Here is a 230,686-nt window from a genome sequence, read left to right as displayed (position 1 = left end):
AACTCGTGAGCCTTTGTTAAGCGATGAAATGCGTAAAACCAAACAAGATGAAATTGTGAATAAGGAGAAAGCAGTGCGTAGCTTGCAAAAAGCACGCTTTGGACCAGAAGGGGAGTTGTTTAAAAAACGTCAAAGCTTGGTAAAACCAATTCAAGAAAAAGTCTATAATGCGATCCAAAAGATTGCAAAAGATAGAAAATACGATTTTGTTTTTACTGCTCCAGATGGTGCTACTTTGATCTTTGCTGCGGATGACAAAGATTTAACAGCAGATGTCATTAAAAGCTTAGGTAAATAAGATGAATAAATATTCTAATTTATTAGCCCATATCTTGTGGATGAATGTGTTGTTTTTTGGGGTAACTTTTGTTGTGCAAGCACAAGGACCAATTGCTTATATTGATACTGATGAAGTCATTAAAGCAATGCCAGAATATAAAAGTACTCAAGTTGCTTTGGAAACATTCCAAAAGCAATTGGTCAAACAATTGGATGCAGAGAAAAAAGCCATTGCCAAATATTATACAGATATCATCGAACAAGTAAAAGTTGGGGCGTTAACTCCTAAACAGCAGCAAGATGCAGAGGTGAAGCTGCAAAAAATGCAGGAAGACTTGGATAAAAATACTTTGGAAGCAGACCGTCAATTACTAGCAAAAGAAAAAAACTTATCGAAACCAATGTATGAAAAATTCGAACAAGGAATTGCTAGTGTTGCCAAAAAAAATGGATATGCTTATGTCTTAGATAAAAAGACTCTAATGGCGTATGGTGGCGGAATTGATGCTACCCAAAAATTGAAAAAAGAATTAGGGTTGTAAATCCTAATAAAAAATTGCTATTTATTGTATTGGTAATTAAACGGATTAATCCTATTTATAAGATAACCACATCTTGCTCTTAGCAGAATGTGGTTATTTCTTTTTCTAAGGAGCTACACAAGATTAGTAGCCATTCATTCTAATAGGATTGTTCTAATAGTGTTGTTGTGTTTGGAGATGGATTAGTTGGTAATGTTTGTAAGTCAAATAATTCATTGAGTAGATTATTTTGAAGCAAATGTTTAGGGTCATACTTTTCTTTTAATACAAGTAGTTGTTCTATTGCCTCTGCATACATTTTTTTGAGAATATTTTTGGGGCAAATTACATTCTTAGTAAGGTGTATTTTACCTTGATATTCATGATAGCAAATACTACTAATCTTTTCTAGCGTTTTTCTTACCGTGTCGTAATCACGCAAAGCAAGCCCTTCAAAGGTCATGGTAAATAAGTAGCTTTTTTGATTGGAGTTGGAAGATGAAAATAAACCCGTTTTGCTAGGAGGAACATGGGCTCCATCTACCATAACAGTATGGAGTTGATGTGTTTTTAGGAGATGCATACAATTTTGAACAAATGCTTCGTACTTCAATCGATCCGTTTCAGAATTCGTTGAACAAGGAATAGCATAGGTCACCTGCAACATATTGAGTTTTATATTTAATTTTCTAGCAATTGCTTTGCTAAATGTATTGGTTTCCATAACAAAAGATGCTTCATAAGGAGAATCAATAAAAATAGCTTCTTCATTGGCTGATTTGCCAATTATCTTGTAGTAATAATCCCAAGATAATTCCGCAATTTTTGGAAAGAAATGCATCAAAAAGTCCCCTATAACACGAGAAGGGTTTTTAATTTGGTGTACCAAAGTTGGATTACGGGCTGTTGTATCTATCCAGTTGTGTTTGGCTAATAAGGTACACAAATTTCCTTTTTTATGATAAAATACAGCACAAGAGCCTTTCCAGTCTTCTTCTTCTCGCTGGTCAAAATTCATTTTAGGGTTTAAGAAGCGAACTCCTTTCGTTCGGTCAAACCTTCTTACAATTGAGCAAAAAGCAGGATTTTTTCCAACATACACCACACGTTCTTCTATTTCAATAACAATTCCTATTGTTCCCATTCCTGTAATAGCACCATAGAATAAGTCTTCATTTTCTGAGCGGCTTGCGTATAGAATGTCTCCATTAGGAATGATAATTTTGAAGGAGATTATTTGGTTAATTTCTTTGCCGTATGTCGCCGTCATTCTAGAGTAGGTATCGCACGAAAAGCTGCCTCCAACAGTTATATTGCTAGCAGTAGGAACAACAGGGGGAACATAGCCTTTTGGGACGATGGTCTTCATGACTTGCCCCCATGTAACACCAGGCTGTGCTAGAATTCGATTGTTTTCTAGGTCTAAGTGTAGTTGATTGAGCTTTTTGCAACAAATAATATGTTGATGCTGAAATGCATTGTTAAAGGATAAACCTGTACCCATAATCGAGTAGCTGATGTTGTTCTTATAAAAATACTTGACCAATTTTTGTAGTTCCTCTACATGCTTAGGCTTAAATATTTTGGCATAAATTTCATGATAACCGCTGTAACTTTTTATTTTTTTTTCTTCACAAAAAGGTATTTGATGAGACATAGTATTGGGACAATTGTATGTTTTGGGAAATGATGTTAAACAATGACAAAAGTCAGCCTTATTGAAGAGAAAGTAAATACGGGATTACCATGATTTAGATGTCCGTAATTTTACGGAGTAATTGCCTATAGTAATTGATTATTAGTTGTTTTTATTGCCTTTGAAGCTGCCTTAGGGTTAAATTTTGTTAAAAAGTATAGAACTAATATTAGGGTATTGTTAAGGGCCATAATATTGTCAAAATAGCCTTTATTTTTACGCTTATTAAATCAAAATAAAGGATCAATATAAATGCTATATGATTCTATCAAAAAAGACATCACAATGAAAAATAGTAAAATTTTAATTGCTTTTTTTACCCTTATTTTATGCTTCCATTGGGCACCCAAAAGTGTTGCTCAAACAATTGCTTTTGTCGAAACAGAGAAAATTGTTCCCGAAATGGAGGCTTATAAAAAAGCAAAGTCAGAAGTTGAAGCTTATGGGCAACAGTTGCAAAAGCTATTCAACAAAAAACAGCAAGATATGGAAGCGTATTATGCTGAAGTAATGGATTCTATAAAAAAAGGGTTGATGACTCCTAGGCAACAACAAGAAGCAGAAGCTAAATTGCAAAAAATGAGACTCGAATTGCAAGAAGATGCTCAAAATTCAGATCGAAAATTGATGGAAAAAGAAGCAACATTAATAGAACCAATTTATAAGGAATTTAATGAAGCAGTTGCCAAGGTAGCGGAAAAAAATAACTATACGTATATACTAGATAAGCAGATGTTGTTGTACTCGAAAGGAGGAATTGATGCAACTGAAAAAGTAAAGACAGTCTTGGGAATTAGTTGGTAATTAGAGATTGCTATACGGCATTTGCCCCCTAAATATAATTGTTGTTTAGGGGGAGGCTTAAACCTCTTTCCATTTTCGAATGATCTGTTCTATTTCTTGAGCAATAACAGGCTTGCTGATGTAATCATTCATTCCAATGCTCAAACATTTGTCGCGATCTTCTTGCATAGCATTGGCTGTCATAGCAATAATAATAAGTTGAGAATGGTTAAGACTGGAGTTATTTCTAATTGATTGGGTCGTTTCGTAGCCATCCATTTCAGGCATTTGAATATCCATAAAAATTAAGTCATAGGTGGTATTTTTAAGTTTTTCAAGTGCCTCTAAGCCATTGCTGCTGATATCTGCTTTATATCCTAACTTTATTAGAACTTTACCGATAACCTTTTGGTTGATAAAATCATCTTCGACAATCAATATTTTTAATGGAATTTGCTTACCAAGTAAAGTGTTGAAAATTGTTGCCTTTTTCCGAGTGGCTTGATCCTCAGATTTTGAAAATATATCGGTGAGCGTTTGTAATAAATGATGTTGCTTTAAAGGTTTTCGGATAAACGAGACAAATAATTTATTGAAGTTTTTAAAATTTGGTTTATTACCAGAACTAAACAAAATTAGAGGAAAAGGAGCTTTGTTTTTTTTGAGTTCTTGTGCCAATTGAATGCCATCTTTTTCAGGCATATAAGCGTCTAATATAGCTAAATCCAAATCCTTTTTTGTTTTAAAAACTTCCATTGCAGCAGCGGCAGAATCTACCACATAGGCTGTTATTCCCCACTTTGTTAGCAGGCGTTTGATCACCCAACGGTTGGTTTCGTGATCATCAACAACTAGTATTTTTTTGTCTCTTAGAGTTCGAATACTAACTTGATCAAGAGGCGGGACTTCTTCTAATCGAGGAACATTGATGGTAAAAGAAAACGTCGAACCTTGTCCTTCTTCACTTTCCACCCAAATTTGACCGCCCATCATTTCTGCCAAAAACTTGCTGATAGCTAGTCCTAAACCTGTCCCACCATATTTTCGTTGGTTGGAATTATCTACTTGTGTGAACGCATCAAACAGTTCGAGTTGACTTTCTTTCGAAATCCCAATTCCTGTGTCTTTAACACTAAACATTAAGTCGATATGATGGTTGGTTGAGGCAATTTTTTTTATAGTAACCAAAATTTCACCTTTATTAGTGAACTTAATGGCATTGCCAATCAAATTAATTAAAATTTGACTAAGTTTTCCGTGATCGCCCAAGATATAAAAAGGAACATTAGGCTCTACCCAATAGTTTAGTTCTAATTTTTTGTCAATCGCTTTTGGCGCATTAATTTCCAACGCTTCTTCGATACATTCGATTAGTGAAAAAGGCTCTTGCAATAACTGATTTTGTCCCGATTCAATTTTTGAAAAATCTAAAATTTCATTAATAATAATAAGCAGCCGTTCACCGCTGATTTTGATAGCATTAAGCAACTCTTCTTGCTCCATTGTTAGCTCCGTATCATTGAGTAAATCTGTCATACCAATAACGCCATTCATGGGGGTTCGAATTTCATGACTCATATTGGCAAGAAATTGTGACTTTGCTTGCGTGGCTTGTTTGAGTTCTTTGTTTTTTTGCTGCAAAATTTTCCGATCTAATTCAAAGCGACTTTTGAGGATATGAATGATTTGCCCTATCAATAAGGTAGTAAGGACTGTGGTAACTGTCATTGCATCTGTCAAACTTTGAGGGCTTGGTTTTGTAGGAAAGATGTTAGGATGTACTTTCTGTATGAAGATAAAGGTTCCTAATGTAATTAACGACAATGTAATACCAATCCAACGATGACGAGGTGGCATTACAATCATAAAGATGATAAAAGCAGCTATAAAAACAATGGGAATATCGCTATAAAAACCTCCTAAATAATACCATAAAAAGGAAATAACGATTAATGTGAAAAGTACGAATGGAAACACCAAAGCTTCAAACCATCCTTTTGCCGTTGACAAGGCATAAATGAGCGCATAAAAAACAAAACAAATAGAAAGTGCTACTTTGGTGACTAATGAAAAACCAAAAATATGTGCTGCAATAAAGAAAAAAATACAAACAAAAGAAGAGTAAAAGTTTACAATATTAAATATACCCTCTTCCAAAGAAAGATTTTGGTGGGTTTTGGGAAAAAAATGTTTTAGTGGAAACTTTGACATGAAAAACTCTTATTGTTTGTTTAGGACAACTTGGGCGAAAAAAATACAGTGGGGGAGATAATCATATCGTTCAAAGGTAAAATAAACAAAAAAATGCGTTTTTGCTTTTCTTTGAACAGATAAATTGAAATATATTTTTGTGTCTAGAAAAAAAACACTCAGAAATTATTAGGTATTCACTTTATGGAGACATCTTGTGCGACCTATATTCCAAAGCCAATTTTTTAGGCAAAAAATAACACCAGTGCTCGTTGATTGGTGAGAGAGGATTATAAGACTTGTTTGGATGTATGGGACAGAAAACTAGAAAAGTGCCATAAAAAAGCGCAAAAATTGACGGACAATTTTTGCGCTACAAATATTTTATTTGTTTGGAATTGATGGCAGTGTTAGAATGTTCTTACAAGAAACAAAACTCTATTGTTTGATCACTTTTTGGGTTAGGTTACCTTGTTTTGTTTTGGCAGTTAGAAAATACGTTCCAGGAGGAATTGTTTCCAAATTGATCGTTTTTTTCTCTAGCATAACTTGCTCGCTTTTAAAGGTCATCAATACACGACCAATTGCGTTGGTCAAAATATATTCTACATCCTGAGCAACATCTAGCTTCAAATCAATTGTCAGTTCTTTGATGGTAGGATTTGGTGTAATGACTAGAGATATATTGGGAGAATTTTCTACCATAGCAATATTGGTTGTCGTAGAATCTGGGGTTAGGTGAATTCCTATGGAAGGCACAAAGTCGGTTCCAAATCCAGACCAATAGCTAGTTGGGCTAGTCGCAGGTACATCTGAGACAATAAGAGGAGCAGGGTTGATAATAGTATCGGGAGCTGTTCTAAAAGTATTCAAAGCATAATTGCTGGCATGAGCTCCTAGCCAAAGACCTGTCTTTAGGGTAACCGAAGCAGGTCCTCCCATTGCAGCAGGTTCTTCTCTAATGGCAATATAATACCAACCATCATCATCTAAACTTGTTAGAGGGTTCCCTATGGCATCGACAAAATTAGAAGCAACACCAACGCCATAACTAGGTGCTGGTAAGGTATCTAGTCCAGAAAGTGTTACTTGATTACTACCAACTAGTGTTAACTCATCCATATCTAGAACCCCATTAGCGGCAATAGCTCCTGACCCATCTCTTAATCTATAAATGTTAACGGCAAGCGTATGCGAGGCAGGGCCAACATAGCCATTATCAATATAGTAACGGAACTCGATAGAGTCAATATTAATGGCATTACTTTGTCCCTTTGGAAAATAATAAACAGATCCCCATTCAAATAATGTAATATTACTGGTTTGTCCTGGAGGTGTTGTTCTTGGGAAAAATGCTCTACTTACTGTCACTCGACCATCTGACCGTAGGGCTCCTTTGGATATAAAAGGTGTGGTCGTTGGTGTAATATCAAAGGTATGGTATACGGTATCGTTATAAGTAAAGGCATCGGCATTGTCATGACTTACCCAATACTTGACACGATAGCTACCTGCACCGTTGTTGCTGATAAAGTTAATATCTTTTAAACCTTTTATAAAAGTAGAACCTGTATACTCGCCTGCCAATAATGTATCTAAATTCATTGTGTCTAAATAGACATTAGGAGTCATGTTATTAGCAAGGTCATAAAAATCAATGGATAAATACATCTTGGGATTATCAGAAGGATAAATGGTTTTGCCTCCATAGTTGATGAGTTTGGCACCCCAAAACCACTCCTTTAGATTGGTAGGATCTATATTGGATAAAGCTCGATATCTGCTGCCTCCAAGTCTAACGATATCCGATTTTCCTAACCTAGATGTATTAAGGGTACTTGGTCGTCCTATTGCAATATCATAATCTGGAGCGATTTCGATGGTAATATCATCTATCATGGCATAGTAATAATAAGTATCGAAAACAAATCGAAGACGGCATTGTGACAAATTACTAACCCCTGCCGTTACATTGGGCATAGGAATGGCAACAAAATCAGCAAATTCTTCTAATTGAATTTCTCTATAATCAAATGGGGCGCTCCATGTTGCTCCATCGTCTGTTGATATAGAAACACTCAATTCATTGGTAGCAGAGTTGTTGGCAGAGTACTTCGAAAAGAACTTAATAACAAGTGCTGAGTCGGTATATCCTGATAAATCAATTCTTGGTGAAATTAGTTCGCCACGATGTTGTCCGGGAGAAGATCCTACTCCAATAGAAGCTGTACTATCATTGTCCATGTAACCTGAATCAAAAATAGCAACACCATTGGTTTGGGAAGGAGATGGCAAGGGTGTTGCTGGGGCGGCAAAAGGAGGGTTGGAATAGTAATCTCTTGAATAGCCGAGTAAGCTTCTTTCCCAAAAAGCATTGCCAGGGCTTGTGCCTCCCCAGTTTTCATAAATAGAAATAGCTGTCCACGCTGTAGAAGAGTAAGGACCAATCGTATCTTGTATAAATGGATTTTGAAATTCTGCATCTGCTACCCCTACAGTAGTTCCGACGCCCCAAATCTTAGTTTGGGCATTCAAATCTAAAAAAGATAGACTTGTTAGTACGAGTGTCAATATACAAGTGAAAAATAGATTAAGTTTAAACATGTAATTACGAATATTGAAGTGATGAATAGAAAATAGACACCTATACTTTTGTGACTATTTTTGTTTGATAATTGAATTTCTCTAGTCTTATCTTGGCTTCGCTATTAGTCGGTTGAAAATGCTGCAAATAGACGGGGATTTTATAGTAGTTATCCTTGGATAAATGGTATTGTTTTGATAATTAATAAAATGATAACCACTAGATAGGGGGCGACATAATGACCAAACTAGTGCGCTTACGTAACATAAGAACTAGTTGAGGATGTAATTAAATAGTGTAGTTAAGTATTTGTCTTTATTAATAGGTGTTTATTGTTGCCTGCAAATTTAATGGATCGTACTAATCGTAGCAAAACAGTTTTGAGTGTATTTTATAAGATTCAGCCTTGTTTTTGTTTTGTTTTTGTATTGATAGTTAGTTGGTTATGTGTGTTTGTTTTTTTGTTTTTTTAAATTTGTATTATTTTATAAGAAACTAGAAGGGAGAAAAAAATAACGGGATGAGTGTATGATGATGAGGAAGTTAGAGAAGATAAGTTTTGCTAAAAGATAAGATTTGAGCTATTTATAAAGCATTAAAAACAAGAGAGATTATCTAGTTATTTTATTGGTTTTTAGGGTTTTATATTTTAAAAGGTATTTTTTTTTAACTTAATTAGGGCAAATGCGCTTGAATCCGTACTTTTGCACACGAAAAAAACTATACTACAAACTGTTTGCTTACGTTAAATATAGTTAAAGTATCCTTTATAGATTTTGTTAGAACTCTCAAAAGGGGCTTTCAAGGGTTGAAATACTCATTGACTGTTACTGTCGTTCCAAAAATGGTACGCAATATGTATATATCAAATTGAAAGATACTTTATCCTTAAAATAAAATCAAAGAGGTAAGGAATTGAAATAAGCTGTTCGAGTTGGGACAGTTTGTGGATGACAACAGATTATAAATTACAAATTAAAATTAAAAAGAACCAAGATGAAGAATGTCTTAAATCTATTATCAGTTTTAACCGTGATTGCATTTATGGCATTGGGTACAACTGCCAATGCTCAAAAAATAGCTTATGTTGATTCTGACGCCATTGTTCCTGAAATGCCAGCATACAAACGTGCTAAATCAGAAGTAGAAGCTTATGGGAAGCAATTGCAAAAAGTGTTAGAAGGAAAACAAAAAGATGCTCAAAATTACTATCAAGAGATCATGGAGAAAGCACAACGTGGTGAATTGACTCCAAAGCAAGAGCAAGAAGCTCAAGCTAAATTGCAAAAAATGCAAGAAGATCTTCAAAAAGAAGCTGCTGATGCAGATCGTAAATTGGCAGAAAAAGAAGGTGAATTAACAGAGCCTCTTTATAAAGAATACAAAGCTGCTTTGGAAAAAGTTGCTAAAGAAAATCAATACAATTACATCTTAGATAAGAAAATGCTTTTGTATTCTGATGGTGGTATTGATGCTACAGAAAAAATCAAAACTGCTTTGGGAATTTCTTGGTAAGTTTTCAAAATGTTATAAGATATTTAAAACTATAGTCCCTTTTGTGAAAGGGACTATTTTTGTTTATATTAGATTCTATTCTCCAATACTTCATGGAAAAGTTGCTAAGCTTATTAAACTTGGTTGGTAAGCATATAGAATGATTAAAAAATTGTCGCTATATTTTGAATTTACTTTAGACTAAAACTAAAACGAAACAAGTAAAGCAATTCACTTCATGAAGTACTCATTCTGCAACTATATAAAAGCGTGTAATTAAACAATATTTCGTAGAAAAATCGTATCCATTTATTTGATGAACTTCGTTTCATGAGTGCTGTGCCGTTGTTTTCTTGTTGTTACGATAGCAAAGCGAGCTCATGACCGCAGCGAGTAACAAAGCGCTCACGAAGTACCACGCAGTAGCAGCGAAGCTAATCTACGAAGTACTAATTAAACTATATATATGAAAAAGTATCTCCAAACTAAATGGCTGTTACTCTTACTCATCGGTGGTGGTGTGGCATTGGCCACTAGTGGTCGATTTCTAAAAATTTCTCAAAGTATGGAGAATTTTGCGGCGGCCTATCGCATTATTAATAATCAATATGTCGATGAAACAGATCCCAACCAACTTATGCGAATCGGAATTGATAGCATGTTGGGGCACATGGATCCTTACACCAACTATTTTTCTGAAGCCCAAATGGTACAGGTGAAAATGGGGGTAAAAGGAGGATGGGATGGTATTGGTATTGAATTGACCAAGAATGATGAACAAATTGTGATCAAAGAATTGGTAGAGGATACTCCAGCGGAAGAGAATGACTTGAGGGTTGGAGATGTTTTGCTTAAAATAGATGGCACAGCATTGTTAAATCGAAAAATAGAGGATGTTTCTCAAACTCTACAGGGAAAAGCTGGTACCAAAGTGACGATAGAGGTAATGCGCCCTTCGACAGGTAAAGTAAGAGAGTTGACCATTGAACGTACTAAAGTAACGAAAAAAAATGTGCCTTACTATGGTATGTTGGATGATGAAACTGGTTATATCGTCTTGACAACATTCTCTCAAAGGGCTGGGGGAAATGTACAAGATGCTTTTAAAGCATTGCAGTCAGAGCACAACCCTAAACAGGTGATTCTTGATTTAAGAGACAATGGTGGTGGTTTTTTGATAGAGGCCGTAAATATTTGTAATATATTTTTAGACAAAGGGAATGAGATTGTTTACACCAAGGCCAAGATTCCTGAGTGGGATCGCTCTTTTAAGACTTTGAATGCACCGATTGATACTGAAATTCCGCTAATTGTGCTAATGAATGGTAGCTCTGCTTCTGCCTCAGAAATTGTAGCAGGGGCGTTGCAAGATTTGGATAGAGCGGTGTTGGTTGGTCGTAATTCATTTGGCAAAGGTCTGGTGCAAAATACAAAAGATATAGGGTATAGCTCTAAGGTCAAATTAACAACGGCAAAATACTATATTCCTAGTGGGCGTTGTGTGCAGGCATTAAATTATAAAGATGGAGTGTCTGTAAAAGTAGCTGATTCTCTGCGTCAAGAATTTGTTACTAAGAGTGGTCGAAAAGTGTACGATGGAAAAGGACTAGAGCCAGATTTTTTGGTCAAAGAGCCTGAAAAAAGTGTTTTGTTAAGTGCGCTTATCAAAGAAAATCTCATTTTTGATTATGCGAATAAATACCGAGACGAGCACGACTCTATTATTGCTGCTAAGGAGTTTAGTTTGTCAGAGGAGGCTTTTAATGATTTTGTCTTATATGCGACAGACAAATGGCTCAAGTATCAAACCAATACGGAAAAAGCATTGGACAAGCTAAAAGCGCAGGCTCAAAAAGAAGGAACTTATCAAGAGTTAGTAGCACAATTTGAGAAGACAGCAGCAAAAATTAAAGCAGAAAAGGCGAATAGTTTCCAAAAAAATAAACTGGAAGTAAAACAGTATTTAGAACAGGAAATTGTCGGTCGTTATTATTATATGACAGGGCAAGTAGAAAACCGTCTGGCTAGGGACAAAGATGTTGCTGAAGCTATCAAACTATTCAAAGATAAAGCACGTTTTGAAAAATTATTAAAACCTTAGCAGACTAGGCACTTAGTCACAAACCTTTCTGATTTTACGTTTTTAATTTGTAAACCTACCTTCCAATCGAAAATAATCTTGTTATATGAACTTGATACATCAATTTAAGAATAAAATAGTACTTAGTTTGATCATGGTATTTGGTCTGCTGGGAATTTCCACAGAACTCAATGATTTTGAAATTGCTAAAAATCTAGAAATTTTTTCTAACATTTATCGTGAGTTAAATACGTTTTATGTAGATGAGGTTGATCCAGAACATTTGATGGAAACGGGAGTAAATGCTATGTTGAATAGCTTGGACCCTTATACGACTTATATCCCCGCTGATGAGGTGGCACAGTTTCGTTCTACAATAACAGGCAAGTATGGAGGGGTAGGCGCTTCTATTCTAAAAGGAAAAGAGCATATTATTATCTCATTGCCTTATGAGAATGGTCCCGCCCAGAAAGCAGGATTAAAAGTAGGAGACAAAATGTTAGAGATCAATGGAAGAAGTGTTGTTGGTGCTAGTATGCGCGATATTAGCACTCAAATGAGAGGTGTACCTAATTCTGAAGTGACAATAAAAGTGGCTCGTGAAGGAGTTGCAAAGCCGTTGTCGTTTACACTAACGAGAGAGGAGATAAACGTAACCAATACTCCTTATTATGGAATGTTAGAAGATAATACCGCCTACATCGTTCTGAATTCTTTTTCAGAAAATGCGGGCAAGAATGTGGCAAATGCATTGACTACACTTAAGGAAAACCACGAGGTAAAAGGAGTCATTTTAGATTTGCGTGGTAATACAGGGGGGCTGTTGACAGAGGCGGTCAATGTCGCCAATGTATTTTTAGACAAAGGATCTATGGTGGTACAAATTAAAGGTCGAGACAAGGCTACACAGCAAGTATTTCGCACGTTAAACAACCCTATTGATAATGAAATACCTGTTTGTGTTTTGATCGATCGTTCTTCTGCTTCTGCATCAGAGATTGTAGCAGGGGCGATTCAAGATTTGGACAGGGGAGTTATTGTTGGGCAACGATCGTATGGAAAAGGTTTGGTTCAGAATACGAGAAATCTGAGTTTTGGTGCTAAGATTAAGTTAACAACAGCTCGTTACTATATTCCTAGTGGTCGTTGTATTCAAGCGTTGCGATATAAAAATGGAAAACCAGAACAGATACCCGATTCGCTCCAAGCTTCTTACGAAACAATGGGAGGACGCACCGTTTACGCTGGTGGAGGAATTAAGCCCGATGTGTTTGTCGATAATACTGCGTTTCTAAAAATTATGTCTACCTTAAACAAAGACTTATACTTGTTTGATTTTGCCGCAGCCTATGAATTGAAAAATAAAACCATTGCGAAGCCAAGTGAATTTGAATTGACAGACGAAGATTTTGAAGCATTTTTGATGTTTTTAAAAGAAAGAGGATATGTCTACAAAACAGAAACGGAAATGTTGTTGGAACAACTTGAAACAAAGGCAGAAAAAGAAGCTTATGCTCAAGTCTTAGCATCTGAATTGGAGGACATCAAAGAGGTATTGTCTACTTCTGGAGAAGAAGAATTGAGGAAACAAAAAGGACGCTTGATGCACTTGTTACAACGTTATATTGTTACCCGTTATTATTACGAAAAAGGCTCTTTGGAAACAGGAGTGCGTTTGGATGAGGAAATTAAGGCGGCACAAACTATGTTGGCGGATAAAACAATTTATGAGCAAATTCTAACTCCTGCAAAATAGCAATTGTTTATGGGGGGATGAGTGAAAATCAGACAGTATAGGACGGCACAATATTAGAAAACAAGATGGAGGAAGTACTTAATCAAAGACATTTCTTAGATGCACCAGTTTTTTTTGATGGATTAGAGCCCGTTGTTCTAGGATTTGGTGGTCCCATTGTTTTTTTGATAATATTTGTAGCTATCCATAGAACTAAACTTGCCAAAAGAGCTTTAATTTTGTTCGCCTTATTGCTGTATGTTTTTTCTGTTTTAACTGGAGCGGCATTGTTCGATGTGATTGGCAATAGACCTTCTGCTTTTGTTGCTGCATTTTGGGCTCCACTTGCGTATTGTGGTTTGGCAACGGTTTTGTTGCGTATCTTTTACAAACCTCCAGAAGTAGAGAATTCAGATTATGATCATCTAATTCATTGATGAAATGATAAGTATGAGGTCATTCACAGCATTGTGAATGGCTTTTATTATAATACCTATTGAATAGGAACAAACCGATGCTAGAAATAAAAAAAACAAATCTATCTCAGTTAAATGAGATAATCAACTTGTATAGAGCTTGTGGACAGAAAATGCTTGAACATGGATTTGACAACTGGGGAGATTTTTATCCACCTGTAGAGCTCATTCAACAAGACATTAAAAGAGAGGCGTCGTTTTCATTGTTGGATGACGAACGATTGTTAGGCGTAATTGTTTTAGATGCAGTACAGCCGCAACAATATGATGCCGTTGATTGGCAGTATCCTAATGAAAGCTGTTTGGTTGTGCATCGTTTGGCAATAGCTGTCGATCAACAACGAAAAGGCTATGCTCAAAAATTGATGCTATTTGCCGAAGAATATGCTCAAAAAAATGCTTACACGGCTATTCGCTTGGACGCTTATAGTATAAATACAGGTCTCTTGAAATTTTATCGACAACTAGGCTATCAAAGCACTAAAGAAACTATATCTTTGGGGACAAAATGGAAACATCCTTTTATGTGTTTTGAAAAGAAGGTACTTGGGTAGCCAATAACATGGTTGCTTCAAGTTGCAAATGATTAAATTAATAGAATGACTAGAAGTACAAGATTAGGGGTGATGGCTGGATTCTTATCCATGATGTTTATCACCTTATTATATGTCATCGATCCAACGTTATTGGTTGATGGCTATGAGCGATTTACATTGTTATTGTTTGTGTTGACAGTAATTTATGCTATACAGCAAGAACGACAGACAACTTTAACCGTGCGAAGTATTGAAGATTTGAAGGAGGAACATCCCGAAAAAATAGACGATAGTGGTGATTTTGCTTCGTTTGGGGAGTTGTTACAAATTGGTTTTAGAACATATGCCATTGCTTATTTTATAAAATTTGCTTTTGTCTATTTCCTATTTAACTATTATGACCCGACTCTAATTGAACTGGTTCGAGATGCTAGTGTAGAGGTATATAAAAACTTCCAAGATTTTTCTAATGATACACAAGAAATCATTGAGCAAAAAATTGCAAAATATAGAGAAGGAGAATTTGGACCTAGCTTGCGTGATCCAATTGGGATTTTGATAGAATTGCTAATTGGGCTATTGGTTGCTTTTGTAACAGCTTTGTTTTTTAAACGAGATCGACCTGATTATTAAAATACTTGTTAGGAATTTTGGCAGCCCGAAAAAGCCTGCTACTATCAAAAGGTTATAAAGTTTAGTAATTAGCTGTGCGGCTAGCTAAGCTTGCGATTTTACGAAGTATAGAAAGTTTAAAGAGAATTAAAATTATGGATATAGTAAAACATGGATTAAAATTTGCCGCAGTTGGAGGGCTTTTGTACCTATTGGGAGTTTATTTAATTCATTTGGGAGGTTTGGATTTTACCTCCATTTCAGAGTGGTGGTTTCGAGGAATTTTGGTGTTTTTTGTTATCTTAAGTATTGTTCTTCGCAAAGGAAGCAACAATGGTTATTTAAGTTTTTTGGAAGGGTTCAAAATAGGAATGATAACTACTGCTTTTTTGGCAATTTTTATAGCTATTAGTACTTGGTTGTATTGTGATTATCTAAATCCAATGTATACGGATAATTATGAACAACAATATAGAACCATGCATTACGAAAAAATGATGCGTCGTTATATTGCTGAAACTTGGAATAGAGATACCATTACACCTGGGGCAATTGATACCATTCAGAGGGGGCTAGATTTGAATATAAACAACCATGTTGGATATTTATTTACGACAGGAGGGCAAGTACAGAGCAATTTTTTGTACAGCTTTTTTTGGGGGATTATGATTAGCTTTACAGTAGCTTTATTGGCTAGAAATGTAAAAGAGGAAGTTTGATGCAGTACCAGATTTATTAAAAACGAACCAAAATACAGATGAATCCAAATATATCAATCGTCATTCCATTATTAAATGAAAGCGAATCTTTGCCAGAACTAGAAGCTTGGATTCGGAGGGTGATGGAAGCGAATCATTTTTCTTATGAAGTCATTTTTATAGATGATGGAAGTACCGATAACTCATGGGAGGTAATAGAAGGGCTAAGGCGTTTAAATCCTAATGTTAAAGGTCTGAAGTTTCGTCGAAACTACGGTAAGTCGGCAGGGCTAAGTGAGGGATTTAAAGCAGCCACAGGAGATGTGGTGTTTACCATGGATGCAGATTTACAAGATTCTCCCGATGAATTGCCCGAAATGTATCGAATGGTGACGGAAGAAGGCTATGATTTGGTTTCGGGATGGAAACAAAAGCGTTTCGACTCGTTTATCAAAAACAATACCAGCAAAATTTATAATTGGACGACCCGAAAAATGTCTGGCATTCAATTGCATGGCTTTAATTGTGGATTAAAAGCTTATCGAAAAACTGTTGTTAAAAATATAGAAGTATACGGTGAAATGCATCGTTATATTCCTGTTATTGCTCATAATGCAGGTTTTACTAAAATCGGCGAAAAAGCAGTCAAACATCAAGCTAGAGTACATGGTGAGACTAAGTTTGGACCAGCTCGTTTCATCAGAGGACCATTAGATTTGCTTTCAATTATGTTTGTTGGTCGTTTTGGGAAGCGTCCCATGCATTTATTTGGTCTTTGGGGAGGTATTTTATTTGCACTAGGATTTGTTTCGGCAGCAATTATAGGTTTTACCAAATTGTATTATTTGGGACAAGGTGCTCCAATGCCTCTAGTGACCAATTCGCCTTATTTTTATATTGCCTTGACTTGTATGATTATGGGAACCCAGTTGTTTTTGACTGGCTTCTTAGCTGAATTGGTTGCTCGAAATGCACCGACAAGAAACCAATATGGCGTTGATCAATTTCTTGGATTGGATAAACACAAAACGATGGGAAAGGTTAATTTAGACGTGCTAGAAGCTCTTTTGGAAAAGCAAAGAACTTTAATACAGGAAGATTTGAAAAAATAAATAAATGGAAGGAGATGAATTGTTAGATGATAATCAAACTTCTTTGTTTGAAAACCAAATGGTTCATGCTTCTTTTAAACAACGATTGTTGGCAATGGGAATTGATGTATTCCTATTAATGAGTGTGTATGTTTTGTTTAGTGATTTGATCTTGATAATGACCGAATCCTCTTTTTTGTACCAATACTTACAGTTGCTATCTTATCTTGGTATTGCTTGTTACTTTGCGATAGGAGAGAGTAGTCTACGGCAAGGGACGATTGGCAAGCAATGGATTGGAATAAAAGTAGTCGGTCATCAAAAACATCGAATAGGATTTGGGCATGCTTTGGCAAGATTTGTTGTCAAACTGTCGTTAAGTCCGATTTTATTAGTGCTTCTACTAACCAATAAGACTCAAAATTATGGGGGCATTCTAGGAACGTATGTAATAGAGCATAAAAATCAAAAATGAATACGGAATTACTAGACGACTTAGATTATTTAGAAGAAGCATCCAAAACGCAAATTTATATTGGCTTTTGGACACGCTTAGGAGCTGCTCTTTTAGATTTAATCATACTTTCAATTATACACTCATTTTGGAGTGCTATCCTTGGAATGGTAGGTCTTGTAATACCAACGATTATTAATGAAGTAGACTATTTTGGAACTGCAGCAATTTCTTTTTTGTATTTTCCACTGATGGAGTCTAGCAAGTGGCAAGCATCTATTGGCAAGCAAATTTTTGGAATAAAAGTAGTTGATTCAAAAGGAGAAGGCTTGAATTTTGGACAGGCATTGCTTCGACTTTTGGCAAAAGGGTTGTCTTGTAGCATTGCTTATCTTGGTTTTGTTATGATTGCTTTTACAAGCAAAAAAAGAGGCTTGCACGATTTAATTGTAGATACTTATGTTGTGGAGCAATAAAGAAGGTAATTTTTATGAGTGATGAGTTATTGGATGAATGGTCGGTAAATCATACTTTGCCCAAAGAAGAAGCACAATTGATTTCTGTGGGAGCAACATTGCGTATGATTGCTTTCTTTTTTGATTTTTGCAAACGTACACTTTTGAAAAAAACGAGAAAGTTGATTGAAAAGTCAGGAATAAAAAATAGGTTAGTGTATTTATTATAAAAAAGTGTTTTAGCGGACACAATAAATAGCACTAACCATGAAGATCAAAGATATAAAAAAAGCATTAGAAAATGCACAAGGAGGAGAGTTAAAAGGTAATGCATCAAGGAGATTAGCAACCCTTTCAATAATGATTTATAGCCTTTTAAAAACAAATCATAGTCGATTAACCAACCTCTCTAAGGTTGTTTGCCCCGATCTTGATTTCCAAAGTCGAGTAAAGAAATTTAAACGTTGGGTAAGTAATGAATATATAGATACTGAGCATTTTTTTTGCCATTTTTAGCTAAGATACTAGAGAATCTAGCTACTCGTAAACAAGCAGTATTTGCTATAGATGGAAGTCCTGTTGGAAATGGCTGTGTTTGCTTGATGATTAGTTTGGTTTGGCGTAAAAGAGCAATTCCCCTGTGTTGGTTAGTTCGTAGAGGCAAAAAAGGTCATTTCCCAGTTGAAATGCATCTTGAGTTATTAGAGAATTTTTCTAAACTACTACCTCAAACTTGTAAAGTGACACTTTTGGGAGATGGCGAGTTTTCAAAAATAGAATTATTAAACTTTTGTAAAACCCAAGGTTGGGATGTTGTTTGCCGTACTGCTAAAAATAGGTTAATTAGATTTAAGGGTAGAGATGAGAAAATAACACTAGGTGCTTATTTATATCCTAGTGAAGGAACACAGACAAATTGGATTCCGAATGTGCTTTATACCCATAAAAAGTATGGTCCTATTCACGTTTTTTGTCATCATGATCCTAAACATAAAGACCCTTGGTATTTAGTTTCGAATATAGATTATCCACCCGAAGTAATCCGTTTATACAAAAAACGATTCAGTATAGAAACCTTATTTGGAGACTTAAAATCTAGAGGTTTTAATATTCACAAAAGTAAATTAAGAGCACCAGATAGAGTATCTAGACTTTTAATAGCAGTTTGTTTAGCCTATTTATTCACTGTTTTAGCAGGTTTAAATTCAAAAAAAGTTGACCTTAAAACCTTAAAGAAAATATGTAGACAAGATCAACCTTCCCATTTTTCTATCTTTTGCATAGGCAAAATGTTGTGGGATGCCTATTTTGAATTTCACGATTTTTATTCCGATATTTTCAAAGAGCTTCTTCTCGATTTAAAAAGTGTACGTTTCTGAATTTTGATTTAACAATAGTTCGTTGAAAAACTTTATTAGTTTGATAATTAATAAATTATGATTTTAATGCATTCTGTGGTAAGATTTTGATAATCAAACTAATATGGATGTGCTTTTTTGTCTTTTTGGTAAAAAAGTAAAAAATCAACGAACTACTAATTTAATAGTAATCATCATTATTAGTGTATTTATTGCTGGTTTGGATAGTATTATTAGCCTAATTTTGCCTAGCAGCAGTGCGCTTTTAATTCATGAAATTTTGTATTATGGAAGCCTATTGCTTTATTATCCTTTATTTGAATCAAGTAAATTACAGGCATCCGTTGGAAAATTTATCGTTTCTATAAAAGTGGTTAATAAAAAAGGAGAACGGATGACTTTGTTAAGAGCATTGGGACGCCTAGGAGCTAGTATAGTTGCAACCATAACGTTTTTGGGTTTATGGATGATTGTATTTACCGATAAACGAGGTATGAATGATATTATTAGCGAGACCTATGTTGTTAAAAATGAAAAAAAATGAAAATAGTTATTATAGGTCCAGCACATCCTTTGCGTGGAGGACTGGCAGAGTTCAATGAGCGGATTGCAAGAGAGTTTATAGAGATGGGTGACGACGTACACATCGTGACGTTTAGTTTGCAGTATCCTAATTTCCTTTTTCCTGGCAAAACACAATACTCAGAAGAACCTCAACCTGTTGATTTGGATATTGACGTTGCTATGAATTCCGTGAATCCTTTTAACTGGCTGGCTATTGGCAATAAAATCAGAAAGATGCAACCAGATTTGGTAGTCTGTCGATTTTGGTTGCCTTTTATGGGACCTTGCTTGGGAACGATACTAAGACAGATAAAAAAGAACCGACACACTAAAATTGTCTCTATTATTGATAATATAATTCCACACGAAAAACGAATTGGAGACAAGACCTTTGCGAAGTATTTTGTCAAACCCGTAGATGGTTTTGTGGTGATGTCTCGTTCTGTAGAAGCCGAGTTGCAAGCATTTATTACCCAACAACAAAAGGTAGTATATATTCCACACCCTATCTACGATAGTTACGGAGCGCATTGGGATAAAAAAACGGCTTGTGCGGCGTTGAACATTCCTTTTGAACAGCCTTATTTGTTGTTTTTCGGATTTATTAGAAAATACAAAGGACTGGATATCTTATTAGAGGCAATGGGGGATCCTAGGATTCGAAATTTAGGCGTCCGATTAATTGTGGCGGGAGAGTTTTATGATAGTGAAGCGGTTTATCGAGAATTAATAGAAAAGCACAATCTACACGATTTGCTGATTTTGCGAACAGATTATATTCCTAAAGATGAAGTAGGCGCATATTTTGGAGCCGCAGATATGGTGGTTCAGCCGTATAGAACGGCTACTCAGAGCGGTATTTCTCAACTAGCTTATCATTTTGAAGTCCCTATGTTGGTGACCAAAGTAGGAGGTTTGCCAGAAGTCGTCGAACACAATAAGGTAGGTTATGTCGTCGCTCCTAATAATGCAACGGAAGTCGCAGATGGCATTGTTAATTTTTATCAAAATAACCGAGCTGCTGAATTCAGAAAAGGGGTGCAAGCACGCAAAGCCGATTTCTCTTGGGCAAGTTTGATCAATGGAATAAAAGCGTTGATGTCGCCTAGCAACGACAAATAGTTTTATAATAAGATAGGATTATACCAATACCCAATCATTAAATAAAATAGAAATGGAACACAATCACGAAAAATTATACGAAGCATTTGGAGAACTACTTTATGTCGTAGCAATGGCAGATGGTTTGATTCAAGAAGAAGAAATTAGTGCCTTAGAAAACGTTTTAGCAGAACATCCTTGGGCAGCAGACATTAAATGGTCTTTTAATTATGAGCGTAAAAAACAGCGCCCAATAGACGAAATATATGCCAAAGTACTCGACTATTGTACCTATGCTGGTCCTAATCCAGAGTATCAGAATATGATTGACGTAATGGAGGCGATGGCAAAAGCTAGTAATGGGATAGATGAAGAAGAAGAGGAAGTAATGGAAGGGTTTACCACTACATTGATTCAAAAATTTAAAGCGGATATAGAAGGCATTCGATAACAAGCGAACAACTTGAACTTCTAATGCTACTATCTGGAGCATAGAGGTTCAAGTTGTTCTACGATTGATTATTCATCAGCTCCTTTGTCTAGGTCTAAGTCCATTTGCTTTTTTAAATCATCCAAAGGATTGGGTTTTTCAATAACAGAGGTAGGAGGTGAGGAAGTATTGGTGTTGTTTGTATTGGCATTGTTAGTAGAACCTGTATCCTGATGATGGGCATCCGAGGTTACCACGGTAGTAGCAGGCTGTGTTGTTACTACTGTTGTCGCAGGTTGTTGTGCTGCCATCATATATACAGGTTGTACGTTATTCTTAATATCATCGCTGTTGGTGGAATTGAATAAGCTAGAGATAATTCCTTGAATGCTAGACATAATGTCAAAAGTGAAGGTATCGCTATAACCAACAAAAAAAGCAACCAATAATGGCAATAAATCGTTTTGACTTTTGCCTGTTAAGACCAAACTAAACAACGCTAAATAAATCGCTGCTCCCATAACTATTCCCAAGACAGGGCGAATGATAACCCATTTTAGAGGATCGCCAAAGTTGTAAATAGGCTCTTTGTAAAATTGTGTTAGCATGGCTGCGAAACTCCCAATAAAACTCCAAATACACACACCTAAAGGAATGCCTAATAATGGATAATCTTTAATACTTTTCCAGCTGACTTCCATTTTATATAAGGTAAACAGTAGAATGATAAAAGCCAATAAGATAAGTGCCATTCCAACCAAGAAACTTCTTTGAGTCCTTTTAGCCCGCTCTTCATCTTCCTTTTTTAAGGCAAGGATGCGTTTCTCACTTTCTTTCATCTCGTTAAAGATGCTAATCATATAAACCGCAGAACTAATAGAGGCTTTGGCATTGTCATCGTTATCATCCGCATTATTTTTTTTATCTTCTAAGATCATCTTTTGTTCAGAAGCTTTGATTTGGTTGAGTTCTACTTCTGCTTGATCATAAAATTCTTTAAATCCAATTTTATTGACAATAACCGTAATTTGCTCATCCATTTGCATGGCTTTGTCTGTGATTTCGGGAAAAATAGCATCGATTCTTACTCGATCAAAAGCAAGTTTATCTGTAATAATTTGTAGTTCGGTGACCGTACTTTGAGTAATATTGCCACGTTCCAACTCGTTGAGTTCTTCCAAGAGTTGATTGTATTCATCTGCTTTGTTTAGATACTCTTTTTGGTAGGGTAATTCAGCACTTTTAGCATTCATCAAAGCTTTGTGCAAATGACGCAAGTTGGATAAGTTTTCTCGAATGTCTTTTATCAATGCATTGGCACGGGTTTCCACATTGGCATCACGCCCAGGTACTGAAGTTTTGCTCCAATTTAGACTCTTTTTGAGAACAGGCTTAGGTGTTTTGGTTTGCTGCACATTCACAGCAGGAGCCACTTGTTGGAGTATAATGGGTTGTTGCACTTGCTGCATTTGTTGTAGTCTGTTGGGATTGTTCGTAGGCATTGTTTGTGGTTATTAATGGTTTGGTAAATGGACAAAAAAGGAGATTGGCTTTTATCAACGACTATTCAAGTTAATAAAAAAGAGAATGTATAGCAATAGTAACCCACTAATTTTTTGTTTTATTTTGATACTTTGAGAACGGATGACGTTCTATGATAGTCCAAAAAGGCAGTTGTTATAGCCGAATAGAAGAGAACCAGAGAGGAGTGAGGACTAGGTTTTATAAATCCACGAAGCATTGTAATCTATAAAACCTAGGTTATAAGTAATCGTTCAGAAAAACTATACGAAAAACAACCTGCTTTTTGCGCTACTCTTCATCGAAACATCTTGCTTTAGCCCGCTACTACGAAGTAGCACCGCAGGTAAAGCTGCACTGTTCCTCATCAATTAGCACTAAAAATAAGCCTATTTTTTAGCTATATTTTTTCTGCCCACTTACTTAGCAGAAATGGGTAGAATTATAACAATTCTAAGCAAGCTTTTAAACTCTCTCTCCAATAGGGAATCTCTAATCCAAAAGTTGCTTTTATTTTGCCTTTGTTCAATAAGCTAAAATGAGGTCGTTGTGCAGGAGTTGGATAATCTTTGGTTTCGATAGGATTTACTTGACAATCAATTTTTTCTAATTCAAAAATCGCTGTTGCAAAATCAAACCAAGAGCAAACGCCTTCATTACTATAGTGATAAATCCCTGTAAATTCCTTAGGATTTTGGTTGATAATGTCCAACATGGCTTTGGCCAAATCTCTAGCATAAGTAGGGCTGCCAATTTGGTCAAAGATAATTCCTAATTGATCTCTATCACTTCCCAAGCGAATCATCGTTTTGACAAAGTTGTTCCCAAAGGAGGAATAAACCCAAGATGTGCGCAAGATCAATGTTTCAGTATGATTGCCTAAGGCTAATTTTTCGCCTTCCAATTTGGTACGACCGTACACACTTTTGGGGCTTGTTGCATCTTGCTCCTTGAAAGGAGTATTTTGATGATTATGATAGACATAATCGGTAGAAATTTGAAACAATCTTGTAGCGTGTTTTTTGCAGGCGGTAGCTAAATTTTTAGCCCCCATTGCATTAACAAGATAAGCCGTTTCAGTATCGGATTCTGCTTGGTCAACAGCTGTATAAGCAGCACAATTGATACAGTAATCAAAATTATGAGTATCAAAGAAAGCATGAACAGCTTCTTCATGGCCAATATCCAAGTCTTTTTTATCTACAAATATAAAGGAGAATTGAGGATAAGCATCTGCTAATGCCTGCAATTCACTCCCAACCTGCCCATTGGAGCCTGTTACTAGAATATTCATGTTTGTTATTTTATATCAACGTATTAAAAAGTGAAACTTCCTCGATGTTGTCCAAGTACAGGCAGTACCAAATCTTTTTCAGACAATTGTGCTTTGCTTAAATCAATTTTCCAATCAATATTTAGTTGAGGGTCATTATAAATCAAACCACCTTCACTTTCTTTGTTGTAAAAATTATCACATTTGTAAAAAAACTCTGCTGTTTCAGATAGAACAACATAACCATGTGCAAAACCTCTTGGAACAAAAAGTTGCTTTTTATTTTCAGCACTCAATTCTATAGCATAAGATTTGCCATAGGTAGGAGAGCCTTCTCGCAAATCGACAACAACATCTAAGACCGCACCTTCAATCACTCGAACTAATTTGGCTTGAGCGTGTTCGCCTAGTTGATAATGCAACCCTCTCAAAACGCCATAGGTTGATCTAGCTTGGTTATCCTGAACAAAGATGGCGTCAATTCCTCCTTCTTTAAAATGGTTGGCGTTGTAGCTTTCGTAAAAATATCCCCTATGGTCTCCAAAAACTTTTGGTTCAAAAACAATAAGTCCAGGAAAATCGGTTGTGATAAATGGCATAGTTTATTTGCTGATTTTTTATCAGTGCTATGAGACAAAAAAGGTTCTGGATAGCATCTGTTAACAATAAATTTTCTCTTTGAGCGTAAAAATAAAAAAATATGAGAAAGCACAAGGAGTTATTGAATGAATACTCTATTGATTTTTTACGTTGTTACTTTGTGCGTCTTTGTTACTTGCTGTGCTGCGTGATCGGGTTGGGTTCATAGAAAAACATAAAAAAGCATCTTGTATTCGTTTAACTACGCTGCTACTAGGTGGTACTGCGTGAGTGCTTAAACCACGCAGCAGCAGCGCAACTAACTATTGTTAGAAACAAAATGCTATTTATTGTTCAAAGCAAGGAAATTGATCCATCAAGAAATCTAAATAAAACACATCGTAGCTTTGAAAACCTTTTTGGAAAGAAATCTTGACTTGATCAATTTCAGCTTTTTGAAGCTGCTTTAAATCGCTCTTATTGATAGCAAAGCTACATTGATAAAAGGTAACATTATCAACTACTTGTGGCGCTGCGCCTGGATAGGTCATTAAAAAATATTCTTTTCCTTCCATCGTTCGCAAGACCATAGCAGAATTAGCTTTGATAGCGCCAAATTTTAGTTTTGCTTCTCTACTAGCCACATACAAATTAATGTTCAAAGCCATTCCTCCTTCAGAGCTTTGACTCAAAAAACCTTCACAACGGATAAAATCCCCTTCTTGAATGAATTTTCTATATTCGTCGGGAGTGTATGTAAAAAACGGACGGGCATCTAGACCTCTTTTTTGTACTCCTGTAAACTCATCAATAACATCAAAAGCAAATCGACAGTTTTCGGCACTTTCTGGATGTATTTTATTTTCTGTTGTAATCGTTGGCGTTTTGGCTAATAACTTAATTTCTTCTTCCGAGCTTAGTTTTTGCTGTGGACGTTTCTTTTTAGAATTATTGCTAGAAGGCGTTTTACTAGTATCAACTTGGCTAACAACTGTCGGAGACTTTTTCTTTTTGTTGCTTTTCTTAGCTTTGGCAGCGGTTACACGTTTTGATGGGGTTGTTTTTTTTGAAGCAGATTTGTTATTTTTTATAACAACTTGTTGGCTACTATTTTTTTGAGCTTTTGCTGCTTTTTTTCTTTTTTTTGGATTTTCTAATTCCTTTATTTTAACCACTCCTTTGTTGCCAATGGGGGGAGTAGAATCTTGCTGTATAGGAATCAAAAAAGTAGGGTTGGACGGTTCTTGTTCTGAAACGGTAGCAGTAGGTAGAGGGCGAAAGATAAAAGATAGTATCCCAAATATTAAAATGAAAAAACTCATATAGTCGATTAATTGTATTAAAGAGTATGTCTAAATGTTGAATTTTGGCTACGAACGTTTTTAGATAGGTATAAATAGTTGCACCGAGACCAATAAAATGAATGTTCTATGCGCACAAAATTACATACTTATTTTTGTCTTATTAACGAATAACTATTAAATTGTTGCAAGACCTTTGCCAAAATATACTTTAAGAATTGATAAAAAGGCTTTTGTACACCTAAATTAGAAAATAATATGAAATATAAGGTATTAATATTCAGCTTAGCTTTGTCTGTTGTTGCCTGTAATCAAAAAAACAAAAATAATTCAGAAACAGTAGATAGTCATTCAAAAGTACCCAATACTGTTCCTGCGCAACATTCTACAGCTTACTTGGAAGATCCTGATAATATAAAGATGAAATACCCATTGACAAGAAAAGATGCTATAGAAGATGACTTTTTTGGTGTAAAAGTCAAAGATCCCTACCGATGGCTAGAGGATGCGGTTACAGAGGAAGAGGACAAGGAGGTTAATAAATGGGTTGCTGCTCAAAGCAAATTAGCCGAGGTATACCTAAGCGGAATTTCTTATCGTGATGACATCAAAAAACGCTTGACTAAGTTGTATGACTATGAGCGTGAATCTGCCCCTTTTAAGGAAGGAGGGAAGTTATATTTTTATAAAAATGATGGGAAGCAAGATCAATCTGTTGTGTATAGAAAGGATACTTGGGATGGCGAGGCGAAGGTGTTTATTGATCCCAATACGTTTTCGGACGATGGAACGATTTCTTTGAGTGGCTTGAATTTTTCGAAAGATGGAAAATTTGCTGCTTATAGAACTTCTGAATCAGGCTCTGATTGGGGAACGGTATACATCAAAGATGCAACTACAGGAAAACAGTTGACAGATAAAGTAGAGTGGTTGCGTTACTCTGGTTTGGCTTGGTACAAAGACGGTTTTTTCTATAGTCGTTATGGCGATAATAGTGGAACAGATAAGTTCACACAGAAAAATCAATTTCATCAAGTATATTATCATAAAGTTGGCACCAATCAAGCCGATGATGAGCTAATTTTTGCAGATCGTACACAGCCCAATCGAAATTATGGAGTATCGGTAACAGAAGATGAAAGCATTTGGATTTTGACGGTAACCGAATCGACAAGTGGCAATGCTTTGTATTACAAAAAAGCAAGTGAAGAATCGTCTAGCTTTATCAAATTGGTTGATGATTTTAAGCATGATTTTTATGTAATTGATAATATTGGGAACAAATTGTTGGTCTATACGAATTATCAAGCACCCAAATATCAAGTTATTGAAATTGATTTGGAAAAGCCAGCCGCTAAAAATTGGAGACCGTTGATTCCTCAGAAAAAAGGAGCAACTTTGAATGGCGTACAAGTTCGAGGTGGTCGTTTAGTGGCTCGTTATACCAAAGAAATTACCAATGTTTTGTCGGTTTATGAAATGAATGGGACTTATGTAGGAGATGTTGAAATTCCTGAAATTATTAGCAAAACAGCTCCTGTTACCTTGAGTGGAGTATCTGGTAAAAAAGCAGATGCCGAGGGCTATTTTACAATGTCCTCCTTTACATTGCCATCTACCATTTGTAAAGTAAACGTCAAGACATTAAAATCAGAAGTCTGGAAACGCCCACAAGTAGATTTTAACCCCGCTGATTATGAAATTGAGTACACGCATTATACTTCAAAAGATGGTACTTCTATACCGATTAGTATCGTATACAAAAAAGGACTAAAGAAAGATGGCAACAATCCTACGTTATTGTATGGTTATGGCGGCTTTAATATTTCTATTTTGCCAAGCTTTGCACTCAAACGTTTGCCTTTTTTAGAAAAAGGTGGAATTTATGCTGTTGCTAATATTCGTGGTGGTGGCGAAATGGGGCAAGAATGGCACGAAGCAGGTACCAAGCTAAAGAAGCAAAACGTCTTTGATGATTTTATTGCTGCTGGAGAATTTTTAATTGCACAAAAATATACTTCCTCTCAAAAACTAGCTATTGAAGGTCGTTCTAATGGTGGCTTATTGGTTGGTGCTTGTATGACACAACGTCCAGATTTGTACCGAGTGGCTTTGCCAATCGTAGGCGTACTGGATATGATGCGTTATCACCAATTTACAATTGGACATTTTTGGGCATCGGATTATGGACGTAGCGATGATTCTACTCAATATAAAAATCTGTTGAGTTACTCGCCTGTTCATAATGTTAAGCCTGCCGAATATCCTGCCACAATGGTTATGACAGCAGATCATGATGATCGTGTTGTTCCAGCGCATTCCTTTAAATTTGGTGCAGCACTGCAAGATCAAAATATCGGAAAACTGCCTATTATTATCCGAATAGATCGCAAAGCAGGACATGGTTCTGGAAAGCCAATTACCAAAGTCATCGAAGAGGAAGCAGATAAAATTGCTTTCTTGATGTTTAATTTAAAAATGAAATGGTAAGTGGGTTTTCATATAACCGATAGATAGATTGTCTATTTTTAAAGATGGAGCGATAGGAATTTCTTATCGCTCCATTTTAGTTGAGGGAGACTTATTTGTTTTTTTGCTCTGCTTTCTTTTTTGTTGGTTTTTCCCTATGTTTTTTTTGAGCAACAGCTCCTTTAATAAAAAAGTATAGAAGAACAATGAATGGAGCTAATATTAGGGTTATTCCCGCAATCCAAAGACCAGGAAGCATGAAGACAAAACCAAGGATGGTTAAGGTGATGGCAATAATAAAATAGATGGATACAATAGAAATTAATAAAGCCCAAATACCTTCGTAGTCATTTTTTTGATCTGGACGGCGGTGCTTCTTTTGTTTACTTTTAGAACGGTAAGATTGAAGTGGCTTGTGTTGTTTAGAAGAAAGTTTCCTTAGACATTTTCGTCGTTTTTTATAGGTTCTTTTCTTTGTTGTTTGATTTGTTTTTTGAATAGGAACCAAAGCAGCTTGTAAGGGGAGAGTAGGAAGAAGTAGGCATAAAACAAGAAACAAGGGGTATAGATATAAATATAAAATTTTCATAATCAAGTCAATTGGTTGTTAATGTATTAGAATCGGTTAAGCTAGGAGGTTCAAAAATAAAGCCAAAAATTGAATGTTTGTTCAATTTTTGAATATTTGTTTAATCTAAAGTGAGAAATAGGTTACTAGGAGAGAGGATGAGTTGTTTATCGCAAGACTTAAAGAATAAGAATATCAAATTGGAGCTATTGTAAACAGAACGATGATAATGAATAGAATGATAATGAATTTTATTTATTTTGTAGCGTACTTCAATAGTTCGTTGAAAAACTTTATTAGTTTACTTCGTGAGTGCTGCGCAGTTGATAATTAGCAAGTTGCGCCTTTGTTGTGTTTTGTGTTAAAAATTTGATTATCAAACTAATATAAATGTGCTTTTTTATCTTTTGGGTAAAAAAGTAAAAAACTAAGCTTGCCGAGTAGGCTTGTGCTAGTAGCACAAAAGCCCAAGGTCATGAGCGAACCGAGCATAGCGAGCTCACGACCAAAGGGAGTAACAAAGCGAACTACCACGAAGTAGCACCGTAGGTAACTAAGCGAAGCGATCTCATAAAATAATCAACGAACTACTAGCACTTAAAACGATTACTAAAAACAGCCATTATGTTAAAGCCTCACTTTTCTATTGCACATTGTTGCCTATTTATTTTACTCCTAATTACTTTAGATTCTTGTACTTTAGGTCGATTTGTGTTTTATAATTTCGCAGACATTCAAGATCATAAGAAATTTCCTAAAAGAGTATTAGAGAAACCAACAACATCCTTCTCATTCGAGAAACGTCCTAACAAAGAAGGCGCAAAAATAGATAGCTTAGAAGCTATGTTAGCAAAGAATAAGACAGTGGCTTTTATGGTTATTAAGAATGATACCATTATCTATGAAAACTACTTCAATAAATACGAAGAAGCTTCTATTGTACCTTCTTTTTCTATGGCAAAATCAGTTTTGTCTATTCTAATTGGTTGTGCTGTAGATGATGGATTAATTCAGTCAATAGAGGAACCAATGACGAATTATGTCCCAGAGTTGAAGCAAAATGGTTTTGAAAAAGTAACCATCAAGCACTTGCTTCAAATGACTTCTGGATTGAATTTTAATGAAGGTTATTTTAATCCTTTTGGACATGTGGCAACATTTTATTACGGACTGAATTTGAGAAAAAATATGAGCAAATTAACCTTAAAACAAAGCCCAGGTAAAAGCATGGAGTATGTTAGTGGCAATACTCAGTTGTTAGGGTGGGTATTGGAACGGGCATTGAAGGGGCAAAGCATAACGAATTATTTGCAAGAGAAAATATGGAATCCTTTAGGAATGGAGTACGATGCTAGTTGGAGTATTGATAAAAAGAAAAATGGGATGGAGAAAACATTTTGTTGCCTCAATGCAAGAGCGAGAGATTTTGCTAAAATTGGTCGCTTGTATCTAAATGAAGGAAATTGGCAAGGACAGCAAATTGTATCAAAAAATTGGGTACATCAGTCCACTCGATACGATTTTTCGGATGGTGCAGCTAGAGACTATCAATACCAATGGTGGATTCCCAGTCGATATGGGGATTTTATGGCGCAAGGAATACTTGGACAATACATTTATGTTAACCCTCAAAAAAATCTAATTATTGTTCGATTGGGAAAAAACTATGGAAAGGTAAATTGGACAGACTTTTTTCTGAGTATTGCTGCCCAAAATTAAAAAGCTTGGTGACCTCCGTCACCAAGCTCGCGATATATACACTAAATCCTCCTCCAAGAACTAAGTGAACTATTTTTTTTGGCAAAAATTAATTTCTACACAAATTTAAGCATTATACATTATAAAATAAAAAATATTTTCATTTTTATTTTAAAATAATGAATTGTGTTTCTTGTTGACCACTTATAAACGTACTTAAAACATAAGTTCCAGCTGATAAATGTTCCAAATTTGCCTCATAATTGACGTTTTGCCCTGTTTTTTGGGCAAATTCATAAACTACTTGTCCTTGTAAATTATATAGGGTAGGGCGCAGTGATTGCTCTGAAGCTAACTCAAATACGATGCTAAATTGACCATTAGATGGATTTGGGAAGATGCTCAACGAATTTTTATTGTCCATTTCAATTGTTTGAGTGCTAGAGACAACACTAATGTTAACGGTTGCTGTTTGTGTACAGCCATTAGCATCTGTTACTAAAACAGTGTACGTTCCCGTTGTTAAACCTGTCGCTACATCACTGGTTTGCTGATTGGCATCATCCCATTGATAGGTATAAGGAGCCGTGCCTCCTGTCGCGGTAACGCTTGCGCTACCATTAGAAAAAGCTGCTGTTGTTAAGACAATTGGATCTGGTTCCGTTAGGTTTACATTGACTGTTTTGCTTAGTCCATTGGCATCAACAACGTTAAATTGATAATTGCCTGCAACATCATTTACGATAACAGCGCCTATTGGCATGGTAGAAGGAACGCCATTGATTGTATACGGCGCAGTACCTCCCATCAAGATAATATTAACAAGACCAGAATCGCCATTACATTGAGGAAGTTGATAGAAACTTTGAGGGGATGTAATAAGACCATTTAGGTATTCTGTGGCGCCCATATCAACGGTGTTGTTGTTGATACGAGGAGAGCCGTAGTTGTCGGTGTTAAAAATAGATGGAATACTATCATTGTTTCCAGCGTCAATAGCAGGAGAGGTGTTTTGTAGGGTTAAGTCTCCAAACATAGTACTTGTAAAAAGTGGATCACTGTCTAAGTTATTGGCTCCTGATACATCAGGCGATAAGATGACATTATTATCGATATTGCCATCAAAATAAATTGAATAATTTAGATCCACCAATGTATTAGCAGTTGTGATTTCGTGGATTAAAGGACCTGTTGTTGGTTGAGATTGCCAAAAAATAGAATTGCTAATATTGGTAATGGAAGGGGCTGAACCTCCAACATTTTGGTTGTATGCAACAAACGATTTTCCGATAGTGGCTTCTTGATCTAGGAAGCTAGAGTTGGTAATTTGAGTGTTTAAAACGCCACCATTAAGTATATCGTTGCAAAGAGCTCCTCCGAAATTATCAGAACTATTGCGAGCAAATATATCGTTGATATAGGCTGTGTAGGACCAACTAGAATCGGAACGATTAAAAACAGCTCCTCCTCTAAAATTCACCATATTGCTAATATAGCTATTCGAATTAGATAGGAAATAAGAAGTTGCTCCTAAGATAGCTTCTTGAAAAATAACTCCTCCATCGGCAGTACTAGAAATAGTTCCATTAGAAAAGATAACAAAGTTTTTTTCAAATAAATGATTGATACTAGCATTGGTCGTTGTATTGTAAATAACTCCTCCGCTTACACTACCACACCCTTCTACGGTATTACTAGAAAAACTCAAATCTAGTATACTAAAAGAGTCAACTGAATTGTACAAGACACCACCAGATTTATACGAAGAAATGGATGTGAATTTATTATTTTCAATATTTAAACCAACGATACTATTGCTAGCTTGATTGTAAAAAATACCTCCAGAACTATCTGCTTCGATGGTGTTAAATAAGTTGTTGTTGATATTTAAGTTACTACTACCATTGTTATGAATGGCATAAAAAATACCACCATCTACAGCTCTATTGGTCTCAAATTCATTATCCTCTGCTGTTAAGTTGTATGTCCCTTGTGTGTTATTGGTGTAGATAATTCCGCCATTTTTGATAACTTGGTTACTGGAAGTTTTGTTAGAAGAGAAATTAACAGAAGCGGTACCACTACTGAGAATATTGTTGTAACAAACACCGCCATTATTAGCCATATTAATTTTGAAGTAAGAGTTGTTTAAGGTCGCCTCTATGTAGCCATTATCTGCATTGTTATACAAAACAGCTCCATCTTCTGTACAAGTGTTGTTTTCATAGCTATTATGAGTTAAATTAATGTTGATTACTCCTGAGGCTGCATTGTTGTAACAAACCGCTCCGTATTGAGCACCATTAAACTCAAATAAACTTGCATTTACTAACAAATCGGCAGCACCACCTTGGCTACCATCATTGTATATAGCTCCTCCATGATCGTCAGCATTATTATGTTTGATAATGAGTTGGTTTAAATGAGGATTAGAACCATTGCCCATACCTTGACCGTTATTAAAAATACCAGCTCCCGAATTGTGTGGGAAACTAGCGCCAGATGCCTGCCCTTGCTCAATGATAAAACCGTCTAAGGCAGCGCTATTGGTAATCGGACCATTGGCAGTTGTTCCATCAAAATAAACCACATGAAAGGCATTGTCGGTAGGATCTAAAGAAAGTCCAATGTCTCCACTTAGAATGGTTTGATGTGCCTTGTTGCGTTGCGAGAAGAGAGTTTCAGTGCCTTGGAATTGACCGTGTATCGTAATATTTTTGCTGATATAAAATGTTTTTTCTCGGTCAATTGTACTTCCTGAGTTATCTGTATCGACAGCAAGCGTGGGGTAATAGGTTCCTGCTGCTACCCAAATGCTATCTCCTGCATTGGCAGCATTAATAGCAGGTTGAAGTTCTTGAAAAGCATCTGCCCAAGAAGTACCATCATTAGCACCTGAAGCGTTGATGTTTACATATATTTTGTTTTGAGAAAAAGCATTAAAATTCATCGAAATGAATAGGAGAAAGAAGAGTGTAGTAGGGGTAATAAACTTAGTGTTTGTCATGATTTTGAATAATGATTTTTATTTTGAAATATTTACTAGCTAAACCGAGTAAAAGAAAGAGTACCCTACCTTTTTTTGTTTTTTTTAGGCGGTTGTTCTTAGAATTTACAAGTGTTTTTTATGTGGTTTTTGTTTGAAAATCAGATGGTTGTGATTATTTGTTCTTTGGGCTGATTTTTTCCTTTTTAGTTGGGAAAGAATATTGTATTATGTGGTCGTTAACAGGCAATAAGTAATTTTTATCTATTTAAATCTGGGACTTTATTAGTTTAAAACAATGAATTGATGCTCTCGTTTTTGGTTAATAAAAGTGCTTAATAGATAGGTTCCCGCAGGTAACTGTTTTAAGTCAACTTCGTAGTTGATATCTTGACCTGTTTTTGCTGGAAATTTATAAACACATTGCCCTTGTAGATTGTACAAAACGGGATGAATTTGTTGTGCAGAAGCTAAGTTAAATACAACTTGAAATTCACCGTTGCTAGGGTTGGGGAAGATACTCAAAGTATTTGCTTCGTCCATTTCAATTGTTTGAGTGTTGGAAATAATACTGATATTAACGGATGCTGTTTGCATACAACCATTAGCATCTGTCACGCTGACAGTATATGTTCCTGTTGTTAGACCTGTTGCAACATCACTTGTTTGTTGATTGTTGTCGTTCCATTGATAGGTATATGGGGCTGTACCGCCACTAGCTGTAACACTTGCACGACCATTAGAAAAGCCTTCAATACTCAATACAATAGGATCGGGCTCTGTAATATTGATATAAATCGTATCTGTTTTGCCAAGACTATCTTCGAAGTTGTATTGATATGTACCAGCTGCTAGACCAGAAAACGTATTAAAAACGGGATCAAGATAGGTGACGCCATTGATTTTTAAAGGAGGGGTAGCTCCCAAAGTTTTAAATGAAACTTCTCCGTCCATGAGACCATTGCAAGATGTTTGTTCGTGACCTAAAAATCGTATTTCACTGTATAAATTATTGATAGTTTCTAGTGCTCCTAAGTCAATAATTGTATTGTAAATACGAGGCTGACCATTGTTGTCAACTGTAAAAATAGAAGGAATGCTATCGTTGTTTCCTATATCAATAGCAGGAGAAAGGGCGGCTAAAGTCAAATCGCCACTTGGTTCGTTATTGAATAAGGGATCTCCCTCAATATTGTTGCTGCCAGTAACTCCGAAAGGTAACGTAACTATTCCATCTGGGTTGTTATCATTATAAAGCGAATAGGTAAGGTTAATTTGCCCACCATTGGTATTTATTTGAGAAAGAGCACCACCTAGGTGATAAAAAATACTATTGCTAATAGAGATTGTATTGACACTAGAAAAGGCAAAACTACTAATTGAACGAGCTCCTGTAGAAGCATAATTTTCATTAAAAGTGCAGTTGATTATTTGGGTGTGAAGGGCACTATTCGCTTCTCCTTTATGGTAAAAAACACCGTCGTGTTCACTTCTGTTAACATGTAAAATATCGTTGACTAGAGTGGTGTTTCCTGTGGCTGCATTGTATTGATTAAAAAACACCCCTCCTTTGTTAATCGCTTGGTTAAAGACATAGTCATTGCCAACTGAAAGCAAATTGCAAATAGAGCCAGAGCGAGTATTTAGAAAAGATACAGCACCATTAAAAGCTGTATTGCCAGTAATGGAATTATTTTTTAACTGAATGTCTAAGCTAGAATTGTTAGTCAACATGTCGTAAAAAACTCCTCCTAAACTTGCATTATTAGATTCGAATTGGTTTTTGATGATTTCAAGTTGGAAAATACTACTAGAATCTCCGTTGTTAAAAAACACCCCTCCATTTCCATTGGCGGTTGTATACTCAACTTTATTTTGAGTGAAGAACATATCTTGCCGAGAGGCTTGGTTGGCTGTTGTATAACAAATTCCTCCAGAAGAATTAGAACGATTGTTTTTAAATTCGTTGGTCGATAGATTGATGGTCGAGTAGGCGCCATTATTGTTAGTATTGTAAAAAATGCCTCCTAGATTGCTGCTATTATTATTGCTAAAAGTACTATTATTGATAGTAATTGTTGTGTTACTGGCACTTGATTGATTGCAAAATACTCCTCCGTGATTTACAGAAAGATTGTGCTCAAAAAAAGAGCTATCTACCATAACATTGAGATGACTATTGGTAGCAATATGATTATAGTAGACAGCACCATCATAAGCTGAATTGTTGTCAAATTTAGTTTTCATTGTAACAATATCAAGCCGACCACTGTTAGTTGAGGAACTGTAAAGCCCTGCCCCAGAATGTGTAGCGGTGTTGTTGGTAAAAGAACTGTTGTGAATAGATATATTTACAACCCCAGCATTACTGTTATTAAAAATGGCACCCCCATTTTGAGCAGTATTAGAATGAAATAGAAGCTGTGTTAAATAGGGATTGCAAATGCCGCCTTGAGAACCATCGTTATACAAGGCTCCTCCTTGTGCACTAGCAGAGTTGTGATGCAGGAATAAGTTTGTTAATACAGGGTTGCATTCATTGCCAATGCCTTGACCATTATTAAAGATACCTGCTCCTACATTGTGTGGAAAGTTGGTGCCAGAAGCTTGTCCTTGTTCTATGATAAAACCATCTAAAACAGTATTGTTGGTAATTGTACCATTAGCAGTAGTTCCATCAAAACAAACGACATGAAAGGCATTGTCAGTAGAATCTAATGGACTTCCAATGTCTCCACTTAGAATGGTTTGATGTGCTTTGTTGCGTTGAGAGAAAAGAGTTTCGTTCCCTTGAAATTGACCATGTATGGTAATATTTTTGTTGATGTAGAATGTTTTTTCTTGGAAAATTGTATGCCCTGAGTTGTCTATATCCACGGCAAGAGTGGGATAGTAGGTTCCTGCGGCTACCCAAATGCTATCTCCTGTATTGGCAGCGTTAATGGCAGGTTGAATTTCTTGAAAAGCATCTGCCCAAGAGGTGCCATCATTTGCACCCGAAGCATTCCTATTTACATATATTTTATTTTGAGCAAATGCCTCGAAAGTGATGAAAGTTAATAGGAAAACCAGACCAAAAGGGGAGGGAAATTTAATGGTTGTCATAGTTATACGGTAATCATTTTTGTTTTGAAATATTTAAAAGTTAAACCGCATGAATGAACAGAGTACCCTACCTTTTTTATTTTGAGAAAAAGAAAACCTTGGAATTTAAACGTGTTTTTTTGTGTAGCTTGTGCTTGATAATCAGGTGATTGTTTTTGGGGGTGTTTTTTTGATTTTTGCTGTTTAGATAAAAAGATTCGATAGCTCACTATTGCTAAAAAGAGTATGTGCATCTAACATTAGGTACTTGATTTGTTTACAATAATGAACGGATTTTCTCGTTTAGGAGTAGCGAAAAGGAGAAAAGGTTTGTATTGTATTAAGAGAATAAATTTGATCGTTGTTATAGTTGTTGGATAGTAATTTTTGTTTAGAAATAGTTTTAAACAGCTTCCTAAAACCCAACTAGAGAATGAAGAACTGATTGTTTTTATTTTTTATTAATTTTGTCATGAATCTAGTTCTTAAATAATCATTGGTGTAAGTAGTTTGATGGGAGGGATAATCTCAAAAAAGAACCTATTTTTTTATACAAAAAGTAGGGGGGGAGATATATCAAGCGGTTAGGAGTTATATAACTATTGTTCTGGAGTTGAAAATAATTGGAGATTGGTAAGAGAATGAGGAGTTGATGGAGAATAGTTATTAGATGACAAAAGTAGTGCATACAATCACCACAAAAAAATAGATAGGTTTTGACCAAAGAAGAATTTCAAGCTTGTTTTGATAAATACTTTGATGCCATTCGGAATTATCTCTATTATCGTTCTGGAGATACCGAGTTAGCCACAGATTTGGCACAAGATGTCTTTATGAGAATATGGGAAAAGCAAATGGTTTTGGAAGAAGGGCGCATCAAAGGCTTGCTATACAAAATGGCGAGTGATACGTTTATTTCTCATTTGAGAAAGGTAAAAGTAAAGAACGAATATTTACAGTCGATGCCGTTGGCATTTAAGACAGAACCTACCGAAGGGACAATGGATTATGAAATCCTAAAAAGGCAATATGAAAAAGTACTATCCTCATTGCCAGAAAAGCAACGAGTTGTTTTTCTAATGAGTAGAATGAATGGTTTAACTTACCAAGAAATTGCTGATCGATTGATGATAAGCGTTAAAGCCGTTGAGAAGCGTATGCGTAATGCTTTGGGTAAATTAAGAATGGGGCTTCAGGTAACTATGTTGCTCCTATGTTTTTATTTCTTTGGACTATAAGTATGATAAATTATAAGTCACATAGTTCATTAATTTTAGAAGTAACGTAAAAATGGAAGAAAATAAAGATAGAGATGCCAAGTTTGAGGAACAATTAAAACTGTTTGAAAATATGGAAGTTCCTTATAAAAGGACCAAAGAGGAGGTCTGGGAAGCGATGACCCAAAAAATGACCTCGCCTCCTTCAAAAAAAATTATTCCGCTCTACCTAACTCGATGGGCTGCTGCTGCCGTTATATTAATTATATCAGGGCTTGGTTTTATGCGCTTTTATACAACCAATGTTTATTCTGCTAATGGAGAACATTTGGCGCATACATTGCCAGACGATTCTGTCGTGCGATTAAATGCTGGTTCTAGTCTATCTTATGCACCTTATTGGTGGGTGTTTGAACGTGCTGTATCGTTGGATGGAGAAGCATTTTTTGAGGTAGAAAAAGGCAATCGTTTTGTAGTCAATTCTGATTTGGGGTATACAGAAGTGTTGGGGACCAGTTTTAATATTTATGCTAGAGATACGATCTATCAGGTTTTTTGTAAAACAGGAAAAGTTGGCGTCCATGCGACCAATTCAGATCAATCTATTGTGCTGACTCCTAACGAAAAAGGAGTGTTGAAAAATAATGTATTGACGAAAGAAGTTAAGAAAGATGGCATGTCTAGTATGGGGTGGATGAATGATAAGTTTTATTTAAATAATATTGCTTTTAAAAGAGCAATAGAAGAGGTAGAACGCCAGTTTGATGTGACCATAGAACTAGACAAAAACTTGGAACAGGAACCTTATTCTGGCTTTTTTGACAAAGAGAAACGTATTCAAACTGTCTTGGAGATTATGACGGAATCGCTTGATTTAGAGTTGACCAAAAAAGATGACAAGACTTATAGCATAACATCAAATTATTAAAAAAAGGATTGAAGCCACCACTCTCTAAAATTGTTTTACTCTTTATCGTATTATTATATGCATCTTCCAAAAGTTATGCTCAGCAAATCAATCTGTCTGTCAAAGCAAAACCTTTGGGCGAGGTATTGGGAAGTTTACACCAAGAGTACGATGTTCAAGTTTCTTTTAATGCTCAATTGTTGAATGAATGCCTAATAACGGTAGATCAGCAATTTGAATCTCCTAACGAAGTTTTAGAGTATTTAACCAAACTTTGTAACTTCAAGTACAGAGTGATTGATGGCGTTTTTGTGATTAGCAAAAAGCGTTCTATATCAAAGGAAATGCGTTCGCTCAAACAAAAATATACTTATCAAGGAAAAATTATTGACAAAGAAAATAAAGGCCATTTGCCCTATGCAACAGTTTTGATTGACAATACACGGATAGTGACCGATGTAGAAGGAAATTTTACCTACCAATCCGAAGAAAACAAAGCAAAACTGTTGGTGTCTTATTTGGGGTATTTTGTAAAAGATACGCTTGTCAAAGCAAAGCGAGGCTTCTTGATTGAATTAGCACCTTCTATTACGGAACTGCAAGAAGTAACGGTATTTTCAAATCAAAAAATTAAAACAATCAATTCAGAAGACAGATCTGGCTTGGCAAAATTGAATAACCGTCAAACACTATTTTTGCCAGGAAACAATAAAAATAGCTTGTTTTCTTTTTTGCGTTTGCAACCTGGTGTCATGGCATCTGGTGAGCAAAATAATGGTTATATTTTGTGGGGAGGACAGAAGGGAGAGACGCATATTTTATTTGATGGGATTACGATATTCAATACAAGCAATTATAATAATAAAATAGGCGCAATTAATCCTCTGTTGATTCAAGATATTGAGATCTTAAAAGGTGGATATAATGTAGAAATTGGCGATCGCTTGGGAGGCGTAGTTAATATTACAAGTAAGCCGGGTAACGTGGATACTTCTACCACAGAATTATTGGGAACACACAATTCATTTAATGCTTATATGAATTTAGACCTCAAGAAGCAGTCAAGTTTGCAACTTGGCATTCGTATCGTTGTACCAGATATTTTTGCATCTATTAATATACGACCAACGGCTTTTTTTTCGGATTTGACAGTGAGGTACGCCAAGCAGTTTAAGGATGGCAGTTCTTTACGTTTTACATCGTTGGTTAATGTCGATGCCTCGAATGTTCCCAAAAAACATTATTTAGCAGATTATTGGTATATCAATCAATTTAGACTGAGCAATTTGTACGGAGGAAATTTGAACTATATCAAACCTTGGAAAAATATTGGTCAAACACAATTTAGTCTTGCTTATTCTGAATTTATGACGGATTATTATGTTCGCCATTATGACTTGTATGTTAATGGAACAGGTCGGTTAGAACGCATTGGCGAACAGCATTTTTACAACAGTGTTCGAGAAGTTTCTGCCAAAGTGGTGCATAGACTACCTGCTTCTCGGTACCACCAACTGTCCTTTGGTCTCAATTTTACTTACAATAGCTCTCTAATCAACCATGGTATTCTCAAACGATTTGAAGGCGTTCAGCAAAAGAACAATCGGCTTGGAGCCTATGTTAAAGATGATATTAGCTTTTCTAAATGGTTTACGCTTAGATTAGGAATTCGAGCGGATCTACCTCTAGAGAGCTATACAAAACTGTTGATACAACCAAGAATTGAAGCGATATTTACTCCTGTGTCACAATGGAAAATTAATTTGGCGCATGGTGTTTATAATCAATTTTTGAGTGAGACAACTATTGTTGATGTTTATCGAAATTATACATACCATTGGTCTTTGACCAATAATAAATACCATCCTGTCCCTCAAGCAACCCATACCGTTATCGGGGTATCTGGTCGTTATAAATATTGGAATTGTCGCCTAGAAGCTTATTATAGACGTACCAAAAATACCTTGCAGTACTGGGGGGATAGTAACAATCAAATTATAGAAACCTCTTTTGGGAAGCATTATAATTATGGGGTAGATGTTAAGTTTGGGGCACACTACAAAAATCAGCAAATATGGTTGGCATATACCTTGAGCAAGGCAGAAGTGCAATTGAATAAAAACCAGCCCCCAACTAGAGCGCCACAAGATCAACGGCACGAATTTAAAGTAGCAGGAATGTTTAATGTAGGTCGATTTTTTTGGTCTATTAATTACGTTTATGGAAGTGGCTTCCCAAACAAGCATAACTTAACATCCAATAACAACATACGCTCGTATAGTCGATTAGATATTGGTAGTTTTTATCGTTTTAGAGTTAAGGAGTTAAGTGTTGATTTTGGTTGTTCTGTGCTCAATGTCTTAAATACTTATAATATTCAATACAACAATTGGGCAAATTTTTTGCAAGATGGGGAACAATATATTCAAGCCATGCCACGAAACTTTACATTCTTTGTTCATTTTAAATTTTAGCGTGTTAAGAAAGAATTACTCTTTTAAACGTTAATTAGGTTGATAATTATTATAGTTGGTTTGATTATTGGACGAGGTGATGATGATGAATTTTTGCTCTTTTTTGTAAGTAGTCAAAAAAATAAAGGAAAAAATGGATATGCTTTTTTATCTTTTGGCTAACTAAACTTGCTGCTTAATAGGGTAAAACGACAGCAGGTCATGAGGGGAACTAACCTTGCGATCTCATGAGCGCAGCGAATAATAATCAACAACCACAAAATAGCGGCGCAGCTAACTACTATATACTCAATAACCGATTAAAAACAATTGAAGACACCACGCTCCATAATTGTTTTACTCATTCTGTCTCTATTGGCATACAACAGCTATGCTCAGCAAATTAATGTCCATGCAGAAGCAGAGCCTTTGGGGGAGTTATTGACTAGTTTTCACCAGAACTACAACATTCAGATATCTTTTAATGCTCAATTACTGAATGAATGTCTAATTACAGCCAATCAACATTTTGAATCGCCTTACGAAGCTTTTGATTATTTAGCAGAAGTGTGTGGTTGTAACTATAAGATGTTGGACGGTGTATTTATTGTAACCAAGCCTCGCCCTAGAAAGAGTGTGTACCACAAAGGAGAAACCTACATTTATCAAGGAAAAATAGTGGATAAGATGAACCAAGAAAAACTACCTTATGCAACTATTTTGATCGATAAAACGAGTATTACAACGGATGCCGATGGAAACTTTACATACCAGTCCGACAAACGGAAGGCAAACTTATTGGCTTCGCATGTAGGCTATTTTGTCTTGGACACACTCATCAATGCAGATCGTGGTTTGTGGATTGAATTGTCTCCATCTATAACCGAACTACAAGAGATAACGGTGTTATCAACGAAAAAAATAAATTTGCTAAACCCAGAGCAAAAGTCAGGATTGTCAAAGCTAAACAATCGCCAAACACCTTTCTTGCCAGGTAGCAACAACAATAGCTTGTTCTCATTTTTGCGTTTGCAACCAGGAGTGATGGCATCGGGGGAACAAAACAATGGTTATATTTTGTGGGGAGGACAAAAAGGAGAGACGCATATTATTTTTGACGGTATGACAATTTTTAACACCAGTAATTATAATGATAGGATAGGAGCGATCAATCCACTCATGATAAAAGATATAGAGGTGCTTAAGGGGGGCTATAATGTAGATATTGGCGATCGTTTGGGGGGAGTAGTCAATATTACAAGTAAGTCGGGAAATACAGATACATCAACGGTAGAGATAATGGGGACACCAACCTCTTTTAATGGATATTTGAATTTAAATGTAGCTCCTAAGTCAAGTGTTCAGGTTGGAATTCGCTTTGTTGGACCCGATGCTATTGCTTCTCTTACTCAATTTCCTACAGCAATGTTTATAGATGCTACCACGAAATATACACACCGATTTGACGATGGAGCTTCTTTTGCATTTACAACATTGGCAAACGTGGATATTTCGAGGCGTCCTAGAAATATACCTTCTACCACAAGTATAAAAACAGAGTCTCGAATCAGCGAATTGTTAGCAGGTAGTTTTTCATATATCAAGCCTTGGAAGAAACTGGGGCGCTCCAATCTTAGAGTAGCTTATTCCAATTTTGCGACAGATTTTAGTATTTTTTCAGTTCAGAATAATGGTGGAAATGCTCCATCAATACATTTGCAACGTATATACGAACAACGGTTTTATAATAATGTACGAGAAGTATCTATAAAAGGAGATCATAGTTTTCCTGCGCTCCAATACCACCAATTATCGCTAGGGGTGAACTTGACGCATAACAGTTCTAAGATTAATCATGGTATTATTGAACGTTTTGCGGATATAGAGCAATATTCTAATCGATTTGGGTTTTACCTAAAAGACGAATTAAGTTTGTTTAAAGGATTGCTTATTCGTTTGGGGATTCGGGCGGATTTGCCATTGCAAAATAAAACTCAATTGTATATACAGCCACGTATAGAGGCGATCTTTTCTCCTTCGAATGCATGGAAAATTAATTTAGCACACGGTGTTTATAATCAGTTTATAACAGAAACAACTTTGGTGGATTTCTATCGAAATTATACTTATCATTGGTCTTTAACAAATGGACAGTATCATACAGTACCTCAAGCTACGCATACTGTTTTAGGGCTCTCTGGGCGTTACCAATATTGGAACTGTAGAGTAGAAGGCTATTATAAGAGAATTAAAAATACATTACAATATTGGAGCAATAGTAACAATAAAATTATAGAAACCTCTTTTGGTAAAACCTACAATTATGGTTTGGATGTGAAGCTTGGAGCACATTATAAAAATCAACAAATATGGTTGGCTTATACCTTAAGTAAATCAGAAGTACAGTTTGATAAAAATAAACCAATTACAAGAGCACCACAAGATCAACGACATGAATTTAAAGTAGCAGGGATGTTTAATTGGAAGCAATTTTTCTTATCTGCCAACTATGTTTATGGAAGTGGTTTCCCAAATATTCACAATCTAACTTCTAACAAAAATATACGTCCATATAGTCGATTAGATGTTGGAGGTTTGTATCGTTTTAAGGTCAAAGAATTGAGTATTGATTTTGGTTGCTCGGTGCTAAACGTGCTGAATACATACAATATCCAGTATAATAACTTAGCCAACTTTCCAAAAGAAGGGGAGCAATATATTCAAGCAATGCCAATCAATTTTACGATTTTTGTTCATTTTAAATTTTAATCTAAAAGTTTTGTTATAACAATAGTTCGTTGAAAAACTTTATTAGTTTGATAATCAATAGGTTATATCTTTGTTGTGTTTTATGTTAAAATTTTGATTATCAAACTAATATAAATGTGCTTTTTTATCTTTTTGGTAAAAAAGTAAAAAAGCAACGAACTACTATTATAATATATTCAATAGCTAAAGATGTTGCTAGTACGTACCGCTAACTACGAATACTAAGTGCTCTGCGAAAATGAAAGAAATTTACTTGAAAGAGTTCCAAGAAGTCAGAAAAAATATAATAAAAATAGGTTTGTTTTGAGTGCTAACTAAAAGCAAAAAATAGTAAATCATTGAAATTATTAGATTCTCCAATTGCTTTCTTATGGATCATTATCCTATTTGCGTGCCAGAGCCATGCCCAGCAGATTGATGTCTGTGTAGAAGAAAAACCACTTGGAGAATTATTGGCTAGTTTGCACCTAGACTATGGTGTTCAAGTTTCTTTTAATGCCAAGCTTTTGAACGAATGTTTGATTACAACGACTCAAAAGTTTAAATCTCCTTATGAGACTTTGAATTATTTAACCCAAGTTTGTGGTTGTGAGTATAAAATGATAGATGGAGTTTTTATCGTTACCCAAAAACGAAGTTCTAAACGCTATTATTCTAAAAATAAAAAATACATTTATCAAGGTAAAATAATCGATAAAATAAATCAAGAAAAACTACCTTTTGCAACCATTAGAATTGATAAAACAAGCATTACAACGGATTCAGAAGGAAACTTTACGTATCAGTCCGAAGATCAGAGTGCGAATTTATTGGCTTCTCATGTAGGGTATTTTGTATTAGATACTCTTATTAATGCAGATCATGGTTTGGTGATAGCTCTCACTCCATCTATAACCGAATTGCAAGAAATAACCGTGTTATCTACTCAAAAGATAAAAATTTTAAACCCAGAACAAAAAACAGGTCTGGCTAAAATCAACAATCGTCAAACGCCTTTCTTGCCAGGAAATAACAACAACAGTTTGTTTTCTTTTTTGCGTTTACAGCCAGGAGTGATGGCATCGGGAGAACAAAACAATGGCTATATTTTATGGGGAGGACAGAAAGGGGAGACTCATATTTTGTTTGATGGAATAACGATCTTTAATACTAGTAATTACAACGATAGAATAGGAGCCATCAATCCTATTTTTATTAAAGATATAGAAATTCTGAAAGGGGGATATAATGTGGAAATAGGAGATCGTTTGGGGGGAGTAGTTAATATTACAAGTAAATCGGGTAATAAAGACACAACTACTTGCGAAATGGTAGGGACGCAAAAGTCATTCAATGGCTATATCAACAAGGGAATAGCCCCTAGTTCTAGCATTCAATTGGGTACTAGAATTGTTGGAGCGCCAGATGCTTCTGTTTATTCCACCAACCTTCTGCCTACCGCTATTTTTGCCGATGTAACTAGCAAGTATACACATCGACTTCAAGATGGCAGCCATCTGAGCTTTACGACTTTGGCTAATTTTGATATGTCGCAACGTCCTTTTCGATTGGGAAACACCAATAGTTATTTAGTATACCAAAGACTGAGCAACTTAATAGGAGGAAGTATGACTTACATAAAACCTTGGAAAGAAATAGGACATACCACGATTAAGATGGCTTACTCTGAATTTGCAACAAATTATAGTGTCTATTCTGTTAGTTTTCAGGATTCTATTTTTACAGTTAGAAATCAAAGAATTTCTGAGCAGCGATTTTTTAATAACGTGGGCGAGTTGTCTGTTCGAGCAGATCATGCTTTGCCTGCTTCGCAATACCATCAATTTTCTTTTGGTGCCAATCTGACCCACAATAAGTCTAAGATTAATCATGGCATTATTAAAAGATTTAGAAAGGTAGAGCAACAGTCTTTTCGTTTAGGAGGATATATCAAAGAAGAGATTAGTTTGTTTCAATGGTTGATACTAAGGATGGGAATACGGATAGATTTGCCTTTAGAGAACAAAACACAATTATTGGTTCAGCCAAGAGTTGAAGCCATTCTCTCCCCATCCAAACAATGGAAAATTAATCTAGCGCATGGCGTTTACAATCAATTTATAACCGAAAACACCTTGGTGGACATTTATAGAAATTATACCTATCATTGGTCGTTAACCAACAGTCGATACCACCCCGTTCCTAAAGCTACTCATACTATCTTGGGTGCTTCTGGACGTTATCGATACTGGAGCTGTCGGGTCGAAGCTTATTATAGACATACTAAAAACACCTTGCAGTATTGGAGTGATAGAAACAGTCAAGTTATCGAGACATCTTTAGGCAAAACCTTTAATTATGGTTTAGATGCAAAATTTTCTGCTCATTACAAAAATCAACAGATATGGTTGGCGTATACTTTGAGCAAATCAGAAGTACAAGTTGATAAAAACAAACCACTTACAAGGGCTCCGCAGGATCAACGGCACGAACTTAAAATAGCGGGAATGTTTAATTGGAAACAAATTTTTTGTTCTGTTAATTATGTGTATGGAAGCGGTTTTCCGAATATACATAATTTGACTTCTTCTCAAAATATAAGACCTTATAGTCGCCTAGATCTGGGCGCTCTTTACCGATTTAAAGTAAAAGAATTGAGTATTGATTTTGGCTTTTCTATCTTGAATGTGTTAAACACGTATAACGTTCAGTATAATAACCTTGCGAACTTTCCCAAAAAAGAAGAACAATATACCAACGCTATGCCTTTAAATTTTACCATTTTTGCTCATTTTAGATTTTAGTTCTAGTATTTGAAAATGTTGACTAAGTGTTAAGGATGTACTATAAAAAAGAGGTTATTAGATTGTCCTAATAACCTCTTGACTTAATTTTTATACATAGCTCAATCTTGCATTTTACGACAAGAAATGAACTATTTTTATAACTTTTTAATTTCTAGATGGATAAACACCTTCAAGAGCAATAATGTAGTTGACACAACAGAAAGGTTGTATATTGTTATGGGATTGGCTACCACCAGTATTGCTTGCGGCAAGCGGATTTAATGTTGTATTGGCGCTTGTTCCATACTCGTTATCAAAACTACCTGTATTGGCTAAAAAGTTGTTGGTAGGATCATTTGTTGTTCCAACAACACTTGTTGCATTAATAGTATGATTATGAGATGGAATTTGGTTGATTGTCAAGGTTACATCTTCGGTACCTCCTTTTTGACCTAAGCGATAGTTGCTCAAGCCTGGTCCTTGTCGAGGGTTAATTGCAACACGACCACGCAAGTCAGGTAGTGCAAAAGTAGTTCGGCCATCACCTCCATAGGTAGTCCCTAAAATAGAAAATAAGGCAGAATGGCTGTTAATTGCTAACAATTGACCATCACAAAGCGCCCAACCTCTAGGGGCAAAATTACCACCAAACATAATGATTTCAGCAATAAATGGATTCATATTTTTTTAGTTTAGGTTATTTGAAAATTGGATAGGAATAACTATTGTTAGCTTCTAGATGGGAATACCCCTTGCAAAGCAATAATAAAATTGACACAGCAGTAAGGTTGTATATTCGTATGCGATTGTCCCCCTCCAGTGTGTCCTAGGGCATTGCTGTTCATGATGGTGTTGGCTGTTGTTCCATATTCCGAATCAAAGGCACCCGTGTTGGCTAAAAAGTGGTTGGTAGGATCGTTGGTTGTTCCTGCACTGTTGTTTACATTAATCATGTGATTGTGGGAGGGAATTTGATTCGTTGTTAACGTTACAGTCTCTGTTCCTCCTTTTTGCCCCAAACGGTAGTCACTTAGACCTGGACCATTCCCAGGGTGAATGGCAACACGACCACGTAGGTCAGGTAGTGCAAAAGTAGTTCGACCGTCACCACCATAAGTAGTTCCTAAAATAGAAAATAAAGCAGAATTTTGAGCAATAGGTAATAGCTGACCATCGCAAAAAGCCCAACCTCTAGGGGCAAAATTACCGCCAAACATAATAATCTCTCCAATAAAAGGATCCATAGTTTAAAAGTTTTAAGTGTTAATGATATATACGATACTTATCTGTAATAATTATATTACAAAATAGTAAATAAGCACAGAATTAAATAGAACTAATGTTTGTGTGATTTTATAGATTCTATTTCAATAGATATTTATGAAGGATAGCCAACTTAATGTAAATGATCATTTATGATTTAAGATATGTTATTGGATGAAGTACCATTAGTGGTTGATACTTAAGTCTATATCAAAAAACGAGGGAGAAAGTATTTAAAAGTTACTACGAAAGTACAGTAGTTCGTTGGGCTTCCTTAGGTCTAGTACCTGAAGAAGTTTATGTAGTGGTATTAACTACGTTGTAGTTCCGATAATTTTTTTGAACGATTACTTCATACTTCCGACTTGTTGCATAACAAAAATAACTTTTTATTTAAAAAATAAAAATAAGTATGCTATAAAATTTGTTTATTTTTTAATTCTATAGAATATTATATTTTGTATAAGATTATTTTAATGTAATTTTTTTGCTAACTGTATGTGTTGCCGTATGAATTCTTGTCCAGTAAAACCCTTTAGGCAAGGAATGTAAGTTTATTTGAAGTTGGTTTTGAGATACAGGAATGGTTCGTAGTATTTGCCCCGTTGTTGCAATAATTTCGATTGTATGCATATCGCGACCTTGAACATAGACTATACCTGTTGTAAGGTTGGGGAATAGGTGGATTTTGCCTTGTGAGCCTAGTGGCGTATCAGATGAGGTAGGGACTAGATCTTGCGACAGATAAGCAAATAAATTAAGGTGATATTGGCGATTGCTACTTTGAAAAATATCTGTCTCGTAACGATTGCTTGTTATACGAGGATCTCTAAAAATACGCTCACCAGAGCCTAATATAACTTTGCCTAATCCCCATTTTCTTACTGCTAGTAAAGGAATTCTATTGGAAGAATAACCCAATACATTCCAAGCTGAGCTACTAAAAAAACGACCACTAACATCGGTTTGAATGCTACTTAGTTGCTTGGTTAAAGGGTGCGCTACAAAAGAGGTAATAGCAGTTTCAATCAATGGCCATTCTCGTCCAGTTTGATCGCCATCAACTCCAATAACTTCTATACCAAGTGGTGTCAGTAGGTTGTCATAACCTTTTCTGCTAGTTAAATAAAGTGTCCCACCTTCTCGAACAAAGGTTAAAATAGCCTCTACTTGACTTTGAGAAAAAAGTTGCTCTTGATTCCACGTTTGTCGAAGGTTAAAAAGGGTAAGTGCTGTTTTATTTTCTAAAGATTGAGCCGAAATATCCGAATAAGAAACATTCTGCGGTACGTATCCGCTATCTTCAATAATAGAACGAAGTTCTGTGGTGTACTTGCTCAATCCAACTGTTAGAATAGTTTGGGCTTGCAGAAAAGAAAGCCCGTTAAGCATATAGATATAACAAAAAAGAACAACTACGGTGACTTTTGATGACAGCATATTATGAAATTTAAGTTGAAAGACCTTTTCTAAAGTACAAAATAAGTATGGAATCGATCGTCTTATCCAATAGAAAATTGATCACAAATACAACATACGCTTCAATATATAATTTGAGATAAGAAAATTGGACGACTCAAAAGAGCGATAAGGGAAAAATCGTTAAAAGTAAAGGAATTCTGACCTATTTATCGACTAGGTATTTGCCTCATCTTTGTTTTATCAGCTTGGCAATTGTTTTTAGCCAAATTGATAACCAATTATTTCTATAACTATGAATGTGTCATTAAAATCTATTTGAGGAAGATTTGCTGTAAGTGCCAATGTGGTGATACATTTAGTAAAAAGTACAAAAGATGAGAATAACAAATTTTTTATTGATTGCCTTAGTCAGTGGATTGTTTATTTTAACAGGATGTCAAGAAACACCAATTACAACCAATAACTTTACAGTCTCTATCGCAGGGCTAGAAGATTTAGGAAATGATTATGTGTACGAAGGTTGGTTAATTGTCAATGGAACTCCAGTTTCTACAGGGACTTTTACCGTTAATAATACAGGAGTTTTATCTCAAACAAGTTTTGAAGCAGATATTAGTGATTTGGACAATGCAACAAAATTTGTCTTATCGATAGAACCTAGTGTCGATAGTGATCCTGCACCTAGTGCTGTCAAAATTCTGGCAGGAGATTTTAGCAACAATACCGCAACACTTTCAGTTGGAGATGGTGCTGCATTGGGAAATGATTTTTCTACAGCAGCAGGTTCTTATATTTTAGCTACTCCAACAGATGCTTTGTCTAATAACGAGAATAGTGGCGTTTGGTGGTTGGTACCAGGAGGAACACCCAGCTTAACGTTACCGACGCTACCCAGTGGATGGAGATACGAAGGATGGGCTGTTGTTAATGGAATGCCTTTGAGTACAGGAACATTTACCAATGTTTCAGGAGCAGATGATGCTGCACCTTACAGTGGTCCTAATGCAGGACCAGCTTTTCCTGGCGAAGACTTTTTAACCAATGCTCCTTCTGGAATTACTTTTCCTTTGGATTTGTCGAATGCTAATGTTGTTATTTCTGTAGAACCATTTCCAGACAATAGTGAGAAGCCATTTTTACTAAAACCGTTGGCTGCAACAGTACCCGCTAATGCGACGAATGGTACGTCTTATAATATGAATAATAACAATACTACTAATCCTAGTGGAACAGTGACAAGACCATAATAGGTTACTACAGGATAATTAGATAGCTTACTTATTTTTTGACACCACTTTAGGGGGATGTAAAACTAGGAACGACTAGTAACTAAAATAAAGTGTTTGGATAGATGATTCTATGTGCAAGATAAGATTTTAAGAGGGCTGGATGCTTTTCTTTTAGTAGTATTCCTGTTCTTATGAATTCAAATTTAGTGGTGTATTTATTTATGATGCGTTGATTGGATGGTACTTAAATCAGCGCATCTTTTTTGCTATTTGGTGTCGAACCAAAGCGGAGAGTCATCTTCTGGATTGCCATTATAGTTAATCGTAATTTCTTCGCCAGCAACAATGTCTCTCAAGGCGTGGATATAAAGAACATCCGCATCCATATCAACTTGATAGGTAGCATTACAGGTAAAAGAATGATTGTAAATGCTGCCATAGCCCAAAGCAAGTGCTCCTGCTTGTAAATCCTCGTCCCATTCAAAATAATAATCGTTGATAATGGTCCCTTGCAAAGCTGGAATATCTTCTTTAGGGAGGTATAGGATAGGACAAATTTCTATAATACTACCAGAGCTAATTGGTACACCTGTAAAAACACCTCGCCCATGCAATTTGCTGTGAGCGACAAAAATATGGGGAATCTGTTGACTCATCTCCTGAACAATAAAAAAATTCTTGGATAACCCAGTTCTAAAATTTGAATGATTGGCTCGTTATACTTACATGTCTGTAATTATGCTGCGATTAGTTACCCTAGAATGCATGAACAAATGAACAATTTGGTTGACAACATACTTTTTACTTATGTTGGGGCAAATATATTATTTTCAGTTTTTTTTAGAAAAAATAAGCTTAGAATTCTTAATGAATAATCGATGTATTATCCATTATTTAGGGGACACGGCAGTGTGCCACAAATTATGCACTATGAATATAACTAATCCCAAAGAAAAATCATAGATTTTGTGGTGTTAAACAAAGTCCCCAAGCTTTAGTTCTAAAGAGCCTTCTAGAACAATGGATGAATAAGTGTTAATTTATTAAAATTAAGTAATCGTTCAGAAAAAATTCTATAAACCACGAAGTAGCACCGCAGGTAAAGCCACACTTTTCCTCTTCGATTAGTACTAAAAATAAGGCTATTTTTTACCTATAATTTTTTATGCCCACTTACTATATAGGGAGTATTTTGCCAATTGTACTCGAGGAGCAGTGCAGCAACAGGGTAAAATTAGTGAGAGCTCATGGACCCACTTAATTTTGATCGCTTGTTGTTAGGTAGAGTTTTTTATAACAAGAACTTATTTATTCTTATTTGAATTTCGTTCTTATCTTTAGATGTTGGCTTATAGCTTTTTAATGTTTTGTAGACACTAATGTTGAATTGTTTTTTCCCTAATCTAGTATCTATAATGTCTTGAATATTCTCCATCCTTTCTTTACAAGTATGTTTTGAAATTTTTTGATTTACACTTGCTTCAATCTGAAATATGAACAGGTCTTCTAATTCATCAATAGGGACAATTTTAAGGATGGAATCTGTTTCAAATTTATCAAGCCATTTGGCAATTGTTCTGTAATTATCATTATTCAATTTTACTTGAGAAGATGAATCATATTTAAGATTTAAAGTATATTCCATAATTCTTTTATTTATGATACTTTCAATATCATGATATTCCCCATTTTTTTTTTCATTTAAGTTGGGTGAATGATTATTCTTGCAAGAATAGAGAAAGATCAATATAATAGTTATTATAGGTAGTATTTTTTTCATTTGTTTTATCTAACAATTACAAGTATTTTTACATATCTGTCTGGATCATCCGATATTTCTCCTTTAGAGGAATATCGGATATCAGCAACTCCTTCAGTTTCTGATTACTTACCAATAATAGTATCTAGTAGTTTTTTGACATCTAATGCCCGCTGCTCACCTAATTTGTCATTATATCGGTCATTTCCTGTAGTAGTAGTATAGCCAATAACTTTTATATATGCTTCTCTATTTTCTACTTTGTTTTTGAGTTCTTGTTGTAATGAATCCCACCATTTATGAAGAACCCTTAGTTGGTCACAAGAGAGAATTGCTTGATTTTCTGATTCAAAAATTAGCTCTTTTGAGACTGGTGGTGGTGCAATATACTTAAGAGCTTTTAGTTTAAGGGTAGGAGCTATAGATTTTAAGACTTTATCTTTAAATTCTGCTTTTTCTTTGATAGTGTTTTTACAATAAAGGATAGTATGATTATAAAAGAACTTAGTAATTCAAGTAAACTAAAATCACTTAAATAAATAAAAATACAAGTATATATTATTGCTCCAGATAAGTCTATAATTTTACTTTTTTCTTCAAAAAAAACATTATAGATAAAGAATAAAATTGAAAAAAGAAGAAAACATACCTCAGTTATTTGCTCATTTAAGGGAAGTTTAATTAGAAAAAAACATAGCGCAGCAGTAATCAATGTACGTGTCATAATTAGTCTATTCAGCTCTTCGATTCAATTTAATTAAAAAGGGAGTAATTTCATTAGGTTTGATTAGACGTTCAGTATTTTGAGTAGCTTCAGTGTCTATGGTACTATAGAAATCGTCGAAATTCATTATTTATAAAGTAACTTTTTGAAATTGAATTTTAGGTTTTTACTTTTATAGTCACTAACTACTTGCCAAACACAATAGTCCATTGTATTTATCTATAAAAAATAAGTTCCAAATTATTAAAAAATCTAAAGAGCCAGCAATTTTTGTTGAAAAAAATGTTTAAAAATATGAGTATATATTTCAGTGGTTTTAATCGAATTATGGGCCAGTAGTGTTGGCATATATCTTAAGTTGAGGTCTCTTTCCAATCACTACTCTGTGGATTATTTAGCGGAGTAGTAATTGTTGGTAACAGGTGATTAATTGTTGACTGAGCTTTTGAGGATGAAATAATTGTTGGGCATACTCGTATCCTTTGTTGCACATTGTTTGTGCTAAGGTGGGGTGCTTCAACACTTGTTGAATGGCTTGAGCAAGACCTTGTTTATCGGTTGGAGATACGTACAAAGAATGTGGACCTCCAGCTTCTGTTAGGGCAGAGGTGTTTGCTGTAATAACAGGAGTTTTACTTAATAAAGCCTCAACAACAGGCAAGCCAAAGCCTTCATAAAAAGAAGGGTAGACAAGGAGTGTTGCTTTTTGGTAGAGTGCTTGCAATACTTCATTGGATGCCAAGTCCGTTATCCAGATGATTTTTTTCTCTAACTGCATTGCTTTAATCAGCGTTTGAACTTCTTTTTTATACTGCCCTCCCTGTCCAACGACTACAATAGGCAACTGTTGATCGGAAGGCAAATATTGGTAAGCCTGAATTAGCAACTTTAAATTCTTACGCTCTTGAATGGTTCCCACAGACAAAACATATCGTTCGGGCAATCTATATTTTTTTAGCAAGGCTTCTATAGAAGTAGAATCATTTAAGGTGTAATAGATAGGATGGCAAGCTTGATAGATAACCTCTATTTTTTCAGGAGCTATCTTATAATATTGTACAATATCTCGTTTTGTATGTTCGCTAATAGCTATAATTCGATCTGCTTGCTGACAACTGTACCTAAATTTTCTATCATATATTTGTCGATCAAAAAAAGAGTACGTTTGGGGATAAACTTTGAAAATTAGATCGTGAATGGTGACGATGCTTTTTATACCGCTGCGTTGAATGCCAATGGGCAATTCGTGGCTAAGACCGTGGTATAGTTCAATAGAATCTGCTCGTAGTTGTTTGGGAATTGAAAAGGTACGCCACCAACTTTTAAATAAAGTTTTGGGGGCAAAAGAGTGGTAGAGATTGGAATTTAAAAAGGGAGTTGTTCGAGCATCATGGTTAATTTTAGGGCTGTATAAATGGTATTGATGCTCTGGGTGAAAGGTCGCTAAATTAGATACTAGCGTGCGACTGTAATTGCCCAACCCTGTAAAATTGCAAAAAAGTCGTTTGGCATCAAATCCTATTTTCATATGAGTTTGTCCAGTCATTATTCAATTCTGTATTAGCCCATTTATGGATAAACTACCTAGCTAATTTAACGCAAGGAGGTTAAGTGGACTATTGTCGAATGCTACTACTAATTGGTTGTTAGGAAGTAATGTGATTATTATAAATAGTTATCAAGCAAATTCATATCATAAAAAACAGTGGCTCCTGCTTCCTCAAGCTGTTTAGCTGTACGCTTAGAAGCATAGCCAAGCACCTCGAAGCCACCTGTTTTGGCAGCAGTAACACCCGCCAAACTATCCTCAACAATGAGACATTCATGAGGCGCAAAACCCATTGTTTTTGCGGCATGTAAAAATAGGTCGGGTTGAGGCTTCCACTTCTGGATATCATAAGCGCTAAAAATATTACCTTGAAAAAAGTGTGTTAATTTTAACAGCCCTAAATTCAATCGAATTTTCTCTTGAGGAGCATTAGAGGCAACACATCGAGGAAGTGTCAAGCGTTCTAAAGCTGCATGAATTCCAGGGATGGGTTGTAGGCTCTTTTCAAAAGCTTCATAGGTTCGAGCACGATAAATATGGACAATATTAGCAGGAAACTTTTGACCACTAGCTTTTTCTATATAATCAAAACAATATTGCAATGATTGACCAGAAAATTCACCAATAGCTTGTTCTAGAGACATAGAATAGCCCATTTCTTGTGCCAAATCAACAATCGCACCTATTGAAGTAGCTTCGCTGTCAACCAAAACACCATCACAATCAAAAATGATGCACTTAAATTTCATTTCTATCTTTTTGGAATGTTACTTAAACCATTGTCGAAAGATAGAGTAGAAATTTCATAATTCAAAATAATGAGGAAAATGCCGAATTGAATTTAAAAAATGATAGGTTAACGAACAGATATTCCAAGTGTTTTTTTCTTCTTTCTAAAAGAAACTTTATGCATTTTTTCATAATAAAAATGAATAAAATAAGTGAAAATGGTGATGATAGGAATAAGGACAAGAACAACGCCAACACCATGTTGTTGGTACCCCAAGATTCCCATTCCAAAACAAATAATAACCCATTGAAATACGTATAATAACGTAACTCGTTGGCTAGAATAGATCAAAAAATTAAAAAATACATTAGGGGCAAAATAGCCTGCAATTTTGTTAACAATGAACAGCAAAACAAGATTAAAACCTAATAAGTAGATAGCACCACCTGGTCCTAAATGAAAATAATCGTTAAAGTGGTAGCTAAAATTGCTATAAACTAACCCTCCTCCAATAAGAAGAAACAGCAGACCATATAGTAGCATTTGCCTAAAAATAAACGTTTGATGGTTGTTTTTTTCCTTGAACCACCTGCCAAAAAACATGCCCGCTAAAATAAAAAAGAACCAAGGAAATACTGCAAAGTAAACATTCCATTCTCCTCCCCAAAGTAGATCCAAGCAATAGTCAACACCTATTATATCCAAACGAATACCTCGTACGAATGGGGTAATGATTAGTAGAAGTAGTCCTATTGCCAATGGAATAAACTTGTTATTGCCCAATTTTTGAACCCCAACCAAAAGTAATAGCGAAATTCCTGCTAATTGCAAGATGTCGCCCGTTAATAATAGATAAGTTAATTGCCCAAACTCTAGTGGAGCTGTCCAACCATAGGCTGCTATAAATTCAGTAGGTAGAATACCTAAGAAATAGGGAACAACAAACTTAAAGAGATTCATTCCATAACCAAATCCCAATAGCCCTAAGGCTCTACGAATGATAGCACGGGTACTCTGTCTTTTAGATAGACAAAAAGAGAAGCCCATGGCGATTAAGAACATTGGAGTACCTTTTCCGATGAAATGAATACTCGTTCCAAGCCAAGTGCTACTTTGAGTATAAGGATTTCCATACATCCATAATGTATGAACAACAACAACAAATAGGACACTGATTCCTCTTGCCAAGTCGATGGCAAGTACTCTATTTCTATTATTAATATTTGGATTCATTTGTATTTTATTTTGGTTCATTGATGCTAATAAGCGATAATCTAGTTAACGCCAAGAGTTGCTCACGAGGGAAGCTAATCTTTAGCAATTGTTTATTCTGACCAACTTAATTTTTTTCGTAATAATTTTCTTCTTCTTTTGGGAGGTGCTTGTTTGGGAGAATAGTATCCCATATAAAAAAGCCCCAAACACCGTTCATTTTTTTTAAGACCTAATTGAGCACCATATAAAATAGCAGCTTCAGAGCTATCCCAATAGCCCCCTATGTCATAAGCAGTACAGGACAACCACAAGTTTTGAACGGCACAAGCAACAGCAGCGAGTTCCTCCCATTCTTTAATGTTTACTTTTAAAGAACGTTGCATAATAATAGCGACCATCGTAGCATGTTGTGGATAGTGGCGTGTCTGTTCGTATCGGGAAGGAGGGAAATCTTTCTCGTTCCATTCTCTTTGATAATAGTCTAGTAAAAAAGTGCCCAATGCTTTTCGATGCTTGCCTCTCAAGACCACAAAACGCCAAGGTTCCGTACATTTATAATTAGGTGCCCAAGTCGCATTGATGATTAATTCTGTTAGTATCGAATCAGGGATTTCTTTAGCTAAAAAATCATCGGCATAAACACTTTTTCGGGTGCGAATGATTTCGCTTAAAAATGCAGCTTTATTTTTTTCATTCATCATTTTGTTAGATAATTACTTTACAGCGTATTTAGCTCTTTTGATGGATAATTATTGGTAGAGTAGCCCAATGCTTGATTGGCATAGCAAGCGATTGGATTGTTAAGCATACCCGCAAATTGCAAACTATTCATGGGATCTTCCAAATCAAGCATCTGTTGATTGTTGCGGATTTGCAAGCGATTCAAGCAGCATTTTTTGAATTGAGGAACAAAAAGATTGTAGCGTTGATATTTTTCTGCATAGCTTGGAAAGCGTTTTTGGTAGTCGTGTACACATTCTGCTACAAGTTGCCAAAATGAATCTTCTGAAAAATGAGTTTGTTCATTAAGAATAGCGCTCATAAATCTAAAGTAACAATCAAAAACATCGGTAAACAACGACAATATTTTCATTTCATCAGTTGTTTCGACAAACACTCGTTGAGCGGCTTTAGGAAGTGTCAATTCTTTGTTGTAAAGAAGAATTTCTTCTGTAATATCTTTCATGAAAATACCTGTTGGTAAATTGTCTTCTAAAATGAGAATGACATTTTCACCATGAGGCATAAAGACCAATTCATACTTAAAAAAACAATGCAATAGCGTAGAAAAATAAGCTTTTAAATAGGCTTTTATCCATATTTCTATAGAATGACCAGATGCTTTTATGAGTTCTGGCAGAAAGGCTGTTCCTTGATGATCTATATGTAACAACGCCGCCATTGTCATGACTCGTTGCGATGCTGTTATTTTGGATAGAGGGCTTTCTCTCCATAAAGCAGAAAGCATCTTATTATGGGCGCAAGAGCTGCCTAGTTTTTCATAATAATGATTGGTATATCCGATGGTAGCAACTTCACCCAACATAAGAAAACCACATTCTTGCAAATAAGCATCAGGCTCTAATAATTGGTTAATCCAGTCTGTAATGACAGGGGTGCTTTTCATATAATTAGGAGACAAGCCTCTCATAAATCCCATATTAATAATAGACAAAGCCGTTTTGGTATAAAAATGATTGGGCTTATCCTTATTATATAGTGTGCGAATAGATTGCTGAGCGACATAGCTGTCTTTAGACGTTCCTAAATATAAGAGTCGTTTTTGGGCTAAATCGGGGGCAAAAACCAACGCTAACTTATTGAACCATTGCCAAGGATGTACAGGAATGAAAATGAAATCATCAGGATTTTGTCCCAACTCGATTATTTTTTTATTAAAATCCTGTATCATCGAAAGTCCTAATTCTTGTTCCAAAAGTTGCTGGTAACTCAAGGCTTGAATAGCACTAAAACAAGTGCGAGTCTTATGTCCTGCCAACCAAACTAAAGTAAAAGGATTGGCTGCCTCTGGAGCAAACGCTTCGTAATCATTTCCATCAAAGCCTATGCGACCACTATTGGCTATAAAACAAGGATGCCCTTCTACCATTGCTTGCTCTATGGTCTGAAAATCGGCCTGAACCAATGCTTTTGAGTTATTTTTTTGATGACAGTATTTATATGCTTGACTAGAAAGTGTGCTGGTCAATTCTTCTAAGTAGGTAGGGCAGACGCTTGCCGTAATTCCCAATTGAATTTCAAATTCTAAAACAAAAGCAAGTAAGTCTAGCGTCTCTTTTTGACCATAATTGATCTTGGTAAGAGAGGCTTCGTCGATGTGCCAGTGTTCTAACGCTAATATTTTAGCATCAAATTGATAATAAATATTAGGATCATCAGCGTAGACAATATATGAAGTATTACTATCCTTTCTTAACGTTGGCTTTATTAGTCCTTCGTGCGCTAATTCAGCCATTGCTTTTTTTAGTTGTTTTCGATTGACAATAGCCCAACTGTCAGGATTTAGATGTTGAATAATCGAATGATGGTAAGATGAAGTCATTGATAATATATTTAAATCTTTGATGGTTTAAGAAACTGCTTAATAGACACTACATTCAGCTCGACTTTGCTGATAAGCCTCGTAAGTACAGAAAGCTAAGAAAGCTTTTTTGTCAGGTAGGTTGACCTGTTTGTCGTAGACAAAACCCGCTCGTTTGTTAAGGCGATGAATTTTGTGATTATTGACATCTGGTTCGACAACAATGCGTTTGCAATGGTTTTGCTCAAATAAAAAATCCATAATGCTAGAAAAGACATGCCAAGTGAAACCAGAAATTCGATGTTGAGGAGGTTTGACCAATACATGCATGCCGCAATCTCCTTCTAAAACGGGGTAATGTTGCCCGATAGGATCCGTTTTGGGGTTGTAAGATTCCATCAAGAAAGCAGCTTCATTCTGTATCTCCCCAATATATACCTTATAGTCAGGGATACTGAGCAAATGCGTGTAAGTTGTAATCAGCTCCTCTGCCGTAGCATCTAACATACCCCAATATTGAGCATGTGGATTGTTGACCCATTTCAATAAACAAGCAGCGTCTTTTTTGACACTAAATGGTCGAAAGGAAATAGGATGTGTTTCTTTTAACGGTGTTTGGTTCATAAAGCAGCCTGGTTGATGATAGAAGAAGTTGTTGTTGTGTTGTAATTTGCAATAGGATTTTTTAAGCGCCCAACAAATTGTAACAGAGCCGTCGGATCATCTAAATCAATCATTTGCTTGCCATTATTTAGTTGGAGGCGATTTAAACAAGATAATTGAAAATCAGGTGCAAATAAATCGTATTGCTCGAACTTAGATTGTAGTTCGGGGTATCTAGCTTGGTAGTCTAATATGTTTTCGGCTACCAATTCCCAAAATCGTTGCTCGTCATAGTTGGCATGCTCTACTAGAATCTGTGCCAAAAAACGGAAGAAGCCGTCAAAGATGTCAATGAAAATAGAGAGTAGTTTTACATCTTCATCAACAGGGGCATACATCCGCTCTAATCCTTTGGGAAGCTCTATATTAGGATTTAAAATAACGGCTTCTTCTGTAATATCTTTCAAAAAGACCTTGATAGGCATATGGTTGTCAAACACAAGAATTAAATTTTCACCATGTGGCATAAAGACCAAGTCATATTGATAGAAACAATGTAGGAGAGGACTTAGGTAGGCTTTGAGATACTTTCGAAGCCAGTGGTCGGTTGTTAAGCCAGAAGCTTTGATAAGTTCAGGCAGCAAAGCATCGCCATTTTGATCTACGTGCAGCAGTGCTGCCATCGTCATGACTTGTTGCCCTTCTTGAAGTTTGGAAGTTGGGCTTTCTCGCCACAAAGAGGCCAGCATTTTGTTATAATCATTGTGAGGACCCAATTCTTCATAATAAGGATTGATATAACTAACCGATGCAATTTCTCCGAGCATTTCAAAGCCAGTTTCTTGTATATATTTGTCTTGATGTAGTAAATTTTCCAACCAAACTGCCATTTGAGGAGCTGTTCCTAAATAATACATTGGAAGCCCTCTCATAAAGCCCATATTGAGAATGGATAAGGCTGTTTTGGTGTAAAACTTATGAGGATGTGTACTGTTGTATAAGGTGCGTATGGACTGCTGCGCAAAATACTGATCGTTGCCATAACCCAAACAAATAAGTTTGCCTTGAGCTATTTCGGGCGCAAATATATTGGATAATTTATTGAACCATTGCCAAGGATGGATAGGAATGAAATAATAATCCTCAGGGGCAAAACCATCGTCTGTTATCATTTTCGAAAACATCGCACGTGTTTCAGCATCCAATTCTTGTTGAATTAGGGTTTCATAAGGCAAATCCTTTGTCCCCGCATAGAATGTTCGATCTTTGTGCCCTGCTAACCACAGTAGAGAAAATGAATTGCCCGATTCAGGGGCATAAGCTCTATAATCACCGCTATCAAAACCAATACGACCATTGTTGGCCACAAAACCAGGGTGTCCCTCCATCATGGCTTGTTCGATTGTTTGAAAATCAGCATAGACCAATTCTTTGGCACAAGGATTTTGTTTGATGTGTTTATAGGCACTGCTATAGAGAGTGCTGGTGATTTCCTCCAAATAAATGGCTAAATTCTTTTGTTGTATCCCTAAAGCATTTTTAAACTCTTTGATAAACAAAAGGGCATCTAATGAAACAGGGGTTCCTGTCTTGGTTTTGGTGATAGAATCTAAAGCTATGTACAAGTGATTCAAGGCCATTTCCTTGGCCTTAAAAGTATAGACAATGCTAGTATCATCTGTTGTTAAGGTATACGTATTCCAACCTTCTGAACTTTCTTGAATTACAGGTTCAATTAGGCGTTCGTGTGAAAACTCACAGATTGCTTTTTTGATTAATAGACGATTGACCTGTTGCCATATTTGTGGTTGAATATGTGCAATGGCTTGTTGTGGTGAAACAATATTATTATTGGTCGTATTCATAGCACTTCGTTTGATCATGCGATGGGTCTTTTGATTGATGATAAAATCTTTTTTTTCATAAAAAGCAAGTTGTGCTGTTTTGTGCGGTAGACTGACAATTCGATCTAAAACAAAGCCAATGCGCTCACAAATGGCAAACATCTTCTTGTTTTGAATATCTGGTTCTACTAAAATGCGTTCAACAGTTGGATTGCTAAAAATAAAGCGACTGATGGCATCAAAAATATGCCATGTAAAGTTGGGAATCGGTTGTTCTGCGGGGGCCACTAATACATGGATGCCACAGTCACCAATTCGCTGACTATAGTAGTTGGAAATGAGGTCTTTTTCAGGATCATATCGTTCCAATAAAAAGGCTGGCACTCCATTGTAGTAGCCCATAAAAACATCGTAATGTTTTGGGTGAATTAGCTTTTGGTACTCTAGTTTTACTTGCTCTAGGGTTGTATCTTGCAATCCCCAAAAAAAAGCATATTCTTGATTGACCCATTGGTGAATTAGTGGAACATCTGTTGTTATATCAAATGGGGCTAACTCAATGGTGCCAAAATGCTCGTAACTGATTTGATAGAGTACAGTTTCTTTTTTATCTTTTATCATAATATTAAATCGTTATAATCTTATTGACAATAGTTGGCTTTGTTACTCCCTGCGGTCGTGAGCTCGTTGCGCTCGGTTCGCTGCTACTATTATTGATAGTCGGTTTACTTTGAAATGGTGTGTTATGTTTTAGACACCTTGTTATTGAGTGCAGACTTGACGTTTATTTGTACATAAAAGAGTATATAATACATTAAAAGAATCGCCATAAAACAACCTACAGCAATCAAGAAAGGCATTCTTAATCCTTCTAAGTCAACAATAATTCCGACTGACAAGGAGGCTAATAAAACGCCTAAGTTTTGGAAAAAATGAATCTTGCTATAGTCTAGGGCATAAGCATCTGGATGGCTTTGTTCAAACAAAAGGACATCGAACCGAACCATGCCTTGAAATATTGCCCAGCCATAAATGATTCTACCCAAAATTAAGACAACATCTATTTGAGAGGCTTGTAGCCACAGCCCAACTATTCCTAATAATAAGGCGGATAAAATACCTCTATACAGGTTATTAGGTGCGTGTCTTTGATTGAAAAAAAGACCAATCAGTGCCACAAAACCAGGAATAGCGTACATCGTTCCAGAAACTAGTTTGCTGTCGTATATAGAAATACTTTCCCAATAGGTAGAGAAAAAAGGTCGAATTAAGAAATCACTAAAATACAGGACTAAAGTGAGTAAACCTACCTTTAGAATAAAGCCATTATTACTACGCTTTTCTACTGCTATTGCTGCTGAAGTTAGGACTTGATTGGTCAAAAAACGGTTGCTTTTTAAAAGGTACCAACTCATAGCCATTTGAACAAAATCCCCCAAAGCCATGATTAAAAATATGTACCGAGGATCTAAAAAATCAACTGCTAAACCGCCAATCACAGCTCCTCCAATGCCACCTAGATGAACAATAACAGAGAGCAAACCAATGGTGTGTACCTGTTCTTCTTTTTTGATTATTTTAAGAATAAACGGATAAACCAGTAGATAACTTCCCTTGAATAAAACCATTATTAAAGAAGCCAACCAAAAATTAAAATAAGAACTAGTACTGAAACAATACAAGGCTAAAACCCCTGCAATGGCTTGAGTAATAACTAAAATTTTTAGTTCTGCTATTTTCTTGGCTAGGTATGCCCAGAAAGGGAAGGCAATCATGACCATAAAGCAAATCGCCCCAAAATAATAACCAACTATTTTAGGATCTGTAATGCCAAATCTTAATTCAAAAAATTGAGGATAAAAAGGATGCAGTAGATAGTCACTTACAACAGCAACTAAAGTCATTAAAATTAAAAAAAATCTTAAATCCATAAGGTGTATTTTTAGACTTGATGTTCAAGGTCTTTTAATTGTAATTGGGAAGTGTGGTCTACTTCAAATTGTTGAAAAGCAATTTTTTGTTCGATAGGATAGTAGTCAATTCCTGTCATTTCTTTGATAATGTAAGAATTGCGATAAGCAGCCATTCCCAAATCAGGTGTTACAAAACCATGCGTATGCAATTCAGCATTTTGAACAAAAATGGCATTGTTTTGAGTATCGATGCTATAATTTCTTTGGACATCAAATCGCCCCTTGTCATCCCACTGAATACGCTCGTGAATGCTTTCCAGAAATTTAGGTAACCTATAGGTATAACCTGTCGCCAAAACCAGCCCTTCTGTTTTTAACTCATAATAGGCATCTTGTTGGTGTTGATGAAAGGTAAGCTCTAATTCCGATAGAGCAGTAGGACGAACTTCTTTTAAGGTCGAATGTGTTTGTAACTGTACGTTTATATTAGGTTTTGAAAGGCGTTTGGTATACAGTAAATCATAAATAGCATTGATCAAATCGCCGTTGATTCCTTTGTACAGATGTTTTTGACGTTGAAGAATGGCATCTCTTTTGGCGGCAGGGAGGCGATAGAAATAATCAACATATTCAGGAGAAGTCATTTCTAAAGTCAGCTTGGTATATTCCAAAGGAAAATAACGATCAGAACGAGTAATCCAATTCAATTCATACTCCATATGATCAATATCTTGCAATAAATCGTAAAAGATTTCAGCAGCACTTTGACCACTTCCAACAATCGTAATGCTTTTTTGCTGTTGCAGTTGTTTTTTGTGTGCTAAATAATTAGATGAATGAATAAGCGTTTCCTTGTGCGCAAGACAACACTTGGGTATATGTGGGCTTGTTCCTGTACCCAATACGATTTTTTTTGTTTTATAAACAAGCGTTTTTTGCAATGGCTGATGAAAAACAGAAACCTCATAAAGTTTATTGGAGGCATTGTAATGGATAGAATCTACTCGAGATTGAAAATGAACGTTGGGCAATTGTTGAATAACCCATTGGCAGTACTGGTTGTATTCTTTTCGGAGTAACAGAAAGTTTTCACGAATATAAAAGGCATAGATTCGACCAGCTTGCTTGATATAATTTAAGAAGCTATAAGGGTTGGTAGGATCTGCTAAGGTAACCAAATCTGCAATAAAAGGAATTTGTAATGTTGTTCCTTCAATCATCATTCCTGGATGCCAGTCAAAAGAAGTGGATTGGTCAAAAAATAGTCCCTGTAGTTCTTGTATAGGTTCTGTTAGTGCTGCCAATCCTAGGTTAAAAGGACCAACACCAATACCGATGAAGTCATAAATTTTACTTGTGTTCATTACGATAGTATATTAGTTTAGTACTCCGTTGATTTTTTAGTTTTTTTATAAAAAACATAAAAAAGCATCTTGCATCAGTTTGATTATTAGCCTTTTATCATAAAAAATAATAAAAATGCATCTTACTGATAATCAAACTGATACGATTTTTTAACGGAGTAATATTAGTTGTTAGAATAGAAGATATTTCCTTGTTGAATGATTAACTGAATAATCTTTTTGAGGTCTGAAGGAGTTGTTTTGGGATTTAGTAGCGTGAATTTTAGATAGGTCGTGCCATTAATTTTGGTACTGGCAATAGAGGCCTGTCCAGTGTTAAATAAAGCAGTTTTAATGGCTAAATTGACACTATCAAGAACAGCGTCGTCTTCAATCCCTGCTTTTAGTTTGTATCGAAACACGACCGTACTTAACTCTGGTTTGTGCATGACCTCAAAGCAATCGGCTGCTAACAATAAGTTATAGGCATCTAAGGCGCGTTGGTGTACAATTTCCAAGAAAGAGGCAATGGTTTCAATCCCTGTCATCCGTAGTGTGAACCATAGTTTGAGTGCGTCAAAACGTCTAGTTGTTTGAAGCGACTTGACAACTAAGTTGGGAGCTTCTGCATCTTTGGTTTCTATTGGATTTAGATAATCGGCATAGTAGGATACATACTTAAAATTAGCCTTGTTAGCAGTAATAAAAGCACTAGAGCAAACAGGTTGAAAGAATGTTTTATGGAAATCAATGGTGAGAGAGTCGGCATGCTGGATTGCTTCCAATGTTTTTTGGTGCGTTTGGGTAAAAATAAAACACCCCCCATAAGCACCATCTACATGCAACCATAAGTTATGAGCCTTAGCAATTTTAGAAATGTCAGCGATAGGGTCTATACTACCAAAATCAGTTGTTCCTGCCGTAGCGACTACAGCGATAGGGATATTGCCTTTTGCTTTTTCTGTCTCAATGGCTTGAGATAGGGCTTGTGGATTCATTTTGTATACCGCATCTGTTGGTACTTCAACCACAGCATCGTAACCTAAGCCCAATAAGGCAGCATTTTTTTTGATGCTATAATGTGCTTTTTCAGAACAGAAGATTCGAAATTTATGAACCACTTTAGAAAAGCCATGCTGCTTAATATTTAGACCTAAATATTGATGTGCATAGTGGTCTCGAGCCATCAACAAGCCCATGAAATTTGATTGTGTTCCTCCACTTGTAAAAACTCCGTCGGCAGTTGCAGGCATTTTGAAACTTGTTGCAATCCATTCAATGAGTTCTTGTTCGATTAAGGTGCCAGATGTACTTTGGTCCCATGTTTCAACTGCTGTATTGATTGTTGAAGCCAAGAAATCACCAATGATAGCAGGAATCGTGACAGGACAATTTAGATGTGCCATATAATCTCGATTATGAAAAGAGATGGTATGATCCAAGTAAATGTCTTTGATTTCATCCAATGCGGCTGATAAATTAAGAGGATGCCCCGTCGCCTCTCCAATTTGTTGCATTTTATTTTTTAATTCTTCAATAGAAGCACCACTATAAAACTTTTCTCGTTCAAAAAATCCAATTAAATAATCAATCGTCTTTTCTATGTTATTTTTTAGCGTGTGAACCGATGTCGCATCTAGAATACTGCTAAAATCTGTCTCGTTTTTAGAAAGGTAATTTAGAATCATTGCTTATTTTTATTTAGTCTAAATAAGTTTAATGCCACAAAGCTATGTAATTATATTTTATAATTCAATTTTATTTAGACTTATTCTAAATAATTTTTTCACCTTTTTAGAGTTGAAAAAATAAATATCTGATAATGAGATTTATAGGAAATATACTTTCAATGAAAATATATACAGTTGTGATTGCAACGGCATAAGAATGTTGCAAAGGAGGAGAGGGGGGGGCGCACAAAACTTTCTAATACGGCTAAAAGTTGCACAAAAAAAAAGAGACTTCGGACTTTTCCGACAGCCTCTTTGAGGGGAAAGATATATCTACTGACAGATTACTGTACAGTCACATTCCCCAATATACTTACTGGTATAAGTGTATCTTTTTACTCCATTATCGCAGCTTTTTGCTTTGATCATACAATTATTTCTATTCTTTGAATCCAAAGAAGTATGAATAAAAATAATTGAAGCACAAATTAGTATAATAGATAGCGCTATTCTTAGTATTAATGCTGATTTTGCTTTCATATTAAAGACTTTTTTTGTTAAAAATCCTTTTATGGATTACATATAACGTCACAATCTCCATTATCGCAAGTTTTATTTTTAAATTTTTATCAAAAAATTGATAATCATTAATATACATTTATGTGGTGTAATTAACTGAAAATCAACAAAAAAAACGAGTACTATACTCGTTCGGCAATATCTTTTTTTCTTTTCCACCAAATTAACAAACCAGTTACAGGTAAAATAGAAATAAGAAAGCTAGCGAGAAAGACAATAATTTTACCAAACAATCCTAAAATTGCTCCAACGTGCGTATCATAAGCTATGCGGATGGTTTTATCGGCAAAATCGCTGTCTTTATAAATACCATAAATAGAATTTGGTTTTATTTCTTGTAATGTATGTTGATCGTAAAAACGATAATCAGAGTCGTAATAAACGCCTTGGCTATACGACACCTCTACATAAATTGCGGTAGAATCTGTTTCTGGATAATGCAATTCTAAATTTTGATAATTGGGAATGTCTTTTTTGATTCGGGGAATCAATTGATCCAATGCAATGGTATCGGACGGATTACCATTTGGCGTAGAGATATTATTAGGAATAATAAATTGAGGAGCTTTACTTCCTCCAACGGCTTTAAAAACAATGAAATAAAACCAATTTAAACCTATTATAGAGCCTGTAATACCAATAATCAAAGCAAATAAAGATAGATAAACACCAAGAATCGTATGTATTTGAATAATTTTCTTTTTCAAAGAAGTTCTCTTGGTCCATTTGACTTGTAGGGTTTGTTTGAAATGTCGTTTGTTTTTGGGCCACCAAAGCAGAAGACCCGATACCAACACAATTAAGAATAGAAAGGTACCATAGGAGACCAAGACAGCACCAATAGACTTGGGTAACCACAGCGTTTTGTGCCCTTGCAAAGCAAAAGCTAAAAAACCAGAAAGGCAATCTTCTTTGTGTAAGACAGCACCACTATAAGGATTTAGATAAACCTTATAATAAAACTCAGGTTCTGCTTCATAAAAGATAACTTCAATAGCATCGGTGGCTTTCCCAAAAACACTACCATGAATGGCTTTGTCAGGAAAAATGGTTTGTGCTATTTCTTTGACCTCAGAAGCGGTCAAAAATGGTTTGGATTCTTTGGGAACCGTTTTGTAATCTGCGCCAAAATCTCTTATCTCATCTTGAAAAGAGAGACAAACACCAGTTAGGGCAAGAATAAAAACAATCAAACCAGTTACTAAGCCTAAAAAGAGATGAACTTTTCTAGCTACTTTTTTTATGCGTTGTTTTAGAGGAGGCTTATTTTTCATAAATCTTAATAGGTGATACTCTGTTGCTTATTAGTATTGTATTTGAAAATTTATAAGAATGTACCTTGCTAATAATTAGATTGATACGATTTTTGAAACAGAGTAATAGATAGGCGAAAGTTATTGTTAATAGTAGCCTATGAATGATTATCAGGCTATTGATATTGAGTATTAGAAAATAAATTTGATAGGCAATGTTGAATTGCAATACATTGCAATAGTCCGCTCTTAATGCTTGACTTATTATAATTAACAAGTGTGCTGTGTTTTTAAGCATGAGCGGACTAAAGCAATAACATAAGTGCAAAATCAAGCCAAATAATCGCTTAGAAAAAATCAATTTTTAAAATGCTTTTTCCTAAACAATTACTTAAATTTTGAAATACTTTGCCTTAGTAAAGTTTGTAAAACCCTTTGATTGTTTTTCCTACTATTTTGGCACCTTTGGTTCCTACAGCAGAAGCGATGTCAACTTGATAGACATAAGCATCATTGGCTGTTTCAATGCTTACATAAACTTTTCCTTCTTCTACCAAGATAGGAGAGGTGTATCGTTTGGCATGCAAAGGTACATTGGTAACATCCGTAATCGTTTGATTTGCTAAGTCAATAATGACGAGTTTCTGATTAAAAATATCACGACCATAAGCTGCCCAAGGAGCGGCTGGATTGTCTGACGTCAATATTCTAGCAATAGCTTTATTATTACCTACATAATCAAACCAAAACAATTTACCTCCATTGGTTGCCGCTTCTATATCAAAGAAGTAATTAGGATCAAAATCAGTTTCCCCTGCTTTGATTCTCAAAATACCAGAAGGTTTGGTAGGAGCGACAGAAAACCCAGCCATAATAGCACCACAAGAGAAAGAATAAAGGTCCCCATTATCGGCTTCTATCAAGCCCTCTGTTGCACCATTCGCGCCAATGTGACAAGTTCTAGAATCTGAAATAATTTTGGTAGGGCTTGTTCCTACATTTGGGTAATCATAAACAGCAATTAGAGCTTCGTTGGGTTGTGGTGTGCTAAAGTTGCCTTGTACGTCCAATTTATGAAATGGCACAAATAGATGATTGCCACGAACTTTTAAGGCAGTAGGCCAAGCAACCAAAGAATCAGGAATGGATTCAAATATTTTTGTTCCAACGATTTTCTTGACACCAACAGTATTGACATCAATAAAATAGAGCCTTCTGTTTTGGAAACCAGCTCTAGGAATCTCCATCGCCAACAAGGTCTCTTCATCCGAAGATGCACCAAACATTTCTAAGGCATTATCAAAAATAAACTCTCCTTTTTTCATCAAACTTCCATTTTCGTCTAAGGCATAAGCAGCACATTGATTGTCATCACTATATCCCGATGCAAACAAGGTTTTGCCGACAGGATAATAAAAACGCCAGCCCGTTTGCTCTACACCACTATTGACAGCAGAGAGTTCTCCCTGCATAAGGTCTGTTTTATTCAATAAAAACTCTGTTTCATCTGTACCTGTCGTTTTTAGGGCATATGTAATTCCTGCTTCAACAGGTTGAGGTGTCACTACTTTTTGCTCACAAGCAACAAAACCTAAAGAAATGCTGAGCAATAAGCAGAAAAAACTATTTAAATTAGACATGCTATACATGATATAAGTAATTTGATACTTCGTGTTATAAAATGTTTGAACGAAGTAAGGATGATGGTAAAAAATGAACCTATTTATTTCAGGAAAAAGCATCTTAGTTTGACATAAAATGCAATCCCTGGTTTTTGTATATTAAAATTATCGTATGCTTTGGTATTGGTAAAGTTGTTAAGACTAGCTGCTAAATTATACTTGCCTTTTTTCCACGAGCATTCTAGGTTCAAATCCTGAATGAACTGACTTGGAATAACATTTTTTGTCGTAGCATTGCCAAGTTTTTCCCACGTCAAGTAGAATTGATGGACATAGCGCCCACTCCAAAAAATAGCAAATTGTAGATCTTTTGTTTTTAGGTCGAAGTGGTACCCCAAGCGAATATTGGAAAATAAATATGGAATATTGGGAACCCTACTTTGGTAGTTAACATTGGGCAAACCTTCATCAAAAGGAGATTCGTCCGTAAGGTGCTGATAGGTAGCATTAAGAGACAAGCTAACGGTTTTTTTATAATGAACCGCACCGCCCATTTCTACTCCAATAACACCAACATTGTTGATGTTTTCATAAGAACCAAAAGGACCTAGAGGGACAAAGCGAATGTAGTTTTGAGCATTTCTATAAAAAAAGTTGCACTCATAATGAAACTGAAATAGTGGTATGGTAGGACTCGTATTAAATCCAAAATTTATATTGTGACTTGCTTCTGGAAGCAATGCTGGGTTTGGGCGAATGTAGATGCCATCACCTAATATTTCATAAGTTTCAGGAAGGCGATATGCTTTTTCATACGACAGTTTGAATTGCATTTTTTTAGGGAGTCGGTAAGTTCCTACAATGCCATAGCCCCCCAAAAAGTTGTTGACAGTATTCTCAACATCATTGTTGGTATAATCTTGAGTAATAATATGGGCATTGAACCAATAGCCTTTGCCAAAGACCGTTGCCTCTAGTCGCTTGTTTTTGGTGTTGATGCTATACCCTAAACTCATTAAATTTTTATGCAAAGTACTAGGAGTGGTAAATGATCGCCTTAATGCATCAACTTTATCTTTGCCTTCTCGATACAAGAAATTTTGATGCACTGCCCAGTTGACTTGATGGCGAGGATGTATTTTGTAAGAAAGTTGTAAGCTAGAGTTGATTAGTTTGTCATTCAAAACAAAGAGTGAGCGACGCTCGTTCAACTCTCCTCTAGAAGAACTGGCATCTCTCCACCAATACACACCAGCCCAATTGTATTTTTTTTGACTAGTATCGACAACCGATTCGACAACATTACTCCATTGGGTATACGCTTTTATTTTTATCTTCTTAAACGATTTTTTATACAAAGCTTGTGCAGAAAGCGTTTGGTTTTTAGTATGGTAGTCCCCAAATGTTAGTTTGATATTATTATTGGGATGTTGGTAATTATTTCTATTTAAGGCTCCCATTACAGAGAGTGACAATTCGTCTGCAAACACTTTATCTAATAAACCTATTCTAAATCTGACCATTCCAGAAGTGTACTGATCGTGAAATCGTTGGATACTGATGTTGTTTACTTTATTGCCCAATTCATCATAAACAGGAAGGTCGTCCATCCAGTAGTTGTTATCAGAATGGTTAAAGAAGGCGTTTAGTGTTATGAAATAGCCTTTATTGGGTTGGGAGTATTGTGCATTTAAGGCAATTTGATGGGTATTAAAAGAGCCAAATGAATAGCTAGCATCCAAGAATGTTTTTCCTTTGTAATCGCTGACAATATTGATAGCACCGCCTAGTGCATCTGCGCTTAATTCGATAGGAACAACGCCTTTGTAGACTTCAATACTTTTGACTAAGTTGACAGGATAATTGTTCAAACTTAGAGACGTACCCAAATTTTCCATAGGAATACCATCTACAAAATATCGAATGCGATTGCCCGAAAGCCCGTTGAGAGACAAATTAAAAGCAGAACCAAGCCCACCTACCGAACGAATGTGGATGCCTGCGGTTTTGTTGAGCAACTGATTCAAATCAACCGTAAGGTTTTTGTAAGCTTTGGTCGCAATGACATCAACCGCATAGGCAGAAGATTTTAGCATCTGTTCATCGCTTTGGCCAACAACTTCTAGTTCTTGCAACACATTGGTAGAGCTGGTTAAGGTGACATTGATGGTGTATGTTTTCTTTTCGGTGATTGAGATTGTTCTTTCAAAGCGTTCATACCCCAAATAATGTACGGATAGAGTACAGACTCCCTTGGGAAGGTTGTCAAAATTGTAAGTGCCTATGCTATCGGATAGTGTTGTTAAAAGAAACCCTTCTCCACTTATAGAAATATCAGCAAATGGAAGAACATTATTAGAACCATCTACAACTTTTCCTTTTACATACTGAGCATTGCTAACAAGGGCAATGGAGAACAACAAGAGTAACAGTATATAGCGAGCAGAGAAGTGTTTCATTTAAATTTATTTTTATTTAGTCTAAATAAGATTTAATGCAAAAATATACAAATTTGTCAAAGCACCAAAATATCACCCAATTCTTCATCAATAATATTTTAGGTAGAAGACAAGAAGTATTGATAGTAATAGTTGTATCTTTTGAGGAGGTTTTTATTATATATAGACAGCAATCATCTAGTTTAAATAAAAGCTAACTTGCTGACCAAAAACTTAGAAGCTTCTTGTTTAGTTTTTATTAGTTAGATGTATTAATCACTCGATCAATTTCCATATAACAATCTCAATACGATGAAAAATTATCAGCAATTATTACTAAGTGGCTTACTGTTGCTAATCGGAAATATACTTTGCGCACAAATATCAAACGATACTTTGGATATAAACGGTCATGCAGATTGTACAACTCGTTTGAGCATTGAAACACGAAAAACAATTGGTCCAACAACAAGTCCTAATGGACATGGCGAAGTCTTGGAGTTTAGTAGAAACGATTCAAAGAGTTTGCATTTTATGGAGCGTGAGAATCACACCGTTTGGTATGAATTTGAAACAAAAACAGGAGGGCACTTAACATTTGAAATAGAGCCTTTGGATAGCTTAAATGATTATGATTTTGCTTTATACAAATACACAGATGATAATTTTTGTGCCAATGTTCGGAATAAAACAATTTTGCCAATTCGAACTAATTTTTCTCGGAATAAACCCGCTATAGGAAGTAGGACAGGGCTAGATATGGAAAGCGAGGAAATGTTGGTAACTTCTGGGATTAACGCGGCGTATGCTCAATCTGTTGTTGTAAAACCCAAAGAAAAATATGTACTGTTAGTCAATAATGTTTATGGCAATGGCAAAGGGCATTGGCTGCATTTCGATTACAGTATTAATATGGAGTTGACAGGACAAGTTGTTCAAGTAGATGGAGCGGGGAGCTTGGATGCCAATATTACTTTGACGAATACTAAAACGGGTCTTGTTATTGCCGAAACAACAGCAGACTCTATGACTGGAGCGTATCAACTAATGTTTGATCTGCCCAAAAGCCAGATGAATGACCTATTGCATTTAGAGGTGAGCAAGGAGGGGTACTTCTTTTATGATACACTCATGACGGCGTTTAAAATTAAAACCAAAATGAGAAATATTCAATTAAAAACACCCATTCGAAGATTAAAAAAAGGAACTAAGTTTGTTGTTAGCAATATCTTGTTTTACGGTGGTTCGCCCAAGCCACTGCCGAAGTCTATGCCCACACTCAAGGCATTGTATAAAATGATGCAACGCAATAAAAAGTTGAAAATAAAAATTGAAGGACATACGAATGGTTGTCTAGATGGAGAAGTGTTTTCTCAAGAGTTATCAGATGCTAGAGCAGCTACCGTAGCAACATTTTTAATTGATTATAAAATTAACCCCAAACGTTTGGATTCAGTTGGCTATGGATGTAAAAGAATGTTACACGATATTCATGGTAAATTTGCGTATTTAAATCGACGAGTGGAAATTGAAATTGTGAGTTTTTGATGGAGAGCTTGGTAACGTAAATTTTATAAAATTGTTTTTAATAAACTTTCTAAGGAACAGTACAATAATGCTTAAAAAAGAATATCTTTGCCGATTATTGATACTTTTAGTAGGGTTGAGTACCACTTATTAATTTGTAATGTACTTCTTGACAATAGTTAGCTGCACTGCTACTATCTTGATACTAAAGAAAAAATACGTTTACCAGTTATGTTTCAGAAGCTTAAAGTTATTGAAGAAAGTCCTAGTTTTATTGTTATTAATAAAAGAGCAGGTTTAATTACAGAAAGAAATCCTTTCGAGATAATTACAGTAGAATCCTTAGTAGAAGAGTATCTAACAACAGGCAAACGAACTCCATACAGTTTGGAGCGTAATCAGGTTGCTGCATCAAAGAATCGAAAGAACTTCAAGGCACCAACAAAACCTAAAAATGCTGCTTTTGTCGGCGTTGTACACCGTTTGGATCGGGTTACAAGTGGTACCATGGTATTTGCCAAAAAGAAGAATAGCCTTAAAAAACTCAATGATCAGTTGAGTAGTCGAAAAATAAAAAAAACGTATCTAGCTATCCTTGAGAATGAGCCACCAAACAAGGCAGGAACGTTGCGGCACTATTTGGTCAAAAACCAAAAAGCAAAACGAGCAGATATTTTTAAGGAAAATAAGAAAGGTAGTGTACAGTGTACTTTGTCTTACGAGCTTTTAAAATCAAGTGCTAATGGTCACCTTGTCAAAATAGAATTACAGACAGGTCGTTTTCATCAAATTCGAGCGCAATTTGGCTTTATAGGCTGTCCTATCATAGGAGACGAAAAGTATGGTGCCACCAAAAAACACCTTCCTTTGGCTATTTGTTTGCATGCTTGGCAACTGCAATTTAGAGACCCGATTTCAAATGAAGAGGTGCTTTGTGAAGCAGAGGTGCCTAGAACGCGCTACTGGCAAGATTTTTCTCATATATTGTAAACGGAGTAGTAGTGTAGCTGATTTTTAAACTAGCACCAGTTTTTTCGATTTACTGAATGGTCAGAGAGCTTAGAAATGTTAATCTTTGTGTATAGGGATAGTTAAAGTGTTGAGGAGTTGAGAAGGAGGTATGAAATTTGGTTCTAAAAATTATTAAGAACGCCTTTTCATTCACTCTACATTATATAGATCTGAATAAGTTAATAACCGTATAGCAATAGTTCGTTGAAACCACGCAGTAGCAGCGCAGCTAAACTTTATTAGTTTAGCTGCGCTGCTACTGCGTGGTACTTCGTGAGTGCTGCGCAGTTGATAATTAATAAGTTATGACTTTATCGCATTTTGTGTTAAAATTTTGATTATTAAACTAATATAAATGTGCTTTTTTATCTTTTTGGTGAAAAAGTAAACAGCTAAGCGATAGCGATCTCACGACCGCAGGAAGCTACCACGAAGTAGCACCGCAGGTAATCAACGAACTACTAGTATAAGGTTGAAAACCTTTTTGGCTTTGTATAATGTCCTTAAAAATACACTTCATGCCAAAATTAGTACTACTACTTGCCTTAATTATTTGCACATTTTCCAATTGTCGAAAAGATACCTTTGATCGTATAGAAATGAACATAGAGGGAACTTGGGAATTTACAAGTGCTAGCCAACGTTCTTATCAAGCCTTTGCTGGGCACCAATCTATTTTTTCTCACTACGAAGGGGATTTGATTAGATTTGAGAAAGATAAAACAGCTTACTACACAGAATCTAATGGTGATCAATTAGAAGGAATTTGGGACATTAGATCTGTTGACGGAACAGATGACGATGGAGATAGTGTTACAGAATACATTATTTCGATTGCCTTAGCAGATCAAGCGGGGGGCTTAATTCATTACGTTTGGGAAGTTCAAAATATAAACATCAATCATCATTTGAGAGTTGAAGAATCTACTTCGGATTATGAATATTGCTATGAGTTATCAAAGCGATAAATAAGAATGTTACTAAATTTATTATGTTTTGTGCTACGGTTTTTATTATCAACTGCACAGTACTTATAAAACGAAGTTCATGAGATAAACACCTCATAATGGTGACGTACTATTATTACTAAATACATGACAACAATTTGGCAGAAACGTTGCTATACTTTAGGTGTTTTTGGTGCCTTGCAATTTATTATATTGACTCTTGTAGCAATGCTAGTTTATCCAGGAGGAACGTTGCACGAGCCTTATCTAGAGCATTATTCCTTTTTATATAATTTTTTTAGTGACTTAGGTCGGACAGTTACGTTTAACCATACTTCCAATTGGTTGACGCATTGGATTTTTAAGACAGCGTTGGGGATAGGAGGAACTTGTTTGATGGTCTTTTTTGTGGCTTTGCCCAATTTATTTACCCAACCTACTGCCAAAGTGTTTGGATTGCTGACTATGATTTTTGGTGTTTTGGCAGGCGCAAGCTATATTGGAATTGGGCAAGTTCCTTGGGATATTGACTATTGGGGACATCGTTTGTATGTGCGAGTAGGTTTTTTAGCGTTTTTGGCGATGACCCTTTTTTATACCTTAGCTATTTTAAGAGAGCAAGCATATCCCAATCGTTATGCTGTTGCAATGGCTGTTTTTGCTATCGTTTTAGCGATACAAATAGCTATCATGTTTTATGCTACCAATGCTTGGCATTCTAATGAGGCTTTGTATTTACAGGCAGTTGCCCAAAAAGTGGTGGTATATGCCGAAATCTTGTGTATGTTATATCAAAGTTATGGTGCTTTAAAATTAGTTAAGTAAGTGGTCAGAAAAAATAATAACAAAAAATAAGATCGTTTGACTTGCTATTTTTTTGAACGATTACTTAAGTAGCTATTGGGGGGAATTAAAAGTAGATTTCTGAAAAAAGCATTGGAAAACACGCCTTTGAGCAGTTTGTTGCATTCTATCTGAACCATGATAGAGTAGGGGACTAAATAAAATAACATCCCTTGCGTTTGCATCTAAAAAGACAACCTCTTCTTTAGAAAAAGGACTGTTTTTTCCTTTTAAGTGACTTTGAGGAATTACTTTTAAGGCACCCGTTTGACGATCATTGAAATCTAAGTTGATTCGCACCCAAAAGCCTTGATTTAACCACAATTCTTTTTGAGAATGATCCAATTGTAAATAAGCAGGAAGATTAATGTCTTGGTGAAATTGTAAGGGCCAATTTTCTTGCTTAGACTTGGATAGATAAAAGCAATAATCTGTCATAAAACAAGGCAATCCTTTGTGCTTTAAACTGGTTTCGATTTGCTTAAAAATAGGTTTTATACTAGTAGAATGGCAAAAGACATTTTTTCGGATATTTGGTGAAGCCCCCTCCAATGCTATGCTGCACGATTGTAGTGTTTGTAGAGTAGCCTCAGAAATAAAGAGGGGCAGCAGTTGATAGCCGTTTTTTTCTAAGAAAAGCATTGTTTTTTAGATTGGTGAAGTGTAAGAATAAACCATTTTAAAACTATGAACGAACTGATGATGAATGTTTATAGTTTTAAAATGGTTTTACTAGAAATTCCTCTTTATTTGGCAATAGTACCTGCTAAGCGACGCAATTCCCATTCTGATAATTTGGCATTGTATTTTGCTGTAATGACTTGTTTTTGAGCTTGTATATAATTGAGCTCGGCACGTTGATAATCTAAGAGACTCGCTTGCCCTAAATTGTAGGCTTTAGTAATACGATCAAAACTTTGCTTACTAATGACTACATTGCTCTCTTCCAGAGGGATTAAGGCCATATTGTTTTCATGGTTCGAATAAGCATCTTTAACGCTTTGCTCAATATCATATTGAACCAATTCTAGATTGAGTTCTTGATTTTTAATATTTAGGCGATTTTGAATCTTAGCACGTTTGACCGCACCTGCACCATAAATGGTATAGGTCAATCCTAAATTGACGCTAGGACCAAAGGCATCGCTTGTTTTTACAATACCAACGTCATTCCTAGAACCATTATAACCATACGTAATCGTTGTATTTAGTTTAGGAAACAATTCCGTTTTAGTTATTTGGTAATCAAGGTTTGCTTTTTCAATATTTTGCTGAGCTGAAATCACCATTAAGTTATTTTTTAAGGCAGCTTCTTTGACCGTTTCATAGTTTAAGGACAAGTCTAGTTCTGTATCTACTTGAACAATAGCGTCATCAGCAACTTCCTCTGTTCCTAGAGCTTTATTTAACTGTCGGACAGCTTGGCGCATATTTAATTTAAGACGTAGCAATTGCGTGCTATCGCTGTTATAAGAGGTCAATAAATTCAAGCGTTCTACTTCAGAACCCTGACCATATTTTCGTTGTGTTTCAATGCGCTTGAGTTGAATTTTTGTTAGCTCTAATTTTTCAGTAGCAATTCTATAATCTTCTTGCAACAAAGCTAAGTTGTAGTAGGCTTGAATGACGTTATAAATAGTCGTTTCAATCTGCTGTTGATATTGCGTATTGCTCAACTGAACATCTACCTTTGACTTTTTTAATTGATAAACAGGTTTTAGACCATCAAAAATAGTATAGCGCAAATTTAGATTTGCATTAAAGTTGTGAGAAGCTGCTGCGGGTTCATTTTGATCAGGAATATTACCAGAAAAGGTCGTCTTGCTATTATTATTAGAATAAGTATAGCCCCCCGAAAAATCAATGGTAGGCAAAAAACCAGCGGCGCCAATAGTGGCATTAGTGGCAGCTACTTCTATATTATTTTTAGCAATTTTAATATTAAAATTATTTTCTATAGCCGTTTGAACGACATCGTCCAATTGAATAGGCTGTTGTTGAGCTAGCATTAATATAGGGCTACTCCATAAGAACGCCATAATGATGCTTTTAAATTTCATGTTATATCTTTTTAGTTAATACTCCGTTGATTATTATTCGCTACGCTCATGAGAGCGCAAGGCTAGTTCCCTGCGGTCATGAGATCGCAAGCTTAGTTACCTGCGGTGCTACTGCGTGGTTTTAACGGAGTAATGCTTAGTAATTGGCTAACCTTTTTGTATTAAAAAGTTTAAAATTATTCTTCCTCCTCTTCTAGAACACTAGGTTCAACAGCTCTAGGCGCTACTTTTTCTCCTTCCCAAAGCCATCTCCATCCTCTACGGAGGTTATTAACAACGACCAACAATGGTGGCAGCATTAATAACATGATAAAGGTAGCGGACAATAATCCATAGGCTAAGGATACCGCCATAGGAATAACAAACTGTGCTTGCAAACTGGTTTCTAGAACAATAGGCAGTAGTCCAGCGACAGTCGTAACAGAAGTTAGTAAGATTGGGCGGAAGCGGGAAATACTAGCCTCATAAACAGCATCCATAAAACTCAAACCATCTTTTAACAAACGGTTCATGGTACTCACCAAAACCAAACTATCGTTAATCACAACTCCTGCAACGGCCAATATACCAAAAAGAGACAACATACTGATTGGTAGATTGTGAATCCAGTGTCCTGTTACCACTCCAATAAAAGCAAATGGAATTAAGAGTAAAACTATTGCCGCTTGAAAGAACGAACGGAAAGTCAAAACCACTGTAAAAAAGACAAGTAACAAAATAACTGGCAACCAACGTTTCATGGAGGAGGTTGTATCACCTGCTCGTTCGCTCTGACCTTCATAAATAACCTGTACGCTAGGGTGTTTTGCCAAGATAGTTGGAACAATTTCATCTTTTGCTTCGTCAAAAATTTCTGTAGCCGAGGCATTGGGATCGTTCAAAGAAGCACTAACCTCCATTTTTGCTTGGTTATTGACGTGAGAAATCTTCAACGCCACTCGTTTTTGTTCTAGTTTGACCAGTTCTTTTAAAGGATACGTATTTTGCCCCACTCTAATTTTCATGTTGAGCAATTGACTGAACGATTCTCTTTCTTGGTTGGTGTATCGCAACCAGACCTTAACCTCATCAGTGCCACGTTGCAATCGTTGCACTTCGTAACCAAAATAGCCTTGGCGAATTTGGCGAATGACGGTTGAAATATCAACGCCCAATGCACGAGCTTTAGGCAATAGTTCTATATGAAATTCTAGCCCTCCTTTTTGGTCGTTGTCTTCAACATTTTTGAGACGACTATCGGCTTCCAAAATCTCTTTGAATTCATCTTTTGCTTTGCGCAATTCCTCCATGTTTTCACCAACAAAACCGACTTGGATAGCAGCACCAAAAATAGATTTTTGCCCATAGGTTAAGCTTTCTGCTTCGTAGACTTTTCCAACCTTATCACGCAGTTGATTTCCAAAATCAGAACTTAGCATATTTCTAGTTTCTCCATCTAACAGAGAAATAAACAAGCTTCCTTCGTTAGGGCTATTGCTAATAGAACGAGCAATTGACTGTACTAGCATTTGACCATCTTCTCGTTGAGCGGATAGTTCCGTGTTTAGTTTCCATGCCTCTTTTTCAATTTTTGTCAAAAGACCTTGAGTAACCTCTTCTGTTGTTCCTGCTGGTAATTTTAAGGCAACCACTACATTATCCTGATCTACATTAGGGAAGAAAGTAACTTTTACAATCCCTCCTTTTACTAAGTTACCGCATAGAACCAAGATAACAATGCCTACAGAAATAGAAATCATTTTGTTGTTGATACAAAAACGAAGGGTAGGACCATAAACTTTGTCTTTTAGAAAGTCAAAAAATGCGGTACTGGTTTTTTCTAGAACGTTTTTCTTATTCCCATGCTCTAAATCTTTGGAATGCGCAACATGTGCAGGCAAGATAAAGAAGCCCTCAATTAGAGAAAAGAGTAGGGTACAGATAACGACAAAGGCAATATTAGACATAAAGTCTCCCATTTGCCCTTCAATCAAAAAGAAGAGCATAAAGAACCAACAAGTTGTAATAACAGCAGAGATAACAGAAGGCAAGACCTCCATTACACCTTCTATGGCGGCTTGTTTGGCAGGAATTCCTTTCTCGTATTTCTGGAAAATATTTTCAGCAATAACAACCCCATCGTCTACCAAAATACCAATAACTAAGATTAACCCAAATAGTGACAACATATTGATGTTAACTGTAGAAAAAGGCATGATTATAAACATTCCTGCAATAGAAATAGGAATACTCAAGGCGACCCAAAAGGCAATTCTTGGTTTTAAAAACAAGCCTAATAGTAGCAATACCAAAACAAATCCAATCAATCCATTGTTGACCAATAACTCTGTACGTTGTTGAATACCAATACTTCCATCTCGAAGCAAAAAGGCTTCAACAATTGTGTTTTCGTTATTAAATTCTTCTATAAACTCTTTTGATTCGGTAGCCGTTGTAATAATATCCTCACTCAAACGACTCATCACCTGAATTTTTACAGCAGGTTTGCCATTGTAAAATTCTCGTTGTGGAACATCTGCCCATTGGTTCTTAATATCAGCGATATCTTTTAGGAGAATATTGGTACCACTAGAACTTGTTTGAATGATAATGTTTTCAAGTTGCTCGGCATAGTAGGCTTTATTTTCTGCACGAATCGTAATTTTAGTACTACCCATTTCTAGATTTCCTCCCGTCAATTCGACATTGGAACCTTGAACAGCACGGGCAACATCTTCAAATGTTAATTGATAAGCATCTAAAGCGTTTTCTCGAATAGCAATCTCGATTTCCTCGTCAGGATAGCCCGATACGATTACTTTAGAGATGTTCTTTTTTGCCAATAATTCTTGCTCTGCTCTTTCTGCAAACTCTTTGAGTGTTTTTAAATCAACATCGCCACTAATCATAATATCTGCTGCGGCATCTGTTCGCTCTCTTTTGTAAATAACAGGCGTTTCGGCGTCATCAGGAAATGTATTGACTCGGTCAATCGCATTTTTGACATCGCTTAAGACATTTTCAATTTTGTAGTTGCTAAAAATTTCAACATTGACCGTTGATAAGTTTTCGACAGAGGTAGAACTAACTTTTTTGATCCCTTCTAATCCATCAATTTCTTCCTCTATTTTTATGGTAATTCCCTTTTCTACTTCAGTAGGAGAGGCACCAATATAAGTCGTTTCGATAACGATTTCTCGACTTTCTACCCTAGGGAACTGGCTGCGTTGAATATTAATAGCAGAAAGCACTCCCAGTATACCAATCAAAAGCAGCAATACATCTGCTGTGATGTGGTATTTTATAAAATATTGTATTGCGTTTTTCATTTATGATTGATTTTACTGAATTACTTGGACAGGCATACCTTGGTAGGCACCTAAAACAGATTGTGCCAATAACTCTGTCCCGTCTTCCACACCTCGAACGTACATTTGATTGTTGTCAACTTTCACCACTTCAATTTGTTGGAGGTCTAGTTTTCCCTCTTTGACAACATATACCTTATTATTATTGATAAGTAGCTTTCTAGGCAAGGCAACGACATTATCCAAAGACTTAGTTGTAATTTTTCCATTGAGAAACATGCCTTCGTTCAGTTGGCTGCTATTGATAGTGATAAAGACTTTTTGAGTTTGAGTCTTTTCTTCAATAGTTTTTCCAAAGCGATTGACCGTACCCGACCACGTTTCATTGGTTGCCTCCGAATAGAGGTTGACCTTATTTCCTTTTTTGAAAAACTGTACATCATACAGAGAAACGGTTGCTTCCAATTCGTAGCGAGAAGGGTGCGTTAGTTCCCCTAGTTTTTGACCACTACGAACCAATGCCCCCTCATACGTGGAAGCATTGCTAAGAACGCCATCAAAAGGAGCATAAATTTTGTATTTGGTCAACCGATATTCTTGACGTTTGATATTGATGTATTGATTTTCGATGTTACGACCTCCTATGTAAAGCTTTTCTCTAGCATTTTTGGTTTTTGGCAATTCTTTGATAGGTTGTTTGAGATCAAAATTATCTACATAAGCTCGCCATGCTTCAAAATTTTCTGAATAGTCATTTTCCAAGTCAGGTAAAATGCTGATAATAGAACTGTACAATTGACTTTTGGCAGCTTGGAGTTCTAATTGAGCTTCTGTATCGTCTAGCGTTAACATCAATTCTTTGGCTTTAAAGAAAATGCCTTCTCTAAACTCTTTCCCTGCTTTTTTTATGGTACCTGTAACCTCAGAGTATAAGTCAATTTTTTGGCGAGGAACAACTTTTCCACTTATAACGACTTCAGATGAAAGGGTTTCATTGGCTGCCTTCATGGTATAAACATAATTTGTTTTAGCGGTAGCCATACCAGCAGATTCTGTATTGGTTTTCTTCGTTTTGTTAGCACTTGAATTTCCAACTTGAGAGGCAAAGTAAACACCTCCAACAAGAATGACAAATCCAATAACAACACTAATTTTTCGAAATATTTTATTCATGATTTATGTTCAATCTAAACGATTTGGTTATGGTTATAGTAATAGAGGTTGGGTTAGGTTTAGGATGAAACCTATATTTGTCCTTTAATGTTCACAAGTATAGACTAAAAAAATTATTTATTGTTTATTAGGACGACCAGTTTTCAATGAATGGTAAGATAACTTCAATAAAAGGAGGAGCAAATGTTGGTTGGGTAAGCCCAAAAATAAAAGTCACTCTGAACGAATCCAGAATGACTTCTTTATAAAAAGGGGTAAAGCAATTGCAAATTAAACGTGTAGAATCGCCTTTTTCTTTAGCAATCTTTCTTCTGATTCTACATGATTTTCGTCAGGAACACAACAATCAACAGGGCAAACTGCTGCACATTGTGGTTCTTCGTGAAAACCAACACATTCTGTACACTTATCAGTTACGATATAGTAGAAATCTTCTTCAACCGGTGCATTCATTTTATGCGCATCTACTTCCTGTCCATCAACAAGTTGAAACATGCCCGTTGCACCTGTACCATCTGCATAAGCCCATTCTACGCCTCCATCATAGATGGCGTTGTTGGGGCATTCTGGTTCGCAAGCACCACAATTGATGCATTCATCAGTGATATAAATAGCCATTATTAGAATATTATGGATAAGTGATTAAATAAGAATGCAAAACTAATTATAAAACGTCCAAAAAACAAGAAAAGTTGATACTTTCAAACTATTTTTTACAGGAATAAGTGAATTCTTTTGACATCGAATAAAGAAATCAAACAACGTGTTTTTAGTGCTTTTTCAAAATATAGTGTATTGGTTTGTATATTGTGTGGTATTGAAGTGAAACAACCTTTTTGACTGAGATACAGTAGACTTAGTTGTTGTCCAGAATATCTAAAACAGCCTCCACAATAGTCGCTCCATCGAGTTGATTCATGCAATTGAAATGTCCTTTGGGGCATTGCGGGTGACCAATTTTGGAACAAGGGCGGCAAGTGAGCGTCGGTTGCTCTATGATGGTAAATTTAGGACCATTACTAGGCAAGTAAGGATACATGCCAAATTTGGGAACGGTATTGCCCCAAATAGAAACAATGGGACGCTTTAATGCAGCAGCAATGTGCATGAAACCCGTATCATGAGCAATAACTACTTTGGCTCGGTCTACAATAGATGCCGATTGATGTAAGTTGAATTGGCCACAGGCATTGATCACCTGATTTCCTGCTGTTTCAATAATTTGGGCAGCTTCACGATCTCCTTTGCCGCCAATGAGAACAATTAGTTCTTTGGATAGCATTTGGCAGATGGACTTAATTTTGGAAGCAGGCAAGCGTTTGGTGGCATGGGCAGCACCAATCACAAAGACAATAAAGGTCTGATCGGTTAAACGTTGGTCGAGTGTTGTTAAATCAATATAATCTTGAGGTGGAATGTGGTAATCTAAGCCCTTGTCATCGTTCTTAATATTTAATTCTCGAACAGTATCCAAATAACGATCTACAATATGAAGGTGGGGCATTTTATCTATCTTAAATTGCGTTAGCAGCCATTTCTGAAGATTTAATTTATTGAACGCTATGGTTTTGATCCCTAATTGGCGAGCAACATACCAAGATCTAAGATTTTTGTGTAAATCAATGAGTAGTGTGTATTGTTCTTTTTGTAGTGCTTTGACGACTTGTTTGAGAGGTTGTGTGTCTTTATCAAAGGTATGTACCTGATCAATGTACGGATTGGCGTCGAGAATGGAAGTAAACGTCTTTTTGGTCAAAAAATGAATCTCAACGTTTGGTAACTGTGTTTTTAAACAGCGAACAACAGGACTAGTTAGGACAATGTCGCCAATAGAGCTGAAACGAAGAAGAAGAATTTTTTGCATTTTTTGGAACTTTGAATGAATGAATGAAGTTAATCTTTCGTTATATATTTAACACCTAGTTGTGTTACCATTTCATGAGTGTTGAATAAGTAATTCCATATTATACGTATTTTGCTGCAGAAAAAAAATTACACAAAAAATAATACAACCGAACGAAAAAGTTAACCTACTAATATACTTTGTATGATAATTAAAAAAGATGTACTTTTGCTTAGTAGTCTGCTTATTATTAGTAGTCAATTGTTAAGTACACACAAAGCAATACAATATATTTTTAATACAGACGAATGTTTTTTATGAATTCAATATTTCCACACTCTCAATAAGAAGGGTAGGATAATGAGAGAAACTAAACCGAATTGGCTATTAATTAGTAGTAACGTAGCTAACTATTAGTTAATACAATAGTTAGCTGCGCTGCTACTACGTGGTCGTTGAAAAACTTTATTAGTTTAGCTGCGCTGCTACTTCGTGGTACTTCATGAGTGCTGCGCAGTTGATAATCAGTAAATTCCGCCTTTGTTGTGTTTTGTGTTAAAATTTTGATTATCAAGTTAATATAAATGTGCTTTTTTATCTTTTTGGTAACTAAGTTTGCGATCTCACGAGCGCAGCGAGCTAAAAAAGTAAACAACTAAGCGATAGCGATCTCACGACCGCAGGGAGCTAATCAACGAACTACTATAATAATAACATTTCTTTTATGGATTTATTCCCCTTATAGAGTAGTATTTTATTTCACCTTAAACCACTGCCTGTTAAGTTATGCTGTTTTTTACAGAACAAGTTGATAAAGACTCCAAAATTTATACACTTATTTGATAGTAATTACTCAGATAATCGAAAAGTAGATTGATGATTTGTCTATAAATTACTGGATGTCATTGTAATAAAGTTCTTTTGTTTAGCTATTCTTAATAGATTCTTTTGTAAGAATATTAATATCAATACTTACAAAGTATCTATACCACAGACAGTGCGCTAAAATTCCCCAATATGCAATCCCAATTTTATATTCTAATTTTATTCCTAATGTATGTACAGTCGTCAAAAGCGCAAAGCTTTTTGAATGGCAGTTTTGAGAATACAACCTCAACAGGCTGTAATTATAATCTTAATAACACAGCTTTTAATGCACTAATGAGCGATGTTAATGCTTATGGAGCAGGAAATGAAACCGATATTATGGTGGCAGGCTGTTATGTGCCTACGATACCAGATGGTACTTATTGTATTGCTCTTGCTGCTCCTAATAGCGATGAATTAGCCATGGCACTCTCTACGCCTTTGGTAGCAGGAACAGCTTACACCTTTACGTTTTATGCCTATTCTGATATTCAATTTAGACCACAAGGCAATGTTGAAATAGGAGCATCTACGGCAAACAATACGTTTGGTACGTTAATATATACAGGGATTACGGTGCCTAATACGTGGGTACAATATACCGTAAGTTTTGTCGCTCCGAATAATGCTACGCACATTACAATGAGGAATATTGCAGGGGCGACTCATTGGAACCGTTTAGATGCATTTGATTTTACAACATTATTGCCCATACAAATGCAAGAATTTAATGCCAATCTAGTCGATCAAGTGGTAGAGTTGGATTGGCAAACAGAGCAAGAAAAAGATAGTGATTATTTTTTGGTAGAACATAGTTTAGATGGGTTAGAATGGACGGAATTAGGACGTGTGGCAGCAGCAGGAAATAGTACGAATCTAACTACCTATCAATTTGTAGACAAACATCCTTTTGTTGGTGTTAATTATTATAGAATTAGAGAATATGACTATCAGGGAAATGCTATGGTTTCTGAAATGAAGGCAATTGATTATCAGATGAATCAAAATGAAAGCATTCAAGTCTTCCCAAATCCAACCAGCAAGCAAATTACGGTAAGCTTATTGGCGTCAGAAATGGCTACAATCACTGTTGAAATATACGATATGACAGGACGCAAGTTATTAGAAAAAGAGCATAGAACGATCTCTAAAGGATATCATCAAGAGACAGTAGATATGAGCGCCTTAGATGCTGGGGTTTACATGTTAAAGGTTACTAGCAATATGCTACGTTATCCTATGCAAAAAATTGTGAAGCAATAAAAGTAATCTATTAATTAGCATTTAATAAAAGGTATTGGTAGTTAGTACTTAGTTTTGTTACTCCCTTTGGTCGTGCGCTCGCTGCTGTTCCCACGAAGTAAAGGATAAAAATGCCTCAAGGTAATTGAACGGCAATCATTGAGTTGTTTTTAGTTTAAAAATTTTGAGGCGTTTTATTTGGTTAGCTCATTTGAATTGAAAAGTAAATGATTTATTTCCAATGATAAACTTATTTTAATTTATTACTTTTGTATAGTCAAAAAAATAAAGAAGAATGAGGTCCATACCAATTGTTGGGAAGGTAAGTTGTTGCTAGATAGGTTTTGTTATGAATAGAATTACAATTTTCAAACTCTATGAATTAATTGGAAGTTTGAAGAAGGAAGAAAAACGATCTTTTAAGTTGTTTTCAAAGAAATATCGTTTGGATAATGACAGTGGTACTTACTTAAAAGTGTTTGATTATTTGGACAAACAGGAAACCTTAGATCGAAAAAAATTTAAGCAAAAGTTTCAACAGGTAAAAGGGTTGAGTGGCATTCAAACGTATTTGTACCAGCAAATATTAAAAAGTTTGAGAAATCAACAAGCCTATAAGAATGTAGATGTAGAACTGATGGAAGGCCTGATAGAGTTGGAAATTTTGTTTAGCAAAAATTTGTTAAATACAGCACTTGAAAAGTTGCTAGAGTTGCAATATATAGCAGAAAGGCAGCAACGAATTTTGATCCTGCCCTTGATTTATGAATGGTGGTTTAAACTTCAAAATACACGTTTCCGTTATGACAATGTTGAGCAAGCTGATTTAGAAAAATATGAGCAAAAATATGCAGATATATTTTCTATTACAAAAGAGTATGCTGATTGCAGAATACAATTGGGGCGAATTATTTATTCTTCAAAACTAAAGTTTTCTAGACAACTGCCTACTTTGGTTCAAGAAATAAGTGATTGTCTTCCTGTTTATAAACCATACCAGCAGCAAAGTGTTCCAGGCGAAGTCGCAGCATTACAACTTCGGGCTTATTTGGCAGCAGTTGCTAGAGATACCAAAAGTGCAGCAAAGTATCATCAGTACCTCTATGATTTTACAAAGGAGTTGCCTCCACTACTTTTTCAAGAATATAAACGAATACATTTTACAGCTTTAGGAGGAGTTATTGTTAATTCCACAGACTGGAAAACAATAGTTGTTTTGTTGGAAGATTATAATAATATTAGCCCTGAAAATCAAAAATACATTACATTTTATGTTCGATTAAGCATTGCTTCGACACAATTAAAGGGCTATTTATCAACAGGGCTGTTTAAAGAAAGTCAGGAATACATAAAAAGTTTGCCTCCTAGTTCTACCTATCCTAATCAAACGATTTCGACCTTCCTGCATTACCAATTTGCACTATCACATTATAGTAATAAGGATTACGACGTAGCCTTAAAAGTAATAGATGAAATACTGAATGATAAACAGGCTACGAAACCAACCAATTATAGTTCGCTGCTTAGAATTATAATTCTATACGAACAAGAAGAATATATCCTATTAGGATCTTACCTGAATAATGTTCGACGAAATTTTAAGAAGAAAGATGTTCTTTTTGATTTTGATAAAAAGTTTATTTCGCTGATCAATAAGTTAATCTCATTACCACAACAAGAGCATATAGGGGAATTGATTCGTTTTAGGGCTAAGTTGCTCTCTTTTTTAAGGGAACATTCTTCTTTGCAAAGAGAATTCTTACTGTATTTCAATTTTTTAGGATGGTTGGATTGGCAAATTGATAAAAAAGAATTTAAAAAGTTGTGTTATTGGGGGGTAGATGGAGAAGAATGGGATGAAGAATTTCGAGAAATGGCATAAAAGCAAAAATAGCAGCTGCGTAAGTGAAAAAAAATTGCAGCTGCTTAGTTGGGTGATTGATTATTTGTGAATGTTTTTGCAGTTCATTTCTGTATCAATTTCTGAAAATAAAAATTTGGGAGCACCATATTTCCCACCTCCTTCATAATCTTTTCTTAGTTCTCCACTTGCTTTGTAACAAACACCATCCTTATCTTTTACAGCAATGCTATACCATAATGATTTGTGTTTGGGCAAATCCAAAGCATTTTTAACAACTTGCCAGTCAGAAGAGACTATAACCGCTCTTAAGATTTGTTTTCCATCGCTGAACGTACGATCTAAAGCCATTTTTTCGTAAGTACTATTGCTCATGCCTTTAGGATTTAGGCGGACGGCATCTATTCGCTCTTGTTGGCGTTGTTTAATGGCTGCCTCCAATTGTCCACTATCAATAAATTCTTTCAACATGCTGGTTTCTTTAGTTATTTTGTTTCTTAAAGCAATTGCAGTTGTTTCATCTTGTAGTTTGTCTTTGGATGGGATGCGAGTCAAAATTTGATTGAGACGTTTGAGATAAGAAGCGGCTTCTATTTTATAGTTCTCATGTCCTTCCCAAAGCTGCTTTTTATACATTGCTTCGATGATAATATCGGCTTCTTCTTCGGCTTTGGTTACTTCTTTATAGACCCTATTTTTAAAATAATCATCTAAATTTTTGAAAATTGCTTGCACATTGGAGCTTTTGTCAAATGCTTCAGGCAGTTCTTTTTTGTAATTTTCGATTTCTTTGTAAAAGCCTTGATAAGAAAAATCTATCCCAGCATCTTCGGATTTATTTCCGTATCGAATCCAGCTCTCATAACTTTTTATGTTTTTTTCAAAAGTTTCTCTCTTGTTAAATGCAGCTGTCTCACTAGAACAAGTAGTGTTTAGAGTCGTATATGTTTCGTTAAATTCCTTGAGGTAATTTTGATTTTGTTCAGAAGGTTGTTGATTTAAAATATCTAATCCTTCTTTTGCTTTTGCCAAATATTTAGCAGCATCTTTTTGAGCTTTCTCTCTATTTTGCTTCCATTCGATACCCTCCATAATGCTTTTGGCAAATTTTATATTCTCTCTAGCCTTTGAATAAGCTTTATAGGTGGCATCGTCAGGATTGTATTTAGGTGTTCCATCCTTATTTCTATTACTTTCGACAGGAGAGCTTTGAGAAGAGTTAGATGTTGTCGTTTTTTTACTCGATTTATTTTTTGTAGTAGTAATATTGGGTTTTTTAGGCTTTTTTATTAACCCTCCAAATTGTCCAAAACTATAGGAACATAGTGTAAGTAGTGCTAATGTTGTTATCAGTTTGAATGTGTTCATTGTTTAAATTATTTGCTTTCTTTTTTGATAATAATTTTAAAAATCTGAACACGAAATTATTCTATCGTAGAAACCTATTCAAGTCTAAAAAAGTTTTTTTTATGGATTTTCAAATGGCTTTGAAATTTTATTTTTAATTGATTTGTAGGTGTTTGTGATTTATTTTATACGACCTTTAAAGGTGTAGATTGTGTTGTGTTGTAAAGAAATAAAATAGAGTTCGAAAAACAAGACCAATAAATGGTGTCATCTAAATAGTGATGTTTTTTCTGCTTGATTTTTCTGTCAATAATTGCCAAGTTACAGCAGCTAATAAGGCACCTAAAATAGGCGCAATGATGTAGACCCAAAGCGCATGCAGTTGACCAGAAACTAATGCAGGGCCGATAGAGCGAGCAGGGTTCATAGAAGCACCTGTTATTGGACCTGCAAACATTGCTTCTAAGAGAACCGTAGCTCCAACAGCAACCCCTGTAAATGGTTGAGTATGTCTATTTTGACCAACCATTAGAATCACTAGCATTAAAAAATAAGTTAAGATTATTTCAAGCAAAAAGGACTGTTGCCAAGATTCGTACGGAAGAGTGGTTCCAAGCGTTTGGTGTGTAGGGAATAAAAATGCTAGACTGAGACTAGCCAATAATGCGCCTGTTATTTGGGCGATACAATAAGAAGCTAAATTCTTAAAGTTTAGGTGCTTAGTAAATGTAAAGGATATAGAAACAGCAGGGTTAATATGAGCTCCCGAAATAGGGGCTAAGGCATAAATCATTACCATAACAATAGCTCCAAAAGTGATAGCAATGCCTTGATGTCCAATTGTACCATTGCTGATATCGTTAATAATAATTGCACCAGTTCCACAAAAAACTAAAGCGTAAGTACCGATACATTCAGCTAGATAAGCTCTCATAAGGTAATCTGTTTTAGAACAAAAAGCATTTCTAAGGCAATTAGCCGACAAGTTTTTAAATACTCTACCGCTTCTAAGTCTGTACCATCAAATGCTTTAGGATCAGCATAAGGAAGTGCTATTTTTAAAGCGCTGCCGAATACAATCGGGCAATGAATATCTGCATGACTACAAACAACAAGCGCTGCAAAGTCTTTGCGGGGATTGGGTGGGGCTTCATATTGTTTAGAGAAAGCTAAATATGGGGGCATGCTGTCGTTCCAGCGAACTTGGTAAACAGGGTTGAGTAGATTTGTATTGTCTGTTGTAATTTTTAATCCAATTTGTTGTAATGCTGCAACTGTTCTATGATTAAAAGCAGTAGCTTCGGTGCCACCAGAAAACGTTCGAATTGAAGGTGTTTGATAGTAATCGGCAGCGATGGCCAACCAAATCTGTGCTAAGTGACTGCGTCGCGAGTTGTGCGTACAGATAGCGATAATATCAGGTGTTTGGGAAGCATGTATCTTTTCTTTCAAAAAAGTGCTTAAGCGCAATAATTGTTGCTGCCTATGGTTAATAATTTGTCCAAAACTTTGTTCTAATTCTTGGCAATATTGGTAGATAGAAGAATATAATTGGGTCATGTATAACAATGGATGAATAATAATTATCGTATATATACAAATAGTAGTTCGTTGATTAGCTCCCTGCGGTCGTGAGATCGCTATCGCTTAGTTTTTTACTTTTTTAGCTCGCTGCGCTCGTGAGATCGCAAGCTTAGTTACCAAAAAGATAAAAAAGCACATTTATATTAGTTTGATAATCAAAATTTTAACACAAAACGCAGCAAAGGCGCAATTTGCTGATTATCAAACTAATAAAGTTTAGCTTCGCTGCTACTGCGTGGTTTCAACGAACTATTGTACAAATATATACGATAATTATTGATGTTAAAAAAATAAAAAACCTTTTTATCAACGCCTTCTGTCTGCTCCCTTAAAAAATAGAAATCTACTCTAAAGAAGCAATCGAGTTAGTTTCGTTCGTTCCTCTTGGTTGTTGGTCTGCGTGCGTTTGTAGACTGCGGTTTCGCTGATATGGTTTTAGTATATTGTGACCAGTCAGAGGGGGGAATAGTAGTAATAAATTAACAACAACCACTGTCTGGCGAACAAGCATTTTGGTTGGCAATCAAATCGTTGAGATTTAATTTCTGTTTGCCTAGTTGGGGAATACATTTGTCAGGAGCGAGGCAGTTGGTCATTTTATTGATGAGCAAAAAATGTTTGCCATCAAAGGACAAGCCATATTTGCCAATCGTTCCAGCTTGGTATTCTACCTCTATTTCTAAATCTTCTAAGCTTAGTTTTTCTTCAGATAATTTGATGATGTCGAGTAATTTTTGAGGCTGAAGACTGTGGTCAACATCATCAGAATACCACAACTGAAAATTAATTACTTTTTCTTCTCTTAATGTACCGCCGCAATCTATAAAGTTTTTTTGAATCATTCCTACTTCTGTCACATGATAATGGCTAGGAACTGAGCTGCCATCAGGTAGCTGAAAATGAATGCGGTCAATGTTAGCAATATGCTTTTTTAAGGTGGATAATTTCATGATTTTTCTTTTTCAGAACAACAATTGTCGTCCATTGGTTGAATAGAATAAAGTATATGTTGATAATAATTGGCTAGTAGTTTAAAAGGTTCTGGATTAAGACAATAGCAAACACTATTTCCCTCAATGTTCCCCTTGATTAATCCTACTTTTTTTAACTCTCTCAAATGTTGAGAAATAGTCGGCTGGGCTAAGGGAATTTCTTCTACAATGTCTTTACAAATACAGGATTTTTGTTGCAATAAAAATTCAACAATAGCGATCCGAGCAGGATGTCCTAGAGCTTTTGCTATTTGTGCCATCGAGTTTTGTTCGTTGGTAAAAATGTCTGTTTTGGATATTCCCATAATTAATTTTATTAATTTGTATATTGCAATATTACGATTAACTTTTGTAACAAAAAAATGAAATGAACTTTTTATTTTACATTACTTCGTTGAAACCACATAGTAGTAGTAAACAAAGCTTGCTGAAAGCTAAATTCTGTTAGTTTATGGGAAAGCACTCCTGTAAAAAACTAAAAAACTAAGCTTGCCGAGTAGGCTTGTGCTAGTAGCATAAAAGCCCAAGGTCATGAGCGAACCGAGCATAGCGAACTCACGACCATAGGGAGTAACAAAGCTAACTAAAAGCGCAGCGCTCACGAAGCACCACGCAGTAGCAGCGAAGCTAATCAATAGAGTATTAACTCTAAAAAAGATTTAACATCTCCAATTCAAATATCATGATTGGTTTGCCAATAGGAGGATTAAGACATAGAATAGAATTATATCCTTTAGTGGTTGAATTTTTCCTTTTTAGTAAACAATTAGTTGTTTAGTCAAGTGTTGAGTGGCGGTTTGTATTTTGAGTAGATAAGCACCTTTGGATAGATTTTGTGTAGGGATTTTTTGTGTATTGGGAGGTAGTTCAAGAATTAATTGCCCTTGAAGATTGTACAAAGAGAAAGTGTAATCACCTGTATTGTGCGTTGAAATTTCAACGGTAATAGGAGCTCCTTGGCGAACAGGATTGGGAAAAATGCTAACCATAGGAGTAGGAATTTTTTGAATAGCAATTGTTGTATTTTGATGAATAACACCTATTGCATCCAAGTCAAAGCCACTAGAAGGAAAAGGAGTACTCCAAGGGTCATTGACTTTGATTCCACGGCTATCACGAGTCGCATAAGCATCTTGAATGCAGCCAACAGCGTCAACAATGCGAACATGACTGATTGCACTAAGGTTGAGTATAGCTGAGTCTGCTGCCAATTCTTGCAAATCAAAAGGAGTACCATAATTGGCACGATACTTACCCGCAAAGTTATACAGACGAGTAGCATCCAAATTGCCAAATCCCCCAACTTGAACGCTCGTGTCTGTATTGGAAATCGCAGGGAAGCGAACAAAGTTCTGCCCATCAGAACTTACTTCTACAAATGCCAATTCTAAAAACGTAGCATTAAAAGCATTTTCGAAGACTACAAAATCAGCACCTGGTCCATTTTGAATCGGATGCTCAAAGGTAAGGGTGGCCTGTCCACCATCACCAAGACTCAAGGTAAAACCATCTCCAGCCATTCCCAAAGTACCCGCAACGCTTCCTGCTGATGCCGTACCTAAACTGGGTTGGCTGATGTCAACCAAACCCCGTTCTACCACACATTGGGTCGCCCAAGCTACCAAAATACTAGAGTCTTTGTAGATTGCTGTACTTCCTGGCTGTCCAGCAATAGGAGCAAATTGAGCATTAGCAAAAGAATAGAAAAAGAAAATACTTAAAAAACTTGTCATTAACTTTGAACGAAATTGCATTGGAAGTAATCTTTAATTTTTAATACTTTGTGGAGGAACGTGTGTGTTGTTCAATTGATTATTAGAAGGATAGTTGCTGAATGTCCAAATATTTATAATTAAATTTTTATGAACGATTACTTACTCCGTTGATTTTATATAACTAAAATCTTTTGAACTATTTTGATGGCAAATATACAGAGTCTAAATCAGATTATAATAATTGGGTAAATCTAAAAAAAATAATTTGATAACTTGTCTAATATTTCTAATGGCTTTTAAGCCGTTTTATTTAAAGTGGATGTAATTAGATGGCTGAAAGATAGAGGTTTAGGGTTGTTTATTGTTTGCGTTTAAAAAAAAGAAAAGGATTTAGTATCTATTTTTATAAAGGTCTTTATGCATATATTTATTAGAATATCGCTATTTTAGACACTATAAATAAATAGAAGAAACGTTGAATCACAGTAGTGTTTTTAACAAGCATGCTGTTAGCCAGTACAGATAGACTTAAATAGAATTTTTTAAAACTTTTTGTTTTAAATTGTGCATATTTTTGTTTTTTAAGCTAAAAATGAATATATTTACTACTGTATGTTTTTTGTATTATTTATAATCACATTACTCCGTTGAAAAATCGTATTATTTTGATTATCAGTAAGATGTACTTTTGTTGGCTTTTGTGCTAAAAGACTGATAATCAAGCTAATGCAAGATGCTTTTTTACGTTTTTACTTCGTGAGCCTACGGGTTCGTAGGAGAACTAAAAAATCAACGGAGTATTATAATCAATAACAACCTACCAAAAAGTATATTAATTTGATTGTTATTATTAAGCTCTTTTAAATCGCTTAACAATCAAGTTGTTAGAAAATTAAACATTACACAACTGAATACAACCTCAGCTAACTATGCAAATCAAAAATATCCAACAATTTCGTACAAACTGGCGCAATGCCCAAGGTTATGACATGCCTAACTGGGATGAAAATTTTATAGGGAGTGGTCATAATGAGAATAGTGGTTTTTATAAAATGGTCAATGGTATTGTTGAGAACATTAAAGCTGATTTAACGCCTAAGTTGCAAAATGCACAAGACGAGCAAGCGATTTATGAGTTTTTACAAAATGCAGCAGATAGCCAATCGACGGAGTGTGCTGTTATTTATGATGAAACCTTTTTTATGGTGTTGAATAATGGACGTGCTTTTTCTGAAAAAGATTTGAAGGCTTTATTGAATTCTTTTCAAGGGACAAAAGCTGATAAAACAAAAGTAGAAAATTGTGGAAAAATTGGACGCTATGGTATTGGTTTTAAGTTAGCTTATCGGTTGATGGGGAAATCAGATGGTGCGGAAGAATTGCTGCGAGACTTGGCTGGTCCCTTATTGTTTAGTTGGTACAACAACAAGCAGTTTGCAGATTTGATGAATTATGATGGAGGTAGTTTGAACTTAGAAAATTTGATTGAGGCTGATACTGCTCCTTGGCTGTTAAAAATTATTTTGGCTTGTTTTCCTACTTCTCCAGAAGAATCGGTAAAGAATTTAGATTACAAAGATCAAGTTTTGTTTAACCAAGAGGAGTTGGGTGACTTAGTAGCTTTTTTAAATAAAAATAAAGAATTGTTGCAACAATTCTCTTTGGAACAAGGCTCTCTATTTTTCTTGCGATTTGGTCCTAAAAAACATGAAAAACTAAAAGAATCGTTGCTCAACATTACTTCGGGGATTGGTTATGCTATGAATAATCTTAAAACCTTGGAAAAGGTAGCCTTGCAAGAAGATATCATAGAGAAGTTTGAAACTAAGTTTGAACGTTATTCTATTCTACCTGGTACAGAAGATTTTAAAAATATAGATCCTGAATTTCCAACTTGTCCGATTGAAATTTCATTGGGCTTTCCTGCTAGTTTGGAGCAAATGCAGGCTCTAAAAGAAGCGCCTAGTTTATATCAGTTTTTCCCAATGCGAAACGAGCGTCATGGAATGGCTTATTTTGTGCACAGTTCTTCTTTTGCCAAAATTACAGATAGAACCCGTTTAGATGATCAAGGCGAAGCGAATATTGAAACCTTTAAGTATATTGCCAAGTCGTTGAAACGTAACTTGGATAAATATAAACAAGAGAATTTAGAGACTTATTGCCATATTTATAAGGCTTTGTTGTTGACAGATCGTTCTACAGAATACGATGCAGAATTGATTAATAAACATTTGTACGATCCATTGTTGGAGTATATACAAATGAATATTCCAACCAATAAAGGTAATTTTTACCTCAAAGATTTAATCATTGCAAAAGGAACAGCATTGCCCATTGAGCCTATGAGTTTGGGAATTGGGAGAGAGTGGTTGTATTGGACGGATATAAAGGAAGAAAATGATATTTTGCGCTCCGCAGCCAACAATGCTAAACTAGGTTTAAAGCGTTGGGGAATAAAGGAGTTAATCATGGAAGCTAATTTAAGTTTGCTGAATAACTTTATTGCACAACTATCACCAGAAGATTACCAAGTTTTTGTGGCAGAGTTAAAACGGGTTGACTTTGATGAGGCATTTTTAGAGAAGTTTGGAAATATTAAGTGTTTCAAATTTACAAGTACAACAGGTGCTGCTCATTTTTATGCTATTGATGATTTGCAAGGGCAAGAAGATATTTTCTTGATGAGTGAGCATATCTTGCCTATTCGAGATTCCATCAAAGGGTTAGGGTTTTCAGTATTGGAATTTAATATTTTAGATTACGCTGTAATTCTACAGCAACTAGAGTCTCAGTTAGATTATTTGACCAACGATGAGGCTTTGTTTAAAAAAATAACTGCACGTACTAACAATGCAACGCTTTCAGTTGAACAAAAACACAACTTATATAGCTTTTTGATGAGCTTAGATGGGGTAAAAAAAGAAGCGTTAAGAGGGGTGCATTTATTTTATAACAAAGAGGGACTTCCTGCTCCTTTGCATGGCTTATTGCCCGCTGATGCCAATGTTGAGTATTGGTTAGAGAATTTTAAAATAGCAGAAGAGGAGGATTCAGAAGTACTAGCAGAGCAATACATTTCTAAAAAAAATCAGTGGGAACTATACACTCATATTATTGTTCCTTTTTGGGACGAGTTAGTTAAAGGAATTGATGGTGAGGATGAAGAAAGTTTGGTGGCATTTTATACAAGTGTTGCCAATTATTTTAAGTTAAAGTCGAATCAGCCCAAACTAGACGAAGCCAACTATATTTATACCAACTCAGAGCATGGATTTTGTACTGCTCAAACTGTGTTTTATCATCGCTGCTTAGGGCAAATAGAGGTTGATTACCCCGCTTTGCGTTCGGCAGTATCTAAAGTGTTGAACCTTGTTTTACCACACCCTAGTATTTTGCCCTTTCTAGAAGCTGATCCATTTAGAACAAGCCCTACCACAGCTAGTAAGGAATGGAAAAAAGGGCTAAATGGATTAATTGAACGTTGTAAAACAACGGACTTAAATCCTGAGGAAAAGAAAGCTTTCTTTGTACTATTAACAGGCATTCTGTCAGCCAAAGAACTAGCTCGGATTGAACTGTTTCGTAATCAAAAAGGGGAACACATGGTGTTGTCTAAACTGATTGCTTCTACAAAGTCTGTTGAAAATTGGTTGAATGATTATCGTATTGATGAAAAAGAAGACGATGTCTTGTTGCAAAATTATCTGGCGAAAGAAACGGATATTTATAACAACATTCTTGTTGCAGAATGGAAGGCGGTAACCACGCATAGTAGTATAGCGGCTAATATCAAATCTTTTTATCAAGGAGTGCTAAAATATGCAAGCTTAGCCAAGTCACCTAAACCATTGATTACAAGCAAGTATATTTTTGTAGATACTAGCATAGGTTTTGTTGGCAGTGGTCAAATTTTCTTTCACAATCAGATGATTGAAACAGAAAAATACGGTCCGCTAAGAACAGCGATTAATACACTAACGGATTGTTATACACCACATCCCGATGTATTGCCTTTCTTGATAGAAGGGGTGTTCAAAACTAGAAATAGTATTTTGTCTAAATCGATTGCCAAGGATGTTGTGGTTTTGGAAAAAGGCGAAGCAGCTAGTTTGGTTCATTTCTTTGAAAAAACAAAAGAGGACTTATTTACTTTCTTATATCTAACAGAGAGTCCAGAAAATTCGAGGGAGTGTGAAGTTGGAAAGCGGGCTAGAAATATTCCTTATGCGGTAGAAAAAGGACAACAAGGTTTGGCGGAAAAAATTAATGCTATTTTTGGCGATACTTATAAATTGGTGCCTGCCAAAATTTACCAGCCAGATTATAGAAACAAAGGCTTATTAAGAGGAAGTCAGTTATTTAATGCGATTTCTAAGTCTAAAGAAGTATCCCCTGAACTACTTTCGGCATTGATTGTAGAGAGTGGCAATGCCGACGTACAAGAACAAGTATTCAGCAAAATTGATAAAATTGTTCTCAAAGAGGGACAAACATATAATAAAGATTCTTTTGAGCACCAAACGTTACAAATATTCAGAAACAAAGAGGCAGATCATTCTAAAGTTCGATCTAAAATTTATATCGAAAATTTAGAAGGAGAATTGTTTAAGTTGAATGATATTGGGTTTGATGATGCGATTACTATTTCTATTGAACGAAGCGGTAAGTTTAATTTGAAATTATCAGAAGTACTGCCTCGTTTTAAGGTCATTCAAGCATTGTTACAGAACATAGCGAATCAGTTTGTCGATTATGAGGCCCCCACGGTATTACAACGCCGTTGTTTTGAAGGGGAAGAGAAACTGGTCAAAGATATTTTTGATGAACTAAAAGCAAATCATCCCGTTTTGGAAAATGCTTATCAACTAGCTTTTGCATTGTTGTATGCGAAGGATAATGATAATAGCAAAATTATCAAATCGTTTTTGCTGCATACACAAGCTGCTGAACCCATAGAAATCAGTACGTTTGATGCGTTTCATTTGAATAACAACTCTTTTATTGATTCAAGTGCTATTTTGAATTCCCAATACTATGCGGGAGTTGATGAGTTGCTTCGTATACAAGAGAAAGAAACAGCATTTAGTTTTGGGTCTCAAAATTTGGTTTATGGTCCTTATATAGATAAAAATACCTTCTATTGTGCGCCGATTAGAACGTTGGAAGAGAAAGAAAAACCAGAGCAATTGCAATCTGAACTATTAAATTTCTTGTACGAAATTTGGTCAGAAATTCCTGATTTGGAACGTCCTACTCAGTTGGAACTTAAAACAAATACAGAGAATAGCTTGGGTGGTTTATTACCTGCGGAGCTGGTTTATCCTGAGGAATATGCTTTGGTAAAAGAGCGTTTCCCTGATTGGTTGATGAATTGGGTCGGAGAAGAAGAAGAGTTAGTGGAAGAACGTACGATTCAGCCTGATTATGAGGAACCAATTCCAGTGGACGGAGAGGAAGTAGAGGAATTTGTTCCCCCTTCGCCCAAAGTTGTTCTAATTCCTAGAGGCAAGTTATCGTTGTTAAATGCTATAGGGGTCAATACAGAGCGTTCTACGCTAGTAGGGGTACGCCAATATTTTCATACAAATATTGGAGAGCCTGTTTCACAAAAACAACTGAATGATTTACGAAATTCAGAACAAGACTATTTATTGCAAACCATCCTTTGGCTTCAGTCTGAAGGAACGGTATTTACCTCCGAAGATGAGCGTTTGTATTGGTTGAGAAAATTATACAATACACTACCTAAATTGACTCAAAATACACCTTTACCTTATATTATTAAGGTAGGAGGAATAGAGGAAGAACCAACCTTTGAGTACAAAGTCGATAATCATGCGGATCAAGAGTTGTATTACTTTGACCAAAAACAACAGAAACAACTTTTTGAAAAATTTGAAATTAGTATTGCTCATGTATTCGACTGTTTGACAGCAGCAGGGCAATATTTGACAAATTTGGATATCAAAGGGATTGAGTTTAAAACAACCAAAGTGGAGAACAAATTGGATCTTGAACGATTAGAAGCCAATAGCCAAGAATGGGGGGCAGATCACTATATGAAATGGCGAGAAGATGCTGAATATAGCATTTATTTGTATGATGGAAAAATGCCTTATGTGGTTTACTTCTTAGATCAAGTCGTAAAAGAGTATGAACATGAAAATGCTGTTTTGTGCAATAAAATTGCTTACGTGAATAGTAATTCAACCAATATTGAGGAAGATTTATTTAGTATCACGAAGTACAATACTTTGACAGAAGCACATTTATTGGGCTTACTGCGCTTCAAAAATGAAGATAAAAAAGAAACAAGTGCTCATAAGGTCATTGAACGAGTGGTAGAAACAGTTGTGGTGGAAGAAAAGTTGGCAGAGAATGAGGAAGCAATTGAAAACCCTTCTGTAGAGGATATTCAAGTGTACAAAGATCAAAATGTCAAAGGGAAACTCAAGCTGGCATTTGACATTAGTGAATTGCCTGCTGAAATGTTAGAAGAGTTACTACAATATGCTAAGTCATCGAAAATGATTATTGAGAAGAAGGAAGTCGATAAAGGTTGATGAACGACATATCCTAAATATTTCATAAAAAATAAAAATGGTATAATTCTTTTACTTTTAATCATCATATTGCGCCTGAAAAACAATTCTTAGATGGAAATAATTTTTATCAACAATAGTTTGTGCAAAAATTGTACAGACGATTATTAACTAAATTTAAACTAAACAATGAAAAACCTATTTGTATTTTTAATGCTTACCGTAGTTAGTGTTGGTTTTTTTTCTTGTGAAAAAGATACTACTACTACTACTAACAACACTCCTAATGATTATTATATTACATTTGATTTTGATGGAACACCTGTAGAGTATCGATCAACCAGCTACCAATGCAACTCCTCTCAAAGTAGTATAATTTCTGTAAGTGGAGGTATATTGAAACCTAACTTATCTAATTTTTCAAAAACGGAGAGTATCTATGTTAATGTTAATATGGATGAAGACTCAGTTACATACAATGAGCTAAATAGTTTGGTAGGTCAAAATTTGGAAGTGTGTTATTCTTCATCAGCCATTTGTAATGCACCTATTCATATTGGTTTGGATTATAACGATGGTACTACAGATTGGAGAACAGATAAGAACAACAATATTTTTCCCGCTAATTATCTTAAAATTACTTCTGTAGAACGTTCTTCAGTAGTAGCTTTAGGTTATGGTGATTTAGTAATCGTAGAAGGAGAGTTTAACCTTGTTTTGGATGGTGATGGAATGGTTAAGAATGCCTCTAATGGTAAATTTCGTTTGTTGTTTCCCGAATTTAAATAAATTGGAATACTCATAACTCAATATTAATGCACAAAAAAGCAGTTAAAAGGTATAAACTTAGCTGCTTTTTTGTATCTAATAAGTAAGAGGTCAGAAAAAATAAGAACAAAAAATGGGATTATTTTTTTGCTAATCCAAGAAGAAAAAGGAAGGCTTAGCGAGCTAAGACAAGTTTTTCTGATGAAGAGTAGCGCAAAAAGAAGGCTGTTTTAGCTGCGCTGCTACTGCGTGGTACTTGTTATTTTTTTGAACGATTACTTAATATTCAAAAATAAGGCAAATAAAAGGAAGCCAAGCCTATATGCCCTAAGAATGTAAACACCATTACTGTGACAATATGTGCTTTTTCTTAGCTATGAAAATAATATGTTGTTGCTGTGTTCCTCCTTTTGGGTAATCTAAGGAGCTGATTTGGAGTATCTCAAAATGAAACTGTTTTAAAGCTGCTTTTATTTGGGAAGAAGAATGATAATAGACAAAAACTTGATCTCCAGAGCTTCCTTGTTCGTATCCAGAGTCGTTATAGTTCCCTTCTATAAAACTTAGGTATAATAAACCATTAGAGGAGAGTAAATTAAAGCTATCTTGTAGCAACTTTAAACAGTCGTCTTTAGACAAATAGGGGAGGCAAAAACCACAACATATCCCATCAAATTTTTCGTTTAAGGTATGAATATTACGAGCATCCATTTCTAATAACTTTGCTTTAGGAACATTTTTCTTAGCGAGTGCAAGCATATTAGGGGCAATGTCAATGGCTGTAAGCTGAAAATCAGGTCGTTGTTGGATGAGGTATCGTGTTATATTCCCAGGACCACAACCAATTTCTAAAATCTTTGCGGCTGTTGTTGGAATTGCTTTGCAAAAAGCAGCGTAAGAGTCATTGTAAAGCGTGCTATCCATGAACTTTTCTTGGTATAAATCGGCTATCTTATTCCAAGTTTGAAATGTAATTTTGTATTTGTCCATTTGGCTTAAGTAGAGATTTTTTGCGTGAAAAATTACTTTTTTCTTTGGTTAAAGATGGTATAACTGAAAAAAGCAACTAAAAGAAGTAAAGCAATACTTGCTTGCAATGTGAGCAAAGAAAAAGAGTCGAAATAATCCTCAGGAGGATTTTCCTTGGCAGGCAACTGCCTAGATAAAGAATTATTGGCTGGATGAAATTTTGCTTCAAAAATAGACTCGTCAAATTCGTATTTTCTAAAATGAGGCATTAATCGTGTTAATGCTTCGGTTATGTTCAGTTGATTTTTAGGGTCATAATGTAGGGCAATTTTATAAGCAACAAAGGCATCTTTAATAGATAAATTGATCGCAAAATGATATCCTAGTTCCTTCATGATATTGGCAACCAAAAGATTGGGACTAGATACATAGGGAATATGAGTTTTCATAACATTTCCGATAGACCACAGGGTATCCAATTGATTTTTGTAATTGGTATAACGAAGGAGTTGTAGGCTATCCCTTTGTTGTTTAGTATAACTTTGAGTAGAATTATTTTGATAAAAGGAGGTGTCCCAGTTCAAATTTAAAACGTGGTGATGTAGTAACCAGTTGGGGTCTTGTTGAATAGATCGTTTGGCTGCGATAATTTTTAATTGTACCCATTCGGTTTTAGGAGGATCATGAGGCGACTGTGTAAAAGCTTTTAATAAATAGTGTTCCGCAGAATCTAAATTGCCATTCAATTCATGTACAACTCCTAAGTTAGAAGTAATATTATATTCTTCAGAGTGTTGTTCGTGTAGCCATTGAAAGACATTTAATGCCTTGTTATTCTCTCCTAAATGGGTGAGATAAATTCCTGCATCTGATAGTTCTCGAAACGCATAATTAGCAGGTTGATCAAAATCAAAATCGGCAACAAATTCTTTGGCAAAAGCAGTGTCAAAGGTATAGGCAATGTCGGGAATGTTACTAGACCGTTTTTTAACGTCCGTTTCTTTTTTGTGGTATAAATTAGGATGAAGCGATAAAGCGAATGTACTACTAAAGCCCCAAATGAATGTAAAAAGTAGCGTTCTCATTGTAATCAACTTGGAAAGGTTATGACTCTTTACCAAGATACAAAAAAGCAAAGGAATTTATTTGAAAAATGCTGATTTAGAACGCTTTAAAGGATGAATTTTAACATATTAGCTAATAGTCTAGCTCTTGTCGACGTTTTAAATTACTAAAAGCACGCGTTTTTTTCCCATTTCTATATTCTTGAGAATCAATCAAACTAGGGACAGCATCTGTTTTTAGTTGCAAAATTAAAATGGTTGAATCGGTCTGGACAACTTGATTGTTTTTAAATAACTTAACAACTTCTGTTTGTTGAATAATGGAAGGAGTTAGAAGGGTGGAGAATGTATTAATTTCTTTTTCTTCTGTTCTTTTATACATTGCTAGAGGAAATGGATCAGCGCAACAGGCAAAACTTCCCTTGGGTAAATAAGCAGCATTCCCATAAGTATCTTTTACCAAAAAGATGGGAAGTATTTTAAAAGACTTCTGAATCGAATCTACTTCTATTAGTGTCATAAAATCGTAGGTATAGCCATTCTGCATGTCCAATAAAGCCTGTTCTTCTAATGTCAAGTAGCGCGTTTGCTGCTTGTCGAGACTCTTGGCAAAAGACTTTTCTATAGAATAAAAATAGCGGTCTTTTTGTTCCTTGTTGGGAGCATAATCTTTGGAGTTTTGAAAAAAAGCAGCATACTCTACAGGACTTAGTTTATAATAATTAGAAAAACCTGTTTTAATACTAGGGAAAATGTGTAATTCTTTGCGATTATGATACGGAAAACGCCATTGATTCGCATCAATATCATAAGCTGCTTTGGTGCCTTGGGGATCTCCATTGATGGGTGGGGTAGTCGTTGTTCTTGAGGTTGTTTCAGAAGTAGTTGCTGTTTGATACTCTTTGGGAATGGCTAAGCGTTCGCCCTTGCGGATAATATTGTTCTTTTTGTGGTTAATTTGTTTGACATCCTCAACTTCAACACCATAGATTTGGCAAATCCCCCAAAGACTTTTATCTGTTTCAGAAACGATGTGAATAATGTATTTCCCATTTTTAGGAATTTTAAGTTGCTCACCTGCTCGAATAGTGCTGTTTTTCTTGTTGTTGAGCAACATCAACTCTTCTGTTGTAACTTTGTATTTTAACCCAATTCGGTATAAGTTTTTGTCTTTTTTCTCTACTACATGTATAATATAGTCGGGATCTTTAGCGATCTGCTTAGGAATTTTTAAGACCTCTCCAACTTGTACTTTGTTGTCGTCTTTTTGATTTAAAATCTTTATTTCTTCAAGTGAGACGCCATGTTTTTGGCTAATACTCCAAAGCGTTTTGTCTTTTTCAGTAACGGTATAATTGAAATAAGGGGTTAATGCTTGCGCTAATAATAAATTGTGATAGAACAAAAATGCAAAAATGATAAACGTATATCTAGGCATAACTGGTTAATTTTTTTTGTGTTTTAGACATTGATATTAGGACGAGTCTAAGACACTAAATAGTTAACGGAATTACAATGTAGTCGTTGGTAAGTTAGGTTCTATACATCATTGTAGCACTTCTAGAATCCGAAGGCATTTTATTAATTACCAAAAACAAGCCAAAATTAACCATGCTCAAAAACGTAAGATTTAAATAACCAAGGCTTTATCTGGTAAAAGGGAATTTATAACTAGAACGAATGATAATTCGTAAATGTTGTTTTAAATAGTTGGTATGTGTTAATAGAGGGGTGACTTTACTTTCTCGAAAGAAAATAGAGTACCAGTCCAATCAACAAAGTATTATCTAATAAAAACTAGAGTGTGTCGGTTGATTAGTTAAAGGATTGTCAATACGATTTTAAAAATTGCGGTTAGAAACTAGGTTCTAATTGTTCGGAAAGCTGTTTGGAAATACTGTCCCACAATTTGATTCTTTGTTCTAGTGCTTGTATTGCGACAGCCAATACTTCGTCCCATTTTTTTACATCATGTCCACACAACTCCTGAACCATTTGCAAAGACAAAGGACCATGTTCGTCTCCATCTAATTCAATATGCCTTTTTAGATAATAAGTTAGTTTGCTATAGGATGTTTTTTGGTTGGCAGCTTCTTCATTTTTGATAATTTCCAAAAACATATCAGGAATCAAATCTTCTCGACCAAAGGTAAACGCAGAGGCAATAAGATGTGGCTTGTTGGAATCAATAACAGTAAATGTAAAATTGATGAAATCTTGAACAGCAGGCTTAAGTTGAAGGTTTTGTGCAGCATCCTTGACAGAAGCACCTGCTTTGATTTCTACGATAAAACGCTTGATCAAATCAGTATTAGCACCCACTTGTTCCATCGCATCTAAGTACATATCAAAGTGACTTTGAGGAGTACCAGCCTCGTTTAAATCACTTTCTTCTCCCAATACAATTTCGTTAATAAAGCGACTCAGTAATGGATTTGGGTTAGGAACCCAAGGTGTATGGGTACAAGTTAAATGCTGTTGTAATGCCTTGAGTAAAGACATGAAATCCCAAACCGCAAAAACGTGTTGTTCCATAAAAGCTTGAATGTCTTCTATGCTACTTAGTTTTTGATACAAAGAATGATCGATTAGAGCTTTTCTAAGAGGAGTGATTTGAGTTTGAATCGTTTCTATATTTGTCATAATACCAAGGTTAATTTTAAACAATAGCTCACTAGATGCTTTGGGTTAATAGGATAAATAGCAACTTGCTGAGCCATTATGAGCTGGCAAAAATACAAAAAGTCGCTTAATCTAAGAACAGGGAAAGTAGAATTGTTGTTTAAGTTGTGGTATAAATTTTAGATAACTTTAAGTAATCGTCCCTCAATTACAGATATATTTACCGTTCTGTTTCTCAATTAGGACTAAGTAAAGGTTCATTGTTATGCTTACCGATGGTTTGCGAAAGGCGTTGTTCGTGACGAGAGGGAGTAATTAACAATTACAAAATAACAGCACAGCTAATAACTAACTAAAAAACTCAGTTCTTACTATTACTATAATTTATTCAGATCACTTATTTAGAATAAATATGGCATCTTATTGGTGGAACTATATCTTTGTTTTTATTCATTAAGCCATCGTAGTTTACTAAATAATTACTTTGTGTACACGAATAGAGGGCACTTATATTTATTAGAACTTCTATCATTATGTGATTTTAGTAAACTATTCAACCAAATTAACCTAGATAAATTATGTTGGTATTGTTACTGTTTTTGATGTTAACAACTTATGCACAGAGCCAAACGACAACCAATCAAGAAGAAGCAATTCGTTGGGCAAAAGAAAAAAATAAAGCCATATTGCTTGTTTTTTCAGGCTCTGACTGGTGCCAGCCTTGCATTCGTTTTGATAAAAATGTCCTGCAAGAGTCTTCCTTTCAAGCTTATGCAGAGGAGGCTTTGGTGGTGTTAAAATGTGATTTTCCTCAAAGAAGCCAATTGCCCAAAGATGTTGTGCAACAAAATGAAGCATTAGCAGAACGTTTCAACCCACAAGGGGAATTTCCCAAACTTTTATTACTCAACCAAGACTTTAAATTGTTGGCTCATTTAAATTACAAAAGCGAAGCCACTCATCAATTCGTCGCACAAATTAAACAATATTTGCCCCTTGAAACAGGAGCCAAAGAGTATAGAAAAAAAGTCCCTTTAATGGGAAGTTTTTTTGAATTTATTGTGGTAGCCCCCAAAAAGGAGGCAAAGGCTGCTTGGACCTTAATTGAGGATTGTGTTAAAGAGGCAAAGCGAATTGAAGCACTTATTTCGGAATGGATTCCAAGCTCAGATATTAGCAAAATCAATCAACAAGCAGGAAAAGAAGGCGTTAGAGTACATGAGGAGGTCTATAAATTATTGCAACGTAGTATTGCTATTAGTCAATTGACACAGGGAGCTTTTGACATTACTTTTTTAGCTTATTATGATTATTGGAAGTTTGATCAAACACAAGTATTCCCTTTTGACTCTGTTCAAGTCAAACAGCTCTCTCAGTATGTAGATTATCAACAAGTAGAATTACTTCCAGATTACCAAGTTAGGATACCTGCAAGAATGCGGATTGGTTTGGGTGGGATAGGGCAGGGCTATGCCGTTGATCGAATAAAGGAGTTTTTGTTATCTAAAGGAGTCGAAAATTTTGTGATTAATTCTAGTGGGGATATTTATGCACATGGACAACGTCCAGATGGCAGCCCTTGGAAAGTTGGTGTTGCAAGCCCTTTGGATCGAGATAAGATTGTCAAATGGTTGCCTGTAGAGAATTTTGCTGTTGTTACATCAGGAACCTCAGAAAAGAACTTTGAGTATCAAAATACAATTTATAGTCACATCATCAATACACATACTGGTTTTCCCATCGAAGGGCTGCAATCTGTAACCGTAATAAGCGATTTTACAGAAATAGCCGATGCATTGGCGACAAGTATTCTTATATTGGGGACAGAAATTGGTCTAGATTTAATCAATCAAATGCCACAAACACATTGTATTATTATTGATAAGGATCAAAATATTCATTATTCAGATGACTTACAAATCAAAAAATAGTTGGAATTGTTGTTGTAAATATATGAAGTGCTGAAAGTCATGTTTTTCATAAGTTATAGTTTTGCTGCATATTTACATGTAGACGAAAACGGAAGTCTTTGTTATAATTTCGAAAAAGCAATATATCTTTTTATTATGGCTTTTTGGGGTTTTGTGAGAAAAAATCTCACTTTATTGTTATGTTTGTAATAACAATAGTTTGTTGAAAGCTAATCAACGAACTACTAATAATAAAATAACTATAAAAAATGAAAGATGATTATTGAATTTACAGTTGGGAATTTTTTATCGTTTAAGGAACCCAAAACTTTATCATTAGAAGCTACTAATATTACGGAATATAAGGATTCAGCATTTAAATATGGTAAAAATAAATTATTAAAGAGTGCTGTCCTGTATGGGGCGAATTCGAGTGGAAAATCAAATTTTATAAAGGCAATGTCAATTATGAAAATGATAATCTTGACATCTGCTGAGAAATCTTCTGCTAGTAGGTTTGAAATAGTACCTTTTCTATTGAATACAAGCACTGAGAATAAGCCATCTTTTTTCGAAGTAGTTTTTTTAATTGGAGCAATAAGATATAGGTACGGGTTTGAAATGGATAATAAATCCATCTATGGAGAATGGCTATTTAAGTTAGAGGATAAGGAGGAAATTCCTCTTTTTATAAGGGAAAAGGATGGAATTGGCATTACTGATGAATTTAACGAAGGAGAAGCTTTGGAAGCAAAAACAAGAGATAATGCTTTGTTTTTATCAGTTGTAGATCAGTTTAATGGAAAGACAGCAACTAAAATTATTAGTTGGTTTAATAATTTAGAAACTATATCAGGTTTAAGTCATGAAAATTATAGTCATGTAACATTTTCGTTGTTGGACAAAGAACAATCTAAAGAAAGACTGCTTGATTTTTTTAAGGATTTAGATTTAGGATTTGAGCAGTTAAAGTTTCGAAAAGAGAAATTTCAAGGAAAAATTTTACCTAAAGACTTACCGTCAGAACTATTAGATGTTATCATAAATGATTTAGAGGGGAAAACAATTGCAAAAATTACTACTGTACACAAAAAGTTTAATGCAGAGGGTAAGCAGATTGGACATAAGGATTTTGATTTAAGAGAACATGAGTCATCTGGTACAAATAAAGTAATTGATATGTCTGGACCTATTTTTCGTACATTATTGTATGGTGGGGTTCTTGTTATTGATGAATTAGATGCTAAATTACATCCATTAATGACTGCTGCTATAACGAATTTATTCAATTCTCCAGAATATAATAATAATAATGCACAGTTAATTTTTGCTACACACGATACTAATTTATTGTCATATGGTCGATTTAGAAGAGATCAAATTTATTTTTTTGAAAAAGATAAATACGAGGCAAGTGACTTATATTCTTTGATTGAGTACAAAGAAGAGGGGTCAAACAAGAAAATTAGAAAAGATAGGTCTTTTGAAAAAGACTATATTAATGGCAGATATGGAGCGATTCCATTTATTGGTAATTTTGAAGAACTTTTAGGTAATGGCTAGGAAAATAAAAATAGATAATGCCATTCTTAAAAGAAGGGCAAGAAAAGAAGAAAAAAGAAAAATACAGTTTAAATCGAAAAGAAAGTTCTATTTGATTGTTTGCGAAGGAGTCAAAACTGAACCCAACTATTTTGAGTCTTTAAAAGCTTCTCTTCCAAAAGGCGTTTTGGAGTTGACGAATATTGATATTGATGGAACGGGAAAAAATACATTATCAATAATAGAAGAAACTAAAAAACTTAGGAAAAGATATGAGGAAAAATATTTAAGAAAAATTGATAAGTCTTGGGCGGTATTTGACAAGGACAGCTTTCCTCCCAAAAATTTTAACAATGCGATTAATAAGGGCGAAAATTCCAAGCCAAAAGTAAATTGTGCATGGTCTAACGAGGCATTTGAGTTATGGTATCTTCTACATTTTAGCTATTACAACACAGGTATATCGAGGGAACGATATCAAGAACTTCTGGAAAAAGAGATTAATAAGGCATCCAATCGAACGGATTTTAAATATAGAAAAAATTCAGAGGAAATGTTTGCGATTCTAGATAAGTTTGGAGATCAAGATTTTGCTATTGAGAATGCAGAAAAACTAGAAAATCTATATTTAGATAGAAGTTATGCAAAGCATAATCCATGTACAAAAGTACATCATTTAATCAAAGAATTAATAGATTTAGCAGATGAATATACCAGCCAAGAACAGGTTTAACTGGCTACAACTAAAATATAGTCTTGCTTTGGGTGGGGTATTGCTAGCCGTATCATCCTGCACTACTGTAAAGCCTTATCAAAGAGCCTATTTAGAAGATAAAGATATGGCGTTCAAACAAAACGCACCCGAGAAATTTGAGCAAAGTGCTCATACTTATCGGGAAGGCGCAGCAGGAGGAGGAATGGGGAAAAGTAGTGGTGGTTGTGGTTGTAATTAATCATAAATTAAGTGATCAGAAAAATAATAAGTAAAGACTATTGGAAAATTGAAATAGTATAAAATGCGCATCCCCAAAAAACAGTTGATTGGATTATTGTTACTGCTCACACAGGTCTGTTTTGGACAAGAAAGAGACAGTAGTTTTCGAAAAAAAGCCCTCACGACCTTAGATGTTCAAGCTTTTTTCTCTATGTACACGCAAGAAGGCACTCATTCCGCTGTAACGGGAGGGGAAGGAGATGAGCATTTAGAGGTCTATCATACGGGAGCCAATGTGGCTTATGGCATCAATTCTAGCTTAATTATTTTTGATGCTAGTGTCGATGTAATCACGTCTCCCTCTACAGATAAAATTAATTTCATTAAATCATCGGCTTCTGAACACGACAATCACGTACAGGCTAGAATAGGTTATCAGTATAGCCTCAAAAAGCACAATATAAGTTTTGGGGCAGCTTATATGTTGGGCATTGAGTCCGATTATTGGTCAGATGGTATTAGCACTTGGTTTAGTTGGGGCAGCAAAAATAAAATGCGTTCTATTTCTATTGCGACAGATTTCTTTTTCGATGATCTAAGATGGGGACGTCTCAGCCCTAGCCAAGGGTTTAAACCTACTAGATTAATTTATCCTGTGGAATTAAGATATATAGATTGGTTTGGTATTTATCATCGCAATTCCTACAATATAAATTTAAATGTACGCCAAGATATTAATAAACGTCTCCGACTTAATCTAGGGCTTGGAGCAACATATCAGGAAGGATTATTATCGACTCCCTTTCATCGAGTTTATTTTATCAACTCTACAGATCCCAAAGTAGAGAACTTGCCCCGTCAACGGATTCGTTTGCCATTGAGCATTGCAGCCAATTGGTTTTTTAAGCAAACATTGGTTTTTCAACCTTCTTATCGTTTTTATTGGGATAATTTTGGAATTTGGGCGCATACTTTAGCGTTGCAAACAGCGATCAAACCCAACAATAAAATTACATTATACCCATTTGTAAGAGGATATTATCAGCAAGGTTCGCCTTATTTTGCACCTTATGGAGCACATCAACCTTCTTCGATATACTATACTTCTGATTATGATTTTTCAACTTTAGGAAGTATTAAAGCAGGTATAGGAATCGGTTGGTTTCCTGATGCTCGTCTAGGAAAAAAATCCAGTTTTTATTTTAATAATGTTATTTTAAGATATGCCTTTTTCTATCGAACCGATGGACTTTATGCGCATATAATTAGTCTACAAGTGGGCTTAAAGAAATAGATATTTTTATTAAAAAAAGAACGGAACTGAAATATATGATTGCTACAAAAAATCTAGGATAGACTTATGTTGGCAACACCTTTCAATTCCGCCCTATTTATTATTTACATTACTCCGTTGAAACTACGCAGTAGCAGCGAAGTAATCAACAGAGTATTATATTTAATTATACCAATTCTAAACTTTCTTTATTCTCATTAATATTTTTGATTGCATTTAGAATAGAAGCTAACCAAGTTTGTAGATTTTCTCTATGGTTAGAAACCTTATTCCTAGCACCTTGTAGTGCCGAACTTGCTTTCTCAAAAATAGCAATAAATTTATCTAAATATTGTCTAGCTTCTGAAGCTTTGATACGCTGAGAAATGATGACATTAATGGCGCTAGTGATTCCTTTTACAATTCCACCTACTAATAGAGGAATAGGGGCGTATGGCCCAACAAAAGCAGCTGTAATACTAGCCGCAGCACCTCCTGCAGTACCAATTAGTTCTACAACAGATTGCCATTTCTTTGCCCCAACTTGGAAATTTTCTTCCGTCATATCGTTGTCAGGAACAATACTACTTAGAACACGAGAAGCTTGCACAAAACTAGAAGACATCATGTCAATACCATCAGCAACTTTGCCTGTTGTGCGCATGGCTCTCAATACAGTAGGTAGGGCAGCAGTATCACTTTCTTCAATAAGATTTTGGAAAGTATCTGGGTATTTGCGTTTGTGCTCCGCTAAAGCTTCTGGTTTGGCTGTAGAGAACGTTTCAAACTGAACAATGTTCACATTAGGTAAAAAGATTTGTAAGTCCATGTCTTTTGTGCTTTTTGAAATTTCTTCTTCTAAAGCACTGATTTTTTCTAAATGATAGTCAATTTGAGCAGGACCTTGTTTCTTAGCATCCTTATGCGTTGTAATAGGCGTTTTCTTTTTGAAACCATCGGCATCTTCTATTTTGGATGCTTTACCTTTGCTAAGTTCTCTCCAATTAATCTCATTGTCTATTCGCTTGCGATAGCGTTCCTTAAAAGGATTAAGGATTTCTGCATAATCACTATCCTCAATCTTGCCCATCATATTATCAACATAATTGACAGTCAATTTTCGAGTTTCGTAGTCAGGATCAATCTCTTCAGGGGTTACCAAGTCTTTGTCGATATACTTTAGTAATTCTGCAAAACGAAGTGCATAAACATTCTTTAAATCTTTCGTTTTTTCTTTGAATCGCTGCTCAATATATTCTAACAAACGTTGTTTTATGGTATTTTTAAATGTAGGCAAGCTAAATCCACCTGTTTTTTCGAGTTCCTCAATAGTAAGCTCCTTTTGCTCTTTCTTTGGTGGAGGAGTGCTTGTTTCAGGGAATTTAGCAAGGATATCTATATTTTTAGTAAGACTTTTGACATCCTTTTCAAAATTAAGATTCAAAATTGCCGTGTTCCATTTGTCACACAAATCAATGGTTTTACTTAAAGTATCCGTAGAAGGAGGTTTTGTAAATTCTTGAACAACTTTTTTAAGTGCCATAATCGTATCTACACTACCTTTCATAATAGCAATACCTTTATTGGCCGTTTTCTCGTTGCTTGGGTTAAGAGGATTATCAAACTCCTTGTTTCGATCAGCAGAAGAGACTTTTTGACCATTGATTGTAACCGAAGACTTTGTGAAATTTCGTCCAGCAATAGGATCAAAAGCCGTTTTAAACTGAGACAAAGCATCCATAGTCGTCGTTAATGCTCCAGGAACATCGCTGCCGCCAATTTTTTTCATAGCAGAACGCAAAGACTCAATGGCATTGGTTGTTTTTCCTTGACTTTGCCAGTTAATAATATAATTAACACTACCCGTAATTGCCTCAATAGATAGATTTTTGATGATATTGCTACGACTTTCTAAGGCCTCTTTACTTTCTCCATTTTCTACCGTAATGAGTGACAAGACAAAGTTATTGAGTTGGTTGATGTATTTGTGATACTCGTTCAACTCTTCAAAAATATAAGCAAAGCCTTCTGCGAGCCCTTTACTAGTTTTAAACAAGTCATTTCTATACCATGTAGAATCTTTACTATGTTTGCTTTGTTCTTGAGCCTGTTGCAAAACCAAAACGTTAGGACTTAAGGTAGTTGGCGCTTCATTTAAGGCTTTAATTAATGCTTTGTAAGCTGTCTCTGCTTTTTTGGTGCCCCCTTTATCTTTGAAATCTCCAATGATATCTTTTAGAGCTGCAATCAATTTATCTATTCCTTCTAATTGGGGATTTTGTGCTTCTAAAGCCAATTTTAGTTTTGTGGCAGCTTCTTGAAAATTGCTGCTACTAACTTGTCGTTTGAACTTGTCCGAACTTCCATCTTTGTTATCACTTTTTAGCTTATTAAGTAGCGTGACAAATTCGTCAACATCTTTGCCATATTTGAGATGCGCTTGTTTTTTTTCAGGACTATCGAGTTTATGGTGATACTCTCTAAAATCTCGGATGGTTTTGTTGACATCTTCAGGTCTTAAGATGATTGTTTGATTCAATACAGAATGCGATTTTACAACAGCTTTGTTAAGGGCATTTAATTCATTCTGACTAGCATCTCGCAAGACCAAATCGTCCAAGGACATATCAAACAAATCCATTTCGTTGGGACGTGCTAAGACCTTTGTATTTACCCTAGATTTGTGCTCCAACAAACGATTGTCTAAAGAAGGTGGCCAACTAGCAATTAAACCTTGCATTTCTAAGGCATCTTCTACCAAAACTTTCTTGTTTTTGTCAATTTTTTCATGAAGTGCCTCTACCTTACTTAATACACCAGCCCAGCGCAGCGATTGAGGATCTTTTACTTTCTTTATTTCATCTGCCAATGCCTTTAGTTTTTGGAGCACTGTACCCACTTCTGTTTTGTAGAGTGACTCACGATCCAATAGTAAATTGGAAAAATCATTAGCAACTGTATGCACCTTTTTTTCCTCTTCAGAATAGGCGCCATGTTTTTCTTTGTAAGCCAGATAGTTTCTGATAGAGTCCACAAATTCTTCTGTATCCAAGACGCCAAAAGTCATTTCACCATCTTCCAGCATTTTTTCGATGCTTTCTAATTCTTCTTGGCTCAATTCACCTTTATTTTTCCAGCCCGTTACTTTCTCTTTGATTCTATCTTTAGCATGTTTTTGATAAGAGACATGATCTTCAGGAGGTTCTACGATGGTCGATTGAATATCTGTATGAATGCCTGCGATACTATCTCTTCTAGTAAGATTGGCAACAAATGGAGCGCCAATTTTTTTTAGTTCTTCAACAACTTCAACTTCGACTTGGATAGAATCATTATGGCTATTCAACGAATGATCCAAGGATGGTTCATTTTGATTATCTTCATTGCTTGAAAATAAATTTCTTAAAAATTCAAACATAATTTTATTTTTTTTTGGTTAAAAACAGGGAAAAGAAACAATGAGATTAGACATTACGATGTGTCTTCTCATAGGGTAATAATACCAACTAAACTTGCTCTAATATTTTCTTAAATTGATTAAAAGTTTGACTAAAGGCATCGTTCAGTTTTTGGCGCTTTTCTTTATTTTCCTTTAGTTTATCATTCCAAGCTTGTAGGAGTGATTCTAGTTGAGCGCGTTCTTGATCATTCTCAGCCCAAAATGTTTCCCAATTTGAAGAAGAACTATTGGTTTGCTTTTCTTGTAGGCTCTGTATGGTTTTATTGAGTTTTGATTGTTCTGATTCCAATACTTTATTGGATTGTACTAACAACTCATCTTGTTCTACCAACAACTTCAAATCCTGATTGAACCAATCTGTAAGCATCTTTTTGGTTCGATTAATAAACTGAAGTAGTTCGTTTTCTGCTTTTTGCATGGCTTGCAAATCTTGTGATAGATGCTTTTCGGTATCTAGCTTTTCTATTTTTTGACGGAATTGATCCATTTCGGCAAACTTTGGAAATAGCTTTTCTATATTTGCCATACTTTTTAGCCAACTAACCGATTCTTGCTGCAATTCTTTGGCCGTCTGTTTTTGAGTAAGAATTGCTTCGAAGGTACGGCAATAATTTTTTAAGTAGGGAACAAGTTGTTCAACCATAGCTGCACGAGCATCTTCCCAGTTTGCCAATGCTTCTAACAACTGATTACATACCTCTGGCTTTTTATAATTTGCCTTAATGAGTTCTCTTAATTTGTGTCCTCCTTTTAATAATAACTTAGTGTCCTCAACAATGCTATCTAATTGATTTGTATTGACAGGCATATCTTTATTGTCCTTATATTTATCAGATAAATCACTAATTGTTGTACTGATTTCGTTAATTTCTTGATACGTGCTATGTGATTTGGTTAAAGCGTGTAATCTTTTGCCACTACCATAACCATTGTTTTCTGTATTATTTTTACCCTTAAATAAATTGGAGAAAACCTTGACGAGTTTTGATGCGATAAATTCAATATGAGATTCGTCAATATTAGTAGCACTTACCCAGTAGTTGTACATTGCCTTTTCTAAATCGGCATAAGCTGTATACGCCTTCTCGATAGTATGTTCTTTAACAGAACCTTCAGTACGATCCATTTTAGCCCAAAAATCCTCTGACAATTTGATGATACCAGCTAAAGGTTTTAAAGAGGGGGGAGTGGTAGAAGGAAAATGCGTAGCAATATTATTAGCTACTTTTTGTATTTGTTGGTCAAGGGCAACACTTAGTTCCTCTTGACTTCCTTCTTGATCAGAAGTTTCAATAACATTGTCGTCTTCCTCATCGTTTTCATCTTCCTCTGGCTTTTTTTCTAGTTCTTGTTCTAATTTCTTAAAGGCATCTTCAGATATTTCATTGAAAATAATCTCGTAACTAGATAGAGGAATGAGTTTGCCGAGTTTACGTTTTAATTCCTTCCCCTTCTTTTTCCCTTTTCCTTTGGCTAGATCAATACAGATTGTTTCTTGACCACTTTGGGGGTCTACACCATTAAAGTAAACTATACCAATAGCACTCAAAGGCAATTTGATAACTTCTTCTTTGGCGTATTTCTTAAACTTTCCTTTCCAGTCACCAAATATAGGAAGAATCATATCTTGTTTATCGAGATAATCGTGACTTCCTAGTATAATGCATTGAGTAGGATTTTCTTTTGAAGTTCGTTTGACGAGGCGCAGAAACTCTTTTTTGGCAAGAGGTTTCATTTTTTTAAACTCTAGATCTTTTAAATCATCTGGAGTTTTTGCAATTTTCTGGTTTAACTTCATGATATAGTTGGTTTTATAAGGAGTGAAGGAATATATGGACCTATAATTTATGTATTATTGCTAATATTTCAAAGAAATCGAGTGTCTAAAAGAATATTACACTTATGTATTTTTTTAATGTGTAAATTGAGATTTGTAGCAAATAGAAGGCAAGCATATTGTTTGCAAAAAGGTTGGTGTTTTTTGAGGAAGGATTTTGCGATATTTCTACTCTAAATCAAGATCTGATGGCAATAAAAAAAGAGGCAAATCTGGAATTATTCACAAGATTTGCCTCTTTGTAGAGTTGTTTTATAACGTGGGTAAGATTATACTTCTAAATCTACAGTACTAGTAACAACATGATAGCGAGGATCATCAATAGATTTTTCGATGATGGTCTCAAATTTATGATTTGCTTTTAATAATAACACTTGACACTCAGGGCTAAGATGAGTCAGTTTAATACTTTTACCCAAATCTAAGTACTTATTAGCAATTGTACGAATTGCCTCAATTCCAGAATGATCATTCACTTTTGACTCAATAAAGTCAATTTCGATACAATCGGGATCATTTTTAGCATCAAACTTAGCTGTAAAATTCTGAACCGAACCAAAAAATAAAGGACCCCAGATTTCATATACTTTGGTACCGTCTTCTTTGATGCGTTTTCTAGCACGGATCATAATGGCATTTTTCCAAGCAAACACCAAGGCAGACATAATCACACCAGCAATAACAGCAACAGCCAAATCCTCGATGACTGTAATTGTAGACACTGCTACTAGAACAACAGCATCCGATAGTGGAATTTTGTGCAAAATTCTAAAACTACTCCAAGCAAAAGTACCAATAACCACCATAAACATAACACCAACCAACGCCGCAATCGGTATTTGCTCAATCAAAGGCGCGCCAAACAAAACAAAGCATAACAAAGCAATAGCAGCGGTTACCCCCGACAATCGACCACTACCACCAGATTCTACATTAATAATAGACTGACCAATCATTGCACAGCCTCCCATTCCACCAAACAAACCGTTGATAATATTGGCACCTCCTTGTGCGATACATTCTCTATTACCACTACCACGTGTTTCTGTGATGTCATCAATTAAGTTTAGTGTCATTAAAGATTCAATCAAACCAATGGCTGCTAAAATGGCGGCCATTTTTATAATAAAGAACCAATGTCCATCTAGAGTCTCAAACAAACTGAAAATCTGAATTTGAAAAGAGGGTAGGGTACCTTCTAGACCATTTCCACCTCCATCGCGAATAAAAGAACCTACTGTACTTACATCCAAATCTCCAAAAATAGTAATACAAGCTACTATAATGATCGCCACCAAGGCAGAAGGAACCTTTTCGGTTAGCTTAGGTAGCAAAAACATAATAGCCATGGTCAAGCCCACTAATCCCAACATAATAAACAGATCAGAGCCTTGTAACCACTGTGTTTCACCATTGACAGTTTCTTTAAACATACCTAATTGTGCTAAGAAAATGACAATAGCCAGTCCGTTAACAAACCCCATCATTACAGGGTGAGGAATCAGTCGAACAAATTTTCCTAACTTAAATAATCCTGCCATGATTTGGAAGGTTCCAACTAGCAGCAGTGTGATAAAGAGCCATTGTAATCCTAAATCTTGGATTGGGGTGGCCAAGTTATCCCCAACATCATTACCCATTCTAATAATGTAGACCATCACGACAGCCATGGCACCTGTAGCACCAGAAATCATACCTGGACGTCCACCAAAAATAGCCGTAATAAGCCCCATCATAAATGCACCATACAAGCCAACCAAGGGGTCAACTTCTGCAACAAAAGAAAATGCTACTGCTTCTGGAACTAAAGCTAAAGCAACGGTTAAACCAGATAGAATGTCATTTTTGGGGTTACGAGTAAAACTTCGTAAAAAACTTTTCATCAATGTTATTTTTTATTAATATTTAGATTAGGCACTTAACTCACTAAAACCTTGTAACAAAAATGGCTTTAGCCAATGAATGCCAAAACTTAAGCAGGTGTTTTTTGTATCGAAATAGTGCCTTTGGGCATCGCATTTCGTTTGACCATACTCTTAAAAAAGGTGCAAAGATAGTTTTTTAGTTGAGAGTTTAGGGCAGCTTTTGAATAAAGAATTGTTATTTTTTTATAAAAACTGGAATTCCTATTATCCAAAACTTGTTTTTAGGAAAAGAAAAAGCTTTATACCCTGGCAAGGAGCTAAAGCTTTAGACGTGTTTGATGCATGACAAATAGTATATACTAAGTATATTTTTCCTTCTTGCCCAATTGTTTGGTTATAACAAAGAGTAGCAAAAGAATAAAAAGACCTCCGCCCCAAATATATCCCATCGAATCACTTTCTTGATGAATTGAAATAGGTTGGTGGTTGCCGATGTGGATAAAGGCTGACCAGAATGCAGGATGTGTTACCAAGCCATTTTTTTGTTTCAAATAACTGATTTTAGCTTGACGAAGTGCTTCATCCTTAGGCATGCCTGTACTTAAATTATGATAAAAATTGCGTATAATGTGTGCTGTAGAAAAATCATTGACAGACCACAGGCTTACCACTAAAGAGGGAACACCTGCATACATAAACGAACGCCCTAATGAGATGATCCCTTCCCCTTGTTGAAATTCCCCATAGCCTGTTTCGCAAGCCGATAAAACCGCTAAGTTGGCATTTAAGTTTAATTTCGAGACTTCATAAGCATATAGGAAATTATTTTCTAAACTATCATAGTTTTCACTAAAAACGAGGGAAGATAACATTGGCTGTTCAGCATTGACAACACCATGCATTGCCAAGTGAATAATGCCATAATCGGAAGCTTTGGTTTTAAACGAGTGCTCATTGGCGTCTGTTTCAAAGATAAAGTTGCCCGCATACAGTTCGCTTAATTTTTGTACTTCTTCTTTAGCCGATTTTAAAGGTTCTAATAGTTGTCGAATACGATATTCTTGACTTCTTGTATGAATAATATTGGCAGAATCTGGTTGGTGATATGCAGGAGCATATGCCAAAATTTGAGAATTGCACTTAGCTTGACTGATAGTGGCTAAATTCTGCTTCCACAGGGTTGCCGAATAATCATAACTAATCGTATATTGATTCAATAGGTAAGGCAAACTTTGATAACTAGCAGAAGCAGGTGCTGGAGCAGTCAAGAGGGTTTCAAAAGGTAAATAGCCCAGTTCTCTGTCTGTAATAATGATCAGGCGATTAATTTTATTATTTCCCTCCAAAGCCATTGCTAATATATTGTTATAAAGCCAATGAGCTGTGGACGTATAATTTTCGTAAGCCTTATCCATGTGGTTGACAATCCAATTAAAATCCGTCAAGGCTTGGCGGTTGACGTTTAATTTTAACATCCAATCCTTTGCATCAATATTTATTGGATAAACGTTAATTTTTGTTTTGCTAATACTGAATAAGTACAAAATAGTATCGGTTACAAAGTATTCTAACAAAAGTGTTTTATCATCTAGTTGTTGCTGAATCGTTTCGACACTAACCGATATGTCTTGGTATTTTAAAGCATAATATTTAGGATAATTCTTTTTTATTTGCTCAATGAATTTATTTCGTTGAAGTTCAAGATCCAAAATAGCACGGTTGAGATGGGTGCGTTCCTCTTTAGAACGTATCCGAAGTCGTTTGTTCTTTAATTGATGTAATTCTTTTTGTAGCATGACTTCTATATTGCCAAGAGAGTCAGGGAGGTAGCCAAGAGACCTAGCAGCAGTTCCTTTGATGGCATCTGTTAACAAAATGGATTTATTTTGTTCTGCGAATCGAAACGATTCTTTGATGGCAGCATCTGTGTCAATTATTAAAGCCGCTTCAATTCCTTTCTCTATGAGTAGAAAGTTGCTTTTTAAAGATTTTAATTTGTTTTGATCACTGTCAAAAGAGTTTTTCCATTTTTCTCCTAAAGCAATGCTTTTTTGAACCAACGCATAATATTCTTCAATCTTTTGCTTGTCTCCATTTTGGTATTGCAGCTCGTAGATGCTTAATAGTTTTTGAATGGTCAAATGAAACAAGCTATTAGAAAAATAATCATACTCGTGTATTTTATCTAATGAAAAACTATCGGAAGCTACGTTGGTATTGGACAAAAGACTTTGAATGAGATAATGTTCAGATTGTTGCCAGTTGTGTTGGTTAAAATATAAATCACCTAAGGTTAAAAGTGTTCTAGCACACTGATAATGTTTGATTCCCCAAACTTTTGTTTGTATGAGTAATGCTTCTTGTAGTAGTTTTTCGGAAGCATCGTATTTTTTAGCTAGGATGTAAAATGCTCCCAAGTCGTGTAATCCTACTGCATAGTAAGGATGAGATGCACCTAGTATTTTGAGCCTAATTTCCTTTACTTTTTCAAACAAAGGGGCTGCTTTATCGTATTCTTTTAAGTCTTTGTAAAGAATGGCTAGATTGGATAATGTAATCGCATAGTCTTTATCAAATTCACCCAAATTTTGCTTTTGGATGTCTTTGGTCTTTATCAGTAATTTTTCTGCTTTTTTATATTGCTTATTCATCCAATATAATCGAGCACAGTTATTTAGAATAATAGCAAATAAATTGGGATTGGTTGACCATTGTTTGGTGATAATGTCTTCTAGCTCAATAAAAATACTTTCTGCTTCTGTATAGCGATCGCTCATTTGATAGGCAGCTCCTAGACCATTTAAAGCTTTGATATAATTAATGTCATGCCTACCTATTTTATTTTTAAGAATGTTCTGGGCAGAGAAATAGTGAAAAGCTGATTTTTTGTATGCGCCAAGTTCATAATAAAAAGAACCTAAGTCATTTTGATAAAAGGCATACAGTGTATCTTCTTTACCAAATTCTTTAGCAACTTTGGTAAGTACTTTTTCTGTAAAAATAGCACAACTGTTATAGTCTCCTTTGTTGTATAATTCAATTTGAATGCTATCAATTTCAGCATAAGTCAGTTGATTGTTAAAGTATTCTTGCGCAACAAGGGAGGGCGAAAAAAGAAGTATGAATAGAAAGGACGTAATGGTATAAATCTTCATTATTACAACAAGGGATTTGATATAAAAAATATTATGATAATTAGATCTTCAAACTCTCAAGTACATTGAAGGAATAGAGCGGAAGAAAATAAATTGATAGCCAAACTATTTTAGTAATCGTATCAATTGGTCTAAATTGGGAGAAAGCTTGGAAATGATTGAGACATTAAAAATACATAGAAATTGACAAAGAAATTAACTTTAGCTCGTATCTGGAAAAAATATGTTTTTTAGCAAAAGATTGGTTGGGACATTGTCTATTGCATTAATACCAACGAACTACTATTTTTTCTTAATGACCAAAACATAATAGTCAAAAAAGAAAGCTTTATCTTTGTGAATGGTTGCTTGAATGTGACCACCTCTTGTTGTAACCATTGTTTGATACTCTTCAAGGTCAAATTGATGCGGATGCAAAATGTCGCCAGGAATAGCTCTGAATAGGTGTTTAAAGATGCGATAATTGTGGGCGTCAATGGAAACAACTAAGGTGCCACCAGCCTTGGTCAATGAAAATAAATTATCGAAGCATTGTTCCAAATCAGCGACATGATTAATAGCATTCAAGCAAAACACATAGTCATAGGTTTTGTTGAGTTGAACTTTTTCTAAGGGCAGGTTTTGAAACGTTACATTAGGATAATCACTTGGCACAAAATGCGGTAATTTTTCTGCATAACTATCTAAAAGGGGATCAATGGCATCTACCTCTTGATAGGGTAAGATGGTGAAAATACCAGCAGGTCCACAACCAATATCTAAACAAGTTGCCTGTGGAGGAAGGGTGAGTTGACAATCTTTTAAAAATTGTTTCCAGTAATCTTTTTTCCAAGTTAAGTATTCTGATTTGTCTTTTTTGTTCAAATAGCCTTGCCACCAGCGTATTTCAGCAGCCTGAGCTATTTTCCAGCGTAATTTCATTGTTATTGAAGTCTATCTTTATAAAGGTTAGCAAGATACAATAAATCATGATTTCAAAGAAAAAGTTTGCTTTGTACCTCAATGATTTTTGCAAAATATAGCTCCCATAATAACAATCGCAACCAAAGCATTTAGCGAGTAAAGGGGCTAGGATTTTCTTTCTCTGCATTTAACTTTTATTTAACAAGCATTTAAAGGATGAATGTTTTTTTGATTCAAGATTAATGTTAGCTTTGCCAGCGAACAAATTTTATAACTCATTTTAAATCTTAAAATCATGAAAAAATTACTATTCTCTTGTGCCCTAGCTATAACAGCTGCTGTCTCATTCTCTTCTTGTGCAAAAGATACTTGCTATGTATGTGAGCAAACTATTAACAATGTTGATACGAAGTACGATGTTTGTAACGATCAAGTTACAATTACAACAAATGGTACTTCAAGCGCTAGTACAGGAATTCCTGGCGGGATATCTGCAATTGACTACAGAAGAACATTAGAAACAGGTGGTTATACTTGTACGAATAAGTAATCTCAATGAGATATAGAATATAAAAAGACTGTCTGAAAAGACAGTCTTTTTTTGTTTATAGAACTTTGTATCAGGTACAAAAAAAAGGACTAGATATTGGGAGATATTTATTTTTTTATAAAATATTAATTGTATATAATTTGATGTTTGTGAATATATTCTTATTATGTAGAACTAATACTTCGTGAGTGTTGCGCAGCTGATTGTCAAATTGATGCGGTTCACTGTTACTGCGTAGTTTCCAAAAAGTAATGGTAGCATAATTTATTAGAATTAATTAAAGTTTGTCCCCAATTGGTATTATGCCAATGTCCTATTTTGTAAATCCCTTTATTGCATAAAATAAGGTTGTTTTAATTATAGATATTTATTTCATTCAATATTTGTGAACACTACAGTTCATAAGGTGGTATGCTGTGTTAATTAAAAACCACAACGCAATGAAAATAAAATATACAAGAAGCTCTTTCATCACAATTAAAACATTAAAAATCTTATGCAAAATCGCTATTCGAGGCATTTAATTCACCTTTTTAAGCAGCCTCAACGCCTTAAGTCTGCCGAATTAGTAGGGGCTGTACAAGCTCAAATTCCCGCAGAGTTTAACCCCAAAGATTGGTTAAGTTATCTATTACATGTAGATGCTGAGCTAGAACATAGCCTAATGGTGCAGTATCTCTATGCTGCTTATAGTTTGGGAGGTCCTCAAGTACTAGATAAGTACAAAGCCAAGGTTCATGCTTGGCAAGAAATCGTATTGGGAATCGCCAAAGAAGAAATGGGGCATTTTGTTTCTGTCCAAAATGTACTGCGCTTGATAGGAGCGCCTTTAAATTTTAATCGTCAAGATTTTCCATGGGATTCTGTTTTGTATCCCTTCGAATTTAAGCTAGAACCTTTCTCAAAAGACTCGTTAGCCAAATACGTGTACGCAGAATCACCAGAAAACTGGCTGAATGATACAGATGGAGATGACGATGAGATGAAAGAAATCAAGGCAGAAATAAAAGCAGTTATTAATACAGAAGAAAATCATGGCGATCCTATTAGTGTATTGTTTAAGCAGATATTAGCAATTATAGAGGACGATCAACTAATTCCAGATGATGTGTTTTTATCAGGTACTTATCCTTTTCAAGCGAAGTTTGATGAATGGGGTAGAGGATATAAAGGAGGAGCAAGAGGAAATAGTTCGGGGGCAAATCCTCAAGGAACTCCAGATGTATTAGTAGCTCCTTTACTTTCTAGAACAGATGCCATCACTGCTTTGAATAAAATTGCAGAACAAGGAGAAGCAATGGAGGAAGTTGATGGCGAAGATTCTCACTTCGAACGATTTTTAACCATATACAAAGAATGGCGCAAGATGCCACAAGATTTTGAGCCTACTAGACCCGTTGCAACCAATCCTACCGTCAACGAAACAGTGGCAGATCCTACTTATTCACCCTCCGAAGGTCTGGATACTGATAGCAAAATTGATGTTATTACAAATCCAGTCGCAAAGACGTGGGGAAATTTATTTAATGTCCGTTATAGAATGTTGTTGACATTCTTGACACATAGCTTTTTGTTGGATGGCGGCTTTAATAATTCTGGAGCTTATTCTCCTAGAGGAACAATTATTCATGCAACATTTGGAGAAATGTATAACCTTCGAGGAATTGCAGGAGTTCTAGTTCAACTTCCTATTGCAGTAGGTTCTTCAACTATGGCAGGCCCACCATTTTTAACACCATATACGATGGAATTACCATTGGGAGAAATAAGTCGATGGAAAGTACATCAAGATTTGGTTCAAGCTTCCAAACCGCTTATTGAAGAACTGTTATTGACCGCGGATGAGCAACATAAAAAATATTTATATTCTCTAAAGGAAGCGGATGAGAATTTTCAAAAAATTGCTACGGCTATTATTAATGTTCCTGCTTAACATGACTAGGGGTATTGCATGAGTACTTCGTAGTTGCTTATTAGTAAGATATGTTTTTATTTGCTTTTAGTGGTAAAAGGAATGATAATCAGGCTAATAAGGTTTTTAGTGAACTGTTGTTAATTAAACACACCCAATAAATGTAAAAAAATGAAAATTATAGATATAAGAATATTGCCCCCTATTGCTATCGGTCGACTTGGTTCTGCTACAGAGCCTTTAGCAGCTTTTGATTTGGAAGTATCGGAAACCAAACCACTTGATTTTAGAACGATTATTCCTAAAGAAACACTCAATGTAAATCCGACGACAGGAGTTATTGAAGCCTATCTGCCTGAACAAATTGTTTTTAAAGATTCTACAGGCTTAGGCGATTCTGCGGGGAAAATTCATCCTGTGGCACCATTTTTAGAAGTTTTTGTGATTACCGATCAAGATGAAAATACGCTAGTTCCTTTAACAGAAGCATTGTTGGAAGAGGCTGGCTTAACATTGAGCAATCTCTCTTGGCATGTTGATGTGGCCAATATCAAATTATATAGGAGAACTCAAAATGTAGCAGATAAGATCAATGCTCAAATCAACAATATTACGACACATGAGCGAATGGAGTTGAAGGGATTGTGTGATAACTTTTTGGCAGGGAAATATTTGCCATTAGGAACAGTACAGTTCATCCAACCGACAGAAGATTTTCCAGAAATTAGATTTAGGTATACCCCTGGTCCAGGAAAAGTTTATGGGGCTTCTAAAACGAGAATATCTGGCGAGACGATGACAGAAGAAAAAGACCCTATTTATGAACAAATGGGAGATGCTTTTCTCATTTATGATAAAACAAAAGATTGGTTTGGCTATACAGAAGGCAATCAAGAAAGACCTATTTTAACCAATCCCGCTATGATTTTTGCAGGGTATGATGATGCTACAAATGGTACCCGTGTGAGTTGGGGATATTTGGATGATGAATGTGATGGGTTTATTTCTGTACATTTGGACTTAGGACAAGGTGATATTCTAAAAGCTCGAACTCATATTAGTGCTGGTCCGCCAGCCTTTGCGCCTGATACATTGCCTGTTCGTGTTGTTACAGATGAAATTGAGCAAATATTAAAAGGTCCCATAGTGCAAGAGCCCGTGTCTATAGAAGAAGCGGAAGACATTATTCGTCGTGCTCTGGAAACGGTTCGATTGATGAATACGGCTATTATGAATGGCAATGCATACAACGGCAAATACAATACAGCAAGTACAATGGTGCGCCAAGATTCTAATGATTTTAATAGAATGTATGAGCCTATTATGGCTACTTCCTTGGTCGATAACTTAGCTGTTCGAGCAATTCATGAGCGAGTGTTCAATGGAATTAGTACTGGCTTATCACCTTGGTTTGATAATGCAATTAGACGACCAGATAAAATTGGGGATTTGTCGGATGAAGAACGTCGAAAAATGCCTGGGTTGATGCGGGGTGCAGATGGGAGAGCGCTGTGTTTTACGCATCGACAAATTGATACGATTATTAAGGCAGCTGCTAACGCTATGTTTAAGGAAGCTAGTGAGCAGTTAAATCAGACTTGCCGAACCATTCCTGTATCCGACCTCCAAAGCCAATTGCATTATAGAGGTAAAGGAAATCCTTTTTCTATCTTACCTAGGTCGGCTATTTCCAACTGTTTCCCTGGCTTAGAATTTGATTTTAGAAATCTATGGCGACGTGCTTTTAAAGGCTTGACTTTGATTGAGAACAATAATTTTGTTATTGAAGGAGAAGGAGAATTGGAACGTTTGAAATATCATCGCTTAGTTGGTATCAATGGAAAACCAACGATGGTACCAACAACAGGACCTACTATGCCTGGTAGTGGAAATGTGTCTTTGATGACAAAAGAGAATCCTAATGGCGTTTCATTTATGGAGTGGTCCAATAATTTAGCGGCAATTTTGCAGTTACAAGGGCAAGAAGTGGAGTGTTATTTTACCAAAGAAGAGTCTAACGAAGAGATTGTTGTTGAAGCCAAAGATTTGAATGTTAATAATAATGCGTTGGAGCTACATGTATTAACTGTCAATACCTTTTTTGAAGATAACAGTGCTGCGTTTACAGAAGATATCTTAGAGCCAGGAGAATTAACGCAAGGTCTTTGTGCCCCTTGGCAAAATGATTATAGAGAGTGTGCTTGTTATTATTGGGCTGCTAGCCGTCCAGATTATGTCAATGTCGAGCCTGATAAAGATGGTTTAAGCAAGGGCGATAATTGGATGTCTAAAAAACGTAGTGGTAGTTATATTCCTGACGATAGGGTGGATTCCCGATTGTTAACTTACGATGATTTGTTTATGAATTGGGAAGGTGAGTTGCAATTTATCGTTAAAGGAAAGGATGCCTTAGGTTCTAATGACAATAAAGAAGCATAAAATGGAAACTAAGTCATATTCAAAAGGCGCTTCATTGAATTTATTAGCACAAAAAATGGCAGGACATATTGCAACGGCTGCACAACCTAAAACACCTCAAATACACCTTATTGAGGGGGCAAAAGGACAGCAACTGTTTGTACCCAATGGTAGCCAACTTATTGATGTTGATTTTTCAACAGCTGAGCGTTTAAAAAAAATGATGCAATTACAGGACCAGCAAGCAATTCAATACGAATTGCTTGCCTTGGGCGTGGACATGAGGACAAAAATAAACGATACTGCTTTAAAAGAACCGCCACTACGTGCTTTGTCGTTGGCAATGGCACAAAAATGCAATCTAGGTTGTTCCTATTGCTATGCTGATCAAGGAGATTTTGGAGGACCATCTAAGAATATGTCCTTAGAAATGGCCTTACAGTCGATTGATATGTTGATCAATGGTGCCAACAAAGGCGACACGGTACAGCTAACGTTTTTGGGGGGAGAACCCTTAATGAATCGGGTTGGTCTTCGTTTGGCAACAGAGTATGCTGCTAATTTAGCAGAACAAAAACAGGTGAACGTTAATTTTTCAACGACATCTAATGGAACGCTAATTCGAGATGAAGATATACAGTTTTTTGAGGAGTACGGTTTTGCAATTACGATTAGTTTAGATGGACTAAAAGAGGCACATGATCGTTTGCGGCCTTTAAAAAACGGCAAGGGGACTTATGAGCAAATTATGACAAAAATACGCCCTTTGTTAAGCGCACAACGCAAAATGCAGGTATCGGCAAGAGTGACTGTGACGGCTGAAAATTTAGGTTTGGCAACGGTATTGGATGAGTTTATCAATATGGGGTTTCATAGCGTTGGCTTTTCTCCTCTACTAAATGCTAGCAATGGGAAAAAGGAAATGAGCAAAAAAGATTTGGAAGTTTTATTGACCAATATGATAGAATGCGGGCTGAGGTTTGAACAAGCTGTACTTCAAGGCAAACGATACCCATTCTTGAATATGATCAATGCTTTTAAGGAAATTAGCAACGGAACACATCGTCCTTACCCTTGTGGAGCAGGAGCAGGATATATGGGCGTTTCGGCAGATGGAGATTTGTATGCTTGTCATCGTTTTGTTAATGAAGAAAGTGGTGCTATGGGAAGTATCCAAGAAGGAATTAACAGCGAATGGCAGCACAAATGGCTTCATGATAGGCACGTACACCAACAGTCACCTTGTACAGAATGTTGGGCTCGTTACCTCTGTGGCGGAGGTTGTCATCATGAGGTAATTGAAAAAGGAAGAGTGGCTTGTGATTATATAAGAGGATGGTTGCATTTTGCCATTCAATCTTACGAACGTGTTCATCGTTTGATGCCTAATTGGAACAAATAAACTATGGATAAGTATCAATCTAAATACGATATAGCTGTGATTGGGGGAGGTCCAGCAGGCTCTACAATAGCCCATCAATTGACTCAATTTGGGTATAAGGTGCTGTTGTTGGAAAAAGCGGCGTTCCCCCGTCCACATATCGGCTTATCTTTGAGTGCAGGAATTCTGCATTGGTTGGATTTGTTGGAGATTAGAGATATTGTGGCTGCCAAAGGATTTGTTAGTGCTAAAGAATCGAAGTTGCTGTGGGCAAGCGAACATATTGTTGACAAAAATTTTGATACTGATAAAGCAGGGTGGCACGTTGATCGGGGTGTTTTTGACGAAATTTTGATGAATGCGGCAGTAAAAAAAGGAGTAGACCTCTTGCAAGGTTTTAAGCAGTTACAGTTGCAGTTAAGCCCAGAAGAACAGTGGGATATTAGTATCAAAGACGCCACCAATAAAACGATAAACATTCAAGCGGACTTTCTTGTCGAGGCAAGTGGTCGAAAACCCGTTGTCAAGAATTCTATCAAAAAGGCATATTTGACCAAAACATTGGCTACTTATGCTTATTGGAGATGCAATGAAGTTATGTGTACAAACTCTTTTATTGAAGCGATTCCAAACGGTTGGGTTTGGGGAGCACCAGTATCGGAGTGTGATTATTTGATGTGTGTATTTTCCGATGCTGATTTTATCAAAAAACATACTTCTTTAAATCAATTTTATAACAAAAGTATTGAATGTGCCTCATTATTTCCTGCTCAAAAGTATCACAGAAGAGACTCTATACTCAACACTTGTGATGCGACTGCTTATGTGGATAGCCAACCTATTTCTAAACAATATATTAGGGTAGGTGATGCTGCATATTCTTTAGATCCAATAGCTTCACAAGGTGTACAGAAGGCTATTAAATCAGCTTTTCAAGGGGCTATTGTCGTGAATACTTTATTATCTCAGCCACAAAATGAGATGCTGGCAATTAATTATTACAAACAAGTTATTGATATAGAAGTTACCAAAAATCAAACGTGGACCAAAGCCTTTTACAACCAACATCAACAATTTAAACACCATTCTTTTTGGAAAACAAGGCAAACGTTCTTGACGGCTTCGGAGGTAGAAAATGAAACGGTTACTTTAAAAAAAACAGCTAAGTTAATTGTCAATAAAGAAGCAAGCATTCTATCAGTGCCTGTCTTAGGAGCAACTTACGTGCAAGAGGAAGAAGGAATTTATTTGCCTACGAATTTAGAGCCGTTTGTGTATGTACAAAATAAAGCCATTGTTCCTTTAATAAGGAAACTACACGATCATTACTTGATTGATTGTGTCAAAATGATTGCTGCTTATATGCCGAATACGGCTCCTGTGAAAGTATTAGAGTGGCTTATTTATAATAAAATATTGTGCCCTAAACAATGAGATTGAATCATTTAAAAACGATCTACTTAGGTTGAATGGTTTTGATTAATTTTCCAGCTTCTTCCAATACATCTTCTGTTTTGGCAAAACAAAAGCGGACAACTTTGTTGTCTAAATTATTATGATAAAAGACAGAGATAGGAATGACCGCAACGCCATATTCTATGGTCATACGTTTGGCAAATTCTGTATCTGGTTCATCGCTAATAGCAGAGTAATCAGCTACTTGAAAATAAGTGCCCGCGCTAGGAATAAATTCAAAGGGACTGTCTTGGATTTTATCTAAAAATAAATCTCGCTTTTGTTGGAAAAAGTTAGCTAAGCCTAAATAGGTGCTTTCGTCTTCCAAGTAATCGGCAATGGCATATTGCATAGGAGTATTGGATGAAAAAACATCGAATTGGTGCACTTTTCGGAATTCGTACATTAAAGCTTCATCGGCGACAATATAACCTAATTTCCAACCTGTTGCATGCAAGGTTTTGCCAAAAGAATAGACCGCTAAGCTTCGTTTTCTCAAAGCGGGGTAGCTTAAAATAGAGCAATGCTTTTGACCATCATAAATCATGTGCTCATAGACCTCATCACTCAAAATTAAGATATTAGTATCTGCTACTAATTTTTGTAAAGCTTGATAATCGTCATCTATTAAAATACTACCCGAAGGATTGTGTGGCGTATTGAGGATAATCATTTTAGTTTTAGGAGTAATCAGTTGCCCAAACGCTTCCCAGTCAATTTTCCAATCAGGTGCTTTAATTTGATAGGGGACAACAATACCGCCTGCTAGTTGTATGCTTGGTTGGTAACAATCATAAGCAGGTTCTACAATAATCACCTCGTCACCAGCATGCACAAAGGCATGAATGGTACTGAAAATAGCCTGAGTAGCGCCCGAAGTAATGTTGATTTCGGTTTTTGGGTTGTAGGCTACTTGATATAAATGCTCAATTTTATTTGCCAAGCGTTGTGTTAGAGTAGGAAGCCCTGTCATAGGACAATATTGATTATACCCATTTTGAACGTAATGACTGACTAGATTTTTTAGCTTAGGGTCGCAGTCAAAGTTGGGGAATCCTTGAGATAAATTGATGGCATTGTGCTGATTAGCTAAGCCAGACATGACCGTGAATATGGTAGTTCCTAGATTGGGTAACTTAGATGTTATTTGCATGGCAAAATATTAAACTATGGATAATTTTCTCAAAGTAGAGATTTTGGATAGAAATTCATTAAGTTTAGGAGGAAAAATTTACAAGGTATTAAAATAGCTTAATCGTATTTTAGCCCTTTCGAATAGATGCTTTTATAAAAAATTAGGAAACTCAATGGTACAAGTATTCTTACAAGTTGAACATAAGAAATAGTTGAGAATACGAACGAACGAAAAAAAGAAAAAATATGGAAGTTAAAGCAAGTTTAATTAGTCAGTTGCTAGGTGGGGAGTTGGTGGGAAACCCTGATGTGTTGGTCAGTAAGCCAGCAAAAATAGAAGCAGGAGAACCTGGTGCCATCAGTTTTCTAGGCAATATGAAATATGAATCGTATGTCTATACTTGTGACTCTTCTGTTATTTTGGTGCACAAAGATTTTGAACCCAAAGAAACTTTAAAGGCAACCTTAATCAAAGTTGATGACGTATATGCCAGTTTGAGTGTTTTGATGCAACACTTTAGCGATGCAATGGAGGCAGAGCAACAAAAGCAAATTTCTAAGCAGGCTTACATTGATGAAACAGCTGAAATAGGTGAGGGAGCAAGAATTGATGCCTTTGCTTATGTTGAAAAAGGTGCTAAAATTGGAAAAAATGTAACTATTTACCCACACGTTTATGTCGGTGCCGATGTTGTGTTGGGGGATCATGTTACACTGCATTCGGGGGTAAAGATATATCGAGCTTGCCAATTGGGGGATCATGTCACTATTCATGCGAATGCTGTTATTGGTAGTGATGGCTTTGGTTTTGCGCCACAAACAGATGGTTCGTACAAAAAAATTCCTCAATTAGGGATTGTTTTAATTGCCAATGAGGTGGAAATTGGAGCCAATACAGTTATTGATCGTGCTACGATGGATGCCACGGTAATAGAGGAAGGTGCAAAATTAGACAATTTAATTCAGATAGCTCATAATGTTAGAGTAGGCAAACATACGGTATTGGCTTCGCAAGTAGGAGTCGCAGGGAGTACTCAGATTGGAGATAACTGTATGGTTGGAGGGCAAGCAGGTTTTGCAGGTCATTTAAAGATTGCCAATGGTACCAAAATTCAAGCGCAAAGTGGCTTGGCTCAGTCTGTTAAAAAAGAAAATACGGCTATTTGGGGATCACCTGCAATAGATTATAAGCAGTATTATCGTTGTGCTATTGTATTTAAAAATTTGCCTGAATTACAGAAGAAAGTAGATAAAATGGAAAAAGAGTGGATGAAGTTAAAATAATACTCAAGAGGTCTTTTTTGTATCGAAATGTATCTTTGTATTAATAGAGAGTTGTTTGTGTATTAGTTTGATTGTTAGGTTTTTAATGTTTGAGTTGTTGCGGTTGCTTTCTATTGATCATTGCTAATGTTAGAAGCTAAAGCTTCATTTATTTAACATAAAAATTGTTTGGGATTATAATGCCTTGAAAAATAGCTTATCTTTGTAACCAAAAAAAAGGAATCCTGTTCTTTATTTACCAATTATGAATCAACTCTTAAAATACACTTTAGTTTTATTGATACTAGGAAGTGTGCAACTACTTTTTTCGTCCTGTTTGTGGGATTATGATACCCTCGAAATGGAGCGAGAGCAGTTCCCAAGCGCACTAGAGTTGATTGCAGGAAATTTTTTAAGACATTCACCTGCATTTTATTATTGGAGAGTTAAAGACAGAACCGCAAAACTAAAGGAAAATCCCAAACACTTCGATTGGTACGACGATTTGGCAGTTGCTTATTCTAAACTAGGAGAGCAGAAAAAGGCAATTCAGTTGATGCATGAAAAAGAAGAGTTAGAAGGTCCTTCTTACAAGACATATGCAAATTTAGGAACGTTTTATATTTTTGATGGGAATTTAGAGGCTGCTTTAAAGGCAATTGATCAAGCTTTGTTGCTCGACACAAATGCTCATTTTGGACGTGAGATTTATCAGAAGTATTTGGTGGAGTATATTTTGTCTAAATCCAAAGAAGGAAAAATCAATTTACCCTTAGATGCTACTTTTTATAAGTATCCTCAAAATTATTATAGTACGTTAAATGACAATAACTTCTATAGCTTTTTGTTAGAAAAACATAAAGAACGCACCCAAAAGGATGTTGAAAAATTGCCTACAGATGTTTTGGACAAAGCATTGATCGGTGTATTGGGAATGATGCGTTTTGCAAATTATGATTCTCCCATTTTATTAGAAGTGTTGGGGGACTTATTATTTAATACAGGCAATCGCTCTGCTGCAAGACATTTGGCTGCTCGTGCTTATCTAAAAGCGTCTTATGAGGTAGAAGATCCTAAGGTGCAAGAAATATATAAAAGAAGGGCAGCTTATGTATTGTTCACGCAATATGCCAATGAAAAAAAAGAACTTTTGGATATACAACGTTTACAAGCGTTGTTGGAGGAGGAAATAAAAATAGGGCAGGCTTTTTATGAGGAAATCAAGTCGGATGAATTGTCGTGGATTTCAGCAGGTGAAAATGTAGAAGAGGCCTATTCAAAAAAATATTACACCAAGCCTACTTTACCCAAACGAACCTTAGAAGGAGTGAGTCAACAAGAATTTGCAGAGATGAGAAAATACCTAAAGGGAAATTACCCATTGGGGGCTCAATTGGATTATCGTCCAGTTTTGGCTTATAAATTGGAGGTAACTCCTCAAGAAAAAACTCTAATTGATAGCTTATTTGAACGAAAGTTAGCTTTACAATTAAAAAAGAAACAAGAAGAACAGGAAATAAAACAAGATAGCAATACTGCAAAATCTTCTAATACATCTCTACTTTTATGGGGGGCTGTTGGTGGAACAATTATTTTGCTACTAATATTATTTCTCTTAAAGAAAAACAGCAGACCCTAAAAACTATGTTAGAGTTACTAGAAGCATTAAAAGAATTGATGGAGATGATCCGCCAGTTGGAAACAGCTATTGAGGCGGAAAAAAATAATCCAGAGAGCATCAGTCCTGAATTATCAAAAAAATTAGAAGCTTATAAAAACCTCAAAGCTTCTTTGGAAATCTTGTATCAAGATGCTGAAATTGAAAGAGAACTACTTAGACCGCCTTATTCAGAAGACGATATTAAGGAAAAAGTAAAAGAATTGATCTCTAATACGGAAGATAAAGTAACCAAAAGGAAATTAAAAAAGACGTATATCGCCTTCAAGAAAGCCCTAAAATCTTCTAAAATAGCTTGGGAAACAAAATCTTGTGATAAATTGTTCTTGCGATATTTTCCCATGTTTGAACCACCTTTAAGAGCAATAAAACTACCTGTTTTGCCTGTCGAGCCGATTCCAGTTCCTGATATAGAAGTTGAAATCAAACCGATCCCAATTCCTGACCCAATTTTGATTGACGATGAAATACGTTTTGGGAATAAATTGTTAAAAGAATTTCCAAATGGGTTGACTGTTATTTTTTACGAGATTGATGATGACGTAAATCTGGAGATATTTAAGAATGGTTCTGGCAGATGGGCAAGGGAACAAAAAGCAATTGGTTTTACTGGGAGTACACCAACGGTTGATTCTGTGAAAATAGGTATAGCAATGCCTGAATATATTCAAAAAAAATCAGCAGGAGTTGGTAACTCAATTACTAGTTTAGGAGCCTTTGTAAAAAAATGTATGACCAAGGCACACCGCTACAATAACCAAACTTATTATACACCAGCAATAGAAAATCCTGTTTTTGAGATGGCAGACGATGCTTATTTATTTAAAACAGTTGCTTTGGCTTCTCATGGATGGATTGATGGCATTTCGATTAATAGCGGTCCCCAAGGAGAAGAGTTAAATAGTGACAATATAGAGGCATTTATTAAAAACTGCTCTCCATATATGTCTAGTGATGTGAATATTATTTTTTACTCTTGTACAGCCGCATCAGATTGGGCTAACAATGACTCAACTTCAGATGGGGGAAGCGAATCATTGATTGCCAAAGCAATAGGGGCATTAGCAAAGTTAGGTCATTTAGAAGGCGAAGCGTGGGGACATACAACAGTTGATGGCTATTTTCATAACAAAGACTTGCGTTATTTTAAAGTCTCAGATGGTTATGAAGGTGTTTATCAGGGAAGAAGTTATATGCGTTATTGTTATGGAGATTTTATAGAGGCAGATATCAAAGTAATTTTGGATCTAATCAAAGAAAATCATAGTGCAGTATATAATCGTGTAGGGGAGGAACAACTTAGAATTTTGATTGATGAGGAGATTATTTTTGATTTTTCAGATTGCTACAATGCTGCTTTTTCAAGAGGAATAATAATTACACATAAAATAAAAGGGACAGAGTTGAGGCGAAAACTATCTGAAATTGCCCCAATTGCACCAGAAGAAGTAAAGGATATTATTGTAAAATACAGGAGCACTTGGAAAAAAAGATATACCTATTCAACCATTGTCCGAACGGTTATTAGTAAATTGTAGCCGCTAAGAAAAAAAAGCATAAAGTATTCACTATATATGAAACCATATTATCTAACAATCTTTTAAGCTTCATAGAGTTATGAAACAAGCGACGATAAAACAATCTATAGAGATAGAAGGTAAAGGATTGCACACAGGTAAGGAAACCACACTATCCTTGCATCCTGCCGCTGCGAACCATGGCATAAAATTTCGCAGAATTGATTTAGAAAAACAGCCAATTATAAAAGCAGACGCTAATCATGTTGTAGCAACACAACGCTGCACCGTTTTGGGAGTAAAGGACGCCACTGTGTCTACGGTAGAGCACCTACTGGCTGCTTTAAAAGGTACTGGAGTAAGTAATGTCCTGATTGATATTGATGGAGAAGAAGTGCCGATATTAGATGGTTCTGCTTTGCCATTTGTTGAAAAGATAAACGAAGTAGGAGTTGATCTACAAGAAGAAGAACAAAACTATCTGGATGTTTCTGAACCAATGATTTGGAAACATGAGGCTTCTGGAGCAGAATATACAATTTTACCTTCAGAAAAATTTGAGATTACAACCCTTATTGATTTTGATTCGTCTGTAATAGGAAAGCAGTATGCAAATCTAGATCATTTAGAAGACTTTGCAACAGAAATTGCACCGAATCGAACCTTTGTTTTCTTGCATGAATTATCTGCTTTGGCAGACGCTGGACTGGTCAAAGGCGGCGAATTAGACAATGCGCTCGTTTTTGTAGATAGTGTTCCAAAAAATGGAGAGTTGGCTGCCTTGGCAAAGAAGTTGGATGTCTCGACAGATATAGAGGTCAAACAATCGGGAATATTGAACACCACCGAATTGCGTTTTCAAAATGAAGCAGCGCGCCACAAATTACTAGATGTAGTTGGTGATTTGGCATTAACAGGATTGGATCTGAGGGTCAAGATTATTGCTAAAAAACCTGGACATGCCGCTAATACAGAACTAGCAAAAGAATTATTAAGCACTTATAAGACATCTCGCAAATTGCGAGGTATACCCAAATACGATCCGAATAAGAAACCAGTTAATGATATTAATGAAATAACAAAAAAACTTCAGCATCGATTTCCTTTTTTGTTAATTGATAAAATCATAGAGCTATCTGACAAACATGTGGTTGGGGTTAAAAATGTGACAATGAACGAGCCATTTTTCCCTGGACACTTCCCTAACAATCCTGTTATGCCAGGGGTGTTGCAGATAGAAGCTATGGCCCAAACGGGTGGTATTTTGGTTATGGAAAATGTAGAGAATCCTCATGAATGGGATACTTTCTTTTTGCGCATCAAAAATGCACTTTTTAGACATCCTGTTTTGCCAGGAGATACAATTCTCTTTAAAATGGAGCTCATTAGCCCTATTCGAAGAGGTTTGTGTGAAATGACAGGCAAAGCATATGTCGGTAACAAATTAGTATGCGAAGCGGAACTATTAGCGCAAATTATTAGACGATAAAACGAATGGAAGAAAACGTTATGCAACCTTATCAGCACGCAGCTGTTCATCCTAATGCACGTATTGGTAAAAATGTTAAAATTGGCCCTTGGGTAACTATTGAAGCAGATGTAGTGATTGGAGACAATACTACTATTGGAGCAAATGTCTGTATCATGTCAGGGACACGAATTGGAAAAAATTGTCAAATTTTTCCAGGAGCAATAGTTGGAGCAATTCCTCAGGATTTGAAATACAATGGAGAGGATACAACATTGGAAATTGGTGACAATGTGATCATTAGAGAATATTGTACACTAAATAGAGGTACCCGAGCCAATTACAAAACAGTTATTGGAAACAATTGTTTGTTGATGGCTTATGTTCATGTGGCTCATGATTGTGTTATTGGAGAGCACTGTATCTTGGCGAACAATGCTACTTTAGCAGGACATGTAGAAATAGAAGAACATGTTATTTTAGGAGGGATGACTGCTGTACATCAATTTGTACAAATTGGTGCGCACGCACTGATTGGCGGAGGTACTTTGTTGAATAAAGATGTGCCTCCTTATGTCCGAATCTCTCGCTATCCTGCTTCTTATATTGGAGTCAATACAGTTGGTTTACGTCGTCAAGGATTTACTTCTAACTCTATCCGAACAATTCAGGATATTTACCACCAATTGTTTGTAGAGCATCGAAATATCTCTAAAGGCATTCAATTTATTGAAGAGAATATTGAAGATAGCCAAGAGCGTCAACGTATTATAGATTTTACGAGAGCTTCTAAAAATGGAGTCATCAAGGGCTTGACAAATAAACGCCCTAAAAATAACGATGCCCCTGAAATCTAATATCAGGAGCTAAGGTCATAACGGTTTTATCTTGTCTAATAAAACAGAAGCAGCTAAATTGTTAAAAAAACAGTTTGGCTGCTTCTGTTGTGATATATAATAGTAGTAGTATGAATTTAGAGTTGACAAATATTGGAAAAAGGTATCGATTTGAGTGGATTTTCAAAGAAATAAACTATCAATTTTTGATGGGAACTGGCTATGCCATTTTAGGTAATAATGGTTCTGGAAAATCTACATTTATGCAGGTCTTATCAGGACATTTGTCTCCTTCGAGAGGAAAATTAATCTATTCCAAAAAAGGGGAAGTTATTTCCATCGATCAAGCTTATAAGGAATTGAGTTTTGCTGCTCCTTATATAGAGTTAATTGAAGAATTTACGCTACAAGAAGTTATTGATTTTCATTGGAAATTTAAAACAATGAGATGTTCTAAAAAAGAATTGATAGAACGGCTAGAATATCCCAAATCAGCAAGAAAAAAAGCAGTTAAATATTTTTCTTCAGGAATGCAGCAACGCCTAAAATTGGCTCTAGCAATCTGTTCCGATACTTCTTTGTTGTTGTTGGATGAACCTACTATTACATTAGATCGGAAGGCGGTTGCTTGGTATGTTGATTTGCTAAAAGAATATGCCTACGCTCCCGATAGGTTAACGATTATTGCATCCAATGTAGAAGAAGATTTTCAAGGGTGCACAGAACGATTAAATATTCTAGATTATAAAAAGAAATCGGCAAAAGTTAAGTCATTATAACTCCAATTATAGTAATAATATCCCTCCAACTAACCAACCCAATAAGCACATCAAGCCTTTATGTTCTGTAAAAAAAGCGATGCTCAGTAATACGAATAGTAAATAATTGGAGCACGTGTTGGCACTAGGGGCAAGGTGGATACATGTCAGGGTTTGTCCGACTAATGCAAGTCCTATAACCCAAAAGTGTTGTTTCCTAAAATGTTCGTAATAATCTAAGTAAGCAAATTGATCTTTGGTATTAAGTGTTTGAGTATTAGGAAAAGCCAACATCCCAATCCAATAATAACAAGCTGTTGTTAACATAGATATAGTGATTAGCATCGGATTTATAGTGGTGTTGACTAATAAAATAGATGTTTTTAGGTATAAAACGACAAAAATTAAGGACCAAAGTAAAGGAACAATAACATAAATCGAATAAGAACGGACTTGCAATAATTCACCCCATTTTTTTATATATAGGATAAGTGTTAGACCAACCAACATAGAATAGACAAGGGCATAATGCTCTGAAAGATTCATGACTTAGTAGTTGTTTTTTGTTGACTTTTAATTTTTAATATATTTTAATTTTTTTCTTATTTGAAAGTATTCCCTCAAAATGTCTTTTTTTTAACTTCGATAATGAAATATATTAGATGCAGAAACAAAGATGTCTTAAGTTTCCTTAAAAATGAGGATAGTGGTATGATCAACCAGAGGCATTCGATGTTTTGCAATTCATAGGAAATATTCATTTAGATGGAGTGAACATTGGGCACTTTTTCAAATGGAGTTTTCCAAATTTTAAACAAGAAATGTACTCTAAACAGAGTTGTAGATTTGTTTAGAGAAGAGCATGTTTAAAGTTATTTAACGTTGTTAGAATGAAATCATGGGGTTCTTTCCAATAAAAAATATAAGACTTGAGATACGGAAAGAAGCCTGTGATTTTATAAGTATGTTTATCCTTTATCTAATCTACCCGTTCTCGGATTTTTTTATACCACTTTACGCCCATGCCCAAGGCAATACCAAATAGAACTAGTCCTACAAGGGCATAGATAAATTTCAAACCATCTTTGTAAACTGCTAGTAAAACGATTGCCGTCAAAAAAAGTGTGGTGATCTCATTGTACAAGCGAAACTGAGTTGAGGTCATTACTTGTTCTCCCTTTTCCAAACGTTTCATAATACCTTTACTATAGTGGTGATAGCCTACCAAGAGAAGTATTAAGCCAAATTTCCAGTGCATCCAAATATTGAATGTCCACCAAGTCCAACCTCGTAAATACAGCATAGAGAACCCTCCTAAAAATGTAATAAATAGGGCAGGGGTCATAATAATTGTATACAGTCGACGCTCCATAATGCCCATTTGTTCCATGATGATTGAACGTTTGGGCTCTTCCATGTCCATAGCTTCAGTATGGTAAATAAATAGACGGGGTAAGTAAAAGAGAGCTGCAAACCAACTAACAAAACCAATGATGTGCAACGACTTGAAAAAGTAAAATGTATTGGGATTTTGGATGATTTCTTGAAGATACGTCATAATATTGATACTAAAAATTACTCGTGATGATAAGGTTGATTTCTTAAAATAGTCATCGCTCTATAGAGCTGTTCTAAAATAAATAAACGAACCATTTGATGAGAGAAAGTCATCTTAGACAGCGATATTTTGGCGTTTGCCCGTTGATATACTTCAGGTGAAAAACCATAAGCGCCACCAACCACAAAAATAATTCTTTTGTGGCTTTGTTGTAGCATATTTTCCATGTAATTAGCAAACTTTAGAGAACTGTATTCTTTTCCGCCTTCATCTAATAAAACTAACCAATCTCCTTTGTCTAATTTTTTTAGTATGGCTGCTCCTTCTTTTGATTTTAATTGCTCGTTGGTTCTATTTTTAGCATTTTTAATATCGGGGATAATTGAATATTCAAAAGGAAGGTAATGCTTTAGGCGTTTTTCATAAATCGCTGTTCCTTCTTTCAAATAAGGAAAAGAGGTATTGCCAATAACCCATAGTTCTACTTTCATGTAACGTGGTTTAAATTTTTATCTATAAAACGATATAAATACTCAATTAAAAAAGAAAAAAACATCCAAGCAGGAATATAATCCAACCGTATATAGCCCATAAAGTGCCATCCTGTAGTGTACTCCCAAGGACATTTGCCGGTCAACTGTTCTAAGGCAAAGCCTGAAATAAATTCAATGCTTAAAATTAGCGTTGTATAAAAAATCAATCGAAGCAAAAAGTGCCACGATTTTGTCTTTGTGACAATTGGTTCTGCAATCAAAGGAATCAAAGCGTAAATAGGCAGCATCCAAACATAGGTCTTACCAGTTAAAGACCAAAGCGGTTCATTACAGTAAGGTGTTTGATTGATTAAATTGCTAATGGCGACAAAAATAACTTCTGTAGTGACGCCAAAACAAGCAAAAAATAAACATAAAAATAATCTTTTAGGCATTTTGAGTGAATTTAGAAATACGAAGTAGTGGCGTAGCTAACGACTGAAATACAGTCGCCCTATAAAAATAGAGAATTATTGAAAACAATAAACGGGTAGAAGTTGTTAAAATGCATCTTAATGAACTAAGTGCCAAAAATAGGGATTTTGAATTGTATCTTTATAAACAGGCATCTGTTAATTTAAATCGACTATTATATATATCAATCATTTTATACAACTAAAGATTATGAAACAATTAGTATTATTAGTTATAGCCTTGCTTTTTGCTCAATCTAATATTGCCCAAGTCATTGATACCAAAGCTTCAAAAATAGAGTTTGAGGTGAGCAATATGGGAAAGATAGTAAAAGGAACCATGTTGAATTTGAAAGGAACCGTTAATTTTGATGCCAATAATTTAGAAGCCTCTAGTTTTGAAGCAACGGCAGATCCTGCTACTGTCAATACCGAAAGTAAAGGACGAGATAAACATTTACAAAAAGATGATTTTTTTGGAGTTGCTACTTATCCAACAGTTAAAATTAGTTCTGATAAAATCTCTAAAACAGAAGAAGGATACGAAGCAGAAGCGACCTTGACAATTCGGGACATTAGCACGAAGATAACCATTCCATTTACCGTAGAAGAAAAAGAAAACCGACAGCATCTAACAGGAACATTTACCATCCAAAGAAAAGAATATGGTTTGGGAGAAAAAATGGGAGCGGGGTCCATTGGTTTGGATGTAACCGTTTATATTGATTGTTTTGTTCAGTTAAAATAATAAAACATGGAACTGAAAGCTTAATTTATTGCTAGCAAGTAGGTATTATTGTAACAATGATTGGTGATTATTGAAATTGCCAATCATTGTTACAACCAATGGAGTATTATATTATTTTTAACAACGGAGTGCCATTCATCTCCTCTGAAGCTTGGAGTGCCATTAATTGCAAGATAGTAGGAGCAATATCAGCTAATTTGCCATTTTGAAGTTGAATGTTGTTAATCTCATTGGCAACAAAAAAACAAGGCACAGGATTGGTTGTATGAGCCGTATGAGGCGAGCCATCGTCGTTAATCATATAATCAGAGTTACCATGATCAGCAATGATAATAATAGCATAATCATGTTGTAGTAGATTTTTTACCAAACGTTTGACGCAAGTGTCAACTGTTTCAGCAGCTTTGACAGCCGCTTCAAAAACGCCTGTGTGACCGACCATATCCGCATTGGCGTAATTCAAACAAATAAAATTAGGTTGATTGCTTTCAACCTCTGCCAAAATGCTATCTGTAATGCCATGAGCACTCATTTCGGGTTGCAAATCATAAGTGGCTACTTTAGGTGAGGCAACAATCAAGCGTTTTTCTTGCTCAAAAGGTGCTTCTCGTCCCCCTGAAAAGAAGAAAGTAACGTGTGGATATTTTTCAGTTTCAGCAATTCTAACTTGTGTTTTGTTTGCCTTTGCTAGTACTTCTCCTAGTGTGTTGGTTAAGTTTTCTTTTTCAAAGAGCACTTTTACACCTTGGAATGTATCGTCATAACGCGTCATTGTTACATAATGAAGCGGGAGTGTTTTCATACTAAAATCAGGGAAATCTTGTTGTGTTAGTGCCATTGTAATTTGGCGACAACGATCTGTTCTAAAGTTAAAGCAAATGACAACATCTCCTTCTTGTATGGTTGCATCATGGCAAGTAATCGGCTGAATAAATTCATCGCTTTTACCAGCAGCATAAGAAGCTTCTAATGCTTTGATAGGATCGCTAAAATACGCTCCTTTGTTATGCAACAATAAATCATACGCCAATTGAATGCGTTCCCAACGTTTATCTCGATCCATTGCATAGTAACGCCCAATAATAGAGGCTATTTGAACAGGCATATCTTGAAGATGTTGTTGTAATTCTTTTATATAGCCAATGCCACCATTAGGAGCGGTATCTCTACCATCCATAAATGCATGGATATAGACGTTGGATAACTGATGTTCTTGCGTGGCATCGCACAAAGCTTTTAGGTGATTGATGTGAGAATGTACTCCTCCATCAGACAGCAAGCCCATTAAATGAACAGCTTTATTATTTTCTTTCGCATACTTCAAGGCTTCAACCAATGTGTTGTTTTCGTGCAAAGAATGATCTTTTGCTGCTTTGTTGATGCGGACTAATTCTTGATAAACGATTCTACCTGCTCCAATATTAAGATGTCCTACTTCTGAATTTCCCATTTGCCCTTCGGGCAAGCCAACTTGCTCGCCATAAGTGACCAGCTCAGAATTGGGGTAGTTTTGGTACAAACTGTCGATAAAAGGGGTTTTTGCCTGAGCAATGGCACTGACTTTAGGGTTAGGACCATGTCCCCAACCATCTAAAATTAATAAAGCTGTTTTATCGTATTTCTTTAACATGCTTTTGCTGTTTTTTGATAATCAATTTGATATGATGTGTCTACAAAGTAGTTTTGTAGGTTATAACATTGGATAATTTCCCACAACAGCCTCAAAGTTATTATTATAATTATTGATTTGCAATTTGGCTTGTGTTTTCTTACCTTGTTTGTATGAAAAATACACTATACATAATATTAACCGCACTCTTGTTCGGTGCTTGTGGGGATTCCACCAACTCAATCAATACAGAAAAAAAGACAGAGGCTGTAAAAAGTACTTTAGAATTCCAGATAGATTATAAGGATTGGAATTTTGAAACACCTAGGACTTATGAAGATTTTAAAGAGTTGTTGGACAAAAAAGGAGCAATTCGCTTGGATAACATTTTAATCAAGCAAGAAGGGAATGATTTATACGACTTCAATCAAAATTTAGGAGATGTCCTTATAACAAAAAATAGCCCCAATGATTATACTATCCTAGAACATTATATTATTCCTATAGGAAGCGTTTATGGAAAGTCAGCGATTTTTAAATATACCATGGATCCTGAAAAAGGAACGATCATACGAGACAAAGACTTTGTACCACAATTGACCATTTATAAATATTGGTCGAACCATATTGTCAAAGAGTACGACAGTTATTTAAATGATACTAGTTTTACAACCAATAATATAGAAGCAGTGCCTTATCGAGCTTTTGAAAATATGCGCTTTTTGATGTTTAATTTAGCATTGGCTACAGTACTAGAAGATTGCCAAGCTTGCGAGGAAAGATTAAACCGAATCGAAACAGACTATAGTTTTGTGAGTTCCAAGGCTTATTTTAAACAAAATCTGTTTGTTTGTAAGACCATTCTACGAAAATTTAAAATGTGAGAAGTTGGTGGAATTGTTTTAATTTTTTGTTCGATTTTTTTACATTGGTAATACAAAACATAAAATTCTTAGTGGATTTTAAGCAACTTGGCAAGAAAAGACACTTTTTGGCAAAAAAAAGCCATCCACAATTAAGAGAAATGATGTTTTTTGTCTAACAAGAATGGTTGGTAGTTGTTTTTAACTATTAAACTCAATAACATTATTCAATTAAAACATTAAACAAAGCTAAACATGAGCAAGTTCGATGAAAAAGTAGCTGGTTACAAAGCTAACATGGAAAAATTAGGAATTAAATATGATGAGGACAAATTAATAGCTTGTACTAAAGCATGTGGTCCTTCTATTTATAACAAAGACGGAGAAACCGTTTCTGGCTCAGATCAATCAGAGTTGGATCGTGTAAAAAATAACTACTTAGTTAAAAAATTAGGTCTTTCTGAAAGTGATGATTTGGATGGTATTGTTGATTATGCGATTGAAAAAATGGGAAAATCTAATAGTAAAAAGTATAGAGCTATTTTTTACTATCTTTGTTCTGAAAAAGCAGGCAAATACCCTGCCTAAGAGTTTTGTAAATCGTTATAACAAAGATATTCAAAAGCCATTTCTTCATAGGAATGGCTTTTGTATTGTAATAGAATAATTTATGCAGATAGTTTTGGCAACACATGTTGTTCCTGAAATCGAAGTGCCACAACGATTGAGTGATTACTTATGTGGTGTTTTTGCAGAGTTGCCCTCTCGCAAGAGTGTTAAAACAGCCATTAAAAAGGGAGCTGTTTATGTCAATGGGAAAAAAGGTCATACTGGAGATTGGGTCAAGAGTCATCAAGAAATTCAGCTGATGGATATAGACCATGCTCCTCGTAAGGTTTTAAAAATGCCTCTAGAAGTTTTATACGAAGATGCTTACTTGGCAGTCATTTTTAAACCCGCAGGGCTTCCTGTTAGTGGCAACCAGTTTAGAACCATTGAACAAGCATTATTGTATAACTTAGAACCATCTACAGCACCAGACCGATTAAAACAACCCAGAGCAGCTCATCGTTTGGATGCCCCCACTTCTGGTCTTTTGTTGGTTGCTAAAACAAAACAGGCTAGGATAAATCTAGGAGCGCAATTTGAAGCTAAAAGCATTCAGAAACGTTACCAAGCAATAGTTATTGGAGCGCCTCCTCGAGAGGGAAGTATTGTTTTTCCAATAGAAGGAAAAGCATCTTTAAGTATGTATGAGTGTTTAAAAACCGTAGATTCGTTAAAGAGTGGTCAATTATCTTTACTGAACCTGTACCCCAAAACAGGTCGAACACATCAACTGCGTATGCATCTTTCTAAGCTTGGTTTTCCAATTTTAGGAGATGCGCTTTATGGAAAAGAAGGCTTGATCTTAAAGCATAAGGGGCTGTTTTTGACTGCAATTGAATTGACGTTTCAACACCCTATTACGGAGAAAAAACAAACAATCACTTTAGAAACACCGTACAAATACACCGCCTTATTAGCACGGGAACAACGCCGATTTGATGCGTATCAAAAGTAATAATTAGCATTAAAACTGTCTACAGTCTTTTTAAGACTGGTTTTGTTTTATGTTGCAGAATACTTGTTGCTTCAGCTTTTTTTTTAGAAATTTAAGAATATGTTAATAATTTGCATGCTCTTTGCAATGAGAGAGGTAATTGTTAGTTCTACAGACACTAAAAAAATATAATATGAGAACAGTTACACTTTTTACACTTCTATTTTTCAGTATATTCACAACCTCAACATTACTAGCACAAGGGGATGATCCCGAAACCCCATATAATGATCGACAGGTAGAAATTATCAAAAAAGGCCACAAGGTTTTTGCTGCTTATCAGAAGGTTTATAAAGAAAAACATGGTGAGTTGCCTAAAATCAATTTGAAAGAGGCTAGTCTGCCTGGAGTAGATTTTAGAGGTATGAATTTGGACAATGCCGATTTTCGAGAAGCAGATTTGAGAGGGGCTCGTTTTGGAGACAAACCAGCTATTCGAACCAAAAAATATGATAATGAGGATAGGTTGATTGGTGGCCATGATCCTGTTCCTGCTGCTAGCCTTAGGAATGCTGATTTTAGAGGCGCAGATATTGGAGAACATAATTTGGTAGTTGCCGATTTGAGTTTGACCAATAGTGAGGGGGCTAACTTTTCAGAAACAGATTTGACAGGAGCCAAGTTTATCAAAGCAAAATTAAAAGGTGCGTCATTCAAAGAAACAAGTTTGATTGGAACCAACTTTCGAAAAGCGGATTTAACAGATGCAGATTTGACCGAAGCAGATGTAGAAGGAGCAACCTTTGATCGTACCATTATGATTCGTACTCAAATGGCTGGTTTGAATGTAGATGAATGTACTATGACAGATGTCTTTCTGACAGAAAAAGCACTACAAGATTACAAGGATATGAACAGCAAGAAAGAAAATATTTTTGAAGATGAGTAATTGTATTGGAAGCTAATCAGCGCTCCTGAAGTAGCAACATAATTAATTACTAATTTAACATTACTTCGTGGGAAAATCGCATCAGTTTGATTATCAATAGAGTATGTTTTGGTTGCTTAATTTCTTAAAAGGTTGATAATCAAATTGATGTAAAGATGCTTTTTTAGTTTTTTACAAAAAAGCTAAAAAATTTACGAAGTACTAAATTTAAACAACGAATGAAATAACTAAAGGCTTCTAAACATTGGACCCATTTTTATAGAATCCGCACTTCTGTAAAAATACTCAATGAGCTGCTTCTTTTTAGAAGTAGCTTTTTTTTGTATCTTAATGTATAAGTCCATTTTGGTATAAATTTATGTTAAGAACCTATTGCTTGATAACTTTTGGGGTATAATTTGATTATTAAAAAGAAAATGAAGAATCCCTAAGCACTTTGCAGAGAACTCTATTCGTTTTGTCGATAAAAAGTTTTTAACTCAGGCTATTTATGAGAACTCATCAAAGTTATATCTATCTTGTATTTAAATTATGAATGGAATGCATCTAAAATATATTTTATTTCTCTTGGTTTTCACGGCTAGTAGTGGAGTGGTATTAATTGGGCAATCTGATTATACAACAGCTGTTAATGCCTCTAAAAAAACAAAAGAAGCGTACAAAAAGGCATATGGTTATATTCTTAGAAAAGATTATAAAACCGCCAAAAAAGAGTTGGGTAAGTTATTAAAAAAGGATCCAACTTTTGTCAATTCATACATTCAGTTGGGGTATATTGCCGAAGCAGAACAAGATTTAAATACCGCAACAAACTACTTCAAAAAAGCCCTAGAGTTGGCGCCAGATTATTACCCAAAATCTTATATGGATTTGAGTCGAATTGCAATGAAAGAGGAGGCGTATGAGGATGTGGTGACGTATTTAAAAAAGTTTTTGAGCTTTGATAAAATCCACCCTAATTTAGTCAAAATAGCCAACAAGCGTTTGGGGGATGCTGAGTTTAGACCCAAAGCACTCGCGAACCCCGTTCCGTTTGACCCTAAAAACTTAGGGACTCGAATCAACTCTGATGATCGGGAATACTTTCCTTCGATTACTTTAGAAGACGAGTTGGTGTTTACAGTTCAAGAGGGGCAAGGACAACGAGGACAAGAAGATTTATACCGAAGTCAATGTACGGAAAATGGTTGGGAAGAACGGCAACCCATTACAAGTATTAATACACCTGAAAATGAAGCCGCTCAGTGTATATCAGCAGATGGAAAACTATTGGTTTTTACGGTTTGTAACCGAAGAGAGGATTACGGAAGTTGTGATTTATACTATTCCAAGAAGATAAATGGTAAGTGGACGAAACCTAAAAATATTGGGGCTCCTATTAATTCTAAAAATTGGGAGTCACAGCCTTCTATCGCTCCTAACAGCGATGCTATTTATTTTGTTCGTGGTGGGGCGAGGGGACAGGGAGACAAAGATATTTTTGTTTCTAAATTACAATCAGATGGAACTTGGGGTATCCCTGAGAATGTAAGCGAGTTGAACACACCTTATGATGAGTCTTCTCCTTCTTTGCATCCTGATGGAAAAACATTATACTTTAGCTCTACTGGACATCCTGGAATGGGCGGTTTTGATTTGTTTGTCACTAGAATGCAAGACAATGGTAAGTGGGGAACACCGATGAATTTAGGTTACCCTATTAATACCGAAAAACAGGAAGAAGCCTTGGCAGTGAGTCGAAAGGGAAAGGTGGCTTATTTGGCGTCTGATCGCTTGGGGGGATACGGATCGATGGATTTGTATAGTTTTGAGCTGCCAGAGTCGTCTCGACCAGCTGCGGTAACGTATATTAATGGCATCACTTTGAGTGCAACAACTAATTTGCCTGTAGCAGCGGAAATTGAGATTATTAATCTGGAAACAGAAAAAGTAGTGCTACAGCTTCAAACGTCTAAACGTGGAACTTTTATAGCTTGTTTGCCTGTTGGTCAATATGCTTTGAATGCTCAAAAAGAAGGGTATTTGTTCTTTTCGGCTAATTATAATTTAACGGAAGAAAAATCGTTAGATTTGGCTTATCGATTGGAGGCAAAATTACAGCCAGTTGTGTATGGAACAGCCGATTCTACTAAAAAAATAGATCGTGAACCTATTGTGTTGGAAAATGTTTTCTTTGCAACTGCTTCTGCTGAGTTAAAATCTGAATCGAAAGTGGAATTGAATAAACTGAAAGCATTATTAGAGACCAATAAAACATTAAAAATTCAACTTAATGGTCATACCGATAATGTTGGAAAACCAGAGGATAATTTAAAGCTATCGGAAGCTCGTGCTCAAGCTGTGATGAATTATTTAATTGAGAAAGGAATTGATGCCAAGCGTTTGAAAGCCAAAGGTTTTGGCGAGACCAAGCCTAAATATAGTAATGATTCTGCCTCTGGACGTGCTGGGAATCGGCGAACAGAATTTGAAGTATTGTAATTTATGGATTACTTATTACCGCTATTGATTTAATAAAACATGAACACACTATTATTATTACCAAGAATTTTCTTTGAAAGTATTCGTCAGGCATTTCAACAATTGGCAGGAAATAAGTTGCGTACCTTGTTGTCTTTGTCTGGTATTACGATAGGTATTTTTTGTGTAATAATGGTGCTGTCTGCGGTAGATTCCTTAGAAGCCAATATCCAAGATAGTTTTAAGCAATTGGGAGACGATGTTATTTATATTAGTAAAATGCCTTGGGGCGAACCCCCACACGAAGGAAACTTTTGGAAGTACCAGCGCCGCCCCGAAACAGACTATCGAGACTACGAAGTAATTGCAGAGCAGGTTCAAACGGCAGATATTGCTACGTTCACGGTTTTTATTGGTAATGGCACCGCAGAATCTAAAACAAGTAATGCTTCTAATGTCTTTTTTATAGGAGTAACGGATCACTACAAAGATATGTTCGGGCTTAAGTTTAGCAAAGGACGTTATTTTACTCCCCTCGAATTTTACAAAGGAACCAATCACATTATTATAGGACACGACGTTGCCGAAACACTTTTTAGACCTACTGAAGACCCTATAGGCAAATATATCAAGGTGAAAGGGCAGCGATTGCAAGTTATTGGTGTTTTGGAAAAAGAAGGCAAAGATCTGATTAATCCACTTGATTTTGATGGTGCTGGCTTAATTCCTTATAATACGGCAAGAAAATATGTCAACTTAAAAAAAGCAGGATTTAATCGAGGACGAACGTCAATTTCTGTCAAAGCTAAAGAAGGGGTGCGTTTAGAAACTTTACAAGCAGAACTAACTGGTGTATTGAGAGCCAAGCGCCTGTTAAAACCTGTTGAAGAAGATAATTTTTCACTCAATACGTTATCTATTGTTTCTCAAATATTTGAAAACGTATTTGGTATCATCCGAATTGCAGGATATATTATAGGCTTTTTTGCCATTATAGTTGGTGGGTTTAGTGTGGCGAATATTATGTTTGTTTCGGTAACAGAACGAACTCGTTTGATTGGAATTAAGAAAGCGCTGGGTGCTAAAAACTATGTTATCTTAATGGAGTTTTTAGTCGAGTCTATTATCCTTTGTTTGATAGGTGGGGTAGTAGGGCTTGTTTTTGTTATCTTAGGAGCAGAGGCAGCCACTAGTATTGCAGAATATGATATCTTTTTGTCTCCAGCAAATGCCATAAGAGGTTTGTTAATTGCCTCAGCTTCTGGAGTTATAGCAGGAATTATTCCAGCTTATCGAGCTTCTAAGATGGTTCCCGTAGAAGCCATACGAGGATAGGGCACTTATCAAGACAATAACAGTAATAAAAAACACAAAATCAAAAACAAAGCATCGTAACAATGCTTAAGCGTTGGCGATAAGTTCTGCTTCAGCTTTCAAATCTTTGGTAAATTGCTCAAACGAAGCATCAAAGGAGGGAATTTGACTAGCAAATAAAGGGAATAGGGGACCACCTATTTTTTCATGCATACTGAATAACGTATCGTTACCTTGTGGTGTTAAGGTATAGGTTCGTTTCCCCATTGCATCTCCCCAAACTAATTTCTGCTCTGTAAGCATTTCTTTTACTTTCAATTTAAACGTTCGATTAGGGGCAAGTGTACTCTTTAGTTTGATAAGATTCCCTTCTTTTATAGTACCTTCTATAGAGATAATAGTAGAATTCCATTTCGGAAAATTATCTGCCTGCGTCAATAAACCCCAAACGACAGTAGGGGTTGCTTTTATTATTTGAGTAATGCTGGTTGATCTACTGAAGGTCTTTTTCTGAGTAACTGCAATTCCATGTTGAGCCATTGTATAAAACGTATTATGATGAACAATTGAAGTATTTGATGTTTTGATAATGATTTACATTACCAGTTTAGTTTGAGCGTACAGCTTGTAAAAACTAAAAGGTCAATTTGTTGAGAAAAAAAGAAGAAAGATCATTTAAGGTTCTTTTCGATCAACAAATTGACCCACAACAAAAATTGGTTAAAGAGGTTCTATTTTATGATTCTATTTCACTTTTCCATAAATAAGCCAACGGGTAACATTATTATCTGCATCCAGCAAGAAGATAAGCCCTGTTTTTTCATAAAAAACAAAGTTGTTTTGGCTTCCTCCAAGCATTCTAGTTGGCTTGCCGTACAGTTTTTTTATAGCATCCAAAGAAGAGCCAATTTTAATACCACGAGCGGTTTCACCTTCGTAATCAGGTTTTGTCATTAAAAAGCCCTCCAGTTCTTCTTTGGCACTCCAAGGACCGCTGTAAGTCGCTACTAGAGTTGCGTCAAAATCTTCTTCTTCAACGGTAACAACAACCGTTTCTGGACGTTTTTCGTTTTGTTTTTTGATATCAATACTTTTGAAAGCATCTTTATCGTCAAACAAAACCTCTATTGCTTCTACGCCTACTTCTGCAATTGTTTCTTCTTCTCCCTCAATTTCTTCAGATATTTTTTTCTTAAACAACTTGGCAAACACATTGTTGGTAACAGCATCTAAGTTTGTCGTAGCAAGTAGAGCATTGCCAGATTCAGCCGCTTTAAACTCTTTTTTGGCATCTGCTTTCTGGTTGGATAAGGCAAACGCAATGCCACGGGCAATATGCCCATTGCCAACCAATAATTTATTATCGTTGGTAGCGGCAAATTGAATGGCTTTATTAGCTAATCCAAGTGCCATTTCATATTCACCTAGTAGACAGTGTGCTAAGGCTGCATTAACATAAGCTGGTGCATACTGGTCGTCAATACGAAGGGCATCGTTAAATAAATCTAGGGCATCTTTTGCCAATCGCAATCGCTTATCTTCTTTGGATTCTCCTGCCCCTTTTGTTCCTGCATGACTCAATCTTGTGTCCAAGTCAAGCCCAAAGGGATAGACGAATTTCAATTCTTCAGGGCTATACATGCTCATTGCTTCTTGTGCCAATGCCACTCCCGCATTGTTGTACATCTCTCGGCTAGGGAACGTAACAATAACATGGTCATAGCACATAGAAGCCTTTTCATAACGGCGTACCAAGTTGAGCAAATTAGCGGTATTAAAAACTGGAATTAGCTCTTCTAGCATTTCTTTAGAGTTGTTGTAAATAGCAATTCTATCTTGACGAGAAGGATAACCAAATGTCTCGTCAGGAATCTCTAAAGCATCGTACAGTTTATCAAAAAAGGCTCCACCAACACCCAAAGTATTGTATCCGCTCATATAACCAAATATGCCACCAAAATAGTCAGCTTCCGCTTCCATTCTAGCACGATCATCCGAGTCGTACATAGATTCTTTGACATTCTTTTTAATATCATTGTCAGGGTTGGCTTTTCCAAAAGCATGAGCCCAGCCGTGATCTTTGTAAAAGTGGGCAATTTCGTGTGCCATTACTGTAGCAACAATATCCAATGAGTCGGCACCCAAGTCTGCCGCCAAATCATAAATCCCTTCTCCAAAATTAATGGTATTATTACTAGGACTATAATAAGCATTATAATAAGGCTTTCCTTGATAATTATAAATAAAGTTAAATGTAGGAGCTTTGCGAGTATCTTTGACAGTTTTGCAAATTTTGTTGAAAATTTGCGCTGCTTCTCTTGCTTTTAATTTTTGATAATCAGATAGATCGGTTTCTAGTGGTTTGTAATTGTGCGGACTGATATTGCCTGCACTCAAGAAAATAGAAGGTAGTGCAAAGCATAAACCAATTTTTAACCATTTAGAAAAAGTGGTTTTTTCTTTGGTTGGAACTGTTTGGTAAAGGTGTTGCATTAATTATAATTTTTAGTGGTTGAATGAGGATGCAAATGTCGTATCTATTGTCCTAATTAATATAGCAAAAACTATGCTTAAAAGAAACGCTGAGTAGTATTTTTTTCCCTTTTGACAGGAAAGTAGTAGAGTGGTTAAACTCATAAAAAAGAGCGTTTAAAGCAAGTGCGACTGAATTATACTTAACGCTTTTTCGGGCGCTTCTACTTGAACCATAACTAACTGCTGGTGCGGTTTCTGAGACCAATATTTGAATGTTTGAAAGGAGACAGGTTGGATCGTAGATAAATAAATGTTGGCAGTATCATCCGATTGTTTGCTGCTATGTACTTTTTCTATATTGCTAAACGGAATAGACTCAATGTGGATTTGATTATCTTTATACAAGATAAAAATGACACGTTTGTTGGTAATGATATATTGTGTGTGCTTTTTAGCTAGATCTAGTTTTTTGATTTTGATGGTTTGATGGTATTTAATTAAACCAATCAAGCAAGGAATAGAAAATAAAAATAGGAGATCAAAGTTATCGTCATTGCTTACATTGTAAATGAGAACAAAGAAAAAGAAAGAGAATAGTATTTCGAAAAGACATCCTGAATTATAGTTTTCTAAGTATTTAAGCGGTTTGCCCATTTTTCCTTCCCACAAAACCGTTTCAACTGTTTTAATGGTTGAAAGGTAGTCGTGGATTAAAGCAGCGTCTTTGAATTTAAATTTCATTTTTCTTGGAGTAGGTGCTCACGGATAATTTTAGTGACTCTATTGGCTTGATTTCCTATGTTAATGAATCCGATAAAATCGGTATTTTTATCATCAATAAAATAGGACATCTCAAAGTTTATCGCCTGTTTTGTATGAAACAAGACAGCAATTTCCCCATTAGCATTTCGATGTGTTTGTACTTGTTTAATCGATTTTGCACTAACCGCATTGATATGAATTTGTTGTTGATACCAATGAACAAGAATGCATTGTTTGGACGTAATAAGGTATTTGCTGTATTTGAGTTTGTTTTGTTGGATGTCTTTTTGTCGTTGTTGCAAAATAAATAAAAAAGCACCCAATAAGATAGATAAAATAATTATTGTTAACCCAACATGAATTAAAAAAGTGGCAATGGAAATACCTATTAGAAGTAATATAAGATTAATAATAAGCAAAATTTCATCTTTGAAAAGAGTATTCTTCACTTCTAAAGGAATCATTCGCCCTTCCCATAAAATAGCTTCTTGTGCTTTTATAGTGTTAATATAATCTCTTACAAGAGAATAATCTTCAGGGTCTATAATCATTTTAGGTGGACTTATTGAAGCAAAGGACTACAGTGGAGCATCAAGAATCCAACGTTTTATTTCTTGTGTTCCAAGCGAGAATAGCACCAATTAAAATCATTGGCAAACTCAACAATTGCGCCATGTTAATAATACTATCGGGATCAAAAACATAGTGTTTTTTTATAAACTCCATACAGAAACGTAAGATGCCTAGCAAAAATAGGAAAACAGCAAAAACATGTCCATCCTTTACTTTTCCAAAGACTTTTTTGTGGTAAGCAAGTGTAAAAAAGAAAAGACTAAGGTAAACGACAAAGCCATATAATTGAACAGGATGACGAGCAATGTCATCGACTTTAGGAAAAATAAATGCCCAAGGTAGATCGGTTGGGGCACCAACAATTTCGGAGTTCATGAAATTCCCCATTCGTATAAAGGCCAAGCAAAGTCCTGCAACCAATGCTCCTTTGTCTAAGAACCACAAAATAGATTTTCCTGTTTTTCGAGAAAGCAACCAATAGGCAAGTAGGAGCCCTAGCATGGCGCCATGACTTGCCAAGCCACGGTAACCAGTAAATTCAAACTGTGGTGAGAACTTGAAGGGGAGTAAAATTTCTAAAGGATGTTTGGAAAAATAGGCAAAATCGTAAAATAAACAATTGCCAATTCGTGCCCCCAGTATGGTTCCGACAACAGAATAGAGTAGCATTTTGTCTAAAACTTCCATGCTTACATCTTCCTTTTGGAACTGTTGACGCAAGATAAAAAAGCCAATAATAAAGCCTGTAGCAAATAGCATGGAATACCAACGCAAAGCAAAACCACCAAATTCGATAATAATAGGGTCAGGATTCCATGTAATAGCAGTAAACATTAGTTGATGTTAAAATGATAAAATAAAGCAGTCTGGCGACTATTTTTGTATGCAAGCAAATATAAGAATTGTTTTTAAGGAACGATTCTTATCCCATAAGGATCGCATTAAAATTCTAAGAATTCTGTGATCTGTTGTTGCAAGGCTTTTTGCGTACCTTCGTCCGTCAGTGCATCGTCGGTCAATAGCATTTCAATTAGAGAAATAGGCAAACGATTGGGAAGCACGGTAATTTTAAGGTAGTTTAAGAAGCCCGTCATATACTCTAAGCCTCTGAGACCTCCCGAGCGACCTGCCGAAACCCCAACTAAAGCAGCTTTCTTGCCTCCGTGAAATGAGTCCACATATTTTCGAACAGAGCAAGCATCTATAAATAACTTCAATGCGCCAGGAATACCTCCATTGTATTCAGGAACAACAAAATAAAATTTGTTGGCAGGGACAAGATATTGGTCTTGTATGCTTGCTAGTGCTTTGGATTGCCCCGCTTCGCTGTACATGTCTGCATGTAAAAAATCATGGGGCAAATCTTCTAAACAAAATAATTGTACTTCTTCTTCTGTTTGGGCTTTTAGTTGTTCGTAAATATAACTTGCAATCAATTGAGTGCGACTATTTTTTCTATTTGTTCCTGAGAATACGGTAATCATTTTTTTATTTTCGTTTTACTTAGAATGAGTAGACTGTTTACGGATTTCTATTTTAGAAAGTTAAAAAATACCATGGATAAGATTTTTCAATTTTCAAATTTTGAAATAAATTAATAGCCAAAGTATATTTAAACCATGTATTATAATAATAATACTCCGTTGATTTTTTAGTTTTTCTACGAAAAACATAAAAAAGCACTCATGCAATACCACGTAGTAGCAGCGTAGCTAAGCTAATACGATTTTTCAACGGAGTAATGTAATAATACTCTGTTGCTTTTTTAGTTGTTACTTTGGGAATCTTTGTTGCTTGCTATGCTGTGAGCTCGCTGCGTTCGATTCGAATTTTACAAAAAACATAAAAAGCATCTTGTTGATAATTAAGTTAATATGATTTGCTTCGTGAGCGCTTTGCTTTTAGTTAGATGCGCTGTTGCTGCGTGTTTTTAACGGAGTAATTTTCTAATCAATGATCAGAAAATACGATACAATAATAAGATAACTTTAAGGAAGCTTACAATAATGGCTTAAGCAATTTTATTTTTGAAATAGTTTATAGTATTTTATGGCATTTCTCCTAAGTTCGTGTTACTAGATTATGATACAAAAACAGCAAAACTACTTTATGTCGGCAGTAGGTTGATATTGTTAAACCATTATAAAATCACTCTAAAAGTAAATTAAAATATGCGAATTACATATTATGGGCACAGTTGTTTTCTTGTAGAAGTAGGAAATAAAAAACTGTTGTTTGATCCTTTTATAACTCCTAATCCCAAAGCCAAATCTTCGAAAATTAACCTGGAGAACATTCAACCTGATTTTATCTTGTTGTCTCATGGGCATGGGGACCATCTTGCAGATACTTTAGAAATAGCAATTCAGAGTAATGCAAAAATTATTGCTGTGTATGAAATTGTTCAGTGGTTTGAAAAGCAGGGGATAGAGGGGATCGGTATGAATACAGGAGGAAAGGCTAAATTTGATTTTGGGGTGGTTAAATTAGTTAATGCTGTACATTCTAGTTCTATGCCAGACGGTACTTATGGGGGCAATCCTGTGGGGTTTGTCATTAGCAATGATCACAGTGGTACATTTTATTTTGCAGGCGATACGGCACTAACAATGGATATGAAACTAATTCCAATGATGTGCCCACGACTTGATTTTGCCATATTGCCAATTGGCGATCATTTTACAATGGGCTATGATGATGCGGTATTGGCTAGTAATTTTATACAGTGTAACACTATTATTGGTTGCCATTTTGATACTTTTCCACCTATAAAATTAGATCATTCAGCAGCTAAAAAAGCATTTTCAGAAGCTGGTAAAACATTATTTTTACCAGAAATAGGGATGTCTTTTAATATCAAGAAAAAAGTAAACTAATTGTTGCTTGGCTGAATTATGAAACAATATTCCTATAAAAATGCCCCCAAAACTCAGAAATCGAAAGTACAACACCTGTATGTCGAAACAGATCGAAACACAGGTTTGTTGCCCGACGATGTTTTTGAGTATACCAATATAGAAATACTTTCTGTTCGTATACTAAATGCTATTCCTCCCGAAATTACACAATTGAAGAAGTTGCGAAAATTGAGTATTGCTTTTTGGGGAGGCGGGGCTTTGCCTGTTTATATCGAGGATTTAAAAAATTTGGAAGAACTAAGCATTAGAGTGGTATCCAAGGCATTGGAAGTGCCTGAAACATTGGCTAATTTGGTGCATCTCAAAAAAATAACACTCTACGATTGTCAGCTAAAAGAAATTCCTAGTGTCTTGTTAAAAATGCCTCAATTGCTTAGCTTAGAAATATCGGCAAATGAGATTCCAAGTTTTGACCTGCCCAATCATTGTTACTGGCCTAATCTAGAAACCTTAGATTTGAGAACGAATGGTTGTCAAATAATTCCTGATTGGGTTTATCAGCATACTCAGTTAAAAGAACTGTATTTACCCAACAACAAACTCACCATACTGCCTTCGAAAATTGGTCAACTAACAAAATTAGAGCAGCTGACCGTTGATAACAACAAGATTGAAACGATAACGGCAAATTTCGGTTTGCTTCCTCAACTTCAATTGTTTAACTGGTTTGAAAATCCAATGGGATGGCTGCATCCTTGGGTTTTTGAGTTGAACGAGAAGCTTTTGGATTTTAAATTGTTTTGGCGGGAAAGTAGCAAACAATCGGTCAAGGATATTTTAGCCATAAAAAAAGCTTTAAGTAAAGCAAACTTATTAGAAAATCAAGGGGTTGTCCAAGCAATTTGTCTATTATTATCAGACAAAAAAAAGGCTAAAAAAGCACTTTCTAATGCCGAGGTTTTAGGGTGTTATCCTGTTAATCATCTAAAAGTTAGAGCTGCTGTTATGGCAGAAATAAGTAGTCGATTACAGCCTTTTGATAAACAAAACTTTCAGGCAGGAAGTGAATTACTTGTATTGGGGACAACGATAAAGAAAAAAGCAACATTAAAAGCTCAGTTAAAAGATTTAGGAATTGCAGTAGTGGCTAAAAAAGGTGCAAAGACTTCACATGTTGTTTTGGGCAAAAATATAAAGAAGACAGAAGCTTTGTTAGATAATGCGCTTATCTTATTGACAGAAACAGAGCTGAATCATTATTTGGATGAAGTAGCCCCTGCTTATTTATTAGAAGATGAAGAAAGCACTACTAGTAATGTTGCTCATCTAAGAGCAATGCTGGTGACATTGATAGATGAAAATGTTCTTATTGCACTAGAGTTGTTGAAAAGTGGTGGTGTTCCTAAAGATTTAATGACGACGTTGTTTTTTGTGCATAAATTTAGTAAGAATGCCCAAATTGTTCGAAAGTCTAAAAATCTTCTGACATTAAATGCTTCTGAAAAATTATTGGAAGTATTAAAAATACGATTCAATTTTAAACAGAATCGAGTGGGATTTTTTGATGCAAAGCGTTACCTCGAAAAAGTTTGTACGGAAACGGAAATTGAACCCATTGAATTGTTAAAATATGCTTACAATTATTACAGCCAAAAATATCCTTTTCCTAGTTTGTATACGGATGCTATAAAAGAACTACCTGAAATAGAACAAAAAGAGGAAGCTGCTTTGTTTTGGAATGGACGAGTTGAAAATGGTCAATTGTTCTTACAAGAAGGAGATGGGAAAATTATCAATCACTTGTTTGATATGGATATTGTGGAAGTATTAGAAGGTAGGCATTATCCCGTTCATGCGCTCACAAGTCAGCATGGGGGAGCAAAAATGAGAAGATTAAGAAAGTTAATTCTAGAGTATAAAAGGGAAAAAATTCGATTACCTCAAGATTTTGGTACTTTAGAAAATTTAGAAGAGCTAGACTTAACAAATGCCAATTTCTATGAACAAGGTTGGGAAGAACTAGGAAAACTAAAGGCACTTAAAAAGTTGACATACCAATCTGATAGCACTGAAATTCCTAACGAAATTTTTAGCCTTAAACAATTGGAAAAATTGGTGTTAGATGGCAAGTACATTCCCCTTACGTTTCCTATTTCAGCGTTGGAAAATTTAAAAGAAATAGACGTGAAAAACTCATCAATGGAAGGCGCAGCAATTTTTGTGGATGCACTCAAGAAATTACCCAATCTGAAAAGTGTTCAGTTGCATACAGCTTTAGATGCTGTTTATAGAAAATGAGACTTTGGAAGCTTTTAACAAGCCACTTCCAGTACACTGCAATCTGAAATATGTTTATGTTGTTTTGCGGTGCACTGGAAGTAAGGTGATTGTGTTGTTTGTTTTATTCTTTAACAGTGCCGCGCTGAATCAATTCTTCTGCTTTAGCCTGTTGTTTTTTTGCCCAAAGTTTTCTAAAAAAAGTAACTTGTTCCTTAATTTTTAAATCTCGACCGTGCAAATGACGATGATAGGAGGTGATAATAATTCCAATCATATAGTCATAATGAGGAACTCGCATTTTTCTAAAATACTCGGATAGTCGAGAGCCTTCGCTGAGTGACCATTTGTGTTCCAACCAAACCCCTAAAGAGCCATGTGTTTTTCGATCTACCTCTGCATCAGAATATGCCATGAAAGTCTGTTTAGCATCGTCATCCATCAATTTGTCTAGCTCGTTAAAAACATCGTACAGATCTCTAGGAATGTACATGCCGTCTAGTTCCGATTGCTGAATGCGAATTTGATAGAGACTATCGTTAACAACATCCCCTCGTTTTTTTTGTGTTTTTATAATGACTTTTGCCGTTTCTTCTTGCGGTGGTTCTTGAGCAAAAGAAACAAACCCTATACTACTAAGTAGTACCATAATGAACGTGCGAATCATACTTACAGTTTTATTTAAATTTTTACTTACTTATGGTCTTAATACGAATCTTGTACCAATGTTACAGGTTTCTTCTAAAAAAATAAAAAATGATTAAAAGAGAGGCGATCTTTGAGTCACATTGTAGTTTTAGATGATTCCATGTGTTAGTTCTTAGTTGAGAAGTCAGAATGTAACTAATTTAAGAATTTGGAGCAAGAGAATCTGTCGAAATACTATCTATAGTTGGTTGAAGCCCTAGGAGCTCCACCTCTAGCAAAATAGGATTGTGATCAGAATGTTCAAACTGTAAGTTTTTGCCTTCTATTTTCTTAACGTTTACATTAGGCGAAACCAAATAAAAATCGACCAAAGTGACACTTGTCTTGCCATATTCTAAAACATCAATTACGCATCTATTGGTCGGAACAACAGGATCGTATACCCATTGCCAGCCTTGAGGCATAAAATCGCTCGGAATATTAGCCGCATAATAACTAGAATCGGTTTCGATGCCTATTGATTTGCCGACAGCATCAAAGGCAATGCCTGGAGGCGTTTGATTCCAGTCGCCACCAACTACAATGTAGTTGCCTTTGTTGTATTCTTCTAAAACCAATTGCTTGAAGTATGCCATTTCATCATCCTTCAATTTGCCACCATCATAAGCAGAGTTATGGGTATTGATAACAATCAACTCTTTGCCTTCTGGGTGTGCAGTTGGGTAGCGTTGTAATGACATACAGCGGTCTAAGTGAAAAATATAATCTGGCCAACCATAAGAACCGGGGAACTGATATCGGGTACTTTGACTGGGTTTGTATTTAGAATAACTTCCAAGACCACTTTCCATTTTTCCCATGACATTCCACGGTTCAGCAACAGGAATAACAACACGTTCCACTTTATAATTGGGGGCAAAACTGCTGCTATAGTTGGGCAGTTCTTTTAGGTATGTCTCGTATTGATTGATAAAATAGCTGCGTTTAGAATTTAAATCTACTTCTTGTAAAAGCACAAAATCTGCTTGTTGTTGACCAACAAAATCGGCAATTGCCTGTATGTTTTCTTCTACGTAGGCTTTGGGAGAACGAACCATTTTGCCTCCAGAAAAGAAAAAAGGATTGCCATCATCATAGAAAAAATTAGATTTAGCTCCCAAGCCCCCATATCCTACATTCCAGTTCAAAAAGCGTAATGTCCCAGCTTGGATGGTGTCAGGAGTATTGCCTTTAGGAAGACTTAATTCAATGACTTCTTGAGGTTGATAATCTGTTGCGGTACCATGCAGAAGGCAAATGATAACATAGGTTAGAAATAAGGCAAGGGCAACAAATGTCCATTTTAGAACTTTTTTTAAAATTTTCATTTTGTGATTACTATTAACTTTTATTGATTGAAATATAAGGTTCGAAAAGGTTACTTAATACTTCTTATGTTCATTAAAAAATAAGAAATGATAGAACTTTAGGGCAAAGGAATTTTGAGATAAAGTTCAATAAGCAGACTCTTATTGTCATATCTTTTGTTGACTTGTCTAAAATGTTTATTTTTGATGCTGCTTTAATCAGAATAAACGAATCGTAGCGCAAAACTACACCTTAAATCTTAGATAGGCAAAGGATGTGTTAGAAGAATAAATAACTTCTATATGAATGTTTAGGAAATAAATGTAGCTTAAATTTTAAGGAGTAAATTATTGCAAAAAATTATTAAAAAATGGTACTCCCGAACCCCAATAAGTACCGTCATAGCAAGTCTTAAAACTATGAATAAAATACAATCCCTACTGGTTACTTTAGTGCCAATTTCACTTTTATTGATTGGTACGACAACTTATGCTCAGGTGTTACAAAATATGGTTAAAAACCCAAGCTTTGAACAGTATCGAAAGGTGCCGACAGATTTGGGAGAATGGGGAATGGTGGATTATTGGTCTTCGCCAACTGAAGCAAGTCCAGACTATTTTCACAAAAGGGCAGCAGGGAAAAATGTAGATGTGCCTTATAACAAAATGGGGCGTTGTATGGCTCGATCAGGTTATGCATATACTGGAATTTATGCTTATGCTAGCCGATATCTAAAACGCAACTTTAGAGAATATGTACAACTAGAACTCAAGCAACCTTTGTTGGCTGGAAATACGTATTGTGTAAAAGCACATGTATTTTTGGCGCAATCTTCTAACAGGGCGGTAGGTGCTTTGGGTATGACGGCTTCTAAAATTAGAATCAATCAAAAAGATGAGTTGCCAATTGTTACTAAAAATATGACTTATATGTTGCAAGAAGATCGCTCGCCATTAGATGAACGCGCTTGGGTAGAGATAACTTGTCAATATAAGGCACAAGGAGGAGAGCGTTATTTGGTATTGGGTAATTTTGATGATGATAAAAAAACAAAAGTTACAGGTGCCATAGAAAACGATACGTTCAAAAATCCTCATGTTGACTTTGCTTACTACTACATTGATGATGTTTGTGTTACCAATTCAAGCACCAACTTTAGTTGCGATTGTGGTTCTTTCGACTTGATTCGAACAAGGGGAGAAGAACGCATTGTTTTGGATGTAAAAGTACAGCAAAAACAGTATTATTTAGGGCAAGTAGTTATCATGCAAAATCTAGATTTTGAAAGAGGAAAAATTACAATGTTGTCAGGTTCGCAAGGGGCCTTAGATGATTTGGTTGGTACGTTGCGCTTAAATCCTAATTACCATGTAGAAATATCTGGTCATACAGATGATAAAGGAGATCCTCAAAAAAATCAAATTTTATCCAAAAAACGGGCAGAGGTCGTTTATAATTATTTATTGTCCTCTGGAATCAGAAAAGAACGACTGACGTACAGAGGCTATGGTCAATCTCGTCCTATTGCCTTGAATAAAACAATAGAAGGTCGCCAAAAAAATGAACGCATTCAATTTAGGATTACAAAAAAATAGCGTACATTTGTTTGGTAAACTCAAGTGACGCATCATCGATTGTTGCATGAAATTGCCTGTTTTTCCACGAAGTAATGTACAAGGAAGCGGGAATAAAGCAATGAGTCATCACTTTCATTCTAAGGACAATTCATTGATAGTTCCATCTTGTAACTAACTTTTACGCTGCAATAGTCAACGATTGCTTTAGTTTTAAGTTAGATATGATAACAATTGATTTAAAAGCGAAATTTTGATCTTTATAATTGTAGAAAGAGACTAATTAAATATGAAAAAGACGGTTGATAAAAATGTACTTAATTCTATTAAGGAAATTATTAAAGGATTAGTTACAGCTTATAAAACAAATAAGGAAGTAACCCCAGAAATGATTGAGCAAATGAAGGCTATGAGAGAGTTGTTTAAGGAATTGGAGCAACCTACAATTGTTAAATCAATTCGTTTGGCTTACGAGCACATTGGGAATCATGGTAGCTTAGACAACTTACCTTATTGGGAAGAAGAAGAAATTGAATTGGACGAGGAAAATTCTAGTTTTGAGTATTATTTGGGCTTGTTGACCAACCCAACCAACAAATACAATAGAGAAGAAATTAAGGAACTAAATGTTCTATTAAAAGAAATTGCAGAAGCTTAGGCTATTGGCAAAAAGATAAAAAAAGTGCTGTTGAATATTAATTTCAACAGCACTTTTTTGCTTTTAGAGAGGATTAAACTATTTTTTCTTTATTAGAAGAATGTTTGTCTTTGATTCTTCTGCCCTTTTTAGCATTGTCTAAGTCTTCATCTATGATGGTTACGTTGCCAGAAGTACTATTGCCAATGTTCTTTTTGTTAGAAATGGCAAATTGCTCCATGATGCGTTTTAAGTTAGATGGATTGATATAACCAGTATGTTTACCGATTACTTTGCCATCGTGTACAAAAACTAAAGCAGGTACTTCATTTACACCGAAATTTTTGTGCAAGATGTGGGTGTGGTCCACTTCTATTTTTTCAAATTTGATTTTGTGATAAGCATTGGAAAGTTTATCAACAACAGAAGTCGTTTGTTTACAAATACCACAAGATGGTTTGACAAAATAAAATAGGAGATGTTCGCCTAAATTATAAAGTTCTTTTTGGTTGACAGATTTGAGTTCAGAGATAGATTTTACGGTGCTACTATCAGAAAAATTAGCACCTGTTAACAGAATACCTATTTTTTGTTGCACAGAAGAAATACTCAAGTACCCTTCATGTTTAGAAACTACTTTTTTGCCTCTTTTGAATAGAATCGTTGGGAAATTTTCAATTCCGAGTTGATGCGTAATTTTAGCTTCATCTTTGACCAAATGCAATTCTATGTCCAACAAGCCTTCGAATTCTTCTTGTGCCCGCTCAATATTTTTGCGCATATTTCTACAGCGAGAACTTTTGGAACCATAAAAAACAATAGAATAACCATCGTCGTTTAATGTTTTGGGAGCAGCAATAAGCTTTTTTGCTTGATCATAAATATGAGCCATCAAGATATTGGTACTATTATCTTGAGAAGAATCAGAAAATTTGCCATACCAAGTCGAAACTAACTTTTTTAGTTGAATTGCTAGAAGAGTTGTTTCTTTAGAAACAGGGGCTTTGCTATCAAAAGAAGTTTGTATATCTCCAAAACAAGACGCAAAAGCAACAGAGCCTTTGGCTAACGCAATGATTTTTTCTTGCAAATCGCCAGCGTCCAAATCTTCGCCCACGTCACTAGCTTGCTTTTCAATAAGTTGTCCAGTTTTTGTTTGCAGTTGCTGCATTTCTTTGTACTGCTTTCTTAATTTACTGCTGTGTTTTTCCAGATTATTGCGAAGATAATCTTCAATCCAGCTACTGGATAATTTATAAAGCTGCAATACGTCTTTGTATTCCTCTAAAGTCATAATTTATTTGATAATAGGATTCTTCTTGAGAAAAAATAATATAATTTCAAGCGCTAAACTTACAAAAAAAAAATGACTATAACAAGTGATTTTTTATTCCTAAGTAAGGGTTTAAAGAATTGTTCAATCTTTTTCGCACTAAAAAGAACTATGTTTGTTTGCTGTTTTTCATTTTGTGCCCTGTTGTTTTTATGCTTATTTGACAATGGTAAGGTTAAAAAATAGCAGCATAAAAAAAGCTACTTGATATTTTTCAAGTAGCTTGACAGTATTATTTTGAGGGATTTTAGGAGGCATTTGCCTCTTCAATCCATTTATCTCTATCATCGGGAGAAAAAGCCCAAGGAGCACCATTGTTTTCAATGGCATTGAACATATTGTTCCATTCTTCAGGAGAATCCGATTGCTCTAGGATTTGGTTTCTACGCATATCCATAATAATGTCCACTGGACTAATCATAATTGGACAGGCTTCCATGCAAGCATTACAAGTCGTACAAGCTCGTAGTTCTTCTGTTGAAATATAATCAAATAGATTTTTCTTATCGTCATAATTTTCAGCTGTCAGAACACTTGTAGACTCTTTTTTATCATCAGCTATCAACTCAGTTTTGTTCGCCGCAATGTTTTTCCCAATCTCTTCGGCACGATCTCGTACGTCCATCATGATTTTTCGTGGCGATAGTTTTTTGCCAGTTAAATTAGCAGGACAAACAGAGGTGCATCGACCACATTCTGTACAAGTATATGCCGCTAAAATATCTGTCCATTGCAAATCAAAAACATCCGCTACACCAAATTTTGGCATTGGTGCATCTGGATCTGGCTCGTCAAAAGCAGCGTTGGGATCAAACATAGAAGCAACCTCTGCTTGAATGTCTGGCATGTTTTTCATTTCTCCCTTTGGGGTCAAACGAGCATAATAGGTGTTGGGAAAAGCCAACATAATGTGCAAGTGCTTGGAATAGGGTAGGTAGTTCAAGAAAGCAAATACAACCAAAATATGTCCCCACCAACCAACACGCTCTGCTATGTGTAGGCTCTGTGGAGAAATGGTGTCCCCCCAGAGTGGTGCCAATTGACCACTTATTAAGAAATTTAAATCAGGATGAGCTTGCATATCGGCACTGTTCATTATAAAAATGAACAAAACCAATAAAAATTCGCCGTACAAAATTAAATTACCGTCCAATTTGGGCCAACCTTCCATTTCTGGTTTGACAAAACGGGGTAGTTTTAATAAATTTCTACGAGCCAAAAATACAAACGTAGCAACCAACGCTCCTAAAGATAGAATTTCAATGAAGCTAATCAAAATGGTATAAATAATGCCTAAGTAGTGGCTGAAAAATCGGTGTGATCCTGTAAGACCATCCACAAAAATTTCAATCAACTCAACTTGGGTAAATAGGAAAGCAACATAAATGAACAAATGCATAACGGCCGCCAAAGGACGTTTAAACATCTTTTTTTGACCTAAAGCAATCATTAAAACGTTTTTGATGCGCTGCGAACGATCGCCTTCAATTTTATCTTTTTGCCCCAACATGATGTTGTCATACACAAATTTGTATTTTCTAAAGGCAAGCCCAAAAGTTATCAGTAAAATAACTGCAAATATGGCCTGTTGCATATTCTAATTTATTTTTGTAAGTTTATTAGTAACAAAGCAATAGAGTAAATCGCTCCATAAATTGTTACCTTAATATTGATTGATGATTGATTGGTGTTTAACACACTTTTGTAAACAAGTGGCTAAATCAGCCCAAAAGTTATAAAAAATGTTAAAAATGCCCAACTTAATTGGAATTTAAATGTCAATATAAAAAGGTTCTAAATTATTTATTCTTAAATTAAGTTGCTGTGAGCAAGTAACAAGGAGTATCGTATAAGCTTCTCAATTGCTATCTACTGACATACCCAAAACTTGTAAAATAAGAGTCGTGGTTTTATTTAAATATTCCAGATTATAGTACCCAATCTTCCCAAAAAATCTGTACTGTAACAACATATAAATAAATTGACCTTAGAATTTAATTACCCCAAAAAGTTAGCTGAGAACCAGTTCAAATTTTATAAATAACAACTTCTGAACGAAATGTAATACAAATCTATATGAAATATTGGATACTTTTACTCTCTTTTTGGGCGCTCCAAGTAAGGGCACAGCAACCTTCTAAACTAAGTACAGATTTATACTTAAAACTAAAAAACACGGCTTTAGTTGACTATTCAAAACAACTTTTGCCCCTTTTGGTAAAGGGAAATTTGAATACGATCCAGCAAATTGTAACGACTGATGGTGGAACGTATAAATATGGGGTAAAAAATATTGCCTCTGTTTATATTTCCTTGGCAACCGTTGAAAAGTTATTGGGACATTCTGATATACAGCGAATTGAATATAGGGTTGCCAAGGGGAGGCATTTAGCTTATTCGGAAGATACGATTATGTTGACGAATAATAACGTTTGGGATGCGCATGCTGGAGGTGGTTTGCTACCACATGGGTTTCAAGGAGAAGGAGTTTTGTTGGGAGTGATTGACGATGGGTTTGAGTGGCAACATCCTGATTTTTGTTATCCAGATTCTACAACTAGAATTCTATATTTGTGGGATCAAATTTCTAATAATACCACTTATCATGAAGCGTATTATGGCTATGGAGCGTCTTGGAAAAAAACAGATATTGACAACCATCAGTGTACGCATCAACCCGACCAACATGGTTCTCATGTGATGGGAACGGCTGCTGGCAATGCGCGTGCTTCTGGAAAATATTTGGGGATTGCACCCAAGGCGAATTTAGCCTGTGTTAGTGTTGCTAGAGATGCCACCTTCTTGAGTAGTTTTGTGGATGGCATACATTATTTATTTGGCAAGGCAGACAGTTTGGGGCAGGCTTGTGCTATTAATTCAAGTGTTGGGAGTTATTCTAGTGGCCACGATGGGAAGGATTTGTACAGTCAGTTGATTGATAATATGCTGGAAGAAAAAAATGGTCGTGCCTTGATACAAGCGGGGGGCAATGCTAGAGCATTTCCAATTCACCTAGGAGTAGCTTTAAATAATAGTAGCTCCAAGACGCAGTTCAAATACCACAATGCTCGACGAAAAGTACATTTTGATTTATATGCTGATACTGCTACATTTTCAGAAATAGATTTTTCTTTTCAATTAATCAATCCACAAAATCAACAAACAATTGCACAAACAAGTACTTATAATGTATTGGAGGATTTTTCATTTACAGGTTCTGTTGCGACACTTTCTCAAGTCTTATTTTTAGATGCAAATGGCAATCCTGTCACCTTAGAAATTTTAATCGATCAATATGAAGATGCTTATGAGGTGCGTGTCAATTTACATTCTTCTTCTAATTTGGGGCGTTGGCAATTGACGACTACAGGGACAGGAAAATATGATGTGTGGAGTCACGAGACGCTATTGGAGTCATCGGATATGATTAGTGATGTTCCTGTGTCTGACTATACTAGTCCTGACAATATACAAAGTATTGTTGGTTATTGGACCTGTTCAGAAAAAGTGATCACCGTAAGTTCGTATCAAAATAGAACAAGTGCTGTTTCTTGGTTTGGCGATACATTGCAGGTCGGCACTCCTGGTTACCCTCAATTTGGAATCTCTGGATTTTCGAGTTTAGGACCCACGCGCACTGGGCTGCAAAAACCAAATATAACAGCGCCAGGGGGGCAGGTGATGTCTGCGTCAACATTAGGAGCTTTAAATTATTATAAAACGATTAATAATAACCGTTTGGATGCAGACGGTTGGCATATTTTTAATAGAGGAACATCAATGGCTGCTCCGATGGTTGCAGGAGCTGTAGCGCTGTATTTTCAATGTAAACCTTATGCGAATTATGCCGATGTTCTACAAGCATTAGAAAGTAGCGCAAAGGTAGATTCTTTTGTATTGGTAGAGGTATTGGCTTTGCCCAATATTCATTGGGGGTATGGCAAGCTGGATGTATACCAATTATTAGAACGGTGTTTGGTTTATGGTTGTATGGATACCTTGGCTTTAAATTATAATCCATTGGCAACCTATCAAGACAGCTCCGCTTGTTTTTATGTGCCAACAGGTATAAAATCGTTGGAAGACGACGCCTATCTTCGTTGTCAACCCAATCCATTTAGTATACAAACAGCCATTCATTATAAGTTGCCAGCTATGCGTGATTATAGAGGTAGTTTGTCAGTTTATAATAATCTAGGTCAACTTGTCTTACAGAAAGAATTGAATGCACAACAAGGTGTTTGGATGATGTCATCGGAAAACTTAGCGATGGGGTCTTATTGGCTTGTATTAGAGTGCAATGGCGAAAAATATGCTTACCAACAGTTAATTATTCAGCCTTAGAGAATATTTTAATCTAAATTATGTACCTATTTATCGACTTTATTCGTACAGTAACTAATTAATGTCTAGTTTAATATAATATTATAAAAGAATCCCATCTACCATTTGCCTCTTAAGGTAGCGCATTTAACCTTGTTGTTAATAATGGTTATACGACTTTATGTTGAGTAAAGGGTCGTTACTACACCAAACAATATAATTAACGAATTCCTATTTGTTTAACCTAAAAAAGAAACACTATGAAAGCAATGTTTCACTTGATTCTAATTTCATTATTTTTAGTTGGTACTACTTCTATCTCAAAAGCACAAATTAGCAATAAACCTAATTTAGATTTTAAAGTAGAATTGAATAATTTAAACCAACAATTAGAAGTTGTCTGGGCTACTTGCCTAGAAAATAGCGTGGTAAAATTATTAGACAACAACCTAAACCCTATAAAAACACAAACACTTTGTAAAGAAACACAAGGAATCATTGATATTTCTGATTTGCAGAGTGACTTGTATTATGTACAAGTGGAACATTATACTGGGATAGGAATTCAGCCTGTTGTAAAAGCAGCCAAAGAAACGAACTTGTCAACTAATAATGCCAAAACTCTAAAAGCAGACTTGGTATTTGATGTATATCCTAACCCTAGTCAAGATGAAATTACCATCCAGAGCAAAGATTTTGCTTCGAACAGTGTGGTGACTATTCTTGATTTGCAAGGGCATCAAGTACAATCTAGAACCTTGAACAATGCTAGCTCGGTTATTGATATTTCCAATCTACCTCAAGGAGTTTATTTTATTCGTATTGAAGACGAATATAGAATTGGAGTGCAGCAATTGGTTAAAAAGTAGGTTTTTTGGGGTGGGGTGTCATTAAAGAGGTCTGTAGATTATTTTAAGGGTTGTTTAATTCCAACTTTGAGATAAAATTGTTTCCTCCCAAACTCCCTTTTCATTTTTAGAAAGCAGAACTTCTTTATGAGAACCACACATAAAAGTCAAGCAGTATTCAGAAATATTTAAATAAGCGTTTTGTTTATCATTTGTGAAAATTGGAGTAGAAATTTCATACCAAATAGAGTCATTATTTTTACTAAATTTTAGATAATCTGTATCAAGTTTTGTTTTTTGATCTAGAGTATTTAAATACATTTTCATCTCATACGTTTCTTTTAAAGATAAAGACCATTGCCCAACGTCAAGGAAAGGAATGTAATGGGGGAATAATGATGTATCAATATGAAATTTTCCCTCAATTAGTTGAAATGCTGATTGAATGGATTGTTGATTTAAACTATCAATACTTTTTTCCCAAAGAGTATTTTCTTTGATCGTTTTAATATAGCTATCAAAAATTGATTTATGAACAAGTATAGAAGGGTATACTAGACTTTTATCTTCGTTTAGAATTTTGCTTTCTATTAGTTCATTTAAGAATTCAATCACAAATTTGTTTTCAGGTAACTGTTGTTTCTTTGGTTTGCAACTTAGAATACAATAAAGTATAGGAAAAATAAATAAAGCAGATTTCATTTTTAACATAGAAATATAGTTTTAAGGGGTTACTTTTAGAACGATATGAGGATAGGATTTGTTGGCTAATTTTTTAATCTTCTGTAACTTTAATTGGCATAATTGATTCATTAAAGTGTTATAGTTGTTTAAAAGGATACCCTAATGCACATTAGTTTTAGAAACCAAATTCATAATTAATACCCCTGCGATAATTAAACTCATCCCTATAATTGCAGCAGTATCCAATTTTTCTTTATAAAAAATAAAACCGAAGAGTGCAACAAGAACAATGCCCAATCCAGACCAAGTGGCATAGACAGTTCCTAAGGTTAACTTTCGAAGTGATAAGGTCATGAAATACATGGAACCTATATAGCCTAAAATAACCCCCAAAGTGGGGAGCCATTCTTTGAATTCATTACTCGCTTTAAGACAAGAGGTGCCGACTACTTCACACAAAATAGCTAGGGCTAAATAAACATAGGTCATAAATTATTGAAATATTTTTAAGTATTAATAATTCAATAGTTCGTGGGAAAATCGCATCAGTTTGATTATCAATATAGTGTACTTTTGTTGTTTGATTTTTTAAAGAATTGATAATCAAACTGATGCAAAGATGCTTTTTTAGTTTTTTACAAAAAAGCTAAAAAATCCACGAACTACTAAATAATTGTGTACTTGTTGTGTTTATAAGAATATTATTGCTCGATTTTTTTCCGAACAAATACTTAAATTAAAGTATTGATGGATAAAAAATACAAATTTTCTAAAGTTATTTTTTCAGTTGTTTTTAAGACGATACTTTGGGGCTGGTTGGGAAGCAAATCAAAAAAGTTGTTGCTCCAATTACCATGCTTATTGCCTTGCACAAAAAGATTTTTTATCAAGGTATTGCTTGTGATACTTAATTCAAAGCCCCCTTTGATAGGAGTTAATTTTGTTTGGAGGTCTGGTTTGCTTAGAGCTAATCTTTTGGGAGGAAGAAAATAATACAACTGCTCGTAATTTTCTGAAGCAGTAGAAAAGCGGACTCGAATAAAGCTGTTGTTGGGTCGGGCAGCACCAACTAAGGTCGAATAAGGGTAGGTGAAATGCAAACCTTGTTGATTCGAACGCAGCGATAAGTTTTCCTCTTTTATCGTATTTAAAATGGTGCCATCAAAACGAACAACTTCGATTAATAAATGCCCTCTAGTATCCTGCATTTTGTCAGATACAAGATCAATTTGAACTTGATGATTGTCTGTTGGTTGAACTCGAATCAGAATATCTTGGTAAAGCTGTCTTACTTGATAGTGTAAGGCTTTCCAGTTCCCCAGATAATCAATACTAGACCAAGAGGGACCTGGCCAACAATCGTTTAATTGCCAATACAATGTTCCCATGCAATGCCCCTTACTTTGGCGATGACTTTGAATGGCTAATTGCATCCCATAAGCTTGTGTTAATTGACTCAAATAGACAAACTCTGAAAAAGAAGAGGGGGTAGGGTAATACGTTTCTAAATGCTTTTTAATCATTCCATTGCCAATATAGCTTTTTTGATGATGTTTCATAACAACACTTTCTAAATGCCATTGGCTAGAATCCGAAAATTGTTGTACCATTTGCATATTTGGAAAGGATTGAAAGCCATATTCGCTCATAAATCGTCCAACATTGGTTGTATAGTTTTCAAAAGGTTCTCGACCATGCCAAACTCCCCAGTAGTGCATACTGTGGTGTTTGAAATTGTCAGGAGTTCCCCAATTGCTTAGAGGCGAAGTAGGAACATAAGGCTGTTGAACCTGCATTTTTTGTAGGGTATTGGGAATTATTTGTTCAAAAATCGTTTGATAACCTTGGATAATGGTTGTCGAATCTAGAGGAGAGTAACCAAATTGTTTTTGCCATCCCCAGTTGTTCCAAGCTACTTCAATTTCATTATTACCACACCAAAGCGCAATACAAGCATGGTTGCGCAATCGTTGCACATTTTGTTCTACTTCTTTTTGAACATTATAAACAAAATTAGAATCGCTAGGATACATACCACAAGCAAACATAAAGTCTTGCCAAACTAAAAGCCCCGCAGCATCGCATTGCTCGTAGAAGTAATCAGATTCATAAATTCCACCTCCCCAAACACGGAGCATGTTCATATTGGCATCAACAGCGTTTTGAATGGTTTGTTGATACGCTTCTTGGGTTACTCTAGGTAGTAGGTTGTCTTGCGGAATATAATTGGCTCCTTTCATGAAAACAGGACGTCCATTCAGTTTAAAATAATAGCTTGTTCCAATAGAATCGGGCGATTGTACGAGTTCAATTTTTCGCAAGCCAATTTTTTTTGTTTGAGAGCACAACAACTGTTTGTCTTTCGAAATGTCTATTGTAAATTCATACAAATGGGCGTCTCCCAAACCATTGCACCACCACAATTGGGGCTGAGGAATAGAAAAGTCAATTTGATGTTGAAACGTTCGTTGATTGGGGCGAATGGATTCCGTTGCTAGAATTTGTGTATCATTTTTGATGACAATAGTCAGGTTTTCTTCCTCCAAGTTCGGGTAATCCAATTGAATGTGGGCGGTAAGGGCTGCTCTTTGAGTATTAATGGACGTTTGTTCATAATAAACATCTTGAAGCTTGACAAAACTATATGCTTCTAGATAAACAGGTCGCCAAATTCCCATCGTTACCACCCTAGGACCCCAATCCCATCCAAAATGGTAGGGCGCTTTGCGAACGAAAGGACTTACTTTGGGACTGCCCGCATCGTTGCCAGCAGGAAGGGTATAACCTAAGTTACGAAAGGCTGCTTCCTTTTCTTTGAGTGGAGATTTAAAAACAACTTTTAATTGATTTTTTCCGACTTTGAGATGTTTTTGACAATTGACGCGCCAAGTACGGAACATATTATCTGATTTTAACACAGTTTGTCCATTGATCCAAACTTCAGCATAAGTATCCAGTCCTTCAAAAACCAACTCAATAACATCTTGTTGGAGCAATGTTTCAGATACTTCAAAATCTTTTTGATATTCCCAATCTTCCCACTCAATCCAGCCAATTTCTGTTTCATTCGTACCATAAAAAGGATCCTCTATTAAGCCTGCGTTTAATAAATCTAGTTGCACAACACTAGGAATTACAGCTTTTGTCCAACCCGTTTTACCAACTTGCTTGAATTGCCAATCTCCAGTTAAATCTATTTTTTCAATAGTTGGTATGTTTAAAGGCGTTGTGCAAGCGTAGAAGAATAGCAGGCTATGAACTAGTAAAATTAATTTAAAAAGCTGAGACATAATTGTTAAGGTCAGAAAGTGAAATGATTGGTAGCTGTCCTGAAAAGGTGATTTAGTTGCCAATAGTTTGATGAATAATCTCCCCACAGGCTTTTAATTTTTGAACATCAAATAATTTTTTTTGATACTCAGTATTAGGGAAATTAGGGTGTTGAAAGCTTGTCGTCTGTTTGGCAAATTGCTGTGCCGTAAAATGAAATTCTGTTGCCCCAATTGCTTTTAGTTGTGCGATATTATGGGGACCAACGCCAGAACCAGGAAGAATTTGGATTCTTTTATTAGCTTGTTGAATCAGCTGCTCAATAAGAAGGAGTCCTTGGTCGATTTTATTAGCTTGCCCAGATGTTAAGATTCGGTCAACGCCTAAGTCTATTAATTGCTCTAAAGCTTTAAGAGGAGCTTTGCAACGATCAAACGCACGATGAAACGTTACTTGCATAGGACGAGCTAGTTCTACCAACATTTCTGTTGTTTTTAAGTCAATTGCTCCTGTTGTATCCAAGGCACCAATCACAACACCATCCACTCCTAATGCATGGCAGACTTCTATGTTGTGCCGCATTTGTTCTATTTCATAAGCGTTATAATAAAAATCACCCCCTCTAGGGCGAATGAGTACAAACAAATCAATATCAATTGCTTTTCGGGTTGTTTTGATACAGCCCCAGCTAGGCGTAGTGCCCCCTTCCAATAAGTTGGCACAAAGTTCGACTCGTTGAGCGCCATATTGTTGTGCTAATAAAGCCGCTTGAGGACTATCTAAACAAATTTCAATGACCATTATTATTCTATTACAAATTCATCAATAAATAACCAAGCTTCGCTACCTGCGGCGGCATGCCAGTTTGGACAATAAGTAATGTTATGAGCTTTTAGACGGACATAACGTGCAGTAGTATTTTTAGCTTCTAATTCAAATGTTTGTATGAATGAACCATCTTTTTTAGGCGAAACATCGTTGGAAACGGTTCCCAAGCGAGTAAAGTTCTGCCCATCATTAGACATAAAAAAGTCAATTTTGGTAGGTAAAAATATCCAAGAGTCTTGTTTTTGGAAAAAAGCAGTTGATAACTTAGAAATTGGTTGAGGTGCTTGCAAATCAATAGTGATTTCCATTGGAACTTTTTGAACGGCTTGCCAGTTCCCATCTCTAAAATTTAAACTTCCTCTAGCGCCATTGCTTACAGCTTGCACACCTCCTCCTGTGTAGTAAGAACTATATTCATAACTCAAAGAAGGCTCTAGCCCATTACCCAAATGCTTGGTAAAGGTTCTTTGAATAGGTACTCCGTAGGGTTTATTATTTTTAAATGCTTGAACCTGTAATTCTGTTGTTGTTTTGATTGGGATGGCCGTTTCGTACATTGTAGAATGAAGGGTAGGGGTAGAGCCATCGACTGTGTAATACAACTCCAAATCAGGTGTTCCCTTCGTTAGCTTTATATTGATGCTCTCTGTGGATGTAAATACTTCCATACTGATTGGCATTGTTTCGGCACCGTATTGTACCCCTAGTGCTTCCAAGCTAGGGTAGTGGGCTTGCACTCTTTGATAAAATTCCGAATAGTTGCGTTGAGTAGGTGCCGACCATAAAACTTCAGTCATAGCGAGTAATCTAGGAAAGACTTTTTCATCCAAAACTTGAGCATTAGGAACATGCTCTGTCCACATATTGCATTCGCCTCCTAGAATAAAGTGGTGTTTGTCTGTAGACAAATCTTGAGGAATAGGATTAAACGAGTAGACTTTTTCTAAGTCAATGGCATCCAACTTATAATCAAAATAAGCATGACTAGTTGGAGAGCTAATGGCATTGTGATTTTGTTGAGCTGCTTCCAAAGCACCTCCCATGCCGCGCCAAGACTGAACCGTTGCATTTTTTGCCAAACCACCTTCCAAAATTTCGTCCCAACCAATCAACTTTTTGCCGTTATTTTCTAAGAATGTTGCGATGCGTTGGATAAAATAACTTTGCAGTTCGTGTTCATCTTTTAATTTTTCCTCTTGGATTCTTTTTTGGCATTTTGAGCAGTGTTCCCAGCGATACTTTGGAGACTCATCGCCACCAATGTGGATGTATTCTCCAGGAAATAAGTCCATAACTTCGGATAAGACCGCTTCTAAGAATTGAAAGGTACTATCATTACCAGCACAGTAGACATCTTTGAATACCCCCCATTTAGTTCCAACTTCGAGTTGTTCGCCTGTACAAGAAAGATGCGGATAGGCTGCAATAGCTGCTTGAGAATGCCCTGGAAGTTCAATTTCAGGGACAATGGTAATGTGACGCTCTTGTGCATAGGCAACAATCTCTCGAATATCTTCTTTGGTATAAAAACCACCATAAGGTTCGCCATTCGCCCCTTTTCTCCAAGCGCCTACTTGGGTAAGTTTGGGGTAGCGATCAATTTCAATGCGCCACCCTTGGTCTTCTGTTAGATGCCAATGCAAAACATTCATTTTGTAATATGCCAATAGGTCAATGTATTTTTTGATTACCTCTTTACTGAAAAAGTGTCGGCAGCAATCTAGTAGCATACCTCGCCATTGAAATGTAGGATGATCGTTAATAACTAAACTAGGTACTGCCCAAGCTTCTTGTTGCTCTTTTTGGTGGAAGGTGCTAGGTAATAATTGACGGAGTGTCTGAATCCCTCTGAAAACCCCTGCGGCATCGTTACCATAAATAATAATTTGATTACTATCAATTTGAAGATGGTAACCTTCTTTTGGCAAGGGTTCTTTTGATTTAAGAGAAGTGAGGCGTATAAAATTATGCTCAGCTGAAGAGGTTGCTTTTAAATCAACATTCATAGAATGGTGCAATAGTTTTTGTAGATATGCCCCCTCTTTTTGATAAACATCATCTATCCAAAGTACCGTTTCAGCGTTAATAATGAATTGAGAGGAGGTAATATCCAAATGTTGAGGCTGAGGAATTAGTGCAGGTTCTTTTGGGTACGGAATAGCATCAAGTGTAGGAGAGGGAGAGGAGGTATTGGTACAAGCAACACTAAATAGCAATAAATAAACAACTAGATAAAAACGCATAATAAATTGAATTTAAGAACCATCGTATGTACTCCGTTCTGTTAATCGTTACTTTTGTGAAAAACTAAAAAACTAAGCTTGCCGAGTAGGCTTGTGCTAGTAGCACAAAAGAGTAGAACGAGTTGACGCAGCACAGCTAAGTATTATTACAAAATACCCTAAAAAATAGAAGTTGCTTAAAACTAGTTTTAAACAACTTCATAGAACTTTTTTATTAAAAATAGGCAATAGATATTAAGAAGAATGTTTAATACCCACCTTATACATTACTCCGTTGAAAAATCGTATTACTTATATAGAGTTTGAGCCTATTATTCTTTAATGCCTTCCAAATCTAACAAAAAGGCATATTCTAAGGCAATTTCTTCATAACGTTTAAAACGTCCAGAAGCACCACCGTGCCCCGCTTCCATATTTGTATGCATCATAAGCAAATTGTTATCAGTCTTTTTATCTCTAAGCTTAGCAATCCATTTGGCAGGTTCCCAATATTGGACTTGAGAGTCAAACAAACCTGTTGTAATAAGCATATTGGGATAATCTTGCTCTTTTACTTGATCATAAGGAGAATAGGACAACATATAATCATAAGAATCTTTGTTCTTAGGATTTCCCCATTCATCAAACTCATTAGTCGTCAATGGAATCGTCTCATCTAGCATGGTCGAAACAACATCAACAAATGGCACGGCAGCAATAACACCATTAAATAACTCTGGCGCCATATTAACCACTGCTCCCATCAATAAACCACCAGCACTTCCGCCCATTGCATATAAGTGTTCTTCAGAAGTATACTGTTCTCCAATTAAGAATTTTGCACAGTCAATATAATCGTTAAATGTATTAATTTTCTTAAACATTTTACCGTCTTCATACCATTCACGCCCCATTTCTTCACCACCACGGATGTGAGCAATAGCCCAAGCAAAGCCTCTGTCTAATAAACTTAATCGAGTCGAGCTAAACCAAGGATCCATCGAAGAACCATAAGAGCCGTAAGCATAGAGCAACAGCGGATTTTTTCCGTTTAGTTCAAAGCCTTTTTTATAAACGATAGAAATTGGGACTTTTTTTCCATCTCTAACCGTTGCAAACAATCGCTTGGTGACATATTGATTAGGGTCATGTCCTCCGACTACTTCCGTTTGTTTTTTCAGTTCTTTAGTGTGTTCTTTCATATTGTAATCATAAACAGAACTAGGCGTCGTTAAAGACGAATAGCCAAAGCGAAGTTTGTCGGTATCAAATTCTGGATTATTACCAACATACGCTACATAAGCCTCTTCACCAAAATCAATACGATGCTCTTTTTTAGTTTTTTGATTAATAATTTGAATAGAAGTAGCCGCATTGCCTCGCTCACTAATGACCAAATAGTCTTTAAAAACTTCGATGTCTTCTAACAAAACATCTTTGCGATGTGGGATGATTTCTTTCCAATTCTTTTTTGCAGTTGCGTTTTCAGGGGTTTCCATCAAGCGGAAATTCGTAGCATTCCAGTTGGTTACAATATAGAATTTATCATTGTAGTGGTCAATGCTATATTCGTGATTGGGTTCTCTTTTGGCAAATTGCTCAAAGACACCTTCAGGGGTATCTGCATTTAAGATGTGGTAATCACTAGAAATGGTACTACTATTATAAATGATAATGTATTTACCAGATTTAGATCGACCGACACCGATATAAAAAGAAGGGTCTCGTTCAAAATACACAATAAAGTCATCGGCTACATCTGTTCCTAATTTGTGCCTGAGAATTTTTTCAGATAAGAGCGATATTTCATTTTTGAGCGTATAAAAGTAGGTTTTGTTATCGTTTGCCCAAGCACCACTGCCATCTGTTCCATTGATGCGGTCTGGCAAAAACTCACCTGTTTCTAGGTTTTTGAAACGAACGGTATAAATTCGTCTGCTAACAACATCTTCACAGAATGCTAAAATTTTATTATCAGGACTTACATTTAGACTCGTTGCAGCATAATAATTGTGTCCTTCTGCCAATTCATTGACATTTAACATGATCTCTTCTTTGGCATCTAAACTTCCTTTTTTACGGCAGTGAATTGCATATTCTTTGCCTTCTTCAAACTTGGTATAATACCAATAGCCATTTTTAAAATAAGGTACAGAAGCATCGTCTTTTTTGATGCGATCGACCATTTCTGTATAGAGCTTCTCTTGCAATGGCTCTGTGTGCTTCATCTTGGTTTTTAAATAAGCATTCTCAGCATTCAAATAATCCAAAACTTTTTGAGTTTGAGCATCTGGAGTCTTGGCATTTTTTTGATCATCTGTCAAACGCATCCAAAAATAAGGATCAATTCTAGTATGACCATGCGTAACAATAGCAGAGTCTTTTTTGTCTGCAATAGGAGGCATGAGGTCTGTTTGGGCTGTGATAGTAGTATTTTCTTTTTCTTTTGACATCTCTTTACAGGCGTTTAGCGATAAGCTAAATAGAATAATAGCTAAATAATAAAGTATTGTACGAAACATAATTATTGTTTTCTAATCGAGGATAAATGTACTCTTTTTAGAGTTCAAAATCTTATAAGATTCTAATTAATTAAGAATTGAGTTCTAAAATGGGCAATGAATTACCTAAAATAAGGCATAAAAATAAATAGGATATTGTTTTAGGTGTTTTTTATTTAAAATAATAGATAAAGTGACAAGAAAATAGGATAGTACGACCCAAAAACTGGTTTTTAGATTCTTTTATTAGAATTTTGTTTTTGCTGAAAAGCAGGGGGAAAAGAATATGACCCTTGAAAAGGTAACAAGAACTAAGCCCCCAGTGGTGTCATTGTGATTGGAATGGAGGAATAGGTGGTTTGCTTTTAACTGTTAGATAATAAGAGCCCTATATAAAAATAATAATAGTATGAAATATAGGTCATAATATTTTGGGGTTGCGTTGTAATGCTTAAATAGAGCATTTAGAATTGGAAAAAACTGATTTTTGAAGAGAATAAAAACTTCAAAAAAGCAAATAAAAAAAAAAGAAAAAAAAGGTCTCAAAAAGGGTCTAAAAAGAACAAAAAGCCCAAAAAAAACTTTGTCACAGAGGGCTTAAAAGTGTTATAAATTTGTTATAGTCACAAAAAACGGCTATTTTTACTAATCGTTAAAAACAAAATTTATTTCTTTTTTTGTAGTACAAAAACCTAAGTTTATGACTTATATTATTGACAAAATAAGGAGCATACAATTATCCGTTTTGGTCGTATGTTTCTTATCATCTCAGCATGCTACAGGGCAATTATCCCTACCTTGGACAGAGGATTTTGAAGGAGCAACAGCTGGTAGTTATACCACCAATCAAAATCCCGTACCTGGTTTGTCGGGACCTGGATATAGCTGGGAAGTACAGTTGGGAGCCAATGGTCGAGCTCGCACAAATGCAGGCGCAGGGTTTTATAATGGTGGAAATCGAGCATTGACCCTTGATGCTGCCGTGAGTGGAACCGTAGCGATTAATTATTTGATTGCTAATTTAGATTTATCTAATTATGGAGGCTCCAATGATTTGGAATTGACCTTTAATTATGCCAACCATGGCGAGGAAAGCAGTCCTAACGATCGTGTTTGGATGAGAGGTAGTTCTTCTAATGCATGGGTACAAGTTTATGATCTTTATGCCAATCGTCCTTCAGTAGGACAGTATGCACAAGTTGTGTTGGATATTGATGACTTGATGCAAACAGCAGGACAAACAATTACTTCTACTTTCCAAATTCGTTTTGGTCAAGAAGATAATTTTGAAGCAACAAGCCCAACTGCTTCAGATGGATTTACATTTGATGACGTTAGTATAACTGGTTCTTTGCCATTGCCTAATAATGCTGGTATTACAGCAATGTTGTCACCTGTTTTGGGGGCTGTAGCGGGATCTTACCCTGTTGATGTTACATTAAATAACTTTGGTAACAATGCTTTAAACAATGTAACAATTGAATGGACTTTGAATGGAACCGCACAAACTCCTGTGAACTTTACAGGACCTGCATTAGCACAGTCTACTAGTACCACTGTTAATTTATCAGCAAGCACCGCTTTTGCTTCAGGTTTAACAAATCTGAAGTTTTGGACTAGCAATCCTAATGGAATGCCTGATCCAGATAATAATAACGATACTCTAGAGACCTTTTTCTGTACAGGTTTGGCAGGTACTTATACTGTTGGTACGGCTACTTCTGATTTCCCAACTTTTCAAGATGCATTAACAGCATTGTATGGTTGTGGTGTTGGTGGTCCTGTCACCATGCAAGTACAAGCAGGAGCGTATACAACAGCTTTGACAATAGATCGTCCTATTCCTGGAATTAGTGCAACGAACCGAGTGACTTGGGATGGTTCTGGGCAAGCGGCTAGTATCACTGTTAATAGCGGAGCAGCAGTAGCTTTAGATGGTGCCGATTACATCACCATTCAAAACTTTCTATTGGCCAATACATCTACGACACAAGGGTGGGGGGTATTGTTGACCAATACTGCCAACCACAATGAAATCTTGAACAATCGTATTCAAATGGCAGTTACCAATGCCTTTAATACATCAGGAATTGTTGCAACAGCTTCTTCTACATCAGTAACTTCTAGTGGGAACAATGCTAATTACACACTGATTGAAGGAAATGTTATTACAGGAGCAGATAGAGGGATTTCTCTTTATGGGTCGTCTACAACTTCTCTATATAATAGTGGAAATATTATTAGAAACAATGATATTTCAGATGCAGACAACTATGGAATTTATACTTATTACCAAGACTCTCTATTGATTGCCAATAATAATATTCATGATTTTCCAAGTACATTCCATTATGGAATTTATACATACTATTTGATGAATTTTGATGTGGTCGGTAATAATGTTCATTTAGAAGATTATGGGATTTACTTCAATCGTTCTAATTCTCAAATCACTCCAACACGTCAAGCATTGATTGCCAATAATATGGTTAAGTCAGCTAATGACAGAGGGATTTACTTGTTTTTTACAAGGGAAACAGATTTCTATCATAATACAATAGTTTCAGGAGCTTCTGCCTGTGTATGGTCTAACTTTGATAATACAGTAGATGTTAAAAACAATATTTTTGTAAGTACTAGTACGACGAATTACGCTTTTGAAACGTTCTCATCGAATACCTTTTCAGATATGGATTACAATGTGTTCTATACGAACCCTGCGAATCCAAACTTGATAGATTTTGGTTCTACCTATGCTGACTTGACTGATTGGCAAACAAATGGCGCCAATGGTTATGACCAAAACTCTCTAGAAGGCTTACCAACATTTTACAGTGCAACAGATTTGCATGTGGATGGCGCATTTTTGAACGACAGAGGAATTGCAACAACTGCTGTTACAGTAGATATTGATGGTGATGTTCGTCCAGCTACAGGAGCTGCTTCTGTTGATATTGGAGCTGATGAGTTTACGCCGCCAACGAATGACGCTGGAGTAGCAGAATTGGCTAGTCCTACGTTGCCAATTACAGGAGGTTTTGCTTCGGTAGAGGTTGTTGTTAGAAATTATGGAATTGTACCTCTAACTTCGTTTATGGTAGGTTGGACAATTGATGGTAATACGCAGACCAATGTACCTTATACTGGGACACCAATCCCAGTTGGTGGAAGTGCTAACATGACGTTAGCTAACTTAAACTTCCCTGCTAATACAACTAATTTGAGCTTCTGGACATCTATGCCTAACGGTGTAGTTGATGAACGTTTTAGCAATGATACATTACATGTAAATGTATGCCCTGGTTTATCAGGAACCTATTCTGTTGGACATGCTTCGGCAGACTATCCAACAGTAGGTGAAGCCTTAGATGCATTGATGAGTTGTGGTATAAGTGGTCCTGTTACAATGGAATTTGTGGCAGGAACGTATGTTGGTCCTTGGGTAATCAATGAAATCCCAGGTGCAAGTCTTACAAACACGGTGACATTTGATGGATTAAATGCAGCAGACGCTACGATAACACATGATGCTTCTGGTCCTAATACAGCTGCAACTGTGACGTTGGATGGAGTAGACTATTTCACTATTAAGAATTTTAGAATAGAAAATACAGGAACAACAACGCCTGCTTATGGTGTCTTGTTGACAAACCAAGCTAATCATAATATTATTGATAATAACCAAATTGTCGTGCCTATTGGGACTCCTTCAAATGTAGTTGGTGTTTTGGCATCTAATAGTTATGCAGCTAGTGTTGGTACAGCTTCGGAAGGAAACAATACAAACCATACAACTATCATCAACAATGATATTAGTGGAGGTGTTGCCAATATTATTTTAGAGGGAGGTGTTTCCAACTCTGAAAATATGGGGAACAAGATTATGAATAATAATATGCATGATGCTGATGATTATGGAATCTATGTCGATGAGCAAGACAGCATCGTAATCAGTGGTAATACAGTGTATGATTTGGGAGCTAGCGGTGCTGATGCTTTGCAATTGTACGATATTCAAAATTTCTCTATCACAGGAAACGATATTACTTCAAGAGATTATGGTATTGCTATTTTTGGAGGCTTTTCGGATAAAGTAAGAAATGGTTTAGTTGCCAATAACATGGTGCTTTGTGGTGCTGGTGGTGAAGCATTTTATATGCGTGAAGCTAGTTTGATCTATGTTTATCACAATACATTTAGCGCAACACGTGCTTGTTGGTTGGACAATCATCTAAACATTGATTTGCGTAACAATATCTTAAATGCTACAACAGGAGAATGTTTCTATACATTAGACCCTGTTAGTATGAGTGGAATGGATCATAACTTGTTCTTTATTAGTGGTACAGGAGGTAGAGCCGTTCGTTTTGGTACTAATACCTATGCTACATTGGCTGACTGGCAAGCAAGTGGAATTGGATACGACTTAAACTCTGTATCTGGAAACCCTAACTTTGTCAATGGTTTATACTTGGGAGGTCCTCTGGCTGTAGATACAGGAGATGTTAACCTAACCTTACCTATTACAACGGATATTAATGGAGATATGCGTCCATTGGGTTCTAAGCCAGATATTGGTGCAGACGAACATATTATTATTGCTAATGATGCAATGGCAGTAGGCTTAAAATCGCCCAATGGTTGTGGCTCACCAGTAGATGATGTTATTATTCAAATTGCCAACGTAGGATCAACTTTGATTTTGAGTGCTCCAATTACAGTGAATGTTACAGGAGATGCTACCGCAACATTTAATACAACTCATCCTATTTTAGTATCAGGAATAACGATTGATAAAACAGTTGGTACGATTAATACAGAAGCAGGAGGACAGTATAACTTTGAGATTATTATTAGCGCAGGAACAGATTTGAATCCTAGCAATGATACTTTCAGAACAACTGTTAATATACCACCTAGTAACCAAATGGCTTTGTCTATGACAGGCGATACTTCGGTTTGTGCCAACAATACTGCAATGGTATCTGCTGTTGCAAGCTATGTACCATCTACTATTATGTGGTATGATGCTCCAACAGGCGGTAATTTAGTGCATATAGGAGATGCCTTCACAACTCCGAACCTTTCTGCTAATACCATGTATTACGCGGAAATTCAAGGATGTACTTCACCTAGAGCGGTCGCAACAGTTAATGTTGATAACAATGGAATTAACATTGATCTGGGAGCAGACCAAACTATTTGTGGAGGTTCTGCAGCTACTTTAACACCAACAGTTACCATTTCTCCTGCAACATCTTTGTTGTGGTCAGATGGCTCGCAATCTGCTTTTATTGAAGCAACAGCGACAGGTATCTATACGGCAACAGTAACCAATGCTAGTGGTTGTACGGATACCGATACGGTAGAGGTGACGGTATCAGCAGCTCCAGCAATAGCAGATGTTACAACGAATGTATCTTGTGGAGGTGCGGCAGATGGTGCAATTGATTTGACCGTATCTGGTGGTACAGGTCCTTATGCATACGAGTGGAGTAATGCGGCAACTACTGAGGATTTATCAGGTATTTCTGGTGGCTTTTACAATGTAACAGTTACGGATAATGGAACGGCCTCTAACTGTACTTACGTGACGAGTTTCCAAATAACAGAGCCAGCAGCTTTATCTGTAAATGTGAATACAACGGGTGTGGCTTGTAATGGAAATGACGGTACTGTAGATATTACTGTACAAGGAGGAACACCAAACTATAGTTACAATTGGTCTACTTCTGCGACTACGGAAGATTTGAGCAATGCCCCAGCAGGGACGCACACGGTGTCTATCACTGATGCGAACGGTTGTCAAATAACAGAAACCGCAACCATCGCAGCAACAACACCAATTAATGTTACCATAGATACGATTTATGCGGAAATTATGGCGATAGCAGGAGGAGTAGATATTACAGCAACTGGAGGTAGTGGTACTTTCCAATATGTATGGAATACAGGAGCAACAACAGAGGACATTAGTGGATTGGTAGCAGGAACATACGATGTGACGATAACAGATGCTAGCACAGGTTGTCAGCAAGTTGTAACAGGAATAGTAGTTCCTTATCAATTGCCTGATTTTGTGAATACAATTCCAGCATTGGATTTATTCAAATTGTATCCAAACCCAACAGAAGGGCGTGTATTTGTTAACTTAGTGTTGGCAGAAACAACAGATGTACAATTGAGTATCATGAGTATTACAGGTCAAGTATTACAATCCTTTGAGCCCCAAGAAAGTTTGGAGCAAAACTACGAGATTGACATGACGGATTATCCTTCAGGAGTGTACTTAGCAAGATTTGTGATAGACAACAAGGTTATTACAGAAAAGATTATAGTGGAATAATTGGTGGTACAACCAAACACTAGATCAAAATAAATTAAAATGGGAGATGTCTTTTGGGCATCTCCTTTTTTTGTATTTTTACATAGTTGTTTTAGTACGCTTTAAGGACTTGTTTAAACGTAATTATCATATAAGAGATCAAAATAAAGGGAAAATGATACAAACTAAAGATTTACAATTTCAATACAATTCTCAACAGAAATTTCAATTTCCTGATATGCATTGTGAGCAAGGGTCTCATTGGTTGGTGTTGGGAGAGTCTGGATGTGGAAAAACGACTTTATTACACTTGTTAGGTGGTTTGCGGAAGCCAACAAGTGGTGAGATTATGGTGCAAAACCAAGATATTTCAAAACTAAGCGGGGAGGCTTTGGATCGATTTAGAGGACAAAATATTGGCGTGATTTTTCAGCAATCGCATTTGATTAAAGCTTTAACCGTAGAAGATAATTTATTAACTGCCCAATATTTGGCAGGAGCAAAACAGGATAAAAATAAAATTAAAAATATCCTGTCAAAGCTCAATTTGGAAACAAAACTGCAAGCCAAGCCTCAAAATTTGAGCTTAGGAGAACAGCAGCGAGTAGCCATTGCTAGAGCGTTAATTAATGACCCTGTTTTAATATTGGCAGATGAACCTACATCTAGTTTGGATGATAAAAATTGTAGGGAGGTGGTTAAACTGTTATTGGAGCAAAGTCAAAATTTTAATGCTACCTTGTTGATCGTAACACATGATGGACGTTTGAAAGAATTGTTCAACAACCAAATTTTGTTAGAAGCAACTAAGGTAGTGGGGTAGATGGTCAATTTTGAACATATAGATTATCTTAAAACTGGAAATCAACGACAACGCTTGGCTTATCAGGAGTTAGAAGAATTGGGGATGATGGAAGCTCTAAAAGAATTTCAGCCCATTTTGGTAGGAACAATCCCCATTGAAATTGATTTGCCAACAAGTGATCTAGATATTATTTGTACTTGTGTGGACCATGTTGCATTTGCACAAAAAATAAAACAGTTGTATCAGGTACGTCAAAATTTTACCATTAAAACTAAAATGATTAATGAAATTCAATCTACTGTCGCTAATTTTTTGGGGACACATTTTGAAGTAGAAATATTTGGTCAAAAAAGACCTACCCAAAAACAAGATGCTTATCGCCACTTATTAGTAGAGCATCGACTTTTAGAGGCTAATGGAGATGCTTTTAGAAAGGAAATTATTCGATTGAAATCAGAAGGTATGAAAACAGAACCTGCTTTTGCTAAGGTATTGCAATTGTCAGGAAATCCTTATCAAGCATTGTTAGAATTGGATTTAAGTCAATAACAATAGTACGATTTTAGTTGTTATATTTTGTGGATTGTTACTAAGGCTGTTGATTATAATAAATGGAATGTCATATGTGTACTTTAACTTACATCCCAACCTCAGAAAATACATTTATTTGGACTCAAAATAGGGACGAATCCCCTTTGCGCACCTCTCCAGGTTTGATTTATGCTCCTAGTAGCACATGGGTTTATCCTCAAGAACCGCAAAGTGGAGGAACTTGGATTAGTATTACTACTCAAGGAAGGGTTGTTAGTTTGTTGAATGGTGCTTTTGAACAAAACAAATATGTACCGTCTATCAAGAGTCGTGGTATCATGGTTCTAGATTTTTTAACTTATAGCTCTTTGGCTACATTTGTAAAAAACTATGATTTCAAAGACATAGAACCGTTTACAATGGTTGTTCACGAGCACAATGCACTCTGGGAGTTTAGGTGGGACAAATCTCAAAAGTATTTAAACAAGTTGGATGCATTAACACCTCATATTTGGTCGTCATCTACGATGTATCCTCAAAAAATTAAGAATTTGCGCCGAACTTGGTTTGAAGATTACCTGCAAAAACATACTGATCCTACCCGAAGTAATATTCTAGATTTTCATAATAATGCAGGTACTGGCGATCTCAAAAATGATTTGGTGATGGATCGAGGTATTGTTAAAACCGTAAGTATTACTAGTATAGAGAAGCAGCAAAAGGAATTGGATATGGTGTATTATGATTTAATTAATGGAGGAATGTCTAAGGCTACCCTCAAAATGGTCTAATACTCCTTATACTTTATTTACTTTTACTCCGATAATTTTTTCTAGAGATTCTTTAAATCGTTTTACATCGCTTTGTCTAATGGTCATTAGCAAGGTAGTTTTTTCCTCGTAGGTTGCATTTAGAATTGTAAATGCTTCGTTTTTGATGTAATTCATTACATCGCTTGTGGCGACATAGTCAAAGACAACATGGAACTGGTCTTCTACAATTTTCTCAACAATTTGAGCTTGTTCAAAAGCATCTCTAGTAGATTCCTTATATGCTCTTTTTAGCCCAGAAGTACCTAGTTTCGTTCCTCCAAAATAACGCACAACAACCGATAGAACATTGGATAACCCAAAGCTATCAATTTGCCCCAAAATAGGTCGTCCAGCGGTTCCTGAAGGTTCTCCATCATCATTAGCTCTAAACCGTTTGCCATCAAGACCAATTCGATAAGCATAACAATGATGCCGAGCTTTGAAGTGCTCTTTTTTGACTTCTTCCAAACAAGTTTTGACTTCATCTTCTGAATAAACAGGGAAGGTATAAGCAATAAATTTACTGCCTTTTTCCTTGTATTCTCCAATACTCGGCTTTTCTATGGTAAAATAAGTGTCTTTCATAATAAAAATGGTTCGGGAAATACTACTCTACAAAAATATCTGCGGTTGGTGCTTTGATCAACCCTACTTGTACTGCTGTATCAAACAAATACTCAATCGCTGCTTTCCCTTTAGAACCCAAATCAATAGAAAAGTCATTGACGTATAAATCAATGTGTTGTCGGATAACGTTTAAATCCATTTCTTGAGCATGTTGACGAATATAAGGCTCTGATTTTGTAGGATGTTGGAAGGCGTATTCAATACTCCTACGCAAGACTCGATTAATTTTTTGCTGTAATTTTAGAGGTAGCTGACGTTGTACGACAATGCCACCGAGAGGAATTGGGAGTTGTGTGGTTTGTTCCCACCATTCGCCCAAATCAACCAACTTAACCAAGCCTTTATCTTGATAGGTAAAACGATTTTCATGAATAATTAGCCCTGCATCTACCTGTCCATTAATAACCTGCTGTTCTATATTCGAAAATAGCGTTTCTTGCTTATTCTTTGCTTGAGGAAAGGCTAAGCTTAATAAGAAATTAGCAGTTGTATATTTGCCAGGAATAGCTATTTTCTTGTGTGATAAATCATCCTTAGAGATCGAAGTTTTGGCGATAAGCAAAGGACCGCAGTTATTACCTAAAGCGGAGCCACTAGTTAGTAAAGCATAAGAATCAATGAGATAAGCATAAGCATGATAACTCAATTTAGTAATATTCAATTCGTTGGCAAATGCCTTTTGATTGAGTTGTTCGACATCTCCCAGTTGCACCTCAAATTCCAGTCCTTCTGTATCAATTCGTTGATGGATCATCGCATCAAAAATGAATGTATCGTTAGGGCAAGGAGAGTAACCAAGTGTTAGTTTCATTTGTATTGTAAATTAGTGGCTTACCTACTGTGGAATAGGAGATTGAATAATTTTTTGAGCAATGTTTAACACCTCTTTAGCTGCTTCTTGATCATTTTCTCCAACTTCTACCGTTTTCCCTTCTTGCAAAGTTGTTACTAAAACACTATTCTTGAATAAATATTGATAATCATCCTTGCTTACAATTACAACCTTATCGGAAAGCCAATAAACATCTGTAGCACTCCCTGTTAAGTATATGATTGTTGTTTTTAGAGGAGTTGTTTTTTCTTCTTCCTTATAATAGGTAGTTGATTCTGCTACAAAATCTGCGACACCATCTCTAGTGGCATAATTAGAGATGGTTCCATCTTCTAATTGCGTTTCAACTAAATACATGGACTCTAGCGATTCTTTAATTTGGGCATTTAGAATACTTGCTTCGTCAGGTTGATGTTCTGCTCGATTATCGACTGGAATTCTCTTTGGGAAAGCACTTTGAGATGGATCAGAACTACAGGCAATGGTTATTGCGAAAAGTAAAAAAAATAAACAATTGTATTTCATAGCAAATGTGTCAAATCATTACTCTGTGAGAAAGTGGTATTTAATTAGCTTTGTTGCTACTGCATGGTAATCAGGCAGTGTTGTGCAGTTGGTTATTGAATATAGTTTTTTGTTTTCTATCAAAGAAAATCCACAGAGTATTATCAAATAATAAAAAGTAGTGATTGGAAATAAGGTTAAAAATTAGACTATTTCCTATTGTTTGATTAGAGCATTAGAAAAAGTAGCTGCTTGTCCAGAATGCTCCAATGTTAGGGTATAAAAATAGAGCCCACTTGTTAAGTGTTTGGCATCCAAATCGACTTCATATAAACCAGGCGTTTGTGTTCCATTATCCCAAGTTTCTATTACTTGCCCTAAATGATTGTAAACCGTTAAGATAACATTTTGAGGACGATTAAGTTCATAACGAATGGTTGTCGTTTGCTGGAATGGATTCGGATAGTTGCCAAAAAACTCTAAGCCCATTTTTTCTGCTTTGGTGATTGAATTAGGAGGAGAACAGGTAGTGGCACAATACCCACAACGTTGTGGCAAGGTACAGTCCATGACAAATGGATTTACCTTATTGCCTTGAAAAGGAGCGATGCGAGAAGTACGATCCCACTCCATGCTATCTACAGGGTCGGCTAAGTGCCATTCACATAGTTTTGCTTTTTGTTGGTGAAAATAGTTAGGGTCGGCAGCATTTGCCTCTGATTGGTACATGGTATAATAATAAAACATGGCTCTAGCGGCATCCCCTTTATGATCATCTCTAGGCTCAAATAAAATATTGTTTTGTTGCTTGCTATGCAATGGCAATACGTTGGCAGGAGGGGGACTCGTTAACGTATTGGCTTCAAAATACCATTTGTCAATATTATTGGGTGCAATTTCTCCGAAAGGAATAGAGCCACGCCCATTGTTGGCAGCTGCACGAGTGGGATAAATATGGTGCAAATCGCTTCGCCCTGCATTATTAACCGTCTTGCTTTGAGGATAAGTATGTTCTGCGTTAATACTAATGCTGCTGTTGTTATCCAACATAACAGAAATGGGATTGGTAGCATTAGAGGGCAAATAACGTTTAAGTCCTGTATAAACACAAGTTACGGTGTCATTGATAGCATCTATGTATTTATACATATTATTTCTTGCCGTGCTGTAAGATGGCAAATTGGAAGGTTTATAGTTGAGACGTAAATTAGTAGTTAAAGTCGTACCTGATTGACCTAATAAAATATCTTGATGGTTGTATTGTGCTGCTAATTCATTTACAAAACAAAAACTAGCAAGGACGAAAAAGTATAATTTATGCATTTGTTATAATTACAAACTATTGATTAATGAAAAAACGCTAAGAAGGGAATAATCAGTATTGCGTTGTATATTAAATAATTATTGTTGTTTTAAAAGCGAACTTTTAATAGTTGCTATCTTAATGGGTTTGTTTTTAGGGACTTAGTTGGGTGTTAAAGGGGAATAATAGGGCATGAGCAGCTTTGAGTGTTCATAAGTTTTGGATTTCTTTTTAGAAAGACCTGTTGTTTGTGTTATGGCTTCAATCGCAACCCTTTGGAGAGGATTTATATATTTGTCTTTTAAAGCCATCGTTGTCTATTTAAGAATTAGGTGCAAATATAACGATTTTTTGGCGGACTAATGTTAAATGCACTGTTTTTAATCCTGTTGTTGACCGTGATCGTAGCAGCATAGCCAACTATTGTTATAACTGATGAATTGAACTTATTGTCTAGGCAATGCGTTTACAAAACATTATACAGCAGAACAAATAATGACTTTTATTTCTAACAAAATTTAGTGCTTACTAAATTTGTAGAATAGACCATCCAAAAGATGAAAGGATTATGTCAAAACTAACACTCAAAGAATTAGAGAATTTATCAAGATTACTATTGAGCCCTGATGATGCGAGTGTAGAGTTGGGGCTAGAACTACTTAAAAATAATAGAGATGCAATTCCAATGTTGCGTCGTGAATTGATCTTAATCTGGCAACTACATGAGGAATCCAAATTTCGAAGCAGGTTGCACAAAATCTTGTTGTCTAAGTATTCAGATAAGCAAATGGCAAGTTGGGCGAAAGGGTTTGCTATTTTTATAGAATTGCCTTCTATTTACCGTTACAATCTAAGAGTTCAAGAGCTAATTAAAGCCCATGAAAATATTCGGAAGGATTATCAGCAATTGGTAGAGCGAAATCCAACATATAGTTTGATGTACTATGCCGTAGCTTATAAATTACATCGTCGGTTTGACAAACATTTAGATACAGCAGAGCAGTATTATAGAATTGCATTAAGCGCAAATCCAAGGCACGAAAATGCCTTATTTTATTTAGCATTTTTGTTAGACAAACAAGATCAAGGTTACGAGGAAGCATTAAAACTCTATCTTCAAGTAGAACGTATCAATCCGCTAGCTTCAGCAACACTCAATAATATAGGTCTGATTTATGATCATACGTATCAGTTTGATTTGGCTTATGAGTACTACAGCAAAGCGTTGAAAATCCACCCTAATAGAACGGTCTATATTCGGAACCTAGCTACTTTATGTACTAGAAGAATGGAGGGGGCTGCTTATAAAAAACAAGCCAAAGAATTGTTACTTCAATTATTAGATTTAGAACCTAATGTATGTTCTAACTGGAATAGCTGGGCAGATTATTTGTGGAATGTGGAAGGTAATTACGATGGAGCAGAGGAGGCCTATAAGAAGGGCTTAGAGTTAGAACCTGAAAATGTTTGGCTAATGGGAAACTTAGGAGAATTGTATATTGATGTGAGAAAAGAGTATGATAAAGGATTAAAATTATATGAAAAGGCATTGGAAATAAAAATGTCTCCTTATCGGTTGGTAACAATGGTTACCATATTAGTACAGCATTATCAAAATTATGCAACAGCAAAACAATATTACAAGGAATTAGTCAAATTATCACCTCCCAACCAAATTATTCGAGATCGTTTTCTTCGAGACGATCAATGGAACGCTTTTGAGAGGGCAGAACGAAACTTGTTGGATCATTTGGGGTAAATTTTATGGTGTGTTTGGTCAATACTTCGTGGAAAAATCGTATTAGTTGAGCTACGCTGCTACTACGTGGTATTGCATGAGTGCTTCGCAGTTGATTGTCAATAGAGTAAATTTTTGTTGTTTGGTTTGTTAAAGAATTCATAATCAAACTAATGTAACATTTTAAATAAAATTACTAGTTGCGAATATAAATGAAATTAGGACTTATTACAGGATGTAGCAGAGGCATCGGTCTTGCTATCTTACAATCCTTATTAGAGAAGAAAAAAAATTATACTATAGTAGGAACGTCAACTACTGGTCGCTATCCTATTTCAAATGCCAATTTTATTGGGCATCAGCTTGATCTTGCCAATCCTGCCTCAATTACTTCATTGAAAGATAAAGTAAGTAAAATGTCATTTGATTTTTTAATTAATAATGCTGGAGTATTATTAGAAAAATGGGATGCTGCTGCTATCAATTCTAGCCAATTAAGACAAACTTTTGAGGTGAATTTATTTGGGACGATTGCTTTGACAGAAGCGGTGCTTCCATTGATAAAAAAAGGAGGACATATTATAAATGTTACATCGTCTTGGGGAGCTTTTAGTGAGGAAGGCTTTGATGCTTATCAGCCGCATTATAAAATGTCTAAGGCAGCTCTGAATATGTATACCAAACTTCTTTCGAAGCGATTGGAAAATAAGGAGATTACAGTTTCTTCCATTGATCCAGGTTGGACACAAACAGATATGGGAGGAAGTACTGCTCGAAGAAAACCTGAAGAAGCTGCGTTAGATTTTTTAACACTACTAGATAGTAATGTTGAAAGTGGTCAATTTTGGCATCAAGGAAAAATTAGAGCTTGGTAGATTTATGAGAAAGATGTTAAACTTTGGGATACTGTTGTACCAATTTAAAATACAAACCGTTTAGATAATTTAGTACTCCGTTGCTTTTTTAGTTTATTGCATGAGTGCTTCGCAGTTGATTATCAGTCTTTTAATATAAAGAGTAGTGGGGTGTATTTTGTTGATAATCAGTTTGATATGATTTACTGCGTGAGCGCTTTGCTTTTAGTTAGTTGCGCTGCTGCTGCGTGGTTTCAACAGAGTAATGATAATTACAACTGTATCATTAAAAAAAACGTTTATGATGAATACCAATACTTTAGGAGGCATTTCACTTCTTATTTTAATTATTACTTTTTGTAGTTGTAGAAAAACATGTAATGATGTCGAGCAATTAGATATTAATTGCCATTATTCTACCGAGTATAAGCCAGTATGTGGTTGTAATGGGAAAACATATACAAATTCAGGGCATGCAGAATGCTACGGGATTGAAACGTATACAGAAGGGGCTTGTTTATAGTACAATGGAAGTTGTATAGATGACAAAAGTGAGCTAGAATGGGAGGTTCTAATAATTAGAAAATCAGGCTTCATGGAGCTTTCTATGAGACCTGATTTTCTATTATATATTGGCAAGAGGAGGTGTTTATCTGGCAATGAGTAACGTTTTATTTAACAGCAAGTTTGTCCCCTTGATTTGTAGATGATAAATACCTTGGGGGAGTTCTTGTGTTTGCCATTTTACCAAGGCATTCGTTGTGGAATTCTTTAAGACGCGACTTTCAATCAAGTGACCATCTATGTGGTAGAGGTTTAAGTAAATAGTTCCTGAAGAAATATGGCTCAATTTTAAAGTGAAATTATGACTGGCAGGATTAGGAAAAATAGATGCTGTACTCGTTTGGAGCCAATGATTTTGTCTTAAATTAGAAACAATGCTATGTTCTACGGCTCCAATATCAGGTGTAGTGCGGGTATTACCCAAAATATCATCAGAAGGGGCTTGATTAGAATTAGCGGCATCAATGGCGGGACTCCCCGCCGAAGGAGTGCCGTAATTATCAACCAACCGCTCAAAAGCACCACGAATAGTAGTAGAGCCATCGTTAAATTGATTGGTGTTTGAATTGAAATACGGTAGAACTAAATTATTTTGCCCTCCTAATAGAGGGTTCATCAATATTGCATTAGCGTCATCAGTATGGTTGATCAAATCGTTAGCATTGCTAGGAATCGAGTTGTTAGCATTCCAAAATAGATTGTTATTCAGAACAAAAAAATCTGTTTCTGTTAAAGGACAATCAGAAAAGTCATTCATACTCCCTGTTGGGTCGGACCAAATATTGTTGTACAAATAAATGCTGTCATTATTAGGGTTGCTACCTTCGGTGTTAAATCGAAAGGCAAAGGCATTGCCAGGCATATCTCCAACAATGGTATTGTTTCTAAACGTAATGTTTCGACCACCTTTTATTCCAAAAGGAGCTCGCATCGTGTTGCTACTATTTCCCAATAGTAAGTTGTTTTCAATCATCATATCAAATCCCTCATGGTAAGGATTGCCATCTTCTCCGATTAAAACAAAATTGTGTCCAGCACTCCCTTCGTAATTGAGAAATACATTTCTACGAATAGTAACATTTCGAGAGCCAGTATACAAATCGTTGCTCCCATTGCTATCTTTGATGACAATATAACTACTTGTATTATTAGCATTTTGACGACCACTACTAGCGAAGTCATTCATAAAAATATTATCTTGAATGATTAAATTTTCGACACTATTCCCATCTATATGTTCATCACTCCCTGTTTGATTGAAAAATAGATTGCCTTGAATGGTAATGTTATAACAACTATTGTTGATCTTTGCAATATCATTATTATAACTATCGTGCAAGATGCAATTTTGGTACGTAATGTCGTGAACAGCACCAGTTCCTGCGCCATCAATGTGAACCACTAATGCAGCAGCACCAGGACCATCATGGGCAACATCCAACCCATCAAAGGTGATGCCGTTACAGCCACTAGAATGTGCATAAACGGTCATGACTATGCCGCTATGTCGAAGTTTTGCTTCATAAGGAATTTGAGACTTTACTAATACGCCATGTGGAAAACTGCCTCGAATACGAACACGACCGTTGTATGTGCCTGGTAAAACCCAAATTGTACTACTGTCTGCCGCATTGTCTAAGGCGTGGGTAATGGTTGCCCAAGGACTATTGATAGTGCCGCTACCTGTAGCGTCATTACCTGTCGTGGAGACGTAATAATTGGATTGTGCATAAGAAATGCTAATAGAAAGCCATAAAATGGAAAGAAATAAGTAACTATTTTTCATAATTTGTAATGTGTGGGGATGGGATAATTAAATTGAGTGTTATAGTAGTAGTTCGTTGATAAGCTTTGTTGCTCCCTGAGATCGTGAGCTCGCGCAGCTCGGTTTACTGTTACTGTGTGGTTTCAACGACCATGTAGTAGCAGCGCAGCTAACTATTGTTATAGGGTAGGGGGAACAATAGTTAACTACTGTAAAACAATAATACTAAATTTCTTAATGACTTTAAACTATTTTACTAGTTTCACAATCAAGAGTTGACAAAAGCATACTGTAGAGCATAAGTTATTTTATTTGTCTACCAATCAAAAACAAATAAGCAGGTTTAAGAACGCTATTTTGAATTATCCTACGATTAATCTTATTTTGGGGAATAGATTAAAATGCTAAGAGGCATGGAATAACTTTTACTGAAATGTAACTTATAAAAAGAAAGAAATTGAGCAAAGAGTCCATAGATTTGAATCCTGATTTTAAAGCTTGTTTGCACGAAATGGAGCGAACACAGAATTGTTTGTTTATTACAGGAAAAGCAGGAACAGGAAAATCGACCTTACTAAAATATTGGAGAGCACATACTCGCAAAAAAGTAGTGGTTTTAGCTCCTACAGGAATCGCAGCACTTAATGTAGAAGGACAAACCATTCATTCCTTTTTCGGATTCCCACCTCGTCCCTTAAAAAAAGAAGAAATCAAAGTCCGACGCAATCGCCGAATGTTCCAAGCTCTGAATACCATTGTAATAGACGAAATTTCAATGGTTCGAGCAGATATGATAGAACAAATTGACTTCTTTTTGCGGGTAAATCGAGGAAATCCAGCGCCTTTTGGTGGGGTTCAAATGATCTTTTTTGGGGATTTGTTCCAATTACCGCCTGTCATCGCGTCGAGAGAAGAAAAAATACTGTTCCAACAACAGTACGAAAGCCCTTATTTCTTTTCTGCGGAGGTGTTTCAGGAGTTAGAAATTAATATGATAGAATTGAGAGAGGTGTATCGTCAAGATAACTTGCGTTTTATACGCCTCTTGGATGCTATTCGGTTGCGCCGTATTGATGAGGACGAATTTAATGACCTGAATGAGCGGTATCAAGAAACTTTAGAAGATGAAGATTTTTATGTCATCCTATCGGCTCGAAATGCAGAAGTAGACAAGATTAACAAGCAAAAATTAGAGGAGTTAGGAACGGAAACATTTTCGTATTTGGCGAAAATCACAGGTTCTGTATCCGTATTGCCCGCAGAAACACCTCTAAACTTAAAGGTAGGTGCTCAAGTGATGTTTCTAAAAAATGATCCTAAAAAGCGCTATGTTAATGGAACAGTAGGAATGGTACATGACTTGACCGCAAATTCTATAAAAGTAATGATACTTAAACCGAATGGAACCGTAGGATATATTGATGTAGAACCTTTTGAATGGGATGTCGTACGCCACAAATTGAACGATAAAAACGAGATTGAGACGGAAAATATTGGTACGTTTACTCAATATCCGCTTCGATTGGCTTGGGCTATGACCATTCACAAGAGCCAAGGCAAAACTTTTGACCGAGTAATTATTGATATGGGCAAAGGAGCCTTTGAATATGGTCAAACGTATGTTGCCTTGAGCCGTTGCAGAACATTAGAAGGAATTGTGTTGCGTCGTCCATTGCGCCCACAAGATATTTTTGTTGATGAGCGAGTGGTAGATTTTTATCAGCAACATTTTTAGTTTGGACGTAGCTTTACAACCAAAGTACAGATAATCGTGATGATAACACCAATCAGAAATACGGTTGCAAACATAACAAAAGCCTGAAACCAAGGACTTAAAAAGTAACTAGGCATGGTTGCCATTTGTGCTTGCATTTGTTGCCACTGCGTAGAATCCATATTGGCTTGTGTCCATTGCATAAAATCATCTCCCATATAATGAAAAAATAGCGCACTATATAAGTACATAAATGTTGCTGCAACGGTAGAAATACCGATTCCAAGACTCCATATTTCTTTAAGAGAGAGGGGCTGTTTAGAATGTTGCTGTTGATAATATCGTATGCTAAGTGGAATGGTTGATAAAGCTACTAAAATAGATAAATAACCAACAATTTCGCTACTAGAATAATCTAGTAAGTCCGAAAATAAAAACCAGTTGATGGTACTAAATGTTGTTATTGCAATTCCTGCTCGACAGCCATATCGAAAGATAGTCTTTTTCATGATAAGTAGTTAACTTAGTAGTTCGTTGATTTTTTACTTTTTTACCAAAAAGACAAAAAAGCACATTTATATTAGTTTGATAATTAAAACTTTAACACAAAACACAGCAAAGGCGTAACTTGCTAATTATCAAACTAATAAAGTTTTTTAACGAACTATTGTAACTATTATTGGGGATTAACGGTGCGACTTCCTAGCCATGCAAACAATAGGTAACTTGGCAAGTTAATTAGGACAAACCATATGGGATGTGGAATCATCATTAGATTAGAAATCCCTGCTAAGGTTAACAAAGTACCAACGATTAAACCAAGTTTTGTTGTGCGTGTTGAATCTATCTTTGCTGCTAAAAAACCTCCACCAAAAGCGGCTAACATATAACCTACTAATACGATAATTAAAGAACCTGTAGGAGCCATTGCCATGAGTGCTTCTAATTGAGGGCGGTTGGCGGGATCTGAAAAATCAATATTTTTGAATTGATCTGGAATAGGGTAGAGGATATGCCCTAGCATTTGGCTCAATATAATAATTAAAAAAGCAAAAGATAGCCCTAAAATAACCGCTAATACTGGTTTTAATTTTTCTTTCATAATCGAAGTTTTTTAGTAATTGTTAATGCAAATTAAATTTTTTGAACAACCCAAACATCGGAGATTATTTAGAAAAAATACTAGTACTTAAGGACGATTTGCGACTGAAATAGCAAAATCATACTTTAGTACCATTGATTTTAGAGTCCTCAGGGTAGTTTTAGATGATTTTCAGCGACCGACTAATTTGAACAGCTTGTGTTCTTCTTTTGGCATCTAACTTAGAAAGAATTTTGGAAACATGTGTTTTGACCGTACTTTCTGAAATAAAAAGCTGTTGAGCAATTTCGTTATTGGATAGACCATCTGCGATGAGTAATAATATCTCGTACTCTCTTTTGCTTAATCCTGTTTCCTTTAATTTAGCTTGATCAATTTCTTTAGGAATTTGAGTGCTATTAGGAATTGGTGTCCCCGTTGGATTGTAAATATTTTTTTTGGTAAAAAAACGACTTAAAGCAATTCCAATGCCTATAAACAAAAGACCAATGCAAACAATATAAAACTCTAGGTGAGAGGGTTGGTGCCACAAAGAATACTTGCTCACTTGAAAGAGCAGTAACAAAGCAATGGTTAAGCTGCCAAATAGTAGAATGGTTCGTTTCATGCCTAAATTTAAGGAATCAGTTACAATAAAAAAAACTCTGCTACCCATTTAAAGAGCAGCAGAGTTTATATAAAATAATCCACGAACAATGTTAGAGGATTATGAAAATCAAGGTAATAATTAAGTCAATGCCCATTCCCAAGCCAAGGTTTTTAGTCCCTTTAGTAAACGGGAGGAAGGTCTAGGAACGAAATAAATTGGAATTTTTAATTCACCAACATTCAAAACACCTCTAGAGGTAATAACCGTACGTCCTTGATCTGTAACTTCCTCTTCTTCAAGATTGCTTAGATAATTATTCTTTTGCAAGGTTTCTACCATAGGAACTGAGAAGGAAACAATTTTTTTAGGCTTTAATAACTGAATGAAAGCTTCAAAAATTGGCAAACTTAATTCAATATCTTTTTTAGAGAGTTGTTTGTCATCCAAAGAACGGAAAGGAGACAAATATCCCTCTGAAAGTCTTTCTTGAGGGAAATAAGTTTTGAAGAACGTTTTGGTGCTTCCTTGCGGCTTGAAAGGATGTTTGGAGATTAACTTTTGACCACGATATCCTTTGTTTAAAGCCGCTTCTGGGTTGAAATGCAACAACAAGACAGAGTCTGGCATTGGAGCAGAAGGAGCAATTTCATATCTCCATTTTGCATTTTTCTGCTTCGCAATATTTTTGATATGGCTTTTGTTAAATGCTTTTTGAACATCAGGCAACAAAGCTTCGAAAGGTTCGTTCTTCGCATTATAAGTAGATTGAACATTTTTTCTACCCTTTTTAGGTTCTTGAACGACCTTAACTCTTTTAATACCTTTTTTAGGTTCATTTTTAGGAGCAGGAGCCTCTTTAGCAACCTCCGAAGCAACTTCTTGTGCTTTATTGGCTACTTCTTGTTCTGCAAATGTTAGTTCCTTTACTTCTTCTCGAACAGGAGGTCGGTTCGCCTCATCTTCAGGGTCTAGCAATTCTAAATCAACTTGTCGTTTAAATTTATTAGCGCCCAAGACACTAACCCAAACATTATCTCCCATTCGATAAGTAATTGAAGGCGACTTGATTTGGAAATGATGTTCATCAGGGCTAAAGTCATCAAACATTTTCTCGTAGCGAATCATCCCTTCACAGAAATTGGCTTTGATGCTAACATAAATACCATGGTCTGTAATTCCAGAAATAGTTCCTTCAAACTTTTCGCCTACATGATTTTCTAAGAATTCCGCCTGTTTGTATTTTACAGACTCTCGTTCTGCTTCCATAGCATCGCGCTCTTTTTTAGAAATATGTTTGCATAACTCTTCTAATTTCTGTGCGTTCATTCGCTTGTTGTTGTCACTCAAATAGTCGAACAAAATACGGTGTCCTAGCACATCTGCATAGCGTCGAATAGGAGACGTGAAATGCGAGTAAGTTGCAAAACCAAGACCATAATGCCCAATATTGTTGGTCGAGTAGACCGCTTTAGCCATGGTGCGAATGGCTAGTTGTTGCAAAATATCCGCTTCTGGTTTTCCTTCCGCTTCTTTCAGCATTTTTCCAAAAGCTTTTTTTACTTGTTCGGGAGATTCAATCTTCATCTTGTAGCCCATCTGAGCTGCAAAATCAGTGAAGTTATGAACTCGCTCCATATCTGGTTCGTCGTGAATACGATAAACCATAGGCCATTGAATGCCTGTTTTTTCGTGCAAGCCATCCATTAGTGCTCCAACCCGTCTATTAGCCAATAACATAAAGTCTTCGACCAACATATGGGCATCTTTTCTAGTTTTTAGGTATACTTCAAGCGGAACACCATTTTCATCTAGTTTGAAGCGAACTTCAGGCGATTCAAAGTTGATCGCTCCTTTTTTGAAACGTTGTGCTCGTAATTTATACGCCAAGCCATTGAGTAGTTGCAATTCTTGAGCGTAGTCCCCTTCACCAGATTCTATGCGTTCTTGCGCTTCCTCATAAGTAAAACGACGATCAGAATAAATAGCGGTTTTACCAAACCATTCATTAATAATACTACCTTGCTTATTCATTTCAAAAACCGCAGAGAAGGTTAATTTTTCCTCATTGGGTCGTAACGAACAAACACCATTGGATAGTTTCTCAGGCAACATAGGTAGTACGCGATCCACTAAATAAACAGAAGTTGTTCTTCTTGCAGCTTCTTTGTCTAACTCAGAACCAGGCAAGACATAATGCCCTACATCGGCAATATGAATTCCAATTTCGTAATTACCATTCTCTAATAATTCAATAGACAAAGCATCATCAAAGTCTTTGGCTGTCGCAGGGTCAATTGTAAATGTGGTAATGGCACGCATATCTCTACGCTTATCAATTTCACTTTGCTTGACTTCAGTATCAATAGCAGCGTTTTCTTTGAGTACTTCTGGAGGAAAAGTTAGATTAAACCCTTTTTGAATTAAGATCGATTTCATCTCAATATCATTTCCTCCTTCTGTTCCAAAGTAAGTCGTCACCTTTCCTTCTGGATTATTCTTGTTGTCTGTTGCCCATTTTACAATCGTTACAACTACTTTTGCACCATCTTCTGCTTCCTTGGGGACATATTTTAGTGGAACAAAAATATCGGTTTGCATATTAGGGTTATCAGGAATAACAAAAGCAAATTTATCAGACAAGGATAAGGTACCGATAAAGTTTTCAGATTTGCGTTCAAGGACTTGAATGACTTGTCCCTCAGGTTTGTCCTTTCGAGCCATATACCACGATACTTCTACAGTATCGCCATTGAGAGCCCCCATTAATTTATGAGCAGGAACAAAAATATCTTGCTCTAAATCTTCACTGATAATATAAGCAGAGCCGCTACGAGTCGCATCTACTCTACCAATAGTCGTTTGAGCATTGTTTCGTTTATCTTTCTTCGCTGTTTTAGCAGCTTTATTCCATTTGTATTTACCACGACTGGCTTTTTCAATTTTTCCCTTCTCGACCAATTTATCTAAGGTGTGTTGAACGGAATCTTTAGAATTTGAAATTCTTAATTTACCAATAATGCCTTTGGCATCAAATCGTGAAGTGATCTGTTTGCTAAACAAATCAATTATTTTTTTCTCTAAAAGGTGTACAGGTAAGTTTTTTCCTTTTTTATTAGAGCCTTTCTTTTTTTTTGTCATTAATTTTTATTTCTGGTTGGGCTAATAAGGATATTTTGTATAAAGTATTGGATATTTATATACTTATAGATTGTTTTCTAAACTTAAAAAACAACTTTAATCCATAGAATTTCTATTGGTTAGGTAGAAAACTAGGATTATCCTTATGTAGTTTTTATAGTGTTTTTGTATAAATATTTTTAAGTAATTGTAAATATAAGACCAACGATTAAATGCAAGATATTAAGGGTTGGTTATTAAATCGGAACAATTTCTCCATCTCCTGTCAATTGTAAAGAAGTATGGAGGTGATTGTCATCGGAAGATACTGGAGCGGTATTTCCCTCAGCGTCTAAACGCCCTTCTGCACAACTAAACAACCAAGTAGGGCTGATTGTGCAAACCATTTGATACAACCCATCTTGTTCGTATTTAGTTCCCGCGATCTTCTTTTTATCAATTAAAATTCCATTTTTAGAAAAAGTAGTTAGATAATAAGTAGATCCTTCGATGCCTGCTTCCCAAAAAACAATAGCAAAAAAGCCTGGTGTATCAGGGATCGAAAAACAAGGCATATATTCGGTGTATTCATCAATAACCGCATCTTTATCCAACACAAAATTAAACATCCAAGTTGCTGAAAGTGGATCACATTTTTGGCTGATTAAACGTTGTGTATCAGAGGTGATTGTATAGGGCAATTCTACCAATGGGAAAAATTGTATGAAATTTTCAAATGTAATTCGATTGGCTTTTTTTTCAGGAATAATTCTGACTTTATCTTCTTTAAAAACCTTCGTATCTTCTGTAACATCATGTTGATGATGTTCATGGTTGCAATTAGGACCACAATTGTGGTCGGGTTGATGGTGGTTACCGTCGTCTTTATGATGTACTTTGATTGGTTTCATTTTATGTTTTTATATTTAGTATTTTAAGAGTCTATCTTAAGTTCCCTAAGTATTTCGACAGGCTCTACTACAGGAGAAATAGACTAAAGCGGTCCTCCTATGAATCAGGTACAAATTTCTGCTTTTTTTTATAGAAAAACTACTGTTCGCGTATATTTTCGACCTTTATTTCTTTTTCATCTAAATAGATAAACACTTTTTTCTTGCGCCAAGTTGCGTGAACGATGCGACCATTTTTTAAAGTTTTATGCCATTGGTTTTGTTTTTTGTTTTTGGATATTCCAAAGTAGTTGTTAATAGTCTGTTCCGCTGCTGCTTTATCTTGATGCAAGATATTGATTTCGACCAATGCTTTGTTGCCTGTTTTTTCAAAAAGATAATAAACGGAAGTATAACTAGACGTTTCTAAGTCTTCGGTATAAATTTCCCTAGGAGTTTCTTGCACAGAGTTAACAATATAAGCCTTTTTTCTAAGGCGAAGCACGGCACTTTGAGGCATTCCTAATTCAACATTTTTGATAATATCTGGCAAGTACTGTTCTTTTTGCATTGTGTTGTTTTTGTTGCTAGTACAGGCAGTAAATAAAGTTATTATAATTAGGATTAAAATATTGGTCGTTAAGTTCGTATTCATAAGTTGTGCTAAGTATATGGTATATGATTCGTGTGTTTCAAACTAATATGATTTACTTTGTGAGATTGCTTTGTTTAGTTTGTTGTGTTGCTACTGCTTGGTTTTTAGTCGAGTAATGTCAAGAAGGTAATTAGAAAAATAGAGCTATTTTATGATTTGGTAGCATGCTGCAACACATAAGTTGCTTGCCTAAAAAACAATAAAACTGGTTTGCTAGTAACTTCTATGAGTTCCAATCCCAACTCCTCGAAAGTAGCTCTCCACTCGCTATCAGACTTGTTTTGATAAGTCATACTAGAATGCCCTAAATTGACTAAGGTATCCATTGCATAGGTCATATATTGTTGTATTTTATTACTATAAATATCTTCAATAATAACAATTTTTTTAGCAATGCGAGCTGTTTCTTTTAATACCAAAACGGGGTCAGGCGTATGATGTAAAACAGTCAACAACAGTGCTGTGTCAAAGGTTTGTTCTTGAAAAGGCATGGAAATGCCATCGTATACAACTACATGGACGCTTGGAATAATTGATAAATCAGCTACATCCAAAGGAGTACAAGAAAAACCTTTTTGACGTAAAGTGTGTGTAATTATTCCATTACCACAACCTATATCTAGATTTTCTTCCTGTTGGTTTAAATGAGGAAGAACAGTTTTTAATTTGTTGTGGATCCATTTTTTTCCTAGACTACTAGCATAAAACTTGCCAACAAGATCAAACTTTCGGATAATTTGGAGCAGCATATTAAATGTTTAAAGAATAAAAAATAGTCCGCTAAAAAATGTGTCAATTAGCGGACTACTGTCAAAAATATGGGGCATTTATCATTAGTACAACTTAAGTAATCGTTCAAATAAAATAAGAACAAAAAATGGGATTATTTTTTCTGACCTCTTACTTATGAGAACAATTTTACACAAAATAGGCTAGGGGTAAAAAAGATTCATGTATTAAGATTGTCAAATTATACTGTTTTAGATGGTTGCTTGTCTAGATTATAAAACCAATTCTTATTTTGCTATTTGTTCTAGTCGTTTTTTCAAATAATCCTGTGTGTAGTAATTTCCTTTAAAAATAACTCCTTCAATTTTGTTGGTATTCTTGATGTCTTCCAAAGGGTTGGCATTTAATAAAACCATATCTGATTGACAACCGACTTTTATAGTACCCCAATTTTTTTCCTCACCAAAAACTTTAGATAAGTTATAACAGGTGGTTTTTAGAATGTCATAATTAGAAACATCTGCATTGGCATAATGTTGCATTTCCGCATGCACATCGAATCCGGGAATACCATAAATACCAGAAGCATCAGCACCCAAAAGTAATTGACCACCTTGTCGATAAATAAAACCTAGGTACATCAAACGACTCTTAAAGCGTTGTGCAGAAATGGTACGTTCTTTTTGACGCCCTTCTTTACTAGTTTCAACCTCGTGTTCTGAAATTTGTTTTTCCCATTTCTCAATCCAAGATGAAGGAACATACTTTGTGCCTGGTCTTTTTCTTAAATCGGTAGGAGGTATTTGTCCTGTATAATACCAGCCAAACGTTGGACAGTGATAAACATTGCCAGCAAGACTAGCGTCCACCGCATGTTGAATCTCTTCCATTGTTGTCAATGTAAAAAAGCCTCCTAAATGCTCAATGCTTTGAAAAACGCCGCTATTGCTAACATTAAAAATGTTGATATTCGAAGGGCAATGTCCTGCAAGGGGCAATTGATGTTTTTTAGAGGCACCAACGAGATAATCAAAAGTAGTTGGATCTTTGACACTCATTATTTTGACAAAATCATAGCCAGATTGTTTATATTGAGCTAGTAAATTTTCAGCCATTCTAGGGCTAAGGCTATCACTACGGCTGATAACAGGGGTTGAGAGGTATAGCCTTGGGGTAAATGGAGCGTTCTTGTCAATGTCTAAATGCCAAGCTTCTCCTCGCATAGAACGAAGTGTGGTAACGCCATTCATGATATTCATTAGAAAAACTCGTTCTAGGTTTTCCTCTTCGGGCAAATGAACGTGTGCATCTGAAAAAGATGGGACTAAAAATTTGTTACGACCATCTATACGACCTAAACTATAGGTACTTGTATCTTGGTCGGTATGCTTTCTTATTTGTATAATAACGCCATCTTCAAGAATAACATCTTGATGTTCCAAAACTTTGTTAATGTGCATTGGAATGACGGTGACATCTTCTATTAATAATAACAGTCGTTGCGAAGAAGTTGTTTTTTGTGCGTATGTATTGTACATCAAAAATAGGAGAAAGAGTACGGTTGGAATTTGTTTCATTGGATGTTTTTTTTGATAATAAAAATGTTGCTTAATTGGAATCTTTTAACGATTTAAGTAGACTACAAAAATTACTGATTTGGGCACGACGTAAAACAATGGTTATTGGAGGTGCTTGAGGTAAGTATGTCATCAAAATTTATATTGAGATCGATTCCTTACTATCCAAATATAAGAATAACTAAATTTTTAGTTATGAATAAAGTAGCTTTATTAAAAATTTAAGTTAGGTGTTAATAAAAGTTAATGATTTAAAGTACATTAGTCTGCTTAAATCACGAAGTAGCACCGTAGGCAATCAGCCGACTATTAAAAATAAAAACATGTTATCAAACGCATTAAAAGGGAAACGAATTTTAGACTTTAGTTTGTTGCTACCTGGTCCCTTGGCAACAGATTTATTGGCAAAAATGGGGGCAGAAGTTATCAAAATAGAACATCCCTCTAAGTTGGATGAAACACGTCATTATCCCCCCTTTAAAAATGGAGAGGCTCTGTTGTATACGATGTTGAATGCTACAAAGAAATCTATTATCATTGATTACCGATCTAAAGAGCATCGACCCCAAATTTTGCAAATGATTCGAGAAGCAGATATCTTGGTGGAACAATTTCGACCAGAGGTGATGCAGCGTTGGGGCTTGGCTTACGAAGATTTGAAAAAGGTAAACCCTAATTTGATTTATATTTCGTTGACTGGATACGGTCAAAAAGGTCCTTATGCGTTGAAAGCGGGGCATGATTTGAATTATTTGGCATGTACAGGAGTTCTAGATTTAATTAGAGATGAACGAGGAAAGCCTGTTATTCCTGGTGTACAAATTGCAGATGTTGCAGGCGGTTCATATATGTTAGTAACCGCTTGCCTAGCAGCACTCGTAGAAGGTAAGGGACAATATATAGATATCGCTATGCTAGATGGCGTCGCTCCTTTGTTAACCTTTCCGTATGCGCAGTTATTAGGCGGAGTCAATCCCCAAGAAATACGTTTGTTAAATGGAGGTCTAGTTAATTACAATGTGTATCCATGTAAGGGAGGGCAGTGGGTTGCTTTGGGGGCATTAGAAGTCCGTTTCTGGAATCGCTTTTGTTTGGCAGTTGAAAAACCCGATTGGCAACGAGAGCACTTTGGGGAATTATCAACTTCTGTTTTTGCTTATGACTTGGTAGAAGCCTTATTTTTGACCAAAACTAGGGAAGAATGGGCTGATTGGGCAGCTGAAAAGGATGTTTGCTTGTCGCCTGTTTTGACTTTAGAAGAAGTACCCAAAGATGCTCAAATAAAAGCAAGAGCGTATTATAACACACCAGACAGCATACAATTACCTTGGCTTTGATGGGGGGCAATTGTGAAATTAAAAAAGGTTGAATGTTCGGCATTAAGTAAGAGGTCAGAAAAAAAAATCTCATTTTTTGTTATTATTTTTTTGAACGATTACTTATTATAAAAACCTTCCATTCAACCCTCAGGTTTGATTGTGTGACTATTTTGATGGCATTCTTACCAACCCATATCTTCTAAGATAGCATCAGTATCACCCGATTCGGCGGCATTAATCATTTTATTTGTCGTATTTAATAATAAAGTAGCAGGTTCAATCAAAGCAAACAAGTTATCATCAAGTTTTACAATATTAGCTAGTTTGTATTCTGCTCTACTATTTTTGGCGTAAATGTTAATGTTTTTAGTATTCAAATTGGTTGCATCAATATACACATCACCATTGGAGTCGGTTACACCAGAACCTGTCCATCCAGAGAGCGTACTCACTTCTACACGCATATTGGTCAATGGAGTAGAACCTTCCATAAATCTTAAATGCATTTGCCCAGACATTCTTTTGCTGGAGCTACTGCGATTATTATTGGAAATAGAAGAAGAGGTTGTTGAATGACTCGAACTGCTCGAATAGCTTGAATTGTTGCTATTGTTGTTACTATAGGTTTCTGTTTTTGTTTCAGTCTTAGCATCTAATGCCGCAATTCTTCTTCTATGATCCTCTAGTTGGGCGTTGCTTTTAGCTTCTTGCTCACGTTTGAATTTTTCTAAATTCGCAGCAGATTGTTCTGCTAATTCTTGAGCGGTAGGTCCAGTAGAACCAACAGTGCCTAATAGCATTTTGGTAACATACTTACCTTTCTTGTTTTTCTTAATTTTGTACGTTACCTCATAAATATCATTATTCAATAAAATGCTTTTATCGAATGTAGCGCCATTTTCCATTGTTATCGCAACTTTTCCAACAATAGGGAAACCAAAGGTAACCCTACTAGCATAATTTGGATTTACGTATTGTCCCAATGCTCGTACTTGAAAACACTCGCCCTCTTCTGAGAAAATTGTAATTTTGACAGGTTGCCCTCCCAAGGGAGCAACGTGTGGCGCGCAATTGTTTTTAGCCGCAGGTCTAGGAGTTGGAGTTGGAGTTGGAGTTGGTGTGTTGGATGCCGTTTCTACTGTTTGAACTGTTTGAGTCGTCGTGGTCGTTGTTGTTGAAGTAACAGCGGGAGTCGATACAGGTGCTGTATGATAAATAGATACAACTGTTTTGGGTTGTGCTGTCAAGGTATAGCTAGTAATAACATCTGTCCAATCTAACTGAAGAGAAGAGCTATTGCTCTCAAAGTCGCCATTGATGTTGAATTTTTTGCCGTTTTGAAGCACCAAACGCTTTTTATTTCCCACCTTGGCATCAATAGATTGTTGCTCGGCATCTGTTGCCTTTAATTCAGTAGGATCAATTGTCACAAACTCTTTTTTGCCCCCCTTATACTGACCATTCATCGCAAAACTAAAACGTCCTTTTTTGTTATTCACCTTTTTGATTTCGACTTCTAGTTGTTTGGAATCAATTGCTTTACCAGCTTCTAAAGAGCGAGCTGCGACTTCTACAGGAGTACCACCAGAAGCGTAGAACAAGCCTTCTAGGGCAACTTGGAATTGCTCGACCATATAATTCATGTTGCCATCAATTCGTATTGTATGAGAAATCTTTTCATCAGGAGGAATAATTTTAATAGTGCCTTTTTTTGGGTAATAAGTTCCAATATTTTCATAAATAAAACCTACTTTGCTCAAATCAAAAGCTTGGTAATACTCGGTGTTGTTATAAATGGTTAATCTAAATTTGCAATAATCCTCTTTAGAGATAATATTATCAATGTCAATGGTATAATCTTGATGTTGTATACTAGGAGGATTGATGTATTCAAATTCTCGTTGTGCAGTTAATTGTGCGGTATAGTAACAAAGGAATAAGAGTAGAAATAGGATATTTTTCATTGAATTAACGCTTTGTAAAGGATGTTCAAATCCAAAGTTGTTAAGAAATAAAGTCCTTTGGCTGTTAAATAAAAATCATGAAGTATGTTATCAAAGGACACAAAATGATAGATGCCTACTAAAGAAACAAAAACTATTCTATTGGATTTCAAATTCAAAAAACAAGTAATTTATATTAGCCTGAATCGCGTCGCTTTTTGTTAGTTTAAGAAATTGTTTTTGTTTTAAGGTGTTGTAAATTAGGGTTTTAGGTGTTTTTGGGGTGAGCTCACAATTTTTGTAGCAAACTTATGGTTGTTTGTATTCAATGATAACAGGCATGATTTGTTGATCGGTTGCAATTCCTTGAACTTGGATGCCATTTTTTTGATAGACTAAGTTTTTAGAAGGAATCAAATCCGTTCCAATAACGGTATATATTCGTTGAACGACATCCAAATACTCCTCTATGCTATTCATTTCATCAATAAGCTGCTCGATTCTTAATTGCTTTTTTGAGAATAAAACAACAATATGATTTTTTCCGTCCTTACCTTTTAGTTCGTCTACTTTTAGACGTTCTAAATTAGAGGGAACAATAAATTCAGCTGTTGTTTCTCCTTTAAAAAATACTTTGTCTCCTTTTTTGGGGTATTGCAAATAAATGCCTCTTTCTGCATCGCCTTCAATGACATAAATATAGCCTTTTTGATTGTTGACAACAGCAATGTTGTAGGTGGTATTGGTTGGATAAAGTTCTTTTTCGTTGATATACATATTCCCATTGCGAACCACAGGCATTTCAGTTCCTTGCATAAAGACCGAAACTTGCCCACTCAAACCTTTTTCGGCTGCTAAAACTTTTAATTGACGTTTGGAGTATTGACTTTTAGGAAAGGTTAAGTAATTTCTTAGATTGATGGCAGCGTAAAGCATTTTTTGATATTGTTGCTCTGTAAAATGATCGCAGCAATACAAACGAGGATTATCAGACATTAAGTTTTTGGTATCTGGCTTATAAAAACGTTTTCTGCCCGATTGATCTTGTTTTTTTCCAATATACCCACAACGATCATCAACAGAACTTAATTCCAAACCAGGATCAGCTGGCGTGTCGCAAATCAAGTCCCCTTCGGTTGCACAGTTTTCGCCATTCACCCACTCTTGCGTTTCAGATACATTGAGTCCAGAAGTAGAGAACAATGTAAAATAGTGTCCCATTTGACGAGCGAGCGAAACACCATCTGATAAACATTCGTTGGCTAGGAATATACGATCCGTATTTTTTTCTAAATCCTCAGGATAATATGTATAACCACAGAATTTTAGGGGACCGTCTGAAATACTTCCAACAATATACAAGTTGATGACATTTTTAGAATCGTTACTGCCACAAAGAGCATTTTCATCTTCCTTGTTAAAGTCAAAATACTTGTCATTTGAGATATAGTTAAAGTCACCCAATGGAACAAATTGGACATAAATTTGCACAAAGTATTTGTTGAGTTTGGCAAAGGCTTCTTTAATCTCTTCGATACTGGCAGAATTGGAGGTCGTACTTTTGACAATATGTACTTTAACTGGAATTTCCATCATACTCAAAGAAGCAGGCTTTTCAAATTCTTTGAGAGCTTCCTGATGGCTCATCAAAAATGTTAATTGCTCGTCATTAATGGTTGTTCCTGATATTTGTTTTCCTTTTAGTATTTTTTGATCTTGAGCATGACTAAAATTAGTGAAAAGTAGTAATAAATAGACTACAATAAAAGGTAGAGAAAAGAATGATTTTGTAATAAAAGGTAAATAAGGTACTTGTAATTTCATAGTTAGATTGTATATATTATGTTTTGTAGTTGACGCAACTGAAACGTGTATGACTTCTAAATAAAGTTAAGCAAAAACCAAAAATGATTCCAAATCAAAATAAAACAACCTGTCTATTTTAACCATATAAAAGAATGGTTAAAACGGACAGGCTGGGAAGTATAAGTGGGGGTATTTTATCAGATTATAACGAAGGTAGTGTGATTTCCGTTTGAAAATTATCTTCGGTAAGTTCAAGCACTTCGGCTTCGGTGTTTTTATTGGTGATCGTAAATTTGGCATCGCTACCATCTGTATTAACTTCTAAAGTGCCTTCGATTTTATATTTAGGAGTCCAATGATCTTTCCATGTGATGGCCAAGTCAATCGTATGACGCTCTCCATCTTTTTGAGCATTCAAAACAGTAGCCTTGGGTTTTGCAAAGTTGTCGCTATAAACCATACGAATAGCAGGATAGATAATGGCTGTTGCAAAATCACTAGGACGATCCCCATCTCGAGTATGGTTTTTGTATTTAATCACATCAACATCTGTGTCGGCAGTGCCACCTCCACCACCACTACGATGGTTACGGTTAGAGGAAGAACGATGAGTGCGCTTTTTCTTTTCGGGTTCTTCTTCAACATAAATAGCTTCCTCCTCATCACCCCAGTTGACATCCGAAACCAAGGTGTTAGAATCAACTTGCGTCGAATCTGTAGCATCCGTTGTATCCGAAGAACTATATTTCTTTTTACAACTTACAATCAATAAAACGGTAGATAATATTAATAGGTATCTTATCATAATAAATTAATTTAGTTTAACATCCACAGGTAAATTGCTCTGTGTTGAATGGGGGAGATTGCTTCTACGAAAAGCATATCCCTAGAAAAATAGAGCGAATCAGGCAAATTGCAAAATTTTGAGCCTTATATTAATGATTATATCAAGCGAATCGTAAAGGTTCAATATGCTATTGTTTATTGATTTACTCTTGGTATAGGCTAAACAGTTCTTACTAAGAGTGTTTAACCAGTCGTTTGGGCTGAATTGGTTTTGGTTGCCTTTAATTCTTTGTGCTGTATGCTTTTGTTGGGGTGCAATAAGCGCAAATAAATAGATGATTCTAATTTAGGATAGAACTAACTTCATCTGTTTTCAAAAAAATATTACCTTTATTACACAATTTTAACATGAAGTAGTCCAATATTAACTTTTATACTTCTACTCACATGTTAAATTGATAGAACTTCATACTTCTCTTTTAAGTAAAAACGCACAATGAGACTTATAGTTACTTTTTTGTTCATTATTTTGAGTATAACTGCCATCTTTGCTCAAAATCCAACCGATAGCAATACTGTTCAGCAAGTAGATACTTTAAACAACGTTGATAGCAATTCAATTGTTCAAGCTGATCCCGAACCAACACGACCTGTTATAGATACCTTAGGGCTTTTGGATTTTGATTTACAGTTTGAAGCCAATCAGTTAACCATTATAGCTAAGAACGTTTACCGACAGTCAACCATTCCGAATCAGTTTGCCTCAACAATAGAACTCGGTGGGTCGACAAAAGTTGTTCTATTTGAAAAGGGCGTTGCTCATTTGGATTATGAGGCTTCCTATGCAGGAGAATTAGTATCTGTACGCTCAAAATACAGAGCTTGTAAAGTTAAAAATTGTGCAGATTGTGATCCATTAACTCATCCCAAAGAAGACGAAATTATTTGTCTAGACAACCAGCACACACAGTTAGTGCACGTGCAAAAATATAAAAATGGAGGCTTGCGTATTCAAGCCATTCCTTTGTGGTGGTCAATTATACCGCCACTAGTAGCCATCTTTTTAGCTTTGATTTTCCGTCAAGTATTATTGGCTTTATTTATGGGGATTTTGGCAGGAGCTTGGGTCATTGGAGGGATGCAACTAACACCCTATGGTTTGCTTAAAAGCTTCTTTAGTGTTATTGACCATTATATTATTGGAGCCTTGAATAATTCGAGCCATTTGTCCGTCATTGTATTTTCAATTATGATAGGAGGAGTGGTTGCTATTATTTCTAGAAATGGAGGAATGGCAGGTGTGGTAAAAAAGCTGGCACCTTTGGCGAAAGGCCCTAAAAGCACTCAATTTGTTGCTTGGTTGTTGGGAGTTGCTATCTTTTTCGACGATTATGCCAATAGTTTAATTGTCGGAAATACGATTCGTCCATTGACCGACAAATACAAAATATCGAGAGAAAAATTAGCTTATATTGTCGATAGTACTGCCGCACCTATATCTGCGGTTGCTTTTATAACCACTTGGATTGGAGCAGAGTTGAACTATATCAGTGATGCAATGCCCTTGTTGTCTGGCTTGGAGAATCCTCCATCTGCGTACTCTATGTTTTTGAGTTCGTTGCCTTATTCGTTTTATTCGTTCTTTACATTGATTTTTATTCTAATCATTATTTTTACAGGAAGAGATTATGGAGGAATGTATAAAGCGGAGTGCCGCGCAAGAACAACTGGTCGTGTGTTTGATACTGAGGGAGAAGCATTAAGTGACGATGATATGGAAGAGTTAGAACCTGTGGAAGGAGCGCCACATCGTTGGATAAACGGATTCTTACCAATTTTAATGGTCGTGTTCGGAACTTTGATGGGGTTGATTGATACAGGGATGCAGGCTTCGTATAGTGCATTAGTAGAAAATGGAGTACAGGTAGCGCACAATGGATGGGGGGAAGTTTGGTCAAAAATGCAACTGCTGGAATCTTCAGGAGAGGCAGGTTTTGTTCGAAAAATGGGTATCTTAATAGGAAACTCTGACTCTTATGCCGCATTGCTTTGGGCGTCTATGTCGGCTATTGTCTTAGCATTGATTTTGACAGTAGCTCAGGGTATTATGAAACTTTCGGACGCTATTGAAACGGTTGTCGCTGGGTTCAAAACAATGATGCCAGCCTTGTTGATTTTGATTTTAGCATGGGCTTTGGCAACGACAACAGAAGAGTTATCTACCGCAGAATTTTTAACGACTACCTTGGGAGATAGTTTGAGTCCTTATATGGTTCCTGTTGTTGTGTTTATTTTGGCTGCTGTCATCGCTTTTTCAACAGGGTCAAGTTGGAGTACCATGGCTATTTTATACCCAATCGCTATTCCTCTTTGTTGGAGTATCAGCCAAAACGCAGGTTTGCCACTAGAAACGGCAATGGAGTTGCTGTATAATGTCATTGCAGTGGTTTTAGCTGCTTCTGTATTGGGCGACCATTGTTCTCCTATTTCGGATACAACCATCCTTAGCTCGCTGGCATCGAATTGTAACCATATAGATCACGTCAAAACGCAACTTCCTTATGCGTTGACAGTAGGAAGTATTAGTATTACAATGACCTATGTTTCTACGGCATTTGGTATTCCTTTTATCATCAGCTTTGTTGTTGGAATAGCCTTGATGTTTGGAGCTGTCATGCTATTTGGGAAAGAAGTCCCTAGTTCCAATTTAGAAACAATGGCAGAAAAATAACGATTACAATGAATGGATTGCTTTTAGTTATACTGATGTTTTATTCTTTGTTAAGTCTTGGGCAAGAAATAGAGCAGGCTTATCATGATAATGGACAACTTAAAGAAGAGGGAAAGGTTATTGATAATCAGCGTGAAGGGGTATGGACATTTTATCATCCGAATGGAGAAATTAGTGGCAAGGGAAATTATAAGCATAATGAGCCTGATGGCAAATGGTTATTTTATTATGATAACAAGGAAGTAGAGTTGGAAGGGTATTGGTCGAATGGGCAGCGAGAAGGTGATTTTAAATATTATTATGAAAGTGGAAAACTGCTTTCTGAAGGAAAATTTATAAATGATGCGCAAGAAGGTACTTGGAAGTATTATCACGAGCATGGACAACTGGGGAAAGAAGGTAGTTTTGAGCAAGGGGTAAAGCATGGTTCTTGGAAAACTTACTTTGGGCATGGGCAATTAAGAACAACCGAAAATTATTCGAGAGGACAATTATCTGGTGCTTGTTCTGTTTTTTATAAAAATGGAACTTTACAAGCCAGTCGATTTTTTCGAGCCGTTGCAGATGTTGCTGTTAGCCCTGATTTGAATAAAGATTTGAAAGATAAATCCTATTATTGGATTGTTGAAGAAATTGATATAGAAGAAAATCGAAAAGATAAAACGTGGAAGTTGTATTATGCCAATGGAGCTTTGGAGGCAGTACAAAATTATAAAGATGGCTTAAAAGATGGCGTTTGGAGTTCTTATTACGAATTTGGAACGTTAAAAATGTCCAAGACCTATGAAAAAGGTATAGAAACAGGAGAGGTTATTTTTTACTATCCTACTGGAAAACTAAGGTCAAAAGGCTATTTGATAGATGGACTGAAAGAAAAAACTTGGACAAGTTATTATGAGAATGGCAAGGTATTGAGCGAAGAGTACTTTCTAAAGGATAAGAAAAATGGCACTTGCTCTTATTATAAAGAAAATGGTGACTTAAAAGGTACTTATCAATACAAAGAAGATAAATTATTAAAATAATATATTGCGTATACGATAGTTTGTTATTCTATTGGAAATCAATAGGGTATTAATAATTGAAACTTATGCAGTATTAGCAAAATAAGCATTAAACTAGAATGAATCAAAATATAAACACCAATACATTACCACCTTTTGCTTGTACACACAGTCCTAATTTGCCAGAGCTATTGATGCAACTCAACTGCACCATCGTAGTAAGTACTTATCAAGCAGGAAAAGTAGTCTTAGTTAGTGCTACGAATCGCAATCAATTGGTGCAGTTGCCTCGAACGTTTAAACGTGCAATGGGGATAGCCGTAAAGGACAATAAAATGGCAATAGCTACTGAAAATGAGGTGATTATTTTGGCGAATTCAAAGCGACTAGCAGAGACATATCCCGCCAAACCAAATACATATGATGCGTTGTACTTGCCTAGAGCAACGTACTATACAGGGCATTTGGATATGCATGATTTGCATTATGGAAAGGATGCTTTGTGGGGGGTGAATACTTCGTTCTCTTGTCTTTGTAAGATAGACTCGGATTATAGCTTTCGTCCTGTCTGGAAGCCTCATTTCATTGATAAATTAGCTTCAGAAGATCGCTGTCATTTAAATGGCTTAGCAATGCAAGATGGAGAACCTATCTACATTTCTGCCCTAGGTACGGGAAATACACTTCAGAGTTGGCGAGATAATATTATTGGTGGTGGAGTTTTGATGGATGTGGCCAGCAATGAAATTATTGCGAGCGGTTTGGCAATGCCACATGCGCCCCGCTTATACGATGGAAAACTTTATGTTTTATTATCAGCAAAGGAGCAGTTGGTTTGTGTAGACCCCGCAACTGGAAAATATGATGTAGTGACTCAAGTGCCAGGCTTTGTTCGAGGGATGACTAAATATGGAGAATATCTATTTATAGGAACCTCTAAACTGCGAAAAAAATCTTCTACTTTTAAGCACTTGAAAATTTCAAAGGAATCTGATGCGGCAGGAATTAAAGTTGTTCATTTGCCTTCGGGAAAGGTAGTAGCAAACTTAAATTGGTTGTCTAGTGTTGATGAAATTTACGATGTGCAAATTTTGCCGAATGCAAGTCGTCCGAATATTATCAATACTTATACTGACGCACACCAAAGAGCCTTAATGTTGCCCGATACAACTTATTGGTCTAAGTCAACACCTCCCCAAAAATAAGCGTTGAGGGGAAGATTCTGAAATGGTCAATAAAAGTATGCCAATGAAAATCGAAACAGCCTTAGGGCTGTTTTTTATTTTGTCAAATTCATCTCCTCAAAAAGGGCATTACTCTTTGGAAACGAGACTTGTAATACAATCAACTATTTCTATAGCTTATTATTCATGTTATAAGAAGTATTTATCATAAAATTTTAAATTTTTAAAAACAAAACAAATAAAAAACTAGTATTTTATTTTTTAAATACATATATTGTGAAAAAAATAAAAACACAAGAATAAAAAATACCAATACTTTTTGAAAGCAGAATAATCGACTGTCTATAAAAAAGTAATACTGTACTGATTTTATAAATACTATCAAACTCTTTTTCCTCTTTAAAGAGTATTTTCAATGTAAGTTGAATTTTTAGCACACAATTGTTACCGAAATGAAAACGGTCACTTTTAGACAATCTAAAAATGTCGTGAACGGCTTTTTTGATAAGAAATTTTATGTCCTAAAGTACCTAAAAATTAACTAATTAAGTTTTGAGTAATTATCCTCTGGGTTTGGCAGAGTAGGATACTATTTTTTATCCATTCGCTTTATTGAAAAATCACATTAGAGCTGTTACAATTTCTATACAAGAGTTGTAATATAGCCTTAGGTGTGCCCCTTTTATTGGTTTGTATTTTAATCAATACCCTTTAATTCACTAGAATTAAAGCAGGCTATTGACGTCCTATTATAATGAATTAACTATTTATCTATCTATAAATTGTAAGTGTTTAGTCTAAGAACACCATTAACCTAATTTATTTTAATAACACATTTAACACACACTATTATGAAAGGGATTACATTAGTAAAGCTTTTTACTATTCTCGCAGTTTTACCATTATTACTTTTTTCTTGTAACAAAGATGCACCTCAACAAGTCCAAAACGTAGCAGCAGAAGAAGTAGTTACGCCTGTTAGTAATGAGGGAAAAATAATACCTAATCAATACATTGTTATTTTGAAAGATGCAGCTGTTGCGCCAGCAATATCTTATGCCAATGGACCTTTTACAGATAGAGCTGCTAAAAGCCAATTTATGAAGGAAAAATCAACGATAGTCATTGATCAGTTGAATCGTTTTTTAATTGACGAAGAAATTGATCCTACCAAAGTTCTGGCATACTATACGGCAGTAATGTCTGGGTTTGCTATTCAATTGACAGAAGCTGAGTATGAAAAATTGTCCAAAAATAACAAGGTAGCTTCTTTAGAACATGACCGTGAAGAATCTTTGCCAGATTTTAAAATTGAGAGCATAGACAACAGCGGAGCAAGAGCACAAACAACGCCTTGTGGGATTACTAGAGCAGGGGGAGCTGCGAATGCTGGAACTGCTCGATGGATTTGGATTGTAGATACTGGTATTGATTTAGACCACCCTGATTTGAATGTTCAAACATCTTATTCGGCAACATTTGCGGGAGGAACTGCAAATGATTGTAATGGGCACGGAACACATGTAGCAGGAACCGCTGCTGCTCGAAATAATTCTATCGGTGTTGTGGGAGTTGCTGCTAACGCGCCTGTTGTTGCCGTAAAAGTATTTAGTTGTAGCGGAAGTGGTTCTACTAGTGGAATTCTTAGTGGGTTAAACCATGTGGCTAGCAACGACTTGGCAGGAGATGTTGTGAATATGTCTTTGGGGGGCTACTATGGAAATGGTTGTTCTACAGGCTCTTCTTATAGAACCATCTTAAATAGCTTGAGTAATGCTGGCACTCGCGTTGCTTCTGCGGCAGGAAATAGTAGTGCTCATGCAAAATACTATCAACCAGCTTGTGTTAATGCACCAAATGTATTGACGGTTGCTTCTATGACTTGCTCTAGAAACTGGTCTTCCTTCTCCAATTACGGAAGAGGACCATGCGATTTTATTGCAACAGGTAGTAGTGTTTATTCCACTTATTTGAATGGAGGGTACGCAACATTGAGTGGTACATCTATGGCAACACCACACGTAGCAGGTATTATGCAAGTACGCAATGCGTTGCCAAGGAGCTCTGGATCGGTTTCTAACCGTGGAGCATCTTATCCCATTGCTGTTCGATAGATAGACAATTTAGACTAAATACTTACTTATGGATTATGCTTAGCTTTTTAATGTTTGACAATCAATTTGTTATTTTTTAGACTTGATGAGTGTTTTGATTGACAATCTATAATGTAGCGCCTTTGAAGAACCACCAATGATAAGGCTAAACAGAAACAAGCTACTAATCCATAACCACACTATAATAGCATAATTAAAAATGGCTGCTTCTTATTAAATTGTTAGAAGTGGTCATTTTTTTTGATAAAAAAGGCGAGGGATAACATCTATTAATTCATTGGTATTGAATAAAAAAATGATGAAGTATAGGAAAAAAGTCGTTAATTTTTTGTAAATTTATAGAATGAAAGGTAAACACTTTTCTACATGAATAATTAAACTATCACACTACACAAAATTCATTTTAGTCATGAAAGATTTTCCATTACCACGTTAAGTTAAAAAAGAGAAAATGTCCTATTTCTCGATCAATAAACACAAAAGCTATTTTGATACGATATCAAAATAGCTTTTTCTTTTTTAGGGAGATAGTGGATGGGTTAGTTGAGAATGGGAGTAGGAATTTGAGCAATAATACTGTAGGTGCCACCTTGTTCTTCTAATACGTTTTTCCAAAGCTCCTTATTATCACCAAATACGTAGTCAATATGCCCATTTACTGTCATCCAAGATAATATTTTTTGTTCTTCTCTTAGTTGTCCTGCTGACCAACCAGAATATCCAACAAAGAAACGAATGTCTCTAGGTTGTATTTTCCCCATTTCAATAAACGATTTGAGTTGATCAAAATCACCTCCCCAATAAACGCCTGAAAGTACTTTGATACTATTAGGCAGTAAATCACCCTTAGTATGCAAATAATGAATGGTGTCAGTTTGGACAGGACCGCCATAGTATACTTCAGATTCAAATTCAGGGAAGCTTGAAATTAAGTCATTGATATTCATTTCAATTGGTTTGTTTAAAATAAAACCAAAAGAACCATCCTGTTGGTGATCGCACAATAAAATGACACCTCTTTTGAAGTTAGGATCCATCAAAAAAGGTTCTGCCACCAATAGTTGTCCAGATTTCAATTCTTCCTCTTTATTTCTGCTCAATGTTTTCTTAGTTTTAATGATTCGAATAAGGCAATCTGCAAATTGTTGCTGTATAGGCTTTGTTGATAAATAAAAATTAGATACAGAATTGCTAAGTTGCCCCAAAGCGAAGTTAGTAAAAAAAAAGCGTTCTTTGACAAATCGTTCCTACGTTTGTTAGAACAAGTGATGATTTTCAAAGAGTCTTTCCAAGATACAAGTACCGCTCAGTTGTAAGACACATTTCTAAGTTTTTTGTAACCTTTTAGGGACACAGCATTATTATAAATGTATAAATGATGAGCTAAATACTTCTTTAGCTATTGCTTTGGTCAAACTATCTTGTAGGGAGATGGTTTGACTTTTTTGCAAACAACCACTTTGTCTAATAATAGGTCAAACTGATGTGATTTTTTCACAAAGTAGTGCTATTAAAACAATAAAAATAGAACTGTGTTCAGTCTTAGGTGCTAAAAAAGATTCTGAATAGAGGATTTAAAGCTATTTTTTTGATGAAATGTGACTCCAATAATCAAAAAATAGTATCTTCATTATGAATTAAAAGTGAATCCCCATTTTTTGCTGCAAAGGTTTATATAAGAGTTGGTTACAGCAAGAAATAAATAAAAATTGGAACGGATGAAAAAAGAATATTTAGCACATTTTTTTCTCATATTAGAGTCTTTGTTATATGCAGGTAGCTATACTGTTGCCAATGATGCCGCTGCGTACATTTCTCCATTTGAACTAACTTTGTTGCGTGCCATTTTTGCCGCTTTGATTTTTGGAACAGTTCAATTTATTAGTGTTCGAGAAAAAGTAGATGGAAAAGACTTGCTGTTGTTGGCTGTTTGTTCATTATTTGGAATTACAATTAGTAATGTTTTGTTTTTTGGAGGTTTGGCATTAACTACTCCAATCAATGCATCACTACTGACATTAACTTCCCCTTTATTTTTGATACTATTCGCCATTATTGCTAGGGGAGAGATAGAGGTGGGAAAATTAGTAGGCGTTTTTATTGCTTCGATTGGTGGTGTTTTTTTGATTTGGGGCGATACAGGGTTGGTCAATGATGCTAAGAATCCATTATTAGGAAATATGATGGTTGGAGCTAGTGCTGGGGCATATGCTATTTATTTGACACTGATTCGCCCTTTGTTGCTCAAATATCATCCCCTAACAATTTTAAGGTGGTTGTTTACATTTGGTATGGTCTACCTGTTTCCTGTATGGGGATGGGGCTTGACCAGTATCGAATGGAGCGAATTTAATACGAATGTTTGGATTGCGTTAGGGTTTATTTTGATTTGTATTACATTTATTACCTTTTTGTTAAATACATTTGCGCTCAAAGTTTTGGATGCTTCTATTGTAAGCACCTATATTTATACCACTCCTCTTTTTACAGCTTTAATAGGGATTTTGCTGGATGGGAATAGTTCCTCTTTGAGTTTACTTATAGCAGGTATACTTATTTTATTGGGTGGATACTTGGTGTCACAAACCAATGGGGTGTTTGAGGATGCAGTGGTAGAAGAAGAAGATTTGGAAGTGAAACCTACGTTATAAGTAATCGTTCATAAAAATTTATAGGCAAAATAGAATTCTTTTTGCACTGTTCTTCATCAAAAAATCTCGTTTTAGCCCGCTAAAACTTCAATTCTTTTCTTTGAACAGCACTAAAAACAATTACATTTTTAACTATACTTTTTTCTGTCCACTTACTTAAAAAGAAAAAAATAGAATTATTTTAACACAGCGGTAACATAAGTTGGTAGAGCTGCATTAAGAGCTACCAAACACAAGAAATATTCCTAGCACTTAGGTGCTAAAAGTTCCTAGGTTACCCATATAATCATAGCTAAAAATACAAACAAATAAACTAAACCTAAAGATAAGCTACTCAATTTGAGTAGCTTTTATTTTTTTATCAAAATTTGACAATAAAACACTTTTTGGGTCTCACTTTTAGCTATTCCAATGCCAGTTAGATTAAAATCTCCTTCAATATTGTTGCGATGGCTGCTGCTATCCAACCAACTATTGACAATTGATGGCGCATTTTCTTGACCAGATGCCACATTTTCGGCTACACTAGAGCCATGTAGCTTACTTAGTAGTTGCTTGGCACGATCTTCAAAACCTTGGTGTCCAAAAGGTATTTTTCCTGAAGCCATAGCTTGTGCGTGTTGTGTGGCAATAGCTTGTATATGTGGATTGATTTGCAATGGGGGAAGATATTGTCCTGATCGATGTTTATTAATCAGTTTTAAGATAGCGTAGTTTAAATTAACATCTGTGGTTCCTTCTTGAGAAGGTTCTAAGGTGTCTAAATTAGTTACAGGAGCTTTGATAAAAAGCTGTGTGAAAATATTTTCATTTTGAGAATTTTTAACAATAGAAATACCTGTTAAATTGAAGTCTCCTTCAATATTATTGCGATGTCCAGAGCTATTTAGCCAACCGTCTACAACTTCTTTAGCACTCCGTTGTCCCATTGCTACATTCTCGGCAGCAGCCGAACCATTCAACACTTGAACTAGTGTATTGGCACGTTCAGAAAATCCCTCATGACCAAAGGGAATGTTTTCTTTTGCTATGTTGGTAGAGTGTTGAAAACTAGAATTTTGTATAGAGGGATGAATGCTGAGTGGAGTGAGGTTTAGGCTTGCTCTGTGTTGGTTGATTAATTCTAAAATTTCTAATTCTAAATCGGAAATATTGGTCATATTAAATGGTTTTTTATCGGATTTTGATTTCTTTTTGTAGAAAAAGGTAAAAAAATAGGATAAGGGACAACGAGATTGTGGCAAATATACGTTATTATTAGTATAAACAAATTAACACACTCAAACAAATAAAGACACTCCATGAAAATAAAAGGAACTGTAACACATCAGAATTTATCGGGTGGTTTTTGGGGAATTATAGATGAGAATGGCAATAAGTGGAAACCGCAAGAAATGCCTAAAGCATTGCAAAAAGATGGCTTAAAGGTAGTGGTAGAAGCAAAAAAAGTAGCTGGAGGTATTTCAATTTTTATGTGGGGAACTACTATAAAAATTTTGGAGTTTAATATAATGTAAAAAGTGCAACCACTTTTATGGATTGCTTCGTTAAAAAATCAACGAAGTATTATTTATGACTATGTTCAAACAACTGTAAGAACTACAAAAAAGGTAACCTTTTGATAAAAAGGGCATTAATTAAAGAAATAGATAACACAATAGGATGAGTATGCTCACATTAATTATATTTTTGGCTTCTTTTGTTTCTTTGGCTTTTTGGTTTCTGTTTAAAGAAAACAATGAGATACGAGGAATTTTTGGAAAGCTATTCTTAAGTTCGTTTGGACTTTATTTGGGAATGGCGTTGCTAATGCCAGGAGTTGTTTCTTGGTCAACACTTGCGATCAACATTGTCTTTCTGTTTGGAGCAGGCTTTTTTCTAAATACTTTTAGTAGCAGCAAGATTATTTTTATTCCTATGTTGATTTTAATGACCATAGGATACTATTGTGGTGTAAGAGGAATTGATTGGTTCCCATTTGCCGAGTCAGATGCTTTGGAACAGACAACATCAACTTCTACTAATATAGATGGTTTAGACCCTGACAATGAGTTGTTGGTAGAAGTTAGTAATGGTCATCAATTGTCCGAATTACAAACTATTATTGATCAATATCAGCTAAAGCTAGAGCCTGCTTTTGCTCTTAAAGATGGCGCAAGCACAGACTTGGACGATTATTATGCAGTTAATATCCCAACCAATCAAATTGCACATTACGATGCGATTGTTGCTACGTTTAAAGCGAGTAATTTAATTGATCATATTGAAGCGAATGAAGTGTTATCGTTGGATCCTTCAGAAAGTATTGCTAAAGATGTGCTGGCTCGCAAGAAAAAGAAATATACAGCAAATGATCCAGATGTAGAAAAAGTTTGGGGACATGAAGCCATGGATGTAGAGGCATTGTATGAATTATTGGCAACGCAAAAAATACAACCTAAGAAAAAAGCAAAAATTGCAATCATTGATACAGGGGTAGACGCAAAACACGAAGATTTAAACAGCAGCTTTGTATCTATTTCGACCGATCATAATACGGATCCTCATGGACACGGAACGCATTGTGCAGGGATTGCAGCGGCTGTTTCCAACAATGGTATAGGAATCGCTTCGTTTGCACCAACAGGCGATTTTGTAGAGGTAACTAGTGTAAAAGTATTTGGCAAATATGGCAATACAACACAACGAACAATCATTAATGGAATGTTATTGGCGGCGGATAATGGGGCAGATGTTTTGTCAATGTCTCTTGGTGGACCTGCTACAGCGCAATCTCAAAGAGCATACAAACAGGCTGTCAAGTATGCGAACAAAAAGGGAGGTATTGTAGTAGTGGCTGCTGGAAATGAAAATATAGATGCCAGAAAACGAGCACCTGCTTCTGTCGATGGAGTGATTACAGTAGCAGCATTAGCACCAGATTTGGATAAAGCAGTATTCAGTAATGATGTTAGCGGTCTAAAAATGGGAATCGCAGCTCCAGGAGTAGATATTTACTCTACTATTCCAAATAATAAATACGAATATTTTAATGGAACTTCTATGGCGACTCCCTATGTGGCGGGGTTGTTGGGGCTTATGAAATCTATTCAACCTAAGTTAACAACCGAAGAAGCCTATAAAATATTGAAACAAACAGGTCTAGAGACTCGTAATACTAAAGTTACAGGTGCGTTAATTCATCCTGCAAATGCCGTTAAAAGTTTGTTAAAGAAATAGTGTTTTTGGCAATATTTTTGCTGTATTATTGGTAATGATTAATAAGAAATTATGAAAGACACATTTATATATAACATCATCTTAACTTCCTTTGTAGCAATTTTGCTAACTGGATGTGCCAATGATGCTGCACCAGTTGCTGCTAATGATGACGATAGCGCTATTGTTAACAATGAAAACTTAGCACTGAATACTACTTCTTCAACAACTGCTATAGACGAAGAAATGACGATTTCTGTGCCAATTCAAGAACACGAAATTCGTTTGATTCGTGCCAAAAATGAACAAAAAGAAGCCAAATTGTCCGACGCTAATGTCAAAGAATTAGAATCTTGGTGGGATAGTTTGCCTAAACCTGTTCAATCTCAGATTAAATCAAACGAAATAGATATTGAAGTGGTATCTAATATTCGTACAAACGATAAAAAGGATATTAACCCTCAATTAAATGACTCACAAATAGAAAATACAGGTGAAGCTTTGGAACAAATTATTGGTTCTGAAACAGAAATGAAATATACTGTTAGTACAACCCTGATTGATGGTCAAAAAAATCCACAAGAAGGCGAACATGCAACCAATATTCGTTTGGTAAAACAAGTTCCTGTAAAATTGCAAGAGTTTACAGCAGATATTTTTCTAAGAGAAAAAAATGTTACCAATGACAATATCAAAACATTGCAATATTGGTGGACAAATCTACCACAAGATGTCCAAAACAAAATAAAAAGAAGAGAAATTATCTTAGACGTTGTTTGTCATACGGTAGAGGAGATTGATGGAAAAGCAGACTTGGTAGCAGCAGAAGACTTTTCGGCTATCATGGGTGATGTTTTGAATCGTTTGGTAGGAGTATACAAAGCTGGTTCTAAAGAGTATTCCTTGGCTCAAATTAAAACCTCTGTACAACTAGAAAAAGCAAACGCTAAAAATTTGAAATTTCCTGCTAAGGAGTATGTGAAAATTTCATTGCGTAAAAATAAAGCGTTCTTGCCCAATTCTCTATAGATGTTCTTCATGAATGAATATTGTAGGCAAGACTTTAATAACAGATTGAATGACTCTCAAGAAATTGTTTCTTGAGAGTTTTTTGTTTTAAGTTAAACTATAATCGAACTCCGATTCCCAGTTCAAATTGTTGCCAAGGCATTGCTCGGTTGCTAACAACTTGATAATCTTCTCCAAATAAGTTATTGATTTGTAAGTAAAGATTTGCAGAAGTGTTTTTAAAACTAAAACGTTGATTCAAGCGCAGATACCCAACGTGGAATAGAGGTAATATTTCTGTATTAGCATTATCAATATACCGCAAGGACGTTACGCTATGCTGATACAACAAACTGGTTTGACGGTATTGAACTTGTAGTCGTATATTGGCATTGTGTGCTGGGGTATAAATAAGCTGTTTGCCAATGGTAGATTGTTCAGAGCCTTTGGTACGAGTGCTTTGTGTAAATGCGTAATTAGCGGCCGCTTTGAATTGCCATTGTTTCCAATGAAATTTTCCTTGCACATTTAATTCCATTCCTCGTGCCCAAACTTGTTCAACGTTACTTGGTCGCCACAAGCCCGCTGTATTGGGAGACCATAAAATCCAATCGTTTACCAAATTACAAAATCCAGTTATCGTTGTTTCAATATGAAACTGTTTGAACCAAAATGGTAGACAAAGCCCCAATTCACTATTCCAACTATATTCAGGTTTTAGGTTGCTATTTCCTAATGTGTTCCAATATAAGTCATTAAAAGTAGGCAAACGGTAGTTATGGGATAAGTGTAAGTTTAGTCGGAACTTTTTGTAAAAATTCCAGGTGCCTCCTAAGGATGCTGCTGGTGTAATTAGATTGTTATTGACCAACTCTTCTCTTATAGAAAACGTGCCTGCCCATTTCTTTTGGGCGCTTGTAAACTTATACGCACCAAAAAGAGCGAGTCGGTGTTGTTGAGGATCTTGAGTATAGCCTCCAGAACTGGCTTTAAAAAAGCTGTAGTTCAAGCCAAAATTGAAGTGGTGTAAATTGTTTAAATACCATTTATTTTCAATTTCAGAAATAGAACTTAATATCTTACTCAAGGAGTTAACAGCATCACTTTGAAAATGCAGGGATTCTAAGAATAGGGCGGATCGAGCTTTCCAAACTTGCGTATCAAAATAGGTTTTCCAATGAGCAACCAATCGCAATGCTTCATCTTTTTGAAAATCATTACTACTGCTCAATAATAAAGGGGGAGGAATTTGACGTTTGCTGTCTTGATACCACGCTTTGATTCCCAATTGATGCTTCTTAAACTTGACATTGTGCTCTTGCAAAATCCCCCATTGTTGCAAACGAGCGTTGGTTTGCTCTTTGATAGGCTTAGGAAAACCAAAGGCATTAATATCTTTAAATAGATAATTGTTTTTAGCATTATGATAAAAAGAACGAATACTGCCCGAATACCAATGATTGCTGTAACTTAAGTTGAATTGTTGGCCAATATCCTCAAAAGAACCTCCGTGCAAATTCCCTTCAAAATGCCAGCCTCTACCAAATTTTGAATTGGTTCCAAGGTGCAAGGCGCCTCCAATAGAACTATTGCCAAATAAGGCAGATTCGCCACCATACTGAATGTCTACATAGTCTACAAAAACAGCAGGAAGTAAGGAAATATCAGCTTGACCCAACATGGGGCTTTGGATGTTAAAGCCTTCCCATAAAACAGCGGTATGGCTAGCACCACCACCTCGTCCAGATAGGCTGCTAATACCACTTGGGCCATAGTTTTTGACAAAAAAAGTACTCTCTAATTGAAGTACTTGCGCTAAATTTCGACTACTATAAGTACTTAAAACTTCTTTGCCTAAGTGTTTGGTATTGTGTCCTAGCCCAAAGTCGGGCAAGCGACTTTTTTCAAGAATAATCGTATCACTATGATCGGTTAAGATGGTACTGTCTTGTTGTGCCATAATAGGAGTACTCAAGAAAAGTAAACACCATAAAATTAAATAGAATTGCATCCCTGTTGTTTTTGTATGTGCAAAACTAGGGATTTTATAAACAGTTTTAGGATACTGATGGGCTAATTTTTGACTTTTTTACAAATTCTATAGAAGCGTTTTTATGTCGGCAATCTATTCAGGAATCATCAAGGTGTAATCACGATAGGACATACCGCCCCAGATTCCCAAACCACCTTTAATGTTGGACTCAATACGAGTGTAGGTGCCAAAAGGTCCTTGAGAACCTGAATTATACTCTAGTGTTTGCCAAAATCGGAAGTGGGCATAATCAATGTTTGCCGCACGAAAAGTAACCGTATCGCCCCGCCAAAAATAACCAAAAGTATCAAAGTCAAAATCTCCAAAAGGATCTTGCCCACGAATAACTCCAAAGCTAAATTCTTGCCCATCAAAGATATTATCGTCACTCACCGACCCGTTGGTGCCTCGTGTACTAGAAGGGTAAAAAGGTTCGTTATTTCGTTTGGAAAAACCTCTATAATAATTGGGACCAACTGGATCTTTGAAATGAGCAGCTACTTCTACTAACGAATCATTGGCTGGATAGCTAGGATGGTTGATATAGGTCAGAGAATCTACGATAACAGCGTAAGGAATGGTTGTCGTAGCGGTGACAGTATTAAAATCATCTGTTTTAATTTCTAAATCATAACTTCCTCCTTCTTTTACATCGACTCCCAAGCCAACAATCCCCAATAAATCGGTATAGACACAAATATCAAATCCTGTAGAGTCAAAGTTGTTGGGTATTCCGATAGCTTGAAGGATTGCATCTCGAAGAAAGGGGGGGAGTGCCTGAAGATC

Annotated in this window: 172 protein-coding genes and 1 pseudogene (2 of these 173 cut by a window edge); 81 read left to right on the top strand and 92 right to left on the bottom strand. The window is 35.8% G+C overall.

What is annotated here, in order from left to right; all coding sequences use genetic code 11:
* Both QP953_RS22735 and QP953_RS22730 read left to right on the top strand, forming a co-directional pair.
* Positions 1–298 carry the 3' portion of an OmpH family outer membrane protein gene (locus QP953_RS22735; protein ID WP_052593906.1) on the top strand. 215 nt of this gene lie to the left of the window's left edge, so the window shows 298 of its 513 coding nt (coding positions 216–513); its start codon lies beyond the left edge, outside the window; the stop codon is at positions 296–298.
* Position 299: 1 nt separating this feature from the next.
* Positions 300–821, top strand: coding sequence for an OmpH family outer membrane protein (locus QP953_RS22730; RefSeq protein ID WP_052593908.1), 522 nt, complete (start codon positions 300–302; stop codon positions 819–821).
* 139 nt (positions 822–960) lie between these two features.
* On the opposite strand, the gene QP953_RS22725 is transcribed toward QP953_RS22730, so the two are convergent.
* Positions 961–2,457, bottom strand: coding sequence for an FAD-binding oxidoreductase (locus tag QP953_RS22725; RefSeq protein ID WP_309553054.1), 1,497 nt, complete (start codon positions 2,455–2,457; stop codon positions 961–963).
* 324 nt (positions 2,458–2,781) lie between these two features.
* Here QP953_RS22725 and QP953_RS22720 point away from each other — a divergent pair, with 324 nt between their 5' ends.
* Positions 2,782–3,300: an OmpH family outer membrane protein gene (locus tag QP953_RS22720; protein ID WP_063833027.1), complete on the top strand. Its 519-nt coding sequence runs from the start codon at positions 2,782–2,784 to the stop codon at positions 3,298–3,300.
* 57 nt (positions 3,301–3,357) lie between these two features.
* Here QP953_RS22720 and QP953_RS22715 read toward each other — a convergent pair whose 3' ends face one another.
* Entirely contained in the window at positions 3,358–5,490 is a 2,133-nt protein-coding gene (locus QP953_RS22715) for a response regulator (protein ID WP_309553053.1), read from the bottom strand.
* A gap of 417 nt (positions 5,491–5,907) precedes the next feature.
* A complete protein-coding gene (locus QP953_RS22710; protein WP_309553052.1) occupies positions 5,908–8,073 on the bottom strand; it encodes a T9SS type A sorting domain-containing protein in 2,166 nt (721 codons plus the stop codon).
* 976 nt (positions 8,074–9,049) lie between these two features.
* Between QP953_RS22710 and QP953_RS22705 the strand changes: the two genes are divergently transcribed.
* From QP953_RS22705 to QP953_RS22630, 16 genes and pseudogenes are all read left to right on the top strand, one after another.
* Complete coding sequence (locus QP953_RS22705) at positions 9,050–9,568, top strand: OmpH family outer membrane protein (RefSeq protein ID WP_052593919.1); 519 nt, start codon at positions 9,050–9,052, stop codon at positions 9,566–9,568.
* Between the two features lie 445 nt (positions 9,569–10,013).
* On the top strand, positions 10,014–11,648 hold the full coding sequence (locus tag QP953_RS22700) for a S41 family peptidase (RefSeq protein ID WP_052593921.1): 1,635 nt from the start codon (positions 10,014–10,016) through the stop codon (positions 11,646–11,648).
* Between the two features lie 85 nt (positions 11,649–11,733).
* Positions 11,734–13,383 carry a S41 family peptidase gene (locus tag QP953_RS22695; protein ID WP_063833019.1) on the top strand — a complete coding sequence of 550 codons (1,650 nt, stop codon included), beginning with the start codon at positions 11,734–11,736 and terminating at the stop codon, positions 13,381–13,383.
* Positions 13,384–13,448: 65 nt separating this feature from the next.
* Positions 13,449–13,799: a hypothetical protein gene (locus tag QP953_RS22690; protein ID WP_052593925.1), complete on the top strand. Its 351-nt coding sequence runs from the start codon at positions 13,449–13,451 to the stop codon at positions 13,797–13,799.
* Positions 13,800–13,876: 77 nt separating this feature from the next.
* Positions 13,877–14,392, top strand: coding sequence for a GNAT family N-acetyltransferase (locus tag QP953_RS22685; protein WP_052593927.1), 516 nt, complete (start codon positions 13,877–13,879; stop codon positions 14,390–14,392).
* Positions 14,393–14,437: 45 nt separating this feature from the next.
* Entirely contained in the window at positions 14,438–15,007 is a 570-nt protein-coding gene (locus tag QP953_RS22680) for a DUF4199 domain-containing protein (RefSeq protein WP_052593929.1), read from the top strand.
* Between the two features lie 134 nt (positions 15,008–15,141).
* A complete protein-coding gene (locus QP953_RS22675) occupies positions 15,142–15,705 on the top strand; it encodes a DUF4199 domain-containing protein (protein WP_052593931.1) in 564 nt (187 codons plus the stop codon).
* A gap of 38 nt (positions 15,706–15,743) precedes the next feature.
* Positions 15,744–16,688: pseudogene (locus tag QP953_RS22670) on the top strand (glycosyltransferase family 2 protein); the annotation flags it as partial.
* A 112-nt stretch (positions 16,689–16,800) separates the two neighbouring features.
* The gene (locus QP953_RS22665; RefSeq protein ID WP_052593933.1) at positions 16,801–17,250 is read left to right on the top strand and encodes an RDD family protein; all 450 of its coding nucleotides are present in this window, start codon (positions 16,801–16,803) and stop codon (positions 17,248–17,250) included.
* On the top strand, positions 17,247–17,705 hold the full coding sequence (locus QP953_RS22660) for an RDD family protein (RefSeq protein WP_309553050.1): 459 nt from the start codon (positions 17,247–17,249) through the stop codon (positions 17,703–17,705). Before QP953_RS22665 ends, QP953_RS22660 begins: the two co-directional genes overlap by 4 nt.
* Positions 17,706–17,719: 14 nt before the next feature.
* On the top strand, positions 17,720–17,914 hold the full coding sequence (locus tag QP953_RS22655) for a hypothetical protein (protein WP_309553049.1): 195 nt from the start codon (positions 17,720–17,722) through the stop codon (positions 17,912–17,914).
* Positions 17,915–17,951: 37 nt separating this feature from the next.
* Complete coding sequence (locus QP953_RS22650) at positions 17,952–18,200, top strand: hypothetical protein (protein ID WP_309553048.1); 249 nt, start codon at positions 17,952–17,954, stop codon at positions 18,198–18,200.
* Positions 18,188–19,063, top strand: coding sequence for a transposase (locus QP953_RS22645; protein WP_309553047.1), 876 nt, complete (start codon positions 18,188–18,190; stop codon positions 19,061–19,063). The genes QP953_RS22650 and QP953_RS22645 overlap by 13 nt, the downstream gene beginning before the upstream one ends.
* Before the next feature lie 103 nt (positions 19,064–19,166).
* Entirely contained in the window at positions 19,167–19,586 is a 420-nt protein-coding gene (locus QP953_RS22640; RefSeq protein ID WP_309553046.1) for an RDD family protein, read from the top strand.
* Positions 19,583–20,728, top strand: a complete 1,146-nt coding sequence (locus QP953_RS22635; protein ID WP_309553045.1) for a glycosyltransferase — start codon at positions 19,583–19,585, stop codon at positions 20,726–20,728. Before QP953_RS22640 ends, QP953_RS22635 begins: the two co-directional genes overlap by 4 nt.
* A 52-nt stretch (positions 20,729–20,780) precedes the next feature.
* Positions 20,781–21,158 (top strand): TerB family tellurite resistance protein, encoded by a 378-nt coding sequence (locus tag QP953_RS22630; protein WP_309553044.1) that lies wholly within the window; start codon positions 20,781–20,783, stop codon positions 21,156–21,158.
* A gap of 68 nt (positions 21,159–21,226) precedes the next feature.
* Here the strand turns inward: QP953_RS22630 and QP953_RS22625 are convergent, their stop codons facing one another.
* The 4 genes from QP953_RS22625 to QP953_RS22610 form a co-directional block, all read right to left on the bottom strand.
* On the bottom strand, positions 21,227–22,639 hold the full coding sequence (locus tag QP953_RS22625) for a hypothetical protein (protein WP_309553043.1): 1,413 nt from the start codon (positions 22,637–22,639) through the stop codon (positions 21,227–21,229).
* A gap of 461 nt (positions 22,640–23,100) precedes the next feature.
* Entirely contained in the window at positions 23,101–23,952 is an 852-nt protein-coding gene (rfbD, locus tag QP953_RS22620; RefSeq protein ID WP_309553042.1) for a dTDP-4-dehydrorhamnose reductase, read from the bottom strand.
* 23 nt (positions 23,953–23,975) lie between these two features.
* Positions 23,976–24,530 carry a dTDP-4-dehydrorhamnose 3,5-epimerase gene (gene rfbC / locus QP953_RS22615; RefSeq protein WP_052593947.1) on the bottom strand — a complete coding sequence of 185 codons (555 nt, stop codon included), beginning with the start codon at positions 24,528–24,530 and terminating at the stop codon, positions 23,976–23,978.
* A 327-nt stretch (positions 24,531–24,857) separates the two neighbouring features.
* Positions 24,858–25,832 carry a hypothetical protein gene (locus tag QP953_RS22610; protein WP_052593949.1) on the bottom strand — a complete coding sequence of 325 codons (975 nt, stop codon included), beginning with the start codon at positions 25,830–25,832 and terminating at the stop codon, positions 24,858–24,860.
* Positions 25,833–26,069: 237 nt separating this feature from the next.
* Here QP953_RS22610 and QP953_RS22605 point away from each other — a divergent pair, with 237 nt between their 5' ends.
* Positions 26,070–28,301, top strand: a complete 2,232-nt coding sequence (locus QP953_RS22605; protein ID WP_081909472.1) for a prolyl oligopeptidase family protein — start codon at positions 26,070–26,072, stop codon at positions 28,299–28,301.
* 91 nt (positions 28,302–28,392) lie between these two features.
* Here QP953_RS22605 and QP953_RS22600 read toward each other — a convergent pair whose 3' ends face one another.
* Positions 28,393–28,869, bottom strand: a complete 477-nt coding sequence (locus tag QP953_RS22600; RefSeq protein WP_052593951.1) for a hypothetical protein — start codon at positions 28,867–28,869, stop codon at positions 28,393–28,395.
* Between the two features lie 603 nt (positions 28,870–29,472).
* On the opposite strand from QP953_RS22600, the gene QP953_RS22595 reads away from it, so the two are divergent.
* Entirely contained in the window at positions 29,473–30,567 is a 1,095-nt protein-coding gene (locus tag QP953_RS22595) for a serine hydrolase (RefSeq protein ID WP_309553041.1), read from the top strand.
* Between the two features lie 145 nt (positions 30,568–30,712).
* On the opposite strand, the gene QP953_RS22590 is transcribed toward QP953_RS22595, so the two are convergent.
* Both QP953_RS22590 and QP953_RS22585 read right to left on the bottom strand, forming a co-directional pair.
* Complete coding sequence (locus tag QP953_RS22590; protein WP_309553040.1) at positions 30,713–33,553, bottom strand: T9SS type A sorting domain-containing protein; 2,841 nt, start codon at positions 33,551–33,553, stop codon at positions 30,713–30,715.
* Positions 33,554–33,817: 264 nt separating this feature from the next.
* Positions 33,818–36,637: a T9SS type A sorting domain-containing protein gene (locus tag QP953_RS22585; protein ID WP_309553039.1), complete on the bottom strand. Its 2,820-nt coding sequence runs from the start codon at positions 36,635–36,637 to the stop codon at positions 33,818–33,820.
* 695 nt (positions 36,638–37,332) lie between these two features.
* On the opposite strand from QP953_RS22585, the gene QP953_RS22580 reads away from it, so the two are divergent.
* The 5 genes from QP953_RS22580 to QP953_RS22560 all read left to right on the top strand — a co-directional run bounded on the left by QP953_RS22580 (position 37,333) and on the right by QP953_RS22560 (position 46,745).
* Positions 37,333–37,854 carry a sigma-70 family RNA polymerase sigma factor gene (locus QP953_RS22580; RefSeq protein ID WP_052593958.1) on the top strand — a complete coding sequence of 174 codons (522 nt, stop codon included), beginning with the start codon at positions 37,333–37,335 and terminating at the stop codon, positions 37,852–37,854.
* Positions 37,855–37,906: 52 nt separating this feature from the next.
* Positions 37,907–38,761 carry a FecR family protein gene (locus QP953_RS22575; RefSeq protein WP_052593960.1) on the top strand — a complete coding sequence of 285 codons (855 nt, stop codon included), beginning with the start codon at positions 37,907–37,909 and terminating at the stop codon, positions 38,759–38,761.
* A gap of 8 nt (positions 38,762–38,769) precedes the next feature.
* Positions 38,770–41,214 (top strand): carboxypeptidase-like regulatory domain-containing protein, encoded by a 2,445-nt coding sequence (locus tag QP953_RS22570; RefSeq protein ID WP_309553038.1) that lies wholly within the window; start codon positions 38,770–38,772, stop codon positions 41,212–41,214.
* Positions 41,215–41,523: 309 nt separating this feature from the next.
* Positions 41,524–43,962, top strand: coding sequence for a carboxypeptidase-like regulatory domain-containing protein (locus QP953_RS22565; RefSeq protein ID WP_309553037.1), 2,439 nt, complete (start codon positions 41,524–41,526; stop codon positions 43,960–43,962).
* Between the two features lie 338 nt (positions 43,963–44,300).
* Positions 44,301–46,745, top strand: a complete 2,445-nt coding sequence (locus QP953_RS22560) for a carboxypeptidase-like regulatory domain-containing protein (protein WP_309553036.1) — start codon at positions 44,301–44,303, stop codon at positions 46,743–46,745.
* A gap of 147 nt (positions 46,746–46,892) precedes the next feature.
* Here the strand turns inward: QP953_RS22560 and QP953_RS22555 are convergent, their stop codons facing one another.
* The 3 genes from QP953_RS22555 to QP953_RS22545 form a co-directional block, all read right to left on the bottom strand.
* Complete coding sequence (locus tag QP953_RS22555; RefSeq protein ID WP_052593967.1) at positions 46,893–47,408, bottom strand: phage tail protein; 516 nt, start codon at positions 47,406–47,408, stop codon at positions 46,893–46,895.
* Between the two features lie 47 nt (positions 47,409–47,455).
* The gene (locus QP953_RS22550; protein ID WP_052593968.1) at positions 47,456–47,971 is read right to left on the bottom strand and encodes a phage tail protein; all 516 of its coding nucleotides are present in this window, start codon (positions 47,969–47,971) and stop codon (positions 47,456–47,458) included.
* Between the two features lie 487 nt (positions 47,972–48,458).
* On the bottom strand, positions 48,459–49,430 hold the full coding sequence (locus QP953_RS22545; protein ID WP_309553035.1) for a T9SS type A sorting domain-containing protein: 972 nt from the start codon (positions 49,428–49,430) through the stop codon (positions 48,459–48,461).
* A 356-nt stretch (positions 49,431–49,786) separates the two neighbouring features.
* Between QP953_RS22545 and QP953_RS22540 the strand changes: the two genes are divergently transcribed.
* Positions 49,787–50,659: an anti-sigma factor gene (locus QP953_RS22540; protein WP_309553034.1), complete on the top strand. Its 873-nt coding sequence runs from the start codon at positions 49,787–49,789 to the stop codon at positions 50,657–50,659.
* A gap of 248 nt (positions 50,660–50,907) precedes the next feature.
* On the opposite strand, the gene QP953_RS22535 is transcribed toward QP953_RS22540, so the two are convergent.
* From QP953_RS22535 to QP953_RS22465, 16 genes are all read right to left on the bottom strand, one after another.
* Positions 50,908–51,297, bottom strand: coding sequence for an SET domain-containing protein (locus QP953_RS22535; RefSeq protein WP_309553033.1), 390 nt, complete (start codon positions 51,295–51,297; stop codon positions 50,908–50,910).
* Between the two features lie 635 nt (positions 51,298–51,932).
* Positions 51,933–52,421: a hypothetical protein gene (locus QP953_RS22530; protein WP_309553032.1), complete on the bottom strand. Its 489-nt coding sequence runs from the start codon at positions 52,419–52,421 to the stop codon at positions 51,933–51,935.
* Positions 52,422–52,525: 104 nt separating this feature from the next.
* On the bottom strand, positions 52,526–52,630 hold the full coding sequence (locus tag QP953_RS28640) for a hypothetical protein (protein ID WP_408913547.1): 105 nt from the start codon (positions 52,628–52,630) through the stop codon (positions 52,526–52,528).
* An 888-nt stretch (positions 52,631–53,518) separates the two neighbouring features.
* Positions 53,519–54,652, bottom strand: coding sequence for a glycosyltransferase family 1 protein (locus tag QP953_RS22525; protein WP_309553031.1), 1,134 nt, complete (start codon positions 54,650–54,652; stop codon positions 53,519–53,521).
* 137 nt (positions 54,653–54,789) lie between these two features.
* A complete protein-coding gene (locus QP953_RS22520) occupies positions 54,790–55,422 on the bottom strand; it encodes an HAD family hydrolase (protein ID WP_309553030.1) in 633 nt (210 codons plus the stop codon).
* Positions 55,423–55,529: 107 nt separating this feature from the next.
* The gene (locus QP953_RS22515; RefSeq protein WP_309553029.1) at positions 55,530–56,636 is read right to left on the bottom strand and encodes a heparan-alpha-glucosaminide N-acetyltransferase domain-containing protein; all 1,107 of its coding nucleotides are present in this window, start codon (positions 56,634–56,636) and stop codon (positions 55,530–55,532) included.
* Between the two features lie 92 nt (positions 56,637–56,728).
* Positions 56,729–57,319, bottom strand: coding sequence for a nitroreductase (locus QP953_RS22510; RefSeq protein WP_309553028.1), 591 nt, complete (start codon positions 57,317–57,319; stop codon positions 56,729–56,731).
* Between the two features lie 17 nt (positions 57,320–57,336).
* Complete coding sequence (locus QP953_RS22505; protein WP_309553027.1) at positions 57,337–59,181, bottom strand: IucA/IucC family siderophore biosynthesis protein; 1,845 nt, start codon at positions 59,179–59,181, stop codon at positions 57,337–57,339.
* A gap of 39 nt (positions 59,182–59,220) precedes the next feature.
* Positions 59,221–59,784 (bottom strand): GNAT family N-acetyltransferase, encoded by a 564-nt coding sequence (locus QP953_RS22500; RefSeq protein ID WP_309553026.1) that lies wholly within the window; start codon positions 59,782–59,784, stop codon positions 59,221–59,223.
* The gene (locus QP953_RS22495; RefSeq protein ID WP_309553025.1) at positions 59,781–62,228 is read right to left on the bottom strand and encodes a GNAT family N-acetyltransferase; all 2,448 of its coding nucleotides are present in this window, start codon (positions 62,226–62,228) and stop codon (positions 59,781–59,783) included. Before QP953_RS22495 ends, QP953_RS22500 begins: the two co-directional genes overlap by 4 nt.
* A gap of 122 nt (positions 62,229–62,350) precedes the next feature.
* Entirely contained in the window at positions 62,351–63,538 is a 1,188-nt protein-coding gene (locus QP953_RS22490) for an MFS transporter (protein ID WP_309553024.1), read from the bottom strand.
* A gap of 11 nt (positions 63,539–63,549) precedes the next feature.
* A complete protein-coding gene (locus tag QP953_RS22485; protein WP_309553023.1) occupies positions 63,550–64,884 on the bottom strand; it encodes a lysine N(6)-hydroxylase/L-ornithine N(5)-oxygenase family protein in 1,335 nt (444 codons plus the stop codon).
* A gap of 164 nt (positions 64,885–65,048) precedes the next feature.
* Positions 65,049–66,551, bottom strand: a complete 1,503-nt coding sequence (locus QP953_RS22480) for an aspartate aminotransferase family protein (RefSeq protein ID WP_309553022.1) — start codon at positions 66,549–66,551, stop codon at positions 65,049–65,051.
* Between the two features lie 683 nt (positions 66,552–67,234).
* Positions 67,235–68,386, bottom strand: a complete 1,152-nt coding sequence (locus QP953_RS22475) for a PepSY-associated TM helix domain-containing protein (RefSeq protein WP_309553021.1) — start codon at positions 68,384–68,386, stop codon at positions 67,235–67,237.
* Positions 68,387–68,778: 392 nt separating this feature from the next.
* A complete protein-coding gene (locus tag QP953_RS22470) occupies positions 68,779–70,005 on the bottom strand; it encodes a DUF4374 domain-containing protein (RefSeq protein WP_309553020.1) in 1,227 nt (408 codons plus the stop codon).
* 83 nt (positions 70,006–70,088) lie between these two features.
* Positions 70,089–72,446, bottom strand: coding sequence for a carboxypeptidase regulatory-like domain-containing protein (locus QP953_RS22465; RefSeq protein WP_309553019.1), 2,358 nt, complete (start codon positions 72,444–72,446; stop codon positions 70,089–70,091).
* Between the two features lie 291 nt (positions 72,447–72,737).
* Here QP953_RS22465 and QP953_RS22460 point away from each other — a divergent pair, with 291 nt between their 5' ends.
* The 4 genes from QP953_RS22460 (at position 72,738) to QP953_RS22445 (ending at position 76,735) form a co-directional block, all read left to right on the top strand.
* Positions 72,738–73,973 carry an OmpA family protein gene (locus QP953_RS22460; RefSeq protein ID WP_052593998.1) on the top strand — a complete coding sequence of 412 codons (1,236 nt, stop codon included), beginning with the start codon at positions 72,738–72,740 and terminating at the stop codon, positions 73,971–73,973.
* A 210-nt stretch (positions 73,974–74,183) separates the two neighbouring features.
* Positions 74,184–74,942: an RNA pseudouridine synthase gene (locus QP953_RS22455; RefSeq protein ID WP_309553018.1), complete on the top strand. Its 759-nt coding sequence runs from the start codon at positions 74,184–74,186 to the stop codon at positions 74,940–74,942.
* A 539-nt stretch (positions 74,943–75,481) separates the two neighbouring features.
* Positions 75,482–75,931 (top strand): hypothetical protein, encoded by a 450-nt coding sequence (locus tag QP953_RS22450; protein WP_309553017.1) that lies wholly within the window; start codon positions 75,482–75,484, stop codon positions 75,929–75,931.
* A gap of 126 nt (positions 75,932–76,057) precedes the next feature.
* Entirely contained in the window at positions 76,058–76,735 is a 678-nt protein-coding gene (locus QP953_RS22445) for a DUF998 domain-containing protein (RefSeq protein ID WP_052594004.1), read from the top strand.
* A gap of 72 nt (positions 76,736–76,807) precedes the next feature.
* Here the strand turns inward: QP953_RS22445 and QP953_RS22440 are convergent, their stop codons facing one another.
* The 6 genes from QP953_RS22440 to QP953_RS22415 form a co-directional block, all read right to left on the bottom strand.
* On the bottom strand, positions 76,808–77,395 hold the full coding sequence (locus QP953_RS22440) for a phytanoyl-CoA dioxygenase family protein (RefSeq protein WP_309553016.1): 588 nt from the start codon (positions 77,393–77,395) through the stop codon (positions 76,808–76,810).
* 104 nt (positions 77,396–77,499) lie between these two features.
* A complete protein-coding gene (locus QP953_RS22435) occupies positions 77,500–78,813 on the bottom strand; it encodes a TolC family protein (protein WP_052594008.1) in 1,314 nt (437 codons plus the stop codon).
* A gap of 176 nt (positions 78,814–78,989) precedes the next feature.
* A complete protein-coding gene (locus QP953_RS22430; RefSeq protein WP_309553015.1) occupies positions 78,990–82,121 on the bottom strand; it encodes an efflux RND transporter permease subunit in 3,132 nt (1,043 codons plus the stop codon).
* Between the two features lie 12 nt (positions 82,122–82,133).
* Positions 82,134–83,273, bottom strand: coding sequence for an efflux RND transporter periplasmic adaptor subunit (locus QP953_RS22425; protein ID WP_052594011.1), 1,140 nt, complete (start codon positions 83,271–83,273; stop codon positions 82,134–82,136).
* A 270-nt stretch (positions 83,274–83,543) separates the two neighbouring features.
* A complete protein-coding gene (locus QP953_RS22420; protein ID WP_052594014.1) occupies positions 83,544–83,891 on the bottom strand; it encodes a 4Fe-4S binding protein in 348 nt (115 codons plus the stop codon).
* A gap of 238 nt (positions 83,892–84,129) precedes the next feature.
* Complete coding sequence (locus QP953_RS22415) at positions 84,130–85,137, bottom strand: glycosyltransferase family 9 protein (RefSeq protein ID WP_309553014.1); 1,008 nt, start codon at positions 85,135–85,137, stop codon at positions 84,130–84,132.
* A gap of 996 nt (positions 85,138–86,133) precedes the next feature.
* Here QP953_RS22415 and QP953_RS22410 point away from each other — a divergent pair.
* Positions 86,134–87,246: a T9SS type A sorting domain-containing protein gene (locus QP953_RS22410; RefSeq protein ID WP_052594018.1), complete on the top strand. Its 1,113-nt coding sequence runs from the start codon at positions 86,134–86,136 to the stop codon at positions 87,244–87,246.
* Positions 87,247–87,574: 328 nt separating this feature from the next.
* Entirely contained in the window at positions 87,575–89,107 is a 1,533-nt protein-coding gene (locus QP953_RS22405) for a hypothetical protein (RefSeq protein WP_309553013.1), read from the top strand.
* A 60-nt stretch (positions 89,108–89,167) separates the two neighbouring features.
* On the opposite strand, the gene QP953_RS22400 is transcribed toward QP953_RS22405, so the two are convergent.
* The 6 genes from QP953_RS22400 to QP953_RS22375 form a co-directional block, all read right to left on the bottom strand.
* Positions 89,168–90,454, bottom strand: a complete 1,287-nt coding sequence (locus QP953_RS22400) for a hypothetical protein (protein WP_309553012.1) — start codon at positions 90,452–90,454, stop codon at positions 89,168–89,170.
* A gap of 250 nt (positions 90,455–90,704) precedes the next feature.
* Positions 90,705–91,367, bottom strand: a complete 663-nt coding sequence (locus QP953_RS22395; RefSeq protein WP_309553011.1) for an aquaporin — start codon at positions 91,365–91,367, stop codon at positions 90,705–90,707.
* Positions 91,364–91,993 carry a protein-tyrosine-phosphatase gene (locus QP953_RS22390; protein WP_309553010.1) on the bottom strand — a complete coding sequence of 210 codons (630 nt, stop codon included), beginning with the start codon at positions 91,991–91,993 and terminating at the stop codon, positions 91,364–91,366. Before QP953_RS22390 ends, QP953_RS22395 begins: the two co-directional genes overlap by 4 nt.
* A 503-nt stretch (positions 91,994–92,496) precedes the next feature.
* On the bottom strand, positions 92,497–92,967 hold the full coding sequence (locus tag QP953_RS22385) for a DUF6428 family protein (protein WP_052594023.1): 471 nt from the start codon (positions 92,965–92,967) through the stop codon (positions 92,497–92,499).
* Positions 92,964–93,314, bottom strand: coding sequence for a helix-turn-helix transcriptional regulator (locus QP953_RS22380; protein WP_052594028.1), 351 nt, complete (start codon positions 93,312–93,314; stop codon positions 92,964–92,966). The genes QP953_RS22385 and QP953_RS22380 overlap by 4 nt, the downstream gene beginning before the upstream one ends.
* Positions 93,315–93,764: 450 nt before the next feature.
* On the bottom strand, positions 93,765–94,742 hold the full coding sequence (locus tag QP953_RS22375; protein WP_309553009.1) for a T9SS type A sorting domain-containing protein: 978 nt from the start codon (positions 94,740–94,742) through the stop codon (positions 93,765–93,767).
* Between the two features lie 911 nt (positions 94,743–95,653).
* On the opposite strand from QP953_RS22375, the gene QP953_RS22370 reads away from it, so the two are divergent.
* Complete coding sequence (locus QP953_RS22370; RefSeq protein ID WP_309553008.1) at positions 95,654–101,290, top strand: sacsin N-terminal ATP-binding-like domain-containing protein; 5,637 nt, start codon at positions 95,654–95,656, stop codon at positions 101,288–101,290.
* Positions 101,291–101,458: 168 nt separating this feature from the next.
* The gene (locus tag QP953_RS22365; protein ID WP_052594034.1) at positions 101,459–102,058 is read left to right on the top strand and encodes a hypothetical protein; all 600 of its coding nucleotides are present in this window, start codon (positions 101,459–101,461) and stop codon (positions 102,056–102,058) included.
* Between the two features lie 324 nt (positions 102,059–102,382).
* Here the strand turns inward: QP953_RS22365 and QP953_RS22360 are convergent, their stop codons facing one another.
* From QP953_RS22360 to QP953_RS22345, 4 genes are all read right to left on the bottom strand, one after another.
* Positions 102,383–103,027 carry a class I SAM-dependent methyltransferase gene (locus QP953_RS22360; RefSeq protein WP_309553007.1) on the bottom strand — a complete coding sequence of 215 codons (645 nt, stop codon included), beginning with the start codon at positions 103,025–103,027 and terminating at the stop codon, positions 102,383–102,385.
* Between the two features lie 32 nt (positions 103,028–103,059).
* Entirely contained in the window at positions 103,060–104,091 is a 1,032-nt protein-coding gene (locus QP953_RS22355; RefSeq protein ID WP_309553006.1) for a hypothetical protein, read from the bottom strand.
* 112 nt (positions 104,092–104,203) lie between these two features.
* Positions 104,204–105,508, bottom strand: a complete 1,305-nt coding sequence (locus QP953_RS22350) for a LysM peptidoglycan-binding domain-containing protein (RefSeq protein ID WP_052594040.1) — start codon at positions 105,506–105,508, stop codon at positions 104,204–104,206.
* A gap of 416 nt (positions 105,509–105,924) precedes the next feature.
* On the bottom strand, positions 105,925–106,713 hold the full coding sequence (locus tag QP953_RS22345; protein ID WP_309553005.1) for a DUF3050 domain-containing protein: 789 nt from the start codon (positions 106,711–106,713) through the stop codon (positions 105,925–105,927).
* Positions 106,714–107,270: 557 nt separating this feature from the next.
* Here QP953_RS22345 and QP953_RS22340 point away from each other — a divergent pair.
* The 5 genes from QP953_RS22340 to QP953_RS22320 all read left to right on the top strand — a co-directional run bounded on the left by QP953_RS22340 (position 107,271) and on the right by QP953_RS22320 (position 112,372).
* Complete coding sequence (locus tag QP953_RS22340; RefSeq protein WP_309553004.1) at positions 107,271–108,623, top strand: FAD:protein FMN transferase; 1,353 nt, start codon at positions 107,271–107,273, stop codon at positions 108,621–108,623.
* A 255-nt stretch (positions 108,624–108,878) separates the two neighbouring features.
* Positions 108,879–110,165, top strand: a complete 1,287-nt coding sequence (locus QP953_RS22335) for an ATP-binding protein (RefSeq protein ID WP_309553003.1) — start codon at positions 108,879–108,881, stop codon at positions 110,163–110,165.
* Entirely contained in the window at positions 110,158–110,877 is a 720-nt protein-coding gene (locus QP953_RS22330; protein WP_052594048.1) for an RloB family protein, read from the top strand. Before QP953_RS22335 ends, QP953_RS22330 begins: the two co-directional genes overlap by 8 nt.
* Positions 110,849–111,097 carry a DUF4266 domain-containing protein gene (locus QP953_RS22325; protein WP_063833023.1) on the top strand — a complete coding sequence of 83 codons (249 nt, stop codon included), beginning with the start codon at positions 110,849–110,851 and terminating at the stop codon, positions 111,095–111,097. The genes QP953_RS22330 and QP953_RS22325 overlap by 29 nt, the downstream gene beginning before the upstream one ends.
* 63 nt (positions 111,098–111,160) lie before the next feature.
* Positions 111,161–112,372: a DUF3570 domain-containing protein gene (locus QP953_RS22320; RefSeq protein WP_052594050.1), complete on the top strand. Its 1,212-nt coding sequence runs from the start codon at positions 111,161–111,163 to the stop codon at positions 112,370–112,372.
* A 166-nt stretch (positions 112,373–112,538) separates the two neighbouring features.
* Here the strand turns inward: QP953_RS22320 and QP953_RS22315 are convergent, their stop codons facing one another.
* The 5 genes from QP953_RS22315 to QP953_RS22295 form a co-directional block, all read right to left on the bottom strand.
* Complete coding sequence (locus tag QP953_RS22315) at positions 112,539–115,769, bottom strand: hypothetical protein (RefSeq protein ID WP_052594051.1); 3,231 nt, start codon at positions 115,767–115,769, stop codon at positions 112,539–112,541.
* Between the two features lie 88 nt (positions 115,770–115,857).
* On the bottom strand, positions 115,858–117,609 hold the full coding sequence (locus QP953_RS22310) for a hypothetical protein (protein ID WP_309553002.1): 1,752 nt from the start codon (positions 117,607–117,609) through the stop codon (positions 115,858–115,860).
* Between the two features lie 308 nt (positions 117,610–117,917).
* Positions 117,918–119,531 carry a SulP family inorganic anion transporter gene (locus QP953_RS22305; protein WP_052594053.1) on the bottom strand — a complete coding sequence of 538 codons (1,614 nt, stop codon included), beginning with the start codon at positions 119,529–119,531 and terminating at the stop codon, positions 117,918–117,920.
* 341 nt (positions 119,532–119,872) lie between these two features.
* Positions 119,873–122,668, bottom strand: coding sequence for a CHAT domain-containing tetratricopeptide repeat protein (locus QP953_RS22300; protein WP_309553001.1), 2,796 nt, complete (start codon positions 122,666–122,668; stop codon positions 119,873–119,875).
* A 282-nt stretch (positions 122,669–122,950) separates the two neighbouring features.
* On the bottom strand, positions 122,951–123,589 hold the full coding sequence (locus QP953_RS22295; RefSeq protein ID WP_309553000.1) for a class I SAM-dependent methyltransferase: 639 nt from the start codon (positions 123,587–123,589) through the stop codon (positions 122,951–122,953).
* Between the two features lie 277 nt (positions 123,590–123,866).
* On the opposite strand from QP953_RS22295, the gene QP953_RS22290 reads away from it, so the two are divergent.
* From QP953_RS22290 to QP953_RS22270, 5 genes are all read left to right on the top strand, one after another.
* Positions 123,867–124,121 carry a hypothetical protein gene (locus QP953_RS22290; RefSeq protein ID WP_052594059.1) on the top strand — a complete coding sequence of 85 codons (255 nt, stop codon included), beginning with the start codon at positions 123,867–123,869 and terminating at the stop codon, positions 124,119–124,121.
* A 496-nt stretch (positions 124,122–124,617) separates the two neighbouring features.
* Complete coding sequence (locus QP953_RS22285) at positions 124,618–126,054, top strand: ferritin-like domain-containing protein (protein ID WP_309552999.1); 1,437 nt, start codon at positions 124,618–124,620, stop codon at positions 126,052–126,054.
* Between the two features lie 150 nt (positions 126,055–126,204).
* Entirely contained in the window at positions 126,205–128,472 is a 2,268-nt protein-coding gene (locus QP953_RS22280) for a hypothetical protein (protein WP_309552998.1), read from the top strand.
* 1 nt (position 128,473) lies between these two features.
* Positions 128,474–129,853, top strand: coding sequence for a radical SAM/SPASM domain-containing protein (locus QP953_RS22275; RefSeq protein ID WP_081909477.1), 1,380 nt, complete (start codon positions 128,474–128,476; stop codon positions 129,851–129,853).
* Between the two features lie 3 nt (positions 129,854–129,856).
* A complete protein-coding gene (locus QP953_RS22270) occupies positions 129,857–131,266 on the top strand; it encodes a tryptophan 7-halogenase (protein WP_309552997.1) in 1,410 nt (469 codons plus the stop codon).
* Between the two features lie 22 nt (positions 131,267–131,288).
* On the opposite strand, the gene QP953_RS22265 is transcribed toward QP953_RS22270, so the two are convergent.
* On the bottom strand, positions 131,289–132,440 hold the full coding sequence (locus QP953_RS22265; RefSeq protein WP_309552996.1) for a methionine aminotransferase: 1,152 nt from the start codon (positions 132,438–132,440) through the stop codon (positions 131,289–131,291).
* A 227-nt stretch (positions 132,441–132,667) separates the two neighbouring features.
* Between QP953_RS22265 and lpxD the strand changes: the two genes are divergently transcribed.
* From lpxD to QP953_RS22235, 6 genes are all read left to right on the top strand, one after another.
* A complete protein-coding gene (lpxD, locus tag QP953_RS22260; RefSeq protein ID WP_052594066.1) occupies positions 132,668–133,705 on the top strand; it encodes a UDP-3-O-(3-hydroxymyristoyl)glucosamine N-acyltransferase in 1,038 nt (345 codons plus the stop codon).
* Positions 133,706–133,949: 244 nt separating this feature from the next.
* Positions 133,950–135,323, top strand: a complete 1,374-nt coding sequence (locus QP953_RS22255) for a hypothetical protein (RefSeq protein ID WP_309552995.1) — start codon at positions 133,950–133,952, stop codon at positions 135,321–135,323.
* Positions 135,324–135,328: 5 nt separating this feature from the next.
* The gene (locus QP953_RS22250; protein ID WP_309552994.1) at positions 135,329–136,900 is read left to right on the top strand and encodes a hypothetical protein; all 1,572 of its coding nucleotides are present in this window, start codon (positions 135,329–135,331) and stop codon (positions 136,898–136,900) included.
* A 79-nt stretch (positions 136,901–136,979) separates the two neighbouring features.
* On the top strand, positions 136,980–138,368 hold the full coding sequence (locus QP953_RS22245) for a bifunctional UDP-3-O-[3-hydroxymyristoyl] N-acetylglucosamine deacetylase/3-hydroxyacyl-ACP dehydratase (protein ID WP_052594071.1): 1,389 nt from the start codon (positions 136,980–136,982) through the stop codon (positions 138,366–138,368).
* 5 nt (positions 138,369–138,373) lie between these two features.
* Positions 138,374–139,204, top strand: coding sequence for an acyl-ACP--UDP-N-acetylglucosamine O-acyltransferase (lpxA, locus tag QP953_RS22240; protein WP_231512760.1), 831 nt, complete (start codon positions 138,374–138,376; stop codon positions 139,202–139,204).
* 110 nt (positions 139,205–139,314) lie between these two features.
* Positions 139,315–139,962, top strand: coding sequence for an ATP-binding cassette domain-containing protein (locus QP953_RS22235; protein ID WP_309552993.1), 648 nt, complete (start codon positions 139,315–139,317; stop codon positions 139,960–139,962).
* A gap of 6 nt (positions 139,963–139,968) precedes the next feature.
* Here the strand turns inward: QP953_RS22235 and QP953_RS22230 are convergent, their stop codons facing one another.
* The 4 genes from QP953_RS22230 to QP953_RS22215 all read right to left on the bottom strand — a co-directional run bounded on the left by QP953_RS22230 (position 139,969) and on the right by QP953_RS22215 (position 142,427).
* Positions 139,969–140,487 (bottom strand): hypothetical protein, encoded by a 519-nt coding sequence (locus tag QP953_RS22230; protein WP_309552992.1) that lies wholly within the window; start codon positions 140,485–140,487, stop codon positions 139,969–139,971.
* 433 nt (positions 140,488–140,920) lie between these two features.
* Positions 140,921–141,499 carry a CopD family protein gene (locus QP953_RS22225; RefSeq protein ID WP_052594074.1) on the bottom strand — a complete coding sequence of 193 codons (579 nt, stop codon included), beginning with the start codon at positions 141,497–141,499 and terminating at the stop codon, positions 140,921–140,923.
* A gap of 17 nt (positions 141,500–141,516) precedes the next feature.
* A complete protein-coding gene (rlmH, locus tag QP953_RS22220; RefSeq protein WP_052594076.1) occupies positions 141,517–141,990 on the bottom strand; it encodes a 23S rRNA (pseudouridine(1915)-N(3))-methyltransferase RlmH in 474 nt (157 codons plus the stop codon).
* A complete protein-coding gene (locus QP953_RS22215; RefSeq protein WP_309552991.1) occupies positions 141,987–142,427 on the bottom strand; it encodes a putative ABC transporter permease in 441 nt (146 codons plus the stop codon). The genes rlmH and QP953_RS22215 overlap by 4 nt, the downstream gene beginning before the upstream one ends.
* A gap of 229 nt (positions 142,428–142,656) precedes the next feature.
* Here QP953_RS22215 and QP953_RS22210 point away from each other — a divergent pair, with 229 nt between their 5' ends.
* Positions 142,657–143,193 carry a YceI family protein gene (locus QP953_RS22210; RefSeq protein ID WP_309552990.1) on the top strand — a complete coding sequence of 179 codons (537 nt, stop codon included), beginning with the start codon at positions 142,657–142,659 and terminating at the stop codon, positions 143,191–143,193.
* A 106-nt stretch (positions 143,194–143,299) separates the two neighbouring features.
* On the opposite strand, the gene gpmI is transcribed toward QP953_RS22210, so the two are convergent.
* Complete coding sequence (gpmI, locus tag QP953_RS22205; RefSeq protein ID WP_309552989.1) at positions 143,300–144,823, bottom strand: 2,3-bisphosphoglycerate-independent phosphoglycerate mutase; 1,524 nt, start codon at positions 144,821–144,823, stop codon at positions 143,300–143,302.
* Between the two features lie 152 nt (positions 144,824–144,975).
* Here gpmI and QP953_RS22200 point away from each other — a divergent pair, with 152 nt between their 5' ends.
* The 6 genes from QP953_RS22200 (at position 144,976) to QP953_RS22175 (ending at position 151,952) form a co-directional block, all read left to right on the top strand.
* On the top strand, positions 144,976–145,686 hold the full coding sequence (locus QP953_RS22200) for a hypothetical protein (protein ID WP_309552988.1): 711 nt from the start codon (positions 144,976–144,978) through the stop codon (positions 145,684–145,686).
* Between the two features lie 234 nt (positions 145,687–145,920).
* The gene (locus QP953_RS22195) at positions 145,921–146,253 is read left to right on the top strand and encodes a DUF2853 family protein (RefSeq protein ID WP_052594085.1); all 333 of its coding nucleotides are present in this window, start codon (positions 145,921–145,923) and stop codon (positions 146,251–146,253) included.
* 82 nt (positions 146,254–146,335) lie between these two features.
* Positions 146,336–147,229, top strand: coding sequence for an RluA family pseudouridine synthase (locus QP953_RS22190; RefSeq protein WP_309552987.1), 894 nt, complete (start codon positions 146,336–146,338; stop codon positions 147,227–147,229).
* A gap of 172 nt (positions 147,230–147,401) precedes the next feature.
* On the top strand, positions 147,402–148,157 hold the full coding sequence (locus QP953_RS22185) for a pentapeptide repeat-containing protein (RefSeq protein ID WP_052594089.1): 756 nt from the start codon (positions 147,402–147,404) through the stop codon (positions 148,155–148,157).
* Between the two features lie 540 nt (positions 148,158–148,697).
* Positions 148,698–150,638, top strand: a complete 1,941-nt coding sequence (locus QP953_RS22180; protein ID WP_309552986.1) for an OmpA family protein — start codon at positions 148,698–148,700, stop codon at positions 150,636–150,638.
* Between the two features lie 39 nt (positions 150,639–150,677).
* Entirely contained in the window at positions 150,678–151,952 is a 1,275-nt protein-coding gene (locus QP953_RS22175; RefSeq protein ID WP_052594093.1) for an ABC transporter permease, read from the top strand.
* A gap of 66 nt (positions 151,953–152,018) precedes the next feature.
* Here QP953_RS22175 and QP953_RS22170 read toward each other — a convergent pair whose 3' ends face one another.
* The 6 genes from QP953_RS22170 to QP953_RS22145 all read right to left on the bottom strand — a co-directional run bounded on the left by QP953_RS22170 (position 152,019) and on the right by QP953_RS22145 (position 157,225).
* The gene (locus QP953_RS22170) at positions 152,019–152,471 is read right to left on the bottom strand and encodes an SRPBCC domain-containing protein (RefSeq protein ID WP_309552985.1); all 453 of its coding nucleotides are present in this window, start codon (positions 152,469–152,471) and stop codon (positions 152,019–152,021) included.
* Between the two features lie 204 nt (positions 152,472–152,675).
* The gene (locus QP953_RS22165) at positions 152,676–154,424 is read right to left on the bottom strand and encodes a M48 family metalloprotease (RefSeq protein ID WP_309552984.1); all 1,749 of its coding nucleotides are present in this window, start codon (positions 154,422–154,424) and stop codon (positions 152,676–152,678) included.
* A 156-nt stretch (positions 154,425–154,580) separates the two neighbouring features.
* Positions 154,581–155,147: a hypothetical protein gene (locus QP953_RS22160; RefSeq protein WP_052594181.1), complete on the bottom strand. Its 567-nt coding sequence runs from the start codon at positions 155,145–155,147 to the stop codon at positions 154,581–154,583.
* The gene (locus tag QP953_RS22155; RefSeq protein WP_309552983.1) at positions 155,144–155,719 is read right to left on the bottom strand and encodes a hypothetical protein; all 576 of its coding nucleotides are present in this window, start codon (positions 155,717–155,719) and stop codon (positions 155,144–155,146) included. The genes QP953_RS22160 and QP953_RS22155 overlap by 4 nt, the downstream gene beginning before the upstream one ends.
* Positions 155,720–155,759: 40 nt before the next feature.
* Entirely contained in the window at positions 155,760–156,575 is an 816-nt protein-coding gene (gene lgt, locus QP953_RS22150; protein WP_309552982.1) for a prolipoprotein diacylglyceryl transferase, read from the bottom strand.
* 107 nt (positions 156,576–156,682) lie between these two features.
* Complete coding sequence (locus QP953_RS22145) at positions 156,683–157,225, bottom strand: NAD(P)H-dependent oxidoreductase (RefSeq protein WP_309552981.1); 543 nt, start codon at positions 157,223–157,225, stop codon at positions 156,683–156,685.
* Between the two features lie 687 nt (positions 157,226–157,912).
* Here QP953_RS22145 and QP953_RS22140 point away from each other — a divergent pair.
* Positions 157,913–158,617, top strand: a complete 705-nt coding sequence (locus tag QP953_RS22140) for a metal-dependent hydrolase (protein ID WP_052594189.1) — start codon at positions 157,913–157,915, stop codon at positions 158,615–158,617.
* Positions 158,618–158,635: 18 nt separating this feature from the next.
* Positions 158,636–160,897, top strand: a complete 2,262-nt coding sequence (locus QP953_RS22135; RefSeq protein WP_309552980.1) for a leucine-rich repeat domain-containing protein — start codon at positions 158,636–158,638, stop codon at positions 160,895–160,897.
* Between the two features lie 103 nt (positions 160,898–161,000).
* Here the strand turns inward: QP953_RS22135 and QP953_RS22130 are convergent, their stop codons facing one another.
* Positions 161,001–161,543, bottom strand: a complete 543-nt coding sequence (locus QP953_RS22130; protein WP_052594192.1) for a DUF6794 domain-containing protein — start codon at positions 161,541–161,543, stop codon at positions 161,001–161,003.
* A 181-nt stretch (positions 161,544–161,724) separates the two neighbouring features.
* Complete coding sequence (locus tag QP953_RS22125; RefSeq protein ID WP_052594194.1) at positions 161,725–162,891, bottom strand: endonuclease/exonuclease/phosphatase family protein; 1,167 nt, start codon at positions 162,889–162,891, stop codon at positions 161,725–161,727.
* 399 nt (positions 162,892–163,290) lie between these two features.
* Here QP953_RS22125 and QP953_RS22120 point away from each other — a divergent pair, with 399 nt between their 5' ends.
* Together QP953_RS22120 and QP953_RS22115 are read left to right on the top strand one after the other, a co-directional pair.
* The gene (locus tag QP953_RS22120) at positions 163,291–164,466 is read left to right on the top strand and encodes an OmpA family protein (RefSeq protein WP_052594195.1); all 1,176 of its coding nucleotides are present in this window, start codon (positions 163,291–163,293) and stop codon (positions 164,464–164,466) included.
* Between the two features lie 268 nt (positions 164,467–164,734).
* Positions 164,735–165,103, top strand: coding sequence for a hypothetical protein (locus tag QP953_RS22115; RefSeq protein WP_052594197.1), 369 nt, complete (start codon positions 164,735–164,737; stop codon positions 165,101–165,103).
* 73 nt (positions 165,104–165,176) lie between these two features.
* On the opposite strand, the gene QP953_RS22110 is transcribed toward QP953_RS22115, so the two are convergent.
* Together QP953_RS22110 and QP953_RS22105 are read right to left on the bottom strand one after the other, a co-directional pair.
* Positions 165,177–166,376, bottom strand: a complete 1,200-nt coding sequence (locus QP953_RS22110; RefSeq protein WP_052594199.1) for a thioredoxin family protein — start codon at positions 166,374–166,376, stop codon at positions 165,177–165,179.
* Positions 166,377–166,662: 286 nt separating this feature from the next.
* Complete coding sequence (locus QP953_RS22105; RefSeq protein WP_052594201.1) at positions 166,663–168,009, bottom strand: (Fe-S)-binding protein; 1,347 nt, start codon at positions 168,007–168,009, stop codon at positions 166,663–166,665.
* A gap of 482 nt (positions 168,010–168,491) precedes the next feature.
* Between QP953_RS22105 and QP953_RS22100 the strand changes: the two genes are divergently transcribed.
* Positions 168,492–170,759: a S8 family serine peptidase gene (locus QP953_RS22100; RefSeq protein ID WP_309552979.1), complete on the top strand. Its 2,268-nt coding sequence runs from the start codon at positions 168,492–168,494 to the stop codon at positions 170,757–170,759.
* Positions 170,760–170,998: 239 nt separating this feature from the next.
* The gene (locus QP953_RS22095) at positions 170,999–171,607 is read left to right on the top strand and encodes a T9SS type A sorting domain-containing protein (protein ID WP_052594205.1); all 609 of its coding nucleotides are present in this window, start codon (positions 170,999–171,001) and stop codon (positions 171,605–171,607) included.
* Between the two features lie 54 nt (positions 171,608–171,661).
* On the opposite strand, the gene QP953_RS22090 is transcribed toward QP953_RS22095, so the two are convergent.
* From QP953_RS22090 to QP953_RS22065, 6 genes are all read right to left on the bottom strand, one after another.
* Complete coding sequence (locus tag QP953_RS22090) at positions 171,662–172,297, bottom strand: hypothetical protein (protein WP_309552978.1); 636 nt, start codon at positions 172,295–172,297, stop codon at positions 171,662–171,664.
* A 132-nt stretch (positions 172,298–172,429) separates the two neighbouring features.
* Positions 172,430–172,759 (bottom strand): SMR family transporter, encoded by a 330-nt coding sequence (locus QP953_RS22085; protein ID WP_309552977.1) that lies wholly within the window; start codon positions 172,757–172,759, stop codon positions 172,430–172,432.
* A gap of 242 nt (positions 172,760–173,001) precedes the next feature.
* Entirely contained in the window at positions 173,002–175,647 is a 2,646-nt protein-coding gene (locus QP953_RS22080) for a glycosyl hydrolase 2 galactose-binding domain-containing protein (protein ID WP_309552976.1), read from the bottom strand.
* Positions 175,613–176,341 carry a copper homeostasis protein CutC gene (locus QP953_RS22075; RefSeq protein WP_052594209.1) on the bottom strand — a complete coding sequence of 243 codons (729 nt, stop codon included), beginning with the start codon at positions 176,339–176,341 and terminating at the stop codon, positions 175,613–175,615. Before QP953_RS22075 ends, QP953_RS22080 begins: the two co-directional genes overlap by 35 nt.
* A gap of 2 nt (positions 176,342–176,343) precedes the next feature.
* Positions 176,344–178,611 carry a glycoside hydrolase family 20 protein gene (locus QP953_RS22070; RefSeq protein WP_309552975.1) on the bottom strand — a complete coding sequence of 756 codons (2,268 nt, stop codon included), beginning with the start codon at positions 178,609–178,611 and terminating at the stop codon, positions 176,344–176,346.
* 311 nt (positions 178,612–178,922) lie between these two features.
* On the bottom strand, positions 178,923–181,043 hold the full coding sequence (locus QP953_RS22065) for a S9 family peptidase (RefSeq protein WP_156039674.1): 2,121 nt from the start codon (positions 181,041–181,043) through the stop codon (positions 178,923–178,925).
* A gap of 748 nt (positions 181,044–181,791) precedes the next feature.
* Between QP953_RS22065 and QP953_RS22060 the strand changes: the two genes are divergently transcribed.
* The 4 genes from QP953_RS22060 to QP953_RS22045 all read left to right on the top strand — a co-directional run bounded on the left by QP953_RS22060 (position 181,792) and on the right by QP953_RS22045 (position 189,543).
* Positions 181,792–187,437 (top strand): right-handed parallel beta-helix repeat-containing protein, encoded by a 5,646-nt coding sequence (locus tag QP953_RS22060; protein WP_309552974.1) that lies wholly within the window; start codon positions 181,792–181,794, stop codon positions 187,435–187,437.
* 154 nt (positions 187,438–187,591) lie between these two features.
* Positions 187,592–188,239, top strand: a complete 648-nt coding sequence (locus QP953_RS22055; RefSeq protein ID WP_309552973.1) for an ATP-binding cassette domain-containing protein — start codon at positions 187,592–187,594, stop codon at positions 188,237–188,239.
* The gene (locus QP953_RS22050) at positions 188,240–188,770 is read left to right on the top strand and encodes a DUF4269 domain-containing protein (protein WP_052592578.1); all 531 of its coding nucleotides are present in this window, start codon (positions 188,240–188,242) and stop codon (positions 188,768–188,770) included.
* Between the two features lie 74 nt (positions 188,771–188,844).
* Positions 188,845–189,543 carry an NRDE family protein gene (locus tag QP953_RS22045; RefSeq protein WP_309552972.1) on the top strand — a complete coding sequence of 233 codons (699 nt, stop codon included), beginning with the start codon at positions 188,845–188,847 and terminating at the stop codon, positions 189,541–189,543.
* Between the two features lie 6 nt (positions 189,544–189,549).
* Here QP953_RS22045 and QP953_RS22040 read toward each other — a convergent pair whose 3' ends face one another.
* From QP953_RS22040 to QP953_RS22025, 4 genes are all read right to left on the bottom strand, one after another.
* Complete coding sequence (locus tag QP953_RS22040) at positions 189,550–190,149, bottom strand: YigZ family protein (RefSeq protein ID WP_072010982.1); 600 nt, start codon at positions 190,147–190,149, stop codon at positions 189,550–189,552.
* Positions 190,150–190,171: 22 nt separating this feature from the next.
* On the bottom strand, positions 190,172–191,002 hold the full coding sequence (locus QP953_RS22035; protein WP_052592573.1) for a menaquinone biosynthesis family protein: 831 nt from the start codon (positions 191,000–191,002) through the stop codon (positions 190,172–190,174).
* A 24-nt stretch (positions 191,003–191,026) separates the two neighbouring features.
* On the bottom strand, positions 191,027–191,548 hold the full coding sequence (locus tag QP953_RS22030; protein WP_052592569.1) for a hypothetical protein: 522 nt from the start codon (positions 191,546–191,548) through the stop codon (positions 191,027–191,029).
* A gap of 195 nt (positions 191,549–191,743) precedes the next feature.
* Positions 191,744–192,850, bottom strand: a complete 1,107-nt coding sequence (locus QP953_RS22025) for an endonuclease (RefSeq protein ID WP_309552971.1) — start codon at positions 192,848–192,850, stop codon at positions 191,744–191,746.
* 548 nt (positions 192,851–193,398) lie between these two features.
* Here QP953_RS22025 and QP953_RS22020 point away from each other — a divergent pair.
* The 3 genes from QP953_RS22020 (at position 193,399) to QP953_RS22010 (ending at position 195,945) form a co-directional block, all read left to right on the top strand.
* Positions 193,399–194,589 (top strand): lipopolysaccharide assembly protein LapB, encoded by a 1,191-nt coding sequence (locus tag QP953_RS22020; protein WP_052592565.1) that lies wholly within the window; start codon positions 193,399–193,401, stop codon positions 194,587–194,589.
* 191 nt (positions 194,590–194,780) lie between these two features.
* Complete coding sequence (locus tag QP953_RS22015; RefSeq protein WP_309552970.1) at positions 194,781–195,443, top strand: SDR family NAD(P)-dependent oxidoreductase; 663 nt, start codon at positions 194,781–194,783, stop codon at positions 195,441–195,443.
* A gap of 280 nt (positions 195,444–195,723) precedes the next feature.
* The gene (locus tag QP953_RS22010; protein ID WP_052592563.1) at positions 195,724–195,945 is read left to right on the top strand and encodes a hypothetical protein; all 222 of its coding nucleotides are present in this window, start codon (positions 195,724–195,726) and stop codon (positions 195,943–195,945) included.
* A 126-nt stretch (positions 195,946–196,071) separates the two neighbouring features.
* Here QP953_RS22010 and QP953_RS22005 read toward each other — a convergent pair whose 3' ends face one another.
* The gene (locus QP953_RS22005) at positions 196,072–197,772 is read right to left on the bottom strand and encodes a T9SS type A sorting domain-containing protein (RefSeq protein ID WP_309552969.1); all 1,701 of its coding nucleotides are present in this window, start codon (positions 197,770–197,772) and stop codon (positions 196,072–196,074) included.
* Positions 197,773–198,208: 436 nt separating this feature from the next.
* Here QP953_RS22005 and QP953_RS22000 point away from each other — a divergent pair, with 436 nt between their 5' ends.
* Positions 198,209–199,486 (top strand): ATP-dependent RecD-like DNA helicase, encoded by a 1,278-nt coding sequence (locus tag QP953_RS22000; protein WP_156039622.1) that lies wholly within the window; start codon positions 198,209–198,211, stop codon positions 199,484–199,486.
* Here QP953_RS22000 and QP953_RS21995 read toward each other — a convergent pair.
* From QP953_RS21995 to QP953_RS21960, 8 genes are all read right to left on the bottom strand, one after another.
* On the bottom strand, positions 199,483–199,974 hold the full coding sequence (locus QP953_RS21995; RefSeq protein WP_309552968.1) for a DUF4199 domain-containing protein: 492 nt from the start codon (positions 199,972–199,974) through the stop codon (positions 199,483–199,485). The two genes, QP953_RS22000 and QP953_RS21995, sit on opposite strands and share 4 nt — an antisense overlap.
* A 167-nt stretch (positions 199,975–200,141) precedes the next feature.
* A complete protein-coding gene (locus QP953_RS21990; RefSeq protein WP_309552967.1) occupies positions 200,142–200,567 on the bottom strand; it encodes a hypothetical protein in 426 nt (141 codons plus the stop codon).
* 160 nt (positions 200,568–200,727) lie between these two features.
* Positions 200,728–201,174, bottom strand: a complete 447-nt coding sequence (locus QP953_RS21985) for a response regulator transcription factor (protein WP_052592587.1) — start codon at positions 201,172–201,174, stop codon at positions 200,728–200,730.
* A 120-nt stretch (positions 201,175–201,294) separates the two neighbouring features.
* Positions 201,295–204,294, bottom strand: a complete 3,000-nt coding sequence (gene rnr / locus QP953_RS21980) for a ribonuclease R (protein WP_309552966.1) — start codon at positions 204,292–204,294, stop codon at positions 201,295–201,297.
* A gap of 236 nt (positions 204,295–204,530) precedes the next feature.
* Positions 204,531–205,184 (bottom strand): hypothetical protein, encoded by a 654-nt coding sequence (locus QP953_RS21975; RefSeq protein WP_309552965.1) that lies wholly within the window; start codon positions 205,182–205,184, stop codon positions 204,531–204,533.
* A gap of 139 nt (positions 205,185–205,323) precedes the next feature.
* Positions 205,324–205,734: a hypothetical protein gene (locus QP953_RS21970; RefSeq protein WP_052592554.1), complete on the bottom strand. Its 411-nt coding sequence runs from the start codon at positions 205,732–205,734 to the stop codon at positions 205,324–205,326.
* Between the two features lie 233 nt (positions 205,735–205,967).
* On the bottom strand, positions 205,968–206,567 hold the full coding sequence (locus QP953_RS21965) for a class I SAM-dependent methyltransferase (protein ID WP_309552964.1): 600 nt from the start codon (positions 206,565–206,567) through the stop codon (positions 205,968–205,970).
* A 267-nt stretch (positions 206,568–206,834) separates the two neighbouring features.
* Entirely contained in the window at positions 206,835–208,124 is a 1,290-nt protein-coding gene (locus QP953_RS21960; protein ID WP_052592551.1) for an amidohydrolase family protein, read from the bottom strand.
* A gap of 323 nt (positions 208,125–208,447) precedes the next feature.
* On the opposite strand from QP953_RS21960, the gene QP953_RS21955 reads away from it, so the two are divergent.
* Positions 208,448–209,461, top strand: a complete 1,014-nt coding sequence (locus QP953_RS21955; protein ID WP_309552963.1) for a CoA transferase — start codon at positions 208,448–208,450, stop codon at positions 209,459–209,461.
* 164 nt (positions 209,462–209,625) lie between these two features.
* Here QP953_RS21955 and QP953_RS21950 read toward each other — a convergent pair whose 3' ends face one another.
* The 3 genes from QP953_RS21950 to QP953_RS21940 form a co-directional block, all read right to left on the bottom strand.
* Entirely contained in the window at positions 209,626–211,407 is a 1,782-nt protein-coding gene (locus QP953_RS21950; RefSeq protein ID WP_309552962.1) for a hypothetical protein, read from the bottom strand.
* Between the two features lie 288 nt (positions 211,408–211,695).
* Complete coding sequence (locus tag QP953_RS21945; RefSeq protein WP_309552961.1) at positions 211,696–213,210, bottom strand: DUF4384 domain-containing protein; 1,515 nt, start codon at positions 213,208–213,210, stop codon at positions 211,696–211,698.
* A 184-nt stretch (positions 213,211–213,394) separates the two neighbouring features.
* Positions 213,395–213,997: a hypothetical protein gene (locus QP953_RS21940; RefSeq protein ID WP_052592538.1), complete on the bottom strand. Its 603-nt coding sequence runs from the start codon at positions 213,995–213,997 to the stop codon at positions 213,395–213,397.
* Between the two features lie 477 nt (positions 213,998–214,474).
* Between QP953_RS21940 and QP953_RS21935 the strand changes: the two genes are divergently transcribed.
* From QP953_RS21935 to QP953_RS21920, 4 genes are all read left to right on the top strand, one after another.
* A complete protein-coding gene (locus QP953_RS21935; protein WP_052592536.1) occupies positions 214,475–216,709 on the top strand; it encodes a Na+/H+ antiporter NhaC family protein in 2,235 nt (744 codons plus the stop codon).
* An 8-nt stretch (positions 216,710–216,717) separates the two neighbouring features.
* Positions 216,718–217,734: a toxin-antitoxin system YwqK family antitoxin gene (locus QP953_RS21930; protein ID WP_309552960.1), complete on the top strand. Its 1,017-nt coding sequence runs from the start codon at positions 216,718–216,720 to the stop codon at positions 217,732–217,734.
* A 98-nt stretch (positions 217,735–217,832) separates the two neighbouring features.
* Positions 217,833–218,918 carry a TIGR03032 family protein gene (locus QP953_RS21925; RefSeq protein WP_052592532.1) on the top strand — a complete coding sequence of 362 codons (1,086 nt, stop codon included), beginning with the start codon at positions 217,833–217,835 and terminating at the stop codon, positions 218,916–218,918.
* 830 nt (positions 218,919–219,748) lie between these two features.
* Positions 219,749–221,011, top strand: a complete 1,263-nt coding sequence (locus QP953_RS21920) for a S8 family serine peptidase (RefSeq protein ID WP_309552959.1) — start codon at positions 219,749–219,751, stop codon at positions 221,009–221,011.
* A gap of 539 nt (positions 221,012–221,550) precedes the next feature.
* Here QP953_RS21920 and QP953_RS21915 read toward each other — a convergent pair.
* Positions 221,551–222,111, bottom strand: a complete 561-nt coding sequence (locus QP953_RS21915) for a YqgE/AlgH family protein (protein ID WP_309552958.1) — start codon at positions 222,109–222,111, stop codon at positions 221,551–221,553.
* Positions 222,112–222,729: 618 nt separating this feature from the next.
* Here QP953_RS21915 and QP953_RS21910 point away from each other — a divergent pair.
* A complete protein-coding gene (locus QP953_RS21910; protein WP_052592527.1) occupies positions 222,730–223,662 on the top strand; it encodes a DMT family transporter in 933 nt (310 codons plus the stop codon).
* 350 nt (positions 223,663–224,012) lie between these two features.
* On the opposite strand, the gene QP953_RS21905 is transcribed toward QP953_RS21910, so the two are convergent.
* Positions 224,013–224,822, bottom strand: coding sequence for a CAP domain-containing protein (locus QP953_RS21905; protein WP_052592526.1), 810 nt, complete (start codon positions 224,820–224,822; stop codon positions 224,013–224,015).
* A gap of 141 nt (positions 224,823–224,963) precedes the next feature.
* Here QP953_RS21905 and QP953_RS21900 point away from each other — a divergent pair, with 141 nt between their 5' ends.
* The 3 genes from QP953_RS21900 to QP953_RS21890 all read left to right on the top strand — a co-directional run bounded on the left by QP953_RS21900 (position 224,964) and on the right by QP953_RS21890 (position 227,889).
* The gene (locus QP953_RS21900) at positions 224,964–225,179 is read left to right on the top strand and encodes a hypothetical protein (protein ID WP_052592524.1); all 216 of its coding nucleotides are present in this window, start codon (positions 224,964–224,966) and stop codon (positions 225,177–225,179) included.
* Between the two features lie 151 nt (positions 225,180–225,330).
* Positions 225,331–226,881 carry a S8 family serine peptidase gene (locus QP953_RS21895; RefSeq protein ID WP_309552957.1) on the top strand — a complete coding sequence of 517 codons (1,551 nt, stop codon included), beginning with the start codon at positions 225,331–225,333 and terminating at the stop codon, positions 226,879–226,881.
* A gap of 51 nt (positions 226,882–226,932) precedes the next feature.
* Positions 226,933–227,889, top strand: coding sequence for a hypothetical protein (locus QP953_RS21890; RefSeq protein WP_052592520.1), 957 nt, complete (start codon positions 226,933–226,935; stop codon positions 227,887–227,889).
* Positions 227,890–227,986: 97 nt separating this feature from the next.
* Here QP953_RS21890 and QP953_RS21885 read toward each other — a convergent pair whose 3' ends face one another.
* Positions 227,987–229,879 carry a TonB-dependent siderophore receptor gene (locus tag QP953_RS21885; protein WP_052592518.1) on the bottom strand — a complete coding sequence of 631 codons (1,893 nt, stop codon included), beginning with the start codon at positions 229,877–229,879 and terminating at the stop codon, positions 227,987–227,989.
* 114 nt (positions 229,880–229,993) lie between these two features.
* Positions 229,994–230,686, bottom strand: partial view of a DUF4249 domain-containing protein gene (locus QP953_RS21880; protein WP_052592583.1) — the 3' portion only. Its footprint extends 285 nt past the window's final position; 693 of the gene's 978 nt are visible here — the last part of the coding sequence; its start codon lies beyond the right edge, outside the window — the gene reads right to left on this strand; its stop codon occupies positions 229,994–229,996.

The organism is Aureispira sp. CCB-E, from assembly GCF_031326345.1.
In the GTDB taxonomy this organism is placed as follows: Bacteria; Bacteroidota; Bacteroidia; order Chitinophagales; family Saprospiraceae; genus Aureispira.
The sequence above is the reverse complement of the archived record's forward strand: the minus strand, read 5'-3'. Positions and strand labels throughout refer to the sequence as shown.

What these genes read in the sequence shown, in the direction of transcription:
- QP953_RS22495 (WP_309553025.1), bottom strand. Translation starts at nt 62,228, where the DNA reads ATGATAAAAGATAAAAAAGAAACTGTACTCTATCAAATCAGTTACGAG.
- rfbC (WP_052593947.1), bottom strand. Translation starts at nt 24,530, where the DNA reads ATGCCATTTATCACAACCGATTTTCCTGGACTTATTGTTTTTGAACCA.
- QP953_RS22235 (WP_309552993.1), top strand. Translation starts at nt 139,315, where the DNA reads ATGAATTTAGAGTTGACAAATATTGGAAAAAGGTATCGATTTGAGTGG.
- QP953_RS22730 (WP_052593908.1), top strand. Translation starts at nt 300, where the DNA reads ATGAATAAATATTCTAATTTATTAGCCCATATCTTGTGGATGAATGTG.
- QP953_RS22600 (WP_052593951.1), bottom strand. Translation starts at nt 28,869, where the DNA reads ATGAAAATTTTATATTTATATCTATACCCCTTGTTTCTTGTTTTATGC.
- QP953_RS21890 (WP_052592520.1), top strand. Translation starts at nt 226,933, where the DNA reads ATGAAAGACACATTTATATATAACATCATCTTAACTTCCTTTGTAGCA.
- QP953_RS22020 (WP_052592565.1), top strand. Translation starts at nt 193,399, where the DNA reads ATGTCAAAACTAACACTCAAAGAATTAGAGAATTTATCAAGATTACTA.
- QP953_RS22545 (WP_309553035.1), bottom strand. Translation starts at nt 49,430, where the DNA reads ATGCTGTCATCAAAAGTCACCGTAGTTGTTCTTTTTTGTTATATCTAT.
- QP953_RS22090 (WP_309552978.1), bottom strand. Translation starts at nt 172,297, where the DNA reads ATGTTAAAAATGAAATCTGCTTTATTTATTTTTCCTATACTTTATTGT.
- QP953_RS22275 (WP_081909477.1), top strand. Translation starts at nt 128,474, where the DNA reads ATGGAAACTAAGTCATATTCAAAAGGCGCTTCATTGAATTTATTAGCA.
- QP953_RS21895 (WP_309552957.1), top strand. Translation starts at nt 225,331, where the DNA reads ATGCTCACATTAATTATATTTTTGGCTTCTTTTGTTTCTTTGGCTTTT.
- QP953_RS22465 (WP_309553019.1), bottom strand. Translation starts at nt 72,446, where the DNA reads ATGAAACACTTCTCTGCTCGCTATATACTGTTACTCTTGTTGTTCTCC.
- QP953_RS22025 (WP_309552971.1), bottom strand. Translation starts at nt 192,850, where the DNA reads ATGCATAAATTATACTTTTTCGTCCTTGCTAGTTTTTGTTTTGTAAAT.
- QP953_RS22135 (WP_309552980.1), top strand. Translation starts at nt 158,636, where the DNA reads ATGAAACAATATTCCTATAAAAATGCCCCCAAAACTCAGAAATCGAAA.
- QP953_RS21995 (WP_309552968.1), bottom strand. Translation starts at nt 199,974, where the DNA reads ATGAAAAAGACTATCTTTCGATATGGCTGTCGAGCAGGAATTGCAATA.
- QP953_RS22490 (WP_309553024.1), bottom strand. Translation starts at nt 63,538, where the DNA reads ATGGATTTAAGATTTTTTTTAATTTTAATGACTTTAGTTGCTGTTGTA.
- QP953_RS22430 (WP_309553015.1), bottom strand. Translation starts at nt 82,121, where the DNA reads ATGAAAAACGCAATACAATATTTTATAAAATACCACATCACAGCAGAT.
- QP953_RS21960 (WP_052592551.1), bottom strand. Translation starts at nt 208,124, where the DNA reads ATGAAACAAATTCCAACCGTACTCTTTCTCCTATTTTTGATGTACAAT.
- QP953_RS22345 (WP_309553005.1), bottom strand. Translation starts at nt 106,713, where the DNA reads ATGACAAATATAGAAACGATTCAAACTCAAATCACTCCTCTTAGAAAA.
- QP953_RS22710 (WP_309553052.1), bottom strand. Translation starts at nt 8,073, where the DNA reads ATGTTTAAACTTAATCTATTTTTCACTTGTATATTGACACTCGTACTA.
- QP953_RS22665 (WP_052593933.1), top strand. Translation starts at nt 16,801, where the DNA reads ATGGAAGGAGATGAATTGTTAGATGATAATCAAACTTCTTTGTTTGAA.
- QP953_RS21970 (WP_052592554.1), bottom strand. Translation starts at nt 205,734, where the DNA reads ATGCAAAAAGAACAGTACTTGCCAGATATTATCAAAAATGTTGAATTA.
- QP953_RS22720 (WP_063833027.1), top strand. Translation starts at nt 2,782, where the DNA reads ATGAAAAATAGTAAAATTTTAATTGCTTTTTTTACCCTTATTTTATGC.
- QP953_RS22300 (WP_309553001.1), bottom strand. Translation starts at nt 122,668, where the DNA reads ATGAAGATTTATACCATTACGTCCTTTCTATTCATACTTCTTTTTTCG.
- QP953_RS22475 (WP_309553021.1), bottom strand. Translation starts at nt 68,386, where the DNA reads ATGAAAAATAAGCCTCCTCTAAAACAACGCATAAAAAAAGTAGCTAGA.
- QP953_RS22325 (WP_063833023.1), top strand. Translation starts at nt 110,849, where the DNA reads ATGAATATACCAGCCAAGAACAGGTTTAACTGGCTACAACTAAAATAT.
- QP953_RS22210 (WP_309552990.1), top strand. Translation starts at nt 142,657, where the DNA reads ATGAAACAATTAGTATTATTAGTTATAGCCTTGCTTTTTGCTCAATCT.
- QP953_RS22415 (WP_309553014.1), bottom strand. Translation starts at nt 85,137, where the DNA reads ATGCAAAAAATTCTTCTTCTTCGTTTCAGCTCTATTGGCGACATTGTC.
- QP953_RS22105 (WP_052594201.1), bottom strand. Translation starts at nt 168,009, where the DNA reads ATGCAACAGGCCATATTTGCAGTTATTTTACTGATAACTTTTGGGCTT.
- QP953_RS22610 (WP_052593949.1), bottom strand. Translation starts at nt 25,832, where the DNA reads ATGAGTTTTTTCATTTTAATATTTGGGATACTATCTTTTATCTTTCGC.
- QP953_RS22390 (WP_309553010.1), bottom strand. Translation starts at nt 91,993, where the DNA reads ATGACCCAATTATATTCTTCTATCTACCAATATTGCCAAGAATTAGAA.
- QP953_RS22715 (WP_309553053.1), bottom strand. Translation starts at nt 5,490, where the DNA reads ATGTCAAAGTTTCCACTAAAACATTTTTTTCCCAAAACCCACCAAAAT.
- QP953_RS22725 (WP_309553054.1), bottom strand. Translation starts at nt 2,457, where the DNA reads ATGTCTCATCAAATACCTTTTTGTGAAGAAAAAAAAATAAAAAGTTAC.
- QP953_RS22005 (WP_309552969.1), bottom strand. Translation starts at nt 197,772, where the DNA reads ATGAAAAATAGTTACTTATTTCTTTCCATTTTATGGCTTTCTATTAGC.
- QP953_RS22375 (WP_309553009.1), bottom strand. Translation starts at nt 94,742, where the DNA reads ATGACAAGTTTTTTAAGTATTTTCTTTTTCTATTCTTTTGCTAATGCT.
- QP953_RS22100 (WP_309552979.1), top strand. Translation starts at nt 168,492, where the DNA reads ATGAAATATTGGATACTTTTACTCTCTTTTTGGGCGCTCCAAGTAAGG.
- QP953_RS22650 (WP_309553048.1), top strand. Translation starts at nt 17,952, where the DNA reads ATGAAGATCAAAGATATAAAAAAAGCATTAGAAAATGCACAAGGAGGA.
- QP953_RS22655 (WP_309553049.1), top strand. Translation starts at nt 17,720, where the DNA reads ATGAGTGATGAGTTATTGGATGAATGGTCGGTAAATCATACTTTGCCC.
- QP953_RS22680 (WP_052593929.1), top strand. Translation starts at nt 14,438, where the DNA reads ATGACTAGAAGTACAAGATTAGGGGTGATGGCTGGATTCTTATCCATG.
- QP953_RS22265 (WP_309552996.1), bottom strand. Translation starts at nt 132,440, where the DNA reads ATGCAAATAACATCTAAGTTACCCAATCTAGGAACTACCATATTCACG.
- QP953_RS22120 (WP_052594195.1), top strand. Translation starts at nt 163,291, where the DNA reads ATGAATAAAATACAATCCCTACTGGTTACTTTAGTGCCAATTTCACTT.
- QP953_RS22625 (WP_309553043.1), bottom strand. Translation starts at nt 22,639, where the DNA reads ATGCCTACGAACAATCCCAACAGACTACAACAAATGCAGCAAGTGCAA.
- QP953_RS22515 (WP_309553029.1), bottom strand. Translation starts at nt 56,636, where the DNA reads ATGAATCCAAATATTAATAATAGAAATAGAGTACTTGCCATCGACTTG.
- QP953_RS22140 (WP_052594189.1), top strand. Translation starts at nt 157,913, where the DNA reads ATGCGAATTACATATTATGGGCACAGTTGTTTTCTTGTAGAAGTAGGA.
- QP953_RS22635 (WP_309553045.1), top strand. Translation starts at nt 19,583, where the DNA reads ATGAAAATAGTTATTATAGGTCCAGCACATCCTTTGCGTGGAGGACTG.
- QP953_RS22045 (WP_309552972.1), top strand. Translation starts at nt 188,845, where the DNA reads ATGTGTACTTTAACTTACATCCCAACCTCAGAAAATACATTTATTTGG.
- QP953_RS22525 (WP_309553031.1), bottom strand. Translation starts at nt 54,652, where the DNA reads ATGAAAATAGGATTTGATGCCAAACGACTTTTTTGCAATTTTACAGGG.
- QP953_RS22125 (WP_052594194.1), bottom strand. Translation starts at nt 162,891, where the DNA reads ATGAAAATTTTAAAAAAAGTTCTAAAATGGACATTTGTTGCCCTTGCC.
- QP953_RS21985 (WP_052592587.1), bottom strand. Translation starts at nt 201,174, where the DNA reads ATGAAACGAACCATTCTACTATTTGGCAGCTTAACCATTGCTTTGTTA.
- QP953_RS22500 (WP_309553026.1), bottom strand. Translation starts at nt 59,784, where the DNA reads ATGAACCAAACACCGTTAAAAGAAACACATCCTATTTCCTTTCGACCA.
- QP953_RS22185 (WP_052594089.1), top strand. Translation starts at nt 147,402, where the DNA reads ATGAGAACAGTTACACTTTTTACACTTCTATTTTTCAGTATATTCACA.
- lgt (WP_309552982.1), bottom strand. Translation starts at nt 156,575, where the DNA reads ATGTTTACTGCTATTACATGGAATCCTGACCCTATTATTATCGAATTT.
- QP953_RS22470 (WP_309553020.1), bottom strand. Translation starts at nt 70,005, where the DNA reads ATGTCTAATTTAAATAGTTTTTTCTGCTTATTGCTCAGCATTTCTTTA.
- QP953_RS22335 (WP_309553003.1), top strand. Translation starts at nt 108,879, where the DNA reads ATGATTATTGAATTTACAGTTGGGAATTTTTTATCGTTTAAGGAACCC.
- QP953_RS21905 (WP_052592526.1), bottom strand. Translation starts at nt 224,822, where the DNA reads ATGACCAATATTTCCGATTTAGAATTAGAAATTTTAGAATTAATCAAC.
- QP953_RS22575 (WP_052593960.1), top strand. Translation starts at nt 37,907, where the DNA reads ATGGAAGAAAATAAAGATAGAGATGCCAAGTTTGAGGAACAATTAAAA.
- QP953_RS22155 (WP_309552983.1), bottom strand. Translation starts at nt 155,719, where the DNA reads ATGATTATAGACCCTGAAGATTATTCTCTTGTAAGAGATTATATTAAC.
- QP953_RS22245 (WP_052594071.1), top strand. Translation starts at nt 136,980, where the DNA reads ATGAAACAAGCGACGATAAAACAATCTATAGAGATAGAAGGTAAAGGA.
- QP953_RS22550 (WP_052593968.1), bottom strand. Translation starts at nt 47,971, where the DNA reads ATGGATCCTTTTATTGGAGAGATTATTATGTTTGGCGGTAATTTTGCC.
- QP953_RS22280 (WP_309552998.1), top strand. Translation starts at nt 126,205, where the DNA reads ATGAAAATTATAGATATAAGAATATTGCCCCCTATTGCTATCGGTCGA.
- QP953_RS22340 (WP_309553004.1), top strand. Translation starts at nt 107,271, where the DNA reads ATGTTGGTATTGTTACTGTTTTTGATGTTAACAACTTATGCACAGAGC.
- QP953_RS22320 (WP_052594050.1), top strand. Translation starts at nt 111,161, where the DNA reads ATGCGCATCCCCAAAAAACAGTTGATTGGATTATTGTTACTGCTCACA.
- QP953_RS22630 (WP_309553044.1), top strand. Translation starts at nt 20,781, where the DNA reads ATGGAACACAATCACGAAAAATTATACGAAGCATTTGGAGAACTACTT.
- QP953_RS22085 (WP_309552977.1), bottom strand. Translation starts at nt 172,759, where the DNA reads ATGACCTATGTTTATTTAGCCCTAGCTATTTTGTGTGAAGTAGTCGGC.
- QP953_RS22190 (WP_309552987.1), top strand. Translation starts at nt 146,336, where the DNA reads ATGCAGATAGTTTTGGCAACACATGTTGTTCCTGAAATCGAAGTGCCA.
- QP953_RS22385 (WP_052594023.1), bottom strand. Translation starts at nt 92,967, where the DNA reads ATGAAATTATCCACCTTAAAAAAGCATATTGCTAACATTGACCGCATT.
- QP953_RS22165 (WP_309552984.1), bottom strand. Translation starts at nt 154,424, where the DNA reads ATGCAACACCTTTACCAAACAGTTCCAACCAAAGAAAAAACCACTTTT.
- QP953_RS22355 (WP_309553006.1), bottom strand. Translation starts at nt 104,091, where the DNA reads ATGAGAACGCTACTTTTTACATTCATTTGGGGCTTTAGTAGTACATTC.
- QP953_RS22095 (WP_052594205.1), top strand. Translation starts at nt 170,999, where the DNA reads ATGAAAGCAATGTTTCACTTGATTCTAATTTCATTATTTTTAGTTGGT.
- QP953_RS22705 (WP_052593919.1), top strand. Translation starts at nt 9,050, where the DNA reads ATGAAGAATGTCTTAAATCTATTATCAGTTTTAACCGTGATTGCATTT.
- QP953_RS22520 (WP_309553030.1), bottom strand. Translation starts at nt 55,422, where the DNA reads ATGAAATTTAAGTGCATCATTTTTGATTGTGATGGTGTTTTGGTTGAC.
- QP953_RS22060 (WP_309552974.1), top strand. Translation starts at nt 181,792, where the DNA reads ATGACTTATATTATTGACAAAATAAGGAGCATACAATTATCCGTTTTG.
- QP953_RS22395 (WP_309553011.1), bottom strand. Translation starts at nt 91,367, where the DNA reads ATGAGAGCTTATCTAGCTGAATGTATCGGTACTTACGCTTTAGTTTTT.
- QP953_RS22605 (WP_081909472.1), top strand. Translation starts at nt 26,070, where the DNA reads ATGAAATATAAGGTATTAATATTCAGCTTAGCTTTGTCTGTTGTTGCC.
- QP953_RS22200 (WP_309552988.1), top strand. Translation starts at nt 144,976, where the DNA reads ATGAAAAATACACTATACATAATATTAACCGCACTCTTGTTCGGTGCT.
- QP953_RS21930 (WP_309552960.1), top strand. Translation starts at nt 216,718, where the DNA reads ATGAATGGATTGCTTTTAGTTATACTGATGTTTTATTCTTTGTTAAGT.
- QP953_RS22555 (WP_052593967.1), bottom strand. Translation starts at nt 47,408, where the DNA reads ATGAATCCATTTATTGCTGAAATCATTATGTTTGGTGGTAATTTTGCC.
- QP953_RS21900 (WP_052592524.1), top strand. Translation starts at nt 224,964, where the DNA reads ATGAAAATAAAAGGAACTGTAACACATCAGAATTTATCGGGTGGTTTT.
- QP953_RS22225 (WP_052594074.1), bottom strand. Translation starts at nt 141,499, where the DNA reads ATGACGTATCTTCAAGAAATCATCCAAAATCCCAATACATTTTACTTT.
- QP953_RS22435 (WP_052594008.1), bottom strand. Translation starts at nt 78,813, where the DNA reads ATGAAATTTAAAAGCATCATTATGGCGTTCTTATGGAGTAGCCCTATA.
- QP953_RS22540 (WP_309553034.1), top strand. Translation starts at nt 49,787, where the DNA reads ATGAGAATAACAAATTTTTTATTGATTGCCTTAGTCAGTGGATTGTTT.
- QP953_RS22195 (WP_052594085.1), top strand. Translation starts at nt 145,921, where the DNA reads ATGAGCAAGTTCGATGAAAAAGTAGCTGGTTACAAAGCTAACATGGAA.
- QP953_RS22685 (WP_052593927.1), top strand. Translation starts at nt 13,877, where the DNA reads ATGCTAGAAATAAAAAAAACAAATCTATCTCAGTTAAATGAGATAATC.
- QP953_RS21885 (WP_052592518.1), bottom strand. Translation starts at nt 229,879, where the DNA reads ATGCAATTCTATTTAATTTTATGGTGTTTACTTTTCTTGAGTACTCCT.
- QP953_RS22370 (WP_309553008.1), top strand. Translation starts at nt 95,654, where the DNA reads ATGCAAATCAAAAATATCCAACAATTTCGTACAAACTGGCGCAATGCC.
- QP953_RS22065 (WP_156039674.1), bottom strand. Translation starts at nt 181,043, where the DNA reads ATGTCAAAAGAAAAAGAAAATACTACTATCACAGCCCAAACAGACCTC.
- QP953_RS22115 (WP_052594197.1), top strand. Translation starts at nt 164,735, where the DNA reads ATGAAAAAGACGGTTGATAAAAATGTACTTAATTCTATTAAGGAAATT.
- QP953_RS22285 (WP_309552999.1), top strand. Translation starts at nt 124,618, where the DNA reads ATGCAAAATCGCTATTCGAGGCATTTAATTCACCTTTTTAAGCAGCCT.
- gpmI (WP_309552989.1), bottom strand. Translation starts at nt 144,823, where the DNA reads ATGTTAAAGAAATACGATAAAACAGCTTTATTAATTTTAGATGGTTGG.
- QP953_RS22315 (WP_052594051.1), bottom strand. Translation starts at nt 115,769, where the DNA reads ATGTTTGAATTTTTAAGAAATTTATTTTCAAGCAATGAAGATAATCAA.
- QP953_RS22400 (WP_309553012.1), bottom strand. Translation starts at nt 90,454, where the DNA reads ATGAACACATTCAAACTGATAACAACATTAGCACTACTTACACTATGT.
- QP953_RS22145 (WP_309552981.1), bottom strand. Translation starts at nt 157,225, where the DNA reads ATGATTACCGTATTCTCAGGAACAAATAGAAAAAATAGTCGCACTCAA.
- QP953_RS22675 (WP_052593931.1), top strand. Translation starts at nt 15,142, where the DNA reads ATGGATATAGTAAAACATGGATTAAAATTTGCCGCAGTTGGAGGGCTT.
- QP953_RS22160 (WP_052594181.1), bottom strand. Translation starts at nt 155,147, where the DNA reads ATGAAATTTAAATTCAAAGACGCTGCTTTAATCCACGACTACCTTTCA.
- QP953_RS22310 (WP_309553002.1), bottom strand. Translation starts at nt 117,609, where the DNA reads ATGAAGTTAAACCAGAAAATTGCAAAAACTCCAGATGATTTAAAAGAT.
- QP953_RS22010 (WP_052592563.1), top strand. Translation starts at nt 195,724, where the DNA reads ATGATGAATACCAATACTTTAGGAGGCATTTCACTTCTTATTTTAATT.
- rnr (WP_309552966.1), bottom strand. Translation starts at nt 204,294, where the DNA reads ATGACAAAAAAAAAGAAAGGCTCTAATAAAAAAGGAAAAAACTTACCT.
- QP953_RS22070 (WP_309552975.1), bottom strand. Translation starts at nt 178,611, where the DNA reads ATGCGTTTTTATCTAGTTGTTTATTTATTGCTATTTAGTGTTGCTTGT.
- QP953_RS21945 (WP_309552961.1), bottom strand. Translation starts at nt 213,210, where the DNA reads ATGAAATTACAAGTACCTTATTTACCTTTTATTACAAAATCATTCTTT.
- QP953_RS22030 (WP_052592569.1), bottom strand. Translation starts at nt 191,548, where the DNA reads ATGAAATACAATTGTTTATTTTTTTTACTTTTCGCAATAACCATTGCC.
- QP953_RS22695 (WP_063833019.1), top strand. Translation starts at nt 11,734, where the DNA reads ATGAACTTGATACATCAATTTAAGAATAAAATAGTACTTAGTTTGATC.
- QP953_RS22510 (WP_309553028.1), bottom strand. Translation starts at nt 57,319, where the DNA reads ATGATGAATGAAAAAAATAAAGCTGCATTTTTAAGCGAAATCATTCGC.
- QP953_RS22380 (WP_052594028.1), bottom strand. Translation starts at nt 93,314, where the DNA reads ATGGGAATATCCAAAACAGACATTTTTACCAACGAACAAAACTCGATG.
- QP953_RS22360 (WP_309553007.1), bottom strand. Translation starts at nt 103,027, where the DNA reads ATGGACAAATACAAAATTACATTTCAAACTTGGAATAAGATAGCCGAT.
- rfbD (WP_309553042.1), bottom strand. Translation starts at nt 23,952, where the DNA reads ATGAATATTCTAGTAACAGGCTCCAATGGGCAGGTTGGGAGTGAATTG.
- QP953_RS22425 (WP_052594011.1), bottom strand. Translation starts at nt 83,273, where the DNA reads ATGAATAAAATATTTCGAAAAATTAGTGTTGTTATTGGATTTGTCATT.
- QP953_RS22350 (WP_052594040.1), bottom strand. Translation starts at nt 105,508, where the DNA reads ATGCCTAGATATACGTTTATCATTTTTGCATTTTTGTTCTATCACAAT.
- QP953_RS22035 (WP_052592573.1), bottom strand. Translation starts at nt 191,002, where the DNA reads ATGAAACTAACACTTGGTTACTCTCCTTGCCCTAACGATACATTCATT.
- QP953_RS22585 (WP_309553039.1), bottom strand. Translation starts at nt 36,637, where the DNA reads ATGACAACCATTAAATTTCCCTCCCCTTTTGGTCTGGTTTTCCTATTA.
- QP953_RS21910 (WP_052592527.1), top strand. Translation starts at nt 222,730, where the DNA reads ATGAAAAAAGAATATTTAGCACATTTTTTTCTCATATTAGAGTCTTTG.
- QP953_RS22535 (WP_309553033.1), bottom strand. Translation starts at nt 51,297, where the DNA reads ATGAGTCAACAGATTCCCCATATTTTTGTCGCTCACAGCAAATTGCAT.
- QP953_RS22180 (WP_309552986.1), top strand. Translation starts at nt 148,698, where the DNA reads ATGCATCTAAAATATATTTTATTTCTCTTGGTTTTCACGGCTAGTAGT.
- QP953_RS22450 (WP_309553017.1), top strand. Translation starts at nt 75,482, where the DNA reads ATGCCAAAATTAGTACTACTACTTGCCTTAATTATTTGCACATTTTCC.
- QP953_RS22075 (WP_052594209.1), bottom strand. Translation starts at nt 176,341, where the DNA reads ATGGTCATTGAAATTTGTTTAGATAGTCCTCAAGCGGCTTTATTAGCA.
- QP953_RS21975 (WP_309552965.1), bottom strand. Translation starts at nt 205,184, where the DNA reads ATGAAACCAATCAAAGTACATCATAAAGACGACGGTAACCACCATCAA.
- QP953_RS22130 (WP_052594192.1), bottom strand. Translation starts at nt 161,543, where the DNA reads ATGATTCGCACGTTCATTATGGTACTACTTAGTAGTATAGGGTTTGTT.
- rlmH (WP_052594076.1), bottom strand. Translation starts at nt 141,990, where the DNA reads ATGAAAGTAGAACTATGGGTTATTGGCAATACCTCTTTTCCTTATTTG.
- QP953_RS22040 (WP_072010982.1), bottom strand. Translation starts at nt 190,149, where the DNA reads ATGAAAGACACTTATTTTACCATAGAAAAGCCGAGTATTGGAGAATAC.
- QP953_RS22485 (WP_309553023.1), bottom strand. Translation starts at nt 64,884, where the DNA reads ATGAACACAAGTAAAATTTATGACTTCATCGGTATTGGTGTTGGTCCT.
- QP953_RS22660 (WP_309553050.1), top strand. Translation starts at nt 17,247, where the DNA reads ATGAATACGGAATTACTAGACGACTTAGATTATTTAGAAGAAGCATCC.
- QP953_RS22420 (WP_052594014.1), bottom strand. Translation starts at nt 83,891, where the DNA reads ATGGCTATTTATATCACTGATGAATGCATCAATTGTGGTGCTTGCGAA.
- QP953_RS22255 (WP_309552995.1), top strand. Translation starts at nt 133,950, where the DNA reads ATGAATCAACTCTTAAAATACACTTTAGTTTTATTGATACTAGGAAGT.
- QP953_RS22445 (WP_052594004.1), top strand. Translation starts at nt 76,058, where the DNA reads ATGACAACAATTTGGCAGAAACGTTGCTATACTTTAGGTGTTTTTGGT.
- QP953_RS22460 (WP_052593998.1), top strand. Translation starts at nt 72,738, where the DNA reads ATGAAAAATTATCAGCAATTATTACTAAGTGGCTTACTGTTGCTAATC.
- QP953_RS22015 (WP_309552970.1), top strand. Translation starts at nt 194,781, where the DNA reads ATGAAATTAGGACTTATTACAGGATGTAGCAGAGGCATCGGTCTTGCT.
- QP953_RS22295 (WP_309553000.1), bottom strand. Translation starts at nt 123,589, where the DNA reads ATGAAATTACGCTGGAAAATAGCTCAGGCTGCTGAAATACGCTGGTGG.
- QP953_RS22055 (WP_309552973.1), top strand. Translation starts at nt 187,592, where the DNA reads ATGATACAAACTAAAGATTTACAATTTCAATACAATTCTCAACAGAAA.
- QP953_RS21990 (WP_309552967.1), bottom strand. Translation starts at nt 200,567, where the DNA reads ATGAAAGAAAAATTAAAACCAGTATTAGCGGTTATTTTAGGGCTATCT.
- QP953_RS21950 (WP_309552962.1), bottom strand. Translation starts at nt 211,407, where the DNA reads ATGAAAAATATCCTATTTCTACTCTTATTCCTTTGTTACTATACCGCA.
- QP953_RS22330 (WP_052594048.1), top strand. Translation starts at nt 110,158, where the DNA reads ATGGCTAGGAAAATAAAAATAGATAATGCCATTCTTAAAAGAAGGGCA.
- QP953_RS22290 (WP_052594059.1), top strand. Translation starts at nt 123,867, where the DNA reads ATGAAAAAATTACTATTCTCTTGTGCCCTAGCTATAACAGCTGCTGTC.
- QP953_RS22505 (WP_309553027.1), bottom strand. Translation starts at nt 59,181, where the DNA reads ATGACTTCATCTTACCATCATTCGATTATTCAACATCTAAATCCTGAC.
- QP953_RS22480 (WP_309553022.1), bottom strand. Translation starts at nt 66,551, where the DNA reads ATGATTCTAAATTACCTTTCTAAAAACGAGACAGATTTTAGCAGTATT.
- QP953_RS22230 (WP_309552992.1), bottom strand. Translation starts at nt 140,487, where the DNA reads ATGAATCTTTCAGAGCATTATGCCCTTGTCTATTCTATGTTGGTTGGT.
- QP953_RS21925 (WP_052592532.1), top strand. Translation starts at nt 217,833, where the DNA reads ATGAATCAAAATATAAACACCAATACATTACCACCTTTTGCTTGTACA.
- QP953_RS21920 (WP_309552959.1), top strand. Translation starts at nt 219,749, where the DNA reads ATGAAAGGGATTACATTAGTAAAGCTTTTTACTATTCTCGCAGTTTTA.
- QP953_RS21955 (WP_309552963.1), top strand. Translation starts at nt 208,448, where the DNA reads ATGTTATCAAACGCATTAAAAGGGAAACGAATTTTAGACTTTAGTTTG.
- QP953_RS22050 (WP_052592578.1), top strand. Translation starts at nt 188,240, where the DNA reads ATGGTCAATTTTGAACATATAGATTATCTTAAAACTGGAAATCAACGA.
- QP953_RS22305 (WP_052594053.1), bottom strand. Translation starts at nt 119,531, where the DNA reads ATGAAAAGTTTTTTACGAAGTTTTACTCGTAACCCCAAAAATGACATT.
- QP953_RS21940 (WP_052592538.1), bottom strand. Translation starts at nt 213,997, where the DNA reads ATGATAAGATACCTATTAATATTATCTACCGTTTTATTGATTGTAAGT.
- QP953_RS22410 (WP_052594018.1), top strand. Translation starts at nt 86,134, where the DNA reads ATGCAATCCCAATTTTATATTCTAATTTTATTCCTAATGTATGTACAG.
- QP953_RS22690 (WP_052593925.1), top strand. Translation starts at nt 13,449, where the DNA reads ATGGAGGAAGTACTTAATCAAAGACATTTCTTAGATGCACCAGTTTTT.
- QP953_RS22175 (WP_052594093.1), top strand. Translation starts at nt 150,678, where the DNA reads ATGAACACACTATTATTATTACCAAGAATTTTCTTTGAAAGTATTCGT.
- QP953_RS22110 (WP_052594199.1), bottom strand. Translation starts at nt 166,376, where the DNA reads ATGACTTTAGAGGAATACAAAGACGTATTGCAGCTTTATAAATTATCC.
- QP953_RS22700 (WP_052593921.1), top strand. Translation starts at nt 10,014, where the DNA reads ATGAAAAAGTATCTCCAAACTAAATGGCTGTTACTCTTACTCATCGGT.
- lpxD (WP_052594066.1), top strand. Translation starts at nt 132,668, where the DNA reads ATGGAAGTTAAAGCAAGTTTAATTAGTCAGTTGCTAGGTGGGGAGTTG.
- QP953_RS22640 (WP_309553046.1), top strand. Translation starts at nt 19,167, where the DNA reads ATGGATGTGCTTTTTTGTCTTTTTGGTAAAAAAGTAAAAAATCAACGA.
- QP953_RS22250 (WP_309552994.1), top strand. Translation starts at nt 135,329, where the DNA reads ATGTTAGAGTTACTAGAAGCATTAAAAGAATTGATGGAGATGATCCGC.
- QP953_RS22270 (WP_309552997.1), top strand. Translation starts at nt 129,857, where the DNA reads ATGGATAAGTATCAATCTAAATACGATATAGCTGTGATTGGGGGAGGT.
- QP953_RS21935 (WP_052592536.1), top strand. Translation starts at nt 214,475, where the DNA reads ATGAGACTTATAGTTACTTTTTTGTTCATTATTTTGAGTATAACTGCC.
- QP953_RS22595 (WP_309553041.1), top strand. Translation starts at nt 29,473, where the DNA reads ATGTTAAAGCCTCACTTTTCTATTGCACATTGTTGCCTATTTATTTTA.
- QP953_RS22215 (WP_309552991.1), bottom strand. Translation starts at nt 142,427, where the DNA reads ATGCCTAAAAGATTATTTTTATGTTTATTTTTTGCTTGTTTTGGCGTC.
- QP953_RS22365 (WP_052594034.1), top strand. Translation starts at nt 101,459, where the DNA reads ATGAAAAACCTATTTGTATTTTTAATGCTTACCGTAGTTAGTGTTGGT.
- QP953_RS22440 (WP_309553016.1), bottom strand. Translation starts at nt 77,395, where the DNA reads ATGCTTTTCTTAGAAAAAAACGGCTATCAACTGCTGCCCCTCTTTATT.
- lpxA (WP_231512760.1), top strand. Translation starts at nt 138,374, where the DNA reads ATGGAAGAAAACGTTATGCAACCTTATCAGCACGCAGCTGTTCATCCT.
- QP953_RS22530 (WP_309553032.1), bottom strand. Translation starts at nt 52,421, where the DNA reads ATGAAAAAAATACTACCTATAATAACTATTATATTGATCTTTCTCTAT.
- QP953_RS22405 (WP_309553013.1), top strand. Translation starts at nt 87,575, where the DNA reads ATGAATAGAATTACAATTTTCAAACTCTATGAATTAATTGGAAGTTTG.
- QP953_RS22590 (WP_309553040.1), bottom strand. Translation starts at nt 33,553, where the DNA reads ATGACAAACACTAAGTTTATTACCCCTACTACACTCTTCTTTCTCCTA.
- QP953_RS22455 (WP_309553018.1), top strand. Translation starts at nt 74,184, where the DNA reads ATGTTTCAGAAGCTTAAAGTTATTGAAGAAAGTCCTAGTTTTATTGTT.
- QP953_RS21965 (WP_309552964.1), bottom strand. Translation starts at nt 206,567, where the DNA reads ATGCTGCTCCAAATTATCCGAAAGTTTGATCTTGTTGGCAAGTTTTAT.
- QP953_RS22170 (WP_309552985.1), bottom strand. Translation starts at nt 152,471, where the DNA reads ATGGCTCAACATGGAATTGCAGTTACTCAGAAAAAGACCTTCAGTAGA.